General features: G+C 71.1%; 194 protein-coding genes, 3 tRNA genes and 2 pseudogenes. 83 read left to right on the forward strand and 116 right to left on the reverse strand.

Annotated features, from left to right (window positions below):
- The first annotated feature begins 197 nt into the window (after positions 1-197).
- Positions 198-758, forward strand: coding sequence for a YciI family protein (locus AB0D85_RS21995; protein ID WP_362322616.1), 561 nt, complete (start codon positions 198-200; stop codon positions 756-758).
- A gap of 15 nt (positions 759-773) precedes the next feature.
- On the opposite strand, the gene AB0D85_RS22000 is transcribed toward AB0D85_RS21995, so the two are convergent.
- Together AB0D85_RS22000 and AB0D85_RS22005 are read right to left on the reverse strand one after the other, a co-directional pair.
- A complete protein-coding gene (locus AB0D85_RS22000; RefSeq protein ID WP_362322618.1) occupies positions 774-881 on the reverse strand; it encodes a VOC family protein in 108 nt (35 codons plus the stop codon).
- Between the two features lie 11 nt (positions 882-892).
- Positions 893-1,825: an aminoglycoside phosphotransferase family protein gene (locus AB0D85_RS22005; RefSeq protein ID WP_362322620.1), complete on the reverse strand. Its 933-nt coding sequence runs from the start codon at positions 1,823-1,825 to the stop codon at positions 893-895.
- A gap of 114 nt (positions 1,826-1,939) precedes the next feature.
- Between AB0D85_RS22005 and AB0D85_RS22010 the strand changes: the two genes are divergently transcribed.
- Complete coding sequence (locus AB0D85_RS22010; RefSeq protein WP_362322622.1) at positions 1,940-2,872, forward strand: oxidoreductase; 933 nt, start codon at positions 1,940-1,942, stop codon at positions 2,870-2,872.
- 113 nt (positions 2,873-2,985) lie between these two features.
- Here AB0D85_RS22010 and nirD read toward each other — a convergent pair whose 3' ends face one another.
- From nirD to AB0D85_RS22040, 6 genes are all read right to left on the reverse strand, one after another.
- Positions 2,986-3,339, reverse strand: a complete 354-nt coding sequence (gene nirD, locus AB0D85_RS22015; RefSeq protein ID WP_362322624.1) for a nitrite reductase small subunit NirD — start codon at positions 3,337-3,339, stop codon at positions 2,986-2,988.
- Positions 3,336-5,951, reverse strand: coding sequence for a nitrite reductase large subunit NirB (gene nirB / locus AB0D85_RS22020; RefSeq protein ID WP_362322626.1), 2,616 nt, complete (start codon positions 5,949-5,951; stop codon positions 3,336-3,338). Before nirB ends, nirD begins: the two co-directional genes overlap by 4 nt.
- Positions 5,951-7,186, reverse strand: a complete 1,236-nt coding sequence (locus AB0D85_RS22025) for an FAD-dependent oxidoreductase (RefSeq protein WP_362322628.1) — start codon at positions 7,184-7,186, stop codon at positions 5,951-5,953. The genes nirB and AB0D85_RS22025 overlap by 1 nt, the downstream gene beginning before the upstream one ends.
- Positions 7,187-7,463: 277 nt before the next feature.
- Positions 7,464-8,087, reverse strand: a complete 624-nt coding sequence (locus tag AB0D85_RS22030) for a class F sortase (RefSeq protein ID WP_362322630.1) — start codon at positions 8,085-8,087, stop codon at positions 7,464-7,466.
- Positions 8,088-8,255: 168 nt separating this feature from the next.
- Complete coding sequence (locus tag AB0D85_RS22035; RefSeq protein ID WP_362322632.1) at positions 8,256-8,780, reverse strand: hypothetical protein; 525 nt, start codon at positions 8,778-8,780, stop codon at positions 8,256-8,258.
- Positions 8,781-9,023: 243 nt separating this feature from the next.
- Positions 9,024-9,179, reverse strand: a complete 156-nt coding sequence (locus AB0D85_RS22040) for a hypothetical protein (RefSeq protein ID WP_362322634.1) — start codon at positions 9,177-9,179, stop codon at positions 9,024-9,026.
- 60 nt (positions 9,180-9,239) lie between these two features.
- Here AB0D85_RS22040 and AB0D85_RS22045 point away from each other — a divergent pair, with 60 nt between their 5' ends.
- Positions 9,240-9,815: a GNAT family N-acetyltransferase gene (locus AB0D85_RS22045; RefSeq protein WP_362322636.1), complete on the forward strand. Its 576-nt coding sequence runs from the start codon at positions 9,240-9,242 to the stop codon at positions 9,813-9,815.
- Positions 9,816-9,863: 48 nt separating this feature from the next.
- Here the strand turns inward: AB0D85_RS22045 and AB0D85_RS22050 are convergent, their stop codons facing one another.
- Positions 9,864-10,049 (reverse strand): DUF397 domain-containing protein, encoded by a 186-nt coding sequence (locus tag AB0D85_RS22050; RefSeq protein WP_362322638.1) that lies wholly within the window; start codon positions 10,047-10,049, stop codon positions 9,864-9,866.
- 3 nt (positions 10,050-10,052) lie between these two features.
- Entirely contained in the window at positions 10,053-10,940 is an 888-nt protein-coding gene (locus tag AB0D85_RS22055; RefSeq protein ID WP_362322640.1) for a DUF5753 domain-containing protein, read from the reverse strand.
- A gap of 194 nt (positions 10,941-11,134) precedes the next feature.
- Between AB0D85_RS22055 and AB0D85_RS22060 the strand changes: the two are divergent.
- The 3 genes and pseudogenes from AB0D85_RS22060 to AB0D85_RS22070 all read left to right on the forward strand — a co-directional run.
- Positions 11,135-11,506: pseudogene (locus AB0D85_RS22060) on the forward strand (ATP-binding protein); the annotation flags it as partial.
- 111 nt (positions 11,507-11,617) lie between these two features.
- Complete coding sequence (locus AB0D85_RS22065) at positions 11,618-11,866, forward strand: hypothetical protein (RefSeq protein WP_362323281.1); 249 nt, start codon at positions 11,618-11,620, stop codon at positions 11,864-11,866.
- Positions 11,863-12,105, forward strand: a complete 243-nt coding sequence (locus AB0D85_RS22070) for a hypothetical protein (RefSeq protein ID WP_362322642.1) — start codon at positions 11,863-11,865, stop codon at positions 12,103-12,105. The genes AB0D85_RS22065 and AB0D85_RS22070 overlap by 4 nt, the downstream gene beginning before the upstream one ends.
- A gap of 13 nt (positions 12,106-12,118) precedes the next feature.
- Here the strand turns inward: AB0D85_RS22070 and AB0D85_RS22075 are convergent, their stop codons facing one another.
- Both AB0D85_RS22075 and AB0D85_RS22080 read right to left on the reverse strand, forming a co-directional pair.
- Positions 12,119-12,775: a YceI family protein gene (locus AB0D85_RS22075; RefSeq protein WP_362322644.1), complete on the reverse strand. Its 657-nt coding sequence runs from the start codon at positions 12,773-12,775 to the stop codon at positions 12,119-12,121.
- Between the two features lie 244 nt (positions 12,776-13,019).
- On the reverse strand, positions 13,020-14,663 hold the full coding sequence (locus tag AB0D85_RS22080) for a M4 family metallopeptidase (RefSeq protein WP_362322646.1): 1,644 nt from the start codon (positions 14,661-14,663) through the stop codon (positions 13,020-13,022).
- A 139-nt stretch (positions 14,664-14,802) separates the two neighbouring features.
- Between AB0D85_RS22080 and AB0D85_RS22085 the strand changes: the two genes are divergently transcribed.
- Entirely contained in the window at positions 14,803-15,234 is a 432-nt protein-coding gene (locus tag AB0D85_RS22085; protein WP_362322648.1) for a gamma-glutamylcyclotransferase family protein, read from the forward strand.
- Between the two features lie 47 nt (positions 15,235-15,281).
- Here AB0D85_RS22085 and AB0D85_RS22090 read toward each other — a convergent pair whose 3' ends face one another.
- Together AB0D85_RS22090 and AB0D85_RS22095 are read right to left on the reverse strand one after the other, a co-directional pair.
- Positions 15,282-17,375 carry a molybdopterin oxidoreductase family protein gene (locus tag AB0D85_RS22090; RefSeq protein WP_362322650.1) on the reverse strand — a complete coding sequence of 698 codons (2,094 nt, stop codon included), beginning with the start codon at positions 17,373-17,375 and terminating at the stop codon, positions 15,282-15,284.
- A gap of 111 nt (positions 17,376-17,486) precedes the next feature.
- Entirely contained in the window at positions 17,487-18,167 is a 681-nt protein-coding gene (locus AB0D85_RS22095) for an ElyC/SanA/YdcF family protein (protein ID WP_362322652.1), read from the reverse strand.
- 154 nt (positions 18,168-18,321) lie between these two features.
- On the opposite strand from AB0D85_RS22095, the gene AB0D85_RS22100 reads away from it, so the two are divergent.
- The 5 genes from AB0D85_RS22100 (at position 18,322) to AB0D85_RS22120 (ending at position 25,275) form a co-directional block, all read left to right on the forward strand.
- A complete protein-coding gene (locus AB0D85_RS22100) occupies positions 18,322-19,056 on the forward strand; it encodes a sirohydrochlorin chelatase (protein WP_362322654.1) in 735 nt (244 codons plus the stop codon).
- A 178-nt stretch (positions 19,057-19,234) separates the two neighbouring features.
- Entirely contained in the window at positions 19,235-20,515 is a 1,281-nt protein-coding gene (locus tag AB0D85_RS22105; protein ID WP_362322656.1) for a deoxyguanosinetriphosphate triphosphohydrolase, read from the forward strand.
- A gap of 148 nt (positions 20,516-20,663) precedes the next feature.
- Positions 20,664-21,929 carry an FAD-dependent oxidoreductase gene (locus tag AB0D85_RS22110; protein ID WP_362322658.1) on the forward strand — a complete coding sequence of 422 codons (1,266 nt, stop codon included), beginning with the start codon at positions 20,664-20,666 and terminating at the stop codon, positions 21,927-21,929.
- A gap of 58 nt (positions 21,930-21,987) precedes the next feature.
- On the forward strand, positions 21,988-23,889 hold the full coding sequence (dnaG, locus tag AB0D85_RS22115; protein ID WP_362322660.1) for a DNA primase: 1,902 nt from the start codon (positions 21,988-21,990) through the stop codon (positions 23,887-23,889).
- A gap of 81 nt (positions 23,890-23,970) precedes the next feature.
- A complete protein-coding gene (locus AB0D85_RS22120; protein WP_362322662.1) occupies positions 23,971-25,275 on the forward strand; it encodes an RNA polymerase sigma factor in 1,305 nt (434 codons plus the stop codon).
- A 36-nt stretch (positions 25,276-25,311) separates the two neighbouring features.
- Here the strand turns inward: AB0D85_RS22120 and AB0D85_RS22125 are convergent, their stop codons facing one another.
- From AB0D85_RS22125 to AB0D85_RS22140, 4 genes are all read right to left on the reverse strand, one after another.
- On the reverse strand, positions 25,312-27,240 hold the full coding sequence (locus AB0D85_RS22125; protein WP_362322664.1) for an ABC transporter ATP-binding protein: 1,929 nt from the start codon (positions 27,238-27,240) through the stop codon (positions 25,312-25,314).
- A complete protein-coding gene (locus AB0D85_RS22130) occupies positions 27,240-28,973 on the reverse strand; it encodes an ABC transporter ATP-binding protein (protein WP_362322666.1) in 1,734 nt (577 codons plus the stop codon). Before AB0D85_RS22130 ends, AB0D85_RS22125 begins: the two co-directional genes overlap by 1 nt.
- A 154-nt stretch (positions 28,974-29,127) precedes the next feature.
- Positions 29,128-30,582, reverse strand: a complete 1,455-nt coding sequence (locus tag AB0D85_RS22135; protein WP_362322668.1) for an FGGY family carbohydrate kinase — start codon at positions 30,580-30,582, stop codon at positions 29,128-29,130.
- A gap of 176 nt (positions 30,583-30,758) precedes the next feature.
- Positions 30,759-31,061: a YtxH domain-containing protein gene (locus AB0D85_RS22140; protein ID WP_362322670.1), complete on the reverse strand. Its 303-nt coding sequence runs from the start codon at positions 31,059-31,061 to the stop codon at positions 30,759-30,761.
- A 144-nt stretch (positions 31,062-31,205) separates the two neighbouring features.
- Here AB0D85_RS22140 and AB0D85_RS22145 point away from each other — a divergent pair.
- The 5 genes from AB0D85_RS22145 (at position 31,206) to AB0D85_RS22165 (ending at position 32,582) form a co-directional block, all read left to right on the forward strand.
- Positions 31,206-31,278 (forward strand) — tRNA-Asn (locus AB0D85_RS22145).
- 5 nt (positions 31,279-31,283) lie between these two features.
- Positions 31,284-31,356 (forward strand) — tRNA-Asn (locus tag AB0D85_RS22150).
- Positions 31,357-31,534: 178 nt separating this feature from the next.
- Positions 31,535-31,608: transfer RNA gene (locus AB0D85_RS22155), tRNA-Ile, on the forward strand.
- A gap of 336 nt (positions 31,609-31,944) precedes the next feature.
- Positions 31,945-32,178, forward strand: coding sequence for a type II toxin-antitoxin system VapB family antitoxin (locus AB0D85_RS22160; RefSeq protein WP_362322672.1), 234 nt, complete (start codon positions 31,945-31,947; stop codon positions 32,176-32,178).
- A complete protein-coding gene (locus AB0D85_RS22165; protein WP_362322674.1) occupies positions 32,175-32,582 on the forward strand; it encodes a PIN domain nuclease in 408 nt (135 codons plus the stop codon). Before AB0D85_RS22160 ends, AB0D85_RS22165 begins: the two co-directional genes overlap by 4 nt.
- 56 nt (positions 32,583-32,638) lie before the next feature.
- On the opposite strand, the gene AB0D85_RS22170 is transcribed toward AB0D85_RS22165, so the two are convergent.
- The 6 genes from AB0D85_RS22170 to pglW are packed head-to-tail and all read right to left on the reverse strand — an operon-like array spanning position 32,639 to position 50,986.
- On the reverse strand, positions 32,639-34,771 hold the full coding sequence (locus AB0D85_RS22170; RefSeq protein ID WP_362322676.1) for a DEAD/DEAH box helicase: 2,133 nt from the start codon (positions 34,769-34,771) through the stop codon (positions 32,639-32,641).
- The gene (gene brxD, locus AB0D85_RS22175) at positions 34,768-36,096 is read right to left on the reverse strand and encodes a BREX system ATP-binding protein BrxD (protein ID WP_362322678.1); all 1,329 of its coding nucleotides are present in this window, start codon (positions 36,094-36,096) and stop codon (positions 34,768-34,770) included. The genes AB0D85_RS22170 and brxD overlap by 4 nt, the downstream gene beginning before the upstream one ends.
- Positions 36,093-38,852, reverse strand: coding sequence for a BREX-2 system phosphatase PglZ (pglZ, locus tag AB0D85_RS22180; protein ID WP_362322680.1), 2,760 nt, complete (start codon positions 38,850-38,852; stop codon positions 36,093-36,095). The genes brxD and pglZ overlap by 4 nt, the downstream gene beginning before the upstream one ends.
- An 11-nt stretch (positions 38,853-38,863) precedes the next feature.
- Complete coding sequence (locus AB0D85_RS22185; RefSeq protein WP_362322682.1) at positions 38,864-42,799, reverse strand: PglY protein; 3,936 nt, start codon at positions 42,797-42,799, stop codon at positions 38,864-38,866.
- Positions 42,792-46,538, reverse strand: a complete 3,747-nt coding sequence (gene pglX / locus AB0D85_RS22190) for a BREX-2 system adenine-specific DNA-methyltransferase PglX (RefSeq protein WP_362322684.1) — start codon at positions 46,536-46,538, stop codon at positions 42,792-42,794. The genes AB0D85_RS22185 and pglX overlap by 8 nt, the downstream gene beginning before the upstream one ends.
- Positions 46,535-50,986, reverse strand: a complete 4,452-nt coding sequence (gene pglW, locus AB0D85_RS22195) for a BREX system serine/threonine kinase PglW (protein ID WP_362322686.1) — start codon at positions 50,984-50,986, stop codon at positions 46,535-46,537. Before pglW ends, pglX begins: the two co-directional genes overlap by 4 nt.
- A gap of 295 nt (positions 50,987-51,281) precedes the next feature.
- On the opposite strand from pglW, the gene AB0D85_RS22200 reads away from it, so the two are divergent.
- Together AB0D85_RS22200 and AB0D85_RS22205 are read left to right on the forward strand one after the other, a co-directional pair.
- Positions 51,282-52,253, forward strand: a complete 972-nt coding sequence (locus tag AB0D85_RS22200; protein WP_362322688.1) for a hypothetical protein — start codon at positions 51,282-51,284, stop codon at positions 52,251-52,253.
- A 27-nt stretch (positions 52,254-52,280) separates the two neighbouring features.
- Positions 52,281-53,012, forward strand: coding sequence for a hypothetical protein (locus tag AB0D85_RS22205; protein ID WP_362322690.1), 732 nt, complete (start codon positions 52,281-52,283; stop codon positions 53,010-53,012).
- Between the two features lie 278 nt (positions 53,013-53,290).
- Here AB0D85_RS22205 and AB0D85_RS22210 read toward each other — a convergent pair whose 3' ends face one another.
- The 6 genes from AB0D85_RS22210 to AB0D85_RS22235 all read right to left on the reverse strand — a co-directional run bounded on the left by AB0D85_RS22210 (position 53,291) and on the right by AB0D85_RS22235 (position 57,795).
- Positions 53,291-53,704, reverse strand: a complete 414-nt coding sequence (locus AB0D85_RS22210) for a PIN domain nuclease (protein WP_362322691.1) — start codon at positions 53,702-53,704, stop codon at positions 53,291-53,293.
- Positions 53,701-53,964 (reverse strand): type II toxin-antitoxin system VapB family antitoxin, encoded by a 264-nt coding sequence (locus tag AB0D85_RS22215; protein ID WP_362322693.1) that lies wholly within the window; start codon positions 53,962-53,964, stop codon positions 53,701-53,703. The genes AB0D85_RS22210 and AB0D85_RS22215 overlap by 4 nt, the downstream gene beginning before the upstream one ends.
- Positions 53,965-54,043: 79 nt before the next feature.
- Positions 54,044-55,273 (reverse strand): ABC transporter permease, encoded by a 1,230-nt coding sequence (locus AB0D85_RS22220; RefSeq protein ID WP_362322695.1) that lies wholly within the window; start codon positions 55,271-55,273, stop codon positions 54,044-54,046.
- Positions 55,270-55,968 (reverse strand): ABC transporter ATP-binding protein, encoded by a 699-nt coding sequence (locus tag AB0D85_RS22225; protein ID WP_362322697.1) that lies wholly within the window; start codon positions 55,966-55,968, stop codon positions 55,270-55,272. The genes AB0D85_RS22220 and AB0D85_RS22225 overlap by 4 nt, the downstream gene beginning before the upstream one ends.
- Positions 55,965-57,215, reverse strand: coding sequence for a hypothetical protein (locus AB0D85_RS22230; protein ID WP_362322699.1), 1,251 nt, complete (start codon positions 57,213-57,215; stop codon positions 55,965-55,967). The genes AB0D85_RS22225 and AB0D85_RS22230 overlap by 4 nt, the downstream gene beginning before the upstream one ends.
- Entirely contained in the window at positions 57,202-57,795 is a 594-nt protein-coding gene (locus AB0D85_RS22235) for a hypothetical protein (protein ID WP_362322701.1), read from the reverse strand. The genes AB0D85_RS22230 and AB0D85_RS22235 overlap by 14 nt, the downstream gene beginning before the upstream one ends.
- Before the next feature lie 93 nt (positions 57,796-57,888).
- On the opposite strand from AB0D85_RS22235, the gene AB0D85_RS22240 reads away from it, so the two are divergent.
- Both AB0D85_RS22240 and AB0D85_RS22245 read left to right on the forward strand, forming a co-directional pair.
- The gene (locus AB0D85_RS22240) at positions 57,889-58,578 is read left to right on the forward strand and encodes a response regulator transcription factor (protein ID WP_362322703.1); all 690 of its coding nucleotides are present in this window, start codon (positions 57,889-57,891) and stop codon (positions 58,576-58,578) included.
- Positions 58,579-58,626: 48 nt separating this feature from the next.
- Positions 58,627-60,342, forward strand: a complete 1,716-nt coding sequence (locus tag AB0D85_RS22245) for a HAMP domain-containing sensor histidine kinase (RefSeq protein ID WP_362322705.1) — start codon at positions 58,627-58,629, stop codon at positions 60,340-60,342.
- A 715-nt stretch (positions 60,343-61,057) separates the two neighbouring features.
- Here AB0D85_RS22245 and AB0D85_RS22250 read toward each other — a convergent pair.
- The 6 genes from AB0D85_RS22250 to AB0D85_RS22275 form a co-directional block, all read right to left on the reverse strand.
- The gene (locus AB0D85_RS22250) at positions 61,058-61,903 is read right to left on the reverse strand and encodes a helix-turn-helix transcriptional regulator (protein ID WP_362322707.1); all 846 of its coding nucleotides are present in this window, start codon (positions 61,901-61,903) and stop codon (positions 61,058-61,060) included.
- 79 nt (positions 61,904-61,982) lie between these two features.
- On the reverse strand, positions 61,983-62,948 hold the full coding sequence (locus AB0D85_RS22255; protein ID WP_362322709.1) for an alpha/beta hydrolase: 966 nt from the start codon (positions 62,946-62,948) through the stop codon (positions 61,983-61,985).
- A gap of 53 nt (positions 62,949-63,001) precedes the next feature.
- Complete coding sequence (locus tag AB0D85_RS22260; RefSeq protein WP_362323284.1) at positions 63,002-63,463, reverse strand: cupin domain-containing protein; 462 nt, start codon at positions 63,461-63,463, stop codon at positions 63,002-63,004.
- A 2-nt stretch (positions 63,464-63,465) separates the two neighbouring features.
- Positions 63,466-63,924 (reverse strand): nitroreductase family deazaflavin-dependent oxidoreductase, encoded by a 459-nt coding sequence (locus tag AB0D85_RS22265; RefSeq protein WP_362322711.1) that lies wholly within the window; start codon positions 63,922-63,924, stop codon positions 63,466-63,468.
- A gap of 237 nt (positions 63,925-64,161) precedes the next feature.
- Entirely contained in the window at positions 64,162-64,857 is a 696-nt protein-coding gene (locus AB0D85_RS22270) for a response regulator transcription factor (RefSeq protein WP_362322713.1), read from the reverse strand.
- Positions 64,854-66,122 carry a histidine kinase gene (locus tag AB0D85_RS22275; protein WP_362322715.1) on the reverse strand — a complete coding sequence of 423 codons (1,269 nt, stop codon included), beginning with the start codon at positions 66,120-66,122 and terminating at the stop codon, positions 64,854-64,856. Before AB0D85_RS22275 ends, AB0D85_RS22270 begins: the two co-directional genes overlap by 4 nt.
- Positions 66,123-66,254: 132 nt before the next feature.
- On the opposite strand from AB0D85_RS22275, the gene AB0D85_RS22280 reads away from it, so the two are divergent.
- A complete protein-coding gene (locus tag AB0D85_RS22280) occupies positions 66,255-66,821 on the forward strand; it encodes a methyltransferase domain-containing protein (RefSeq protein ID WP_362322717.1) in 567 nt (188 codons plus the stop codon).
- A gap of 184 nt (positions 66,822-67,005) precedes the next feature.
- On the opposite strand, the gene AB0D85_RS22285 is transcribed toward AB0D85_RS22280, so the two are convergent.
- A complete protein-coding gene (locus tag AB0D85_RS22285; RefSeq protein ID WP_362322719.1) occupies positions 67,006-67,671 on the reverse strand; it encodes a TetR/AcrR family transcriptional regulator in 666 nt (221 codons plus the stop codon).
- A gap of 245 nt (positions 67,672-67,916) precedes the next feature.
- Between AB0D85_RS22285 and AB0D85_RS22290 the strand changes: the two genes are divergently transcribed.
- Together AB0D85_RS22290 and AB0D85_RS22295 are read left to right on the forward strand one after the other, a co-directional pair.
- Complete coding sequence (locus tag AB0D85_RS22290) at positions 67,917-69,353, forward strand: MFS transporter (RefSeq protein ID WP_362322721.1); 1,437 nt, start codon at positions 67,917-67,919, stop codon at positions 69,351-69,353.
- A 203-nt stretch (positions 69,354-69,556) separates the two neighbouring features.
- Positions 69,557-70,468 carry a M56 family metallopeptidase gene (locus AB0D85_RS22295; protein WP_362322723.1) on the forward strand — a complete coding sequence of 304 codons (912 nt, stop codon included), beginning with the start codon at positions 69,557-69,559 and terminating at the stop codon, positions 70,466-70,468.
- Positions 70,469-70,614: 146 nt separating this feature from the next.
- Here AB0D85_RS22295 and AB0D85_RS22300 read toward each other — a convergent pair whose 3' ends face one another.
- Complete coding sequence (locus AB0D85_RS22300; RefSeq protein WP_362322725.1) at positions 70,615-72,054, reverse strand: molybdopterin-dependent oxidoreductase; 1,440 nt, start codon at positions 72,052-72,054, stop codon at positions 70,615-70,617.
- Between the two features lie 85 nt (positions 72,055-72,139).
- Here AB0D85_RS22300 and AB0D85_RS22305 point away from each other — a divergent pair, with 85 nt between their 5' ends.
- Positions 72,140-72,742: a TetR/AcrR family transcriptional regulator gene (locus AB0D85_RS22305; RefSeq protein ID WP_362322727.1), complete on the forward strand. Its 603-nt coding sequence runs from the start codon at positions 72,140-72,142 to the stop codon at positions 72,740-72,742.
- Between the two features lie 2 nt (positions 72,743-72,744).
- Complete coding sequence (locus AB0D85_RS22310; protein ID WP_362322729.1) at positions 72,745-73,611, forward strand: alpha/beta hydrolase; 867 nt, start codon at positions 72,745-72,747, stop codon at positions 73,609-73,611.
- On the opposite strand, the gene AB0D85_RS22315 is transcribed toward AB0D85_RS22310, so the two are convergent.
- From AB0D85_RS22315 to AB0D85_RS22400, 18 genes are all read right to left on the reverse strand, one after another.
- The gene (locus AB0D85_RS22315; RefSeq protein WP_362322731.1) at positions 73,589-74,893 is read right to left on the reverse strand and encodes a condensation domain-containing protein; all 1,305 of its coding nucleotides are present in this window, start codon (positions 74,891-74,893) and stop codon (positions 73,589-73,591) included. The genes AB0D85_RS22310 and AB0D85_RS22315 overlap by 23 nt on opposite strands.
- Positions 74,890-75,969 carry a hypothetical protein gene (locus tag AB0D85_RS22320; protein ID WP_362322733.1) on the reverse strand — a complete coding sequence of 360 codons (1,080 nt, stop codon included), beginning with the start codon at positions 75,967-75,969 and terminating at the stop codon, positions 74,890-74,892. The genes AB0D85_RS22315 and AB0D85_RS22320 overlap by 4 nt, the downstream gene beginning before the upstream one ends.
- The gene (locus AB0D85_RS22325) at positions 75,966-76,211 is read right to left on the reverse strand and encodes a hypothetical protein (RefSeq protein ID WP_362322735.1); all 246 of its coding nucleotides are present in this window, start codon (positions 76,209-76,211) and stop codon (positions 75,966-75,968) included. Before AB0D85_RS22325 ends, AB0D85_RS22320 begins: the two co-directional genes overlap by 4 nt.
- Complete coding sequence (locus tag AB0D85_RS22330; RefSeq protein ID WP_362322737.1) at positions 76,184-77,197, reverse strand: hypothetical protein; 1,014 nt, start codon at positions 77,195-77,197, stop codon at positions 76,184-76,186. Before AB0D85_RS22330 ends, AB0D85_RS22325 begins: the two co-directional genes overlap by 28 nt.
- A complete protein-coding gene (locus AB0D85_RS22335) occupies positions 77,194-78,195 on the reverse strand; it encodes a Gfo/Idh/MocA family oxidoreductase (protein WP_362322739.1) in 1,002 nt (333 codons plus the stop codon). Before AB0D85_RS22335 ends, AB0D85_RS22330 begins: the two co-directional genes overlap by 4 nt.
- Positions 78,185-79,549, reverse strand: coding sequence for a hypothetical protein (locus AB0D85_RS22340; RefSeq protein WP_362322741.1), 1,365 nt, complete (start codon positions 79,547-79,549; stop codon positions 78,185-78,187). The genes AB0D85_RS22335 and AB0D85_RS22340 overlap by 11 nt, the downstream gene beginning before the upstream one ends.
- Complete coding sequence (locus AB0D85_RS22345; RefSeq protein WP_362322743.1) at positions 79,546-79,836, reverse strand: acyl carrier protein; 291 nt, start codon at positions 79,834-79,836, stop codon at positions 79,546-79,548. Before AB0D85_RS22345 ends, AB0D85_RS22340 begins: the two co-directional genes overlap by 4 nt.
- A gap of 16 nt (positions 79,837-79,852) precedes the next feature.
- Complete coding sequence (locus AB0D85_RS22350) at positions 79,853-81,028, reverse strand: radical SAM protein (protein WP_362322745.1); 1,176 nt, start codon at positions 81,026-81,028, stop codon at positions 79,853-79,855.
- Positions 81,001-81,942 (reverse strand): UTP--glucose-1-phosphate uridylyltransferase, encoded by a 942-nt coding sequence (locus AB0D85_RS22355; RefSeq protein WP_362322747.1) that lies wholly within the window; start codon positions 81,940-81,942, stop codon positions 81,001-81,003. Before AB0D85_RS22355 ends, AB0D85_RS22350 begins: the two co-directional genes overlap by 28 nt.
- 13 nt (positions 81,943-81,955) lie before the next feature.
- Positions 81,956-83,179, reverse strand: coding sequence for a nitric oxide synthase oxygenase (locus AB0D85_RS22360; protein WP_362322749.1), 1,224 nt, complete (start codon positions 83,177-83,179; stop codon positions 81,956-81,958).
- Between the two features lie 177 nt (positions 83,180-83,356).
- A complete protein-coding gene (locus AB0D85_RS22365) occupies positions 83,357-84,031 on the reverse strand; it encodes a sterol desaturase family protein (RefSeq protein ID WP_362322751.1) in 675 nt (224 codons plus the stop codon).
- Positions 84,031-84,870, reverse strand: coding sequence for an SDR family oxidoreductase (locus tag AB0D85_RS22370; RefSeq protein WP_362322753.1), 840 nt, complete (start codon positions 84,868-84,870; stop codon positions 84,031-84,033). The genes AB0D85_RS22365 and AB0D85_RS22370 overlap by 1 nt, the downstream gene beginning before the upstream one ends.
- A 34-nt stretch (positions 84,871-84,904) precedes the next feature.
- On the reverse strand, positions 84,905-85,453 hold the full coding sequence (locus AB0D85_RS22375) for a flavin reductase family protein (protein ID WP_362322755.1): 549 nt from the start codon (positions 85,451-85,453) through the stop codon (positions 84,905-84,907).
- Positions 85,450-85,947, reverse strand: coding sequence for an SRPBCC family protein (locus AB0D85_RS22380; RefSeq protein ID WP_362322757.1), 498 nt, complete (start codon positions 85,945-85,947; stop codon positions 85,450-85,452). Before AB0D85_RS22380 ends, AB0D85_RS22375 begins: the two co-directional genes overlap by 4 nt.
- Before the next feature lies 1 nt (position 85,948).
- Positions 85,949-87,211: an aminotransferase class III-fold pyridoxal phosphate-dependent enzyme gene (locus tag AB0D85_RS22385; protein WP_362322759.1), complete on the reverse strand. Its 1,263-nt coding sequence runs from the start codon at positions 87,209-87,211 to the stop codon at positions 85,949-85,951.
- Positions 87,208-88,302 carry an SDR family oxidoreductase gene (locus AB0D85_RS22390; RefSeq protein WP_362322761.1) on the reverse strand — a complete coding sequence of 365 codons (1,095 nt, stop codon included), beginning with the start codon at positions 88,300-88,302 and terminating at the stop codon, positions 87,208-87,210. The genes AB0D85_RS22385 and AB0D85_RS22390 overlap by 4 nt, the downstream gene beginning before the upstream one ends.
- Before the next feature lie 113 nt (positions 88,303-88,415).
- Entirely contained in the window at positions 88,416-89,552 is a 1,137-nt protein-coding gene (locus tag AB0D85_RS22395) for an acyl-CoA dehydrogenase family protein (protein WP_362322763.1), read from the reverse strand.
- A 247-nt stretch (positions 89,553-89,799) separates the two neighbouring features.
- Positions 89,800-90,270 carry an SRPBCC family protein gene (locus tag AB0D85_RS22400; protein ID WP_362322765.1) on the reverse strand — a complete coding sequence of 157 codons (471 nt, stop codon included), beginning with the start codon at positions 90,268-90,270 and terminating at the stop codon, positions 89,800-89,802.
- A gap of 215 nt (positions 90,271-90,485) precedes the next feature.
- On the opposite strand from AB0D85_RS22400, the gene AB0D85_RS22405 reads away from it, so the two are divergent.
- Together AB0D85_RS22405 and AB0D85_RS22410 are read left to right on the forward strand one after the other, a co-directional pair.
- Positions 90,486-91,190: a response regulator transcription factor gene (locus AB0D85_RS22405; protein WP_362322767.1), complete on the forward strand. Its 705-nt coding sequence runs from the start codon at positions 90,486-90,488 to the stop codon at positions 91,188-91,190.
- Between the two features lie 27 nt (positions 91,191-91,217).
- Positions 91,218-92,705 carry a HAMP domain-containing sensor histidine kinase gene (locus tag AB0D85_RS22410; protein WP_362322769.1) on the forward strand — a complete coding sequence of 496 codons (1,488 nt, stop codon included), beginning with the start codon at positions 91,218-91,220 and terminating at the stop codon, positions 92,703-92,705.
- A gap of 7 nt (positions 92,706-92,712) precedes the next feature.
- Here AB0D85_RS22410 and AB0D85_RS22415 read toward each other — a convergent pair whose 3' ends face one another.
- Together AB0D85_RS22415 and AB0D85_RS22420 are read right to left on the reverse strand one after the other, a co-directional pair.
- Complete coding sequence (locus AB0D85_RS22415) at positions 92,713-93,945, reverse strand: nucleotide disphospho-sugar-binding domain-containing protein (RefSeq protein WP_362322771.1); 1,233 nt, start codon at positions 93,943-93,945, stop codon at positions 92,713-92,715.
- Between the two features lie 67 nt (positions 93,946-94,012).
- Positions 94,013-95,623 (reverse strand): MFS transporter, encoded by a 1,611-nt coding sequence (locus AB0D85_RS22420; protein WP_362322773.1) that lies wholly within the window; start codon positions 95,621-95,623, stop codon positions 94,013-94,015.
- Between the two features lie 336 nt (positions 95,624-95,959).
- Between AB0D85_RS22420 and AB0D85_RS22425 the strand changes: the two genes are divergently transcribed.
- The 3 genes from AB0D85_RS22425 to AB0D85_RS22435 all read left to right on the forward strand — a co-directional run bounded on the left by AB0D85_RS22425 (position 95,960) and on the right by AB0D85_RS22435 (position 98,814).
- On the forward strand, positions 95,960-96,511 hold the full coding sequence (locus AB0D85_RS22425) for a hypothetical protein (protein ID WP_362322775.1): 552 nt from the start codon (positions 95,960-95,962) through the stop codon (positions 96,509-96,511).
- A gap of 128 nt (positions 96,512-96,639) precedes the next feature.
- Positions 96,640-97,104, forward strand: a complete 465-nt coding sequence (locus AB0D85_RS22430) for a hypothetical protein (protein ID WP_362322777.1) — start codon at positions 96,640-96,642, stop codon at positions 97,102-97,104.
- Between the two features lie 108 nt (positions 97,105-97,212).
- The gene (locus tag AB0D85_RS22435; protein WP_362323287.1) at positions 97,213-98,814 is read left to right on the forward strand and encodes a multicopper oxidase family protein; all 1,602 of its coding nucleotides are present in this window, start codon (positions 97,213-97,215) and stop codon (positions 98,812-98,814) included.
- Between the two features lie 284 nt (positions 98,815-99,098).
- Here AB0D85_RS22435 and AB0D85_RS22440 read toward each other — a convergent pair whose 3' ends face one another.
- Positions 99,099-99,470, reverse strand: a complete 372-nt coding sequence (locus tag AB0D85_RS22440; RefSeq protein ID WP_362322779.1) for a BlaI/MecI/CopY family transcriptional regulator — start codon at positions 99,468-99,470, stop codon at positions 99,099-99,101.
- A 391-nt stretch (positions 99,471-99,861) separates the two neighbouring features.
- Here AB0D85_RS22440 and AB0D85_RS22445 point away from each other — a divergent pair, with 391 nt between their 5' ends.
- The gene (locus tag AB0D85_RS22445; RefSeq protein WP_362322781.1) at positions 99,862-100,926 is read left to right on the forward strand and encodes a LacI family DNA-binding transcriptional regulator; all 1,065 of its coding nucleotides are present in this window, start codon (positions 99,862-99,864) and stop codon (positions 100,924-100,926) included.
- Here AB0D85_RS22445 and AB0D85_RS22450 read toward each other — a convergent pair.
- From AB0D85_RS22450 to AB0D85_RS22465, 4 genes are read right to left on the reverse strand one after another with little or no spacing between them, the layout of a single operon-like run.
- On the reverse strand, positions 100,889-102,274 hold the full coding sequence (locus AB0D85_RS22450) for a glycoside hydrolase family 32 protein (RefSeq protein WP_362322783.1): 1,386 nt from the start codon (positions 102,272-102,274) through the stop codon (positions 100,889-100,891). The genes AB0D85_RS22445 and AB0D85_RS22450 overlap by 38 nt on opposite strands.
- Entirely contained in the window at positions 102,271-103,134 is an 864-nt protein-coding gene (locus AB0D85_RS22455) for a carbohydrate ABC transporter permease (RefSeq protein WP_362322785.1), read from the reverse strand. Before AB0D85_RS22455 ends, AB0D85_RS22450 begins: the two co-directional genes overlap by 4 nt.
- 13 nt (positions 103,135-103,147) lie before the next feature.
- Complete coding sequence (locus AB0D85_RS22460) at positions 103,148-104,098, reverse strand: sugar ABC transporter permease (protein WP_362322787.1); 951 nt, start codon at positions 104,096-104,098, stop codon at positions 103,148-103,150.
- Positions 104,095-105,504, reverse strand: a complete 1,410-nt coding sequence (locus tag AB0D85_RS22465; RefSeq protein ID WP_362322789.1) for an extracellular solute-binding protein — start codon at positions 105,502-105,504, stop codon at positions 104,095-104,097. The genes AB0D85_RS22460 and AB0D85_RS22465 overlap by 4 nt, the downstream gene beginning before the upstream one ends.
- A 185-nt stretch (positions 105,505-105,689) precedes the next feature.
- Between AB0D85_RS22465 and AB0D85_RS22470 the strand changes: the two genes are divergently transcribed.
- The 11 genes from AB0D85_RS22470 (at position 105,690) to AB0D85_RS22520 (ending at position 116,574) form a co-directional block, all read left to right on the forward strand.
- Positions 105,690-107,270, forward strand: coding sequence for a GH32 C-terminal domain-containing protein (locus tag AB0D85_RS22470; protein WP_362322792.1), 1,581 nt, complete (start codon positions 105,690-105,692; stop codon positions 107,268-107,270).
- 87 nt (positions 107,271-107,357) lie between these two features.
- Entirely contained in the window at positions 107,358-107,918 is a 561-nt protein-coding gene (locus AB0D85_RS22475; protein ID WP_362322794.1) for a hypothetical protein, read from the forward strand.
- A 305-nt stretch (positions 107,919-108,223) separates the two neighbouring features.
- Positions 108,224-108,529 (forward strand): MSMEG_0570 family nitrogen starvation response protein, encoded by a 306-nt coding sequence (locus AB0D85_RS22480; protein WP_362322796.1) that lies wholly within the window; start codon positions 108,224-108,226, stop codon positions 108,527-108,529.
- Entirely contained in the window at positions 108,526-109,842 is a 1,317-nt protein-coding gene (locus AB0D85_RS22485; RefSeq protein ID WP_362322798.1) for an MSMEG_0569 family flavin-dependent oxidoreductase, read from the forward strand. The genes AB0D85_RS22480 and AB0D85_RS22485 overlap by 4 nt, the downstream gene beginning before the upstream one ends.
- A 17-nt stretch (positions 109,843-109,859) precedes the next feature.
- Entirely contained in the window at positions 109,860-110,675 is an 816-nt protein-coding gene (locus AB0D85_RS22490; RefSeq protein ID WP_362322800.1) for an amidohydrolase family protein, read from the forward strand.
- Between the two features lie 37 nt (positions 110,676-110,712).
- Positions 110,713-111,234, forward strand: a complete 522-nt coding sequence (locus AB0D85_RS22495; protein ID WP_362322802.1) for an MSMEG_0572/Sll0783 family nitrogen starvation response protein — start codon at positions 110,713-110,715, stop codon at positions 111,232-111,234.
- A gap of 10 nt (positions 111,235-111,244) precedes the next feature.
- On the forward strand, positions 111,245-112,330 hold the full coding sequence (locus AB0D85_RS22500; RefSeq protein ID WP_362322804.1) for an MSMEG_0568 family radical SAM protein: 1,086 nt from the start codon (positions 111,245-111,247) through the stop codon (positions 112,328-112,330).
- 5 nt (positions 112,331-112,335) lie between these two features.
- A complete protein-coding gene (locus AB0D85_RS22505; RefSeq protein ID WP_362322806.1) occupies positions 112,336-113,832 on the forward strand; it encodes an MSMEG_0567/sll0787 family protein in 1,497 nt (498 codons plus the stop codon).
- The gene (locus tag AB0D85_RS22510; RefSeq protein ID WP_362322808.1) at positions 113,829-114,677 is read left to right on the forward strand and encodes a carbon-nitrogen hydrolase family protein; all 849 of its coding nucleotides are present in this window, start codon (positions 113,829-113,831) and stop codon (positions 114,675-114,677) included. Before AB0D85_RS22505 ends, AB0D85_RS22510 begins: the two co-directional genes overlap by 4 nt.
- Positions 114,674-115,510: a carbon-nitrogen hydrolase family protein gene (locus tag AB0D85_RS22515; protein WP_362322810.1), complete on the forward strand. Its 837-nt coding sequence runs from the start codon at positions 114,674-114,676 to the stop codon at positions 115,508-115,510. The genes AB0D85_RS22510 and AB0D85_RS22515 overlap by 4 nt, the downstream gene beginning before the upstream one ends.
- A complete protein-coding gene (locus AB0D85_RS22520) occupies positions 115,507-116,574 on the forward strand; it encodes an MSMEG_0565 family glycosyltransferase (RefSeq protein WP_362322812.1) in 1,068 nt (355 codons plus the stop codon). The genes AB0D85_RS22515 and AB0D85_RS22520 overlap by 4 nt, the downstream gene beginning before the upstream one ends.
- A gap of 31 nt (positions 116,575-116,605) precedes the next feature.
- Here AB0D85_RS22520 and AB0D85_RS22525 read toward each other — a convergent pair whose 3' ends face one another.
- A complete protein-coding gene (locus AB0D85_RS22525; RefSeq protein WP_362322814.1) occupies positions 116,606-117,088 on the reverse strand; it encodes an Rrf2 family transcriptional regulator in 483 nt (160 codons plus the stop codon).
- A 138-nt stretch (positions 117,089-117,226) separates the two neighbouring features.
- Here AB0D85_RS22525 and AB0D85_RS22530 point away from each other — a divergent pair, with 138 nt between their 5' ends.
- Together AB0D85_RS22530 and AB0D85_RS22535 are read left to right on the forward strand one after the other, a co-directional pair.
- A complete protein-coding gene (locus AB0D85_RS22530) occupies positions 117,227-118,312 on the forward strand; it encodes an alpha/beta hydrolase (protein ID WP_362322816.1) in 1,086 nt (361 codons plus the stop codon).
- A gap of 83 nt (positions 118,313-118,395) precedes the next feature.
- Positions 118,396-119,418: an NADP-dependent oxidoreductase gene (locus tag AB0D85_RS22535; RefSeq protein WP_362322818.1), complete on the forward strand. Its 1,023-nt coding sequence runs from the start codon at positions 118,396-118,398 to the stop codon at positions 119,416-119,418.
- A 39-nt stretch (positions 119,419-119,457) separates the two neighbouring features.
- Here the strand turns inward: AB0D85_RS22535 and AB0D85_RS22540 are convergent, their stop codons facing one another.
- Positions 119,458-120,435: an Lrp/AsnC family transcriptional regulator gene (locus tag AB0D85_RS22540; RefSeq protein WP_362322820.1), complete on the reverse strand. Its 978-nt coding sequence runs from the start codon at positions 120,433-120,435 to the stop codon at positions 119,458-119,460.
- Between the two features lie 119 nt (positions 120,436-120,554).
- Here AB0D85_RS22540 and AB0D85_RS22545 point away from each other — a divergent pair, with 119 nt between their 5' ends.
- Positions 120,555-122,015 carry a carboxylesterase family protein gene (locus AB0D85_RS22545; protein ID WP_362322822.1) on the forward strand — a complete coding sequence of 487 codons (1,461 nt, stop codon included), beginning with the start codon at positions 120,555-120,557 and terminating at the stop codon, positions 122,013-122,015.
- Between the two features lie 44 nt (positions 122,016-122,059).
- On the opposite strand, the gene AB0D85_RS22550 is transcribed toward AB0D85_RS22545, so the two are convergent.
- Both AB0D85_RS22550 and AB0D85_RS22555 read right to left on the reverse strand, forming a co-directional pair.
- Entirely contained in the window at positions 122,060-122,701 is a 642-nt protein-coding gene (locus tag AB0D85_RS22550) for a TetR family transcriptional regulator (RefSeq protein WP_362322824.1), read from the reverse strand.
- Positions 122,702-122,890: 189 nt separating this feature from the next.
- Positions 122,891-124,429, reverse strand: coding sequence for an MFS transporter (locus AB0D85_RS22555; protein WP_362323290.1), 1,539 nt, complete (start codon positions 124,427-124,429; stop codon positions 122,891-122,893).
- Between the two features lie 281 nt (positions 124,430-124,710).
- On the opposite strand from AB0D85_RS22555, the gene AB0D85_RS22560 reads away from it, so the two are divergent.
- Positions 124,711-127,038, forward strand: coding sequence for a hypothetical protein (locus AB0D85_RS22560; protein ID WP_362322826.1), 2,328 nt, complete (start codon positions 124,711-124,713; stop codon positions 127,036-127,038).
- A 28-nt stretch (positions 127,039-127,066) separates the two neighbouring features.
- On the opposite strand, the gene AB0D85_RS22565 is transcribed toward AB0D85_RS22560, so the two are convergent.
- Positions 127,067-127,561, reverse strand: a complete 495-nt coding sequence (locus AB0D85_RS22565; RefSeq protein WP_362322828.1) for a PaaI family thioesterase — start codon at positions 127,559-127,561, stop codon at positions 127,067-127,069.
- Positions 127,562-127,663: 102 nt separating this feature from the next.
- Between AB0D85_RS22565 and AB0D85_RS22570 the strand changes: the two genes are divergently transcribed.
- The 3 genes from AB0D85_RS22570 to AB0D85_RS22580 all read left to right on the forward strand — a co-directional run bounded on the left by AB0D85_RS22570 (position 127,664) and on the right by AB0D85_RS22580 (position 130,507).
- The gene (locus AB0D85_RS22570) at positions 127,664-128,131 is read left to right on the forward strand and encodes a helix-turn-helix domain-containing protein (protein WP_362322830.1); all 468 of its coding nucleotides are present in this window, start codon (positions 127,664-127,666) and stop codon (positions 128,129-128,131) included.
- 226 nt (positions 128,132-128,357) lie between these two features.
- Positions 128,358-129,266: a polysaccharide deacetylase family protein gene (locus AB0D85_RS22575; protein ID WP_362322832.1), complete on the forward strand. Its 909-nt coding sequence runs from the start codon at positions 128,358-128,360 to the stop codon at positions 129,264-129,266.
- Positions 129,267-129,403: 137 nt separating this feature from the next.
- Positions 129,404-130,507, forward strand: a complete 1,104-nt coding sequence (locus AB0D85_RS22580; RefSeq protein ID WP_362322834.1) for a helix-turn-helix domain-containing protein — start codon at positions 129,404-129,406, stop codon at positions 130,505-130,507.
- A 64-nt stretch (positions 130,508-130,571) separates the two neighbouring features.
- Here AB0D85_RS22580 and AB0D85_RS22585 read toward each other — a convergent pair whose 3' ends face one another.
- From AB0D85_RS22585 to AB0D85_RS22610, 6 genes are all read right to left on the reverse strand, one after another.
- The gene (locus AB0D85_RS22585) at positions 130,572-131,321 is read right to left on the reverse strand and encodes a D-Ala-D-Ala carboxypeptidase family metallohydrolase (RefSeq protein WP_362322836.1); all 750 of its coding nucleotides are present in this window, start codon (positions 131,319-131,321) and stop codon (positions 130,572-130,574) included.
- Positions 131,322-131,347: 26 nt separating this feature from the next.
- A complete protein-coding gene (locus AB0D85_RS22590) occupies positions 131,348-131,773 on the reverse strand; it encodes a hypothetical protein (protein WP_362322838.1) in 426 nt (141 codons plus the stop codon).
- Positions 131,774-131,796: 23 nt separating this feature from the next.
- On the reverse strand, positions 131,797-133,497 hold the full coding sequence (locus tag AB0D85_RS22595; protein ID WP_362322840.1) for a GH25 family lysozyme: 1,701 nt from the start codon (positions 133,495-133,497) through the stop codon (positions 131,797-131,799).
- Positions 133,498-133,761: 264 nt separating this feature from the next.
- Positions 133,762-134,463 carry a response regulator transcription factor gene (locus AB0D85_RS22600; protein ID WP_362322842.1) on the reverse strand — a complete coding sequence of 234 codons (702 nt, stop codon included), beginning with the start codon at positions 134,461-134,463 and terminating at the stop codon, positions 133,762-133,764.
- Between the two features lie 454 nt (positions 134,464-134,917).
- Positions 134,918-135,631: a CBS domain-containing protein gene (locus AB0D85_RS22605; RefSeq protein WP_362322845.1), complete on the reverse strand. Its 714-nt coding sequence runs from the start codon at positions 135,629-135,631 to the stop codon at positions 134,918-134,920.
- Positions 135,632-135,681: 50 nt separating this feature from the next.
- Complete coding sequence (locus AB0D85_RS22610; RefSeq protein WP_362322847.1) at positions 135,682-136,155, reverse strand: cyclic nucleotide-binding domain-containing protein; 474 nt, start codon at positions 136,153-136,155, stop codon at positions 135,682-135,684.
- A 549-nt stretch (positions 136,156-136,704) separates the two neighbouring features.
- Between AB0D85_RS22610 and AB0D85_RS22615 the strand changes: the two genes are divergently transcribed.
- Together AB0D85_RS22615 and AB0D85_RS22620 are read left to right on the forward strand one after the other, a co-directional pair.
- The gene (locus AB0D85_RS22615; RefSeq protein ID WP_362322849.1) at positions 136,705-137,745 is read left to right on the forward strand and encodes a zinc-dependent alcohol dehydrogenase; all 1,041 of its coding nucleotides are present in this window, start codon (positions 136,705-136,707) and stop codon (positions 137,743-137,745) included.
- A gap of 5 nt (positions 137,746-137,750) precedes the next feature.
- The gene (locus tag AB0D85_RS22620; protein ID WP_362322851.1) at positions 137,751-138,629 is read left to right on the forward strand and encodes a universal stress protein; all 879 of its coding nucleotides are present in this window, start codon (positions 137,751-137,753) and stop codon (positions 138,627-138,629) included.
- Between the two features lie 62 nt (positions 138,630-138,691).
- On the opposite strand, the gene AB0D85_RS22625 is transcribed toward AB0D85_RS22620, so the two are convergent.
- On the reverse strand, positions 138,692-139,270 hold the full coding sequence (locus tag AB0D85_RS22625) for a hypothetical protein (protein ID WP_362322852.1): 579 nt from the start codon (positions 139,268-139,270) through the stop codon (positions 138,692-138,694).
- Positions 139,271-139,575: 305 nt separating this feature from the next.
- Here AB0D85_RS22625 and AB0D85_RS22630 point away from each other — a divergent pair, with 305 nt between their 5' ends.
- Genes AB0D85_RS22630 through AB0D85_RS22640 form a run of 3 tightly spaced genes read left to right on the forward strand, consistent with a single transcriptional unit; the run spans position 139,576 to position 141,842 of the window.
- Entirely contained in the window at positions 139,576-140,646 is a 1,071-nt protein-coding gene (locus AB0D85_RS22630; RefSeq protein ID WP_362322854.1) for a zinc-dependent alcohol dehydrogenase family protein, read from the forward strand.
- A 40-nt stretch (positions 140,647-140,686) separates the two neighbouring features.
- Positions 140,687-141,367, forward strand: a complete 681-nt coding sequence (locus AB0D85_RS22635; RefSeq protein ID WP_362322856.1) for a pyridoxamine 5'-phosphate oxidase family protein — start codon at positions 140,687-140,689, stop codon at positions 141,365-141,367.
- 37 nt (positions 141,368-141,404) lie between these two features.
- Positions 141,405-141,842 (forward strand): pyridoxamine 5'-phosphate oxidase family protein, encoded by a 438-nt coding sequence (locus AB0D85_RS22640; protein ID WP_362322858.1) that lies wholly within the window; start codon positions 141,405-141,407, stop codon positions 141,840-141,842.
- Between the two features lie 76 nt (positions 141,843-141,918).
- On the opposite strand, the gene AB0D85_RS22645 is transcribed toward AB0D85_RS22640, so the two are convergent.
- From AB0D85_RS22645 to AB0D85_RS22655, 3 genes are read right to left on the reverse strand one after another with little or no spacing between them, the layout of a single operon-like run.
- Positions 141,919-142,392 (reverse strand): hemerythrin domain-containing protein, encoded by a 474-nt coding sequence (locus AB0D85_RS22645; protein ID WP_362322860.1) that lies wholly within the window; start codon positions 142,390-142,392, stop codon positions 141,919-141,921.
- A gap of 32 nt (positions 142,393-142,424) precedes the next feature.
- Positions 142,425-143,672, reverse strand: a complete 1,248-nt coding sequence (locus tag AB0D85_RS22650) for a NarK/NasA family nitrate transporter (protein WP_362322862.1) — start codon at positions 143,670-143,672, stop codon at positions 142,425-142,427.
- Between the two features lie 40 nt (positions 143,673-143,712).
- Positions 143,713-144,906: a globin domain-containing protein gene (locus tag AB0D85_RS22655; protein WP_362322864.1), complete on the reverse strand. Its 1,194-nt coding sequence runs from the start codon at positions 144,904-144,906 to the stop codon at positions 143,713-143,715.
- Positions 144,907-145,160: 254 nt separating this feature from the next.
- Here AB0D85_RS22655 and AB0D85_RS22660 point away from each other — a divergent pair, with 254 nt between their 5' ends.
- From AB0D85_RS22660 to narI, 4 genes are read left to right on the forward strand one after another with little or no spacing between them, the layout of a single operon-like run.
- A complete protein-coding gene (locus tag AB0D85_RS22660) occupies positions 145,161-148,871 on the forward strand; it encodes a nitrate reductase subunit alpha (protein WP_362322866.1) in 3,711 nt (1,236 codons plus the stop codon).
- Between the two features lies 1 nt (position 148,872).
- Positions 148,873-150,393: a nitrate reductase subunit beta gene (narH, locus tag AB0D85_RS22665; RefSeq protein ID WP_362322868.1), complete on the forward strand. Its 1,521-nt coding sequence runs from the start codon at positions 148,873-148,875 to the stop codon at positions 150,391-150,393.
- Complete coding sequence (gene narJ, locus AB0D85_RS22670) at positions 150,390-151,148, forward strand: nitrate reductase molybdenum cofactor assembly chaperone (RefSeq protein ID WP_362322870.1); 759 nt, start codon at positions 150,390-150,392, stop codon at positions 151,146-151,148. Before narH ends, narJ begins: the two co-directional genes overlap by 4 nt.
- Positions 151,145-151,858 carry a respiratory nitrate reductase subunit gamma gene (gene narI, locus AB0D85_RS22675; protein WP_362322872.1) on the forward strand — a complete coding sequence of 238 codons (714 nt, stop codon included), beginning with the start codon at positions 151,145-151,147 and terminating at the stop codon, positions 151,856-151,858. The genes narJ and narI overlap by 4 nt, the downstream gene beginning before the upstream one ends.
- On the opposite strand, the gene AB0D85_RS22680 is transcribed toward narI, so the two are convergent.
- Positions 151,818-152,276, reverse strand: a complete 459-nt coding sequence (locus AB0D85_RS22680; RefSeq protein ID WP_362322874.1) for a pyridoxamine 5'-phosphate oxidase family protein — start codon at positions 152,274-152,276, stop codon at positions 151,818-151,820. The two genes, narI and AB0D85_RS22680, sit on opposite strands and share 41 nt — an antisense overlap.
- Before the next feature lie 272 nt (positions 152,277-152,548).
- On the opposite strand from AB0D85_RS22680, the gene AB0D85_RS22685 reads away from it, so the two are divergent.
- Positions 152,549-154,435 carry a hypothetical protein gene (locus tag AB0D85_RS22685; RefSeq protein WP_362322876.1) on the forward strand — a complete coding sequence of 629 codons (1,887 nt, stop codon included), beginning with the start codon at positions 152,549-152,551 and terminating at the stop codon, positions 154,433-154,435.
- A gap of 100 nt (positions 154,436-154,535) precedes the next feature.
- On the opposite strand, the gene AB0D85_RS22690 is transcribed toward AB0D85_RS22685, so the two are convergent.
- Positions 154,536-156,161 (reverse strand): S53 family peptidase, encoded by a 1,626-nt coding sequence (locus AB0D85_RS22690; RefSeq protein WP_362322878.1) that lies wholly within the window; start codon positions 156,159-156,161, stop codon positions 154,536-154,538.
- Positions 156,162-156,271: 110 nt separating this feature from the next.
- Entirely contained in the window at positions 156,272-159,154 is a 2,883-nt protein-coding gene (locus AB0D85_RS22695; protein WP_362322880.1) for an AAA family ATPase, read from the reverse strand.
- 217 nt (positions 159,155-159,371) lie between these two features.
- On the opposite strand from AB0D85_RS22695, the gene AB0D85_RS22700 reads away from it, so the two are divergent.
- Positions 159,372-160,691 (forward strand): alpha/beta hydrolase-fold protein, encoded by a 1,320-nt coding sequence (locus tag AB0D85_RS22700; RefSeq protein WP_362322882.1) that lies wholly within the window; start codon positions 159,372-159,374, stop codon positions 160,689-160,691.
- A gap of 190 nt (positions 160,692-160,881) precedes the next feature.
- Positions 160,882-161,859 (forward strand): NADPH:quinone reductase, encoded by a 978-nt coding sequence (locus AB0D85_RS22705; protein WP_362322884.1) that lies wholly within the window; start codon positions 160,882-160,884, stop codon positions 161,857-161,859.
- Between the two features lie 43 nt (positions 161,860-161,902).
- On the opposite strand, the gene AB0D85_RS22710 is transcribed toward AB0D85_RS22705, so the two are convergent.
- Positions 161,903-163,408, reverse strand: coding sequence for a phospholipid carrier-dependent glycosyltransferase (locus AB0D85_RS22710; protein WP_362323293.1), 1,506 nt, complete (start codon positions 163,406-163,408; stop codon positions 161,903-161,905).
- 394 nt (positions 163,409-163,802) lie between these two features.
- On the opposite strand from AB0D85_RS22710, the gene AB0D85_RS22715 reads away from it, so the two are divergent.
- A complete protein-coding gene (locus AB0D85_RS22715) occupies positions 163,803-165,752 on the forward strand; it encodes a hypothetical protein (RefSeq protein ID WP_362322886.1) in 1,950 nt (649 codons plus the stop codon).
- Between the two features lie 15 nt (positions 165,753-165,767).
- Here the strand turns inward: AB0D85_RS22715 and AB0D85_RS22720 are convergent, their stop codons facing one another.
- Positions 165,768-166,931: a VCBS repeat-containing protein gene (locus tag AB0D85_RS22720; protein WP_362322888.1), complete on the reverse strand. Its 1,164-nt coding sequence runs from the start codon at positions 166,929-166,931 to the stop codon at positions 165,768-165,770.
- 313 nt (positions 166,932-167,244) lie between these two features.
- On the opposite strand from AB0D85_RS22720, the gene AB0D85_RS22725 reads away from it, so the two are divergent.
- A complete protein-coding gene (locus tag AB0D85_RS22725) occupies positions 167,245-167,769 on the forward strand; it encodes a hypothetical protein (protein WP_362322890.1) in 525 nt (174 codons plus the stop codon).
- Between the two features lie 492 nt (positions 167,770-168,261).
- On the opposite strand, the gene AB0D85_RS22730 is transcribed toward AB0D85_RS22725, so the two are convergent.
- From AB0D85_RS22730 to AB0D85_RS22760, 7 genes are all read right to left on the reverse strand, one after another.
- Entirely contained in the window at positions 168,262-168,744 is a 483-nt protein-coding gene (locus AB0D85_RS22730; protein ID WP_362322892.1) for a hypothetical protein, read from the reverse strand.
- A gap of 389 nt (positions 168,745-169,133) precedes the next feature.
- Positions 169,134-170,171, reverse strand: coding sequence for a rod shape-determining protein (locus tag AB0D85_RS22735; RefSeq protein ID WP_362322894.1), 1,038 nt, complete (start codon positions 170,169-170,171; stop codon positions 169,134-169,136).
- A 241-nt stretch (positions 170,172-170,412) separates the two neighbouring features.
- A complete protein-coding gene (locus AB0D85_RS22740) occupies positions 170,413-171,768 on the reverse strand; it encodes a carboxyl transferase domain-containing protein (RefSeq protein ID WP_362323297.1) in 1,356 nt (451 codons plus the stop codon).
- Positions 171,769-171,799: 31 nt separating this feature from the next.
- Positions 171,800-173,242 carry an acyl-CoA synthetase gene (locus tag AB0D85_RS22745; protein WP_362322896.1) on the reverse strand — a complete coding sequence of 481 codons (1,443 nt, stop codon included), beginning with the start codon at positions 173,240-173,242 and terminating at the stop codon, positions 171,800-171,802.
- 136 nt (positions 173,243-173,378) lie between these two features.
- Positions 173,379-173,981: a class I SAM-dependent methyltransferase gene (locus AB0D85_RS22750; RefSeq protein ID WP_362322898.1), complete on the reverse strand. Its 603-nt coding sequence runs from the start codon at positions 173,979-173,981 to the stop codon at positions 173,379-173,381.
- Between the two features lie 46 nt (positions 173,982-174,027).
- Entirely contained in the window at positions 174,028-175,104 is a 1,077-nt protein-coding gene (locus tag AB0D85_RS22755) for a MerR family transcriptional regulator (RefSeq protein ID WP_362322900.1), read from the reverse strand.
- A 92-nt stretch (positions 175,105-175,196) separates the two neighbouring features.
- A complete protein-coding gene (locus AB0D85_RS22760; protein ID WP_362322902.1) occupies positions 175,197-177,017 on the reverse strand; it encodes a zinc ribbon domain-containing protein in 1,821 nt (606 codons plus the stop codon).
- Between the two features lie 364 nt (positions 177,018-177,381).
- Here AB0D85_RS22760 and AB0D85_RS22765 point away from each other — a divergent pair, with 364 nt between their 5' ends.
- Positions 177,382-178,263 (forward strand): hypothetical protein, encoded by an 882-nt coding sequence (locus tag AB0D85_RS22765; protein WP_362322904.1) that lies wholly within the window; start codon positions 177,382-177,384, stop codon positions 178,261-178,263.
- On the opposite strand, the gene AB0D85_RS22770 is transcribed toward AB0D85_RS22765, so the two are convergent.
- Positions 178,244-178,798: a hypothetical protein gene (locus tag AB0D85_RS22770; protein ID WP_362322906.1), complete on the reverse strand. Its 555-nt coding sequence runs from the start codon at positions 178,796-178,798 to the stop codon at positions 178,244-178,246. The genes AB0D85_RS22765 and AB0D85_RS22770 overlap by 20 nt on opposite strands.
- A 176-nt stretch (positions 178,799-178,974) precedes the next feature.
- Here AB0D85_RS22770 and AB0D85_RS22775 point away from each other — a divergent pair, with 176 nt between their 5' ends.
- Together AB0D85_RS22775 and AB0D85_RS22780 are read left to right on the forward strand one after the other, a co-directional pair.
- On the forward strand, positions 178,975-179,748 hold the full coding sequence (locus AB0D85_RS22775; protein ID WP_362322908.1) for an IclR family transcriptional regulator: 774 nt from the start codon (positions 178,975-178,977) through the stop codon (positions 179,746-179,748).
- On the forward strand, positions 179,745-180,596 hold the full coding sequence (locus AB0D85_RS22780; RefSeq protein WP_362322910.1) for an SMP-30/gluconolactonase/LRE family protein: 852 nt from the start codon (positions 179,745-179,747) through the stop codon (positions 180,594-180,596). Before AB0D85_RS22775 ends, AB0D85_RS22780 begins: the two co-directional genes overlap by 4 nt.
- A gap of 90 nt (positions 180,597-180,686) precedes the next feature.
- Here the strand turns inward: AB0D85_RS22780 and AB0D85_RS22785 are convergent, their stop codons facing one another.
- Together AB0D85_RS22785 and AB0D85_RS22790 are read right to left on the reverse strand one after the other, a co-directional pair.
- Positions 180,687-181,919, reverse strand: coding sequence for a DUF6545 domain-containing protein (locus AB0D85_RS22785; RefSeq protein WP_362322912.1), 1,233 nt, complete (start codon positions 181,917-181,919; stop codon positions 180,687-180,689).
- Complete coding sequence (locus AB0D85_RS22790) at positions 181,916-182,518, reverse strand: toxin-antitoxin system, toxin component family protein (RefSeq protein WP_362322914.1); 603 nt, start codon at positions 182,516-182,518, stop codon at positions 181,916-181,918. The genes AB0D85_RS22785 and AB0D85_RS22790 overlap by 4 nt, the downstream gene beginning before the upstream one ends.
- Positions 182,519-182,753: 235 nt before the next feature.
- Between AB0D85_RS22790 and AB0D85_RS22795 the strand changes: the two genes are divergently transcribed.
- The 5 genes and pseudogenes from AB0D85_RS22795 (at position 182,754) to AB0D85_RS22815 (ending at position 188,422) form a co-directional block, all read left to right on the forward strand.
- Entirely contained in the window at positions 182,754-184,109 is a 1,356-nt protein-coding gene (locus AB0D85_RS22795) for an extracellular solute-binding protein (protein WP_362322916.1), read from the forward strand.
- A complete protein-coding gene (locus tag AB0D85_RS22800) occupies positions 184,106-185,044 on the forward strand; it encodes a sugar ABC transporter permease (RefSeq protein ID WP_362322918.1) in 939 nt (312 codons plus the stop codon). Before AB0D85_RS22795 ends, AB0D85_RS22800 begins: the two co-directional genes overlap by 4 nt.
- Positions 185,041-185,901 (forward strand): carbohydrate ABC transporter permease, encoded by an 861-nt coding sequence (locus AB0D85_RS22805; protein WP_362322920.1) that lies wholly within the window; start codon positions 185,041-185,043, stop codon positions 185,899-185,901. The genes AB0D85_RS22800 and AB0D85_RS22805 overlap by 4 nt, the downstream gene beginning before the upstream one ends.
- A 272-nt stretch (positions 185,902-186,173) precedes the next feature.
- Positions 186,174-186,830: pseudogene (locus AB0D85_RS22810) on the forward strand (arabinan endo-1,5-alpha-L-arabinosidase); the annotation flags it as partial.
- A gap of 80 nt (positions 186,831-186,910) precedes the next feature.
- Positions 186,911-188,422, forward strand: a complete 1,512-nt coding sequence (locus AB0D85_RS22815; RefSeq protein WP_362322922.1) for an alpha-N-arabinofuranosidase — start codon at positions 186,911-186,913, stop codon at positions 188,420-188,422.
- A gap of 89 nt (positions 188,423-188,511) precedes the next feature.
- On the opposite strand, the gene AB0D85_RS22820 is transcribed toward AB0D85_RS22815, so the two are convergent.
- Complete coding sequence (locus AB0D85_RS22820) at positions 188,512-191,499, reverse strand: beta-galactosidase (protein ID WP_362322924.1); 2,988 nt, start codon at positions 191,497-191,499, stop codon at positions 188,512-188,514.
- A gap of 73 nt (positions 191,500-191,572) precedes the next feature.
- Between AB0D85_RS22820 and AB0D85_RS22825 the strand changes: the two genes are divergently transcribed.
- Complete coding sequence (locus tag AB0D85_RS22825; protein ID WP_362322926.1) at positions 191,573-192,031, forward strand: Rrf2 family transcriptional regulator; 459 nt, start codon at positions 191,573-191,575, stop codon at positions 192,029-192,031.
- Between the two features lie 19 nt (positions 192,032-192,050).
- Here the strand turns inward: AB0D85_RS22825 and AB0D85_RS22830 are convergent, their stop codons facing one another.
- The gene (locus tag AB0D85_RS22830; protein ID WP_362322928.1) at positions 192,051-192,923 is read right to left on the reverse strand and encodes a calcium-binding protein; all 873 of its coding nucleotides are present in this window, start codon (positions 192,921-192,923) and stop codon (positions 192,051-192,053) included.
- Positions 192,924-193,213: 290 nt separating this feature from the next.
- On the opposite strand from AB0D85_RS22830, the gene AB0D85_RS22835 reads away from it, so the two are divergent.
- Positions 193,214-193,882, forward strand: a complete 669-nt coding sequence (locus AB0D85_RS22835; protein WP_362322930.1) for a DUF4360 domain-containing protein — start codon at positions 193,214-193,216, stop codon at positions 193,880-193,882.
- Between the two features lie 166 nt (positions 193,883-194,048).
- On the opposite strand, the gene AB0D85_RS22840 is transcribed toward AB0D85_RS22835, so the two are convergent.
- A complete protein-coding gene (locus AB0D85_RS22840; RefSeq protein ID WP_362322932.1) occupies positions 194,049-195,032 on the reverse strand; it encodes a helix-turn-helix domain-containing protein in 984 nt (327 codons plus the stop codon).
- Between the two features lie 23 nt (positions 195,033-195,055).
- Positions 195,056-195,847: a helix-turn-helix transcriptional regulator gene (locus AB0D85_RS22845; protein ID WP_362322934.1), complete on the reverse strand. Its 792-nt coding sequence runs from the start codon at positions 195,845-195,847 to the stop codon at positions 195,056-195,058.
- A gap of 126 nt (positions 195,848-195,973) precedes the next feature.
- Between AB0D85_RS22845 and AB0D85_RS22850 the strand changes: the two genes are divergently transcribed.
- Positions 195,974-196,366 (forward strand): nuclear transport factor 2 family protein, encoded by a 393-nt coding sequence (locus tag AB0D85_RS22850; RefSeq protein WP_362322936.1) that lies wholly within the window; start codon positions 195,974-195,976, stop codon positions 196,364-196,366.
- An 857-nt stretch (positions 196,367-197,223) separates the two neighbouring features.
- Here AB0D85_RS22850 and AB0D85_RS22855 read toward each other — a convergent pair.
- The 3 genes from AB0D85_RS22855 to AB0D85_RS22865 form a co-directional block, all read right to left on the reverse strand.
- Positions 197,224-197,808: a hypothetical protein gene (locus tag AB0D85_RS22855; RefSeq protein WP_362322938.1), complete on the reverse strand. Its 585-nt coding sequence runs from the start codon at positions 197,806-197,808 to the stop codon at positions 197,224-197,226.
- Positions 197,809-197,868: 60 nt separating this feature from the next.
- Complete coding sequence (locus tag AB0D85_RS22860; RefSeq protein WP_362322940.1) at positions 197,869-204,096, reverse strand: DNRLRE domain-containing protein; 6,228 nt, start codon at positions 204,094-204,096, stop codon at positions 197,869-197,871.
- 537 nt (positions 204,097-204,633) lie between these two features.
- Positions 204,634-204,855 carry a hypothetical protein gene (locus AB0D85_RS22865; protein ID WP_362322942.1) on the reverse strand — a complete coding sequence of 74 codons (222 nt, stop codon included), beginning with the start codon at positions 204,853-204,855 and terminating at the stop codon, positions 204,634-204,636.
- Positions 204,856-205,098: 243 nt separating this feature from the next.
- Here AB0D85_RS22865 and AB0D85_RS22870 point away from each other — a divergent pair, with 243 nt between their 5' ends.
- On the forward strand, positions 205,099-205,329 hold the full coding sequence (locus tag AB0D85_RS22870; RefSeq protein ID WP_362322944.1) for a hypothetical protein: 231 nt from the start codon (positions 205,099-205,101) through the stop codon (positions 205,327-205,329).
- Positions 205,330-205,335: 6 nt separating this feature from the next.
- On the opposite strand, the gene AB0D85_RS22875 is transcribed toward AB0D85_RS22870, so the two are convergent.
- The 3 genes from AB0D85_RS22875 to AB0D85_RS22885 all read right to left on the reverse strand — a co-directional run bounded on the left by AB0D85_RS22875 (position 205,336) and on the right by AB0D85_RS22885 (position 207,575).
- Complete coding sequence (locus AB0D85_RS22875) at positions 205,336-205,863, reverse strand: hypothetical protein (protein WP_362322946.1); 528 nt, start codon at positions 205,861-205,863, stop codon at positions 205,336-205,338.
- 93 nt (positions 205,864-205,956) lie between these two features.
- On the reverse strand, positions 205,957-206,817 hold the full coding sequence (locus AB0D85_RS22880) for a DUF2690 domain-containing protein (RefSeq protein ID WP_362322948.1): 861 nt from the start codon (positions 206,815-206,817) through the stop codon (positions 205,957-205,959).
- Complete coding sequence (locus AB0D85_RS22885) at positions 206,814-207,575, reverse strand: peptidoglycan-binding protein (RefSeq protein WP_362322950.1); 762 nt, start codon at positions 207,573-207,575, stop codon at positions 206,814-206,816. The genes AB0D85_RS22880 and AB0D85_RS22885 overlap by 4 nt, the downstream gene beginning before the upstream one ends.
- A gap of 250 nt (positions 207,576-207,825) precedes the next feature.
- Between AB0D85_RS22885 and AB0D85_RS22890 the strand changes: the two genes are divergently transcribed.
- Entirely contained in the window at positions 207,826-208,215 is a 390-nt protein-coding gene (locus tag AB0D85_RS22890) for a hypothetical protein (RefSeq protein ID WP_362322952.1), read from the forward strand.
- 28 nt (positions 208,216-208,243) lie between these two features.
- On the opposite strand, the gene AB0D85_RS22895 is transcribed toward AB0D85_RS22890, so the two are convergent.
- Positions 208,244-208,513, reverse strand: a complete 270-nt coding sequence (locus AB0D85_RS22895; RefSeq protein WP_362322954.1) for a DUF397 domain-containing protein — start codon at positions 208,511-208,513, stop codon at positions 208,244-208,246.
- A complete protein-coding gene (locus AB0D85_RS22900; protein ID WP_362322956.1) occupies positions 208,510-209,331 on the reverse strand; it encodes a helix-turn-helix transcriptional regulator in 822 nt (273 codons plus the stop codon). Before AB0D85_RS22900 ends, AB0D85_RS22895 begins: the two co-directional genes overlap by 4 nt.
- Positions 209,332-209,460: 129 nt before the next feature.
- Here AB0D85_RS22900 and AB0D85_RS22905 point away from each other — a divergent pair, with 129 nt between their 5' ends.
- Complete coding sequence (locus AB0D85_RS22905; protein WP_362322958.1) at positions 209,461-209,943, forward strand: ATP-binding protein; 483 nt, start codon at positions 209,461-209,463, stop codon at positions 209,941-209,943.
- 77 nt (positions 209,944-210,020) lie between these two features.
- Entirely contained in the window at positions 210,021-210,701 is a 681-nt protein-coding gene (locus AB0D85_RS22910; protein ID WP_362322960.1) for a hypothetical protein, read from the forward strand.
- A 79-nt stretch (positions 210,702-210,780) separates the two neighbouring features.
- Here the strand turns inward: AB0D85_RS22910 and AB0D85_RS22915 are convergent, their stop codons facing one another.
- Complete coding sequence (locus AB0D85_RS22915) at positions 210,781-211,539, reverse strand: intradiol ring-cleavage dioxygenase (protein ID WP_362322962.1); 759 nt, start codon at positions 211,537-211,539, stop codon at positions 210,781-210,783.
- A gap of 180 nt (positions 211,540-211,719) precedes the next feature.
- Between AB0D85_RS22915 and AB0D85_RS22920 the strand changes: the two genes are divergently transcribed.
- A complete protein-coding gene (locus tag AB0D85_RS22920) occupies positions 211,720-212,721 on the forward strand; it encodes an arabinan endo-1,5-alpha-L-arabinosidase (RefSeq protein WP_362322964.1) in 1,002 nt (333 codons plus the stop codon).
- A gap of 12 nt (positions 212,722-212,733) precedes the next feature.
- On the opposite strand, the gene AB0D85_RS22925 is transcribed toward AB0D85_RS22920, so the two are convergent.
- Together AB0D85_RS22925 and AB0D85_RS22930 are read right to left on the reverse strand one after the other, a co-directional pair.
- Complete coding sequence (locus AB0D85_RS22925; protein WP_362322966.1) at positions 212,734-213,063, reverse strand: hypothetical protein; 330 nt, start codon at positions 213,061-213,063, stop codon at positions 212,734-212,736.
- Positions 213,064-213,167: 104 nt separating this feature from the next.
- Positions 213,168-213,473 carry a hypothetical protein gene (locus tag AB0D85_RS22930; RefSeq protein ID WP_362322968.1) on the reverse strand — a complete coding sequence of 102 codons (306 nt, stop codon included), beginning with the start codon at positions 213,471-213,473 and terminating at the stop codon, positions 213,168-213,170.
- A 264-nt stretch (positions 213,474-213,737) separates the two neighbouring features.
- On the opposite strand from AB0D85_RS22930, the gene AB0D85_RS22935 reads away from it, so the two are divergent.
- From AB0D85_RS22935 to AB0D85_RS22945, 3 genes are all read left to right on the forward strand, one after another.
- Positions 213,738-214,658 (forward strand): UTP--glucose-1-phosphate uridylyltransferase, encoded by a 921-nt coding sequence (locus tag AB0D85_RS22935; protein ID WP_362322970.1) that lies wholly within the window; start codon positions 213,738-213,740, stop codon positions 214,656-214,658.
- A gap of 301 nt (positions 214,659-214,959) precedes the next feature.
- The gene (locus AB0D85_RS22940; RefSeq protein WP_362322972.1) at positions 214,960-216,120 is read left to right on the forward strand and encodes a 4-hydroxybenzoate 3-monooxygenase; all 1,161 of its coding nucleotides are present in this window, start codon (positions 214,960-214,962) and stop codon (positions 216,118-216,120) included.
- A gap of 56 nt (positions 216,121-216,176) precedes the next feature.
- Positions 216,177-217,808 (forward strand): methyltransferase, encoded by a 1,632-nt coding sequence (locus AB0D85_RS22945; RefSeq protein WP_362322974.1) that lies wholly within the window; start codon positions 216,177-216,179, stop codon positions 217,806-217,808.
- Positions 217,809-217,994: 186 nt separating this feature from the next.
- Here AB0D85_RS22945 and AB0D85_RS22950 read toward each other — a convergent pair whose 3' ends face one another.
- The 8 genes from AB0D85_RS22950 to AB0D85_RS22985 all read right to left on the reverse strand — a co-directional run bounded on the left by AB0D85_RS22950 (position 217,995) and on the right by AB0D85_RS22985 (position 228,431).
- Positions 217,995-219,629 carry a histidinol-phosphate transaminase gene (locus AB0D85_RS22950; protein ID WP_362322976.1) on the reverse strand — a complete coding sequence of 545 codons (1,635 nt, stop codon included), beginning with the start codon at positions 219,627-219,629 and terminating at the stop codon, positions 217,995-217,997.
- Positions 219,630-219,862: 233 nt separating this feature from the next.
- Positions 219,863-221,017, reverse strand: coding sequence for an aldose epimerase family protein (locus tag AB0D85_RS22955; protein ID WP_362322978.1), 1,155 nt, complete (start codon positions 221,015-221,017; stop codon positions 219,863-219,865).
- 160 nt (positions 221,018-221,177) lie between these two features.
- Positions 221,178-222,422 carry a multiple monosaccharide ABC transporter permease gene (gene mmsB, locus AB0D85_RS22960; protein WP_362322980.1) on the reverse strand — a complete coding sequence of 415 codons (1,245 nt, stop codon included), beginning with the start codon at positions 222,420-222,422 and terminating at the stop codon, positions 221,178-221,180.
- Positions 222,419-223,969, reverse strand: coding sequence for a multiple monosaccharide ABC transporter ATP-binding protein (mmsA, locus tag AB0D85_RS22965; protein WP_362322982.1), 1,551 nt, complete (start codon positions 223,967-223,969; stop codon positions 222,419-222,421). Before mmsA ends, mmsB begins: the two co-directional genes overlap by 4 nt.
- A 42-nt stretch (positions 223,970-224,011) precedes the next feature.
- A complete protein-coding gene (gene chvE, locus AB0D85_RS22970) occupies positions 224,012-225,121 on the reverse strand; it encodes a multiple monosaccharide ABC transporter substrate-binding protein (protein WP_362322984.1) in 1,110 nt (369 codons plus the stop codon).
- A 62-nt stretch (positions 225,122-225,183) separates the two neighbouring features.
- Positions 225,184-226,155: a hypothetical protein gene (locus AB0D85_RS22975; RefSeq protein ID WP_362322986.1), complete on the reverse strand. Its 972-nt coding sequence runs from the start codon at positions 226,153-226,155 to the stop codon at positions 225,184-225,186.
- Between the two features lie 114 nt (positions 226,156-226,269).
- A complete protein-coding gene (locus AB0D85_RS22980) occupies positions 226,270-227,274 on the reverse strand; it encodes an alcohol dehydrogenase catalytic domain-containing protein (protein WP_362322988.1) in 1,005 nt (334 codons plus the stop codon).
- Positions 227,271-228,431, reverse strand: a complete 1,161-nt coding sequence (locus tag AB0D85_RS22985) for a mandelate racemase/muconate lactonizing enzyme family protein (RefSeq protein WP_362322990.1) — start codon at positions 228,429-228,431, stop codon at positions 227,271-227,273. Before AB0D85_RS22985 ends, AB0D85_RS22980 begins: the two co-directional genes overlap by 4 nt.
- Positions 228,432-228,438 lie beyond the last annotated feature (7 nt).

A 228,438-nucleotide genomic window follows, 5' to 3' on the forward strand; every position in this document is an offset into this window, starting at 1 on the left:
GGCCAAGAGGCCACCGACGTCGGACCCGAGCGGCACCCACGACCGATTTTCGCGCTGTCACCACGGCGCGGGCAACGCGTCACATCAACTTGGTACGACCTGGCTGATCGGCAGCCGGCGTCCAGGGGCGGGCGAGGGGGCGCCGTTCCGGAAACCGTGTTGAGGTGTCGGCCCGCTGTGCGGGAGGGTCCGGTGGCATGGAGTTCTTCTGTTACCACCGTGACCGGGCCGGATCCCTCGCGTTGCGCCGGGAGTTGGCGGAGGAGCACTGGTCCTACATGGACCGGTACGCGGCGGAGCTGATCGCACGCGGTCCCACCTTCGCCGCCGACGGTGAGACGCCCACCGGGAGCGTGCACATCGTCGATCTGCCCGGTCCGGACGCCGCCCGTGCGTTCGCCTTCGACGAGCCCGGTCATCAGGCCGGTGCGTACCGGGACGTGCTGCTGCGGCGGTGGCGCAATCTGCTGGGGCGCACGATGTGGGAGTTCCCGGGCGGACGGGTCGGTGGCGACCGCTATCTCGTGCTCGGCCTGGGGCCGGACCGGAGGACCGTCGGCGATCTCGGTCTGCCGTCCGGCGCCGACCGCGACGACCTGATCGCCTTCGGGCCGTTGCTGTCCGACGACGCCGCCTCCTGGGTCGGTACGGCGGCGCTGGTCCGGGCCTCGGACCCGGACCGGGCACGGGCGGTCCTGGCCTCGGCCCGGTACGCGGACGTGGAGGTGCACAGGTGGGAGTTCGGCGGGCGACGGTGATCGGACGGAGGGCGGCTACGCCACGTCGGCCGCCCGGATGTCCAGGTGCACGCGGTTCTTGACCCGCTTCTCGTCCGGGACGAGCTGGAACCCCAGACGCGGGCCCCGGCCCGACGTCGGCATCCCTTGTCCCTTCAGGCCACCAGCAACTCCGCCAGTTCGTCGACGAATTCGGTGATGCGGTCGAGTCGGGGGCCGTCGCGTGCGATGCGGAAACCGTGCCGGCGGGCCCAGAACGACGCCTGTACGGCGTGGAACTGGGTCCAGCGCCGTACGCGTTCGCGGTTCAGCTCCGCCGTCTCGGCGAAGACGTCCAGCAGGCGGTGGGCCGTCTTCGCCACGTTGTCGGCCCCCATGAGCGTCAGGGCACGGGACTTCAGCAACGTACCGGCGTCGTACGCGGGGTCCCCCACGTACCCCTTCGGGTCGACCGCCAGCCACGGTTCCCGGTCCGCCCGCAGGATGTTCCGCGCGTGCAGGTCGCCGTGGATCAGGGTGTCCGGCTGGGTCCGGCCCAGTTCGCGGGCCGTGGCGACGGCCGCGTCCACCACGCGGGGCGGCAGCGCGTGCGCCAGCTCGACGGCGTCCCTGCGTAACTCCGTCACCCAGGCCTCGGCCCGGTCCCGGAGCCGGGGCAGGCCCGCCGGTGCCGGGACGGCCAGGCGGTGGCTGAGGCGGCCCGCGATCGTCACCACCGTCTCGTCGTCGGACTCGAGCGCCGCCAGTGTCGACATGTGGGCCCGTTCGAGGAGGAGGGCGAAACGGGTGTCGTCCCGTCGGCGGAGGAGGACCGCTCCCCGGCCCGCCCACGCCTCGAAGGCGTCCGGCTCGTGGACGTTCCCGGGGTGGGGGAAGGACACCTTGAGGACCGATGCCCCGCCGGCCGACCGCTCCCGTACGGGGACGATCACTCCCACACCGCCGTGCGTCACCTCGCCGTCGGGGACGCAGTCCCAACGGTCCAGCAAGTCCTCGACGATCGACGGGAGTTCGGCGATCCATGCCGCCCCGCGGTCGCCCTCCCGGTCGATCGTGCCGCGTACCAGTGCCTCTGGGATCCCGATCACCCCGGCACCCTATGCGCCGGCCGGTTCGTACGGCGTACGGCCGCGTCCGCCGTTCCGCGCGCCCCGCCCTCGTAGGCTGACCGCACCACTGACCCCACCAGTGAAGGGCGCCCCATGAGCAGCGGCTGGAGCAGCACCGACATGCCCGACCTCACCGGGCGCGTCGCCGTCGTCACCGGGGCCAACAGCGGGCTCGGGTACGTCACCGCGAGGGAGCTGGCCCGGAAGGGGGCCCGGGTCGTGCTCGCCTGCCGCAGTGCGGCGCGGGCGCGCGAGGCGGGGGACCGGATGGCCGCCGAGGTCCCGGGCGCGCGCATCGAGTTCGCGCCGCTCGACCTCGGGGATCTCGCCTCCGTGCGGGACTTCGCGGACTCGTACCCGTACGACCGGCTCGATCTCCTCGTCGACAACGCCGGGGTGATGGCGCCTCCGTACGGGACCACGGCGGACGGCTTCGAGACGCAGTTCGGGGTCAACCACCTCGGGCACTTCGCCCTCACCGGGCTGCTCATGCCCGTCCTGACGCGTACCGCCGGCGCCCGTGTCGTCGCCGTCTCCAGCATGATGCACGCCCTGGCCAACATCGACCTGAACGACCTCAACAGCGCTCGGAGCTACCGGCGTTGGGTCGCCTACGCGCGCTCCAAGACCGCCAACCTGCTCTTCGTGCACGAACTCGCCCGGCGCGTGGACGCCCAGAGGTGTGACCTCGTCGTCGCCGCCGCTCATCCGGGGTACGCCGCCACCAATCTGCAGACCGCCGGGCCCCGTGGCGAGGGACGGCGGGCGGCCGAGCGGGTGATGGAGGCCGGGAACCTCGTGTTCGCGCAGTCCGCCGACGCCGGGGCCCTGCCCACCCTCTACGCGGCCACCGCGCCCGGCGTACGGCCCGACTCCTTCACCGGGCCCTCGTTCGCCATGTGGCGCGGGGCGCCCGCCCCCTCCTGGCGGGCCCCCTGGACCCGCAACGACACGATGGCGCAACGGCTCTGGGCGGAATCGGAGCGACTGACCGGCGTGTCCTACGACGCCGTTCTCCCGGCGTGACCCACAGCGAACCGCCGGCGGGAGGGTGGACCGCGCCCGTTCCGCGCGGTCCCGGTCCGTCCCGCCCGCGCGCAGCGGCATCGGTCAGGTGATGCCGCTGCCCTCAGGGGTGGCTACGCGGCGGCCCGCACCTCGTACGCCGCCACCCGCACCGTCTCGTCGTCCAGGCAGGCGCCGGTCTCCAGGTCGAAGCGCTGCTTCAGGAGGGGCGAGGCCACGAACGGGCGGCCCTGGTGGGTGCCGGTCAGGCCGCGGGAGAGGACCGCCGCGCCGCCGAACGGGTCGCGGTTGTCGATCGCGAACAGCCGGTCCGCGCGGTCGCGGAACACGGCGACCTGGCGGCCGTCCGGCAGGAGCGCGGCCACGCCCCGGCCGGGGGTCAGCCGGCTCAGGTCGCAGACCGTGAACCAGCTTTCCTCCAGCTGCAGTTGGACCTTCAGGTCGGTGGTCTCGGGTGCCAGGGTCATCGCTGGGCGCTTCCTTCCAGGACGTCTGCAGTGTCTGACGCGGGACGCATGCCGATGGACAGCAGCGGCAGGTCGGGCTTCATCTGGTCGCGCTCGGGCACGAAGCCGACGACCGGGTCGGGGGTGTCGGGGGCGTTGACGAAGGACACGAACCGGGCGAGCTTCTCCGGGTCGTTGACGGTCGACGCCCACTCGTCGGCGTAGTTGGCGACATGCGCCGCCATCAGGGACTCCAGCTCCTCGCAGATGCCGAGGGAGTCCTCGACGACGACGTCACGGACGTGGTCGAGGCCGCCGGGGATCCGCTCCAGCCAGGTCGACGTGCGCTCCAGACGGTCCGCCGTACGGATGTAGAACATCAGGAAGCGGTCGATCAGACGGATCAGTTCGGCGTCGGTGAGGTCCTGGGCGAGCAGGTCCGCGTGGCGCGGGGTGGCGCCGCCGTTGCCGCCGACGTACAGGTTCCAGCCGTTGGAGGTGGCGATCACGCCGAAGTCCTTCGACTGGGCCTCCGCGCACTCGCGGGCGCAGCCGGAGACCGCCGACTTGAGCTTGTGCGGCGACCTGAGCCCCCGGTAGCGCAGCTCCAGGTCGATCGCCATCCGGACCGAGTCCTGGACGCCGTACCGGCACCAGGTGGACCCCACGCAGGACTTGACGGTCCGCAGGGCCTTTCCGTACGCGTGGCCCGACTCGAAGCCGGCGTCCACCAACCGCATCCAGATCAGCGGGAGTTGCTCCACGCGGGCACCGAACATGTCGATGCGCTGGCCGCCGGTGATCTTCGTGTAGAGGCCGAAGTCCCGGGCGATCTCGCCGATCACGATCAGGCCCTCGGGGGTGATCTCACCGCCGGGGATGCGCGGGACGACCGAGTACGAGCCGTTCTTCTGCAGGTTGGCGAGGAAGTGGTCGTTGCTGTCCTGGAGGGCCGCCTGCTCGCCGTCCAGGACGTAACCGCTCACGCCGATCGTCGGGGCGAGCGAGGCGATGACCGAGGCGACCGCGGGCTTGCAGACCTCGCAGCCGTCGCCGCCCTTCGCGCCGTCGCGGCCGTACCGGTCGAGCAGGTCCTGGTACGTGTTGATGCGCAGCGCGAGGACGATCTCGTACAGCTCCTCGCGGGTCTGCGAGAAGCAGCCGCACAGGCCCTTGTCGACCTCGACGCCGGACGCCTCCAGCTCGGCCGTGACCAGCTGCCCGAGGACCTTGACGCAACTGCCGCAGCCGGTACCGGCCTTGGTGCACTTCTTGACCTCCGGCACGGTGGTGCAGGAGTGCTCCGTCACCGCGCCGCGGATCGTGCCCTTGCTGACGTTGTGGCAGGAGCAGATGACCGCCTCGTCGGGCAGGGCGGACGGACCGAGCTGGGCGCCGCCGCTCGCGCCGGCCGGCAGCACCAGCGACTCGGGGGAGATGGGCGGGACCGAGCCGGTCAGGGCGCGCAGGGTGCCGTACGCGTCCGCGTCGCCGACCAGGATGCCGCCGAGCAGCGTGCCGTCCCGGCCGATGACCAGCTTCTTGTACAGGCCCGAGCGGGAGTCGGAGTAGACGACGTCCAGGCAGTCCTCGGTCGTGCCGTGCGCGTCGCCGAAGGACGCCACGTCCACGCCGAGCAGCTTCAGCTTGGTGGACAGGTCGGCGCCGGTGAAGGCGGCCTCGTCGGCGGCGATGGTGGCCGCGGCCGTCTCGGCCTGCTCGTAACCGGGGGCGACCAGGCCGTACACCCGGCCGTCCGCCGCCAGCGCGCACTCGCCGATCGCGAACACATGGGGGTCGTTCACCGTACGGCACTGCTCGTCGACCGTGATGCCGCCGCGCTCGCCGACGGACAGGCCGCAGTCGCGGGCGAGTTGGTCACGGGGCCGGACGCCGGCGCTGAACACGACGAGATCCGTGGCGAGTTCGGAGCCGTCGGACAGCTTCATGCCCGTGACGGCGCCTTCGCCGTCGACGACGATCTCCTGGGTGCCGACGCCCGTGTGGACGGTCAGGCCCATCTCCTCGATGGTGCGCAGCAGGGCCGCGCCACCGCCCTCGTCGACCTGCACCGGCATCAGCCGGGGCGCGAACTCCACGATGTGGGAGGTGAGTCCGAGGCCCTTGAGCGCGCCCGCGGCCTCCAGGCCGAGGAGACCGCCGCCGACCACGGCACCCGTCGACGCGGTCTTCGCGTACTCCTCGATCGCGAGCAGATCCTCGATCGTGCGGTAGACGAAGCAGCCGGTCGCGTCCTTGTGGGGGACCGGCGGCACGAACGGGAACGAGCCGGTGGCCAGGACGAGCGTGTCGTACGAGAAGACCTTGCCGGACCTGGCGGTCACCCTCTTCGCCTCGCGGTCGACCGTCACCGCCGGGTCGCCGATGTACAGCTCGATGCCGTGGTCGTTGATGAACTCCATGTCGGTCATGGAGAGTTCCTCGGCGGTCCGGCCCGAGAAGTACGAGGTGAGGGCGACGCGGTCGTACGCGGGACGCGGCTCCTCGCAGAGCACGACCACGCGGTGCGTTGCGGTCAGGCCGCGCTCGGCGAGCGCTTCGAGGAAGCGCTGGCCGACCATGCCGTGGCCGACGAGCACGATCGTGGGGGTGGCCCCCGGGGTGGTGGTCATCAGGAGCCTCCATCGTTGGTGAGCAGGTGGAGCAGGGGCCCGCCGTCGGAGGGCAGCGGCTCTGCTCCCTCCCAGGCGCGGGCGAGCGCGCCGACGGTGCCGAGTTCGCCGACCAGGACCCCGCCGACCAGCCGGTCGTCGCGGACGACGACCTTGCGGTAGGTGCCCCGGGTGGCGTCGGCGAGCTGCACGACGTCGTCGCCGGGGCGGGCTTCGGTCTCGCCGAACGCGGCGAGGTCGAATGCCGCGGACGCGTCGGAAGGGGTGCCGGAGCCGGCGAGGGTGAGTCGGGTGAGGGAACGGGTGCCGGTGTAGCGGGAGTCGGAGTCCCCGGCGATCAACTCCGCCAGGGCCTCGGCCTGTTCGACGGCCGGGGCCGCCAGCCCGTACACCGTCCCCGCGTGCTGGACGCAGTCGCCGATCGCGTGGATGCGCGGGTCGGAGGTGCGCAGTTCGTCGTCGACCAGGACGCCCTGGTGGACGGCGAGACCGGCGTCCAGCGCCAGGCCGGCCCGGGGGCGGACCCCGCACGCGACGACGACCAGATCGGTGTCGAGGACGTATCCGTCGGCGAGTTCGACGGAGCGGACCGCGCCGCCGACGCAGCGCACGTCCCGCACCCGGCACTCGGTGTGCACTTCCACCCCGAGGTCCTTCAGATGGCGCAGCACGAGCTTCGAGGCGGCCGGGTCGAGCTGGCGCTCCATGAGCCGTTCCGCCTGCTGGGCGAGGACGACCTTCGCCCCGCGCACGGCGAGCGCGCGGGCCGCGGACACGCCGAGCAGCCCGCCGCCGATGACCACCGCCCGCACCCCGGGCCGTACCGCCTTGGACAGGCCCAGGCAGTCGTCCATCGTGCGGAACGCGTGCACGCCCTCGGGAAGCACGTGGTCAGGGGTGAACAGGCCGCGCAGCGGCGGGAGTACGGGGTTGGAGCCGGTCGCCAGGACCAGCATGTCGTATGCGATCCGCGTGCCGTCCGCGCAGTCGACGGCTCGTGCGGCGCGGTCGATGCCGGTCACCCGGGCGCGGACGATGCCGGCGGGTGCGGGGAGGGCGATCACCTCGGGGGCGTAGCGGCCGGCCAGCACCTCGGCGAGCAGCACCCTGTTGTACGGGCGGTGCTCCTCGTCGCCGACGAGCGTCACGGGCGTGCCGAGCTCACCGAGCCGCCGGGCGAGACGGACGCCCGCGAGGCCGGCGCCGATCACCACCACACGCGTATTCGAGGTCATGCTTAGGAGCGTGCGGGGCCGACGTTACCCGGCCGCATCACATCTGTTTCCCGTGAGGAACGCTGCCCTCTTCGGGGGCGGCGGGTGGGTGTGAGGGGTCCGGGAGCGGGGCGGCGGGGGCTGTGAGGTGCGGGAAACGCGGGGGTGCGGGCGCGGGCCGCGGGTGGGCTGCGAACGGGCTGCGGCCGGGCTGGCCGGGCCGCGTGACCGGTCGGCGTGACCGGCGGTCGGCGTGGCCGGTCAGCGTGGCTGGTCCGTGGCTGGTCGGTGTGGACGGTCAGCGGCTTCCGGTCAGGTGGGCGAAGACGACCACGTTGCCCTGGTAGCCGGTGGTCCGGGAGTAGCCGCCGCCGCAGGTGATGACTCTGAGCTCGGGGCGTTTCGCGGCTCCGTACACCTTCGCGTCGGGGAAGTTCCGGGCCTGGTAGACCTCCACCGCGTCCACGGAGAAGACGGCGACGCTCTTGTCCCGCCGGTCCACCTCGATGGCCGCGCCGCGTTTGAGGGCGCCGAGGGCGTAGAACACGGCGGGGCCCTCGGTGTTGTCCACGTGCCCCGCGACGATCGCGGTGCCGGTCTCACCCGGGGTGGTGCCGGCCTCGTACCAGCCGGCGAGGTTCTTCTCGGCGGCGGGCGGGACGTCGAGGCTGCCGGCGGGGGTGAGGGCGAGGCCCATCAGGGGGGCGTTCACATGGATGGCGGGGATACGGATACGGGTGGGTGGGGAGGGGGACAGCGCGGGGGCCCTGAGGCGCTCCTCGCCGGGGTCGGGGCGGCCCTCGGCGGCGGACGGCTGGGGTGGCGCGGTGCCCGGTCCGGAGCCGGGACCGAGGAGCCACACACCGGAGCCGAGGGCTACGACGGTTACGACGGCTATCGCGGTGTCCCCGATCTTGCGCATGCGAACCCCTCTTTCGAAGGTTAGAACCTCTCACGCAGGGGGCTGGTTCCAGTGTTGGTGAGACCCTCTCACCAACCTGACCCCCTACCCCCTCCGGGCCGCGAGGGGCGTCGGACCCGGAGGGGGCGGGATGTGCGGTACCGGCGGACGGACAGCGGAGGGTGTCCGTCAGATCCCGTCGCCTCTCGCCCGGCGATGCAGGAGCCAGGTACCGCCCGCGGCGGCGACGGCCAGAGCCGACACGCCCGCCGCGGTCTGCACGGGGTCGGTGCCGAACGCGCCACCGACCCCCGTCTTCACACTGCCGTGGGGCTGCACCTGCTGCCCGGCGGCCGGTGCCAGCGCCACCGTCAGGTCACCGGTCACCTCCAGGTTCCCCTCGGCGCACTTCGCGACGATCTCGTACGTCCCCGGCTGCGCGCTCGGCGGCACCCGGAACTGCCCGATCGCCTCGCCCTCGTGGGCGCTGGGCGCCAGCGTGAACGTGCCGGCGCCCACCGAACTGCCGTCGCCGACCGCCGACCCCTTCTCGCCGCAGGCCGCCGTGTTCACCGAGACCTGCCCGCCCGGCGCCGCGGTCGACGGGTACACGTCCAGGCCGCTGGTGACGCCGCCGTACGCCGGCGCGGCGGCGATACCGGCCGCGGCCGCGGCGAGCGCGGTCCCGGCCAGCAGACGGGCGGTGCGTCGCATGGTGCTCCCTCGTCGAGCTCGTCCCACTCCCTTGCTCTACCGAGGTAAAAGCCAACCGGCCGGGACCGCTTCCTGAGATTCCGTCGGCTGTGGGATGAACGGGTGTCACAGAGGGCACCCGCAGTGCCCGTTGAGGCGGAATTCCGGCAGGTCAAGGGCCCTGAGAGGGGGTAAGTATGAAGAACACACGAACGGCGGGTGCCGTGGGGAGTGAACGGGTGACCCGCCTCGCGACGCCGTCCCCTACGGCTGCGGAAGGCGCAGCGCCAGGCCGTCCAGGACCACCTCCAGCGCGTACCGGAACTTGGCCTCCCGGCGCGCGGCCGGGTCCTCGGCCATGGCGTCGGCGTCGGCGTACGCACCGGCGAGATCATCGTGGCCGGCGGCCCGCCACGGCACGTGGCACACGGCACCGGAAACTGGAGTGCGTCGAGGTGGCGGCCCCGGAAGGATGCAGGCATGGTCACCCCCTTGGATGTCCCGCGCTTGGCTGCCGGCGACAGCTTTGTGCTCCGCGCTTGGGAGCTCGGAGATCTGTCTCTCGTCCGGGAGGCGTCGAGTGATGACTACATCCCGTTGATCACGACTGTTCCCTCGACGTACTCGCGGGCGGCGGGTGAAGCCTTCGTCCAGCGGCAGTGGGAGCGGGCGTCCACCGGTGCTGGGTATCCGTTCGTCATCGTGCGGATCGAGGACGGGCGCCCGCTCGGGACGGTCGGTCTCTGGGTGCGGGACCGGGGCGAGGGACGTGCGTCGCTGGGGTATTGGCTTGCTGGGTCGGCCCGTGGCCGAGGGATTGCTTCGGAAGCCCTCCGTGCGGTTGTCCGCTGGGCCCTCGGCGACCTGCGGATTCCCCGTCTTCAGCTGTATGTCGAGCCGTGGAACGTGGCGTCCCGGCGGACGGCTGAGCGCGTGGGATTCCAGCGTGAGGGTGTGCTCCGCAGTTGGCAGCAGGTGGGTGAGGAGCGCCGGGACATGATCATGTATTCGATGCTGGGTGCCGACGCGCGCGAGGAGAGCGGCGGGACCTCCTGACGCGCACACGACGCCGGTCCGCCGACCGGCCGGACCGGAGGCCCGGAGCTACAACGTCCCTGTGACGAGGGCGGTCTTGAAGAGGGCCCACGTGGTCGGAGCGAGGCGGAGGCCGGGATCGTCAGCGTTCTTCGAATCTCGTACGGCCACAGCCGTAGGGATGTTGGTGGCTATCTCCACGCACTCGGCCGCCTGGTCGCTGTAGCTGGACTTGCGGTACTCGAACCCAGGCATGGCTCACAGTTCCTTTCGAAGGCTGTGGAGAAGCGACACCGAGGCCGTCTCGTCCAGTGAGCGGTCGGTGATCATCTCGAACAGTTCATCGTAGGCCGATGCCCCGTCACCGCCCTCCACCCACCGCTGGGCGAAGGGCGCTTCGACGTAGACGATGTCCATGGCGCCTGGTTCGGCGAAGGACATGATGTTGAACGAGCCGTTCAGTCCGGGGTGTGTACCTCCGCCGAACGGGAAGATCCGCAGCGAGATGCTCGGGAGTTCGGCCATCTCCGCGAGGTGGTCCAGCTGGCGTTGGGCCGTTGCGATTCCGCCGGGGAAGTTGCGGAGCACGGCTTCGTAGATCACTGCGCGGAAAGCGAGCGGAGGGTCGTCGGAGAGGCGCTTTTGGCGTGCGAGTCGCGCCGCGACAAACTCTTCGTCAGGCTCTGGACTCTTGGCCGCTGGTGAGGCCGGGGCGGTTCGCAAGGCTGTTGCGTATGCGGCAGTCTGCAGCAGGCCCGGAACGAACGCGGGTTGCCAGGCTCGGATTCCGGTTGCCGCGCTCTCCAGGGTGACGTACTCCTGCATGACCCCGTGGATCGTGTAGTCCTCCCACCAGCCCTTGGCCTTGCGCCGCTCCCGGTTGACTCTCGCCAGTTCCAGGAGCCCGCCGACCACTCCGGGATCGCGAACGCCGTACAGCTCGCACAGCGCCCGGATGTCCGGATCCCGTACGGGCACCCAGCCGCCCTCCATCTTCGCGACCTTGGTTGTCGACGCGGTGAGCGCCGTGGCCGCGTGGGTCTGTGTGCGGCCGGCCGACGTGCGCAACCTGATCAGCTCGCGACCCAGCCGCCGCCCCAGAACGGTGGACGTGCTGTTGCCCTGCATGCGCTGGTCGGCGGTCACGCTGATGCTCCTCGTGGTCTCGGTGCGCGGTCAGTCTGGCTCGGAGTGTGAGTGCCTCGCAATCACCCTTCGGAGGAATTTATCCGGGAGGAACTTGCGACATATCTTCGCCTGCATCTACCTTCGGTGACGAACTGATCGCAGGGCGAAGTCGGTTGCCGGCTGGCGCCCGCCCCTGCCCGGAGGTGAGCGACATGGTCGCCCCCAAAGAGTCCCCCGAGCTCGACGTCCCCCTCCGATACGACCGTCTCGACTACACCCCGCTGCCCAGAAGCGTCAGCCTCGCCCGCCACAGGGCGCATCGCCTCGTCACGGAGTGGGGGCATCCGGAATTGGCCGCTGACACCGCCCTGCTCGTCTCCGAGTTGGGCGGTAACGCGGTACTGCACGGCTGTCTCCGTGACCGGCTCTTCCGGGTTGAAATCGCGCTCAGTGAATGCGTCTTACGCGTATCCGTATCCGACCCGAAGGGAGAGCTGCTGCCCAGCCCGCGTGATCCCTCGCATGACGACATGTTCGGCCGAGGGCTGCTCATCGTGGGCGGCATCGCCGATCGATGGGGCGTCGACGAGCTCGCCGTCGGCAAGTCCGTGTGGGGTGAACTCGATGTCACACGGTCGGCCGTGCTCGCCGATTACGGTGGCGGCAGCGCACCCCCGCCTTTGAGGAGGACGACCATGGCCGAACCGTTGAAGACCTTCGTCAACGGCGTCGAGGTCGAGGTTCCCAACAGCATCCCCGGCATCCGTGCGGCTCTCCCCGAGGAGCGGCGCGAGGAGTTCGACCAGGCCATCAACGAGGCCGGTGTGCAGGACATCCATGCAGTCATGCGGCACTGGATGCTCGAAGCCGTCCCCGACCCGGAGGCCGAGGCGCTGCTGCAGCGCCTGGCGGCGGACGAGGCCGAGAGGCGGGGCGTCGCTTGAGCTATCGCATCACCTACGCCCCGCCTGCCGACGACACCTTGGCCAAGATGGGCAACGCTCATGCGTTCAGGAACGCGATGACGGCAACCATCGGACGTGATCCCTACGGGCACGGGTCGACCGCCGTCAGAGGCGAGCGTGACCGCCGTGAGGCCACGGTGCTGGGCGCCATCGTGCTCTACTACGTCTCCGGATCCGTCCTGACCGTGACGGTGGTCAGGCTCATCCCATCGCTTTGAACGGTGCCCGATGCTACGCCGGCGTCGACCGGATCGCCGCGATGTCGAACTGCAGCCGTACCGTCTCGCTCACCATCGCGCCGCCCTCCGCCAGCCGGGAGTTGTAGGACAGGCCCCAGTCCATGCGGTTGATGGTGGTGGTGCCGTCGAAGCCGACGCGCTCGTAGCCGAAGGGGTCCGTGACATTGCCTATGTAGGTGAGTTCCAGGTCGACCGGACGGGTCGTGTTCTTGATGGTCAGGTCGCCGGTCATGACGTAGACGTCGGGGGATTTGAGGCGGACCGCCGTGCTGGCGAAGCGCATGCGCGGAAACGTGGCCGCGTCCAGGAAGTCGCGGCCGACCAGGTGGCCGTCCCGCTGCTCCACGCCCGTGTCGACGCTGCCCGTGGACAGGATGATCTCCGCCTGGGAGCGGGACGGGTCGCGGCCGTCGAAGTAGAGGCGGCTCTTGTACTCGGCGAAGGCCCCGCGGACCGTCGTCACCATCGCGTGCCGGACCGAGAAACCGATTCTGCTGTGCGCCGGGTCGATGATCCATTCGCCGGTGAGGGCGGCGAGGGCGGGGTCCAGGAGTACGGGGGCGGAGGTGGGGGAGGAGGGTGCCTTCGCGGGGCGGGACGGGGTCGTGGGGGTGCGCCGGGAAGTGTGGGGGCGGCTGAACAAGTTCATGATTTATCTAGTTAGTGCACGCGGGAAATTGCCGCAAGGGCTGGTCAGGACAAGGGAGTTCCGGAATTCGGCGGGCCGTCACGGAAAACTCACATCTTCGCCATGGGATCTGCTCAGGGGCCCCTTGAATGCCCCGTCTATTCCTTGAATTCCATGTATTCACCTTTGTTTGGGGTGTGCGACGGCCGCCCCGGTCTGTTCACCGGTCACCGGGGCGGCCGCCGTCAGCCCCTGGCCCCGCAGGTCAGTTGACGTTCACCGCGCTCCAGGCCGCCGCCACCGCGTTGTACTCCGTGCTCCCGGCCCCGTACAGGTCCTTCGCCGCGTTGAGGGTCGCCGTCCGCGCGCCCGCGTAGTTCGTCGAGGACGTCATGTAGACCGTCAGCGCGCGGTACCAGATCGCGCCGAGCTTGTCGCGGCCGATGCCGGTGACCGTCGAGCCGTTGTACGTCGGCGAGTTGTAGCTCACGCCGTTGATGGTCTTCGCGCCGCTGCCCTCCGCGAGGAGATACGCGAAATGGTTCGCGACGCCGGAGGAGTAGTGCACGTCCAGGTTCCCGACCGACGAACTCCAGTAGTCCGCCGAACTCCCGTCCTTCGACGGCTGGTCCATGTACCGCAGTGCCGTCCTGCCGAAGCCCGAGCGGACGATCTTCTCGCCGATCAGGTAGTCGCCGGGGTCGGAGGGGTTGTTGGCGTACCACTCCACCAGCGTGCCGAGGACGTCGGACGTGGCCTCGTTCAGGCCGCCGGACTCGCCCGAGTACGTCAGCGCCGCCGTCTTGGAGGTGACCCCGTGGGTCATCTCGTGGCCCGCCACGTCGAGCGCCACCAGCGGGCCGAAGGTCGTCCCGTCACCGTCGCCGTACGTCATGCAGAAGCAACTGTCGTCCCAGAAGGCGTTGTTGTAGCTGTTGCCGTAGTGGACGCGGTTGTACGAGCCCTTGCCGTCGCCCGCGATGCCGCTGCGGCCGTGGACGTTCTTGTAGTAGTCCCAGGTCTCGTTGGTGCCGTACTGCGCGTCGACGGCCGCCGAGGAGCGGTCCGAAGTGGCCCCCGTGCCCCAGTGGTTGTCGGCGTCCGTGAACACCGTCGAGGGCGCCCGGCTGATGCAGATGCCGAAGATGCACAGGTCGGTCTTGTTCGCCGCGTCACCCGTGTACGTGTTGCCGCGGGTGGGGTCGGTGAGGTTGTACGCCGATCCGGACTGCGTCGTCTCCAGCGGGACCGTGCCGCTGTACAGCGACTGGCCGTCGCCCGTCGCCGTCTCGATGCTGTCCCAGGCGTCGATCTGGGCGCCGCTGCGGGCGTCCGTCAGCACCGTGCGGGCGACCGGGTTGCCGAGCGAGTCCTCGCCGACCGCGTTGGTGCGCCAGGCCAGCTTCGGGGTGCCGTGCAGGGCGTCGACGACCAGCTGCGGCTTGGCCCGCACCTGCTTCAGCGCGTCGCCGAGGCTGGCCGCCCGCAGCGCGTTCACCGCGAGGTCGGCGGCCTTCGGTGCGGAGATGTTCGGGGCGATCGAGGCGAGGGATATCTTCGCGCGGGTCGCCCGGTCGGCGCTGCGGTAGGCGCCGTCCGGCTTGAGGTGGACGACGAAGTCGCCGCCCAGGACCGGGAGTTGGCGGTACGTGCGGTCGTACCGGACGTGCTGGGTGCCGTTCCTGTCGACGATCACGTCCCGGACCGAGGTGCCCTCGGCCGATGTCAGGCCCAGGCCGGCGGCGTACCGGGTCAGTGCCTGTGCCGCGTTCTCGATCGCGGTGGCCCGGGTCGGTCTCGCGTCGGCGTGGGCGGCGGGGGAGAGCGCTGCGGTCAGCAGGGTCGCGGTGGTGGCCGCGACGCCGGCCGTGGTGAGGCGGGAAACGCGGGTCTTCCGTGTCCGACTCATCAGTCTCCTTGGAGAGGTGCCTCGAAGGCGTGGGGGTGGCGCTGATGGTTGACTGCGATTTAAGAGCTCATGACAAGTCGTGTCCATAGCGCCTCCATGGAGATGTGTGTGGGTGTGGCGTGGGTGGAGAATCCTTTCTGTGACCCTCAGAACCCCGCCCCACCTCCCCTTCTTCGTCTACGGCACGCTCCGCCCCGGCGAGATCAACCACGACGCGTTCCTGCGGGGCCGGACCGAGGCGGAGGAGCCCGGCCGTCTCGCGGACGCGGTGCTCTACGACGGGCCCGGCTACCCGTACGCCGTCGAGGAGCCCGGGGGAGGGGAGGTGCGCGGCGAACTGGTCACCGCGCGCCCGGAGTCGTACGACCGACTGCTCCTGGAAGTCGACGAGTTGGAGGAGTGCGTGCCGGGCGACCCGGCGAGCCTGTACGTGCGCGTCGAGCGGGACGTCGTACGGCTGCGGGACGGGATCACCGTCCGGGCCTGGGTGTACGTCGCCGGACCCGTCGTCGCCGCGAAGCTGCGCGCGGACGGCCGGCGGATCGACGGCGGGGACTGGCCGGCCCGCTGAGCCGCCGGCCTGAGGGTGACCTGCCGGCCCAAGGGCGACCCGCCGGCCTACGGCAGCGCTGTCTCCGCCCGCACCGTCTCCACCCGCACCGCGCACGCCTTGAACTCCGGCATGCGGGAAGTCGGGTCCAGGGCCGGGTTGGTGAGGGTGTTGGCGCGGCCCTCGCCCGGCCAGTGGAAGGGCATGAAGACGGTGTCCGGGCGGATCGTGGCGGTGACCCGGGCGGGGGCCACGGCCCGCCCGCGCCGGGAGACGACGGCCACCGGATCGCCGTCGGCCGCCCCGAGGCGCGCCGCGAGGCGGGGGTGCAGTTCGACGAAGGGGCCGGGCGCGGCCGCGTTCAGCTCGGCGACCCGGCGGGTCTGCGCGCCCGACTGGTACTGGGCGACCACCCGGCCGGTGGTGAGCAGCAGCGGGTACTCGGCGTCCGGTTCCTCGGCGAGCGGGCGGTGGGTGACGGGGGCGAAGCGGGCCCGGCCGTCCTCGGTGGCGAAGCGGTCGAGGAAGAGGCGGGGGGTGCCGGCGGCCGCGGGCCCCTCCGCCGGGCAGGGCCAGAACACGCCCTGCTCCTCGGCGAGCCGGCGGTAGCTGATGCCCGAGTAGTCGGCCGGACCGCCCGCACTGGCCCGGCGGAGCTCCTCGAAGACCTCCTCCGGGTCGGTCGGGAACCCCTTCTCCACACCGAGGCGCCCGGCGAGCCCGTGCAGGACCTCCAGGTCGCTGCGGATCCCGGCGGGCGGGGGGAGCGCCCGGCGGCGCAGCAGGACGCGGCCTTCGAGGCTGGTGGTGGTGCCGGTCTCCTCGGCCCACTGGGTGACCGGGAGGACGACGTCGGCGAGGGCGGCGGTCTCGGACAGGACGACGTCACAGACCACCAGAAGGCCGAGCGACCTGAGACGCTCCTCGACATGCGCCGCCCGGGGCGCCGACACCACCGGGTTCGACCCCATCAGCAACAGCGCCCTGATGTCCGTACCCAGCGCGTCCAGCAGCTCGTACGCGCTGCGCCCCGGCCCCGGGAGGCTGTCCGGGTCCACGCCCCACACCCCGGCCACATGCCGGCGCGCCTCGGGGTCGGTCAGCTTGCGGTAGCCGGGCAACTGGTCGGCCTTCTGGCCGTGTTCGCGCCCGCCCTGCCCGTTGCCCTGCCCGGTGAGGCAGCCGTACCCGGACAGCGGCCGCCCCGCCCGGCCGGTCGCCAGGCACAGGTTGATCCACGCGCCGACCGTGTCCGTCCCCTTGGACTGCTGCTCGGGCCCGCGCGCGGTGAGCACCATCGCCGCCTCGGGCTCGCGGAACAGCCGTACCGCCTCACGGAGTTGGGGAACGGACACCCCCGTGATCCGTTCCACGTACTCCGGCCAGTGCGCCATCGCCGCCGCCCGTGCCTCCTCCCAGCCGGCCGTGCGCTCGGCGATGTACGCCTCGTCGGTGCGGCCCTCGGCCACCACGAGGTGCAACAGGCCGAGGGCGAGGGCGAGATCGGTGCCGGGGCGCGGGGCGAGATGCAGGTCGGCCTGTTCGGCGGTCCTCGTCCGGCGCGGGTCCACGACGATCAACGTGCCGCCGTTCTCCCGCAGTTCGGCGAAGTAGCGGAGCGCCGGCGGCATGGTCTCGGCGAGGTTGGAGCCGACCAGGATCACACACCCGGTCCTCGGGATGTCCTCCAGCGGGAACGGCAGCCCCCGGTCCAGGCCGAAGGCCCTGGTGCCGGCGGCCGCGGCCGAGGACATGCAGAAGCGGCCGTTGTAGTCGATCTGCGAGGTGCCCAGCACCACCCGCGCGAACTTGCCGAGCGAGTACGCCTTCTCGTTGGTCAGCCCACCGCCGCCGAACACACCGAGCGCGTCGGCGCCGTGGGCCGCCCGCACCGACGCCAGCCCGGCGGCGACCCGGTCCAGCGCCTCCTCCCAGGAGGCCGGTACCAGCGTGCCGCCCTCGCGCACCAACGGCGAGGTCAGCCGCACCGCCGACGACAGCACCTCGGGTGCCGTACGCCCCTTGCCGCACAGCGCTCCCCGGTTCACCGGGAAGTCCGCGCGCTCGGAGACCTCGACGCCCCCCGCGGGCAGGGGCGACAGGGCCATCCCGCACTGCAGGGCGCAGTACGGGCAGTGGGTGGGCGTCGAGGCGGTCTCCATGCGGCCCAGCGTGCGTCGGGCTTGTTACGGCACGTGACCGAACCGTGTTACGCGGGCGGGGCGACGCCCTCCCCGCCGTACACCGACCGTCGTGAGGGCAGGTACGCGCCCCTAGTGGGGCGCTGCGGCCAGGGCCCTTGCGACCCCGGGTTCCTTCTTCCCCAGGAACTGGGGGTTCGGCTCGAAGACGACGTCCAGGGCCGCCTTCCCCGCCGCGAAGACCTCGCGCGTCCCGCCGTAGTACCAGGTCACGTTGTGCTTGTCGTCGACCCCCACCCCGTACGACGCCACCCCCGCCGCCTCGCACAGCGCCACCGCGCGCCGGATGTGGAACCCCTGGCTGATCAGCACCGCCCGGTCCACTCCGAAGATCTTCTTCGCCCGGACGCAGGAGTCCCAGGTGTCGAAGCCGGCGTAGTCGTTGACGACGCGCCTGGCCGGGACGCCGTGCTTGGCCAGATAGGTCCGCATGGCGTCGGGCTCGTCGTAGTCCTCGCGGCTGTTGTCCCCCGTCACCAGGACGACCTTGATACGGCCCGCCCGGTACAGCTCCGCCGCCGCGTCCAGGCGGTGCGCCAGGTACGGCGACGGCTCGCCGTCCCACAGGCCCGCGCCGAAGACGACCGCCACGTCGGTGCGTGGCACGTCGGCCACCGTCCGCAGCCGGCCGGCCGTCGACACGTACAGCCAGGTGACCGGCAGCAGCGCCAGTACGCACCCGGCCACCACGCCCTGCAGCAGGCGCCGCCGGCCGGTACGGGTACGCGGCAGACGCGGTCGGCGGATCTTCATACGGGTGTTCCCCCCTGTCGGCTCCGACCTTGGAGGACGCAGCGCGGGACGTTCCGGTTCGCTCACACCGTGCGGGTTCGTGGCGTGATGTGCCGGAAAACAGTCGTGACGGTCAGGCAACGGGTGCGCAATCTCGTCCGGCGAGGATCCTTGCATGACGGTGTCCAACCTTTCCCCGCGCCCCGGCCCGCCCGCCCTGGTCCTCGTGGCCCACGGCAGCCGCGACCCGCGTGCGCTCAGCACCGTGCGGGCGCTCATGGACCGGGTGCGCGAGCTGCGCCCCGGCCTGCCCGTGCACCTCGGACACATCGAGCTGAACGAGCCGCTGCTCCCGGACACCCTCGCCGCCCTCGGCAACGCCCGCGCCGTCCTCGTCCCGCTCCTGCTCAGCCGCGGCTACCACGTCAAGCAGGACATCCCGGAGATGGCGGCGGCCTCTCCGGCCCGGACGCGCGTCGCGGAGCCGCTCGGCCCGCATCCGCTCCTGGTCGACGCCCTGCACGCCCGGCTGCTGGAGGCGGGCTGGCGCCTGCGGCCCGCGAGCGCCGTGGTGATGGCGGCGGCGGGCTCCCGCGACCCCGACTCCAGGATCGACACCGACCGCACGGCCCGGCTCCTCGCGGAACGCCTGGGCGTCCCGGTCGTCCCCGCCTACGTCTCCGCCGCGGCCCCGACGGTCGAGGACGCGATCAGCACCCTGCGGGCAAGGGGCCGCCGCCACATCGCGATCGCCTCCTACTTCACGGCCCCCGGCCGCTTCGCCGCACAGTGCGCGGCCCAGGCCCCGTGGATCGCGGCGGCCCCCCTGGGAGCCCACGACGCGATGGCCCACCTAATCCTCCACCGCTACGACCGTGCGCTGGAGACGCCGGTGACCGCGGCCGCCTAGGGGTGCGTGGATCGCTGCGGGTGCGTGGGGGCTTGTCGCGCAGTTCCCCGCGCCCCCAAGGGCGCGGGGAACTGCGCGATCAACCACGACGCACCCGCACCCGCCCGACAACACAACTTGGCAGATCAGTAGGCGCACCAAACACCCATTTGTCACCACCGCCGCTTACTGTCGAATCATGGCAGTCCCCGCACCCGCACCCTCCCCGGCCTACGACCCGGCGTCAGCCGAGCGCTGGGCCCCCGAACCCGACAAACGCCCCGGCCGCACCGCCTTCCAACGCGACCGCGCCCGCATCCTGCACAGCGCGGCGCTCCGTAGACTCGCCGGCAAGACCCAGGTCGTCACCCCCGGTACCGCCACCCAGCTCTGGGACGCCAGCCCCCGCACCCGTCTCACCCACTCCCTCGAATGCGCCCAGGTCGGCCGTGAACTGGGCGCGGCCCTCGGCTGCGACCCGGACCTGGTGGAGGCCGCCTGTCTCTCCCACGACCTCGGTCACCCGCCCTTCGGCCACAACGGCGAACAGGCGCTGAACGAGTTCGCGGACGACTGCGGCGGTTTTGAAGGCAACGCCCAGTCGCTGAGGCTCCTCACCCGCATCGAGCCCAAACGGTTCACCCCGGAGGGCTCCGTCGGCCTCAACCTCACCCGCGCCGCGCTCGACGCCGCGACCAAGTACCCGTGGCCGCGCGGCGCGCACCCCACCGACCCGGCGTCCCCGAAGTTCGGTGTGTACGAGGACGACCGGCCGGTCTTCGACTGGGTCCGCAAGGAGGCCCCCGGCACCCGCACCTGCTTCGAGGCGCAGGTCATGGACTGGTCCGACGACGTCGCCTACTCCGTGCACGACGTCGAGGACGGCCTGCACGCCGGTCACATCGACCCCAACTGCCTGTACGCGGAGCCCGAACGGCAGGAGGTGTTCGCCGTCGCCGTCGGCAGATACGTGCCCGCCGGCACCGACCCCGCCGAACTCGCCGCCGCCCTCGACCGGCTCCAGGACGAGGAGTGGTGGCCGCACGGCTACGACGGCTCCGCGGTCGCCCAGGCCCGCCTCAAGGACGCCACCAGCCAGCTCATCGGCCGGTTCTGCCTGGCCGCGGAGGGCGCGACACGCGAGGCGTACGGCGGCGGCCGGCTCACCCGCTACGGCGCCGAACTCGTCGTACCGCGCGAGGCCCGGATGGAGTGCGCGGTGCTGAAGGCCATCGCCCACCGGTACGTCATGCAGCGCGCCGAGCAGGAGAGACTCCGGGCCGATCAGCGCGTCGTCGTGGCCGAACTCGCGCACGCGCTCACCGCCCGCGCCCCCGACGGTCTCGACCCGCAGTTCCGGGCGCTGTTCGACGCGGCCGCCGACGACCACGCCCGCAAACGCGTGATCGTCGATCAGATCGCCTCGCTCACCGACGCCTCCGCGCGGTCGTTGCATGCGAGGCTGACGGGGCGTATGTGAACAATGGGTGACCCTCCGTCGCCTGATCGGGTCATGATCGTGCCGACGGGGGTCACTCCCTCTTCCCGCATCACGCTGCGTGCGGGAGGCTCACAGTGCGGCGCATGTGGGCGGCATATGTGGCGGCACCCTTACGAGGAGGCTTCAAGTGGTCGACGCGGACCAGACATTCGTCATCGTCGGTGGCGGACTCGCCGGCGCGAAGGCGGCCGAGACGCTCCGGGCCGAGGGCTTCAGCGGCCGGGTGATACTGATCTGCGACGAACGCGACCACCCCTACGAGCGGCCGCCGCTCTCCAAGGGCTACCTGCTCGGCAAGGAGGAGCGCGACAGCGTCTTCGTGCACGAGCCCGCCTGGTACGCGCAGAACGACGTCGAGCTGCACCTCGGGCAGACCGTCGACCGGATCGACCGCGCCGCGAAGACCGTCCGGTTCGGTGACGACGGCACGCTCGTCCACTACGACAAGCTGCTGCTCGCCACCGGTGCCGAGCCCCGCCGCCTCGACATCCCCGGCACCGACCTGGCCGGCGTCCACCACCTGCGCCGCCTCGCGCACGCGGAGCGCCTGAAGGGGGTCCTCGCCGCCCTCGGCCGGGACAACGGGCACCTCGTCATCGCGGGCGCCGGCTGGATCGGCCTGGAGGTCGCCGCGGCGGCCCGGACGTACGGCGCCGAGGTCACCGTCATCGAGCACGGGCCGACCCCGCTGCACGGCGTGCTCGGGCCCGAGCTGGGCAACGTCTTCGCCCAGCTGCACCGGGAGCACGGGGTCCGTTTCCACTTCGGGGTGCAGCTCACCGAGATCGTCGGCCAGGACGGCATGGTCCTCGCCGCCCGCACCGACGACGGCGAGGAGCACCCGGCGCACGACGTCCTCGCGGCGATCGGCGCGGCGCCGAGGATCGGCCTTGCCGAGGCCGCCGGCCTCGAGATCGCCGACCGGGCGCACGGCGGCGGTGTCGTCGTCGACGAACGGCTGCGGACGTCCGACCCGGACATCTACGCGGCCGGTGACGTGGCCTCCTTCCCGCACGCCCTGTTCGGCACCCGGCTCCGGGTGGAGCACTGGGCCAACGCGCTCAACGGCGGCCCGGCGGCGGCCCGCTCGATGCTCGGGCAGGAGGCGGTGTACGACCGCGTCCCGTACTTCTTCACCGACCAGTACGACCTCGGCATGGAGTACAGCGGCTGGGCGCCGCCCGGGTCGTACGACGAGGTGGTCATCCGGGGCGACGCCGGCAAGCGGGAGTTCATCGCGTTCTGGGTGAAGGAGGGACGGGTGCTGGCCGGGATGAACGTGAACGTGTGGGATGTCACAGAGGACATCCAGAAGCTCGTCCGCAGCCGGGAACCGGTGGACACCGAGGCCCTCGCCGACCCGAAGGCACCCCTCGACAGCCTCCTGCCCTGACCGCTGCGGACTCTCTCCGGGCGACGGGACTGTCGGTCCGCCCCCGTAGAATTCACCCGTGGCTGGACGGATCAATGACGAGGATGTGAAGGCGGTACGGGACGCGGTCCCGATCGACGCCGTCGTGTCCGAGTACCTCCAGCTGCGCAACGCGGGCGGCGGGAACCTCAAGGGACTGTGCCCGTTCCACGACGAGAAGTCGCCGTCCTTCCAGGTCAGCCCGAGCAAGGGACTCTTCCACTGCTTCGGCTGCCAGGAGGGCGGCGACACCCTCACCTTCGTGATGAAGGTGGACCACCTCTCCTTCTCGGAGGCGGTGGAGCGGCTGGCCGCCCAGGCCGGCATCACCCTGCGCTACGAGGAGGGCGGGTACAACCCGGCCCACCAGCGCGGTGAGCGGATCCGGCTGGTCGAGGCGCACAAGATCGCCGCCGTCTGGTACGCGGAGCAGCTCGCCACCGGCCCCGAGGCCGAGACCGGCCGCCTCTTCCTGGCCGAGCGCGGCTTCGACCAGGCCGCCGCCGTCCACTTCGGCGTCGGCTACAGTCCCCAGGGCTGGGACCACCTCACCCGCTATCTGCGCGGGCAGGGGTTCACGGACAAGGAGCTCCTGCTGTCCGGGCTCTCGCAGGAGGGCCGGCGCGGCCCGATTGACCGGTTCCGCGGCCGCCTCATGTGGCCCATCCGGGACATCGGCGGCGAGGTCGTCGGCTTCGGCGCCCGCAAGCTCTACGAGGCCGACAACGGCCCCAAGTACCTCAACACGCCCGAGACCGCGATCTACAAGAAGTCCCAGGTCCTGTACGGCATCGACCTCGCCAAGCAGCACATCGCGAAGTCCAGCCGCGCGGTCGTCGTCGAGGGCTACACCGACGTCATGGCCTGCCATCTGGCCGGAGTGACGACCGCGATCGCCACCTGCGGCACGGCCTTCGGCGGCGACCACATCAAGATCCTCCGGCGTCTGCTGATGGACAACGGCTCGGCCCGCGTGATCTTCACCTTCGACGGCGACGCGGCCGGCCAGAAGGCGGCCCTGCGCGCCTTCGAGGACGACCAGAAGTTCGCCGCCGAGACGTACATCGCCATCGCACCGGACGGCATGGACCCCTGCGAGCTGCGCCTCGCCAAGGGCGACGAGGCGGTGGCCGACCTCACCGAACCCAGGATGCCGCTCTTCGAGTTCGCGCTACGGCAGATCGTCGAGCGCTACGACCTGGACACGCCGGGTGGGCGGGCGGCCGCGCTGGACGAGGCGGTACCGGTGGTGTCCAAGATCAAGGAAGTCACGCAGCGGCGTGAGGTAGCGGTGCAACTGGCAGGGCTGGTCGGCATCCGCGACGAGGAGTACGTCGTGGAGCGGGTCGGTCACACGAGCCGCAGGAACGGTGGGCGGCAGCGTTCAGGCGGGTCGTCGCGGGTCCGCCAGGGAGGCTATGAGGAGGCCGCCCCGCGCCCGGCCGTCTCCGGCCCGTCCCTCACTCTGCGCAACCCCGTTTACATCACCGAGCGCGAGCTGCTCAAACTGGCTCTCCAGCGTCCGGAGTTGGTGTCACCCGTCTTCGACGCGTTCGGCGTCGACGAGTTCACCGCCGCCCCCTACGCGGCCGTGTGCCAGGCCATTCTCGACGCCGGTGGCGTGGAGTACGGCCTGCAGGAACCGCAGGAGTTCCTGCACCAGGTCCTCGACATCGCGCCGGACGACACGGTGAAGTCGATGGTCACCGAACTCGCCGTCGAACCCATCAGACGCAAGAACGTCGACGAGCCCTATGCGGGCGCCCAGCTGGTCACCGTTCGTCGACGTGCCGTCGAGCGGCGGGTCGCCGAGATCCACGTCACCCTGACCCGGCTCGGCCAGCACGGCGATCCTGCCGAATTCGCCGCCGTACAGAACGAGTTGTGGGTTCTCCAGCAGTACGACCAGGCGCTGCGGGCACACGGCGCCGTAGCCCTCTGAGCACGCGGTCACGGACCGGACGCAAAAAGTCACCGCACGCCCCTCGTGGCGGCGATGTGTCTTACCCCACACTGGGTTCCGGTGCCTGAGTCCTCGGAGCGCGGCCGGCCCGTCCCGGACGGGTCCCACACCCCCGCCGTTCCACTCATCGCGTACGGGACGGACAGCGGCGAGGCCGTCGTCTCCGCTCCCGAAGTACCGCTGCCGCACCCCCTGGCAGCGATCATCCTGGAGGTCGCCCCCGTGCAGACCCAGACCCTGACCCAGACAGACAGCAGCACGCTCACGGACGAGTCGGAGGCAGAGACCGACGTCTATGCCGGCGTGCCACCGCAGAGCCGGGTGGCAGTCCACCCCGAGACGGAGCCCGCGGCCGAGCCGGACGGCCCGCCGCCGGACGAACTCACCGCCGACGCGTCCGAGTCGGAGCCCGAGCCCGCCGAACCGCCCGCCGCCGCCCGCGCCGACACCAGCGGCCCCTCCTCGGACCTGTTCCGCCAGTACCTGCGCGAGATCGGCCGTATCCCGCTGCTCACCGCCGCCGAGGAGGTCGAACTCGCCCGCCGCGTCGAGGCGGGCCTGTTCGCCGAGGAGAAGCTGGGCAACGCCCCGGACCTGGACAGCGAGTTGACGTTGGACCTGGACCGGCTGGTCGTGATGGGCCGCATGGCCAAACGCCGCCTCATCGAGGCGAACCTGCGGCTGGTGGTGTCGGTGGCCAAGCGGTACGTCGGCCGCGGCCTGACCATGCTCGACCTGGTCCAGGAGGGAAACCTCGGCCTGATCCGCGCCGTCGAGAAGTTCGACTACGCCCGCGGCTACAAGTTCTCGACATACGCCACCTGGTGGATCCGCCAGGCCATGTCCCGCGCCCTCGCCGACCAGGCCCGCACGATCCGCGTCCCGGTGCATGTGGTGGAGCTCATCAACCGGGTGGTGCGGGTGCAGCGCCGGATGCTCCAGGAGAGGGGCTACGAGCCGACGCCCGACGAGGTCGCCGCGCATCTGGATCTGGCGCCGGAGCGGGTGGGCGAGGTGCTGCGGCTGGCGCAGGAACCGGTGTCCCTGCACGCCCCCGTGGGCGAGGAGGACGACGTCGCCCTCGGTGACCTGATCGAGGACGGGGACGCGGCGAGCCCGGTGGAGTCGGCGGCGTTCCTGCTCCTGCGGGAGCACCTGGAGGCGGTGCTGTCGACGCTGGGGGAGCGGGAGCGGAAGGTCGTACAGCTGCGGTACGGGCTGGCCGACGGGCGGCCCCGGACCCTGGAGGAGATCGGGCGGATCTTCGGGGTGACGCGGGAGCGGATCCGGCAGATCGAGTCGAAGACGCTCAACAAGCTGCGGGACCATGCATTTGCGGATCAGCTGAGGGGTTACCTGGACTGAAAAAGAGGGGGCCGCCTTTCAGCGGCCCCCTCTCGGCTAGTCCACCTCGGCCACCGCCTGGGCGAACTGCGCCTTGTACAGCCGCGCGTACGCGCCGTCCGCCGCCAACAGGTCCGCGTGCGCGCCCTGTTCGACGATGGAACCGTTCTCCATCACCAGGATCGTGTCCGCGTCGCGGATCGTGGACAACCGGTGCGCGATCACGAACGACGTGCGGCCGTCCGCGAGTTTGGCCATCGCCTTCTGGATCAGGACCTCCGTGCGGGTGTCGACGGACGACGTCGCCTCGTCGAGGACGAGGATCGTCGGGTCGGACAGGAACGCCCGCGCGATGGTGATGAGCTGCTTCTCACCGGCGCTGACGCCCGTGCCCTCGTCGTCGATCACGGTGTCGTAGCCGTCGGGGAGGGTGCGGACGAACCGGTCGGCGTGGGCCGCCCGTGCCGCCTCCTCGATCTCGCCCCGCGTGACCTCGCGCGAGGCGCCGTACGCGATGTTCTCCGCGATCGTGCCGCCGAACAGCCAGGTGTCCTGGAGCACCATGCCGATCCCGGCCCGGAGTTCGTCCCGGGACATACGGGTGATGTCGACGCCGTCGAGGGTGATCCGGCCGCCGGAGACGTCGTAGAACCGCATGAGGAGGTTGACCAGCGTCGTCTTGCCGGCGCCGGTCGGGCCGACGATGGCGACCGTGTGGCCCGGTTCGACCGTGAGCGAGAGGTCCTCGATCAGCGGCTTCTCCGGGTCGTAGCGGAAGGAGACGTGCTCCAGGGCGACCCGGCCGCGCAGTTCGGCGGGGCGCTCGCCCGGCATCGGGTCGGCCTCCTGCTCCTCCGCGTCGAGGAGTTCGAAGATCCGCTCGGCGGAGGCGACACCGGACTGCACCAGGTTGGCCATGGAGGCGACCTGGGTCAGCGGCATCGAGAACTGCCGGGAGTACTGGATGAAGGCCTGGACGTCACCGATCGAGAGAGCGCCCGAAGCCACCCGCAGACCGCCGACGACCGCCACCAGCACGTAGTTCAGGTTCGACACGAACATCATCAGCGGCTGCATCACACCGCTGTTGAACTGCGCCTTGAACCCGGCCTCGTACAGCGCGTCGTTCTGCTCGGCGAACTGCTTCGCCGACTCCTCCTGCCGGCCGAACACCTTCACCAGGGTGTGCCCGGTGTACATCTCCTCGACGTGGGCGTTCAGCTTGCCGGTGGAGCGCCACTGCTGCACGAAGTGCGGCTGCGAGCGCTTGCCGATGCGGGTGGCGACCACGAAGGACAGCGGCACGGTGACCAGGGCCACCAGGGCGAGGATCCAGGAGACCCAGAACATCACCGCGAGTACGCCGACGATGGTCAGCACCGAGTTGATGAGCTGGCCCATCGACTGCTGGAGCGTCTGGCCGATGTTGTCGATGTCGTTGGTCGCCCGGGAGAGCACCTCGCCGCGCTGCCGCTTGTCGAAGTACGACAGCGGGAGGCGGGAGAGCTTCGCCTGGACGTCCTCGCGCATCCGGTACATCGTGCGGTTGACGGCCCGGTTGACGAGGCGGGTCGCCACCGCCATCAGGAGGCCGGCCGCGAGGTACGTACAGAGCGCGAAGAGCAGGACGTTGCCGACCTGGCCGAAGTCGATGCCCTTGCCGGGCGTGAAGTCGGTGCCCTTGAGCATGTCGGCGACCGTGGTCTGGCCCCGCTCGCGCATGCCCTGGAGGACCTGGTCCTTGGTGGCCCCGGCGGGCATCTGCTTGCCGATGACACCGGCGAAGACCAGGTCGGTGGCCCGGCCGAGGATCTTGGGGCCGATCACGTTGAGGGTGACGCTGACCACCACGCAGAACAGCAGCACATAGATCGTGAGCTGTTCGGGTTTGAACCGGGCGAGGAGCCGTTTGCCCGAGTTCTTGAAGTCCATCGAGCGCTGGTCGGGGCCGCCCCCGGCCATCATGCGTCCCATGGGCCCGGCCATCAGGCAGCCTCCGCTTCCGTCAGCTGGGAGAGCACGATCTCCCGGTAGGTCTCGTTGTCGGCCATGAGTTCGTGGTGCCGGCCGGTGCCGACGACCCGTCCCTCGTCGAGGACGACGATCCGGTCGGCCTCCCTGATGGTCGCCACCCGCTGGGCGACGATGACGACGGTCGCCTCGGCGGTCTCCCGGGCGAGCGCGGCGCGCAGGGCCGCGTCGGTCGCGTAGTCGAGGGCGGAGAAGGAGTCGTCGAAGAGGTAGATCTCCGGGCGCTGCACGAGCGTACGGGCGATGGCGAGCCGCTGGCGCTGGCCGCCGGAGACATTCGTACCGCCCTGCGCGATGGGCGCGTTGAGGCCGCCCTCCAGCTTCTCGACGAAGCCCTTGGCCTGCGCCACCTCCAGCGCGTGCCACAGCTCCTCGTCGGTGGCGTCCGGGTTGCCGTAGCGCAGGTTGGTCGCCACGGTCCCCGCGAACAGGTACGGCTTCTGCGGCACCAGGCCCACCGTCTTCGCGAGCAGCTTCGGGTCGAGCCCGGCGACCTCCTCGCCGTCCACCAGGACCTGACCCTCCGTGGTGTCGAAGAGACGCGCCACCAGGCCGAGCAGGGTGGACTTGCCGCTGCCGGTGGAGCCGATCACGGCGGTCACCTCGCCGGGCCGGGCCACCAGGTCGACGGCCTTGAGCACCGGCTCCTCGGCACCCGGATAGCAGAAGCCGGCGCCCCGGATCTCCAGATGCCCGTGCCGGCGCAGCTCGATCACCGGCGCGCTCGGCGGGACGACGCTGGACTCGGTGTCCAGGACCTCCTCGATGCGCTCGGCGCAGACCTCCGCGCGCGGCACCATCATGAACATGAAGGTGGCCATCATCACGGACATCACGATCTGCATGAGGTAGGCGAGGAAGGCGGTCAGATCGCCGATCGCCATCTGGCCGCTGTCGATGCGATGGGCACCGAACCACACGACCGCGATCGACGAGACGTTCACCGTCGTCATGACGATCGGGAACATCAGCGCGAGCATGTTGCCGGTGGCCAGCTGCATCTCGGTGAGGTCCTGGTTGGACTTGCCGAACCGGCCCTGCTCGTACTCGTCGCGGACGAAGGCGCGGATCACCCGGTTGCCGGTGATCTGCTCGCGCAGCACCCGGTTCACCGTGTCGAGCCGCACCTGCATGGCCCGGAACAGCGGCCGCAGCCGCCGCACGATCAGCGTCACGCTGATCCCCAGCACGGGTACGACGGCGACCAGCACCCCGGACAGCGGAACGTCCAGGCCGAGGGCGAGCACGATGCCGCCGACGCACATGATGGGCGCCGACACCATCAGCGTGAACGTCATCAGGACCAGCATCTGGACCTGCTGTACGTCGTTCGTCGTACGGGTGATGAGTGAGGGCGCCCCGAAGTGACCGACCTCACGTGAGGAGAAGGACTGCACCCGGTCGAAGACGGCGGCCCGCACATCCCGGCCGAGCGCCGACGCGGTCCTGGCGCCGTAGTACACGGCACCGATGTTGCACACCACCTGAGCCAGCGAGATACCGATCATCAGGGCGCCGAAGGACAGGATGTAATCCGTGTCACCCTTCACGACGCCGTTGTCGATGATGTGCGCGTTGAGCGTGGGCAGATAGAGAGTGGCGCAGGTCTGCAGGAACTGCAGCAGCACCAGGATGGAGATGGGTTTCTTGTAGGGCCTGAGATAGGTCCGCAGAAGTCGTATGAGCACGCTACGTCTCTCGGAGTCGGCGGTGGGGTGGGCTCGCCGGCCCGCCGCGATGGGCGGGACGCTTGCCCTAGGCCCCTATCGTCCGACACTCCACCCGCGTTACCTCAACCGATTAACCCGAGAGCGGATGCCTTGAGGCACCGGGGGCGCACCCTTACGCCCGAAACGCCCCCGGATGGGTCTGTTCGCGCACCGACACGTACTGCTGCCGCACCGCCTGCCCTACGGCCAGTTCGTCCCCGGGGTCCAGCACCTGCGCCGCCGGACCCTGCCACACCGGCGGCGTACGCGGGTCCAGCGTGCCCTGCGACACCCCGAGCGCCCAGGCCGCCTGCCGGGCCGCCCCGATCGCCGCGTAGTCCGCCGGCTGCGGTACGACGACCTGCGCGCCGAACAGCATCGGCGCCGCCGCCTGCACGGCCGGCAGCTCGGCGGCCCCGCCGAGCAGGAAGATCCGCCGCACCTCCACCCCGCGGCCGCGCAGCACGTCGAGGGCGTCGGCGAGCCCGCACAGCATGCCCTCGAACGAGGCCCGCGCGAGATGCTCGGCCTTCATCGACTCCCGCCGCAGCCCGGCCAGCGTCCCGGCGGTGTGCGGCAGGTTCGGCGTCCGCTCGCCCTCCAGGTAGGGCAGCATGACCAGGCCGTGCGAGCCGGGCGTCGACTTCATCGCCAGATCGGACAGGCTCTCCAGATCGGACAGCCCGAGCAGCTCGGCGGTACCGCGCAGGGTCCGTACGGCGTTGAGCGTGGTGACGACCGGCAGGTGCATGCCGGTGGCGTCGGCGAGCGAGGTGATCATGCCGGAGGGTTCGGCGAGGGCCTCCGGATGCACGGCCATCACGGACCCCGAGGCGCCCAGCGACACGACGGCGTCCCCGAACCCGAGCCCGAGCCCGAAGGCGGCGGCCATGGTCTCGCCGGTCCCGGCGGAGATCAGCAGCCCCTCCGGGGTCGTACCGGCCGCGTCGGAGGGCCCGATCACCTCGGGCAGCATCACCTGGTGCCCCAGGGCGAGTTCGACGAGATCGGGCCGGTAACCGCCGGTGGCCGCCGACCAGTACCCGGTCCCGGACGCCCCGCCCCGGTCGGTGGTCCTCCTGACCGGCCGCCCCAGCAGCTGCCACACCAGCCAGTCATGGGCCTGCAGCAGTACGGCGGTCCGCCGGGCGTTCTCCGGCTCGGTCTTCGCCAGCCAGCGCAGCTTGGTGACCGGCTGGGCCGCCTGCGGCACGCACCCCACGGCCTGGGCCCAGGCCTCGCGCCCGCCGAGCGCGTCGATCAGATCGGCGGCCGCGACCTGGGCGCGCTTGTCGCCGCCGACCATCGCCGGGCGGACCGTGTTGCCCTGGGCGTCCAGCGGGACCACCGCGTTCTGCTGCGCGGAGACACCGATGGCCTGCACGCCCTCCAGGAGGCCGCCGCCGGCCGCCTCCCCGAGCGACAGCAGCCAGGCCTGCGGGTCGACGTCACTGGGGCGCGCCGCGCCGTCCGGCGTCTCGACCGGATGCGGTGCGTATCCCTGGCGGAGCACCGCGCCCGTGTCCGTGTCGCAGACCACGATGCGAGTGAAATCGGGTGAGCTGTCCAACCCGGCGACTATCCCCATGCCCGAAATTCTGCCGCACGCTCCGCTGTGGTTTGGCCGACGGGCGCCGTTCGGGTGGGGGCCGTGTTTCGGGTGCGGGTGCGTCGGGGCTGGTCGCGCCCACGCGGCGGAGCCGCAAATCGATATAGCCCCGCGCCCCTAGGGGGTTGCAGCCGGGGGCGTCTTGAAAAGTGGACCTACGTGTTGCTGGTGCCCCAGTCGTCCGCGCCGTCGGCCTGGCTGCGCTCGCGCAGGGAGCGGACCCGGGCGGCCACCGAGTCGGGCATGCGGTCGCCGACCTTTGCGCTGACCGAGTGGAAGGCCTTGCCGGCGATCTCGCGGCTCTGCTGGGCGGCGGTCTCCGCCGTGTTGCGGACCGCGGGGTTCTGGGCGACCTGGCGGGCGGACTTCTTCAGCTGCTCGTAGCGCTCGCGTCCGGCCCTGGTACCGAGCACGTAACCCAGAGCGAGCCCGACGACGAACGTGAGCTTGTAGCGCATGGCGGCCACCCTTCCCTGGTGCGGGAGTCTCGTGGGGGGAACCGATTGGCGGAGCACCCCCCTGCTTGCGCTAATGTATGTGTCGCAGCGAGCGAGCGCCCCCTGGCGAATACCCAGGTAGGCACGTTCGATGCAACGAGGCATTCCTCCGTAGCTCAATTGGCAGAGCAGCCGGCTGTTAACCGGCAGGTTACTGGTTCGAGTCCAGTCGGGGGAGCTCGGTCCTCCGTAGCTCAATTGGCAGAGCAGCCGGCTGTTAACCGGCAGGTTACTGGTTCGAGTCCAGTCGGGGGAGCATGCTGAACGAGGACCCCTGGTGGGGTCCTTTTTCATGCCCGCGGGAACCGCCGGGCCTGCACTGATGTCCTCAAGGTCGGGTACGACCGCAGACGCCGACCATCCGAAGCAGGAGATCGTATGAGCGGCTATGCTGCGGCAGACGGCGCGCACACTTGTACGCGACACGCCGCTATGGGGCGGTAGCTCAGCCGGTTAGAGCAGCGGACTCATAATCCGTCGGCCGTGGGTTCGAGTCCCACCCGCCCCACTACTCGCTGTGCGAGCAGAACCGTTCTGACCAGGCACTTTCCCGGTCGGGGCGAGAGTGTGAGGGTCCTGGCGACCCGGTGGTGATCATGATTTCATGATCGTCTGGACAAATTCTGGACGCCGATTCCGGTTAAGTCGGGCATGGCGCTTATGGAGTATTTCGTGTCGGCGGCGGGCAGGCCTCTGTCGGCTCGCCCCGCAGTGAGAAGCGGGCCCATGTGAACGTCATGACACCCGGCGCGCCTCCCTCGCATGGTCTGTTTGTGATCGATGGCCGCGCTCGATGTTGGTGATGTATCTTGGATGTATACATCGTGGATGTTGGAGGTGCCCGATGTCCGTCACGCAGATCGATCTCGACGACGAGGCGCTGGCCGAGGCCATGCGGCTGATGGGTGTCACGACGAAGAAGGAGACCGTCAACACGGCCCTGCGGGACTACGTGGCGCGGATCAAGCGGCTTGAGGCTGCGGAGAAGCTGGCCGCGCGGGGTGCGCGGGGTGAGTTCGAGCAGGCCGCGGCGGCGCGTGACGCGGAGAAGCGTGCGCGCCGCGAGGCCTTCGAGTGATCACGTATCTGGTGGACACCTCGGCTCTGTGGCACCTGTTCCGTACGCCAGGTGCGTTGCGTCCCTGGGAGGGGCACATTGCCGCCGGGGTGTTCCACCTCTGCGAGCCGACACGGGCCGAATTTCTCTACTCGGCAACCAGCCCGTCCCATCGGGAGGAGCTCGCAGAGGAACTGGACGCGCTCTGCTTGCTCTCTCCGGTTCCAAAGAACGCCTGGCGGTGGGTCGACACCGCCCAGTACAAACTGACCCAGCGGGGCCAGCACCGCGCGGCTGGAGCGATCGACCTGTTGGTGTGTGCGACAGCAGTCAGCCACGGGCATACTGTCCTTCATGTGGACAATGACTTCGTGACAGTGGCTGCAGTGCTCAAGGAAGTTCAGCAGCGAGACGTGCGAGCCTGATCTCCTGGTGCCGGTCCACTGCGTTGGTCTGCCGGTGTCGTTGATGGACGCCTACGTCACTTCCCCAGGACTGTGAACCCGGTCGGTTCCCTGAGCGCAGCCGTCGCACCCTCCAGATCCGCGAGCCGCGCGGCAAGAGTGGCCTCCGCGAGCCGGGTCGGCAGTGCGGCGCTGAACTTGAGGCCGTACAGTGCCCGTGCGTCCACTGCGGGAAGGCACAGTTGATCGCCGGCCTCCGCAATGGCCTTCCTCCATTCCTCAGGTGTTACGTCCTCGCGAAGTCGGACGTAGACGTCCGTCGGCCTTTGGAGGGGATCGGCGATCGTGGTGAGCGTGGCGGCCAGAGTGGCGTTGGCCCGGTAGCCGGCCCAGGTCCACCAGCGCACGTTGGTGTCGCGCCCGCCCTTTATGACCACCGTCCCGCCGGGGTGGACCAGCTCGGAGCTGCTCTCGCGTGCCTCGGCGAGAGCGGTCACGGCGCGCCCGGTGAGCATGACCGGCGGGTCGGTGCCGAGGAGCACTTCCCGGGCCGCACGGGTCAGTTCGTAGGAGGCGGTCCGGCCTGCACCTGCTCCTCCCCAGCGCGCTTTGCCGCCGTCGTCGACCGGCTCGACGAAGCACCGCCGACGGGACCAGTCGATGTACGTCACCTGCCAGCTCTGTCCGGCTAGGAGCAGGCGCCGAGGACCAGCCACCTCTTCGGTCAGCAGCGCGGGATTGGTTGTGCCGATCTCGGTGCGGCCCGAGAGCACCGTGAACTCCGGAGCCGCGGTGAACACCGCGGTGAGGTCCATGAAGTGCCGGAAGCCGAAACGGCGTTCCGCCTCTGGGCCGATGAACAGCATTCCCCCGTCCCGGTCCAGGAACCCTTCCTCGATCAGGTGGCGCACGACGGGCTCGGCAGGAGTCCCGAAGGAGCCGAGCCCTCCCCACCACTCCTGCCACAGCCGGTCTCCCACCCGATGTTCCTGCAAGCAGAGGGCCAGTACCTGTTGGGCGACGATGTGCCGGGGTTCCGGCGGTGCTACCACTGGTTCCACCCAGCCGCGCGACCACAGAAGCAGCAGGGCTGCCGCACCGATCAGCCCGTCCTCGTCGACGGTGAGGAACAGGCAGTTGCGGGTGGAGCCCGGTCGTCGGCCCGTCCGGCCAAGACGCTGGAGGAATGAGGCCACGGTGGCGGGTGCGTCGATCTGGATGACGCGGTCCAGGTCGCCTACGTCGATGCCGAGTTCCAGGGTGCTGGTCGAGACGATCACGCAGTCACGCGCTTCAGCGAAGGCTTCCTCGGCCCGCCGCCGTTCGTCCACCGACAGGGACGCGTGGGACAGGAACGCGGTCACGCCCTTGGCCCGCAGGCTCTCTCCGAGCTTCTCGACCTGTCGGCGCGACTCGCAGAACACCAGCCGTTTCTCGCCGTGGTGCAGGCCCGCGATCACCGTGGCCGCGTTCTCCAGAGAGCCCACATAGTCGACCTGGATATCACCGGGCGGTGGCAGTGGAGGGGATTTCTCACGCAGGTGCGGGGCAATGACCCACGCCGGGCGGTGCCCGCTTCCCGAGCCCTGCAGCCAGGTGAGCAGCTGGTCCGGGTTGCCCACGGTCGCGGAAAGACCGATGCGCTGTACCGGTCGCCCCACGACCCGTTGCAGGCGCTCGAGTACGGCCAGCAGGTGCCATCCTCGGTCGTCGCCCGCAAAGACGTGCACCTCGTCGACAACGATAGCCCGCAGTCCGGAGAAGAACGCCCGGTGATCGACATTGGTGCTGACGAGCATCGCTTCCAGCGATTCCGGTGTGGTAAGCAGTACGTCCGGCCGCTCCCGCAGGATCTTCTTGCGGCGCGGTTGCGACACGTCTCCGTGCCACAGTGCGGCGGTCCGCCCCAGCCAGGAGGTGTACGTCTCCAGGCGCGGCAGAAGGTTGTTCAGCAGCGCCTTCAGCGGACAGACATACAACACCGAGGTGCCGGTCCAGTTCTCGTGCGCCATCTTCGAAAGCAGCGGGAAGGAGGCGGCCTCGGTCTTCCCGCCGGCGGTCGGGGCCAGAAGGACAGCGTCCGAGCCGTCGAGCAGCGGCTCGACGGCCTCCTCCTGGAGAGGGCGGAGCTCGGGCCATCCCAGGGTGTTGACGATGTGATGGACCAGTCCGGGATGTAACCGGTCGAGTGGTTCGGGGGCGCCGGTCATGGCAGCTCCAGCTCGATCTCGTCGGCGCTGCCTGCTGCCGCGTTGCGTTCGACCTCGCTCAACTCAGTGGCGTTCACTGTCAGCGCGTAGTGCTTGCGTGGGTCGAAGTCGTCGAATTCGTCGACCCGGTCCAGTACGTCCGCGACCAGCTTGCGCAAGAACAGCCGTGGGGCGATCCCGGCCCGCCCGCCGAGCTTGCTTGTCATAGCGGTGGCCAGCTCGGCGACATACGCATCATCGACCCGTGCCTCGATGCGCTCAGGGTGCTTGGCCGCACCCGCGTACAAGTTCCTTACGGAACAGCCGAGTTCGCCGAGTCGAACGAGATCGAAGCCGGTCAGTCGCAGCTGGACCGCCCGCGGTGAGTCGAAGCGCGGATCGGTCGAGAAGTCGGTCGCCAGCCGCTGGGCGAGCGGCGGCAGTCGCTGTATGCCCTGCTGTCCGTCGTAGAAGGCGGGGGTTCCGGTGATCACCAGGAAGAGTCCGGGAAAGCGGCCCGCGTCGATCTCGTCGAGAAGTTGACGCAGTGCGTTCAGCCCCTTCTCACGTACGTCGCCCCGGACCCGCTGCAAGGTCTCGATCTCGTCCAGCACCACCAGGAGCCCGGGATGCCCACAGTCCTTCAGTACGGTGAGCAGACCCTGGAGGAAACCGAGCGCCGCGAAGTGGTCCAGATCGCCGCGTACCCCGGCGGTTCGTCGCGCGGAGGCGGCCACCGACTTCTGGCCGCCGAGCCAGGCGATCACAGCCTCGGCCGTCGCCGAGTCCCCGCCGAGCGTGGCCTTGCGGTAGCCGCGCAGAGCCGCTGAGAACGCCGGCGTGGTCTGGGCGACCGCGCGCAGTCGTTCCTCCAGCAGGTCCTCGATCGCAGTCTCCACCGCCTCGTTGTCCTCGGCGAGTTCGGGATGTGACTCGTCCACTTCTTCTTCAAGGGTGTAGAACCAACCATCGACCACCGAGCGCAGCGCACTGGCGGGTTCGGTCGCGGTGGTCAGCCGCTCGGTGAGTCGACGGTAGACGGTCTCCAGCTTGTGCAGCGGGGTCTCCGACTCGGAGATCTGGATCTCGGCGGTGGCGAGCCCGGCCCGCTTGGCCCGTTCGGCGAGCCAGCGTGCGAAGAAGGTCTTGCCCGACCCGTACTCCCCGCGGATCGCGTGGAAGGACGCACTGCCCGACGCGATTGTGGAGATCCGCTCGTCCAGCGCGGGCGTGAAACGCTCCAGACCGACCGCGAAGAGGTCGAGCCCTGACTTCGGCACGGTGCCGCGCCGCAGTGCGTCGATGACCTCGCGGCGGCGGGCGGCGCTGACGGACGCGGCGCTCACACACTCTCCTCGGACAGCTCGAACTGCTCACGCAGCGTCTCACGGTTGAGCCGGACCCTGGTCCGGGAGTCGATCAGACTGATGACCTCGTAGCCCTCAATGTTCAACAGCCGCGTCAGCACGGTCACAAGGCCCTCGGGCCGGGTGTTCGTACGCCCACCCGAGCCGAGGGCGGCCGCAGCGACCGCCGCGAGCGAGAGTGTGCCGCCCGCATGGTCGAGTGCGTCGATGACGGCGGCGACCACTTTGTGCTCCGGCGGCTTGCGGACGAACTTGCGCTGATGTCTGTAGATCGTGGTGTCGAGGATCCGCCGGCCGAGGGTGAGTACGTCCGATTCCGCCGGTGGGGCGGCGGCAGGCACCTCGACCGCATCGTCGGCGAAGAGCTCGCCTTCCTGAGGCCGGGGTTTCGGCCTGGCCTTCGCCGCCTTCTTCACCGGCTTGACGGGGATGGGCACGGGCGTGGACGTGGCCTCAGGATCCCACCACGACGGCTGTACGGACTCGCGTGGCAGCTCGTTCCACTCAGCAGGTGCCAACTCGGCCGACGGCGCCAGGACCAGCACCGGTACCGTCATCTCGGCGAGCGTGGCACCACCGTGGTACCCGGCCTTGCGCGGGGTGTAGCGGATCCCTTCCAACCAAGGCACCGTGACCCGGCCGCCGTTCTCCAGTACCCGGGGCCCGGCCAGCGTGACCTCGCCTTCACCGGCCGTCGTCCCCGTACGCCAGCGCGCTGCCTCCACACCCTCGGCGATCGACTGCTCGGCTTCCGGTCCGGTCCGGTCCAGCACATGCCCGTGGCCGGACACCAGCACGACCGGACGCCCTTGCCCGCGCGCGTGGTTGAGGAGCTCGGTGAGGTACTTCACCCGGTTCACCGACCAGTCGGCGAGCGCGCTCCGCTGTCCGTGATCGAGACTCTCGCCGATCGTGTCCAGTACGACGCCGACCACGTCGTCCGATGCGATCGCGGCGACCAGCCGTGGATCGATCAGTTGCCCGGTCGGCCCGGGAATCTCGCTCTTGTGAAAGAGGACCGCCGCGTGCCGGTGCTCCTTCCAGAAGGCGGCGAACCCCTCCTTCTCCATGCTCTGACCGCCCGACACCGGCCGTCCGCACAGCAAGGTGGCCCGGCTGATCGCCGTCACCGAAGGGATCATCGCGACGGCGGCGGCCCGCCGCCCCGCGCCGGACAGTTCGCTCCACCGCCCGGCGCCGGTCAGCTCCTCGCCGAGCTGGGCCGCGATCGCGCTGCTCATCCCGTCCACGACGAGCACCAGCGGCGGCCGCACCTTCGCCAGAGGCAGTGCGATCGTCCGCAGGACGTCCTCGATGGGCAGTGCGCCACCGGGCTGCCCTGCGGTGGTGCACTGGACCCACGGCACGAGCTGAGCCGCGAAAGCCTCGTCGATCGAGGCCCGCCGTCGTCGTGCCGCGTCGTGCACCATGCGGTACGCCTGTGCCAGCGCGGGTTCGGCGTCCCCGTCACCCACCCATAGCTGTGCCAGCGTCCGGTCCACCCACCCCCAGTCGGCGACATGCGCGCACACAGCCTGGCCGACCGAGGACACGGCCGGTTCCGGTGTGTCCAGCCAGCGGAGCAGCCGTACCGCCATGCGCGCGAGCTCGACCCGTTCCGGGTAGAGGACAGCGGCGAGTTGATGCTCCGCCACATGCTCCCAGGCCGCTTGAGCGGCCTGCGGCCCTGCGGACAGGGCGTCGGCCAGGCCCTGCAGCCGCGCCTGGAAACCGGATGGAAGAAAGGGGTTGCCGGTCAGTGAGGTAGTCAAATGGGCGCTGTCCGCCAGCAGGTCAGCCTGGTGCAGCACATCGACAACCCGCTGCAGGGCCTCCTCGCTCTGGGGACCCCGCCCCGAGGCCTCGCCGATCCAGCGGGTCAGGGTGCCTTCCACCGCCCGTGCGTAGGCGCGCAGTTCGGAGGGCCGGGAGCCCCGCCCGAACACCGAGCCCAGTGCCACAGCCGCGTCGGCCGACGCCGTGTCCCCGGCCATGACGGACGCCAGCACACCCAGCGCGGTGGCTTCGGCCCCCCGTCCCTGGAGTGCGAGCCGCAGCAGCACGGGCGCGGCCTCTCCCGCACTCTGTGCCAGCCATTCGGTGATGCCCCGGCGTTCGGCCTCCGACAGCATGGCGAGGCGCTCGGGCCCGCCCGGCTTACGGGACCAGGCCAGCAGAGCGTCGACGTCCACCGACGCCCCGTCCTCGAAGACACCCTCAAGCCCGAGCCGCACCCCGACCAACGCACGCATCGCCGCGTCCAGGGTGAGCACGGCTCCGTGCTGTGGCCAGCCGCCCTGCGCCGCATCGGGCTCGGCGTCGATCAGCGCGGCCGGCAGCCACAGCCACGGGTCGCGCCGTATCCGCGGGTCGAGGTCGGCGGCACCGAAGAGCTGCTTGACGATATCGGCCTCGTCGACGGCGATGATCTGCGAGCGCACCATCTCGCCTAGCAGATCGAGACTGATCCGTTCCCCGGGCACATCCGTGGTGACCACCAGCAAGTCCGCGGCGTCGGCGCCCAGATGGGCCTGCCAGGCGTCGGTGAGTCCGAGCACCGAGGAGGCATGGGTGACCCGGACCTTGCGTCGGGTCCCGTCGCCAGCCGGCACGCTGAACTCCTCGGGGCCACCCGCCGCGTACTTCCCGTGCACCAGCAGCAGCCGCCGGCCCTTGGTGCGGGCCAGTCGGGTGGTGAGCAGTCCGGTGATGACCCGCTGGTCGAGTGCGGGCACGAGGGCTCCCATCAGAGATCACCGCCGGGCAGGCCGGAGCCGTCACCTTGCTCGCCGTCCAACGGCTGCCAGTTGATCGCGATATCGATGTCCGGATGTGCGGTGGCGTATTCGCGAATCTGGTCCTGTACGTCAGTGAGAGCCTGGTTAAGACGGTGCTCCAGCTCCAGCGCGCTCCCGCCCGCTGCGGCCTTCACCCGCCGAGAGCGCCGAGCGGCCGCCGTTGCGGTAGCGGGTGTTGCGGTACTGGGCGGGGAGGGCAGCGATGGCTGGTCGTCCGTGGTCGGGCTGCCGCCGCTGTGAACGGTGCCGGAGCCGGGGGAGTTCACAGCGGGCGTCACGGTCGGCGGGGGAGGAGACGGCACAGGTGCGACAGTGCTCAGCCGGGCCGCTTCGTTTATCAGAGCCACCGCCTGACCGCGTGCCCCGTTGAGGACCGGCTTCAGGCTGGTGTCGTACTCGTTCCTCGACGCAGCGTCCGCGATCTCCGCGAGCAGTCGCTCGGACCGGTCGGCGAGGCCGTCCCCGCGGCCCGTGTACTTCCGTACGCTGTCGATCAGTTCCCAGTCGGTGCCCTCCAGCGCGTCCAGCACCTCTTGGGCCGAGGAAATCACCTTGCCCAGCTCGAAGTACGTGCTCGCATACGTCGCCGCCGCCAGGTCCCGGGCGAGTGGTGTCGCCTCCGGAGTCTGTTTGATCCGTGCGAGGAGGTCGGCCGCGTCCCGCACCGACTGCTCGCGGGCGGTCGGTGCCTCGTCGGTGATGCCGAGGGCGGAACGGTAGCGGGCCAGAGCCCGCCGCAGCCCGTTGACGGCGTTCTCGCGGGCCTCCGCCTTGGTGCGGACATCTGTCGCGAGCGCGTTGACGTTACGGGTGAACAGGACCGTCGGCACGCTCGTGCCGAACAGCGCGGCGGCCCGCTCGTGCGCCCTGGTGTACTCCTCCTCGCTGGGCCGTTCCTGTGCCCGCAGCGCCCAGCCGGGGCCTAACTGATCCAGCGCGGGTGCCGTCTCGGCCTTGTCGCGGTAGACCCAGGAACGGTCCGCGAGCAGGGCATAGGTCGCGATCACCAGGTTGGAGACCAGTTTGTCCAGCCCCGTCCAGCCCAGCTCGGCGATCCAGGTGCGGATGTCCTCGACCCCGAAGTCGCCCTTCGCGCCGTGCTTGCCCGCCTGCTGGTCGATGTGCCGACGCCAGTCCGTGGAGACATTCAGCGGCCCGTCGTGTACCTCGCCCAGCTCCAGCGGGTGCACGATCCGTGCCACATCACCAAGGTCTCGGCTGTCGACGACGACCCGACGTGAGTTGTCGTCCATGGCCTTGACGATCCAGCCGTACGTCATCTTGAACTTCGCGGCCGTTACCGGCTTGCGGCTCTCCTGACGGTCGAAGTTCGGGTGCTTGGGATACATCGTGTCCAGCAGCCCGTCGGCGAGCTTCAGCAGGTTGTACTCGAAGGCCCCGCCGCCCTGGAGCTGCGGAGTGTGCCCGGCGTACAGCGCGTGGACGTTCTTGCCCTCGGTGACCTGGGCGCCCAGGTCGCTCTCGTTGGCCCTGGCGATCCCATACGCCTGATGCAGGACCTGCCCCAGCTGTGCGACGAGGGTCTCGCGCTGCGCCTCCAGCTGGTGCCGCACCCGCACCTGGTCGTCGGAGCCCAGATGGGTCGCGAAGTCCTTCAACCGATCACGATCGAGCAGGTAGTTGATCTTCAGCAGGCGGCCGAGCTGGGTACCCCGCTGGCTGGAGACGAAGGATGGCAGCCAGACGACGGTCGCCGCGTCCGGCTTCTCCCGCTGCAGACGGTAGACCCGGTTCTCGCCCGCGCTGGGTGCGACTTTCTCGTCCTCGTCGAAGGGGTAGTCGATGACCAGGCGGATCCGGTCCGGAGCGGACGGCTCGAACTGCGCGTCGGGCAGGACCTGAGCATCCCGTACGTTCTCGAAGACGAACTCTGCGGTCCGGCGCGTTCCGTGCCAGACGATCTCACGGTCGGCGACGAGTGTGCCGTTGTCGGCGATCTTCAACTCCCGCCACAGCCACTCCTGCACCCACCGCTTGCGTGCCCCGAGGGTGTCCTTCTCCCCGACGCTGTCCAGGATCGGCTCCACATCCAGATCGGACAGATGCAGCGTGAACACCGGATCCAACTCGTGGCCGTCGCTGCGCAGTTCTCCCGGGAACTGCGCCTGGAGCTCCTGCATCCGCCTGACCACGATCCGGTCCTCCTGACCGGTGCGCGAGCGGATCGACCCGTGGTTCAGCGCGTTCAGCCGCGGCCCGGTCAGCCGGGCGAGAGCCGGCACCTCGGGTGCGAGATAGGCGAGCAGCATCGTCTTGACGAAGCGTTCGTCGGCCTTGTACTTGGCGTCTTCGGCGGACCCGTACTTCTCCAGCAGGTGATCCTTCACCTTGCCGTGGAAACGGGTCGCCGCCTCGGCCTCGCTGCGCAGTCGGTCGGTGAACGCCTCGCCCATTCCCTCGGCCAGTACGTCCCACAGGTCGCCCAGCGGGATCAGCTCGCCGACCTTCATGTCCTCGCGCCGCCGGTAGAGCATCTGCTGGAGCAGCTTGAGACCGGTGCGCTCGCGCTGGAGTGCGCCGGAGAGGGCCACCAGGACGTTGAGGAGGACGGGCGAGACCGGGTAGAGCGCCTTGAAGTCCGTCCAGTCGGCGTGGGTGACGCCATTGGCGTCGAGAAGTACGTCGCGCACTGACTGGTTCGAGGTCTCGATCCGGGCGAAGGCCGCTTCGAGGGCGGCCTTCGCGGCGTCGTCCTTCGGCTTGAGGACGCGCTCCTTGATGATCTCGGGGAGATTGCGGTCCTCCAGACTGATCGGATCGATACGCCCTGCCAGATACTTGACCTGCTGTTCGAGGTTCTTGGCCTCGGCACCGACCGCATCGGAACCGATCAGCTCGGACAGGTCGCGCTGGCGGGAGATGAAGGAGATGACGGGCAGCGCGCGGCCGCCCGTGCCCGACTCGATCAGCTTGACCAGCTTGTTGACCTCGTCGTTGACGAAGGTCCGTTCACGCAGATGCGCCTGGAGCCAGAGGATCAGTTCGTCGAGGAAGAGGATCAGACCGTCATAGCCGAGGGACTTGGCGTGCCGGCTGATGATGTCCAGGCCGTTCTCCAGCGGCAGGAAGGCGTTCTTCGCGCCGAGAGCGCCACGGGAGTACGAGGAGTACGGACCGGACAGCAGCGCGGACGCCAGCCATTCGCGGACCTTCGGATCGGGGGAGGCGGCGAGGGCTTGGTCGAGGAGAGCCGGGGACCAGGTCTCCGGAGCCTCCTTGACGTCGAGGTCGATCAGGTCGTCCTCGTCGTCGGCCGCTGGGGTCTGCTGGGCGGATGCCCTCTCCTCCTTGGGCAGCGCGGGATTGCCGAGCCAGCGGACGAACTGCTCGTCGTCGGCGAAGAACTCCCGCTGGCGGCGGGCGTCGTCGAACATCGCGTCAGCCCGGTAGACCGACGGAACCGGCGCGTCCGGGTGTAACCGCCGGACTGTACGGACGTAGCCGCCGAGAATCGCCGAGTCGAGGTCGGTCGCGCCGACGAGGTGGAACGGCACCATCAGGAACTTCCGGTCCCGCAGCCACGCGTCATGATCTGCGATGATCGGCTGGAGTGTGGGCTTGGCGCGAGCAGCCGGGTCGTTCGAGAGGATCGCGTGCAGCACGGTCATGAAGTGGCTCTTGCCGGAGCCGAAGGAGCCGTGCAGATAGGTGGCGTCGGACGAGCCCGCCCGGACGGATGCCTCGACGATCTTCAGTGCACGACGCAGTGCCTGTTCCAGCTGCGGGGTGACCACGTACTCGGCCACGCGCTTGGCGGTCTCGTCGAAGCCACCGGACAGCTCGATCTTGAACGACCCGGCACGGACCACCTCGGATAGGTCCAGTACGTCGCGGAGGTACAGCTCGCCGCTGCCGTTACTCATCGTCTTCCACCATCTCGGTCGTGACCGCTGTCGTCTTCGTCTTCACTGCCGTGACTGTCGCCTTACGCGCCCGGGTCTTCTTCACCGGACGCCAGTCGCCGAGAGTGGCCGGGGTGAGCTGTGCGCTCGCCAACTCCCCGTCCAGGAAGCTCTGGAACTCCTCGGCGGCCGACTCCTCGCCCCACTCCTCGTCGACCTCTCCGAACCACTGCCGTAGCCACGGCATGAGCTCCGCGATCCCGGCGAGCAGCGGTACGAGCCGCTCGGTCGGCCAGTCCTGTTGCTTGCGGCGGTCACTGACGAGGTTCAGCAGCGCGCTCGCCTGGTCGCGCTGGTCCCAGCCCGCCCAGCCGAGGAGGAGGGTCGGGTCGGAGTCGGGGCTCGCGTCCGGATAGGACACGAAGCGCTCCTTGGGTACGTCGAGCTTTCCCCGGTTTGACCAGTAGGACTGCTTGGTGAAGTCCGCGGAGGTGTACTTCGGCGGTACGGGTATGTCGAGCCGTTCCCCGGTACGGTCCTCCTCGCGCTGCTGCTCCCATACCTCCTCCCACTGCGCCCGCTTTCGCAGACCGGTGTCCTTGTACCGGTACGCGGCGAGGTAGGGGACGTGCTCGGCGTCGACTACGTCTGCCAGGACCTGGGTGAGGGAGAGGTTCGGTTTGCCGAGGTGGGTGGCGTAGAGGCGGGCCGTGTTGAGGATGGCTTTCGCATCGGGCAGCTTTTCGAGTTCATCGGCGAGCTGAGCGATGGAGAGAGTACGGGGTTGCACGAAGTCGTTGAGGATGTGGAACCAGAGGGACTTGTCCTCGCAGCGGTCGAGTAGCCAGGTGCGGAGGGCGGCCTTTTCGCGCTTGTCCCACGGGCCGGTGGCCCAGCGGCGTTTGCACTCGGGGCGTTCGATGAGGGCGAGGTCGCGGCGGGTGGAGATGGTGTCTATGCGGGCTTGGACGATGGCCTGGTACCAGGCTGGCCAGGGGGGTGGAATTTCGGTGACGGGGGTGGAGCGGTGGCGGTCGAACCAGGCGGTTTCCAACTCCCCGGCGGCTTGCTTGCGCGCGAGCACGATCTCGAAGGCACGTTCTCCGAGTTTGACTTGGGGGATGGCGGTGAGTGCGGGGGAGGGGGTGGTGAGGCGGGCCTTCTCGGCGTCGGTGAGGAGCCCGTAGGAGTGGTAGACCTCCCAGTCGAGCTCCTCCTGAAGTGCGATCATGCGCTGGAGGGTACGTGTCCAGGCGGTGTGGGCAGCGTCGAGACGGGTTCGGGTGGGCGGCTCGTCGGCGGTGCGGATGGTAGAAGGTTCGTGGGTGGCGAGTTCCTGGGCGAGGGTATCGAGAGAGCGGCTGAGGTGAAGGGGGAGTTGGGCGGGCAGGGGGAGATTTTGGAGTTTGGTCCCGGTAAACTCGTAAAAGCGTTCCCACTCCTGTGACTTGAAGCCCTCGTTGATCCCTTGGCTTCCTTTATCATGGCTGACCTGCTTGAGCCAGAAGCACGCCGTCGACGAATTGAGCAGCCCGAGCAAGGCCCAATGTTCTCGCTCGCTTGCTCCCTCTGGCAGTTTGAGCACTGGCGCGCTACGAATGAACACCTCAGAATTCCTACGCAGAGAGAAGTGAGGGTGAGTTGAAACGAAGGAGAAGGTTATCAAGAATTTTGCCGAGTAGCGGGCCGGAGAGAAACTAGAGTACTCGAACCATGTGAGCCCTTGCTCCTCTTGTGTCCCCGATAATGCTCGACGCAGCTTGAGTAGGTGTCGATTCGGCCAAAGGACTCGTTCTGTGGCAGTGTCAATCTCGGCAGTTTCACCATTGGTTGTATAAGGGAAGATTGATTGGGTTCCTGTTTCGATCGCCCAATCGCGAACCGAATTCCCTCCGAGCAAGGGGCGAGTGTCCGTAGACGGTATTTCCTTGCGGATAGCTGTCGGGAGCCCGATCATGTAGGCGTCGTCTTCACGGGTTACTGCGCAGAAGCCGATGTTCCGAGTCTCGGACGTAAGTTTCCTTGGTGCGGATGCGTTGATCTGGGTAGTGAGCCCGGAGGCGCCTCCCCCGCTGAGAGACCAAGGATGTTTCGCGAACTGTCTACGTGCGGCATCGGTGGCGGAGACCCATTCGGAGTCGCTGCCAGGTTTGTCGACTTGGTCCGTAATGGCGGCCCAGACTAAACCGTCTTCTGCGATAGGTGGCTGGGATGGCTCGCCGCGGACTCCCAGTACGGCCCGAACGGGATTCATCTGCGCTGGGAAGTGATTTCTCCCGATCAGGATGACCGTTGGCGTTCCATGACCCGGAATGTAGGCGCCTGATGTGTCTATTACATGCGTAAGGTTAACTTTCGAGTTGAAGAAATCTTCAATCAACTTCACGCCGAACTCTCGCTTCATGAAGGAGTTCGCTGTGATCTGGCCGACGTAGCCTGCAGCCTGGTCGGACCCTCCCGTGCGAATTGCGAGCTGAAAGAGTCGCTCGGCGAAGGGAACTGAAAGAGCATATTGACGTGAGCAGGATTCGTAAACTCGGTAGTTCAGTTTCTCTTGGCTGTCCTTGACAGTGATATACGGCGGGTTCCCTACGACCACGTGATATGAGTCCCGTGTCAGCAGGTCGCACCGCTGCGCGTAGTCCTCGATGTCTTCGGTGCGGTAGTGGAAGACCTCCTGCGAGGAGAACAGGTCTTCGCTCTCCCGTTTCGGAGCGCCCCGTCCGTGCAGCAACGAGTCGGCCACCGCGATGTTGATCGGGAACTCGCCTAGTGCGTCCAGCCGCCGCTTGCCCGCCTCCTTCAGTACCGCTACCAGTAGCCGGAACCGGGCGATCGCCACGGCGAACGGGTTCTTGTCGCAACCGTGGACCGAGGCCAGCGCGCGTCGGATCAGCGTCCACTCGCCCGCTACCTTGTCGGTGTCCCGCCATTTCTCCAGTAGCCGCTCGAACATCCCCAGCAGGAAGTGCCCAGACCCGCACGCTGGATCGATCGCCCTCAGTCCCGCCGGGAGTTCACGTACGCTGCCACGCCCGTCGCGGATCTTCACAACGTGATCAAGCCCGAACTCCGCCACCGCCGGTTCCAGCGTCAGGTCGAGGATGAACTCCTCGACGAAGACCGGGGTTTGGAGCAAGGCGTATGTCTTCCGGGCGTGCTCGCTCAGGTCTTGGTACAGGTCGCCCAGGAAGCGTGTGTCCAGGGTGGGGTCCACGAAGGAGTGGACGATCTCGCCGTCGGCGCCGACTCGGCGCCAGAACTTCAGCAGCCCCGTGGCCGCCTCGTACGAGGGCTCGATCTCCCATAGTGGGTTGTGTGCCCGGTCGAAGAGGCCCGCTACCGTCGGGTTGGTCCCCGCCAGGTGGTCGAATGCCGCGATGATCCAGTCGCGGTCGTTCTTCTCCGGGTGCGCGGCGAAGAACGCCGCGTCGTGGTCCTCCGCGTCCTTGAGGCGTTCACCCAGGCCCGATAACCAGGGCCGGGCTATGAGGCCGTTGTCCTCGCAGAAGCGTACGAAGACGCAGCCGAGCACCCATGCCGCCGCGACCTGCGTGACCCGCTCGTCACGCCATGCCTCGTACGTGGCCGCCGTACGCCCGGCTTCGTAGGCTTTCCCGTATTCGTCACTCAGCCGCTCCCGGTACAACTCCACCGAGTCGCTGCGCGCCCGTAAGTCCTCCTCCAGGACGAAGACCTGCTTGCGCAGGTCCTTCAGCAAGCCGTCCTTGCCACCGCCACCACTGCCACGCGTGCTCACTGCGCTGATCCCCCTTGATGTGCAGCCAAGTTCTTGAGGAAGTCCTCGGTCAGCACCACGCGTTCCGCGTCGCCGCCGGTGACCTCCACCGTGTGTCCGTCCAGTTCCGGTGCGCCGTGCGGATTGTGGGAAGGAGCGAGCAGCCACAGCCCGTGCGGTCGGCCGTCCGGTCTGCGGGCCTCCCGCTGGAGCCCTACCAGCAGTTCGTGTCCACCAGCCGAGTAGTAGTGACCGAGGAGTCCGGATGAGTGGACGAACAGAGTCGTTTCCGACTCGCGCACGGACGCCTCCTCCAGTCGCTCCGCGACCCGGGGCCATACACGGACCACGAACGACCGCAGCCCGCCGGGCAGTTCACCGCTCCTGGTGTATCGGGTGTCCGCACCCAACACTTTGGACCAGTCCGTGCCGTGCTCGGTGGCCAGTTGCCGGAACTCCTTCAGGAAGACTCGTGCCAGATTCACCGACACCACGGGGAACGTGCTCGCGATCGCCTCCGCCACTGATCCGTTCTCGCTCCGCATCCGCCTGACCGAAACGTTCAGCGCGAGGAAACCGCCTTCCCGTACCGCGGAGTTGAGCTTCGAAGCGAGCAGGGCCACCGGATCCCGCCCGGCTCCCGCCCTTGCTGCCTGAGCCCGGGAGACGGCAGTCACCGTTCCCGTGGAGGACGAGTACAGCCAGCTGCTGCCGCTGCTCACAGGTGTGACGGGTATCGGCGGCTTGAAACGCTGCTCGGCGGTGTCGTACGTCAGCGGGAAGCCGGCCTTTTGCAGCGCGTCCTCGACCTCGATATACGTGGGCTTGCCGAGCGTCATCTCAGGGAAGCGGGAACGCAACCGTGCCAGGAGTCCGTCCCGGCTGATGCCGGCCTCGCGGCGTACACCCGCCGCGGCCTGCGAGATCTGCAGGGCCCGCCACAGCACCAGCGTCTTGGGGTACACCTCAAGACGCGGTGAGGCGGACGCTCCGGCCGAGGCCGCGGCGGCGAGTGTGACCAATCGGGCGTCGGACAGCGGGTCCATGCCCTCGGGCGCACTCACGGCACGCAGGTCGCGCAGCGCCGCACTCCGGTCGGGAAGGGGATCGGTGGCGGCGATCTTCTCGGCCGAGTCGCCCAACGCCACGGTGTACGTGGCGAGTTCGTCCGATGTTGGGTCGTCGGATCCGTCCAGCGATTCCAGGGCCACGATCAGCCGCCCCCGGCGCCGGAACTGCGCGAGTCGCGGCTCGTGCTCCTCGTCACGGCCGGTGAGCAGTGTCTCGGCGGTCACCGCCGCTCGTACGACGGCGAGCGCGGCGGCCTCCGTGCCCTCGCCGGTCTCGCTCTCCGAGCCGTGACCGGCTGCGAGTACCCGGGCCAGCTCGCGGGCGGTCATCACACGGCCGGCGTCCCGAACCGCGTCGACCAACTCACCGCGCAGGACGTCCATCCAGCCTGCCTCGGCCCAGTCGCCGATGGCTGAGCCGAGGTGCTTGGAGACCGTGTACTCAGAGGCTTTGACCGTCTCTGCGACCTGGCGGTTGGTCGGCCAGGCACCGATTTCCGATGTGCCGTCGAGCCCGAGCCAGGCCGAGACCACTTGCGGCCGCTTGTTGTCCTTGCGACCCGTTGGCTCCGGGTTGAGGAGGGCCGCGAGCCGTTCCACGTTCTGCCGGGCCTCGTGGTGTGCGCCGAGCTTGTCGTACCTGGCCGGCTCGAATGCCTCAACAGGCTTCACTGGTAAGGCAGTCGAGGCCTTGGGTTTCTTCGGACGGAGCGCCCCTGTCCACTGCCGGTGCCGCCGGTTGAGCTCCTTCTTCACGACCGCACCGATCCCGCGCTTGTTGCGGAAGCGTGGCAGCGGTACGTCGAGCAGCTCGCCGACCGTCACCGCGCCGAGTTCCTCGGCCACCGCCGCAGCCCGCTCGGTCAGCCCCGCGTCCCTGAGGGTGGTGGAGAGCTTCGCCTTTTCCGCGTACAGATCCCGGATGTCGTCCTCGGACAACCCCTCAGGTAGCCCTCCGACCCCCGTGAGCGACACGGTGTCCGTCGGCGGAGGCGGCTGGGTGCGGTCGGCGGCGGTGAAGATCGCCCGCCAGGCGTCCCGCATCTGCCGCAGCGTTTCGAAGCGGCGGTTGACGTCCCGGTGCAGCGCACGCTCGAAGAACGTCACAAGCCCCGGACGTAGTACGGCCACGAAGGCGTCGGAGGCGAGGAGCGGTGTTTCGTCGTCCAGGGCGGTCAGCGGGTCGTCGGTGCCGTTGCCCCAGATCGGCCGCTCGGCGGCGGCCATTTCATGGAGGACGACGGCGGCCGCGTACCGCTCCGCGTAGTCGTCGTACACAGGGCGCCGTGCGTCACCCAGGAACGGGTCGAGGTAGCCGCGGGTGCCCGCCTTGATGTCCCGGTCGGAGACGGCAGCCAGGGAGAAATCGAACAGCATCAGCTGCTGCTCGCCGTCCTCCCTGACCTTGATCCCAAGGTTGTCGGGTTTGAGGTCGCGGTGGCGCATGCCTCTGGCCGCCAGGTCGTCCAGCGCGGTGAAGAGGTCCTCGCCGCAGGATGCCAACTCCTCGTAGCCCAGCGGCCCGTGGCTGCGCAGCCGTCGGCCCAGGGTCTCGGGGCCCGCGTACTCCAGGGCGAGTACGGTCCGGCCGGCGAGGGTGCGCGGGCCCTCGTACAGTTTCGCGATGCGGCCGCTGCTGATCTGCTGCAGGGCTGCCGCTTCGGAGGTCAGGCGCTCGTTTTTCTCCGCGTCCAGAGCGACTTTGAGGACCCGCTCATCCTCCACCCTCCGACCACGTTCGTCCTCGCTCACGCGGGTCACGTACAGGGCGCGCGCGGTGGCGCCCGTGCCCAGCACCCGTTCCACGGTCCAGTCGCCGTCGACTGCTTGTCCGGGGGTGGCGTCGAGGAGGTCGGCCTCCACTGCGATGGCCTGCGCGGCACGGGTCTGCTCGGCCTCGTCGAGCCGGGCGAGAAACGCGTCGGCGGAGTCTAGGCGCTCGTCGACGGAGGCTCGGGTGGCGGCGTAAACCAGCTCGTCGAGACCGGAGTCGACGGCGTCGCTGACCGCGTACATGTGCAGCCCGCCGTCGGCCTGCAGCCGCTCCTTGAGCGCGGTACGGGTCTCGGCGGGCGGCATGCCCGTCAGGATGTGGTGGGCGACCGCTCCGAGACCGAAGACGTCCAGGTCCACTGGGTCAGGGAAGTCGGCGTCGGTCTCAGGCGCGAGATAGCACTGGGCGGCGTCCTCGATGTGCTCCCCGGTGAAGGAGGAGCCACCGAGCGAGCGCAGCGAGGTGGTGTCGAAGTCGCGTGCGGACGCCTGCCAGTCGATGATTCGCAGTACGGGGTTGCTGCCGTTCTCTCGCGCGCTGACGTACACCGAACGGGCGGCCAGCGCACGGTGGTAGAGCGATCGGCGGTGGGCGTAGCGGACGGCTTCGGCGAGCTGGCGGACCATGTCGCGGCGTACCGCGTCGGTCAGCTTCGCGCCATACACAGCAAGGTAGTTGTCCAGACGGAGATCGCTCTCACGATGGCGGAACAGGATCGCCGGACCGCCCTGGTGCTGGCGCAAGGTGACGGCCTGGGCGATGCCGCGGTGAGCGATGCCCTGGAGCACCTGGTACTCGCGCTCCGCGGCCCGGGTGGCGGAGCGGCGTTGCTCATCGCTCGCTAACTGTTCGACGAGATAGACCCGGACCCTGCCCTCCTCGTGGATCATCTCCTTGCGCTCCGCGAGCCGGTCCTCCCAGGTGGGGCCCGCATCCAAGGGGCGGGATGAGAGCTTCCAGCCGTCGCCGAAGTCGAGGTGGGCCATGGAGGCTCGCACCCCGATCTTCTTCATCAAAGCAGGGAGGTGCCGGGCGAAGTTCTCGGTGATTCGCCAGTGCTCGCGCTCCGGCGGGAGGCTTAGGAAGTCGTCCCAGATGCCGGGCAGCCCCGTCCTAGAGCCATCACGCCCGTACACGTGGGTGCGCTGCACCGTGTCCAGCTCGCTGTCGAGCAGCGGATCGGAGAGGAAGACAGCAGGGTCGATGCGCGGGATCCGTTCTCCCGGACAGATCTCGCGGGCGGCTTCCTGGAGGCGGGACTTGAGCTCTTTGGACTTCAAGTCGGTGAGGTGTAACGGATTGCGGATCGTGCGGATCCGGCCGTTGGGCGCGTGGAAGCTCCAGGTGTCGCCGCTGTTGACGACCCGGCCCGGGTGCCCCTTCAGCTCGACCAGATACAGGCCGCGGGGTACGGCGATGAAGAGATCGCACTCATTGATCCGGCCGCTCATGGCGGTGAAGGAAAAGGTCGCCCAGGCGTAGTGCGGAACGGTGAGTGGCATCCGCTGCTTGATGTGATCGAGGGCCGTCTGCTCCCAGGGAAATGGGGACGGTCGCGTCTGATACCAGCGTTTCACCTGAGGTGGACCGGGCCTGGGGGTCGCCTGGCCGGCTGCTGCCGCCACCGCCGTTCACCGCACCTTTCGTCTGCCCGATCCACCCGCCTATCGATGTGATCCATGGGAAGCGTGATGGGATGTGGTGAATCGCGACATGTTCAGATCATCTGATAAATGAGGGGGACATCTTGCCAGGTGGGAGGAGGTGCCGCAGGGTCTAGATGCCAAGTTGGGACGGTTTCGAGGCGAACTGGATTGAGATTGTCGCGATCAGGCCATTCTGTGGCCGGTATGGCATGCGTCATTGTGCGTCCGCCTACGATCATGTGTCACTCAATGAACCGCAGGCGGGGAGGCGGATATGGTCGGGGCGGCACGCCAACGGACCGTGTATTTCTTCGAGGTCGTCGAAGCTAAAGACGGCCAGCCCCGCATGGAACCGCAGCCCTGGCGGGACTTCCTTGACCGTGTCGCGGTCTCGGAGCCGCACGAGCGGATCGTGCGCAGCGCGGACGACCAACTGGTCGGGATCGTGGATACGGCGACCGAGGCCGACCATCTCCAGCTCGCCAAGATCACCGGTGAGGTACCGCACCAACTCGACCACAGCAACGGCACCATTGAAGCCTTGCAGCTCGCGGCCGGCACGGATGTCGTCCATGTGACCACGCTCTGCTTCCTGCCCTACGGAAACATCATCGGCGCCCTGCCCGGCGGTTTCTCCGCGCCGCGCGTAAGCGCCATCACCAAGTGGCTGAACGGGATCGGACTCCCGTGCGGCGAGGTCGTACTCAAGCCGGTCATTCACGCCCGAGCCCGTGAAAAACTCAACCGTATCGAGGCGGTGTCGGAGTTCACCGTGCAACTCGAAGGCGCCCCGGCGGACACGGTCAGTGCCTTGAGCGCGCGAGGCGACCTCGCGGACTCGTTGCGGAGCTTCGGACAGCGTCATCCCGACACCTCCATCACTCTCTCGCTGAAGGTTCCCAGGCGCGGAGGACGGCTGAGCAAACTCCGCAGGAACCGTGCCGCCACCCAACTGCGCAGTGATGTACTGCAGTTCATTCCCGACCTCGATGAGTGGATGGACGAGTCGGGTGTGGTGCGCTCGGTCAGCGGCCAGGTCGCCATGCGGGACCCACAACGACAGTCCCTGGAGTACGAGCCGCTCGACTTCCTGGCACACCGCATCACAGCGCAGTGCGAAGTGCCGATCGCGTTCACCGACGGCCGATCGGTCGATCTGCACTACGCCGTCGATGCGATCTTTGCCGCGGCCCGCACGCATGAAGGTGCGCTCCAGGAAGCCTGTCCGCACCGGCCGTTAATCTGAGCAGCAGCAAAGGAGTTGGGGGCCGACATGCTGGATTGGCTGTGGCGGCGATGGGTGGGGCGGCCGGCGGTGGACTGGATCCTCGCGCTGACGATCACCGGGGTGCATGCGGCGGCTGTGCAGATCGTAGGTGGCGGGGATGTGCTGGCCTGGCCTGGTAGGGAACAGAGGATCGCTGCCTACACCGCGACGGCGACCGTCGCCGCCGTCGTCGGCAGCTTCATCACCGCGGCCGTCACCCTGTACGCCACATCCACAGGGCAACGTATGCGCACACTGCGCACGCATCCTGTGCAGGGGCCGCAGTTCCGCCGGAACTGGATGAGCATCCTCAGCGCGACGCTGGTGATCTCAGGGCTGTGCCTGCTGGCCATCATCCTCGATACGACGCAGCGGGACCCAGGCGGGACACACTGGTTGGCCGAGGTGGCCATTGCTCTGGGGGTGGCGCGGGCGACGCGGCTGGTGTGGCTGTTCGGCAAAGTCATCGCGGGGGGGCGATATCGATCTCGCGGATGTCACGCTCACTCCGTCGGGGCCGGTCCCGACGTCGCCGCCGGTGCCGGTGCGGCGGCCGGGAGTGTGAGAGTTGTAGTGGCGGAGCCTCTGTACATCCGGAAGGGGAATCCGCTGTGCACCGTTTCGGAGCCCGTCTCCCAGTTGAGGGAGACGGCCCCTAGGCCGGCCGGGCTTGTTCATCCGCGACGCGTTCCGGACGCAGGTTGGACACAAGGATCGGAAAAGACTGACAAGGGCTGAGAAGGACTGAGGTGCCAAACCGCGTCTGACCTGGTAAAACGGCCAAGATGAGCATTGATCGACAAGGGCCGCCAAGATCCTCAAAGGACTCATAATCCGTCGGCCGTGGGTTCGAGTCCCACCCGCCCCACCAAGCAGGCACCTGACCTGCGGAAACGTCTCATCAGGGGTGCGGATTCAGGGCTTTGGGCTGCGGGGCTGAATCCGCTGCTCGTGAGTTCAACCGCCAGGCGGCCGGGTCGGTCGGAAGCTCGGTGGCCGTCGGCACCGCGCGGGCTCTACTGCCTGAGGTCGATCGTGCGGACCGGCTGTCCTGTGGTGCGGGCGATGGTTTCGAAGTCGCGGTCGTAGTGGAGCAGGGTGAGTCCCGCTTCTTCCGCGGCTGCGGCCACCAGGAGGTCCACGGGGCCCGCGCTGCGGTGTTCTCCCTTGGCGGTCAACTGTTCCTGGATGACGCGGGAGCGGCGGTAGACACCGTCGGGCATGGGACACCAGGCGTAGTGGGCGTCGAGTGCCGACTTCAGGCGGGCGCGGTCCGTGGCCGAGCGGGCCGAGTGGAGGACTTCCAGTTCGGTGAGGTCGCAGATGGCGACGAGGCCGGCGGCGATCCTGTCGTCCCATTCGGCCGTGTTCTGGCGGAGCAGGACGCGGGCGAGGGCGGAGGTGTCGATGAGGTAGTCGGCGACGGTCACGCGTCCGCTCCGGCGCCACGGTCATCGCGTGCCGCGCCCGCGCTCGTGGGGCGGTATGCGCGCTTGTCCATCAGCAGGTCGATGTCCAGAGCGCCTTCGGCCACCAGTTCGCGAGCTTCGTCGAGTGCCCGCAGGCGCCGGTAGCGGGCCGTGACCTCCCGCAGTGCCGTGTTGATGGTGTCGCGTTTGGTAGAGGTGCCGAGTTCTCTGGCTGCTTCTTCCAGCGCCTCGTCGTCGAGATCGATGACGGTCCGACTCATGGTGGCCTCCTCCACTTGAATGTATCAGGCGAAGTGTATCAAGATACAAGATCTTTTATATCTCGGGTGGTCCCGCACCTCACCCCGACGCCAGCGCCTCCGTCGGCGTCAGGCGGGCCGCCCGCACCGACGGGTAGACGCCCGCGACCATCCCCACCAGCACCGCTCCCCCGAAGCCGCCCATCGCGGCGGCCGACGGGACGACTACCGGCCAGCCCTGCCACACCGCGTAGCCGGCCGTGGCCAGGATCCCCATCACCGTTCCGGCCAGTCCGCCGAGCGCGGACAGGACAACCGACTCGGTGAGGAACTGCCCCCGGATCTGGCCCCGGCTGGCCCCCAGCGCCCGCCGCAGCCCGATCTCGCGACGGCGTTCCAGCACGGACACCACCATCGTGTTGGCGACTCCGATCCCGCCGACCAGCAGGGCCACACCGGCGAGGCCGAGGAAGAGCACCGAGAGCGTGGTCTGGGTGGCCCGCTTGGCGGCCAGCGCGTCGGACGGGCGGCTGACCTGCACCAGACCGGGCAGCTGAGGGTAGACGGTGGCGGGCAGCACGTCCCGTACGGCCTCGATGGAGTCCTCGCGGGCCTTGACGTAGATGACGGTCGGGTGCCCGTCGAACTTCAGCTGCTCGCGTGCCGCCTGCCAGCCGACCAGCACCGCACGGTCGAGGTCGGGGGAGAGGGGGGTCTTGGCGAGGATGCCGATGACGGTGAACCAGCGGCCGTTGACATAGATCTGCGATGCGGGGCCGCCCGGAGTCACCCTCATGAAACCGAGCCGGCTCGCGGCCACCGAGCCGAGGACGGCGGTGGGGAAACGGTCGGTCGAGGCGCTGAGGAAACGGCCGGACTGCACCGTGCCGTTGACCGCCTTGAGCAGGTTGTTCCTGGCCGCGAGGACGGGCAGCCCCGAGTAGTCGGCGGAGTCCACCCGGTCCGAACGGTGCACGGACGCATGGGTGTTGGCGACCGCGCTCGCCACGGTCACGGGACCGATGCGTGCCACCATGTCCGTGGCCGTCTCGGGGATGAGCACCGGCGGCTTCTGGTCCGGGACCGGCTGGACCTGCAGCATGTTGGTGCCGAGCGCGGTGAGTTGCGCCATCAGCGCCCGCTGACTGGAGGCCGGGATCCCGGTCACGACGACCAGCGTGGCGATGCCGATGGAGATGCCCAGCGCGGACAGAGCGGCGCGCAGCTTTCTCGTACGGATGCCCAGCAGGCCGAGACCGAGCAGGTCGAGCGGGGCCAGCCGGACCGGTTTGGGCGGGTGCTGCGGCTCGGCCCGCGGGGGCGTTCTCATGTCCGCACCGCCTTCGCCGCCGCGTCGCACGTGTCGGACAGGACGCGCCCGTCGCGAATCTCCACCCTGCGCGGCAGCCGGGCCGCGATGTCCCGGTCGTGTGTGATGAGCGCGATCGTGGTCCCCTCGCCGTTCAGCTCGGCGAGCAGATCCAGCACCGCCGCGCCGTTGGCGGTGTCGAGCGCACCGGTGGGTTCGTCGGCCAGTACCAGTGACGGATTGTTCACCAGGGCCCGGGCGATGGCGACGCGCTGCCGTTCGCCGCCGGAGAGCTGGTGCGGCAGATGGCCCGTACGATGCGCCAGGCCGACCCGGGCGAGGGCCGCGCGGGCCAGTGGGCGGCGTCGGTGGCGCGGAACTCCGGCGTAGAGCAGGCCGGTTGCGACGTTCTCCCAGGCGCAGAGCCCGTCGGTGAGGTGGAAGTGCTGGAACACGAAGCCGAGCCGTCGTCCCCGCAGGGCCGACAGATCCCGGTCGGTCAGCAGGGTGACGTCCTGTCCGTCGATCTCGACGGTGCCGCCGGTCGGCCGGTCCAGGGTGCCCATGATGTTGAGCAGCGTGGACTTGCCGGAGCCGGAGGGGCCGGTGATGGCGAGCAGTTCGCCCTGCTCCACGGTCAGCGACACGGCGTCCAGCGCCTTCACCCCGCCCGCGTACTCCATCGTCGCGCCGCGCACGGCGAGCACGGGTGTCACGAGGTCGTCACCACCTTCAGGCCCGCGCCGAGGCCGGTGCCGCTGATCTCGACCATGCCCTTGGCGAACAGCCCGGTCTTCACCGCGATCAGCCGCCCGCCCGGAAGCTGCACGGCGTATCCGCCCTCGCGCAGTGCGAGCAACGCGCCCACCGGTACGGCGAGGACGCCCTTGCGCGCGCTCCCCGCGAACGTCACCTGCACGGGGGCGGAGTCCAGCCGGCGCACGGCGGCCGTCTCGGCGAGTGAGATGGTCACGGTCAGCTGCGCGGGATCCGTGCCGGCCCCGCTGTCGTTGTCCGTCCCGCCCTGGACGATCCGGCCGACAGCCGTCACGGTGCCGCGCACCGTCGAGGTGTCCGGGAGGGCGACGGACACCGTGTCCCCGGACCGGATCGACCCGACCTCGGTCGGATCGAGCTGCACGGTGACCTTCCTGCCGGTGGAGGTGACCGAAAGCAGCGGCTCGGCGGCCGGGTCGCCCGGCTGCGCCTGTACGGCGGAGATCCGCACCTTGCCGGAGAGGGCCACGACGTCGCCGGGGCCCACCACGCCGGTCGGGGCCATTCCGACGTGCGTCTGCCACCGTTTGATCGCGCTGACGAGCGAGGCGGTGAGCGTCCCGTCGCCGCTCTTGACCCGGACCGGCGCCGCCGTCGTCGAAGCGGTCGCCGACGGGCCGGAGGACGGGTCCGTGCTCCCGCTCGGGTCCGGCGTCGGGGTCGGTGTGGCACCGGAGACCGGAGGGGTCACCCAGCTGCCCGGCGCCGGCTGGGCGCCGATGTCGTAGCCGAGCCGTACCAGGTTGTCGGCGACGACCTTCACATCGGTGCCGACCGTGCCCCGGGTGTCCAGCGTGCGGAACAGCGGGGTGGCGCCGTAGAACAACGCGACGGGCTGGTCGTCCACCCGGTAGAGCTGCCGCCCCCGGGTCACCGTGGCGCCCATGGCGGGCAGCCAGGTGACCGTGCCGTCCCCGGTGCCCTTGAGGGTGCGGGCCGGGCCGTAACCCAGCGTGCCGTCCAGCGTCTGCGCGTCGGACAGGTCGGTCCGCACCACGGCCGTCGTCGCGACCCGGGCGGAGTCCGTGGCGGTGCGGGCGGACGGCGAGCCGTGGCTCTGCCAGCCGATCACCGCGCCACCCGTCGCGGCGGCCGCTGCCACGACGACCGCGGCCACGGCGGCCGTCCGGCGGCGTGCGCGGCGGCGCGGAGCGACAGCGGCGCCGTCGGTGTCACTTTCCGCCACCGAAGGCCTCCACCTTGCAGTCGAACTCGATCTGGTTGGCCTTCGCGCTGTTCGGGTCGACCCGGCCGGGGTGGGAGGCGTAGGTCCAGCCGTCGCCGTCGGGAAGCGCCTCGACCGCGAACCCCTTGTCGTTCATGCACTTGATCCAGGTCCGGTAGTCGTCCATGTAGTGCGGGTTCTTCTGCGGGTCCATCTCCGGTGGCTGAATGGGCTGCTTCGACTCACACGCCTTGTACTCCTTGGGGTACTTGCTACGGGGGGCCTGCGTGAGGACGAGATTCCGCTTCCCGTCCTGCTTGGTGTAGCTCGGCAGGCCCTGGTGCACCAGGCAGAGCTGCCAGCTCTCCAGCACGTCCGTCTTCTCGTCGTCGGTCATGTCCAACCGCAGTTGGACACCGTTCTCCGAGCTGGGCGACGACGTGTTCTTCCCGCCGTTCGCCGACGGGCTCTGGAGCGAGGCGACCTGACCTGTGCCCTCGTCCTTGACGCCGCCGCCGGAGCCCGAGCCGCAGGCGGTGAGCAGGGAGAGGGAGAGCGCGGCCGTCGCGGCGGCCGCGTACCGGATGGTGGTGTTCGGCATGCCCGGTACCGTCGCCAAAAGGTATGAAGATCCTGTCAGACCGTCATCAGAATCCCGTTCGAATGGCTCGGACGGGTCATAAGGTCCACAAGCATGTGCGCACATGTCCTGGTGGCCGAGGACGACACCAAACAGGCCGAGGTGATCCGCCGCTACCTGGAGCGCGAGGGCCACACCGCCGTCGTCGTGCACGACGGGCGCGCGGCCATCGACCAGGCCCGCCGACTCCGGCCCGACCTCCTGGAGCTCGACGTGATGATGCCCGTCGTGGACGGCCTGGACGTGTGCCGCGTGCTGCGCCGGGAGTCCGAGGAACTGGTGGTGCTGATGCTGACCGCCCGCTCCTCCGAGGAGGACCTGCTGCTCGGTCTTGACCTCGGCGCCGACGACTACCTGACCAAGCCGTACAGCCCCCGCGAGCTGATGGCCCGGATCCGAACGCTGCTGCGCCGTGCCCGGCGCACGGGCGGCGCGGACGACCTCGTCCTGCGGGTGGGTGACCTCACCGTGGAACCGGCGCGCCATCAGGTGCGGGTCGGCGGCCGGGAAGTGGAGTGCACCCCGGGGGAGTTCGGGATCCTGGCGGCCATGGCGGAGCAGCCGGACCGGGTCTTCACCCGCCGTCAGTTGCTGGCCCGTACCCACGGGTCCAGCCCGTACATCACCGAACGGACCGTGGATGTCCATGTGCTGAACCTGCGCAAGAAGATCGAGCCCGACCCACGACGGCCCGTCCGCCTGATGACCGTGTTCGGCATCGGCTACAAGCTGACCGGCGGCTGAGCGGTGTGCGTCGGCCCCTTCGCCCACCGCAGCCTTCTGATACGGCTGTTGGCCGCCTCCGTGCTGATCGCGGTCTGCTCGGTCGCGGCCACCGCCTGGCTGGCCGCCCGGACGACCGCGCAGGCGGTCCGCAAGGAGCAGGGCCAGGTCCTCGCGGACGACACCGTCATCTACACGACCCTCGTGGGGTACGCCGCCACGCACCCCACGTGGGACGACGTACAGCCGGTCGTACGGGCCCTCGCGCGGCGCACCGGCCGCACGATCACGCTCACCGCCCGGGGACGCACCCGGGCACTGGCCCGCACCGGCCCCGTGGCCGCACTGCCCGACCGGGCGTCCGCCGTGGTCGACCCGCTCCATGTCGACGCGTCCGTGGTGACCGGCGGAGCCGCCGGCGGGATCGACCCCAGGGCCCTGGGCCCTTACCGGCTGACCGAGGCGGAACGACGCGTCCTGGACCCCTACGCCGGCAAGGTCCTGTCCTGTCTCCGGTCCGGCGGGTACACCGGACGGATCGCGCGCTGGGCGAACGGGCACCCGTACGTCGTGGTCGGCGACACCGACTACGACGTCAGGATCAAGGCCTCCCAGATCTGCGACACCGCGGGGCTGGAACGGCCCACCGCCGACGAGACGAAGGCGCTCACCCGGTTGCGGACGCTGGCCGCGGACTGTCTACGGCGCCACGGCCTGAAGCAGGACGCCATAGGCCTCGACTTCACGGTGCCCAACGGCTCCGCGACGGCGCAGACCTGCGTGGACTCCGCCCGCCGCGAGCAGCTCACCCCGTATGTGGCCCCGGCGGCGCAGCTGTACGTGGGTTCACCGTCGCAGGGGACGGGCACCGCGGTCTTCGACCTGTCGCCCGCCAACACCGTGCGCATCGCCGGTGTCGCGGGGCTGGTGCTGCTGGTCACCGTGTCGGTCACGGTCCTGGCCGGCATCCGCCTCGTACGGCCGCTGCGGGCACTGACCGAGGCCGCCCTGCGCCCGGCGGGCAGCAGCCCGGTGCGCGTCCCCGTCACCGGCAACGACGAGATCGGCCGGCTGGCCGCGGCCTTCAACGACCTCTCCGAGCGCCGGGAGCGTCTGGAGGAGCAGCGCAAGGCCATGACCAGCGACATCGCCCATGAACTGCGCACCCCGCTCGGCAACATACGCAGCTGGCTGGAGGCCGCCGAGGACGGCATCGCCGTGCCGGACACCGCCTTCACCTCCTCCCTCCTGGAGGAGGCCCTGCAACTCCAGCACATCATCGACGACCTGCAGGACCTGGCGGCGGCCGACGCGGGCACCCTGGCCCTCCACCCCGAGCCCCTCTACGTGCGGGACCTCCTCGAACACGCCGCCGCCGCGTACGGAGCCCGTGCCGCCGACGCGGGCGTGACCGTCGCCTCCGGCACGGCCGGCGACCCCGTACTGACCGCCGACCCGGTCCGGCTGCGGCAGATCGTCGGCAACCTGGTCTCCAACGCGGTACGGCACACCCCGCACGGAGGCAGCGTCACCCTGTCCGCACGGCGGGAGGTGGACCGGGTGCTGATCGAGGTCGCCGACACCGGAGCCGGCATTCCACCCGAGGACCTGCCACGCGTCTTCGACCGCTTCTGGCGAGCCGACAAGTCCCGCCACCGCCTTACCGGCAGCAGCGGCCTGGGTCTGGCCATCGTGCGCAGGCTCGTCGAGGCGCACGGCGGCACCGTGGCCGTTCGCAGCACCCCGGGTGAGGGGACGGTGTTCTCGCTGCGGCTACCCGCATGAGCGTGCAACCGCGCCCCACCGGTGCCGTCGCACCGCCCTCGCCTGGACCGCGACGGCGTCGAACACGAGCCCGCGGCCCGACGACGTGCTCACGCATATGCTCGACGGGAGCCGGGCAGTCCTCCGGCCAGTGGGTGGAGGTGGACATGGGGAAGGCCGGGAACTTCGACAAGGTCTTGCTGGATGCGGGCAGCAGCGTGAACGACTGTGCGCACGGCGGCACCGTTTGCATCGAGCCCTGCGACCCAGGACAGAGTCCGAGACAGAGCATCTGCGCGTTTGAAGGTGAATCCGCTGCGGGTGAGCTGGAGAGACGCTCCCGAACTGGGCGATCGTCTCGATACCCAGCCGGACCTGTCCCTCCGGGACGCGTTCTGGACGCAGGTCGGACACAAGGATCGGAAAAGACTGACAGGGGCCGAGGAGGACTGAGGCGCTAGACTTCGTCTGACCTGGGAAAACGGCCAAGATGAGCAATGATCGGCAAGGCCTGCCAAGATCGTCGAAGGACTCATAATCCGTCGGCCGTGGGTTCGAGTCCCACCCGCCCCACCAGTGCAGGTCTCTGGCCTGCGGAAACGTTCCTTTTTGGGTGCTGGTTCGTCAACTCCGCCTGAACGGACTGGATCCACTGCTCGCGGGCCGTACAGGGGCCGGGACGGCGCGGCCGTCCTCTCCCGGCCCGCTCGGGTGTCCCGGCGGGCGTCGCACCGGGTCACAGGCCGCGCAGGTTGTCCAGTTTCTCGGCGTCGTCGGTTCCGCTGTCGGCCGAGTAGGTGACGATACGGAGGTCGGAGCCGGGGACCATGAGGACGTCGAGGTCGAGGGCCAGGTCACCGACCAGGGGGTGCTCGATGGTCTTGCGGTCGCCGCCGTGGAGGCCCGCGGTGCCGTTGGACCACAGGCGGGCGAAGCGGGAGCTGGTGTGCAGCAGCCGGTCGACGAGCGCGGTGAGACGGGCGTCGTGGGGGTAGGCCGCTGCCGTGACCCGCAGGTCGGCGACGAGGGACTCCTCCTCGGCCTCGTCGCCCGCCCAGGAGCGGATCGGCCAGGCGGCGATGGAATCGACCCGGTGACCGCCGCTGGAACGGAACATCCCGGCGACGAGATTGCCCTGGTCCCAGCCGTAGGTACGAGGGTCGCCGACGGTGGTGGTCCACATCCGGTTCCAGCTGACCAGCGTCCAGTCGGCGGCGTAGACCGCGACCGGCGCATCGCTCAGCTGCCGGACGAGCCGATGCACCCTCGGCGGCACGTGCAGCGGTACACCGCCGCCGGCGGGCGGCGCGAGACTGGCGCAGCGGAACAGGTGGTCGCGCTCGGCGGTGTCCAACCGCAGGGCCCTGGCCAGGGCGGTGACGACCTGGGCGGAGGGATTGCGGGCGCGGCCCTGTTCGAGCCGCACCACGTAGTCGACCGACAGACCGGCCAGCCGGGCCAGTTCCTCGCGACGCAGACCGGGAATGCGCCGGGCGGCGTCGGTCTCCAGTCCGCTCGCCAGCGGCGAAAGGCGCTCCCGCCAGCCTCGCAGAGCGACGCCGAAGTGGTTCGTCGATGCCATGCGATCATCATCGTTCGATTTCCCTGCCCGGACAGGACCTCCTTTCTCACTTCTGGGTAAAGCCGGGGAGGTCTGGCGGTCACGGCTGGAGTGCGGCGTCCGGTGTGGCGTTCGGCGTGGCGTCGGATGCGGTGCCTTCGGCGGCTTTCGCGGCACGGGACCAGTGGGTCCGGGTGAAGGCGGCGGCGGAGTCCAGTGCCTCGTCGGCTTCGTCGAGCAGGGCGGCGAACGCCTGGAAGACGTGGGGGACTTGGGGCCAGACCTGGAGTTCGACGTGGACGTCGTGGTCGGCGGCGCGGGCTGCCAGTCGTACGGCGTCGTCCAGCAGGATCTCGTGCGAGCCCACCTGGATGAGCAGCGGGGGCAGGCCCGTGAGGTCGGCGAGGACGGGGCTGGCCAGCGGTTCGGTGCCGGGCGTCCGAGCGAGGTAGTCGCGGGCGCGGGTGCGCAGGGCCTCGGGGGTGAGGGCGGGGTCGAGGTGGGCCTTGCCGGTCGCGCTGGCGCCGGACACCGTGAGGTCGGCCCAGGGCGAGAACACCGTGGCCGACGCAGGCTGGGGCAGGCCCGCCTCCCTGGCCGCGACCAGCGTCGCGACGGTCAGGCCGCCGCCCGCGGACTCGCCGACGAAGGCGATCCGGTCGGCGGGGATCGCCTGGTCGAGCAGCGCGCGGTACGCGGCCACCGCGTCCTCGACGGCCGCGGGGAACGGGTGCTCGGGTGCCAGCCGGTAGTCGACGCAGACGGCACGGGCACCGCAGCGCCGGGACACGTCCGCGGCCAGGCCCGCCGCGTCGGCCGCGGAACCGATGGCGTAGGCCCCGCCGTGGAGGTACAGCAGCACGCGGGACGGGTCGCTGCCGGGTGTGTCGACGGTGACGACGGGCACGCCGCCGAGGTGCCCGGGGGCGGTCGTGACATCCGGAGGCAGCGGTATCGAGGTCATCATCTCGTGGAAGACGGCGCGCGCTTCGGCCACGTCGCCTCCGACGTCGAGCGGTGCGTGGCGGAGCATCTCGTCGAGGGCGCGGCGTTGTTGCCCGGACATGGTGGTGCCTTTCGTACAAGGGGTGCGGAGCCGGAGGGTGGTTGTGTCGGTGTTCAGCGGGGCGGGCCGAGGATGATCTGGCCGTAGAGGTCGGCGGCCTCGGCCATCCGGTCCTTGGATATCTCGAACCCCTCGGGCCGGGGGGTCGACAGGTCGCGTCCGGCGTGCCGGAACATGCCCTCGATGCCGCCGGGGGTGCAGATCATCAGCAGGTCGGCGGTGTCGGAGGTGATCCGGTAGCCGTGGGGGACGTTCCTGGGCAGGTAGACGATGCCGCCCTCCGTCAGCTCCATCTCCCGGTCGTCCGACCACAGCAGGGCCGTGCCCTTGATGAGCATGAAGATCTCGTCCTCGCGGGTGTGCATGTGGTACGGCGGCGCCTCGCCCTTGGCGACGCTGAACCGCCCGACGGTCAGCTGCCCCTCGGTGGCCGCGCTGTCCAGGAGTACGGCGAACTGGCCGCCGTCGAGCCATTCGAGTTTCTGCTGCTGATCCGGCTGGGCGAGATAGGCCATGCTCACGACGACGTCCGTCCTGTGCGGTCGGCGGGCGCTGTGCCCTCGCCGGTGGGAATGAGCGCGACGACGGGGATCACTCGTCGCGTCCTGCGCTGGTAAGCGGCGAAGCCCGGATAACGGCGGGCCTGCTCCGCGAACACGGTGTCGCGCTCGGCGCCGCGCAACTCCTCCGCCCGTACGGCGATTTCGTCGTCACCCACCTCGATCCGGACCTCGGGATGCGCGAGGAGGTTGTGGTACCAGTCCGGATTGCGGTCGGAGCCCGCCTTGGAGGCGAAGACCAGATAACGGCCCTGATCGGCCAGGTACATCATCGGATTCACCCGGGCCGCGCCTGAGCGCGCCCCTATGGTGTGCAGCAACAGCGCCGGGGCCCCGGCGAACCCTCCGCCCAACTGCCCGTGGTGCGCGCGGAACTCCTCGATATTGCGTTCGTTGAAACCGGCTGTGTCAGCCATTGACTCTCCGGCGGGGGAGGGGGGTGGACGGTCCCCGAGCCGGGCAGCGCGCGGTGTGCCGTGCCCCTGCCCCTGCCCAGGTCGGGGCTCCGGGCTCGGATCTTCATGGTCCTCTTCGGGAACCCGACGCCGCCAGACGCGAGGCTGAGACCAGCAGTACCACCCGACGGTTTCGGAGCGACGGGCCGACGGGCCGACGGGCCGACGGGCCGACCAGGATGGTCCTGGCCTTTTGATTCAGTCCCCGGCCCGTATCAGCCCGCTCTCGTAGGCGAAGATCACTGCGTGGATGCGGTCGCGGAGGCCGAGTTTGGTCAGGACGCGGCCGAGGTGGGTCTTGACGGTCGTCTCCCCGACGAAGAGGCGGTCGGCGATCTCGCCGTTGGCCAGTCCCCGGGCGACCAGGGCGAGGACTTCCCGTTCCCGCTCGGTGAGCGCGGCCAGGCGGCTGCGCTGGGCGGGCACGGATGCGGGGGATTGCAGGACGAAGCGTTCGACCAGGCGCCGGGTGAGTGAGGGCGCCACCATGACCTCGCCCCTCAGCACCGCCCGTACGGTCACCAGGATCTCCTCGGCGGGGGCGTCCTTGACGAGGAAGCCGTTCGCGCCGGCGCGCAGGGCGGCGTAGGCGTACTCGTCGAGGTCGAAGGTGGTGACGACGAGGATCCTGGGCGCATGGGGCTGCGCGCAGAGGTGTTCGGTCGCGGCGAGCCCGTCCAGGCCGGGCATGCGTACGTCCATCAGGACGAGGTCCGGCTCCAGGGCGGCCACACCCGCGATCGCCGCGTCGCCGTCGGCGGCCTCGCCCACCACGGTGAGGTCGGGCTGGCTGTCGACGACCATGCGCAGTCCCATCCGGATCAGTTCCTGGTCGTCGCAGATCAGCACCCGCGACGATGACGACGAGGACGGGGTGGGGATCGGGCCGGTCATGGGGTCGCCGTGGTGGGCTCGGGGTCGGTGGGGCGCAGGAAGGCCGTGACCCGGTAGCCCCCGTCGGGCGTGGGTCCGGCGTCGACGCTCCCGCCGTACAGGGCGGTGCGTTCGCGCATGCCGGTGAGTCCGTGACCGCGGGCGCGCAGTCGGGCGGGGGGCTCCGGGACGGCTCCCGCTCCCGCTCCGGCCGAGTTCTCCACCCGGACGCGGACCAGCCGTCCGGGCCCCTCGGCACCGGTGTCGACCCGCACGCGGATCGTGGCGTTCGGCGGCCCGTGCTTGACCACGTTGGTGAGCGCCTCCTGCACGATGCGGTACGTCTGCACGGTGAGATCCGCCGGAAGGCCGCCCGGCTCTCCACGCAGGTCCAGCCGGGCGCGCGTGCCGTTCGTGTTGAGGCGCCCGACCAGCCGTCGCAGATCGGCCGAGAGGGACTCGCCGGCCCCACCGTCACCAGGTCCGGGGCCGTCCGCCGGGGCGTCCGCGTCGGGGGTGCGCAGCACCTCCAGCAGCCGGCGCAGTTCGTCCAGGGCTTCGCGGCCGGTCGCGCTGATGACGCCGAGAGTGCGGTCGACGACCGTGGGGTCGGTGTGCCGCATCAGCCTGCCGCCCTCGGCGTTCAGCACCATCACGCTCACGCTGTGCGCGAGGACGTCGTGGATCTCGCGGGCGATGCGAGCCCGCTCCTCGGCGACGGCGACCCGGGCCAGGGCGAGGCGTTCCGACTCGGCGAGCGCGGCCCGCCGCTCGAACTCGGCGACATAGGCGCGCCGGGCACGGACGTACTCGCCGAACACCCAGGCCCCGGCCAGCAGGAGCCCCACCGCGAGCGGGGTGAGCCAGGCACCGCGGGCACCCGGGCCCCCGTAGTCCCGTTGCCAGGCGGGAATCCACAGCAGCACACAGCCGGCGGCGCAGATCACCGTCGCCGCGGCGGCCCGGCGCAGGCCGCGTACGGTGAGGGTGGCCAGGACCGCGGCCAGGGCGACGGCGCCGCGTCCCGGTTCCTGTCCCCACACCTGGCCGAGGAACTGCGCCCAGAACGCGGCCGCCACCAGGGCCGCGACGAGCACCGGCCGGCGGCGCCGCCACAGCAGGGGCAGCACCAGGGCGGCGTACACGACCGTCTGGATCCAGACCGGCCGCCAGCCCGGCTGCGGGCGGATCACCGGGGGCACGGCAACCAGCACGACCAGTAGGACGTCCGTCACCCACGGATGCCCGCGCCGCAGGCGGGGCAGGGTCTCGATCAGCCGATGCACCACCTCACGCTATGGCCGGGGCCCGCTCCCCGGCATCGTCCTGGCGGGCGTCACGGGGTCCTCCCGCAGTCGTACGGACACCGGCCGGGGATACGACGTGCGGCCACCCGGGACGTTTCCAGCATGGCCACCATGTCGATCACCACCGAGTTCCTCAGGCGGCCCCTCATGACGGGTGCCGTGGCGCCCAGTTCACGACGACTGGCGTACGCGATGACCGAGGGCATCGGCCTGGAGCGGGCCCGGACCGTTGCCGAACTCGGCCCGGGGACCGGGGTGTTCACCGACGCGATCCTCGCCCGGCTCGCACCCGACGCACGGCTTGTCGCCGTCGAGCTCAACCCGGTGCTCGCCGCCCGGCTGTCGGCCACCCGGCGCGACACACGGCTGACCGTGGTGCAGGGTTCGGCGGCCGAGCTGGCCGTCGTGGCCGGCGAACCGGTCGACGCGGTGGTCTCCGGGCTGCCGTGGACGGTCATGCCGCAGGACCGGCGCGGGGACATCCTGGATGCCGTGACCGAAGTCCTCGCGCCCGGTGGCCGGTTCACCACCTTCGCCTACCTGCACGCGGCCTGGACCCCGCCCGCCCGTCACTTCACCGCCGAACTGGCCTGCCGTTTCGACCGGTTGGAACGCTCGAAGACGGTGTGGGCGAATCTGCCACCCGCTTTCGTGCACCGAGCAACCCGGAGGCCTTGATCGCGCGGATCGGGAAGCCAGGCGATCATCCACTGGTGATGACGCTCCGGATGGCCGGCATCCAGGACGTCCGGCGGCGTGCCCGCGCCCAGCGACCGAAGTCCCTCTGCACGCAGCCGGTCCAACTCGGTGCCGTCCGACCAGCCACTACGAATGACGAGCCGGCGCCCGACTCGTCACGCGGCTACGGCCGGGCCGGGTGCGGTGCGTAGCGCCCGAGGAACATGTCGACGCCGCTGATGAGCAGGCGTTCGGTGAGGTCGTCGTCGATGCCGGTGCCGTACGAGCTGAAGACCAGGTGGGGGAAGGGCAGCAGCGAGTAGAGCTGGAGGACCGCGACATCCAGGTCCGGGATGTCGAGGCGTCCCTGTTCGGTGAGCTGTCTGAGTGTTTCCGAGACCGCGGGGTGGTGGCGGTCGGGGCCGGTGTGGTGCCATGCCTCGCCCAGTTCCGGGAACCGGTGAAGCTCGCGGGCGACGAGGTTGCGCAGGGCGAGGACGTCCGGATTGTTGCGGGTGCCCTCGACCCAGGCCCGGCCTGCGGCGACGAGAGCTTCGCCGAGGTCCTCGGCGCCGACGATCCGGTCGATCGCCTCGGTGAGGGTGCCGCCGAGCGGGGCGTCCAGCGCGTCCTTGATGACGCCGGTGAACAGGTCCGCCTTGGTGCCGAAGTGGTTGTAGACGGTCACCTTGGACACGCCCGCTGCGTCGGCGATGGCCTCGACGCTGACATCGAATCCCTGCCCGAGGAACAGCTCGCGGGCCGCCTTCACGATGGCTTGGCGTTTGGCTTCGGCCCGTGGCCCGGCGGGCGGCTGTTTGGCGGGTGGCGCGGCGTTCTCGGGGCTCATGGCAGGAGTGTACCCGCATCTGAACTGAACGGTTGAGTTCATGTGAACTGTGCCGTACAGTTCAATTCTTGTGGCGGTACGACGGGCCGCACCGCAGCACGCCGGTGCGCCACTCGGTGAGGCTCCGCCGGTCCTCGCTGCGCGGCCCTCGACATCGTCATCGCCCTCTCCTTCTCGCCTCGCGCTCACCGTTCTCAACTCGCCGGTACGCCCCGTGCGCGTACCTCCTTCATGGAGGAGTCGTCATGAGTCACCCTCGCCGCACCGCCGATGCGGAGCACGCGGCGGCGTCACATGCGCCGGCGGTGCCGCGCCGCTGGCTGATGCTCACGCTGCTGTGCCTGGCCCAGTTCATGCTCATCCTGGACATCACGGTCGTGAACGTCGCCCTGCCCGGCATGGCCGCCGACCTCCACCTCGGCCGGGAGACGCTCACCTGGGTCGTCACCGCCTACACACTCTGCTTCGGCGGCCTGATGCTGCTCGGCGGTCGGCTCGCCGACGCGATCGGCGCCCACCGCACCCTGCTGGCCGGGGTCGCGGTGTTCACCGGGGCCTCGCTGGTCACCGGACTCGCCACCGGCGCACCCATGCTGCTGACCGGACGGGTCTTCCAGGGCATCGGCGCCGCGCTGCTGTCCCCGGCGGCACTGTCCATCGTCACCACCAGCTTCCGCGGCGAGGAGCGGAACAAGGCACTCGGCGTGTGGGCCGCCATCGGCGGCACCGGATCGGCGGTCGGCGTGCTCCTCGGCGGTGCGCTGACCGCCGGCCCCGGCTGGGAATGGGTCTTCTACATCAACGTCCCCGTCGGCGCCCTGGCTCTCGTGGCCCTGCCCGCGCTGCTGCCGCGCCGTACACCCCGGCCAGCGCGGCTCGACCTGCCCGGCGCCGCACTGGTCACGACAGGCACCGGATCACTGATCTACGGCCTGGTGAAAGCCGGGGACACGGGCTGGGGGAGCGCCGGTGCCGTCCTGCCGCTGCTCGGCGCCCTCGTCCTGTACGGCGCGTTCGCCGCCGTGGAACGCACCAGCCGGGCCTCGCTGATGGACCTGCGGATGTTCACCCGGCGCCCGGTCGTCGCGGGCGCGTTCCTGATGCTTGTCGCCACCGCTCTGCTGATCGCCTTCTTCTTCCTCGGCTCGGTCTACCTGCAGCAGCTGCGCGGCTTCAGCCCGCTGCGGACGGGGCTCGTGTTCCTGCCGGTGGCCGTGGCGACCGGGATCGGCGCCCACCTCGGATCCCGGCTGGTCGGGCGGATCGGCAGCCGTCCCACCGCCGTGGCCGGCATGGTGATCGCGGCGGGTGGCAGCGTCCCGCTGACCTGGCTGTCGGCCGACGACAGCGTGTATGCCGGACTGCTGCCCGGCCTGGCGATCGCCTCGCTCGGTCTCGGCGCGGTCTTCGTCACCGCCACGACCACCGCACTGGCCATGGTCGCCCACGAGGAGGCGGGATTGGCCTCGGGTGTCGTCAACACCTTCCACGAAGTGGGCGGTTCGATCGGCGTGGCCGTGATGTCGACGGTCGCCGCGGCCGGCATCGAGCACGGGGCGGTCGGTGGTTTCACGGACGCCTTCACGCTCGGCGCGGTCGCGGCCGCGGCGAGCGCGCTGGTCGCCCTGGCGCTCGTACCGCGCGGGAAGCCGCAGACGACCGGCGGCCCGCACGTCCACTGAGACCCCGGCGAGGGCGGTGGTACAGGCCGATGCCCTCGCCCTTGGCCCGAGGTGTCGATGCGGGAGGCCGGTGAGCGGCGCAGGCTGAGAGCCGGACGGCCCGGACCCGGCGGGCGCGCCGGCCGGTTTCGTGGAACAGACGAGTACGGTGGAGGCGGACGCGCTACGCTCGGCGCTCCGAGCGGTGAAGAGGCGGTTGGCGCATGATCACAGCCGCGGGGCTGGCCGGATACGCGGTCCTGGTGGGTGCCGTGGCGCCGCCCCTGCTGGCCAGGGCCCCGTGGGCGCACCGGGCGCCGGCTGCCGCGGTCCTGGCGTGGCAGGGCCTCATGGCCACGTTCGTGGTCGCCACCGCCCTCTCGGTGTACCACGTGGTGACGGCCGAACAGCATGTGCACGACGGAGTGATCGGGCTGCTCACCGCGTGCGGACTGTCCGCGGACGCCTCTTCGGCGGGCGACGCGCCCCCCACCCTCGACGACGCTCTGGCGATCGCGGCACCCGTCGTGGTCGTCCTGCTGCCGGCCGGATGGCTGGTCCAGTGCGCCTGGCGGGCGCGACGCGCCCGCAACCGGCAGCTGGACATGCTCACACTCGTCGGCGAACCCGCGCCCGAGTACGGCGCCACGATCGTCCGCTACGGCATTCCCGCCGTGTACTGCCTGGGCGGACGCCGCGCCCGCGTGGTCGTCACCAGCGGCGCGCTGGACATCCTCACCGAGGAGCAACTGCGTGCCGTGCTGGACCACGAGCGCGCTCACATCGCGGGCAGGCATCACCTGTTGAAGATCCTGGTGGACGCGTTCTCGCGCGCGTTCCGCGGTCTGCCGCTCGCCCGGCACGCCAAGGAGCAGACGAACCTGCTGCTGGAGATGATCGCGGACGACCGCGCCCTTCGGCATCACTCCAGGGTGGCGTTGGCGACGGCGATGTGCGAGGTCGCGGCGGGCCGAGCGCCGGCGGCGGCTCTGGGAGCGGGTGGATCGGGAGTCCTCGTCCGGCTGCGGCGCGTCCTTGCGCCGCAGCCCCGGCCGCACCGCGTGGCATGGCTGGGCATCGTCGTGGCCACGGTCGTGGCTCCGCTGCTGCCCCTGACGATGGCGTGCGTGCCCTGACCCCGCCGGGTCCCGCGCCGTTCCCGACCGGTGTGCGGCGCGGCGCCCGCGCACACCTCGTCACCAGGCCGTAGCGGCTCTGCCCGATGGTCCGGTCGGCCCCGCCCGTGCGGGCCGGGCCTGCCCTTTGGGCGGGTTGTGCCAGGTCAGGGCTCCGCGGTCACGGTGACGGTGTGGTAGCCGGAGGTGCCCGTGGGAAACGGGGCGCGAGGGACGGGGCTCTGCCGGGTCCCGTCACGGCTGCTGCAGCGGGCCTGGACGGTGTGGGCGCCGGGCATGAGGGGCACCGGGAGCCGCCAGCGGCGCCATGCGGCCGGGGCGAGTTCGGCGGCGAGTTCGGCCGGTGACCAGGGGCCGCCGTCGACGCGTACTTCGACCGTCTCGACGCCGTGCGGGGGTGCCCAGGCCACGCCTGCGCAGGTGACCATGGAGCCGGTGGTGCGTCCCGGTGCGGGGCTGTCGATGCGGGCGAGGGGGCGGACGTGCACCGGTTCGCGGGGCCAGCCGCGGGGCGGCCAGTAGTCGGGGTTGGGGTGCTCGGTCAGGCGCAGTCCGGTGAGCCACTTGGCGCCGGTGAACTGCCCGTAGATGCCCGGGACGAAGACCCGGGCGGGAAAACCGTGCGCGGCCGTGAGCGGTCGGCCGCCCATGCCCACGACGACGTAGGCGTCGGCGCGGTCCAGCAGCTCCAGCGGGAGGCTGCACTCCCAGCCGTCGACCGCGTGGGTCACCAGGTACCGGGCGCCGGGCCACGGGTCGGCCTTCGCCAGCAGGTCGCGTAGCGGAACGCCGGTCCAGCGCTGGTTGCCGAGCCGGTCCCATCCCAGGCGGTTGTGGACGCAGGAGAGCACCGCGTCGAACTCCACCAGGCCATGGGCGAGAAGCTGCGCGTAGGACAGGTGGTACGGCGCGGCGCACGCACCGGTCACGTTCAGTTCCCAGGAGTCGGCCGCGATCAGCGGTGGGCGCATCGTGACGTCGGTGACGTAGAAGTCCTCCACCGGGGTGAACAGCGGGCTGACCCCGCTCCAGCTCTCCGCGCCGTCGCGGGCGGGCGGCAGCGGGGAGGCCGCCTTCGGCAGGCGGGGGGCCTGCGCGGTGGCATGCAGGCGGACGCTCCGCGCGCGTAGGCCGAGGGAGACCGTCAGTGCCGCCGCGCCCGTCAGCGCGAGAGCCGGGGCGCGGCGGGCGGGAGCCGCCAGCGCCCCGGTCGTGACGGCCGCTCCGGCCGTGGCGGCTCCGAGCACGGCTGCCGCGGCCCTGTCGCCGGCCGGCCGCCGCAGGACGAGTCCGGCCCCGGCCGCCGCCATCGCGCCGACGGCCAGGCCGCGGGCCCGGGGGCTGCCGATCCGCCCGAGAGCCACCCCGGCCGCCGTGACGACGCCTACGATTGCCGCCCGAGTGGCCGCCTTGTCCGCTTCGCGGAGGTACTTGACGATCTGCTCGACCACCGGCATCGGCGTCGTGTCCACGATCAGCTTGCCCGCGGTGTCGACCAGGGACGGGCTCCCCAGTGCCGCCGCCAGCACCTCCGCCGTCCCCAGGCCGGCCAGCGCCGCCGCCCCGCCCCGTCGCCAGGCATCCATGGACACTCCCTTGTGAAACGGTGATGTACAGGATGTGCAACACTAGTGTTGCACAGACGATACGAATAGGGATCAGGGAGGGCCGGTGGCCGCTGCCAGCAGTCCGGCACTGGACGCGACGGTTCTGGCGGCCGCCGCGCAGGTGCTGGCCGAGCACGGCTGGCACGACTTCACCCTCGAACGCGTCGCCCAGGCCGCGGGTGTGTCCCGGGTGACCCTGTACCGGCGGGGCGTGACCAAGGACGTGCTGTTCGACGCGATCGTCGTCGGAGCGGCGCAGGCCTGGCAGGCGGCACTGTGGCCGGCCCTGACCGCCGACGGCAGCGGCGCGGCGCGGCTGAGGCGGGCGATGCGCGCGGCGTGCGCGGTGGTGGAGCAGCACCTGCAGCTGCTGACCGGGCTGTCCACCGTGCCCGACCCGGTCTTCCACCTCGACGGCGAGGACGGCACCGGCCACCGCACACGGGACATCTACGTCACCCCTTTCCGGCGCCTGCTGCAGGACGGGCAGGCCGACGGCAGCCTGCGCGCGGACCTTGACCAGGAACAGACCGCGACACTGCTGTTCAACGTGATCACCCGTACCTATCTGCACCTGCGCAGCGGGCACGGCTGGCCGCCGGACCGCACGGCCGACGCGCTGCTGGACCTGGTCACCCCCGGACTGCTGACAACCACCAAGGAGTAGCCATGGCGACCGCCGTCTCCGACCTCGGCCCCGTCCACGACGTCGAACTCCCGGACGGCGTCATCCGCTACCACGCGACCGGCGACGGCCCGCCCGTGGTGTTCGTGCACGGCATCATCGCCAACGCCGACGTCTGGCGCGGCGTCGTGCCCGTCCTGCGCGACCGCTACCGCTGCATCACCCCGGACTGGCCCCTGGGCGGTCACGTCCAGCCCATGCGCCCCGGCACCGACTTCACCCTGTTCGGACTCGCCGACCTCGTCCGACGCACCATCGCCGCCCTGGACCTCACCGCCCCCGCCCTGGTCGGCAACGACACCGGCGGCGCCATCTGCCAGGCCGTGGCCGCCCGTCATCCCGAGAGCATCGGCTCCCTGGTCCTCACCCCCTGCGACGCCTTCGACAACTTCCTGCCTCTGCCCATCCGCCATCTCCAGCTCTTCGGCCGCACCCCGGCGGGGCTGAAGGTTCTCGCCGAGACCCTGCGGCTGCGCGCCGTCCAGCGCCTGCCCATCGCCTTCGGCCTGCTCACCCGGCGCCCCATCCCCGCCGACATCATGGCCAGTTACACCGGCCCGCTGCGCGACGACCCCGAGGTCCGCCGGGACTTCGCCCAGCTGGTACGGGCCATCTCGCCCGCCTTCACCCGGGAGGCCGCCGAAGGCCTGCGCAGCTTCCCGCACCCGGCCCTGATCGCCTGGGCCCGGCAGGACTTCTTCCCGCTGGCTCACGGCGAGCGGCTGGCCGGCCTCATTCCCGACGCCCGGCTGCACGTCATCGAGGATTCCGGCCCCTTCGTCACCGAGGACCAGCCCGGCGAGACCGCCACGCTCATCGACGCGTTCCTCAAGGAGACCGCCGTGCTCTGACCTCAAGTCCGCTCAGGTGGGAGCGGAAGGTGTCGAGGAAGGCCACGACGGTGTCGTCGTTGTCGTCGTTGGCGTCATAGCCGATCCGGGCCATCAAGGCTCCTTCGGAAGAGCGCCGAACACGCAAGGAGTGGCCGGAACGGCCCGCGTCGTCCTGGTTTCCGGCCGAGTACACGACGGTGGCACCGGCCTCGGCGAAGGCGTAGGGGGTGGTGTCCCGGCTGGGCAGGTATTCGAACATGCGGTACCACGACGGTTCCAGGCCCAGGATGCCGGGCGCCAGGTGCGGTGCGATGCCCAGCATGTCGAGGACGGGGAACCGGGCGTGCTCGTATCCGTGCAGTACGGCGCCGCGGAGCACGGTCACGAAGTCCTCGGTGAGCCGGCGGCCGGGCCGCACGCGCAGCGGCAGGACGGTGGGGTAGAGGAACGGCCCGATCAGGTTGCGGACGGCGGGGTGGTCGCGCTGTTCGAAGACCGTGGTCACGATGAGGTCGTCGCGGCGGGAGCGGGCGCGGAGGGTGAGCACGTAGGCGGCGAGCAGGGTGATGAAGACGGTGCTGCGGTGCCTGCGGGACCAGGCCAGCACCGTCTCGACTCCGGCGTTGTCGAGCAGTTCGGCGCGAAGCACCCTGCCGTCCGCTGCGGCACCGGGGTGGAAAGGCCGGTCGCGTTCGTACGCGGGAACGCGGATGTCCGCCAGGGCGTCGTGCCAGGCCGCCCGGTCGCCGTCGGCTCTGGCACCGAGGCGGACGGCCTGCCGGCGGACGTACTCGCTGTAGGGGAGGGGGACGGGCGGCAGGCGCCGGCCCCGCAGCCGGGCGGTGTAGAGCGCGGCCAGTTCGCCGAGGGCCAGGCGGAGGGAGGTGGGGTCGACGGCGAAGTGGTGGCAGGCCAGCCCGAGCAGGTGGCGTTCGGCGGTGTGGGTGAGGAGGAAGCCGCGGGCCAGGACCGGGCGGGCGAGGTCGATGGTGGTGTCGTCGAGCAGGACGGTCATGGCCCGGAGGTCGTCCTCTAGGACGCCGGTGGAGTCGACCGGCTCCAGCGCGGTCCTGCCGGCGGGGCGGATCTCGGCGTGGGTGGTGCCGGGCACCGGGTGGGTCCTGAGGACGGCGTGGCGCATGACGAGGTCGTCGAAGGCGGCGTCGAGCGTCCGGGTGTCCAGGGGGCCGGTGATGTCGACCAGGACGGTGAGGACGGCCCGGGGGCCGGCGAGGTAGCCGGGGCTCAGTTGTTCCATGCGGACCGCTGTCTGCTGGAACACGGACATGGGATGGCTCATCGCATGGCCTCCTCGATCAGGTGCTGTGGGTAGCCGGCGGTCCGGGCACGGGCGTCGAGCAGGTTGTGGTGGAGCCGTTCGAGCAGGGATGTCGACCAGCCGCTGTCCTGCCACTCGTCGTACGGGATGCCGAAGCCGAGCCCCTGCCACAGGTCGGCATTGCGTGCTTCGTGGTCGCCGAAGGGTTCGAGCAGGACCACGGGGGTGGCGGCGGCGAGCGAGTCCATGAGGGTGCCGCCGCCGGGTTTGCTGACCACGGCCTTCGCCTCGCGCGTGAGGAGGAAGGAGGAGTGGTGGCTCTCGCCCCGTCGGTAGTCCACGGTCCCGTCCGGCCGTACGGTGCCGAAGGGCGGGAAGCCGGTGTCGTGCCAGGGGTGCCACTCCGGGTCGATCATGAAGTGGCGGTGCGTGCTGCCGTGGGCGACGTCTGCGGGTTCGTACGCGACGATGTCCAGGGCGAGACCGTGCTCGCCGAGTTCGCGGGAGCGGGCGGCGTACGTTCCCATCCCCCAGCCGCCGCCGTGGATCAGGAAGCGGGCGGACCGGCGGAGCCAGGGGACGGGGGGCCGCGGGTCGACGGGGATGGTGCGCGCGATACCGCCGTCATGTTCCTCCAGGAGCCAGATGTCCCGCGGATCGGCCGCCCGCAGCCCGTCGGGGACGGCCGCGGCGGCGGAGACGAAGGACGCGGAGGCGACCGAGTCGACGTGGCAGGCGTGGACCCGCACGCCCGGGCGGCGGGCGGCGTAGCGGTGCGCGGTGGGCAGCCAGAAGCCGGAGAACAACACGAGCAGGTCCACGCCGTCGGCGTCCCAGGCGGTCAGCAGCTCCTCGACGAGCCGGTCGTCCGGCACGGTGGGGTTGCGCCGGGACAGCCGCTGGCCGGCGAGTGCCAGCCGGAAGTCGCGGTGGAAGGCGTTCTTGGAGGCCGGGATGCGCTCGCGCGCGGCCCGGGACAGGTGGTTCTCGAGAACGTCGACGCGGACCGGTACGCCCGCTTCGGCCAGGCGGCGGGCCAGGAGCAGCCCGGGGACGTGCACGCCCAGGGCGACGCCGGAGGTCAGTACGGCGATCACCGGGTGGCCCCGGTGGCACGGCGCGGGGAGCGTACGGCGGCGGCCGGTCCGCGGCGGGAGAACCGGAGGGCGGCGACGCGGCGGGCAGCGCGGCAGCCGCGGGGTGTGCCCTCCACGATCGTGATCAGGTGCAGGCGGACCTGGTGGCGGGCCCGGCGACGGCGCGGCGCCGGAGTGAACGCCTCGCGCACGGAAGCGGTGAGCTGCCCGGTGGTCAGTTCCCGTTCGGTTCTGCTGCGCACAGCGGTGGCACTCCTTTCAGGAGCCGGACCATCGGGATCACGAACAGGGAGCTGAGCAGGGCGCGCGACAGCAGATACATGCTGGACCAGAGCAGGCTCAGGGCGACCGCGTCGGCGCGGGAGAGCAGGTGCCAGGTGTCGGTGAGCAGCAGGACGCACACCCCCTGGGGGCCGCCGTATCCGCCTACGGACAGGGGCAGCTGGGTGGCCAGGAGGAAGACCGCGCAGAACTGTGCCAGGCGTTCCCGGCCCAGGTCCGCCCCGACGGCGAGCGTGAGCACCTGCCAGGCCGCGCACATGGCGACGACCCCGCCGAACCGCAGCAGGAGCTGGACCGCCATCTCGGCCGGGCGGGTCCTCGCGATCACCGACAGAAAGGCACTGCCGCGGACGCGGGGCAGCACCCGCCGGGCGGCCGGCAGCCACATCCACAGCAGGAAGGCCGCCAGGACCGTGGCGATGGCGGAGCCCACCGGCACGGCGCCGCCCGGCAGACCGCCGCCGAACGCGGCGCCGGCCCCGACGCAGGTGACGACCACGATGCCGTCGGCCACCGTCAGGACTTCGGTGGCGCCCAGGGTCCGGATGGCTCCCACCTGCCAGCGGCGGCGGAAGTACAGGGGGGCGATCAGCTTGGTCAGGGGAGGGAAGAACACCCCGAGCAGCTGCTTGCCGCACACGATGACCGTCACGTCCCGTACGGGCACGTGGGGGGCGAGGTGGCGCCGGTAGACAAGGGTGAAGCGGGCTACGTCCAGGAGGGAGAAGGCGGCCGTGTAGCCGAGGGCCACCAGGGCGACCACGGTGACGTCCGTCCCGCGCGCGGCATGGGCCAGCGCGGCCCGGTCCACACCGCGCAGAGCCCACCAGCAGAGGGCCGCGGTGGCCGCGGTGGCCGTGACGGCCGGCGTGGTGCCGGCCGCGGACAGGCGGCGGCCGCGACGGCCACGTCGGTCGGGGTTCACGCTGCGGTCGGCGGCGGTCACCGGACGGCCTCCCGGTCCCGGCGGCGCAGGGCGTGGCGGTAGCAGTCCTCCATGAGGGAGATCCGCTGCGCCGTCTCCGGCGAGGGCCCGGCGGGCGGCTCCGACAGCCGGGCCAGGAGGCGGTCCAGCTGGTCGTCGTAGTAACACGTCGCGGGGAAGGACACGACGCGGCGCGGGCCGTCGTACGGGGCGACGACCAGGTTGACCGGGAAGCGACCGGCGGCGGGCAGCAGGAAGTTCCGCAGCCGCACTCTGCCGCCGGTGAACTCGAACTCGTGGTCCGCGCGGTGCTGTCGGGACAGCGCCGCGTGCAGGGTGGCCGGCGGACCGGAGGGCCGACGCAGGGTGGCGGTGAAGTCCAGGTCCACGCCGTTCGGCCCCTCGAAGCCGGAGTCGCCCTCGGCGACCGCGCCGTCGAGGCCCACGGTGGCCTGGAGCGCCTGGAGCCAGTAGGAGGCGGTGTCGAAGAAGGCGCCGCCGCCGAGGCCGGGGCGGTAGCGGTAGCCGCTGGTGCGCGGTGCCCGGAAGGCGATCCGGGAGGAGACGGCGGTCGGCACTCCCAGCTCCCCGGTGGCGATCAGCGAGCGTACGGCGTCCTGCCAGGGGTGGCCGGCGGTCATCACCGCCTCCACGACGCGGACCCGGGTGGTGTCGGCGGCCTGCCGCATCGCCTCCAGTTCTCCGCGCCCGAGGCAGAGCGGCTTCTCCACCACGACGTTCTTGCCGGCCTCGGCCGCCGCGACCGCCCAGCGGGCGTGCGCGGAGTTGTGCAACGAGATGTACACGGTGTCGATGGCCGGATCGTCCAGCAAGGCCCGGTAACCGGTGTGGGCGACGGGCAGGCCGTGCCGGGCCCGGAACGCCGCGGCCCGCTCGGGGGTGCCGGCGGCGACCGCCCGGACCTCGACGTCCGCGCGGCACCGGGCGGGGGCGAGCAGGGCGCGCTCGGCGACCCCGGTGGCGCCGATCAGCCCGATCCGCGTGACCTCAGGAGACATGGGCCACCTCGACGGCAGCGGTTTCCACCGCTTCCCGCACCGCCCGGTCCAGCGCGGCCCGCAGCAGCCGGTCCTGCTCGGGACTCTCGGCGACGACGGCGTAGTACAGCCGCCCTCGCGGGTACAGCAGGGTGCCCGCCGACAGCGGGAGCACGCCGGTACCCCCGGCGCGGTACAGCACGTCCTCGTCGTCGAGCGCGGTGGCCAGCCGGGTGAAGGCCTGGTGCGGATCGGGCACGGCAGGGCGAACGGAGCGCACGCCGAGCCGGACCGCCGGGCCGGTGCCCTCGCCACCGGACAGCCGCCGCTCCAGCAGCAGGCCGATCAGGCCCATGGACATCCGCGGGTTGATCTCCAGTACCGGGACGACGGTGCCGTCGCGCAGCAGCATGGAGTCGACGCAGGCCGGCCCGTGGTATCCCGAGGCCGCCAGCGCGGCGCCGACGTGCCGCATCGTCTCCTGGTAGCCGCCCGCGTCCAGCCGCCGGGCCAGGGCTCGCCCGGGCGGTGCCGAACCGGCGTAGGAGAACGTGGCGTTCCGCATGAGGCGTACGCCGTGCCAGCCGATGCCCCCACCGCGCAGGACGTCGAAGTGGGCGGAGAAGTCGGCCACGGCGTCGTAGCGGGGCTGCACGAGGAGTTCGACGGCGGCGCCGGACTCGACCTGGCGTTCCAGGGCGCGCGCGACGGAGTCCAGCACGCGGGGCGAGGTGATGGCCAGGGTGCCGCGCCCGGCGACGCCGTAGGGGTCCTTGACCAGGACCGCGCCGGTGCCGTCGCCGGGTCTGTCGCCGATCCGTACGACCTCGGCACGCAGTGCCGCTGTCGAGGTGACCGTGGTGCCCGCGCCGGGCAGTCCGAAGGCACGGACGACCATGTTGGACCAGGTCTTGGAGGACACGGCGCGGACGGCGCCGATCTCGGGCAGGCGGCCCCGCAGGCCGCAGTTCCGGACCAGGGCGGCCGTCTCGGGCAGTACGGCGTACGGGGCCAGGCGGTATCCGTCCAGGCCGGCCGGGGGCGCGGCCAGCAGCCGCTGCTCCGTGCCGATTCCCTCCGCACCGTCCGGGACGGCCGGAGCCGGGCGGTGCCGCAGGGGCAGACCCGCTGCGGCCAGCACGGTGCGATACGACCGCGGCACGTCCGCGCCGGTGACGAGCAGGTCCTCGGGGCCGCAGGCGGCGGCCAGCAGTTCGTCCATGGCAGCCACCGCGCGGTCGCCCTGGATGTCCCGGACCGTGGGGAGAGCGGCCAACCCCTCGGGGCGCCACCGGCGTTCGGCGTCGAACGTGCCGAGGCGCACCGCCCCGCGAGGCTCGCCGGGTCTGGTGGCGCCGCTCGCTGCGGCGCTCACGACGGGCGGCCCGCCTCGGCCAGGACGAAACGGCCGAGTTCTCGAAGGGAGCCGACCTGATCCAAGGTCAGGTCCTCGAAGTCGAGCTCGACGTCGAACTCGTCCTCCAGCCGCAGCAGGAAGTTGATCATCTGGATCGAGTCCAGGCCCAGATCGTGGACGATGTCCGTGTCGCCGCTGATCCCGGCGATCAGTGCGTGATCGCCGATGATCTCGGCGAGGAGCCTTTTCAGGCGCTCCTCGACGTCGGCCTCACGGCTCTGTCCGAGAACGTCCGTGCGGTTCATCCGGTGGTCCATCCGGTCACATCCCGTTGAGATAGAGGAGAATGCATTTCGAGCAGACCGGCATCAACGCGGTGCCGCGCAGCACTTCCCGCACCCGCCGGAAAGTCTCGCTCTGCCAGATCTCGCGGACGCCGTGCTCGTGGAGGTCGCCGACGACGAACTCGGGAAAGAACTTGCAGGAGCTGACCCTGCCGTCGGCGTGGACCTCCAGACGATTGGACACGGCGAGGCAGCGACTGCGCCGCTGGGCCGGCGCGGGTGTTCCGAGAACGAAGTCGGCCACCTCGTCGATCTCCAGCTGCGGTTGGTAGCGGATACGCGCCCGCCAGACCCGTCCGGCCAGTTTCCTCATCGATTCCCTGAGTACGTCGATGAGTTCTGGTTTCAGCCGGTAGGTGTAGGAGTGCCAGGTCGGCCTGGTGCCCGCGGCAGGCGGGTTCAGCCAGGAGAAGCAGTCTTCGTACAGCAGGTCCATGGACCGAGCCACCGCCGGGCTGATGTACCAGGGAAACTGGAAGTACACGCTGTTGACGCCGAGATCCTCGGCCCACTCCATGAACTCGTACATCCCGCCGACGGTGTCGTTGCCGACCATGCAGGAAACGGAGATCTCCCCCTGGTACTCGCCCGTGCGCCGCAGGTCGAGCAGGGCGCGTATGTTGCGGACGGTGCGCGGGAAGGTGCCGCGGCCGCGCAGCGCCTCGTGGTCGGCCCCCAGGCCGTCCAGGCTGACGAGGAGGTTCAGGCCGGGACCGAGGGCGAGCAGATGGGGCAGACTGCGTTCGAGCAGAAGGCCGTTGGTGCACATCACGACGGTCCGGGGAGTCCGGGCGAGCAGTTCCGCGACCTCGCCGAAACGAGTGTGCATGAGGGGCTCGCCGCCCCACAGGAACACCTTGGCCCGCTGGGCGTCGGTGGCGCGCAGGACCTTGTCAACGATGTCCAGGTCCAGCTCGGTGCGCTGCTTCTCCTTGCCGTAGCCGTGGAAGAACCCCTGGTCGTTCCACTGGTAACAGTGCTCGCAGCGCAGGTTGCACCGGTAGGTGAGCTGCATGCTCACCTCGCGGGGCAGGGGGGTCGCGTAACCCGCGTCCCGGGCTGTGCGGCGGCGGCCCTCGGCCTGGAGGGCGACGGTGCGGCGGAGGTCCTCGAACTCCTTGGCGTTCAGCGTTCGGGCTGTCCTTGGGTGCATGAAGGTGTCTCTCGGCGAGGGGATGAATACGGCTCGGTACACGGTTCGCCGACGAGCCGGCGCAGGTGGGGGCCGTATTCGGGGTCGGACAGGGCGGTCGTGAACTGGGCGGTGAGGTAGGCCAGCGGGTTGCCGGTGTCGTACCAGCGGCCCTGGAGGACCTGTCCGTGGACGGTGTGGCTGCCCGCGTAGGCGCTGATGGCGTCGGTGAGGCAGAGCTCGCCGGTCCGCCGCTCGTACCACCGCTCGGCCTGTTCACGCAGTTCGTCGACGATGCCGGGGGTGATGACGTATCCGCCGATGGCCGCGTAGGCCGAGGGGGCGTCCCGCGGCTCGGGCTTCTCGACGAGACCGGTGATGCGCAGGAGTCCGCCGCCCAGGTCGTCCTCGACCACGGGCACCCCGTAGTGCCGGGAGTCGGCGGGGTCCATCGGCATGAGGGCGAGCACCGGGCAGCCGGTCTCCTCGTACGCCGTGATCAGCTGCCGTGTGCGCGGCACCTCGGCGACGAAGACGTCGTCGGGCCACAGGACGAGCATCGGCTCATCGCTGTGGTGCCGCGCGGCGTTGAGGACCGGGGTGCCGTTGCCGTACGGGCCGTCCTGGTCGAGGTAGGTGATGCGGCCGAGCCGGGACAGTTCGCCGACCTCCTCCACCGCGTCGGCGCGGGCGGACCTGCCGTCCGCCCGCAGCCGGGCGACGAGGGCGGGGTCGGGCCGGAAGTGGTCCCGGATCAGATCCTTGCCGGCCGAGGTGACGATGGTGATGTCCGTGATGCCGGAGGCGAGGAGTTCGCGGACGGTGTGCTCGATCACCGGTTTGTCGCCGACCGGCAGCATCTCCTTCGGCAGTGCCTTCGTCAGCGGAAGCAGGCGGGAGCCCAGGCCCGCGGCGGGGAGGACCGCCCTCATCATGACCACCTGCCCCTCATGGCTGCCGGTCGTGGCCGAACGGGCAGTGGCCCCTGCCCAGTGCTCGGGCGTCGTCGTCGAGGTAGAAGTTGGGGCGCTGGTCGGCCTGGTCGTAGTAGCGGTGGAAGACCGGTGTGATGCCCCCCGAGACCGGTGGGACGATCCAGGTCCAGTCGGCGGGCACCGTTCGGCCCGCTCGTTCTTCCTTGGCCAGGTGGGTCAGGAAGCGGCGGGACTCGGTGTGGTGGTCGCTGATGCGGGCGCCGGCCCTGGTGAAGGAGTGCAGGACGGCGACGTTGAGTTCGACCAGTGCGCGGTCGCGCCACAAGGTGGTCTCGTCGCCCGTGTCGAGACCGAGGCGGGCGGCGATGAGGCCCAGCAGGTTGTAGCGGCCCTCGTCGACGAGGTTGCGGGCGCCGATCTCGGTGCCCATGTACCAGCCGTTGAAGGGGGCGAGCGGGTAGTCGACACCGCCGATGCGCAGGCGCATGTTGGAGATGGCGGGCAACGCGTGCCAGCGCAGACCGAGTTCGGCGAACCATGGGTGGTCCGGGTGGCGGAGGGGGACTTCCAGGACGGCGTCGGCGGGGAGGTCGAACAGCTGTGGCTTGGTGTCGTGGGTGTCGATGACCAGCGGCAGGACGTCGAAGGAGCCGCCGGGGCCGTTCCAGCCCATGCGCTGGACCATGTCGGTGAAGTCGGCGTACGCGGCGTCGCCGACGACATCGCCGTCGGGCCGTCGGTAGCCGGCGTACCGGATGAGCTGGTCGTTCCATACCCGGGGGCCGGGGCGGTCGGGGGTGTCGGGGGCGAAGACGGAGATCGTGGGGCGGATGCGTCCGTCGTTGGTGCCGCGGCGCATGTGGGTGATCAGGTGCTCGTGGATCTCCTCCGGCGTGTCGGCCTCCCGCCGGTCCACGACCTGCAGGCTGTTCCAGTACAGGCGGCCGATGCAGCGGCTGCTGTTGCGCCAGGCCACGCGGGCGCCGAAGGTCAGCTCGTCGGTGGTGTGGTGGTAGGTGCCGGTTTCCTCGATCTGCCGCTGGACCTGCCGCAGGCGCGCATGGAGGGTGACCGGCTGGCCGGGGTGTTCGAGGTGGTGCAGGCGGACGAAATCCAGGGCCTCGGCCAGGTCCGTCCGACGCGGCGGCGCGGCGGGACCACGGAGCGGGGCGGTCGGTTTCGGAGGGGCGTCCGGCGCGGGGGCGAGGCGTGCTGCGAGGGTGTCGGATGAGTTCATGGCCTGGTCCTCGGAGAGGGGGCGGGGCGGCCCGTGACGACTGGGGCGGGAGGAGCGGCCGGTGGCCGTCCGCCGTACGGGCGTGGGCGCCCGCGCCGGCCACCGGGGCCGGGCATCGACGACGGGTGGTGGCCCCGGTGGTGGCGAAGGCGCGCACGCTGCTTGCGGGACGGACGGTCAGGCGCCGCCGGATGCGGCGCCCGCGGGCTGCCCGGCCTTGGGGGCACGGGCGATGGAGGTGCCGAACAGTTCGTCCCAGTACGGGGCGCTGATGCCGAAACCACGGCTGTCGTCGCGGAAGTGGTGGCGCATGTGGTACTCGCGCAGGGTGCGCAACAGGCGGTTCTTCGGCCTGCCGTGGTGGAGGTAGAGGTGGAACAGGTCGTATGCGAGGTAGCCGGCGACGTAGCCGGTGCCGAAGACCGACGGGACGCCCAGGAGGCCGCTGGAGATGTAGAGGGTCGCCGCGACCATGGGGATGCTCAGCAGCGGACTGAGGATGGAGCGGCGCATGTCCTGCGGGTAGTCGTGGTGGATGCCGTGCAGGACGTAGTGCAGCTTGGCGCCGAAGCCGCGCTCGGGCTCGTAGTGCAGGACGATGCGGTGGCCCCAGTACTCGCTCAGGGTCCAGGTGACGTAGCCGGCCAGTGCCCAGCCCGCCATGGCCCAGCCGCCGGTCCCGCCGGCGGAGAGTGCCGCGGCGACGGCCGCGACGGGGGTGAACATCGCGACGGTGGTGACGGGGTGGACGTGGACGAGCCGGTCCAGCAGCGGGATGCCGGTCACGGAGGGGGCGTTTCCGCGGCGGACGGCGCCCTTGGTGGAGTACGGCCGCTGGGTGGGCGTGGCCATCAGGAGGCCTCCCTCGGCAGAGTGTGGCCCAGCCGGGCCTCGTAGGCGGTACGGGCCTGGAAGTCGGTGGTGCGCAGCAGTTGGTCGGCCTTGAGGAACCGGCCCATGGCGTCCCGCCATGCCTGGGGGAGCAGGTAGAGGGAGCGGGTGACCGGGTTGGTCCAGCCGGGGACATAGACGTTGTAGCGGGGGCGGCGCGCGGTGCGGAGCACCGCGGCGGCGATGTCCCGCGGGGTCAGCAGGGGCACGAAGCGGCCCTTGCCGACACCGGAGGTCAGCTCGGTCCGGGCCGGGACGGGAAGGATGATCGAAAGATCCACGCCCGAGCCGCGCAGTTCGGCGCGGGCCGCCTCGGAGAGCCCGACCACGCCGTGCTTGGCGGCCGAGTAGGTGGCGCAGCCGGGCAGGCCCACCATGCCGACGGCGGACACCATGTTGATGATGTGCCCGTGGCCGCGCTCGCGCATCGGGCCCATCGCGGTCTTCATGCCGTGGATGGTGCCGAGGAGGTTCACCTCGACCTGGTGCACGGTGGCGTCGTCGGTCTCGTGCTCCAGCCGGCTGACGATCATTTCGCCGGCGTTGTTGACGAGGATGTCGACGGGGCCGAGTTCGGCCTCGACGAGCTTCCAGAACTGCTTGACCGACGCGGGGTCGGTGACGTCCAGCGGGTAGGCGTGTGCGCCTATCTCGTCGGCCACCTTCGTGGCGGACTCGATGTTCCGGGCGCCGATGGCGACCTTGGCGCCCTTGGCGATGAACATCTCGGCCGACGCGCGGCCGATGCCTCGGCTGCCGCCGGTGATGGCGACCACCTGGTTGGTGAGATTCCTGGACATGTTTCCTCCAGTGGGGCGGGACGGGGCGGAGCCGTCAGGACAGGGCTCGGAAGCGGCGTCCGTGCCAGATCAGGGGGCGGACACGGGAAGCGCCGAGGGAGCGGATCCGGCCGATGACGATCGTGTGGTCGCCGCCGGGGTGGACGTCCTGGACGTCGCAGACCAGATGGGCCGCGCAGTTCTCCAGCAGGAGGGCGCCTGCCTCCCGGTGGCACGATGCCGCGGCGAAGCGGTTGTGCTGGCCGGTGCCGGGATCGGCGAACGCCTTGGCGACCTCGGCCTGGTCCTCACGCAGCACGTTCACGGCGAAGGTCGCGTGACCGAGGATGTGGCCCAGCGTCCGGCTGCGGTTGGCGATGCAGACCAGGATCAGCGGCGGATCCACGGACAGGGAGCAGACGGCGCTCGCCGTCATGCCGGCCGGGCCGTGGGCACCGTCGGTGGTGATGACGCTCACCGCCGACGGCAGCTGCGCGAAGACGTCGCGGCACTTCCCGCCGGTCGCCCGGTCGGTCAGGGGCTGGCTGTCCGGGGCCCGTTCGGTGACGGCCACCGACAGCGGGTAGCCGGCGGCGCCGGTCACGGCCGCTCACTCCCGTTGGGGGTGACGGCGCCTGCCGGGACGGCCTCCGGCTCGTCGAGCCGTACCTGCGTGCCGAAGAGTCCCTTGGCGATCAGGCCCATGGTGTCGAGGAGCGTCCGGGCGGCGATGGGATCGATCAGCGAGGCGAGGGTGGGGATGCCGAGGTCGAAGACGGCGGTGAAGCGGGCCGTGCTGCCGGGGGCGTCCTGCGTGACGTACCACCCGCCCTCGAAGCGCTCGAAGTCGCCGTCGAGCTGGGTGAACTCGATGGTGAGGGCGGCCGGATCGATGCGGTCGCGTTCGGACCAGCACAGTACGCCGTTACGGAAGTTGGCCTGCCAGTGGGAGTCGACGGTGCAGTGGTCGATTTCGGTGACCCGCACCTCGCGGATCGCGTCGGTGAACTTCGGGTAGGCGCTGAAGTCGCGCAGCCGCTCGAAGACGGTCAGGGGGCTGAGGTCGGGGATGCGGACGTCGAGGGTCACTTCGGGCATGTCAGTGGAGTTCCTTCGTCAGAGCGGTGACAGCAGCGGTGAATGCGGCTGAGATCCAGTCCAGGTCTGAGGAGGTGAGTACGGCGGGCGGGGTCAGCCGGACGACGCGATGGGCGTTGAGCGAGTGGTTGACCAGCAGGCCGGCCTCCAGCAGATGCAGCACGAGTTCGCCGGCGAGCTGTTCGTCGCGCATCTCGATGCCGATCAGCAGGCCGCGTCCGCGCACCTCGCTCACCGCGTCGCCCAGCGGCGCGAGCGCGTCACCCAACAGGGTGAGAAGGTCTTCGCCCAGGAGCCGGGCCCGGTGTACGAGGCCCTCGTCCGCGATCGTCCGCACGGCGGCCTGCGCGGCGGCCATGGCGACGGGCGCGCCGGCGAAGGTGGAGGTGTGCAGGTACGGGTCGCGGTCGAAGGGCGCGTACGCCTCGGCGGTGGCGACCGCCGCCGCCACGGGGATGACCCCGCCGCTGAGGGTCTTGCCGACCAGCAGGATGTCCGGCTGGATCCGCTCCTCGTCCGCGCCCCACCAGCTGCCGAGCCGGCCGAGGCCGGTCTGGATCTCGTCGAGGACGAAGAAGGCTCCGTGCTCGGCGCACAGTCGCTGGATGTCGCGGAGGTAGCCGGGCGGTGGCAGGACGACTCCGCCCTCGCCCTGCACGGGTTCGACGACCACGCAGGCCGGCGGTCCGTCGGCGAGGGCGGCGGCCAGCGCCCCGCTGTCGCCGTACGGGACGTGCTCGGCGGCCAGCAGCGGGCGGAAAGGTGCCTGGTACAGCTCCTTGGCGGTCAGGGCCAGCGCGCCGGTGGTCTTGCCGTGGTAGCCGCCGATGGTCGAGACCAGGCGGTCCCTGCCGTGGGCGCGGGCCAGCTTGACGGCCGTCTCGGTCGCCTCCGCACCGGAGTTGACGAAGTGGACGTGGTCCAGGCCGGGCGGTGTGATCTCCGCCAGCGCCGACGCGGCCCGGGCGGCCACCGGTTCGAGCAGCAGGCGGGTGGCCAGTGGGTGGCGGGTGACCTGGTCGACCACGGCCTCGACGACGCGGGGGTGGCAGTGGCCGAGCAGGAAGACGCCGTAGCCGCCGCAGTCGACGTACTCCTTGCCGTCGGCGCCGAAGACCCGTGAGCCGTAGGAGGTGACCTCCATGGCGCCTCCCGTCAGGGAGGCGAGGCGGGCGCGGCCCCGGCCGAGGTGGCGCCGGTAGGCGGCGAGGACGTCGGACGCGGAGGGCTGCGCCGTGGCGGGGGAGACGGCCGGCGCGGTCATGCGGAAACCCCCGCGGCCATCGGCCGCGCGACCGTGGGCTCGGGCGCGTTGCCCAGGTTCTTGGCCCGTGCGAGATGCAGCAGTGTCTGGCGCAGCGCCGCTGTCAGCTGGGAGCTGGTCAACGGCTGCTGTTCACCGGCAAGTTGGCCCAGTGAGGTCGGAAAGACGGGAGCGTCGGCGAACAGCGCGGTCATGGCGAGCATGTCGTCGAAGCGGCGCAGCGCGCGCTTGGGCAGCCCTCCGGCGAGGAAGACCGGCCGGATCAGCCGGTCCACCATGTCGGCGCCGACGATCCGCGGCATCAGCGTGCTCAGGCCCAGTTCGGCGCAGGTGTCGGACACGAGATCGAGCATCTGCTGGGCCCGCAGGGCCTCCGGTCCGGCGGTGACCCATACCTCGCCCGCACGGCGCCCGTCGGCGATCAGCGCCGCGACGGAGCGGGCCACGACGTCCTGCGGCACGAAGTCGATCAGCGACGCGGCGGGCAGCGGAACCAGCGGCATCAGGCCGCGCAGCAGCATCAGCAGGATGCCGTGCAGGCCTTGGAAGGCGGAGATCTCCCCGGTCCGTGAGTCGCCGATGACGATGGACGGCCGGACGATCACGGCGGGCACACCGGAGTCGCGCACCACCTGCTCTCCGGCCCGCTTGGAGTCCAGGTAGTCCTCCGGACGGGCGCCGGCCTCGCCGGTCTCGCGGCCCAGCCGGGAGCGGGTCAGTTCGTTACGGGCCACGAACGCGGTCGAGACGTGGTGGAGGACGGCGCCGGCGTCGGCCGTGAACTCGGCCACCGCACGCGTCCCGGCCTCGTTCAGGGCGTGCGTGGCCCCCGGTCCCTTGGTGAAGTCCGTGACCGCCGCGCAGTGCACGACCACATCCACACGACGGGCGAGATCGGCGTATGCGGCGCGGTTCAGGCCCAGGCGGGGGGCGGTCAGGTCGCCGCGGACCTGTTGCGCGGCGCCGGGGCAGCCGCACTCGTGGATCAGCGCGACGACGTCGCAGGACGAGGGAAGTTCGGTGAGCAGGGCGGTGCCGAGCACGCCCGAGGCTCCGGTGAGGAGAACGGTGGGACGGCTGGAGGAAGTCACGTCGGGTACCTCGCGGGGTCGGATGGCGGGCAGGCGGCGCGGAACAGGGCAGCGCGGCACGGAGCGACGGCCGTTGAGGCCCGCGTCGTCGGACAGGGAGGGGGAGCCTGGACTCAGGCGGGGATGCGCAGGGGTTCGCCGGCGCCGAAGTACCCGGCCAGTGGCGCGTGCATCCGGGAGCGTGAGGGCGGGTGGAAGGCCAGGGCGCGGCAGGCCGAGTTCAGGTAGGCGATGTCGTCGCCGGAGACGAAGGCCATGCCGCCCAGAGCCTCGACGCACACGTCCAGGACGCGGGCGATCAGGTCCTGCGTCGTGTACCGGCACACCAGCGCCTGGGCGAGGACCTCGTCGTCGATGGGCCCGTGGGCGGCGCGGGCGGCCAGGCCGCGCAGCATGAGGGCCGCCGACTCGACGGCTGTGACCGCCTGCGCGCGGGCCGCGTCCGGCACTCCGTGCTTGGTGAGGGTCCGTTCGACCAGTGCCGAGGCCGCACCGAGATAACTGGCGGTCATCAGGGCTTCGAACCAGACGAATCCGACTGTGTTGAGGTGGTCGAGTTCGCCGTCGACGCCGACGTCGGTGCGCACCAGCAGGTCGCCCGGGACCTCCACGTCCTCCAGGACGACCTCGTCGCTCTCCGCGCCTGCGAGCACGGAGCTCTTCCAGAAGGGGCGCACCGACAGTCCGGGGGTCTTCGCCGGGACGACGGCGACGGCCAGGCGTGCTGTGCCGTTCTCCGCCGGGAACGGGAAGGAGGCGGTGAGCAGGTCCATGGACCAGGCGAGGCTGCAGGGCTTCTTCGCGCCGTTCAGCCAGACCTTGTCTCCTTCCACCCGCGCTGTGATCGCGGGGTTGAGGATGCCCTGGCCCGTGCGGCCTTCGGCGAATCCCGAGGCGAGCAGCAGGTTCTCCCCGGCGATGGCGGCCAGCAGCATCCACTCCATCCCGCTGCTGCGGGCGGCGGTCTCCACCAGGGAGGCGACGGAGAAGTGGTGCATGGTCGTGGCGATCGCCAGAGAAGGCGACCGGGACCCCACCGCGCGCTGCACGCGCACCGCGGTGAGCAGGTCGACACCCTTGCCCCCGTGCTCCGCCGGCACCAGCAGGCCCGGACCGCCGGCGGCACGGAAGTGGTCCAGTCCCGGGTTGCCGGGTGTCTCCCACGTCGGCAACGGGGCGGCGGCGAGAGCGTCGTCCAGGCCCGGGAGGAGATCGGTGAGTGTGGCGCGTTCGTGTTCCAGAAAGTGCATTTCCGCGAGCCTTACGTTGTCGATGGAAGATCGCCGGAATGTCTGGAGACTTACGGGACCAGGGCGTTTACCCGTGGGCCCCGGCGATGCACCCAACGTATGAGGCGGTGATGCAAGAGGAATTCAGACAGCTGGCAGTAGTGCGTAAGCGATGTGCAGCTGACCGTGCATCAGAATTGCGCAGTCTCTTGCCGGGCTTGACGTCGGGTTGCCGTTGCCGCTGACAGAGCTTGATCGTCGCGGCGGGTCAGCTCTGTTGTGCGGCTTCCGCCTGGGCTTTGAGCCTGGCCAGGGTGAGATCGATGTTGCGCCTGTTGTGCCTGGCCCGGTTCACGACACCGGTGGTGGCGACGGAGATCAGCAGCATGGCCGTGCCGCGCAGGTCGCGGGTGCTCTCGGTGACGCGACTGCCCCGCGAGGTCGGGACGATGTCGTAGCGCCAGACGGCAACCTGGTGCCCGAGGGAGGTGACACGGAACGCGAGCCGTTCGTGCGGCACCGCTTCCAGGATGACGGTGGTCGTACGCCACCGCCACGGGCCGTTGCGGTTCCAGGTGTGGAAGGTCGAGCCGGGAGTCAGGGCGATCTCCCCGGCGTGGTCCGGGGTCCCGGTCTCGGTCATGAAGCCCTGCCAGAGGGAGAGATCCGTGATGATTCCGTACACCGTGGTCGGGCAGGCGGCGATCTCGATGCTGCCCACCGAGGTCGCCTCGCGCACGTCGCTCTCTTCGGTTGGTTCCGGTGAGGAGGGTGATGCCGACCGCTGTTGGACAGGGGTGCGTGCTGAGGTTACCGGCCGGTGTTGCAGTCATCCGGCAAGCGACATGCAGAGGATTCACAACTGATTGACACTGCCTACCGCTATGCGGCTTAGTAGACTCTCGAATGCCCGTTTCAGTGGGCGAGTTGAGCAGGGCCTTGCGGGGGGACCTTATGCGCGTTCTGCTGGTGGAAGACGACGAGCGTGTTGCCGATGCCTTGGACACCGCGCTGCGCCAGTGCGGCCATGACATCGTTATCGCGCCGACCGCCGCCGAAGGGCTGGCGTATCTGGAGGACTGCGAGATGGTCCTGCTCGATCTCGGCCTGCCGGACCTGGACGGGGTGGAGGTCTGCAAGCGGATACGTTTTCGGTCCACGGTGCCGATCATCGTTCTCACCGCTCGCGCCGAGGAAATAGACAAGGTCCTGGCGCTGCAGGCGGGGGCCGACGACTACGTCGTCAAGCCGTACTCCGTGCATGAACTCAGGGCGCGTATGGAAGCCGTCCTGCGCCGGACCTGCCGCTGCGGAGTCGGCTCGTCGGCGCACGACCCGTCGTGTGCCACCCAGCGCCGGGACGTCATCGGCGTCGGGCCGCTCCAGCTCGACCTCCGCAGTCGCTCCGTCACCCTGAACAGGGATTCCCTGGAACTCACCCGTAAGGAATTCGAGTTACTTGTCATGCTGGTGGAAGAGCCGGATGCCGTGCACACCCGGGAGGACATCATCAACCGGGTCTGGGACGAGAACTGGTTCGGTTCGACCCGCACGCTCGATGTCCACATCGGCGCGCTGCGGCGGAAGCTCGGGTCCTACGAATGGATCGAGACCCAGCGCGGGGTCGGATTCCGTCTGGGTTCCCCGCCGGCTTCGTGACGGCGCCTGTCCGACGAAGGGCGCACCATGCGACGCCGTCTGATGATCGTTTACCTCTGCCTCACCGCCGCGCTGCTGCTGGCGACGGAGGTTCCGCTCGGTTTCAGCCTGGCCATGAACAACTACCACCATCTGGTGATCCACCAGGTCTCCAAAGCCTTCTCCCTCGCCTCGGCGGCAGAGGCGACCACCGGCGCACCCGCTCCGGACGACGACTGGAGGACACAGGCGACGGCCTACGGCAAGCAGGAGAACGCCGTTGCGATGTACTTCGACGCCCAGGGACGACTGACCTTCACCACCCGTCCGGGGACGCGGATCAGCGATGCGGAGTGGCGGCGGACGCTGGACGGCGCGCTCGCGGGAGAGAGCACCGTGCCGCTGGACTACTCCTTCAACGTCAGCGCGCGCCCGCTGTTCGTGGCCGAGCCGGTGCTGAGACGTGGGAAGCCGGTCGGCGCGGTGGCGACCATCTCCTCGACGGCGTCCCTGCGTTCACAGGTGACGAAGGACGCACTGATTCTCCTGGGGGTGGCCCTGGCCGGACTGCTGGCCTCGGCAGCGGTGGGGATACCCCTGGTGCGCTGGAGCCTGAGCCCTGCCCGACGGCTGCAGGAGGCGGTTCGCCGAATCTCCCAGGGGCAGTACTCGGTACGGGCGTCCACGGACCGCGGACCGACCGAGTTGCGGGAACTGGCCGAGGCCGTCAACGGTATGACGGACCGGCTGGTCGTGATGCTGGAGGCGCAGCGCAGCTTCGTCGCGGACGCCTCGCACCAGATGCGCAACCCGCTGACGGCGCTGCGGGTGCGGGTCGAGGCGCTGGAGGCCGTCGTACCGGAGGACGGGCGGGAGAACCTGGCGATCGCGGTCTCCGAAGCGGACCGCCTCAGCCGCATACTGGACGAACTCCTGGTCCTGGCGAACGCCGCCGACGCGGACGGCGGGAGCAGTGTCATCGACGTGCGGGCGGTCGTGGAGGCGCGTGCCAGGGCGCTGAGCAACCGGGCCGAAGAAGCGGGCATCACGATAGCGGTACAGGGACGCGGCGCACCCGCCACCTGCCTGCCGGGTGCGTTGGACCAGGTGCTGGACGTCCTGCTGGACAACGCGCTCGGCTTCTCCCCATGGGGAGGACGGGTGACCGTGCGGATCCGCTCCGACAACGCTTCGGTGTACGTGGAGGTCCAGGACGCGGGACCCGGGATGTCGGCGGAGGAGAAGGAGCGGGCGACCGACCGCTTCTGGCGTGGGCGCCAGCCGACCCGCCGAGGCGGTTCCGGCCTGGGGCTGGCCATCGCCAAGGCACTGCTCACCGCCGGCGGCGCCAGGCTGGAACTGGCCGACGCCGAACCGCACGGCCTGGTCGCGCGGGCGATCCTGCCGCGGATGGTGCCGGCAACGGCGCTGGCCGACAGCGGCCGGACGGCCGCGCGCCCTGATGGGCTCGTGGGGGAGGGGAAGGCGGCCCGTCAGGGCGGCGCGGGGGCAGTGGTCGAGCGGCCCGAGGCCTGAGTCCGGGTCAGTGCCGTGCGGTGACCAGCTTTTCCAGTTCGGCGGCCGCCGCCGGGGCGCCACCGGCCGCGGCGAGCCGTTCCGCCACCCGTACGGTCTGCTGCTTCTTCGCCATTGCCTGACGCACCGCCGCGCGCAGACGTCCCGGAGTCAGCCGTCCCGCGGGCAGACGCGTCCCCGCACCCGCCAGTTCGACCCGCCGTGCGACCTCGATCTGGTCCCGGCCGAACGGCACGATGCACACGGGGACCCCGGCCAGTAGCGACTTCTGGGTGATGCCCATGCCGCCGTGGCACACCACGCAGGCCGCCCGCCGCAGCACCAGGCTGTGCGGGACGAACGTGACCAGATGGGCGTTGGCGGGCGCGTTGAAGCGGCGCGGATCGATGGACGCGGTCGTGACGACGACGTCGTAGGGCTCGTCGGCCAGGGCGTCCAGGGCGGCCTGGATCAGCTTGGCGTCGTCCTGGAACACCGTGGAGACGGTGACCAGGACGATCGGCCGCTCGATTCCGGCGAGCCACTCAGGCTCCTCGTCGTCGGCGGCCGGGTCCCAGCTGCTGGGGCCGACGAAGCGGACGGACGGCGGGAGTTCGGTGCGCGGGTACTCGAGAGGCTGGGCCGTGTAGGACAGGACCAGCGGTGCCGTCATGTACAGGTCGGGCACGCTCCGGACCTTTGACAGGCCGAGCTCGCGCCGCAGCCTGTTCACCGGCGGCAGCGCCGAGTTGAACAGCGGCAGCGCGCCCTGCCGGAGCACCTCGTCGCGCAGTCGGCCGACCCAGCTCCTCGCGGGCCTGAGCCCGAGCCCGAAGGGCGGGGCGTCCCGGGTGGTCAACGGGAGCAGGAAGGTGGCCACCTGCGCCCAGGGCACGCCGGACGACTCCGCCGCCGCGGCGGCGCCCCAGCAGTTGTTGTCCAGCGCGATCACGTCCGGCGTCCACTCGGCCACCGCGCTCCGGAGGTCGGCGGCCTCGGGCCGGGTCCGGTCGACGTACATCGCCACCGATCGGCGCAGCGCGCCGATCGGGGTGTGTGCCTTCCAGGTGTCGTCCTCCCGCTTCTCGATCTCGGGGCTGATCGCCACCGCGTCGAAGCCGAGATTCCGCAGCGTGTCCAGGCTGGACTCCTCGGCGTAGACGACGATGTGGTGGCCGTGGCCGCGCAGTTCGAGCAGGGTCGGGATCAACGGGTACACATGCCCGCTGCCCGGTGCGGTGTAGATGAGAAAACGGCTCATGGCGGACTCCCTCTTCGTCAGGTCTGTGGGCGGGGGTGTTCGGGCGTTGCCTGCCGGGCGGGGCCGTTCAGGTGGTGGGCACGGGTTCCGCGGTCTGCTCGGGGGCGGCGGACCGGTCGGGGAAGTCGCGCCGCCGCATCAGGGCGAGGCCGAGGACCCCACCGACGACCGCAACGATCCCGCCGACCCGCATGACCAGGTCCATTCCGGCGATGAACGCGTCGTTGGCGGTACCGGCGACCAGTGCACGCTGCCCGGGCGGCACCGCGGCGGCCACCTCGGTGAGCTGGCCGGCGGCGACCATGTCCGTGAGCCTGGCCGTCTCCTGGGCGGGCAACTGCCCCGAGGAGGCGATGGCGTCGGAGAAGTGGTCCGCCATCCTGCTGTGGGCCATGGAACCGAAGGCCGCGATGCCCAGGGCGACGCCGCCCTGCTGGAAGGTCTCACTGATCCCGGACGCCATGCCCGCCCGCCGCAACGGCACCAGGGCCACGGCGCTGGCAGCGCGCACGGGGTTGAACACCCCCATGCCGAAGCCCGCCAGCAGCATGCCGGGCAGCAGGTCGGTCCATTCGGAGTCGGTGGTGATGCCGCGGACGGCCAGCATGCCGAGCCCGAGCGCGACACAGCCGATTCCGACCAGGAGCCGGGCCGGCATCCGCTCCGAGAAGGTGCCCGCGACGGCCGCGGCGACGAACAGGGCCACGGTGAGCGGCAGGTAGCGGATGCCGGTGCCGTACGCGGAGAAGCCGAGGACGTACTGCATGTACAGCACCTGGAGCAGGATGGCCACGTTCAGTGCCGCGTTGGCCGCCAGGGTCGCGAGGCCGAGGCCGTTGAAGGACCGGTTGCGGAACAGGTCCAGGTCCAGCATCGGCTCCGGCCTGCCCCGTTCGATCAGGACGAACAGCGGCAGCAGGACCGCGACCCCGACGAACAGGCCGACGATGAGCGGGTCCGTCCAGCCCTGGGACTCGCCGCGGATGAGAGCGAGGACGAGCATGGTGAGCGCGACCGAGAAGACGACGAGACCGGCCCAGTCGATGCGCTTGCTCTGCGGGTCGCGGGACTCGGCGGCCCGGGTCAGCATGACCGCGATCACGAGGACGCCGATCGGCACGTTCAGCAGGAAGATCCACCGCCAGCTGATCGCGGTGAGCGCCCCGCCGATCAGCGGGCCGAGCGCGACGGCCAGGCCCGTGACGCCACCGGAGATGCCGAAGGCGATGCCGCGCTGCTTGCCCTGGAAGTGGTTGGCGATCAACGCGGGCGAGACGGCGTACATGACTGCGCCGCCGACGCCCTGGACGGCCCGGGCGGTGTTGAGCATCGCCGTCCCGGTGGCCAGACCGCACGTGAGTGAGGCCACAGCGAAGATCGCGAGCCCGATCACGAAGACGCGCCGCCGCCCCAGCCGGTCCGCCAGCGTGCCCGCGGCGAGCAGGAACGCCGCCAGCGTCAGGGCGTAGGAGTCGATGACCCACTGCAGGTCGAAGAAGCTGGAGTCCAGCGAGCGTTGCATGTCGGGCAGGGCGACGTTCACGACCGTCACGTCGAGCAGCAGCATGAACGTGGCCACGGAGACCCCACCGAGCATCCACCACTTGTTCGGACGGACAAGGGAGTTGCGGGGCGGACGGTGCGGCGGCTGCGTCGTACGGGTGTTGCTGTCGGCCATCTCGGGCACTCCGGGGGAGGGAGGAACGCGGGGGAGGGTGAGTACACGCCGGGGCGTGTACTCACGTGGCCGACACTAGGGAGACGACCGGCAGCGGCAGACCAGCCCTACTGCAGCAGAACTTCAAGAATGTGTGCGGGTCCGGCGAGCGGGCGGAGGTGCCTGGGACCGGGCACGGCGAGGGCGCCTGCCCGTTGGAGACGGACACCGTCGTCTCCCCACTACGGGCCGTACAACACCGTGGCCATGTGTGTCTCCTGTGTCTGAACGATTCGCTGTCCACTAACGTACTAAGGGCATCAGTAGATAATCCGTGTGACAACAAGGGAGAATTTCGTGTCCCGGCACCGCATTGCCCTCGTCATGGCCTCGGGCGTCGCCTCGGCGTTGCTGCTCACCGCGTGTGGATCGTCCAGCGACAACTCCACGAACACCGGCGCGGTCGCGCCGGAGACCTCCGCACCCGCCGGGACCACGGCGCCCGCCGCCGGTGGCACGTCCACCGCGAGCAGTGGCACGGGCCACATGGTCAGCACGAACATGCTGATGTCCAAGGCGATGTCCGGCATGGGGACGGTGGTCACCGACGCCCAGGGCTTCACGCTCTACCGCTACGACAAGGACCAGGTGAACATGTCGATGTGCACCGGTAGTTGTGCGGAGACCTGGATGCCGGTCATGGCCGACGGCACCCCGCAGGGGATGGGCGTGCAGGCCAAGGTCGGTGTCCTCACCCGCGACGACGGCATGAAGCAGGTCACCCTCGCCGGCTGGCCGCTGTACCGCTACATGGGCGACACCAAGGCCGGCGAGATGAACGGCCAGGGCAAGAACGGCACATGGTTCGCCGTGACGCCCGCGGGCAAGAAGATGGCCGCCTCGGGATGACGGGCGCCGCGTGCCCTGCGGAGGCCGGTCGTCGGTCGACGTTGTGTGCGCAGCCCACTTAGTAGATGCATATACCCCAGTAGGTATAGTGGGTGGGTCGTGTCAGACAGAACAGAGCGCGGAAGGCGATGACGACAGCCACAGACCGGCAGGCCGGAGCCCGAGGCGGCGCTGCGCGCTGCGCGCGGGCCGTGGTCGTCGCGCTGCTCGCCGCACTCGCCGTACTCGTCCACCACGACACGACGTCCGCGGTCATGCCCACCCACTCCACGAGTGCGATGGCCGGCACGGATCACATGACCGCCGCCGCCATGACCGCCGCCATGACCCCGACGGCCGCCCCGGCCGTGCACGGCACGGCCCTCAGGACCGCGAACACGGCGATGGGCGGTGACGGCGGTGCCTGCTCCGGTCCCGGCATGCAGCACTGCTCGGCCGTGAACGTCGGCACGGCGACACTTCTGCCGCCGCCTGCCGCTGTCACCGCCGTCCGGCCGGATGCCTTCCCAGCCATGTCCGTCCAGCGCGATCCGACCGGGACGTCGTACCGCGCGCCCCCTGATCTCTCCGTCCTCTCCCGGCTGCTGATCTAGGCCGGATCCCGCGAGCCGCCGCCGCGTCCCCCCGGGTACGCGAGCGGTGCTGCCCGCGCGCGGTCCGGCCGACGCCACACCGAGTAGAGGACTCCCCACGTGAACGACATGAACATCATCAACCGCCGCTCCTTCCTGCTGGCCGGGCTCGGCGTCGCGGGCGCGGGCGCGCTCGCCGCGTGCAGCAACGGCTCCGGCAACTCGACCCCCTCTCTGGTCAGCCCCGATGGCGCGGAGGTCGTCGCCGTCGAGAAGAAGCGCAGGAGCACCGGCAGGACGCGGCAGGTGACCCTGACCGCGGCGCGCGCCATGCTCGACCTCGGCGGCGGGGTCATGGCCGACAGCTGGGCCTTCGGCGGCCGGGCTCCGGGCAAGGAACTGCGCCTGTCCGCGGGCGACACTCTTGTCGCCGAGCTGTCCAACCAGCTGCCCGACAAGACGACCACCTCCGTCCACTGGCACGGCATAGCCCTGCGTGCCGACATGGACGGCGTGCCCCCGGTCACGCAGGCCGCCGTACGCGCCGGCAGCAACTTCACCTACCGCTTCGTCGCCGACGCCCCCGGCACCTACTTCTTCCATCCGCACGTCGGCGTCCAGCTCGACCGGGGTCTTCACGCCCCGCTGATCGTGGAAGACCCCAGGGAACCGCTTCAGTACGACGACGAGTGGGTCGTCGTGCTCGACGACTGGGTCGACGGAGTCACCGGCACCCCCGACGAGGTCTTCGCCGAACTCAAGCAGGGCATGGGCGGCATGGGCACGGGGGGCATGGGTATGGGCATGGGCGGCATGGACATGAGCGGCGGGAGCATGGACGGCATGAGTGCCTCTCCGTCGGCGTCCGCGTCCTCCTCCGGAGGCATGCCGATGAAGTTCATGCTCATGAGTGCCGACAGCAAGCTGCTCGGCGGCGACGCCGGCGACGTCAAGTACCCCTACCACCTGGTCAACGGGCGTGTCCCGGCAGACCCGGACGTCTACACGGGCAAGCCCGGCCGGCGGATCCGGCTCCGCATCCTCAACGCCGCCGGCGACACCGCGTACCGGGTGGCGCTCGGCGGTCACAGGATGACGATCACCCACACCGACGGCTTCCCGGTCAAGCCGACATCTGTCGACGCTCTGCTGGTCGGTATGGGGGAGCGGTACGACGTCACCGTCACCCTCGACGACGGCGTCTTCCCGCTGGTCGCCCTCGCCGAGGGAAAGAGTGCCAACGGCATGGCGGTGGTGCGTACCGGAGCCGGCAGCATGCCGAAGCCCACCGTCCGCCCCTCGCAGCTGGACGGCATGATCATGTCCGCCGCCCAGCTGGAGGCGGCGGACGACGTCCGTCTCGACTCGAAGAAGGCCGACCGCGTCCACCGCATCGAACTGACCGGCGGCATGGGCAAGTACGACTGGGGTGTCAACGGCAAGCGGTTCGACATGAACGACCCGACCGCGAACCCCGTCCTGGTCGAGCAGGGCGAGCGGGTCCGCCTGGACTTCGTCAACAAGACCACCATGTGGCACCCGATGCACCTGCACGGCCACACCTACCAGCTCGGCACCGCCGGTCCGCGCAAGGACACCACGATCGTGCTGCCGAAGAGGACGGTGTCCGTGTTCTTCGACGCCGACAACCCGGGGCAGTGGATGCTGCACTGCCACAACGCCTACCACGGCGAGGCGGGGATGATGGCGCTGGTGGCCTACCAGGCCTGACGGACGCCCGGACGGACCGCCGCCTCACCGAGGTGCGGGGGCGGTGGTCGGAAAGCCGGGAGCCTTGCCCGGGACGTCTCGGAATCGGGGCCGGACGCGGACGCCGGACACGAAAGGCCCGCCGATCGTGTCCACTGACTCGTACCGGACGACGGCGCCGGGCCGCGGGGCGTGCAGGATCTGCGCCCTTCCCGTGCACAGACCCACGCGGTACACAGGTCCGCCTTGGACTTGACCTCGTCCCGGCTCGGCAGCGGCGGCGGCAGCGGCGCGCCGGGCCACGGTCATGTGTCCGCGCGTTTTCCCGCGTTCCGAAGGGCCTTGCGGAGCGCGGAGATCTCGGCCGACGACATCTGGTCCACGAAGTGGGTCAGCGCAACGGGGCGATCCTCGCTGGCACTCAGGGCGTCCTCCATGAGGGCGGCCGCGTACTCTTCCCGCGTGCGGACCGGTTCGTAGAGCCAGGCGCGGCCGTCTTTCTGCTCGCGCACCAGCCAGCCCTTGCTGTGGAGGATGTTGGCCACGGTCATCACGGTGGTGTAGGCGACGGGCCGGGTCCGGTTGATGTCGTCGACGATCTCGCGCACGGTCGCCGAGCGCCTCCACCTCCACAGACGGTCCATGATCTCCGCCTCCAGATCACCCAACCGTCGCATGCCCAGCGTCTCCTTCTGCACTGCGGTAACAGGAGTCATCGTAAAGGCTGCAGGACGGCCGGTGGCGTGGCCCGAGTGCGCTGGAGCGGACCCTGCGGCGGCCTGGCTCGTCCAGCGGGGACGCGCTCGTGACGCAGGCTGGACACAAGGACGGGAAAGGACTGGCAAGGGCCGAGCAGGGGTGAGGCGTCAAACCTCGTCCGACCTGGGAAGACGGCCGGTGCCGCCAACGCTCTGACCTGCAGCTCTGTCATTGACCAGCGGCAGACGTGCTCGCGCCCCGCCCGAAGCCGGCCCTCAGGGCCCGGGGTCTCCCGTGTGCCGTGGCGTCCCCCGCGGATAGGGTGGACGGTGATCGACAGGGACGGGCTGGGCGAAGGCGGCGGACGGCGTGGGTGGTGCCGGGGAGAGCAGGGGCACGGGGGCCGGGCGGCCGACGTCGCGGGACGTGGCCCAGCTCGCCGGCGTGTCGCACACCGCGGTGTCCTTCGTGTTCAACGGCCGTGCCGAGGGCAACCTCTCGCCTGCCACCCAGGAACGCATCCGGCAGGCCGCCGCCCAGCTGGGCTACCGCCCCGACCCCGTCGCCCGCGGTCTGCGCCGCCGTCGTACGGCCGTGATCGGGCTGGTCACCGACGAGATCGCGTCCTCGCCGTTCGCCGGCCGGCTGCTGCGCGGGGCCATGGAGACCGCCTGGGACAGCGATCATCTCGTCCTCACCGTCGACTCCGGCGGTGACCCGGCCAAGGAGGACGCGGCCGTCGCGGAACTCCTCGACCGCCGCGTGGACGGCATCATCTACGCGGCCATGTCCCTGCGCCGGGTACGCGTCCCCGAGGGCCTGCACCGCACCCACTCCGTGCTGGCCAACTGTCTGCCCGAGGACGACTCCCTGCCCGCCGTGGTCCCCGCCGAGCGCGCCGGCGGCCGTGCCGCGGCCCGGCTGCTGCTCGGCGCGGGGCACCGCCGGCTCGCCGTGATCGGCGGACTGGACGACATCGCCTCGGCGGAACGCACCCGCGGCTTCCGGGACGCGCTGCGCGCCGAGGGCGTCACCCTGCCCGAGGAGTGGATCGTGCGCGGCGGCGGGGAGATCTCCGCCGGATACGCGGGGGCGCTGCGCCTGCTCGACGGGGCCGGGCCGGGCCGCCGCCCCACGGGCGTCCTCTGCTACAACGACCGGGTCGCGGCGGGTGTCCTGCACGCCGCGACCCGGCTCGGGATCGATGTTCCCGCCGATCTGTCGGTGGTCGGCTACGACGACCAGGAGCACATGGCCGCGTTCCTCACCCCGCCCCTCACCTCGGTCGCGCTGCCGCACCGGGCGATGGGCGAGGCGGCGGCCCGGCTGCTCCTGGACGCCATCGACACCGGCCGGACACCGCCCGCGACCGTCCGGCGGCTGGCCGGTGCCGTGGTCAGCCGGGACTCCGTGGGTCCGGCGCCCACCCGGTGACCCGGGCACCCGGCCCGTCGACCGTCAGCTCGGCGATGTCGCCGGGGCGCCGGTAGACGCGCTCGGTGACCATCGCCCGCTCCGCGACGAAGAGTTCGAGGAGCGAGCCGTCGACGAGCAGCCGGAGCGCGAGGTCCGGCGCCTTCGGCACGTGCACGGTGATCGGGGCGGAACCCTCCCTGCCGGTCCGGGGCCAGGCGCTGCGGTCGAGGAGGACGGTCCCCGAGGCGGGGTCCACCCGGACGGTCAGCTCGCGGCCCGCGGAGTTCCGGAGCAGGCTCACCGTGGTCGGTCCGTATGCGGTGACCGTCAGGTCGTACGTCCCCGGGAGCGGAGTCCGGCCCGGTGCGGTGACGAACGGCTCGGCCGGGCGCAGGAGTTCGAGTTCGGGGGCCGGGCGGACGCGCAGCGAGCCGTCGGGGTGTACGTCGACGACCCGTGGCGCGGTGAGTACGCCCGCCCATCCGGCACGCGCCACCTCCTCCTGCGGGCGGGCCTCCCACGACCAGCCCCACAGCAGTGCGCGGTCCGGCTCCTGGAGCACGGCGGGAGCGTAGAAGTCCCGCCCCTGGTCGAGCCGACCGCCGACCCGCGTCACGAACCCCAACCCGCCCTCGCCATCCGCTTCCAGACGGCCGGTCAGATATCCGGTCGAGCACGGATCCCCGTCCCACAGGGACAGGAGGAGTACGTGGTCGCCGCCCGGTGTCCCGTACAGCTGCGGGCACTCCCAGCCCACCGCCCCCTTGTCGCCGAACGCCCCGGCGGCCACCGGGTCGTTGCCGTCCAGCAGCACACCGGCGAACCGCCAGTCGGCCAGGTCGTCGCAGTCGTAGAGCAGGACCGACGGCGTGCCGTCGGCGTGCCCGGCCCCGACGAGGGCCCAACGCCGGTCCGTGAAGCCGAAGATGAAGGGGTCGCGGAACATCACCACGTCCAGGCCCGGCGGCGGGCCCGTCACCACCGGCGTCGGCAGTGGCTTCCACTCGGTCAGCAGCTCGTCGTCCGGGTCCGCCGCCCGCGCCAGGCAGATGGTGCCGAGACCGGTGTGGCCGTGGTCGATTCCCGTGTACACGGCGGTCGGTGTGCCGGCGTCGTCGACCACGCAGCCCGACCAGCAGCCGGCCTCGTCCGGGCCGCCGGGTGCCGGCGCGAGGGCGACCGGGTGGTGGTCCCAGCGGACCAGGTCGCGGCTGGAGGCGTGGCCCCAGTGGATGTCGGTGTGGATGGGGGAGTCGGGGTTGTACTGGAAGAAGAGGTGGTGGCGGTCGCGCCAACGGAACGGGCCGTTGGGGTCGTTGATCCAGCCGGCGGGCGGACGGACCCGGAAACGGGGGGTGTGGGTCACCTGTTGACTCCTGCCGAGGTGATGCCCTCGCGCAACGGGCGCTGGCCTACGACGAACACGGCGACGGCAGGGAGCATCGACAGCACGACCCCGGCCAGGACCACCGAGATCGACCCGGTGCCGAGGTTGCCCTGGAGGGAGACCAGGCCCAGCGGAAGCGTGTAGTTCTGGCCGGAGGTCTCCAGGATCAGCGGGCGGAAGAACTCGTTCCAGTGGTAGTTGAAGGCCAGTACGCCGACGATCGCCAGGCCGGGTGCGGCCAGCGGCGCGTACACCGAGCGGAAGATCCGCCAGGGCCCCGCGCCGTCCAGCATGGCCGCCTCGCCCAGGTCCTTCGGCATGCCGAGGAAGTACTGGCGCATCAGGAAGGTGCCGAAGGCGGTCGGGAAGGCCGGGATGATCAGGCCGAGGAGCGTGTCGGTGAGGCCCATCGACTTCAGCACCAGGAACACGGGCACGATGGTGACCTGCAACGGCACCATCATGGTCGCCAGGACCAGGCCGAACAGCGGTTTCTTGAAGCGGAACTCCAGGCGCGCGAAGGCGTATCCGGCCAGGCCCGCCGTGATCATCTGGCCGACGGCGATCAGCGCCGTCACCAGGGTGGAGTTCAGGGCGAGCAGCCATACGTCGATCTGCTGGAAGACCCCGTGGTAGGCGGCGGTCGTCGGGTGCGTCGGGATGATCCGCGGGGGCAGGTCGAAGGACTGGGCGGGGGTGCGCAGGGAGGTGGAGACGGTCCAGATGACCGGGCCGAGCGTCACCAGGGCGCACACGGTCAGTGCGGCGATCCGGGTCCAGGGGGAGAGCGAATACCGTACGCGGCTCAGGGACGGAACTGCTTGGCTCGTAGCGCTCATGCGGCTCACCGGCTCACTGGTAGTGGACGAAACGCCGGCTGAGCCGGAACTGGACGGCGGTGACCGCCATGATCAGCGCGAAGAGCAGCACGCCCACCGCGGACGCCTCACCGAAGTTCAGCTGCTCGAAGGCCCGTTCGTAGATCACCATGACCACGGTGCGGGTGGAGTCGCCGGGTCCGCCGTCGGTGAGGACGTACGGCTGCTCGAAGACCTGCAGGGCGTTGATGATGCCGACGACCGACGCGACGAGCAGCGTCGGCGACAGCAGCGGCAGCGTGATGCCGAGGTGCTTGCGCAGGCCCCTCGCGCCGTCGAGGGCGGCGGCCTCGTGGATCTCCTTGGGGATGTTGTTCAGACCGCCGACGAACAGCAGGAACGAGAAGCCGAACTGCTGCCAGACGTAGACCAGGATCACCGTGGCCATCGCCGCGTGCTCCGAGGTCAGCCAGGGCACGGGCGCGACCCCGACCAGGCCGATCAGCCAGTTCACCACCCCGAAGTCCTGGTTGAACAGGTACTTCATCACCACCGAGATCGACGCGGCGGACAGCACCAGCGGAAAGAAGAACGCCGAACGGAACACCGACCGCAGCCACACCGGCATCCGGCCGTTCAGCGCGATCGCCAGCGTCAGCGCGATCAGCAGTTGCAGCGCGACCGCGACGACCATGAAGAAGAGCGTGTTGCGGAAGGAGACCAGGACGGTCGAATCCGAGAACATCGTGCGGTAGTTGGCGCCGCCGGCGAAGCGGGGCGGGTCGATCACGTTCCAGTGGAACAGGCTCAGCACGATCGACCCGATGATCGGTACGACCGTGAAGACGACGATGCCCACGACCGTGGGCGCCAGGAACAGCGCGGCCAGCAGCCGGGTGCCACGGTCGCGGGCGGAGGGCCGGGCGGGGACGGCGGGTGGCGGGGTGGGCCGTGAACTCAGTTGCAGTACCTGGGTGTTCGTCATATCTCACGCTCCATGGCCTGCTCCAGGTCGCCCTGCATCCGGCGCAGCGCGGGACCCACCGCGCGCGGCGAGGCCAGCGCGGTGCCGGTGTACTTGAGCAGGACGTCGGTCACCTCGGCGACCTGCGGCGGTGCGGGGATCGGGCCCGTGTCGGGGAACCGGTCGAGGGTGTCGTAGAAGACCTGCCAGTGCGCCGGGCCGCTCTCGGCGTAGCGGGCGGCGTTCAGCATCGAACGGCGGGCCGGGGTGGTCTGGTTGCTCCGGAACAGCCGGGTCATGGTGCCCTTGCGGGCGGTGTACTTGATGAACTCCCAGGCGGCCTCCTGCTTCTTGGAGGTGCGCAGCAGCGCGTAGCCCGCCGCGCCGAACTGGTGGCGCTGGGTACGCCAGCGCGGGAAGTACTGCACGTCGTAGTCGGCGGCCCGCATGCCGGCCAGCTGCAGGCCGCCCGCCCAGAAGCCGCCCGCCGGGGTGACGCCGACGCGGCCGGTGGAGAACACGCCGACCAGGTTGCTGCCGTTGCCGCCCTCGGGCCGGGTGCACAGGTTCTCCTGGACGAGGGAGGCGAGATAGTCGTACGCCTCCTCGACCCGGTCGGCGGTGGCCTGCGGGGTCGTCCAGCGGAAGCCCCCGCCGCGCCCCTGCCGGTCGGCGGCCGGGTAGAAGGTGTCCCACAGCCAGGAGCCGCCGGGCGCCCTGGACTCCTTCAGCAGGTTCGTGCCGTTCGCGAAGAGCCAGGGCACCACGCCGCCCCACAGCCGGTTGGTCCAGAAGTACGGCGTGAAGTGCGTGTCGCTAGCCCGCTTCAACTCCCGCAGCAGCGCGGTGAAGTCGTCGCGGCTCCAGTCGGCCGCAGGGAAGCCCGCGCCCGCCCGCTTCAGCACCTGCTTGTTGAGGTACATGTCGGCGGCGTTGAACTCCATGGGGAGTTGGTAGAGGTTGCCCTCGTACATCATCGACTCCACCAGCGAGGGGTGGACGTCGGCGAAGTACTCACGCAGCTCCGCCGCGTCCCGGCGCACCCAGTGGTCCAGTGGCACGCCGAGCTGCCGGGCGAACAACTGCACGCCCTCGGTGGCCACGTAGACCAGGTCGGGCGCGGTGCCCGCGGCGATCTGGGTGAGGATCTTCGCGAAGAAGTCCGACCAGTCGACGGCCTGCACCGCGTTCACGCGCAGCGGGATGTCGGGGTGGAGACGGTGGAAGCCCTTGGCGAGGGCGTCGACGGTGGCCGGGTCGAAGGCGGAGCCCAGGGTGGCGACGACGAGGGAGCCGTCGTCGCGGCCGGGGATGTCGGCTCCGGTGAGCCGGTCCCAGCTCGCGGCGGTACCGGCCAGGGCGGCTGCCCCCGCCCCGTACGCGCCGTACCGCAGCAGCGTGCGGCGGGGGAGGTGCGAGTCAGTCATCGAACGGGCCTAACTCGTGTTAGTTCAGGGGTGATGCCCCAGATGATGGGAACCGGGCCGAGGGCCTGTCAAGGGTCGGGAACGCTTGACCTTTAACGAGTTAGGTCTACAGTCCTCGTTCACACGAGCCGCTGTTTCACGCCTTGTGCGTGGTGCGTCATGAGTCATGAAAGGGGCGATGCGTCATGCCCGGAACCTCGGGGATCCCCGGGATCTCCCGGAGAGCGTTGTTCGCGGGGTCGGCCGCCGGTGGAGCCGCCGTACTGCTGCCGACGGGAACGGCCACGGCCGCACCGAAGGCCGAAGCCGAAGCCGAGGCCGCGGCGAGCGGGGCGAGTTACCGCGCCGGGTACCACTTCACGGTCCCCGACCAGTGGAAGAACGACCCGCAGCGGCCCGTCTGGGTCGACGGCGAGTACCACTACTACTACCTCTACAACGCCGACTACTTCACCGGCGCCGTCGGCACCGCGTGGCGCCTGGCCACTACCACGGACCTGGTCTCCTTCACCGACCGCGGGGTCGCCGTACCCAAGGACACCACGCCCAACGGCGATCTCTGGTCGGGCTCGGCGGTGGTCGACACCGGCAACACCGCCGGATTCGGCGCGGGCGCGGTCGTCGTCATCGTCACCATGTCCCCCGGCGGCGGCACCGACCACCAGGAGCAGTTCCTGTACTACTCGACCGACGGCGGGCTGACCTTCGGCAACTACGGGACCGACCCGGTCCTGCCCAACCCGGGTGTCGCCGACTTCCGCGACCCCAAGGTGATCCGCGACGAGGACCGGGGCCGCTGGGTGATGGCCCTCGCCGAGAACGACAAGATCGGTTTCTACCACTCCGACGACCTCAAGTCCTGGGCGTACGTGGGTGGTTTCGTCCATGACGGCATCGGCGTCCTGGAGTGCCCCGACCTGTTCCGCGTCACCGCCGCCGACGGCACCGTCAAGTGGGTGCTGGGCGTGAGCGCCAACGGCAAGGGCTCGGGGCTGCCCAACACGTACGCGTACTGGACGGGTTCCTTCGACGGCAGCGCGTTCACCGCCGACGCGAGTGACCCGCAGTGGCTCGACCACGGCTGGGACTGGTACGCCGCCGTCACCTTCGAGAAGCGGGACGCGAGCGGCGCGGTGGACGCGGCCGCCCGGTACGCGATCGGCTGGGTGAACGACTGGGACTACGCCAACACCACCCCGACCATCGACTGCGACGGGTTCAACGGCACCGACTCCATCGTCCGCGAGGTCACCCTGAAGCGGGCATCCGACGGCACCTACTACCTCGCCTCCCAGCCCGTCGCCGGCCTCGACGCGCACGTCTCCCGCACCGTGAACCTCGGCGACGTGACCGTGGACGGCACGACGCTGCTCGACTACACCGGCATCTCCTACGAGGTGACGACCGAGATCACCTGGTCCGAACTAACCGGCGCGGGGCTCCAGTTGAGGCGTTCTCCGGACGGCGGTCGGCACATCGACGCCGGGATCTACGCCGACTACGCCTTCCTCAACCGACGCAACACGGTGAACGCCGACACGTCCGGCAAGTGGCAGGAGAGCCACACCCCGTTCGACCCGTCCGCCGGCACGGTGAAGCTGCGCATCCTGGTGGACCGCACCTCCGTGGAGATGTTCGTCGACGACGGCCGCTACGTGCACACCAGCCAGGTGTTCCCGTACCTGCTGGACACCCGGCTCGCACTGTTCACGATCGGCGGCAGCGCGGTGTTCCGCAACACGGTGATACGCGAGTTCTCGGTGTGAGTCCCGGCACCCGGGTATTTGTATGCGCGCAGGGCGGGACTCTGCCAAGACGGAACAGGGACTGGCCATGATGAGGAAGAAGCCGTGATGCCGGACACCGTGCGCCAGGAGCGCCTTCCGCGGGGGGCCGCCGTCCCGCTGTTGCTCGTGCTGTGCGGTGTGCTGCTCTTGGCCGCCGTCGCGGTGGTGGTCTGGCCGGTGGTGTCCGTCACTCCGCAGACGCCCGTGTCCTCCTCCGGAACCGCGGCGGAGAAACACGGCGTCCCCGGCTCCGCGCTCCAGCAGACCTTCCGGCTCGCGGTGCCGGCCGCCGCCCGGGACGCGTCCTACCTGGTGGTCCCGGGTGACGGCAGCGCGGAGAGCGGCCAGGACCTCTATCTGCGTTTCCGCACCACCCCGGCGGGCCTCAAGGAGTTCGTCACGTCCCTGGGGAGAACCACCGGGGACCTGGCGGCAGGTGACGCCGTCCTGGACCAGGACGACATCGACTCCGTCGGGCTGTCCTGGAAGATCGACGCCAAGGGGCACCACCTCGCCGGCCTCTACGCGGACATCCCCGAACAGGGTGACACGGTCGGCACGGGCCTGCTGACCGTCGACGAGACCGACGCCTCCGCGCCCTGGGTCTACGCCCATGTGACCGTCTAGCACCGGAGTGTTCGGGGCGGACGCGAATTCGGGCCCGGTGTGCGTCAGTCGTCGCCGCGGGATATTCGCCCTGGTGGGTCGTCAGAGTGCCGTCGAGTACGTAGATGCCGTGTGCACAGGGATGGGTGTGCCAAGTGATTCGTCCGGAATGGAGACGCGTTACGCGTTCCCCGGGATCGCGGTGAGGTCTTGGTAACTCCGCCTTGTTCCGGATGACTTCGACGGGTAATGGGCCGGGGCTGAAGTGGTTCTCCGTAAGGCAGCGGCGAGAGGTCACTGCCTCGGTGCCTCCCCCGGAGGATCTCATGCCTGAGACGTACTTTCACGTGCGCTGGCCCGACGGTGCGACCCAGCGCTGCTATTCCCCTTCCACGGTTGTGGAGGACTACTTCTCGGCCGGCGGTGAATATGGACTCGCCGATTTCGTGGAGCGCAGTCGAACGGCCCTGGGAATCGCCGGGGAGCGGGTGAAGGAGAAGTTCGGCTTCCACTGCACCGGCGCCTCCGACCAGCTCGCGCAGATCGAGCGGACCGCCGCCGCGTACACGTCCGTCCCCGGTGCCAAGGTCACCGTCGAGTCCCTGACCGGCGCGGACGGGAGCCCTCGGTGAGCCCGGCGCTCCAACTCGCCGGGTCCCACCACCCGGTGGCCGTGATCGGCGGCGGCCAGGCGGGCCTGTCCGTCAGCTACGCCCTGCGGCAACGCGGTGTCGGGCACGTCGTGATCGAGAGGAACCGGGTCGGCCACGAGTGGCGTGAACGCCGCTGGGACTCCTTCTGCCTGGTGACCCCGAACTGGCAGTGCCGTCTTCCCGGGTTCCCGTACCAGGGCGACGACCCCGGCGGTTTCATGGTCCGTGACGAGATCGTCCGGTACCTGGAGGACTATGTCGCCTTCTTCCGGCCGCCGTTGGCGGAGGGCGTGTCGGTCACCCGGCTGCGCCGGGCGCCGCAGGGGACGTACGAACTCGCCACCACGGCAGGGGACTTCACCGCCGACCAGGTGGTGGTCGCCACCGGCCCGTACCACACGCCGTCGGTCCCGCCGATGGCCCAGCGGCTGCCCGACTCCATCGAGCAGGTCCATTCCTCCGGTTACCGCAGCCCGGAGCGGCTCCCCGACGGAGCCGTGCTCGTCGTGGGCACCGGCCAGTCCGGCTGCCAGATAGCGGAGGACCTGCATCTGGCGGGCCGGCGGGTGCACCTGGCCGTCGGCAGCGCCCCGCGCGTGGCCCGCTTCTACCGCGGCCGGGACTGCGTGGCCTGGCTGGACGACATGGGCCACTACGGCAAGAGCATCGACGAGTTCGACGACGCCGGCGCCGTGCGTATGCGGGTCAACCACTACGTCACGGGCCGGGGCGGCGGCCGGGACATCGACCTGCGCGCGTTCGCCCGGGACGGGATGCGCCTGTACGGCCGGCTCACGGCGATCGGCGGCGGGCGGACGGAGTTCGCCGACGACCTGAGGACGAACCTGGACCACGCGGACGCCGTGGCGGAGGGCATCAAGGACGCGATCGACGCCCACATCACGGCGCGGGGCGTCGACGCCCCGGAGGAGCCCCGGTACGTGCCCGTGTGGGAACCCGCCGAGCAGCCCCGCGAACTCGACCTCGCCGAGGCCGGCATCACCTCCGTCGTCTGGGCGACCGGCTTCCGGCGCGACCACCGGTGGATCGAGATTCCCGTCTTCGACGGCCGCGGCTACCCGATGCACTGGCGCGGCGCCACCAGCGTCCCCGGCCTGTACTTCCTGGGCCTGCCCTGGCAGTACTCGTGGGGCTCGGGGCGCTTCGAAGCGGTGGGCCGGGACGCGGAGTTCCTCGCGGGCCACATCGACGCCTCCCGCCGCCTCGCCGACGTGTGCGGCACCCTCACCGGCGCCCCGAGCGACCTCGCCTCCGCCCTCCCGATCGGCTGAAGGACCGGTACCGAGCCATGGTCTACGACGCGCACCGCCACATCGGGGTGCTGCCCGCCTTCCCCTTCTACGGCGGCCCGCCCGTCCGCCCCGACACCACCGCCCGCGCCACGGTCAGGCAGCTGATCGCCGACCTGGACGCGGAAGGCACCGAACGCGCCCTGGTCATCCCGAACTACGGCGTCCCCGACCCCGCGATCGCGTTCTCCTTCAACGAGCTGGCGATCGAGGCGGCCCAGAGCGACGACCGGATCCGCGCCGGACTGTGGGTCTCGCCCCGGCCCGAGGACGCGCAGCGCACCGAGCAGGCGTTGAAACTCGCGGGCGAGCCCGGGGTGAAGGCCCTGAAGCTCAGCTTCCTGCTCGGCGGCCGGCCCACGGACCCGGCCTGCCGCCCGCAATTGGACCGGATCTTCGCCATGGCGGCCCGCCACGGCCTGGTGGTCCATGTGCACACCTCCCCGGGCGCGGCCTCGGACATCGACGAGGTGGGCCACCTCGTCGAGTGGTACGCCGGTGAAGTCCCCGTCCATCTCGTCCACTTCGGCGGCGGGATGAGCGGCCACATCAAGCTCGCCGGCTCCCGGTTCTTCGACTGGATCGCCGCCGGCAAGCGCGTCTACACCGACCTCTCCTGGGCCATCGGCTTCCTGCCGTACTGGCTGGCCCGGGAGATCGAGCACCGCGGCCTCGGCCACGACCGCGTGCTCTTCGCCAGCGACCAGCCCTGGGGCGACTTCACCGGGGAGTACGCCCGGATGACGGCCGCCGCCGGCGGCGGCGAACTGGGCGACCGGGTCTTCCGGGACACGTTCGCCGCGCTCTACGACTGACCTCCATCCACCTCCCGTACCAGGCAAGGAGACAGCCATGTCCGAGACCGCCGAACTCAGCGACGTCGAGCGGAAGTCCCTCGACGAGATCCCGCACCCCGCACTGCCCGAGGGCACCAGCATCTACGGTTCCACCAAGGTCTTCCCCGACTACCGGGCGGAGGACGGCGAGACCTACTTCACCCTGGTCCACGGCATCGCCCACGAGTCCTCGGTGTCCTTCGTCGCGGTCCTGCAGGCCACCCGCGCCCTGCGCAAGGGCTTCGAGACCGCCATCTACTTCTACGGCCCCGGCTCCCTCAACTGCCTTGCCACCCGCGGTTTTCCGACCGTCGGCAACTCCGCCTTCCCCGGCGAGCACAACATCAACAACCAGCTCAAGACGTTCATCGCCGAGGGCGGCAAGGTCTACTGCTGCCGCTTCGGCCTCTCCCTGCACGGCGCCCGCGAGGAGGACCTCATCGAGGGTGTCATCCCCACCCACCCCCTGGACGTCCAGGACGCGCTGATCCACTACGCGCGCAAGGGCGCCATCATCAACTCGACCTACCAGCTGTAGGGGGCCCGCCGTGAGCGTTGGCACCGGATCGACCGCCGTGGACGTCCGCATCACGACCCGCGCCGAACTCGCCCTGCGCGGGGTGGCGCTGGACGCTCCCGTACGGCGCCCCGACGGCGCGGGACCCAGCGACGACGGACACGTCCTCGTCGACGGTGCCAACGCCGCGCTGCCCACCAACCCCGACAGCCCCTACCGGGTGCGCGACGGCCGGGTGTGGCTGGGGGACGAGGACACCGGCCTCACCCTCACCGCCGTACGCCGCCCGAAGTTCTACGACCTCAGCACCGCCGACGGCACCCCGTACGAGCACATCGCCCGTCTGCACGGCGCCGACGTCCTCGCCACCACCGTCGTCCAGACCTGCATCCGCTACGCCGAGTCCGACCGCTGCCGGTTCTGCACCATCGAGGAGTCCCTGCGCTCCGGAGCGACCGTCGCCGCCAAGACCCCGGCGCAGCTCGCCGAGGTCGCCGAGGCGGCCGTGCGGCTGGACGCCGTCAGGCAGATGGTGATGACCACGGGCACCACCACCGGCGCCGACCGGGGCGCCCGCAACCTGGTCCGCTCCGTGCGCGCGGTCCTGCGGGCCGTCCCGGGCCTGCCGATCCAGGTGCAGTGCGAACCGCCGGGGGACCTGTCCTGGATCCGGGCCCTGCGCGACGCCGGGGCCACCGCCATCGGCATCCACGCCGAGTCCCTCGACGACGAGGTGCGCCGGCGCTGGATGCCGGGCAAGTCGTCCGTCCCGATGGCCGAGTACGAGGCCGCCTGGGACGAGGCGGTACGGGTCTTCGGACCGAACCGGGTGTCGACCTACCTGCTGGTCGGACTCGGCGAGGACCCCGACGAACTCATCGACGGGGCAGGGAGGTTGATCGAGCGGGGGGTGTATCCGTTCGTCGTCCCCTTCCGGCCCATGGGCGGCACCCTCGCCGCGCGCGACGGCGTCCCGGCCCCGGCCGCCGAACTCCTCCGGTACGTCACCGAGGGCGTGGCGGCGAAGCTGCGGGCCGCCGGGATGCGCGGCGCCGACCAGCGGGCGGGCTGTGCGGCCTGCGGGGCGTGCAGCGTGCTCGGGACCGCGGGCGGGTGAGGGCGGTGTACCTCGACGACGTGACCGCCCCCGCGACGGGCGAGCAGACCGACATCCTGGCACTGCTCGGCGACCGCAGCACCCTCGCCCGCCGGCCGGCCTTCCGCATCCAACAGGCCGAGACCGCCCACGAGTTGGCGGCCTATCGGCGGCTGCGCACCGAAGTCTTCGTCCACGAACAGCGGTTGTTCACCGGACACGACCTGGACGACCGCGACGCCGACCCCCGTACCGTGGTCCTGGTCGCCCGGGACCGGGACGGAGCCGTCGTCGGCGGGGTACGCCTGGGCCCGGTGCACGACGGGCCGGACCTCGGCTGGTGGGCGGGCGGACGGCTGGTCGTCGCGCCGGGTGCGCGCGGGCCCCGGGGCATCGGCGGCGCGCTGGTCCGGGCCGCCTGCGCCCGGGCGGAGGCGGAGGGCGTGCTGCGGTTCGACGCGACCGTGCAGAGCCGCAACGAGGTGCTGTTCCGGCGGCTGGGCTGGCACCGCGTGCGCCCGGTCACCGTGGCGGGCGCTCCTCATGTGCTGATGCGGTGGCCGATCGGCCGGATCGAAGCCCAGGCCGCCGCCGCCAAGGCCGCCCTCGGCCCGCTGCTCGCGGGCCTGCACGAACGGGCGGCCCGCGCCCGGCGGCCGGACCCGCGCGGCGGGCTCCTGCCCAGCGAGCGGGCCGCCCTCGGCGGCGCCGGTTTCCTGGGCGACGACGGTGCACCCGTGCCCGGTACCGACGTGATCGCCGCGTGCGACGCGATCGTGCCGTCGATGGTCGAGCGCGCCCCCGAGTGGGCCGGCTGGTGCGCGGTCCTGGTCAACGTCAACGACCTCGCGGCGATGGGAGCCTCGCCGCTCGGTCTGCTGGACGCGCTGGGCGCGAAGGACGCCGACCACGCGGCACGGGTGCTGGACGGGCTGGGGCGCGCGGCACACGCGTACGGCGTTCCGGTGCTCGGCGGCCACACCCAGCTCGGCGTGCCCGCCGCCCTGTCCGTCACCGCCCTCGGCCGCACCGCGCACCCGGTGCCGGGCGGCGGGGGCCGGCCCGGACACGCCGTCCGGCTGACCGCCGACCTCGGCGGCGGCTGGCGCCCCGGCTACCGGGGCCGCCAGTGGGACTCCACGAGCCGCCGCCGTACGGACGAACTGCGCGCCATGACCGGCGCGGTGGCCGCCGCCCGGCCCGCCGCCGCCAAGGACGTGTCGATGGCCGGGATCGCCGGCACCCTCGGCATGCTCGCCGAGGCGAGCGGCTGCCGGGCGGTGCTCGACGTGGCCGCCGTACCGCGGCCGCGGGCGGCGACCACGGGCGACTGGCTGACCTGCTTCCCCGGGTTCGCCATGCTCACCGCCGACACCCCGGGCGCACCGCCGCTCGCCGCCGGGCCCGCCACCGGCGCCGAGTGCGGCGCACTGACCACTGGAGAAGGTGTCGGGCTGCGCTGGCCCGACGGCGAGATCACGGAAGCGGTCACGTCCACGGTGACCGGGATGGGACCCGCATGACCACCCTGCGCATGGCGGCCGTCGCCGCCGAGTTCGGCCGCGACCTGGACGAGGACTTCGCGATCGCCGGGCGACTGATCGAGGAGGCCCGCGAGCGGGACGTACGGCTGCTCGCCCTGCCCGAGGCGTGCCTGGGCGGCTATCTGCTCAGCCTGGACGACGACACGGCGCTCGACGCCGGCCCGCCGGCACTCGCGCTCGACGGCCCGGAGATCCGCCGGCTGGCGGACCTCGCCGGCGGGATGACCGTCGTGGCCGGTTACTGCGAGGCCGCCGGGGACACCCGCTACAACAGTGTCGTCTGCGTCACCGGCGACGGCGTCCTCGGCAACCACCGCAAGGTGCACCAGCCGCTGAGCGAGGACGCCAGCTACGCCTCCGGGGACCGCTTCCACGCCTTCGACACCCCGGTCGGCCGGATCGGCATGATGATCTGCTACGACAAGGCCTTCCCGGAGTCCGCCCGGGCCCTCGCCCTCGACGGCGCCGAGATCGGGGTGTGCGTCTCCGCCTGGCCGGGCGCCCGCACCAACGCGGCGGCGAATCTGGCGGAGGACCGCTGGAAGCGGCGTTTCGACCTGTTCGACCGGGCGCGGGCGCTGGAGAACCAGATCGTGTGGCTGTCCGCCAACCAGGCGGGCACCTTCGGGTCGCTACGCTTCGTCGGCAGCGCCAAGGTCGTCGACCCCGGCGGCGAGATCCTCGCGGACACGGGCGTGACGGCCGGTACCGCCGTCGCCGAACTGGACGTCGTACAGGCTCTGGAGACCGCCCGCCGGGCCATGGGGCACCTGCGCGACCGGCGTCCGGACACCTACACACCCGCGGGAGCAGTCACCGTATGAGCACGATCCGGATCGCGGCCGTGGCCGCCCACTTCGGGCGCGACCTGGAGTTCGACCTGGCGAGGATCGCCAAGCTGATCGACGACGCCCGCGCGTCGGGCGCCGGACTCCTGGTGCTGCCGGACGCGGCGCTCGGCGGCTACCTGGCCGACCTGCGCCACCCCGACCCGGAGGCGCTGCCGCCCGCGCTGAAGCCGGACGACCCGCTGATCCTCCAGGTCGCCCGGCTGGCCGCCGAGATGGTGGTCTGCGTCGGCTACCGCGAGGACGGCGGCACCGAACGCTACAACGCCGCGGTGTGCGTGTCCGGCGACGGGATCCTCGGCCGCCACCGCAAGGTCCACCTCCCGGCCGGAGAGACGGCGGCCTACGCGCCCGGCGACCGCTTCGACGCCTTCGACACCCCCGTCGGGCGGCTCGGCATGCTCATCGACTACGACAAGACCTTCCCCGAGTCCGCCCGTTCGCTGGCCCTGGACGGCGCCGAGATCCTCGCCTGCCTGTCCGCCTGGCCCACCAGCATCACCAACCGTGCCCCGCGCATGGCCCAGGACCGGCAGGCCAGGCTCTTCGACCTCTACGACCAGGCCCGCGCCGCCGAGAACCAGGTCGTCCTCGCCTCCTCCAACCAGACCGGCGCCATGGGCGGCATGCGCTTCCTCGGCCAGGCCAAGGTGGTCGGGCCCGGCGGCGACATCCTCGCCCGCACCTGGGCGAAGGCCGGCCTGGCCGTCGCCGAGGTCGACGTGTCCGAGGAGATCGACCGTGCCCGCCGCGTCCTGCGCCACCTCGACGAACGGCGGCCGGGCGCCTACCGGGAGGCACCCTCGTGAAGATCGCCCTGCTCAGCTACTCCACCAGGCCGCGCGGCGGAGTCGTCCACACCCTCGCCCTCGCCGAGGCCCTCGCGGCGCTGGGCGAGGACGTGACCGTGTGGACGCTCGGCCGGGGCGGCGACGCGGGCTTCTTCCGCCCGGTCGATCCCGCGGTACGGCTGCGGATCGTGCCCTTCCCGGACGGGCCGGACGGCGAGGGCGTCGGCGCCCGCGTCCTGCGCTCCATCGCCACCCTCCGCGCCGCCTTCGACCCGGCGCCGTACGACATCGTGCACGCCCAGGACTGCATCAGCGCCAACGCCGTCGGCCGCTGTGTCCGCACCGTCCACCACCTCGACCACTTCACCACGCCCGAGCTGGCCGCCTGTCACGAGAGGGCGATCGTCGAGCCGTACGCGCACATCTGCGTCTCCCGGCCGGTGGCCGAGGAACTGCGGGAGGGCTGGGGCCTGACGGCGCGGGTCATCCCGAACGGGGTGGCCTACGACCGCTTCGCCGCCACCGACCCGAGGGCACGGGAGCGATGGCGCGCGCGCCTCGGCCGGTACGTCCTCACGGTCGGCGGCATCGAACCCCGCAAGGGCTCCCTGGACCTGCTGGAGGCGTACGCCCTGCTCAACGGCGAGGTGAAGCTGGTCATCGCGGGCGGCGAGACCCTCTTCGACTACCGCGACTACCGGGCCCGCTGGGAGGCGCGCGCCGCGGAACTCGGCGTCGAACCGGTCGTCCTCGGCGCGGTGCCCGACGAGGAACTGCCGGCCCTGGTGGCGGCCGCCGGCGTCTTCGCCTTCCCCTCCCTGAAGGAGGGCTTCGGGCTCGCCGCCATGGAGGCCCTGGCCGCGGGCGTGCCGTTGGTCGTGCGGGAACTGCCCGTCCTGCGGGAGGTGTTCGGCGCGGCGGCGCGGTTCGCGGACACGCCCCGGACCCTGGCCGCGGAGCTCGGCCACGCCCTGGCCGCGGACGACCCGGCGCGCCGGGCCGCCGGCCGGGACCTCGCCGCCCGGCACACCTGGGACACGGCGGCACGCCGGCACCTGGACCTCTACCGCTCCCTGCGCTGAGCCCGGCCGCGGGCCGGGCGGTCCCGAGGAGCTATGCCGTCGCCTGGCCGCGGGTTGCCAGGTGCGGGGTCGTGCCGGACGGGAACAGCGCGAGCGTGTCGCGCAGGACGTCGGCGACCGAGGTCTGTGCCAGGGACTGGCGCAGGGCTTCGGTCGCGCGGTCGTAGACGTGCGTGAGGACGGGCTGGATGTTGCAGCCGACGCAGCACTCCGGGTTCGGTTCCGAGGAGTGCAGTCCGAAGACGGGCTCGTCCGGGATCGCCCGGTAGACGTCCAGCAGGGTGATCGAGGCGGCGTCCCGGGCCAGGTCCCAGCCGCCGTTCCGGCCGTGGCTGACGGTGACCAGCCCGGCGTCCCGCAGCTGGCCGAGGCAGCGCCGGATGACGACCGGGTTCGTGTTGACGCTGGTCGCGATCTGTTGGGACGTCCCGATCTCCGCGTCCGTGCCCCGCCGGTCGTAGGCCAGCCAGGTCAGGACGTGCACCGCCAGACTCATGCGGCTGTTCGCGCTCACCTGCGGTTCCTCCTGTCGGCCGGCGCCGGGCGGTGTGTGTCGTCCGCCCCGCCTTGAAGTGTAACCGACTTGACTACAGTGTAACTGTCATGGTTACAGTTTCGCCGCTCCCTTCGACTTGCCAGGAAAGAGAAAGCGATGAGCGGAACGTCCACGTTCAGTGCCCTGAACGACGAGCGATTCAGGCGGCGCACGCTGTCCGCCAACGGGATCCGCGTGCACGCGGTCGAGGCCGGACAGGGGCCGCTGGTGCTGCTCGCCCACGGCTTTCCCGAGTCGTGGTACTCGTGGCGCCACCAGCTGCGCGCACTCGCCGACGCGGGCTACCGCGCCGTCGCGATCGACATGCGCGGTTACGGGCGCACGTCCAAGCCGGCCGCGGTCCACGACTACCGCATCACCGAGCTGGTCGCGGACTGCGTGGGCGTCGTGCACGCGCTCGGCGAGTCGCGGGCCGTGATCGTGGGCCACGACTGGGGCTCGGCCGTCGCCTGGTCGGCGGCGTGGACCCGGCCCGACGTCTTCCGCGCCGTCGTCGGGGTGAGCGTGCCCTTCGGCGGGCGCGGCCTGATGGCCCTGCCGGGCAACCCGTTCGGCGAGCGCCGCCCCTCGGAGGTCGAGCGCGAGATCGCCGGCCCCGACCGGCTCTGGTACCAGGAGTACTTCACCCTGCCGGGCGTCGCCGACCGCGAGTTCCACGCCGACCCGGCCGGCTGGCTCACCGGCGCGCTCTACAGCTTCTCGGGCTCGGCCCCCCAGCCGCCCGAGGCGGCCGCCGTCGACTTCGGCCGGCTCTCCGACCAGGCGCTGGCCGCGATGCTGCGCGAAACCGTGTGCATGCCGCCGGGGGTGGGGATGCGCGACGGCATGGCGCCGATGCCGGACGACCTGCCCGACTGGCTCACCCGGGAGGACATCGACTTCTACGTCGCCGAGTTCGAACGCACCGGTTTCACCGGCCCGCTCAGCTACTACCACTGCCTCGACCTCGACTGGGAACTCCTCGCCCCCTACGAGGGCAGGCCCCTGGACGTCCCCGCCCTGTTCGTCGGCGGCGGACGCGACATCGCCACCCTGTGGGGACGCACGGCGATCGAACGCTTCCCGGAGGTCGCCCCGCACGCACGCGAGCCGATCGTCATCGCCGACGCCGGCCACTGGCTCCCGGACGAGAAGCCGCGGGAGCTCAACAAGGCGTTGCTCGAATTCCTCGCCGGACTCTAGGGCCGCCGGCAGCCCCGCCTCCACGCCGGACACCGCAACCACACCGCAACCACGCCACAACCGCTCCACAACCGGGAGGACCCTTGTCCGAGATCACCAGCACCCAGATCCAGCTCGTCTCACGCCCCGACGGCTGGCCGACGCCGCGGGACTTCCGCACCGTCCAGGTCGGCTACGGCGCCCTCGAGCCCGGGCACGTCCGCGTCGTCAACGAATTCGTCTCCGTCGACCCGTACATGCGCGGGCGGATGAACGACGTGCCGGGCTGGGGCTTCCCCCTGGGCGAGACGATGACGGGCAGCGCGGTCGGCCGCGTCGTCGCCTCCGCCGCCGCCGACCTGCCGGTGGGCACCTGGGTGCTGCACGAGTACGGCTGGCGCGACGTGGCCCAGGAGCACGCCGCGGGCTTCCGCGTCGTGCCGGAAGCTCCCGGGGTGCCCCTCTCGCTCCACCTCGGCATGTTCGGCCTGGTCGGCCTCACCGCCTACGCGGGTCTCACCGCCGTGGCGGGGATGCGCCCGGGCGACACGGTCTTCGTGTCCGGCGCGGCGGGCGCGGTCGGCTCCACCGCCGGGCAGCTCGCCCGCGTCCTGGGCGCGGACCGGGTCATCGGCAGCGCAGGTTCGGCGGAGAAGGTCGCGCTCCTCACCGGCAAGTACGGCTTCGACGCGGCGTTCAACTACAAGGACGCCCCGGTCGCCGAGCAACTCGCCGAAGCGGCCCCCGACGGCATCGACGTCTACTTCGACAACGTCGGCGGCGACCACCTCGACGCCGCCCTCGCCGCCCTCAACGTCGGGGGCCGTGCCGCCCTGTGCGGCGCGATCTCCGAGTACAACGCGTCCGCGGCGGTTCGGCGTCCACGCCGGCCTGTGGACACCGCCGCACGCTCGCTCACGCTCGCCCCGTTCACGGTCGCCGACCACCTCGCTCTCGCGCCCGCGTTCCGCCGCATCATGACCGAGGGCCTCGGCGACGGCCGCATCACCTACGACGAGACGGTCGTCGACGGGATCGAACACGCCGTCGCCGCCTTCCTCGACATGATGCGCGGACACAACATCGGCAAGATGATCGTGCGCACCGACCTTGGCCGGCACGACTGAGTGACGGTGGCGTTGCGGAAGGCCGCCCTTGTGGCGGGCTCAGAGGCTGCCCGGGCGGACCAGGCCGGTCCGTTTGACGCCGGTCAGGATGGGGGTGACGTCGATGGTGGTGACGTGGGGGAGGGCGCCGATGGTCTCGCTCAGGAAGACGTAGAGCGCGTCGAGGCCGGCTGCGGCGACGGCCACGAGGAGGTTGGCGGGGCCGGTGACGGCGGAGGCGAAACGGACCTGGGGGTGGCGGCTGAGCTGCCGTCCGGTTTCCTCCAGGCCGCCGGGGGCGACGGTGATCCACAGGAGTGCCTCGGCGCGGATGCCGAGCCGGGCGAGGTCGACCTCGGTCGCGAGCCGCAGGACCTGGCCGGCGACCAGCGCTTCTAGGCGGCGGCGGGCGGTGAGGGCGGTGGTGTCGGCGCGCTGGGCGAGGTCGGTGTAGGAGGCGCGGCCGTCCTCGGTCAGCGCGGTGATCAGCTGGTGGTCGAGGGGCTGGAGGGCCGGCCGGGTGGGCGTCTCGGTCAAGTCCGGCCGCAGGCTGGCCAGTTCGGTCTCCGTCAGCAGGCCGCCGCTCCAGTCGAAGGCGGCCGGGAAGACCCGTAGCAGGACGTGCGAGGTCCAGGACTGGACGGCGGGGGTGGCGGGGAGGTCGCGCAGCAGCAGGTTGTTGCGGGCGTCCGGGCCGTCCAGGAAGAGGATGGTGCAGATCTCGTCGCCGCCGCCGAGGACGTCCACCCAGACGGTGTCGGGGCGGCGGGCGAGGGTGGCGGCGATGGCGCTGATCCGGTTGGGCTTGCAGCGGATGCGCAGGGCCAGCGGGATCAGGTCGGGGAAGTGCACGGGGTTGCGGACGGCCGTGGCCCGCAGGGTCCCGTCGCCGTACAGCGGTGCCGCACGCCGTACGACGGTGCGCTCCGAGATGCCCAGGACGCGGCCGACCGTGCGCCAGGAGGCGCGCGGGGCGGCCAGCATCGCGGCGGCGATCCGGCTGTCCGTCTCGTTCAGCTGATGGCGCACTTTCTCCATGCTCCAGGATTCTATGTCCTTCTTTCTCGACTGGAGCGGATGTTTCTGGCTCAGATTTCGATGCCGGCCTAGAAAAGTCTCAGAGCAACAACCGAGACGAGAGAGAGCAGGTGGGCACGGTGACCGGCATCGAGCACATGGTCGTGGACACGGACCGGGGCAGGGTCAGGGGAGTCGTGGAGGGCGGGGCGGTCTCCTTCCGGGGCATCCCGTACGCCGCGTCGCCGGTCGGCGAGCTGCGGTTCGCGCCGCCGCGGCCGCACCCGGGCTGGACGGACGTGCGGGACGCGGCGCAGGCCGGCCCGTCCGTGCCGCAGGCGGCCTCCCGGCTGGAGAAGGTGCAGGGCAAGCGGGTGCCGGACTGGCGGGAGGACGGCAGCCTGACCGTCAACGTCTTCACCCCGCGCCGGGCGCCGGCGGACGGCGCGGAGCGCCCGGTGCTGGTGTGGTGGCACGGCGGCGGCTTCACCAGCGGCTCCGGCGGCTGGGACTGGTACGACGGCGCCCGCCTGGCCGCCCTCGGCGACATCGTGGTCGTCACCGCCAACTACCGGGTGGGGCCGCTGGGTTACCTCTACCTTCCGGAGATCGGCGCGGCCAACCTCGGCCCGCAGGACCAGGCCGCCGTGCTGCGCTGGGTCCAGGACAACATCGCCTCCTTCGGCGGCGACGCGCGCACCGTCACGGTCGGCGGGCAGTCCGCCGGGGCCTACTCCTCCCTGATGCTGGCCCTCGACCCCGCGACGAACGGGTCGATCACCCGGGTGCTGCTGCAGAGCGGCCCCTTCGGCCTGAACCCGCAGGACCCGCACCAGGCCGCCGAGAACGCCGCCGCCTACCTGCGCCTACTGGGTATCCCGGACGGCACGGACACCGCGAAGGCCCTGCGCGCCCGGCCGGCCGGGCAACTGCTGGACGCCTACGGCCGCCTCTCCGCCCAACTCGCCGTCCCCGGCAACGCGGCCCCGCCGATGTACCCGGTCCTCGGCGGCCCCGGCATGCCCCGCACCCGGCAACAGGCCCTCGCGGACGGCGCCCTGGAGGGCAAGCCGCTGCTGATCGGCACCACCCGCGACGAGGCGACGGCCTTCTTCGCCTTCGACCCGCGCATCCAGAACCTCACCACCACCGGCGCCCTGGAGATCCTCACCGCCCAGATCGGTGGGCAGGCCGCCCAGGACGTCTACCGGCGGCACGCCGCCCGCCTCGACGATGAGGCGACACCGGCGCAGATCTTCACCGCGGTACAGACCGACGGCCTCTTCCGCGACGGCTCACTGGAGATCGCCGACCACCACGCGGCCGGCGGCAACACCACCTACGTCTACCGGTTCGACCACGCCCCCGCCGAGGACCCGTACGCCCTGGGCGCCACCCACTGCGCCGAACTGCCCTTCCTCTTCAACACCTTCGACGCCTCGTCCGACAGCCCCGTCCTCGCCGGGGTGGACGACCGTCGGCGCACCGCCCTGGGCCACGAATTCGCCACCGCCGTCGCCGAGTTCGTCACCAGCGGAACGGCCGGCGACTGGCTGCCCTACGCCCCCGCGACCGCGGCCCGCATCCGCCGCTTCCGTTGAGCGAGGAGGCCGTCATGAAGCCCTGCACACGGAGGATTCTTGCCTCAGCCCTGTGCCCAGTGGCGGTCGAGCGGTTCGTGCAGGGCGTGCAGGGCCTGGTCGCGCAGCCGTAGGAGGTCGTCGGAGGTGGCCTCGGGGAGCGCCGCCCAGCGGCGGTGGGCAGCGCGGAGGGCTGTGCCGACGGCGCCGACGGCGAGGAAGGGGCGCAGGTCGGTGTCCGGGTCGACGCCCTCGCGCTCGGCGAGCTTGCGGGCCAGGCGGTTCTCGATCGACACCGCGCGCTGGAAGTGGGCGGCCAGGAGGGGCGGGGAGTTCTCCAGGAGCCGCAGGATGCGCGTCCACAGTTCACCGCTGCCGTCGTCGGCCTGCATGAGCTGCTCCACGACGTCGCGGACGGCGTTGGCCAGGACGGTGAGGGGCGGTTCCGCCGCCGGGCGGGCTTCCAGCGCGGGGAAGATGGCCTCGTCGGCCTCGGTGATCAGGGCGAGGGCGACCTCGTCCTTCGTGGCGAAGTAGCGGAAGAAGGTGCGGGGGGCGACCTCCGCGGCTTCGGCGATCTCGGCGACGGTGGTCTCGTCGTAGCCGCGCTCCACGAACAGCGTCACGGCGGTGGAGATGATCGCGTACCGGGTGCGCAGCTTCTTGCGCTCCCGCAGACCCGGCACCGGCTTCGGGCCAGCCGTCATCTCGTACCTGCCTTCTGTCTTTCCGCCGAAAGTCTGCCACAGCGCGGAAGGGGAGGCCGGGGCCCGCCGTCCCCACGTGGGCCCCGGCCGGACGGGGAGTCTCGTGGCCCTCCGTCCGGCTCCGCTCAAAGCCGGACGGAGGTGCTCCCCGCGCCTGCCAGGCGGGCCGCCGGACCCGCCGCACGCCGGTCAGATGTGCACGGCGCCGCCTTCGACCTTGCGGCCCCGCTTGGTCAGCAGACCGAGCGCGGCGCCGGCGAGGGCCACGACGCCGGCGACGACGAAGGCGAGGTGCATGCCGTCCATGAAGGCGCCGTGTGCGATGCCGGTGATCGTCTCGGCGACGGCCGCCGGGGTGCCGGGGGTCACCGGGGCGACGCCGACGGAGACCGCCTCCTTGGCCTGGGCGAGCTGCTCGCCGCCGAGCGCGGGCAGGTGGGCGGCCGCCCAGCGCTCGGCGAAGACGTCGTTCAGCTTGGCGGACATCACCGCGCCGAGGACGGCGGTGCCGAGGGTGCCGCCGATCTGCATGGCGGTGGACTGCAGGCCGCCGGCCACGCCGGCCAGTTCCACCTCGGCGTTGCCGACGATGACCTCGGTGGCGCCGACCATGATCGGTGCCAGGCCGAGGCCGAGCATGCCGAACCACACCAGCGTGTCGTTGGCGCCCGAGCCCGTGTCGAGGCCGGCGAGCCCGAACAGGGCCCCGGCGGTGAGGAGCATGCCGGCGACGATGGGGGGCCGCGGTCCGAACCGGTTGATGAGCACACCGGCCAGGGGCGCGCCGACGACCATCAGCCCGGTCAGCGGCAGCATCCGCACGGCGGCGTCGACGGCACTGAGGCCGTGCACGTTCTGCAGGTAGAAGGTCATGTAGAACATGGCCCCGAACAGGCAGAAGGCCAGCATCAGCATCAGCACGGTGCCCGCCGACAGAGCCGGGGAGCGGAACAGCCGCAGCGGCAGCAGGGGTTCCTGCGCGCGGCTCTCGCGCAGCACGAACAGCAGACCCGCCGCCAGCGCGGCGCCCAGGAAGCCCAGGGTCCGCGCGTCGCCCCAGCCCTGGGCCGGGGCCTTGATCAGCGCCCAGACCAGCAGGAACAGCGAGCCGGACAGCAGCACGATCCCGGGTATGTCGAAGGACTTCGCGCTGTTGTCGCGCTCGGTGTCCTTCAGGAACAGCAGGCCCATGACCACGGCGAGAACGCCGACGGGCACGTTGATGTAGAAGCAGGACTCCCAGTCGACGTGCTCGACGAGCAGGCCGCCGACGATCGGACCGGCCGCGGTCGAGGCGGCGACCACCGCCCCCCAGACACCGATCGCGGAGTTCAGCTTCTCGGCCGGGAAGGTGGCCCGGATGATGCCCAGCGCGGTCGGCTGGAGCATCGCCCCGAACACGCCCTGCAGCACCCGCAGCCCGATCATGACCTTGATGTCGTCGGTCAGCCCGATACCGGCGGACGAGGCGACGAAGCCGACGGCACCCATCAGGAAGATCTTCGTGTGCCCGAAGCGGTCGCCGAGCTTGCCGACGGTGATCAGGGTGACGGCGAGGGCCAGCAGATAGGCGTTGGTCACCCACTGGATGTCGGACAGCGAGGCGTTCAGGTCCTTCTGGATGGCCGGGCTCGCGATCGCCACGATCGTCGCGTCCAGCGCGACCAGCATCACGCCGAGCGCGACCGCCAGCAGCGAGAGCCAGGGGTGACCGCGCAGTCGGCGGATGCCCGGGGCGTGCGGAGCCGGCTTCTCGAGGTGGGCCGCTGCGGCGGTGGTCTTGCTCACGGTGTGGTTCTCCTGCGCTCAGGGTCGACCGGACGGGGTCCACGGTATGGCATCGAATGCCAAGTGGCATTCAAGTGTCAGATTAATGCCGGGTGACATATGGCATGCGATGCCTTTTGGTGTCGATGCCGGTACGGTCGCGGCCCGCCCTCCCCGTCGGGGCCCGGCCGCCGCGTGTTACGTTGCGCGCCACTGGTCGTGAGGGTTGTGGGGGGCCTTTCATGAAATCGGCGCGTTGTTCGCCGTCCGTCGCCGCGTCGGTCGCCGGGGCGCTGCTCCTGGGGGCGACGGCCGTGACCGTCGCCGGTCCCGGCGCGGGGGACTCGTACGCGGCCTCGGGTACGGCACTGCCGATCGCGCACTTCGCGCACCTGGTCGTGGACGCCCCGCACGGGCACCTGTACATCAGCGGCGGCGCCGGCACCGACGGCATCCTCGTCACCGACCTCGACGGCGGCCACCCGACGACGATCGGCGGCGAGCCGGGTGCCACCGGTCTCGCCCTGTCCGCCGACGGATCCGCGCTGTACGCGGCTCTCCCGGACGAGGACGCGATCGCGGCGATCAGTACGGCGGACCTGACCGAGTCGGCCCGTTACCGCACGGGCGCGGGCAGCCACCCGGACTCGCTGGCCGTCGCCGGGGGCATCCTCTGGTTCGGGTACGGCACGGCGGGCGCCGGCGGCATCGGTTCCGTCGACGCGGCCGGCACCGTGAACCTGGGGCGGGACCCGGGCAGTTGGCCGGCCCCGCCGGCACTGGCGACGACCCCGACCCCCTCCGGCGTCCTCGCGGCCGCCGTGCAGACGGGCGACACCGCGGCCGTCGTCACGTACTCGGCTGCGGACGGCGCGCTGACGCGGCAGGCGGCGAGGCCGCTGCCCGTCCCGGACCTGACCGACTTCGCGGTAACGGCGGACGGGCAGCACCTGGCGGTCTCGTCCTGGCTGCGTGCGAGCAGCAACCGGTACCGCGTCTCGGACCTGACGGTGGACGGGCAGTTCGCCACGCCTGTCGCCGCCAGGGCCGTCGCGGTGGCCCCGGACGGCACCCTCGCCGGCTGCGGCTGCAGCTACGGATTCGAGGCGTTCCCGGAAGCGGGCGAGGGCTACTACCACCTGTACGAGATCGACTCGCCGATGCGCCTGGCCGCACACGGCCTCGCCTGGGCGCCCGACGGCAGCCGGCTCTACGCCGTGGACGTGGACGCCTCCGGCGGAACGCCGACGCTCCAGATCGCCCGTGACCCGGAAACCGCGTGGGTCCACCTCTCCGGCACCTCGACCACCACCCCGCTCGCCCCCGGCGAGACCTACGCGTTCCGGGCGGGCTTCGACGCGCCGCTCGCCCTCGGTGCCGGGGAATCCATGCTGCCGGGCACGGTCCGGATCACCCGCTACGACGACGCCGATCCGGACGGTGTGCCCGTCCCGGACCCGACGGCCACCCCGGCCCGCCCGCCGGTCGACTTCTTCGGCTCCTACCAGGTCTCCGGCACCGCTCCGCTCACCGGCGCCCTGAGCCTCCGCGTCGACTACTCGGGCGGCGGCCACTACGGCCCGGCCGGCCAGGCCTTCGACGTCCCCGTCGCGAAGTACGCGCCCACCATGGCGCTCACCGGCCCGGACACCTCGGGCCGGGCGACGCCGCTGACCGTCACCGGGCGGCTCGGCTGGCCGCACGCGCATGTGCGGACCGGTGCGGTGCAGGTGACCAAGACCGACCTGGCGCATCCGTCGGGCTACTCACTGGGCACCGTGCCCGTCGCGGCCGCCGGCACCTTCGCCCTGCACGACACCCCGGGGACCGGCGGCGCGAACACCTACTCCTTCGCCTACGACGGCGGCACGTCCTACCTCCCGGTGACCGCGGCGCGGACGGTCCAGGTGTCCCGGGCCACTCCGGGCCTGACGGTGACGACCGACGCGAAGTCGTACCGCTCCGGCGCGACCGCCAAGGTCACCGCACACCTCGGGACCACGTACGACTCCCGGGTCGTGACGCTGTACGCCCAGCCCGCGGGCAGGTCGCGGACGACGCTGAAGACCGGCAAGGTCGACACGCACGGGAACCTCGTCGTGTCGTACAAGCCCACCCGCAACACCGTCTTCAGCGCGGCCTTCGCCGGTGACTACCGCTACGCGCCGCGCACGGTGACCACCACCGCGACCCTCACGCCCACCGTCCGGACGCGGCTGCAGTACCCGGTGCGCACCACCCGCGTCGGATCCACCACCTACCAGGTCTTCTACAGGTCCGAAGTCACCATGGGCTTCAATCTCCAGGTCACGCCCCGGCAGGCCGGGGGCTGCACCTCGGTGTACGTCGAGCACTACGCCTCGGGGGCCTGGCACCAGGTCGCCTCGCAGCAGTGCGTGCCCCTGTACTCCGACGGCTGGTACGGCTACGACCGCGCCCTGAAGCTCTTCACGAGCAACGACCGTTACCGCGTCCGCGGTCTCTACGCGCCGCCCGCCAAGGGTGCGCAGACCGGCGCCGCGCGGAGCGGGTGGACCTACTTCACCGTCCGTCCCGGCACCCCGGAGTAGGCCCGGGGGCCGCGGTCACGGGCGGCCGTCAGCTCGGCGGCATCGGGAAGAGCATGCAGCTGCTGGTGGCGTGGGCGAGCAGGCGGTCCTCGGAGTCGAGCAGTTCGGCCTGGGCGAGCGCGGTGCGGCGGCCGTGGTTGAGCACGGTGCCGACCGCGCGGATCTTGCCCGTGTCGACGGTGATCCGGCGCAGGAACTTCACGTTCAGGTCGAGCGAGGTGTATCCCATGCCGGCCGGGAGGACCGACTGCACGGCACAGCCCGCGGCCGAGTCGAGGAGGGTGGCGTAGACGCCGCCGTGGACGCTGCCGATGGGGTTGTAGTGCTCCTCCCCGGGTTCCAGGGCGAAGACGGCGCGGCCGAACTCGGCTTCCTCCAGGGTGAAACCGAGGGCCGCCCCGATGGGCGCGACGGGCAGGCGTCCGCTCTGCACGCCCCGCAGGAAGTCGAGACCGCTCCCTTGGCCGACGGCGGCCGCGGAGACGCCCGGATCCTGCCACTCGAACGTGCGTGACCTTGTCATGTGCCTCTTCCTTCTCGTCTTCCTTCTCACCTGGCTTCGCTATTCGAAGCTAGCCAGCCGGGCCTCTGGCTGTCAATGTCGAAGTCAGCCTACGATGGCCGTATGACCTGGCTGGAGACGAGCACCGAGAACTGCACCGTGCAGCGCACCCTCGACCTGATCGGTGAGAAGTGGTCGCTGCTGGTCCTGCGGGACGCCATGAACGGGGTGCGCCGGTTCGACGACTTCCGCCGGCACGTGGGCCTGTCGGAGGCGGTGCTCTCGGACCGGCTGCGCAAACTGGTCGCCGCCGGGATCCTGGACACCGTCCCCTACCGGGAGCCGGGTCACCGCACCCGCCACGAGTACCGGCTCAGCCGCAAGGGCTGGGATCTGTGGCCGGTGATGATCGCCCTCAAGCAGTGGGGCGACCGGTACGAGGCGGACCCGGAGGGGCCGCCTCTGGAGGTGCGTCACCGCGACTGCGGCGAACCGGTGGAAGCCGTCGTCGTCTGCACGGGCGACCACGGACCGCTCGTCCCCCGACAGGCCTACACCCGCCCCGGCGCCTCGGCCCACACGCTGACCTGACGGACGGCATCGGCTCAGCCGGCTCCGGGGGAGGCTCCCACGGCAACTCCACCTGGTGGTTGGCGTGCACCCCGGTGATCGTCCTTCACTCGCGTGTGGCGGTTGGGTCGGACGGGGCAAATGATCAACAAAGGATTGTTGGGCAAGGCTTGTCCGGTCGCCGGGCGGGTCGCGGCGGTGTGCCGCCTAGCATTTCCGTGGCACGTCCGGGCAGGTGGGAGAGCAGATGGGAACGAGTCGGCGTACGGTGCTGGCGGCTCTGGCCGGGGGAGCCCTGGCCGGTTGCGGCACATCGGCGAAGGCGGCGAAGACGACCGAGGCGGTCAAGGCCGGGACGGGGACCTCCGCGTCTCCTTCCTCCTCCGCCTCCCCTTCGGCCCGGGCCTCCGCCGCCGGGCCGTCGCCCTCGGCGAGCGGCGGGGCGACCCGTCTGCCCGGTGCCACCCGCGCCGAGATCGTCGCCGAATACGGTCACGCGGTGCCCCGCACCTGGGGCTTCGACGCGCCCGGCGTGGTGCACCGGCTGCCCGCCGGTCAGCAGGGGATCGCGCTGACCTTCGACGCCTGCGGCGGCCGCGGCGGCAGCGGCTACGACAGCGCCCTGATCGACTTCCTGCGCAAACGGGAGGTACCGGCGACCCTGTTCCTCAACTCCCGCTGGATCGACGCCAATCCGTCCGTCTTCCGCGCACTGGCCGCCGAGCCGCTCTTCGAGATCGCCAACCACGGCACCCGCCACCTCCCCCTCTCCGTCACCGGCCGCTCCGCCTACGGCATCCCCGGCACCCGCAGCGCCGCCGAGGTCTACGACGAGATCGCCGGCAACCGGGCGAAGCTCACCCGGCTGCTGGGCAGCCCGCCGCGTTTCTTCCGCTCCGGCACCGCGTACTGCGACGACGTCGCGGCCAGGATCGTCACCGCGCTGGGCGAGCGGTTCGTCGGCTTCTCCGTCAACGGCGACGCGGGCGCCACCTTCAGCCCCGAGCAGGTCCGCACGACCGTCGGGTCCGCGCCCGCCGGCTCCGTCGTCATCTGCCATATGAACCACCCCGACGGCGGCACGGCACGGGGCATCGCCGCCGCCGTACCCCGACTGCTGGCCGCCGGCCGCACGTTCGTGCACGTGAGTAGTTGACGTACTGTCAAATAGCGTTGCAGAGGCGACAGTTGATGGTCGCCGACGGTCGCATTACGGAAGTGAAAGGGCGTACGCACTCCTTTCCCGCCGTGTAGCTTCTACCCGTCAGTAGGGGCTTGAGCAAGGGTGGATGTGTGGTTGCCTCTCCGCATACCGAGAAGTTCGCCGCCTGCCTTCGGATGCTGAAGGACCGCAGCGGCCGGGGCTACGACCGCCTCGGCAAGGAGGCGGGCGTCAGCGGTTCCAGTCTGCACCGGTACTGCTCCGGCCTCAGCGTCCCGACGGACTACCGGGTGGTGCACGCCTTCGGCAAGGTGTGCGGCGCCAGTGCGGAGGAGCTCCGCGAACTCCACCGGCTGTGGGCGCTGGCGGACACCGACCGGGACGTACCGGCTGTGACCGCCGAGGCGAGCCCGGAACCGGAACCGGAACCGGCCGAGCCTGCCGAACCCGCCGCGCCCGTCGAACCCGCCGGAACCGCCGGAACCGCCGAGCCCGCGCAGGTGGACGCCGTAGCGGAGGACGTCACCCCGCCGGAGGCCGGGAAGCCGCGGCGGGCCCGGTTGCCCGAGAAGCTGTCCTCCCGGGTGGCGATCCTGGTCACCGTGGCCGCGGTGGTGCTGGTGGCCGGCTTCGTGTGGCTGCCCGGCAGCGGCTCCGACGGTGCCGCACCGGCGGCCGGCGACGAGCTGCTGTACTCGCCCGCGTGCCAGACCGTGAGCATGGGGCAGCACGACGCGTGCGTGCGCGAGGTCCAGAACCTGTTGACACGGGCGAAGGGCAAGCTCGCCGTCGACGGGGACTTCGGGCCGGAGACCCTGCGCAGAGTGACCGCGTTCCAGGTGCTGGCGGGTCTCCCGGCCACCAACGTCGTGGACGACGCCACCAAGAAGGCGCTCTACGCGCACAAGGTGAGCATGACGACCTGGTCGCCGGCCGAGGTGGCGAAGCGGATCCGTGCGGTGTTCGTCGAGGATCCCGGCACCGCCGTGGCCGTCGCCCGCTGCGCCTCGTTCCTCGACCCGCTGTACGTGCTGCCCAACACCAACGGCAGCCGCAACTGGGGCGTGTTCCAGATCTCCGACGCCCGCCTGCGGGATCTCGACGGCACACCGCTGCGGGCGTTCGACCCGGACTGGAACATCAGGGCCGCCCACCGGCTGTGGAGCGTCAAGCACGACTTCCACGACTGGCCCTCCTGCGAGGCGGCGCTGGAGAAGGACACACCGAAGAGCTGACGCCCGGAGCTCCGGGTACCGCCACGGCGGTACCCGGAGCTCCGCTCCCCCGGAAGCGACGGCCTCAGATCGTGCCGTCCTCCCACCACCAGTCGCGGCCGAGGTCGGCCCGGCTGTCGACGTGCTGGTGGTCGACCGTGTACGTCTCCAGCCCGGAGAACCCGCAGGTCTCCGCCTTCTGGTAGACGGTCTTGTTGGTCACGCCGGGCACGTCCAGGTCGGCGGCCGTGCCGTACAGGTGCATGCTGTCGCTGGCCCCGCCGATCTCGGCGTTGTGCGCGATGCTGCGGAAGCCGGAGTTCACCGTGATCGGCTTGTCGCCCAGCTTCTTGCGGAGCGCCTCCAGCTTGTACATGCAGCGGCGGACGTTCTCCTTCACCGCCGACGCGCTCAGCTTGCCGCCGTTGAAGGTGCCGTCCGACTGGTTCACGAACTCGCTCCAGTTGAAGTGGAGCGTGGAGCCGTCGGACTGCTCCAGCGCGTTGAGCTTCGCCTGGGTGTTGGGCCCGACGCTGGCGTCGGCGGTGAGACCGTACGCCGCCTGGAACCGGCGTACGGCCGCGGCCGTACCGGCGCCGAAGTCGCCGTCGATGCCGACCCGGCTGTGGCTCGCGCTGTCCGCCGCCCAGCCCGCGATCCGGATCTGCAGCTCGGTCACGTCGGCGCCGGTGTCGCCCTGGGTCAGGGTGCGCGACCAGGAATAGGCCTGTGCGGTGCCCGAGAACAGCAACTGGCCGAAGGCGACACCGGCGCCGGCGGCCAGCGTGCCGCGCAGCATGGTGCGGCGGTCCATGGGACGGAAGGAGGAAGTCATCGTTGCCCTTTCAGGGGTCAGCAGGCTCAGTAGGCGATCTGGAACGTGACGTTCTGCGCGTCGGTGTCGTAGGCGTGCACACGCAGGACGAAGTGGGTGCCGTCCTTCACGTCGGTGGCGACGGTCCCCCACTCGGTACCGTGCGTGGTGTACGCGTCGCCGTTGTTGCACTTGGTGGTGTGGTCGACGAACACCACACAGGCGTCCAGGTACACCCCCGGCTCGTCCGTGAGGAGCCGCAGGTTGATGTCGGTGCACCGCGAGGACGTGGTGTAGGTGCCGTATTCCTTGGCGGCCGCCTGGTAGTGGTACGTCAGGGTTCTGGCGCCGCCGTAGCAGCTGGTGGCGGCGGCCGAGGCGGCCGACGTCCGGGCCGAGGCGGGCGCGACGCCCACAGCCAGCAGCGCGGCCGTGGTGAACAGGGCCGATGCCAGCGTTCTGTTGCGGATCATGGTGGTCTCCTTGTGGCCGGGGGTCAGAAGGCGATCTGGATGGTGGCCGAACTGCCCTCCAGGTCCACGCCGTTGGGCACGGTGAACTTGGTCCCGTCCAGGACGTCGGTGGCGATGGTCGTCCAGCTCCAGCCCACCTTGGTCCAGCGGTTGCAGACGCCGGTCTTCTCGAACTTCACGCAGGCGACGACGTACTCCGCGTCGCCTCCGACGACGCGCATGTTGATGTCGGCGCAGCGGCTCGTGGTCCGGTACGGGCCGAAGTCGAGGACCTCCCCGTAGTGCACCGTGACCGCTCCGCCGTAGCAGGTCGTCGCGACGGTGCGGGCCGTGACGGCCGAGGCGGCCGAGGCGGTGGTGAGCGCGGAGGTGCGGTTGGCCAGCCGGTCCAGGTCGGCCTGGGTGCCGTTGAACACGTCCGCGGTCGCCGGGGCCTTGATGCCCGGGAAGAGCGCCGCGTCGGTGTACTGCCACATCGTCCAGGCCGTCGAGCCGTTCGGCAGCGGCGGCTGGGTGATCGACTGGCGGTAGTCCGCGAGCTGCAGCGGATACCGGGCGAGGGCGGTGGTCGAACCCAGGCAGTCGTCCAGGAAGGACTTCTGGGTGTAGATGACCGGAGTCCGGCCGAAGGCCGCCTCCACCCGGTCCAGCCAGGCCTTGATGTCGTCCACCGTGCCGTAGACGGGACAGCGGCCCGTGCCGTCGTCCATGCGTTCCAGGTCGAACACCGGCGGCAGGTCGCCCGCGCGCTGCCCGGTGTAGCCGGTCGCCCGCACCGCGGCGATGAACCGGTCGGCCTGCGCGGCACCCGTGTCGGGCGAGGAGCCGGTGTAGAAGTGGTACGGCGCGACGGCCAGCCCCGCCGCCCTGGCCGCAGGCAGATCGGTGGCGAGGTACTCGTCGGTGACGTTCAGGCCGCGGGTGGCCTTGACCGTCGCGAACTCGACGCCCGAGGCCCGTACGGCCTTCCAGTCGATCGCCGCGCCGCCCGGGTGCTGGTACTTGGCGGTGTCCAGGCCGTCGATCGGGTATCCGGCGGGGCGCGGCGGCGTGCAGTAGGTGTTACGGCCGGCCCAGTCCACCAGTTTCGCCCAGGTGTTGGGGCCGACGACGCCGTCGGCGCTGAGGCCCGCGCAGTGCTGGAGCTCTACGACCCGGCTCTCGGTGCCGCCCCCGAAGTCGCCGTCGATCGTCAGCGGCGGGTAGTGGAACGGCTCCATGGCCAGGTTCAGCCGGCACTGCACCTCCTTGACCTCGACGCCGTTCGCGCCCTTGCGCAGGGTCGGGCGGGTGTCGGTGTGGCCGCAGACGGTCGTCTGCGCCGTGGCCGAGGTGCCCTGGGCGGCGCAGGTGTGCGGTGCGGCGGCCCAGGTGTTCAGGGCCGCCCAGGTCTGCGGGCCGAGTGTCCCGTCCACGCTCAGCCCGGCACAGGCCTGGAACTCCTTGACGCGCGTCTCCGTCGCCGGACCGAACGAGCCGTCCGCCGCGATCGGCGTGTACCGGCTCGGCTTCGTCGCCAGGTCGAGTTCGCACTGCGCCTCGGTCGTCGGGTCCCCCGTCGATCCCCGCTGGAGTGTGGGTTGTTCGCTGGTATGCCCGCAGACCGCGACCGCGGTCGCGGCGGTGGCCGCGGACTGGGCCGCCTGCGCCGCGACGGGCCCGTACAGGGGCAGGACCGCTGCCACGGCGAGGGTCAGACCCCGCAGAAGCGTCCTCCGTCCCATCTGGTGTTCCCCCTCTTGTGAGTTGAACCGGGAGTCCCCGGCCCGGATCATGCTGGCAGCGCCGACCCGCACGCCGGATCCCCCTGCCCCGGATTGGGACGCCGGGACAGTCGCACGCCTGTGACCTGCGGGGACGGATCGCCGCTGGGACGGACCTGGGATACGGACGGGGGAGGGGAAACACGAGAACGGGGGTCACCACCGGACGGTGGTGACCCCCGTTCGTCGACGACGTGTCGTCGGGCCGCGGAGGCGGGGCGGTGCTCAGCCCGTGCCGCGGTCCCCGGGATCCGGCTGGTCCAGGTGGGAGGCCAGGACGGCCGCCTGGACGCGGCGCTGGACGCCGAGCTTGGCCAGCAGACGGGAGATGTGGTTCTTGACGGTCTTCTCCGAGAGGTAGAGCCTCTTGCCGATCTCGCGGTTGGTCAGACCGTCGCCGATCAGGGCGAGGATGTCCCGCTCACGCGGCGACAGGCTCGCCAGCTCGGGAGCGACGGCGGGGGTCTCGGCCGGGTCGGCGCGCAGCGAGCGCATCAGCCGGGCGGTGGTCGCGGGGTCCAGCATGGATTGGCCCGAGGCGACCGTGCGGACCGCCGAGACCAGGTCGGAGCCCTTGATCTGCTTGAGGACGTAGCCCGAGGCCCCGGCCATGATCGCGTCGAGCAGGGCGTCGTCGTCGTCGAACGACGTCAGCATCAGACAGGCCAGCTCCGGCATCTGGCTGCGCAGCTCCCGGCAGACCGAGATCCCGTCGCCGTCCGGGAGCCGTACGTCGAGAACGGCGACGTCCGGGCGCAGCGCCGGGCCGCGGACGAGGGCGTGCTCGACGCTGTCCGCGTCGCCGACCACGGAGATGTCCGGTTCGGCGTCGAGCAGGTCGGTGATGCCGCGTCGTACGACCTCGTGGTCGTCGAGCAGAAAGACACGGATCGGATTCTGCTCCGTGAAGGTACGCGCCTCGGCCATGACGACCCCCTGTTCCCCGGTGACGATCGGGCTACGGGCTGCCCGTGCCGTCGATCATCGCTCCCCGGACCCGAACACACTAGGGCCGACCGGCCCCAGTCGACCGACCGGCCCAGTCGACCGAGGGGCGTGGGTTGAAGGGGGCGGGCTGAAGGGGGCGGGGGAGGGGCCGCCGACCGGCGGGCCGCCGGCCGAGGGCTGTCGGGTGAGGGGCTGCCGGTCGAGGGGCCGCCGGGTGTCGGGCCGCCTGGTGATGGGGCGCTGGCCGGGAGGTCGCAGGGTGAGGGAACGGGGTGAGGGGGCGCCGGGTGACGGGCCGCCGGTCCAGGGGGCGGTGCCGGGCGAGGGATCGCCGCGCGACGGGCCCCGGGCGACGGGCGCCGGGCGACGGGCGACGGGCGCCGGGCGACGGGCGCCGGGCGACGGGCCCCGGGTGATGGTCCGCCCGGGGTGGCTACGCTCGGGCGGAATCTCCTGGGCGCTCTGTCCGGGCGGAGTTCGGGGGTGTCGGGGCGCCGGAGGGTGCGTGTTCTGCCAGGTCGAAGCTCACGTCCACGACGCCCTCGACCGCGCGGGCCAGGCGGGCGGCCACGGGGACCAGGGACGTGTCCCGGACCCGGCCGGTGAGCTTCACGACCCCGTCGTGCACCGCCACGCGGACCGCCGAGGCGGGGGCGGGGAAGAGGTACGACACGACCTCGCGGCGGACCTCCTCGGCGATCTCCTCGTCGCCGCGCAGGAAGACCTTCAGCAGGTCGGCCCGGCTGACGATGCCCTCCAGCATGCCCAGCTCGTCGACCACGGGGAGCCGCTTGACCCCGGCGCGTGCCATGACGCGCGCGGCCTCGGCCAGCGTCGCGTCCGCGTGGACGGTGAGCGCCGGGGACGTCATCAGCTCCTCCGCGGTGATCGCACCGGCCTTCACCAGGTCGTTCAGGCGGCGCAGCCGGGTGTACCGGTCGGGGTCGCTGTCGCGGAACTCCTCCTTGGGCAGCAGGTCGGCCTCGGAGACCACGCCGACGACCCGGTTCTCGCCCTCCAGGACGGGCAGGGCACTGACCTTCCAGTCCTGCATCAGCCGCACGATCTCCTTGAACCGGGCCCTGCGGCCGACCGCGGCGACCGTGTGGGTCATGACGTCGCTGACGATGTGCGGGGTGCCGTGCATGGTGGCTCCTTCCCGTGGCGGCCCGCAGGCGTGTCGGCCCGTCGGCGCGGTCAGACGTGGGCGCCGGCGCCGTACGGGGCGTACAGGTCCAGCAGCCGGGTCCGTGCGGAGTGCAGACGGTGGGCGAGTACGTCACCGACCCACTGGGCCACCGCGTTGCCCAGGGCCGGGTCCTCCCGGCACATGAGACGGACGGCGGTGGCGTCGAACTCGTAGGCCCGCACCGGGGTCGCCGCCTCGGCGCCCAGGTGCCAGGCGTGCGGGCTGAACAGCCACGACCAGCCGATGAGTTCGTTGTGCCGGAGGGTCTCGATGACGGCCGCGCGGCGGCCGGGGACGTGCATGTCGAGTTCGACCGTGCCGGTGCGGATGATCCAGAACCGGTCGGCCCGGCCGCCCTCCTCGAACAGACGCGCGCCCTGCGGGAAGCTCACCTCGCGGGCGACGCGCATGAGCCGCTCGCGGTGCTCGGCGGGCAGCGCCCGCAGCATCGTGGGGGTGGGCGTGGGGGTGCTGGTGGTCATGGCGTGCCTCCCGGCGAGGTGCGGAAACTGCCATGGCCAGCGTGTGCCCGACGCCCCGCGGCGGGCCATGGGCCACCTGGTCCTCCGCCCGGTCCACTCGGCTCCGATCGTCCACGGCGGGCGCGCCACGCCGGCCCGGCCGGACCCCGCCGCGCACTGCGGACGGGCACCGGGGCCGTACGGCCCTGCCCCTGGGTCCCGGTCGGCACTCCCCGCGTCCCCGGCCGGTCACCAGGATCGGTGGTGCAGGACCCACGCGCAGGAACGAGCACGAGAGGGAACCGGCTGGCGCGACCGCGTCGACGTACGCGACTTCATCCAGGCCAACTGCACCCCGTACGAGGGCGACGCGTCCTTCCTGACCGGCCCCACCGACCGCACCCGCACCGTGTGGGAGAAGGTCAGCGCCCTGTTCCCCGAGGAGCGGCGCCGGGGCGTCCTCGCCGACCGAACGGGTCCGCGCACAGTTCAGGGCGCACGGGCTGCCGGCCTACTGACCCCTTCAACGCCTGAACCCCTCAACCCCCGAACCCCTGAGGAGCACCCACCATGAAGGCAGCGGTCGTACGAGCGTTCGGCGAGCCTCTCGTCATCGAGGAGCGCCCCGACCCCGAGCCCGGCCCCGGTCAGGTCCGGGTCCGGGTCGAGGCCTCCGGGCTGTGCCACACCGACATCCACGCCGCCCACGGCGACTGGCCGGTCAGGCCGAACCCGCCGTTCGTGCCCGGCCACGAGGGCGTCGGCCTCGTCGAGAAGCTCGGCGAGGGCGTCACCCACCTGAGCCTCGGCCAGCGGGTCGCCGTCCCGTGGCTCGGCAAGGCGTGCGGGCGGTGCGAGCACTGCCTGTCCGGCTGGGAGACGCTGTGCGAGCAGCAGATCAACACCGGCTACGGCTGCGACGGCGGGTACGCCGAGAAGATGCTGGCCTGGGCCGACTTCGCCCAGCCCGTGCCCGACGGCGTCAGCGCCGTCGACGCCGCCCCGCTGACCTGCGCGGGCGTGACGACGTACAAGGCGCTCAAGGTCGCCGGAGTACGGCCCGCGCAGCTCGTCGCGGTCTCCGGGGTCGGCGGCCTCGGCCATCTCGCCGTGCAGTACGCGAAGATCGCCGGAGCCACCGTCGCGGCGATCGACGTCACCGACGACAAGCTCGAACTCGCCACCGCGCTCGGCGCCGACCTCGTCATCGACGCCCGCAAGGACGACGTCGGCGAGGTCCTCAAGCAGCACGGCGGCGCCCACGCGGCGATCGCGCTCGCCGTCGACGACGCGGCCTTCGAGGCCGTCAACTCCGGTCTGCGGCGCGGCGGCAAGCTCGTCATGGTCGCCCTGCCCGCGCACGGCACCGTCCGGGTCCCGATCTTCGACACCGTCCTGAACGGCACCAGCGTGATCGGCTCCATCGTCGGCACCCGGCAGGACCTCGCCGAGGTCTTCCAGCTGCACGCCGCCGGACAGACCAAGGTCATCTGCGAGACCCTCCCCCAGAGGGGGGACCCCCAACTGGACTCCGTCAACGAGTGCATCGACGAGGTGCTGCGCGGCCAGGTCAAGGCCCGGATCGTCTTCGACCTCGGCACGGGACGGTGAGCGCGATGACCCCCGTTCAACCGATCGTCGTCGGCGTCGACGGCTCGGAGCCCGGCCTGCGCGCCGTCGACTGGGCGGCCGACGAAGCCGCCGTACGCGGACTGCCGCTGCGCCTGGTCTACGCCTCGCTGTGGGAACGGTACGAGGGCACCTCGCTCGCGGAGGACCTCGCCAAGCCGTCCGACCAGGTGACGGCCGAGGACATCGTCGCCACGGCCGCGCGGCGCGCCCGTGGCCGGCGGCCCGGGGTGACGGTGTCCACCGACGTACTGCCCGAGGAACCCGAGTACGCGCTGGTACGGGAGAGCCGGGACGCCGCCCTGCTGGTCACCGGCACCCGCGGCCGCAGCGGTGTCGCCGAGGCGCTGCTGGGCTCGGTGAGCCTGGCGGTGGCCGGGCACGCGCACTGCCCGGTGATCGTCGTCCGCGGCAGCCACGACAACCGGGCGGCGCCCCCGGTCCACGGCCGCGTCGTCGTGGGCGTCGGGGAGAAGCCGGCCGGCTCGGCGGCGATGCGCTTCGCCTTCCAGGAGGCCCGGCGCCGCGGGGTGCCGGTGGCGGCCGTACGGGCCTGGCGCTGCCCCGCGTACGAGACCACCGACCACCCCCTGCTCTCCGGAGAGCCCGCCCGGCTGCACGAGCAGCAGGCGGCGGAGGCCCTGGAAGCGGCCCTCCAGGACGCCCCCGCCGATGTCGTGGCACAGCGCCACACGGTCGAGGGCCGCACCCGGAACGTACTCGTGGACGCCTCCCGCGACGCCGACCTCCTGGTCGTCGGAGCCAGGCGCCGCCCCGGACACTTCGGGCTCCAGCTGGGCCGGGTCGCCCACGGGGTGCTCCACCACTCGGCCTGCCCCGTCGCCGTCGTGCCCGAGCCCGTCTGACCACGGCGGCCTCCTCCTGGCCCTCGTCGGCGGCACCACGAGGCCGGTGTCCGTCGCCGTTCTCAGCCCGTCCGGTGGCCCCACCGCGGGCCGACCAGGTCCCACTCCCGGTCCCAGGCGTCGAGGCGCCGCTGGTCCAGCCGCCACCGGGCGAGGGCTCCCAGGGCGTGGACGGCGCCGGTCAGGGAGAGCCCGGCGACGGCACCCAGGACGGCCGCCTCGACGGCCGCCTCGGCGGAACTCGGCGGCGCGGCGGTCAGCGTGCCGTGTCCGTCCTGCCAGACCACGACCCGGCCGCCGGCCTTCAGACCGGAGTCGACCAGGGTGCTCTCGGTGCGCGGGGAGCCGTCGGGGGCCGTCCAGCGGACCGTCGCCACCGCCTTGCCGCCCGACGTCCCGAGCGTCGGAGGGCGCTGGGCGAGGCCGGTGACGACCGCGGGCACGGCCTGCCGCTCCGCACGCTGCCGCGCGAACGCCTCGTCGGCGGCATGGGCCGTCACCAGGCCCGCGGTGGTGCCGCCGACCGCGACGACCGTCCACACGGAGAGCACGACCCAGGCCTCGACGCGGTCCTCCCGGCGCCGCAGCGGACTGTTCCGCCAGCGCCAGAACCGCTTCCCGACCGGCTTACGGCAGCTCATGACTGTGCACCTCCTCCGATTGTCACCCCTCGAAGGTGGCAGCCGCAGGCGCGCCGGGGGACGGGCCGTCCGGGGGGACCCCGGGGCCGGGCGGCATTCACCGTACGGCCGGGGAAGTGGCCCGACCGGCCCATGCGGGGCTCGCGCGGTTGGGTCAGTCTGGACTAGCGGGGCAAATCCGGCGCGGGGCGCCGCCGGGCTCGTACGCGCGACCTGTCCGTACGGGCCGCCGGGCTCGCACGCACGGCCGGGACCCCTCCGCCGGGCCAGGGCTCCGCAGCCGATCGAACGGGGTGAGGAGCGTCATGAAAGCCTTCGTGTTCCACGGCCCCGGGCAGTCCGCCTGGGAAGAGGTCCCCGATCCCGCCGTCAAGGAGCCCACGGACGCCGTCGTGCGCGTGGACGCCGTCACGATCTGCGGGACGGATCTGCACATCCTCAAGGGCGACCTCCCGGAGGTCCACCCCGGCACGGTCCTGGGCCATGAGGCCGTCGGCGAGATCGTCGAGGTGGGCGGCGAGGTGCAGACCGTACGGCCGGGCGACCGGGTGCTGGTCTCCTGCATCACCTCCTGCGGGCGCTGCGCCCACTGCCGGCAGCGGATGTACGGCCAGTGCCGGGGCGGCGGGGGCTGGATCCTCGGGCACCTGATCGACGGCACCCAGGCCGAGTACGTCCGCGTCCCGTACGCCGACCTGTCCGTCCACGTGCTGCCCGGCGCGGTCGACAGCAGGGACGCGGTGCTGCTCGCGGACATCTTCCCCACCGCCTACGAGGTGGGCGTGCTGAACGGGCAGGTGCGCCCCGGCGACACCGTCGCCGTCGTCGGCGCCGGTCCCATCGGGCTGGCGGCGATCACCACGGCCCGGCTGTTCTCGCCCGAGCGGATCATCGCGGTGGACCTGGCCCCGGCCCGGCTGGAGGCCGCCCACCGGTTCGGCGCCGACGCCGTGGCCGACGTCCACGAGGCGCCCGGCCAGCTGGTGGCCGACCTGACCGACGGGCTGGGCGCGGACGTGGTGATCGAGGCGGTCGGCGTGCCGGAGAGCTTCGAACTGTGCACCCGCATGGTGCGGCCGGGCGGCCGCGTCGCCAACGTCGGCGTGCACGGCGGACCGGCCACGCTGCACCTGGAGGACCTGTGGAGCAAGAACGTCACCATCACGACCGGCCTCGTCGACACCCACTCCACCCCCACCCTGCTGCGGATGCTCGCCGCCGGCCGGCTGCCCACCGCGCGGCTGGTCACCCACACCTTCCCGCCGGACCTCATGGAGGAGGCGTACGACGTCTTCGGCCGGGCCGGCGAGACCGCCGCGCTCAAGGTCGTGCTCGGCGGGCCGCAGTACGAGGTCGCCGTGCCGGCGGCTCCGTAGCCCCGTGGACCCGTAGACCCGTGGAAAGGACGTGACGGCCATGCCCGAACGAACACCGACCGGCGTCGGGCCGACCGGGGGACGGCCTCTGGGGGACCTGGGACGCCGTATCGCCGCCCGGCGCGCGGAACTGGGCCTGTCCCGGGAGGAGACGGCCGCCCGGGCGGGCGTGGCGGCCAACTACCTGAAGCACCTGGAGGAGCATCCCGGCGCCGCACCGCAGCGGGGCACCCTGCTCGGCCTGGCCGCGGCCCTGGAGACGACGCTGTCGCAGCTCACCGGCGGAACCGTGAACCTGCCGCCCGGCCCCGAACAGGCTGTACGCGGTGCGGAGTTCGCCGAACTGGACCCGGACGAGTGCACCTCCCTCCTCGGCACGCACGGCGTCGGGAGAATCGCGGTGTCGACCGCTTCCGGGCCCGTCATCGTGCCGGTCAACTACAGCGTCGTGGACGGCTCGATCGTCTTCCGGACGGCCTCCGGTACGACGCCGTCGCTGGCGGCCGGTCACCAGGTGGCCTTCGAGGTCGACCGTATCGACGACGCCTTCAGCACGGGCTGGAGCGTGCTCGTACGCGGTCCCGCGCTGACCGTCGCGGACCCCGACGAGACCCACCGGCTCGACGAACAGGCCCACAGCGAGCCCTGGGCTGGCGGTGACCGGGACGTCTGGGTGCGGGTCGAGCCGGACACGGTCACCGGCCGCCGGATCACCGTGTGACGGCCCTGTCCCCACGACTGCAGAGGAAGTACGGCTGATGTACGCCAACGACGGGTTCCGCGAACTCGACCGGAGCGAGTGCCTGCGCCTGCTGGCGCGGGCTCCCGTGGGCCGTGTCGTCCACACCCGCCAGGCCCTGCCGGCGGTGCTCCCGGTCAACTTCGCGCTCGACGGCGAGGCGGTGGTCGTACGTACCTCCGCGACCTCGGAACTCGTCCGCGCGGTCGACGGTTCGGTGGTCGCCTTCGAGGCCGACGAGGTCGACCCGGGGGCGCACTCCGGATGGAGCGTCGTCGTCACCGGACCGGCCGCCGTGGTCACCGAACAGGCCGACCACGAACGGCTGTTGCGGACCGGACCGCGTTCCTGGGTGCCCTGGCCCCAGGAGGTCTTCCTCCGTATCGAGCCCGAGCTGGTGACCGGCCGGGAACTCGTCGGCGGGCTCACGCTCTACGGACTTGAGCTCGGGGCCTGAGCCACCGTGCCCCGCACACCATCGCCCGCCCGGTGCACCGGCACCGGGCGGGCGATGGTCCGTGCGGCGGACCGTCTCAGACGGACGGTTCCGGTGCCCGCGCGCCGAGGCGGGCGCGCACCGCCTCCACGGCCTCCCACTGCTCGGGGTCCAGCAGCGCCAGGGCGGCGGGGAAGACGCCGTCCTGTTCCTTGAGGATGTGCTCGCGCAGCAGGCCGAGCGCGGTGATCAGCCGTTGCGGCCAGCCGGGGTCGGTCAGGAACGGGCCGTTGGCCTCGGCCAGTACCGTCTCGATCCGGCGGTGCTCCTCCCGCAGCGCCTCGATCTTCTCGGGGAACTCCCCTTCCAGCGCCGGGAACAGCCCCTCTTCCTCCACCCGGGTGTGCGGGCCGAGGACCGAGGCCGTCTCCCGGGCGAGCTCGGCCATGCGGACGATCTCCCGGTCCCGCCAGGCGTCCCGTATCCGGCCGATGAGCGTCACGATCTCCTCGTGCTCCCGGGTCAGTGCGCCGATGCTCTCCACAGCCTGGCATCCGCAGTACTCACACATGGCGTGCTCCCTTCTAGCCTTGTTCCGCGGGTCTAGCCTTGTTCCGCGGGCCGGCGTCGGCCCACGGCGTGGCGGACGCCCGTCTCGGTGAAGGTGAGCGCTCCGACGGCGACCGCCGAGAGCAGGACCAGACCGATGGCGTACGAGCCGTACGTGCCGTACAGCGAGCCCATCAGCAGCGGCGGCACGAACCCGCCCAGGCCGCCCGCGGCCCCGACGACACCGGTGACCGAGCCGACCTTGTTCGACGGGGCCAGCAGGGCCACCAGGGCGAACACGGCACCGCTGCCCGCGCCGAGCGCGGCACCCATCGCGAGGAAGGCGACCGTGCCGACCGGTGCCAGGGCGGGGGTGAACGCCTGGGTGACGGCTCCGGCGAACACCACGGCCAGCGAGCCGCCCAGCACGTTCACCGGGCCGAAGCGGTCCGACAGCCAGCCGCCGAGCGGCCGCATCGCCACGGCCAGCAGCACGAACCCGGCCATGCGGTCGGACGCGTCGGCCTGGGTGAGGCCGTAGCCGGTCTTGAGGTAGGTCGGCAGGTAGACGGAGAAGGCCACATAGCCGCCGAAGGCGACCGCGTACAGCGCGGACGCCTGCCAGGTGACGCCGAGCCGCAGCGTGGCGGCCAGCCGGCGGGCCAGCGGCTCGGTGGGTACGGTGCGGCCGGGCGCGTCCCGCAGGACGGTCGCCGCCACGACCGCGTAGGCGGCCAGCACACCGGCGGTGATCAGGAACGGGGTGGCCGTGCCGTGCGCGTCGACCAGTTTCACGGTGGTGAGCGCGCTGATCGCGGTGCCGCCCATGCCGGCGCCGAAGATCCCGATGGCCAGGCCGCGCCGCTCGGGCGGGAACCAGGCGCTGACGAACGGCACACCGACGGCGAACGCGGTGCCGCCGATGCCGAGGAAGAAGCCTCCCGCCAGCAGGGCGGCCAGCGAGCCGTGTCCGGCCAGGCCCAGGTAGAGCACCGGGACGACGGTGGCCGCCGACACCAGCGGGAACATCGTCCGCCCGCCGAACCGGTCGGTCAGCGCGCCGACCGGGACGCGGCCCAGCGAGCCGACCACCACCGGCACGGCCACCAGCAGCGACTGCTGGAAGGAGGTCAGGTCCAGGGTGTCCTTGAACCGGGGACCGAGCGGGCTGAGCAGGGCCCAGGCCCAGAAGTTCACGGCGAAGCCGAGCGTGGCGAGCGCCAGCATCGTCCACGCCCGGCCGGAGACGCGCCCGCCGGCCGCCGGGGTCTGCTCGTTCTGTTCTCTCGATGGCTGCAACATCCCACCGGTTCCTTTCAGTTCGCGGTGTCGGCAGGGGACGTCAGGCCGCGTCCGGCAGCCACAGGTCGGGGCCGAACACCTCGTAGTGGATCCGGTGCGGCGGGATGCCGAGGCCCAGCAGCCGGGTGCGGACCGCGCGCATGAACGGGACCGGGCCGCACAGGTACACGGTGGCGTCGGCGGGCACGGCCACGCCGTCGAGGTCCATCAGGCCGGTGCGGGCGCCGGGTTCGGCGTCACCGGGGCGCTCGTACCAGAACTCGGCGTGCGCGTGCGGCAGCCGGGCCGTCAGCTCGCGGGTCTCGGCGCGCAGCGCGTGGTCGTCCGGGGAGGCGTCCGCGTGCAGGACGAGGACGGGGCGGGTGGCGCCGGTCGCGGCGAGCCGGGCGAGCATGCCGACCATGGGGGTGCAGCCGATGCCCGCGGAGGCGAGGACCAGCGGGGTGTCGGCCTCGTCGAGGACGACGTCGCCGAAGGGGGCGGACAGGGTGAGCTGGTGCCCGGCGCGGACCTTGCGGTGGAGCAGGTTCGACACCTCGCCCTCGGGGGTGCCGGCGACCCGCTTGACGGTGATGCGGCGCAGCTCGCCGCCGGGGTCGGAGGACAGGCTGTACTGGCGCAGCTGGTGCACGCCGTCGGGCATCCGCATCCGGACGCTGACGTATTGTCCCGCTTTCGCCGCCGGAGCGGGCCGGCCGTCGGCGGGGCGGAGCAGGAAGGAGACCGTGTCCTCGGTCTCCTCGCGGCGTTCGACGACGGTCCACGGCCGCCAGATCTCGCCGGGTACCACCCCGGCCTCCTGGTAGAGGCGGGCCTCCCGGGCGATGAGCGCGCCGGCCATCAGCCAGTAGACCTCGTCCCAGGCGGCGGCCACCTGCGGGGTGACCGCGTCGCCGAGGACCTCGGCTATCGCGCCGAACAGGTACTTGTGGACGATCGTGTACTGGTCGTCGGTGACCCCGACGGCGGTGTGCTTGTGGGCGATCCGTGCCAGCAGGGCGTCCGGCCGGGCGTCGGGGTCGGCGAGCAGGGCGGTGGCGAAGCCGGCGATCGATCCGGCGAGGGCCTGCCGCTGGGCGCCGCTGGCCTGGTTGCCGCGGTTGAACATCCCGTCCAGCAGCTCGGGCCGGTCGCGGAACATCGCCGCGTAGAACCGGGTGGTGATCTCGTCGAGGGCTCCGGCCACGGCGGGCAGCGTGGCCTTGACGACGGCGGCGGACTCGGCGGACAGCATGAGGGCCTCCCAGGAGGAGTGGTACGGGGTGCGGGAAGTGAGGGCCGCTCGGCGCCTGGCGGCCCCCTCTGTATAGCAAGCAGAATTCCGGCGGATGGGGGTATTTCGGGTGGGTGGCATCGGTCAGGGACCATCGGCGCCCAGGTCGGGGACCTAGGTCCCGGCGCCCCGCTCCGGGCCGGGACCGAACGGGCCGTGACCAGGGCCGTTCGGCCCAGGGCGGGGGTGCGGCGGCGCGCCTAGCGTTCCCGGTCATGGAGAACGAGCGGAACGCACGACAGGACCGGCCGCGCGCCACCGAGGGCTGGCCGCTGGCCGCGCGGCGCCTGCTGACGCGCCGTGAGGTGTCGGCCGACGGACGTGCGGTGTTCGGCACCGGCGACCCCAAGTGGGAGGGCTTCTACCGGGACCGCTGGGCGCACGACAAGGTGGTGCGCTCCACGCACGGGGTCAACTGCACCGGATCCTGCTCCTGGATGGTGTACGTCAAGGACGGCATCATCACCTGGGAGCACCAGGCCACCGACTACCCGTCGATCGGCGCCGACTGCCCCGAGTACGAGCCGCGCGGCTGCCCCCGCGGGGCGTCCTTCTCCTGGTACACCTACTCGCCCAGCCGGGTCCGCTACCCGTACGTCCGCGGCGAGTTGCTGAAGCTGTGGCGCGAGGCCCGCCGCCGGCTGGGCGACCCCGTGGCCGCCTGGGCCGAGATCACCGGCGACCCGGCGAAGGCCCGCGCCTACAAGCGGGCCCGGGGCAAGGGCGGTCTGGTGCGCGCCGACTGGGACGAGGTGTCAGAGCTGGTCGCCGCCGCCCATGTGCACACCATCAAGGAGTACGGCCCCGACCGCGTCGCCGGCTTCTCGCCGATCCCGGCGATGTCGATGGCGTCCTTCGCGTCCGGCGCCCGCTTCCTGTCGCTGATCGGCGGCACCCTGCTCTCCTTCTACGACTGGTACGCCGACCTGCCGATCGCCTCCCCGCAGGTCTTCGGCGACCAGACCGACGTCCCCGAGGCCGCCGACTGGTGGAACGCCGGCTACCTGGTCATGTGGGGCTCCAACATCCCGGTCACCCGCACCCCCGACGCCCACTTCCTGACCGAGACCCGCTACAACGGCACCAAGGTCGTCGCCGTCAGCCCCGACTACGCCGACAACGTCAAGCACGCCGACGAATGGCTCGCCCCGCACCCCGGCACGGACGGGGCGCTGGCCATGGCGATGGGCCATGTGATCCTCCGCGAGTTCCTGGTCGACCGCGAAGTGCCCTACTTCCGGGACTACTTGAAGACGTACACGGACGCCCCGTTCCTGGTGGCCCTGCGCGAGCACGGTGACCACGGACTCGTCCCCGACGGCTTCCTCACCGCCGCCGACCTGGGCCGGGACGGCGAGGAGCCCGAGGAGAACGCGGCCTTCAAGACCGTCCTCCTGGACCGGGCCACCGGCGAACCGGTGGTCCCCGGCGGCTCGCTCGGTTTCCGGTGGGGAGAGGCCGGGCGAGGCCGCTGGAACCTCGAACTCGGCGACATCGAACCCGAGTTGAGCCTCCTCGACCGGGCCGAGGGCACCGTGGAGATCGCCCTGCCCCGGTTCGACGAGGGCGCCACCGAGGGCGGCTCGACCATGGTCAGGGGCGTCCCGGTGCGCAGGATCGGCGGCCGCCTGGTCACCACGGTCTTCGACCTGATGCTGGCCCAGTACGGCGTCCACCGCCCCGGCCTGCCGGGCAGCTGGCCCGCCTCCTACGAGGACGCCTCCCAGCCCCACACCCCCGCCTGGCAGGAGGCCATCACCTCCGTCCCGGCCGAGCAGGCGGCCCGCATCGCCCGCGAGTTCGCCCGCAACGCCGAGCGCACCAACGGCCGTTCGATGATCGCCCTCGGCGCCGGCACCAACCACTGGTTCCACTCGGACACCATGTACCGCGCGTTCCTGGCGCTGGTGACCATGACGGGCTGCCAGGGTGTGAACGGCGGCGGCTGGGCGCACTACGTCGGCCAGGAGAAGATCCGCCCGCTCACCGGACTGCAGCACCTGGCCTTCGCCTTCGACTGGCAGCGGCCCACCCGGCACATGGCCGGCACGTCGTACTGGTACCTCGCCACCGACCAGTGGCGCTACGAGGCCTTCGGGCCCGACGAGTTGGCGTCGCCGCTGGGCGAGGGCCGGTTCACGGGCCGGGCGACCGCCGACTGCCTGGCCCAGGCGGTCCGCCTCGGCTGGACGCCCGGCCACCCCGGCTTCAACCGCAACCCGCTCGACCTGACCGACGAGGCGGCGGCCGCGGGCCGCCCGGTCGCCGACCACATCGTGGACGAACTGAAGGCCGGGCGGCTGAAGTTCGCCGCCGAGGACCCCGACGACCCGGCCAACTTCCCCCCGGTGCTGACCGTCTGGCGGGCGAACCTGCTGGGCTCCTCCGGCAAGGGCAACGAGTACTTCCTGCGCCACCTGCTCGGCACCGACGCCGCGGTGCGCAGCGAGGAGACACCTCCCGAGGGCCGCCCGCAGGACGTGGTGTGGCGGGAGGAGGCCCCCGAGGGAAAGCTCGACCTGCTGGTCGCCATGGACTTCCGGATGACCTCCACCGGCCTGCTCGCCGACGTCGTCCTGCCCGCCGCCACCTGGTACGAGAAGGACGACCTGTCCAGCACCGACATGCACCCCTTCGTGCACGCCTTCACCCCGGCCATCCCCCCGCCCTGGCAGGCCCGCACCGACTACGACACCTTCCTCACCGTCGCCGACCGGTTCAGCGAACTCGCCGCCGGGCACCTGGGCACCCGCACCGACGTCCTCGCCGTGCCCCTGCTGCACGACACCCCCGACGAACTCGCCCAGCCCGGCGGGGTGGTACGCGACTGGAGGGCGGGGGAGTGCGAACCGGTCCCCGGGCGCACCATGCCCAAGCTCGTCACCGTCGAGCGGGACTACGCGGCCGTCGCCGAGAAGATCCGCGCGGTCGGCCCGCTCCTGGACCGGCTCGGCACCACCACCAAGGGCGTCACCGTCCAGGTCGGCCCCGAGATCGACGACCTCCGCCGGCGCTGCGGCACGGTCCGCGAGGGCATTGCTGCCGGACGCCCCTCACTGGCCACCGCCACCCATATGTGCGAGGCGATCCTGGCCCTGTCCGGAACCACCAACGGCCGCCTGGCCACCGAGGGCTTCCGTGAACTGGAGGAGCGCACCGGCACCGAACTCGCCTCGCTCTCCACCGAACGCGAGGCCGAGCGCATCACCTTCGCCGACACCCGCACCCAGCCGCGCGCGGTGATGACGTCGTACGAGTGGTCGGGCAGCGAGACCGGCGGCCGCCGCTACTCGCCGTTCGTCATCAACGTCGAGCACAAGAAGCCCTGGCACACCCTCACCGGCCGCCAGCACTTCTTCGTCCAGCACGACTGGATGGCCGAGCTGGGCGAACAACTCCCCGTCTACCGGCCGCCGTTGAACGCGCCCCGGCACTACGGCGACCAGCAGCTGCACGAGGACGGCCGGGCCGAGGTCACCGTCCGCTATCTCACCCCGCACTCCAAGTGGTCCATCCACTCCGAGTACCAGGACAACGCCTACATGCTCGCCCTCTCCCGGGGCGGCCCGGTGATCTGGATGTCCACCGCCGACGCGGAGAAGATCGGCGTCAAGGACAACGAGTGGATCGAGGCGTACAACCGCAACGGTGTCGTCGCCGCCCGCGCCGTGGTCACCCACCGGATGCCCGAGGGCACGGTGTACATGTACCACGCCAAGGACCGCACGGTGAACGTCCCGAAGACCGAGGTCAGCGGCAGGCGCGGCGGCATCCATAACTCCCTGACCCGGCTGCTGGTCAAGCCCACCCATCTCGCGGGCGGCTACGCCCAGTTCACCTACGCCTTCAACTACTACGGCCCGACCGGCAACCAGCGCGACGAGGTCACCGTCATCCGCCGCCGCAGCCAGGAAGTGGAGTACTGACATGCGCGTGATGGCACAGGTGGCGATGGTGATGAACCTCGACAAGTGCATCGGCTGCCACACCTGCTCGGTCACCTGCAAACAGACCTGGACCAACCGCACCGGCGTCGAGTACGCCTGGTTCAACAACGTCGAGACCAAGCCCGGCGTCGGCTACCCGCGCCGCTACGAGGACCAGCAGCAGTGGAAGGGCGGCTGGACGCTCGACAAGCGGGGCCGCCTGGTCCTGCGCTCCGGCGGCCGGGTGAAGCGCCTGCTCTCCCTGTTCTCCAACCCCGACCTGCCCGCCATCGACGACTACTACGAGCCGGTCACCTACGACTACGACAACCTGGTGAGCGCCCCGGCCGGACCGGACCTCCCGGTGGCCCGCCCCCGCTCCGTCCTCACCGGGCAGCCCACCACCATCACCTGGGGCGCCAACTGGGAGGACGGCCTCGGCGGCGCCCCCGAGCACGCGGGCGGCGACCCCAACCTCACCGGCGAGTGGGCCGAGAAGGTGCGGTTCGAGTTCGAGCAGACCTTCCTCTTCCACCTGCCGCGTCTGTGCGAGCACTGCCTCAACCCGGCCTGTGTGTCGGCCTGTCCGTCCGGCGCCCTGTACAAGCGGGTCGAGGACGGCATCGTCCTGGTCGACCAGAACCGCTGCCGGGGCTGGCGGATGTGCGTGACGGCGTGCCCGTACAAGAAGGTGTACGTCAACCACGCCACCGGCAAGGCCGAGAAGTGCACCTTCTGCTTCCCGCGCATCGAGGCCGGCCAGCCCACCGTCTGCTCCGAGACCTGCGTGGGCCGCCTGCGCTACCTCGGACTCCTCCTCTACGACGCCGACCGCGTCGGCGAGGCCGCCGCCACCCCCGACGAACACGACCTCCTCGACGCCCAGCGCGGTGTCTTCCTCGACCCGCACGACCCCGAAGTCCGCGCCGCCGCGCGGGAGTCCGGGATCCCGGAGGACTGGCTGGACGCCGCCCGCCGCTCCCCGGTGTACGACCTGGTCATGCGGTACAAGGTCGCCCTGCCGCTGCACCCGGAGTACCGCACCCTGCCCATGGTCTGGTACGTCCCGCCGCTCTCCCCGGTCCTCGACGCCGTCGACGCGGCGGGCGGGAACCAGGACGACCCCGACCATGTCTTCGCCGCCGTCACCCGGCTGCGCATCCCGCTGGAGTACCTGGCGCAGCTGTTCACCGCCGGGGACCCGGACGTCGTCGCCGGGGTGCTGATGAAACTCACCGCCCTGCGCTCCTACATGCGCGCCCGCACCCTGGGCGAGCCCGGCGACGAGGCCGTACTGACGGCGGTGGGCCTCGGCCCGCGCGACGCGGAGGACCTGCACCGGCTGCTCGCCGTCGCCAAGTACGCCGACCGGTACGTCGTCCCGGCCGCGCACAAGGAGGACGCCGCCGCGCTCTCGGCGATCGAGAGCCGCTGCCCGGTCGACTCCGCCGAACCGTCCGAACGCCGGGTCCTGCTCGGCATGCCCACCCTGCGCCGCGCATCCGACGGAGGCCGAGCATGAGCCCGCTCCCTGCCACCATCCCGGCGATCATCCGCACCCGGGTCCGGGCCGCCACCCGTCGCCGTACCCCCGAAGAGGCCGAGGGCCGTGCGCTGCTGCTGCGGCTGTGCTCCCTGCTCCTGCAGTACCCGGACGCCGAACTGACCGACGGGGGGCCGCTGTTGGCCGAGGCGGTCGCCGCACTGCCGAAGTCCCCGGCCGCCGCCGAACTCGCCGCCTTCACCGGGTGGTTCACGGCCGAGGAACCCGACGCGCTCGCACGCCACTACGTCGAGATGTTCGACCTGCGCCGCAAGAGCAGCCTCTACCTCACCTACTACCTGCACGGCGACACCCGCCGCCGGGGCATGGCCCTGCTCACCCTCAACCAGACCTACCGGGCCGCCGGCTGGGACACCGACGGCGGTGAACTGCCCGACCACCTCCCGACCGTCCTGGAGTTCGCCGCCCTCGCGGGCCCGGGCGGCGGCGAGGCACCACTGCGCCGGCACCGGCGTGGACTGGTCCTCATCCACCACGCCCTCACCGACGCCGGCTCCCCGTACCGGCACCTCCTGGCCGCGCTGCTCACCCTGCTGCCCCCGCCCACCGAGGCCGACCGCGCGGCGGTGGCCCGGCTGGTCGCCGAGGGCCCGCCGAACGAGGACGTCGGCCTCGACCCCTACGGCACCCACCCCACCTACGGCAACGGCGAGTTCGCCCCGCCGGACACCTTCGTCCCCCCGACACCGCCCTCCGGAGAGGCCCTGCGATGAACGATCTGCTCCTGTGGGTCGCCTTCCCCTACAGCTGCCTCGCCGTGTTCGTCGTCGGGCACGTCTGGCGCTACCGGCACGACCAGTTCGGCTGGACCACCCACACCAGCCAGCTCCTCGAACACCGCTGGCTGCGCTGGGGCAGCCCGCTGTTCCACCTGGGCGCCTTCATGGTGATCGCCGGCCATGTCGCGGGCCTGGCCGTGCCCGCCTCCTGGACCGAGGCCGCCGGAATCAGCGAGCACGCCTATCACACGACCGCCGTGTGGGCGGGTTCGGCGGCGGGCGTCACCATGGTCACGGGACTCGGCATGCTCTGCGCCCGCCGGCTGCTGACCCGCCGGGTCCGTCTCACCACCGACCGCAGCGACAAGGTCCTGTTCCCGCTGCTGTCGGCCACCGTCCTCCTCGGCATCAGCGCCACCGCGGCACACAACGTGTTCGGCGGCGGCTACGACTACCGGGCGACCGTCTCCGTCTGGTTCCGCGGTGTCCTCACCTTCCGGCCGCAGCCCGAGGCGATCAGCGGCGCACCGCTGCTGTTCCAGCTGCACGCCCTCACCGCCTGCCTCCTCTTCGCCGCCTGGCCGTTCACCCGTCTCGTCCATGTGTGGAGCGTCCCGGTCGGCTACCTGGTCCGCCCCTACCTGGTCTACCGACGGCGCCCCACTACCCCGGCACCGGTGCCGGAACGAGCAGGAAGCCGTTGACCAGGTCCGGGCGGATCCGGACCGCCTGGTCCATGGTCCCCTCCACCCAGGGGCGCAGGGTCGTCCGGTAGCGGGCCAGGTCGCCGGGGTCGGTCACCAGGTGGGCGTACCCCGTCACCACCACGCTCCAGCCCAGGTGCGTGTCCGGGTCGATGACGTCGGCCTCGTAGGCGACGACCACACCGAGGCCGCCGCCCTCCCGGGCGTACGAGGTCAGGGCGGCGGCCTCGTGGGTGCGGATGACGACGTCGCCGGCGTCCAGGACGTGGTTGACCGGGCGGACGGTCGGCAGGGCGTGCCGGGTGAAGACGATCCTCCCCAGCGACACACTGCCCAGCAGCCGCAGCGCCTCGGAGCTGTCGAGCTCCACGCGGCGGCGCGGTTCCGTGGTGCCGTGCGGGTGGTTGTCGTGGGCCATGGCGGGCTTCCGCTGGTGGGTGGTCTCGTGGTCGGCCGGAATACGGCCGGAGCGGCACCGCGGGGGATCGGTGCCGCTCCTGGCCCCACTGTCCCTCCGCCCGCGGCCCGCTCCTAGGGCCGATGGTCCCCAGTACAGGCCCGTATGGCCCTGATGCACCGGGCGGCCCCCGCACCGGGACCCGGTGGCCCCAGGGGTTCCACGCGTGATCTCCCCACCGGCCGGGTAGCAATGCCGTGCTTCGCCGCCGGGTGCATGAGGGGGACCGCAGGGTGTCGGACGACGGCCCGCCGCACGACTGGGAGGACCACGAGCGGCGGTTGTGGGAGGCGTACCGGCGCGGCGAGTGGTGCGAGGACGTGCCGGTGGTCCGCGCCGAGGCGCTGAGATGGCTGCTCCTCGCCGCGCCCCGCCCCGTGCGGGGGAGCCTGGCCCGGCTCCGGCTGCGCGGCGCCCGGGTCACCGGCACCCTGGATCTGGCCGAGGCGGCCGTCCAGGGCGCGATACGGCTGGAGTCCTGCCGCTTCGACGAGGCGCCCTGCTTCGACGGTGGTCAGTTCGGCGTGCTGCAACTGAAGGACTGCGTCCTGCCGGGGCTGAGCGCGGCGGGCGCGCGGACGGCCCAGGCGTGCGAGATCGTGGGGTGCACGCTCGACGGCACCCTGAACCTCCGGTCGCTGACCGTCGGGACCCATCTGCTGCTCGACGGCTCCACGGTGACCGCGCCCGACGGAACGGCGGCCGTCGACGCGGAGTCGCTCGCCGTCGAGGAGCACTTCTCGGCCGCCGGACTGGTGTGCACCGGGCCGATCCGTCTCAACAGCTCCCGGATACAGGACACCCTCGGCTTCCGCGGTGCCCGTATCCAGGGCGACCGGGCCTACCTCCAGGCCCCCGAACTGACCGTGGGCGGCGGTCTGTATCTCGACCGGGGATTCATCAGCGACGGGGGCATCAACCTCTACGGAGCCTCGATAGGCGGTTCGCTGCACCTGGAGAACAGCACCCTGACCGGCACGGGCGAGCGGCGCGGCGAACCCGCCCTGCAGCTGATGTGCGCCTCGGTCGGAGGCGACATACAGGCCGGCAGGGGGCTTGTCGTGCGGGGGTGCCTGGACCTCAGGGACACCTCGGTGCGCGGCACCGTCGTGCTGAAGCGGGCCAGGCTGCACCAGCCGGCCGGCAAGGCGCTCATCGCCAAACGCCTGCATGTCGGCGGTGACCTCAACTGCCGGGGCGGCTTCGTCGCCGAGGGCACGGTGGACCTCTGCGACGCCAGGATCGGCGGCTCCGTGCTCCTCGAGGGCGCGGAGCTGACCGGTTTCGCCGGGGCCGCCGCCCTGCGGGCCAACGGCATAGAGGTGGGGGCGGAGTTCAACTGCTGCGACGGTCTGACGGCACACGGCCGGATCTCCCTCAGCAGCATCACCGTACGGGCCAGACTCTGCTTCCAGGACGCCGTCCTCGACGCCCCGGCGGGGGAACGGGCGCTGATCTGCCGGCGTTCCGCGGCCGCCGAGCTCACCCTGAAGCCCCGTACGGCACCGGAGGGCATCGTCGACCTGAGCCACACCCGGATCGGCGTGCTGCGGGACGACCCGGCCGGCTGGCCCCGCTCGCTGGTCCTGGAGGGGCTCGCCTACGACAGCGCCCAGCCCGCGCTGCCCGGTCAGGAGCGGCTGACCTGGCTCGACCGGGACCCGGCCGGCTTCGCACCGCAGCCCTACGAGCAACTGGCCGCCAACTACCAGCGCCACGGCCGGGACACCGACGCGCGCGTCGTGCTCCTCGCCAAGCAGCGCCGGATGCGTACCACGCTGGCCTGGCCCGCCCGGATCTGGAGCCTGCTGCAGGACCTCACCGTCGGCTACGGATACCGGCCGCTGCGCGCGGTGCTGCTGCTGGCCGTCTTCTTCACCGTCGGCACCGCGCTCTTCGCGACCTGGCCTCCCACGCCCGACGGCAACGGCACACCACCGGACTTCCAGCCCGCCGTCTACACCCTCGACCTGCTGCTTCCGGTGATCGACTTCGGGCAGGACCGCGACTACAGCGCCCACGGCGCCATGCAGTGGGCGGTGGTGGTCCTGGTCAGCGCGGGCTGGATCCTCGCGACCACGGCCGCGGCGGGAGCCAACCGGGTCCTGCGCAGATCCTGACTCCTCCGGCGCCACGGGGCCGGCCCGGCACGGCCGGCGGCCCCGCGCGGGCCGGGAGGCGTCCCGGCCCGCGCGGGGCCCTGAGGTGCGGGTCCTGATGTCAGCCGAGGAGCTTCGTCGCCAGGGTGCCGGCGTTGTACGAGCCCCAGCCGGTGGTGAAGTCCCAGCCGGTGGCCGCGGAGTAGGCGCCGTTGCTGCCGCTGGTGATGTCGTGGAAGCCGGTGCCGCTCGCCGAGTAGAGCGCGGGGTTGGCGAAGCCGAGGTTGGCCTCGCCGGCCGCCGCGGCCTGCTGGTTGTAGAGGGCCGCGAACGCCGCCCACTCGGGGGCCGCGGCGCTGGTGCCGCCGACCGAGGACCACGAGCCCTGGGAGTAGATGGAGACGCCGGGGCTGGGGTTGGCGTGCGCCGAGACGTCCGGGACCTGGCGGTAGCCGCCACCGGCGCTCTTCTGGACCGCGGTCTGCCAGCTCGGGATCTTGAAGACGGTGGACTTGCCGCCACCGCCGCCGGACCAGGCCACCTCCTTGCTCCAGGCGTTGGCGGAGGTGACGGTCAGCTTGGTGCCGCCGACACCCGTGACGTACGGGTCGCTGGCCGGGTAGTCGACGGACGTACCGCCGTCGCCCGCGTCGTCGGAGCCGTCGTCGCCCGAGGCCGCGTAGAAGCCGAGGCCCTCGGCCGCGCCCGCCTTGAAGACCGCGTCCACCGCGTTGATGTTGGAGGTGGTGCGGGCGGATTCGGCCGCGCCCCAGCTGATCGAGGTGGTCGGGATGCCGCTGTCGACGATCGCCTGGTACGTGTCGACCTCGCCGGCGTCGGAGTTGGGACCCTCGAAGACCGTGACGTTCGCCTTCGGGGCGATCGCGTGCAGGACCTCGATGTCCAGCTCGACCTCGACCTGGCCGTCACCGAGCGCGCCGGAGCCGCCGTCCACCTTGGACACGGTCGGGGTGGGCGAGCCCAGGCTGTAGTTGGTGTCGTACTTGGTGATGTTGGACTGCTGGAAGCCGTCGAACTCGAGGAGCGCGATCTTCTGGCCGCTGCCGGTGTACGTGCCGGAGACGTTGTAGCCGCCCTTGAGCTGGGCCGGGGTGTAGCCGCCGCCGGGGCCGTTGTGCGGGACGACGGTGTGCGGGGTCGCCTGGTGGTGCAGCTGGACCCGGTTGTTGAGGCCGGCCACGTCGCTGACGATGGCGGCGAGGGAGGAGGGGAGCGTCGGCGCGCTGTCGTTGGCGTAGAAGGAGCGGCCCGACGTGGCGTCCTTCCAGGTCGACAGCCGGGTGCCGAAGGCCTGCTGCAGCTGGGCTGCGGTGCCGCTGGCGTCGACCAGCAGGTTGCCCGAGTGCACCTTGCCGACGGTGAGGCCCTGCGCACGCAGGTAGTCCTTGAGCTGCTTGACCTCGGCGTCGGTCCGGCCGAAGCGGGACGCGAACTGACTCTTCGTCAGATAGTGGCCGTAGGAGGCCGAGTGCGGGTCGCTGACCTTCGCGATGAAGGTGTCGAGTGCCGTGCCGCCTCTGGGGGTCAGGCTGATCGCCACCGATATGTGCTTGCCCGAGGCGACACCGCCCGTGCGGGACGCGTTGTGCTTCAGGCCGGGCAGGACGTCTCCGGCGACGGCGGCGCGGGCGGTGTGCGGGGCGTCGGCCGCGTAGGCGGCGGGGACGACCGCCGCGATCAGGGCCGGCGCGGCGACCAGGCCGAGCAGTTTCAGGCGTGACTTCACTGAAGTCCTCCGGAAAGTGGGGGGTGGGGAGTGTGTCCCGCGAGCGGAACGGGATCACCGTAGGAACTCCGGCCCCGCCCCCGTAAGCGGGGGAACCCTTGCGTTGCGTGTTAACTGCGGGTGTCGAGGGTGCGGGGGACCCGGACGCGCGCCGTCGGCTGACTGATCGTCACGGTCTGGGCGGCGGGCCGGGGCCGGTCGTCGTCGCCCGAGTCCAGCGCCGCCCCGGACGCGATGACCGCGACCGCCATCGCGTGGGCCAGCGCGGTGCGCGAGCGGACGCCGAACTTGCGGTAGACCCGGGACAGCGCCCCTTCCACCGTCTTGACACTGATGAACAGCTCGGCGGCGACCTCCCTGTTGGTCGCCCCGCCGCCGACCAGTTCGGCGATCCGGGCCTCCGCGGGCGTGAGTTCGGCCCCGCCCGTCTCGCCGCCGCGCTCCGAGGCGTCCAGCCGGGCGAGTTCGTCCCGGGCCCGGGACGCGAGCGGAACCGCGCCGACGCGGGTCGCCGTCTCCAGGGCCTCGGCGAGCGCCTCGCGGGCCCCGTTGCGGCGGCGGGCCCGGCGCTCGACCGCGCCGAGCGCGATCAGCGTGCGCACCAGCTCGACGGGCAGCGGGAGCCGGCGCAGCCGGTCGACGGCGGTGCGCAGCCGTACCGCCCCCTCCTTCGCCCGGCCGAGCCCCGCCTCGCGCAGCCCCTCCGCCCGCTCCAGCGCCGCCAGTACGCTGCCGGGCGCGCCGTCCGGGACGCGCACCCGCGCGTCGCGCAGCACGTCCCCGGCCGCCTCCGTCTCACCGAGCACGACCAGGGCCTCGGCCAGGTCGCCGTACCAGTGCAGCAGGGGCGGGTCGGCGGCGCACATGGCCTCGCCCAGCTCCTTGACGCGGTACAGCGCCTCGACCGCGGCCGCCGCCCCGCGCGGATCGCCGCCGAGCAGCTCGGCCTGTCCGAGCACCGCCAGCGCGCGCAGCAGGAACAGCCGGTCGCCGTCGGCCTCCGAGGCGTGCACCGCCTGCGCGGCCAGCCGGCGGGCCTCCTCGGCGGTGCCGCCGGCGGTCGCGGCGAGCGCCGCCGCGTACAGCGCCGGAGCCGCCCGGTCCATGACCCGGGAGCAGCGGGCCGCGGTCTGCAGCGCCTCGCGGCAGTGCCCGGCGCGGACCTGGATGCGGGTCAGCGCCACCTGGGTGGCCATGGCCTCCTCGGCCCCGGCCGACCCGCCGGTCGCCGCGAGCAGCCGGACGACCTGGTCGCGGGCCTCGGTCACCCGGTCGGAGTCCAGGGCGAGGATCGCCCGCATCCGGACCAGCCGCCGGCTCTCGGGGCCGCCGTCGGCGCCGCCGGCCAGGGCGAGGGCCTCGGCCAGCGCGCTGTCCGCGGCGGCTAGCTCCCCGGCCAGGGACCGTATCCGGGCGAGGGTGGCGAGCGCCCCGACCCCGGTGTCCGTGTCGCCCGCCGCGGCCGCCTGCCGCGCGGCCCGCCCGGCGTGCCCGGCCGCCGCCGCCAACTCCCCGCACAGCAGCCCCCGTACGGCGGCCCAGTGGTGCAACTGGGCCTCGGATCGGGGATCTCCCGCCGCGTCTCGGAGACCTTCCTCGATCAGGTCCCCGGCGCCCTCCAGCGCCTGCCCGGCGCCGCGCAGCAGGACCAGCCGGGCCCGTACCCGCTGTGCCGCGGAACGCGACCGGGCGAGGACGGCCCCGGCGGTCTCGCCCGCCTCCCCGGGCCGTCCGGCGTCGCAGGCGTACTCGGCGGCGGCCAGCAGCCGTTCGGCCCGCTCGGCCGGGAGTCCGGCGGGGGTGCGGCGGGCGGCGAGGGCGGCGAGTTCGAAGGCGGCGTCGGGGAAGCCGTCGCGGCGGGCGGGCTCGGCCGCGGACATCAGGGTGCGGGCGGTGGCCTCGTCCTCGTACGGGCGGGCGAGCGCGAGATGGCGGGCCCGCTCCACGGGCCCGTCCGCGGCGCGGGCCAGCAGCGCGTGCGCCTGCCGCCGGCCGTGCTCGGACGCGTCCGCGTGCACGGCCGCCCGGAGCACGGGGTGGTGGAAGCGTACGGTCCCGTCGGCGCCGGCCGTCGCGATGCCGAGCCGTTCGGCCTCCGCGAGGTCCGCGGCGGGGTCGGGGAGCCCGGCGGCGCGCAGCAGGGTGAGGCTGGGGCGGGCCGCGGCGCTCGCGACGAGGAGGGTGTGCCGGACCGTCTCCGGCAGCGAACGGGCCTGTTCCAGCAGGAGGTTGCGCAGTCCCGGGGGCACGGGCGGTGCCGGGGGGAAGCCGACGGGCGCCGGGGCGTGCAGCGCGGCCCGCCCCAACTCCTGTGCGTACAAGGGGTTTCCGGCGGCCGTCTCCTGGACGGCCCGGAGCAGTGCCGGGGGCAGTTCGGCGTCGAGGCCGGTGCGCAGGAGGTGCGCCGTCTCGTCGTCCGTCAGGGGCGGCACGGGCAGTTCGACGGTGCCCGGCGGGCAGCAGCGCAGCCGCTCGGGCCGGCCGCCGTCCGCCACCCGTTCGGCGGCGAGCATCCGTATGCCGGCGCCCCGGAGGCGTCGTACGGCGAAGGCGAGGACCTCGGCGGTGGGTTCGTCGAGCCACTGCAGACCGTCGACGACCAGCAGCACGGGACCGGTCGCGGCCAGGGCGCGCAGCGCGTCGAGGACGGCGAGGCGCACCGCGAGCAGACCGCGGCCGTCCGCCGGCTCCCGGCCCCGCAGCAGGGCCGCCCGCAGCGCCGCCCGGGGTTCCGGCGGCAGGGTCTCCAGGCAGCTCTCCGGCACCCGGGCGAACAGGTCGACGAGCCCCGCGAAGGGGAGCCGGGCCTCCTCGGCGGCGGGCGAGCAGTGCAGTACGGCGCCGGCCGGACGGGCGTCGGCGGCCGGTTCGGCCAGGGCCGTGACGAGGGTGGACTTGCCGATGCCGGCGGGGCCGTGCAGGAGCAGTCCGGGGCGCCCCGCCGCCTGGACCCGGGCGGTGTCGAGCAGCGCACGGCGCCCCGTCAGAAGCATGTGTTCATGACAACCGTCGATGATCGCCTTGTCAATGACATCGGTCACCCTCCCGGGCGCGGTCCCAGGTGTGACGCGGGTAAGGGCTCGTGGTGTGACATAAAGGAACAGGCAATGACTTCTTCCTGAATCCCTCGTTACGGAACGCGGAAGGCTCTTCGGCCCTCCTTCTGTGCGTAGGCAATGTGCACAGACGGGGAAGTCAGGACTGAATGACATGGGTTTGACCAGTCGAACGACCGTATGGGTGATGGTGGCGCTGGCCGCCCTGTGCGTGGCGCTGCTGGTCTGGCTGTGGCCACGCTTCGCGAAACCGGGGTGGTGGCATGTGCTGGGGCGGCTGGGCGCCATCGGGGTGACGCAGGTGACGATCGTCGCGGCGTTCGCGTGTGCGGTGAACTCGTCGTACCAGTTCTTCGGTTCGTGGAACGAGCTGTTCGGCAACGTCGACACCGCCCCCGTCGGCGTGACGCAGGCGTCCGGCGACAACGGCAACGGCTCGGTGAACGGCATAAGCAGTGTCCACGGCGCGCTCGTCCAGCCCAACGGCGACGACCAGCTGAACCGGGTCAGCGGGCTGCCCCAGGGGGCGGCCTCGGTCGTCGGGCGGGTGGAGTCGGTCAAGATCATCGGTAAGCGCACCGGTGTGGTCGACCCGGCGTTCGTCTATCTGCCGCCGCAGTACTTCCAGAAGGCGTACCACCGCATGCGCTTCCCGGTGATCGTCGCGCTCAGCGGCTACCCGGGCTCCATCTACAACCTCGCCGAGCACCTGCGGGTCTCGCAGACCGCCGGGGAGCTGCAGAGCAAGGGCGAGATGCAGCCGACGATCATGGTGATGATCCGGCCCACGATCGCCCCGCCGCGCGACACCGAGTGCGTGGACGTCCCCGGGGGACCGCAGACCGAGACGTTCCTGGCCAAGGACCTCCCGGAGGCCATCAAGTCGGTCTACCGGGCCGGCCACTACGCCAGCTCCTGGGGCGTCATGGGCTACTCCTCCGGCGGCAGTTGCGCCCTCCAGCTCACCATGCGCGACCCCGGCGTCTACACCACGGCCGCCGCCCTGTCGCCCGACTACAAGGTCAAGGACGACCCCACCACCGGCAACCTCTTCGGCAGCGGCCCCGGCCGCCAGGCCCGGGTCGACGGCCACGACCTGATGTGGCGGCTGCAGCACCTGCCCGCGCCCCAGGTCTCGGTCCTGGTCGCCAACAGCAAGCACGGCGAGAAGGGCTACCCGGAGACCCAGGCCTTCATCAAGGCCGTCAAGGCACCCATGCGGGTGGTCTCGATCCTGCCCGACAACGGCAGCCACAACTTCCCCACCTGGGTACGGGAGATGCCCGCCGCCCTGAAGTGGATGAACGGCCAGCTGACCTTCCCCCAGGACGTCGTGCCCCGGCACCTCCCGAAGAAGACGAACGAGGCCGGGGCCAAGCCCGGTTCCAGCCCCAGCCCCACCCCCAGCCCCGGCCACGGCTCGCTCCGCGCGGAGGGCACGGAACCGAGGCCCACCGCCGCGACACACAAGTGACGGGCACCCGCCCGCCCGTCACGCGGGGTTCTCGTCCGGTCGGCCGGACGGCCGTCACGCGAACTGCTCGTTGGTCCGTCAGTCCGTCAGTCCGTCAGTCCGTCAGTCCGTCCGTCCGTTCTGACGGAACCCCGGCCGTGCCCGGCCCGCCACCGGCCGGAAACCGTCCGCCCGGAGAAGAATCCGGACCATGCTTGCCGCCTACATCGAAGAGCTCGGCTCACCGGACCTGATCCAGGTTGGTGAACTGCCCCCGCCCCAGCCCGGCCCCACGGACGTGCTCGTCGACGTCGAGGTGACCGCCGTCAACCAGGTGGACACCTTCGTACGGTCCGGGGCCTGGCGGACACCGCTGTCCTTCCCCTTCGTCATCGGACGCGACCTCGTGGGCACCGTCGTGTCGGCCGGTCCCGGCGCACTCGGTTTCCGCCCGGGGGACCGGGTGTGGTGCAGCAGCCTCGGGCACGCCGGCCGGCAGGGCGCCGCGGCCGAGCGGGCCGTGGTGCCGTACGACCGTCTGTACCGGCTGCCGGACGGCGTCGACCCGGTGGACGCGGTGGCGCTCGCCCACCCGGCCTCCACCGCCTGCCTCGCGCTGTTCACCCACGGGCGGATGCGGCCCGGGGAGACCGTGGTGATCCTCGGGGCCGCCGGGAACGTAGGCAGCGCCGCCGTGCTGACGGCAGCCCGGGCCGGCGCCCGGGTCGTGGCCGTCGCCGCCGCCGGGGACGCGGAGCACTGCCGTGCCCTCGGCGCCCGGCACGTGGTCGACTACCGGGATCCCGAGGCGGCCCGGCGGATCCGGGAGGCCGCGCCCGACGGGGCCGACCTGTACCTCGACACCTCCGGGCGCAACGACCTGGAGACCGCACTCGGCCTGCTCGCGCCGCGCGGACGGGTCGTGGTCATGGCGGGGCTGCGGACCCGGCCCGTCCTGCCCGCCGGATCGCTGTATCCGCAGGACCGGTCGGTGCACGGCTTCGCCATCTCCGCCGCCCGCACCGACGAACTGGCCGAGGCCGCCGCCCACATCGGCCGGCTGCTGGCCGACGGACTGCTGCGCCCCCGCGCCACCGAGGTGCTGCCGCTGACCGCGGCGGCCGAGGCCCACGCCAGACTGGAGGCGGGCGAGGTCCGCGGAAAACTGGTGCTCCGGGTCCCCGGCTGAGCGCCGCCCGGCCCGCCGGTGCCGGCCCGTTCCACGGCGAACCTCAGATCCACGTGTCCAGCCACATCCGGGCCTGCCAGCCGGAGTACGGGATCGTCTGGCCGGTGTAGATCGGGAAGAAGTAGATGAAGTTCCAGGCGATGAGGAGCACCAGTGCGCCCGCGGCCACCGCGCCGCGGGTGCGGCGGCGGCGGTCCGCGCCCGGTGGGCCCAGGATGGCGCCGACCGTCATCGCCACGGCCAGGCACAGGTACGGCACGAAGACGACGGCGTAGAAGGAGAAGACCGTGCGGTCCTGGTAGAGGAACCAGGGGAGGTAACCGGCCGCCACCGCGCAGAGGATCGCGCCGGCCCGCCAGTCGCGGCGCAGGGCCCAGCGGTAGAGCAGGTAGAGCAGGGCGCAGCACGCCGACCACCACAGGAACGGTGTGCCGAGGGCGAGGACCGTGCGGGTGCAGGCGGACGCCGTGCCGCAGCCGTCCTGGCCGGGCTTCGGGGAGTCGTAGGCGAACAGCACCGGGCGGCCCAGGACCAGCCAGCTCCAGGGGTTCGACTGGTACTTGTGCGGCGTGTGCAGCCCCACGTTGAACTGGTACACCAGGTACTCGTAGTGCCACAGGCTGCGCAGCGGGGCCGGTATCCACGACCAGGTGCCGCCGCGGCCGTCCGCCCAGTGGCGGCCCCAGCCGTCGTCGGACAGGAACCAGCCGGTCCAGGTCGCCAGATAGGTCAGCAGGGCGGTCGGGACGAGGGAGAGGACCGACGGTCCCAGGTCCTTGCGGAGTACGGCGCGGTAGGGGCGGCGGGCCCCGGCGACGCGGCGGGCGCCGACGTCCCACAGCAGCGTCAGGACCACGAAGAAGACCAGGACGTACAGGCCGTTCCACTTGGTGGAGGCCGCGAGGCCCAGGAGGACGCCGGCCGCGAGGCGCCAGGGCCGCGGTCCCGTTCCGGCGCGGTCACCGGTGTCCGCGTCGGCGCGCGGCCGGCCGTCCGCGTCCTCCGGCAGGGCCGCCGCCAGCCTGGCCCGCGCCCGGTCCCGGTCGATCAGCAGACAGCCGAACGCCGCCAGCACGAAGAACATCACGACGAGGTCCAGCAGGGCGGTACGGCTCATCACCACGTGCAGACCGTCCATGGCCATCAGCGCGCCCGCCAGGCAGCCCAGGAACGTCGAGCGGAACAGGCGGCGGCCGATGCGGCACAGCATCAGGACCGACAGGGTGCCCAGGAGCGCCGTCATGAAGCGCCAGCCGACGGGGTCGAGGCCGAACAGCCACTCGCCGAGGGAGATCACCCACTTGCCGGTCGGCGGGTGCGCGACGAAGGAGCCGGTGCCGGAGAGCGGGATCGTCTGGGGGTCCGCCAGGATCTGCGCATCGGCGATCTTGCGGTCGGGCCAGGTGCCCTCGTAGCCGAGGTGCAGCAGCGCCCAGGCGTCCTTGGCGTAGTACGTCTCGTCGAAGATGATCGCCCGCGGCCGTCCCAGGTGCCAGAACCGGATGAGACCGGCCAGGGCGGCGACGAGCACCGGGCCCAGCCACTCCATCGCCCTGGCCAGTCGGTACGCCAGGACCGGGCCGAGCCCCAGGAACTCCCACAGGCGGGTGCCGGGCTCGGGGAAGGGCGGGACGAGGCGCTCGCGGACGTCGGTGTGCGGGGGGCCGGTGTATCCGAAGCGGCGCAGGCGGTCGAGCCGGCCGAGGGACTCCGTCGTCGGAGGTGTGCCGTCGAGGCCGCGGGAACGCGTCGCACTGCTGTTCGTCACCGGACGACCTTAGACCGTGCGAAGGCCTGGACCGCGAGTGTCGACAGTAGTCCGATTTCTGGCTCCGCTTTCTGAGAATATCGCTCAACTGTCGACAGTAAGACGGGAGTTGGGGCAGACTTCCCGGCGATCCGGAACCGTCCGTAGGCACGTCTTGACCACGGAGGAATCACTGATGGCAGCAGGGAGTCGCAGGAACGGGTACGAGCCGAACGAATACGAGCCGAACGAATACGAGCCGAACGGCTACGGGCCGTCGATGAGGGACCGGGTGCGGGCCCTGGTGGTGATGACCACCGCCGGGCTCGGGTCGGCGGTGCTCTCCGGCACCGCCCGCGCGGCGGAGAGCGGGGACATCACCGTCGGGGCCGGGGAGACGTACGTGGTCGGTGAGACCGTGTCCGTCGGCTCCGTCACCGTCGCCGAGGGCGGCACCCTCGCCGCGCCCGACGGCTACAGCCTCACGATGACCGTGGACGGCGTGGAGACCGGCTCCGTGCTGACCGCCACGCTGGCCACGAGTACGACGATCGCACCGGGGTCGTACACCGGCGACATCGTGCTCACGGTCGCCGAACAGAACCCGGCCACCTTCGCGAGCGTCACCTTCCCGCTGCGGCAGGCGCTGTACGCCGGCGCGGACGGTGTCGTCGCCGCCAAGTCCGCCTCCTCGGCACTGGTGGGCGGTACGGTGACCGGCTCGGCGGTGCGGGGCGTGAGCGTCACCTCCACCGGGGAGGCCTTCGACGGCTTCTACGTCGCGGAGGGCGCGTCCTACACGATCACGGACACCACGATCGGCTTCACCGGCAACGGCCGGTGCGACTTCGTCGGGGACGGGGCGGCCCTCGTCGCCACCGGGTCGGGGACACGGCTGGTCGTCGACGGGGTCACCGTCTCCAACAAGGGGGTGGTGCGCAGCGGGCTGGTCGCGGAGGACGGGGCGAACGTCGTCGTCAAGAACTCGGCCGTCCAGTGCCTGAACGGCGTCCTGCCCTCCGACTACGTCTTCGGCGGCGGCGCCAATATGCTCGTCGTGCCCTGGCGGCTCGGCATCTCGGGCAACGTCCGCGCCACCAACGTCATCGGCACCGGCACCACCGCCACCTACATCAACTCCAGCATCGCCTCGGAGACCTGGGGCGCCTTCTCCACCGACTCCGTCTCCGACGCCCAGGCCACCGCGATCAACTGCACCATCAGCAACCTCGGCGACGAGGGCTACGGCTCCTTCGCCGACGGCAACGTGACGGAACGGATCCTCGGCTGCACCCTCGACGTCGGTACGTACGCCACCATCATCGGCGCCTCCAACGGCACCCTGTACTACGGCGACAGCGCGCGAGCGGACGTGGCCCAGCTCAACACCGACCTCGAACTGGGACTGAGCGACGCCGAGTTGGCCGCGCTGCCCGTCCGGAGCACCACCGTCGCCTCCCGGCAGTTCGGGGTGATGTGGCACGGGGCCGGGACCCTGCACATCAGCGGCGGAACCGTCCTCGACACCGCGGCGACCACCTTCCTCGACAAGGCGGTCCGGGCCACCATCACGGTGGACGGCTCGGAGGGCGCCGCGCTCACCCCCGGCAACGGCGTCGTCCTCCAGGTGATGGAGACCGACAACCCGGGCTCGAACGACGGCGTCTACACCGAGCCCACCGACGACCCCGTGAAGGACGCCACCTGGGACGTCACCGCCACCCACGACACCGACACGACCGCCGACTTCACCGCCATCGCCCTCACCGGCGACTTCTACAACGCCATGCGCACCGGCCGGAACATGGTGCTGAGCTTCGCCGCGGCCAGTGCCGTCACCGGCGTGCTGTCGGCCTCCGAGTCCCGGCACGCCATCGACACCATCACCTCCGCCGAGTACGCGCAGCTGGGCCATGTCACCAACACCGCGCAGCCGGTCGTCAACAACGGAGTGGTCGTCACCCTCGACAGCGGCTCGCAGTGGACGGTCACCGGAACGTCGTACCTGAGCCGGCTGACCCTGTCGGCGGACTCCGCGGTCACCGCGCCCGCCGGGAGCACGGTCTCGATGACGGTCGACGGAGAGCCGACCGCCATCGAGCCGGGCGGGGACTACAGCGGGGCGATCACCCTCACCGTGGCGTGACCGACCGTGGCGTGCTCAGGCGCACGAGCCGGTGAACACGTCCACCGCGTCGTCGCTGCTGCTCGCCACCACCAGGTCCTGGGTGCCGTCGGACGTCACGTCGGCGGCGGCCGCCTCGTAGGCGCCGTCCGCCGACAGCTCGGTCAGCTCGCTCAGAGAGCCTCCCGAGGTGCCGGTGTAGACCGAGACCGAGCTGCCGTTGACGGACGAGACCAGGACGTCCGGGATGTCGTCGCCGTTGACGTCGGCCGAGTTGACGGCGACCGGCAGGGCGGAGGTGGTGTAGTCGACGGGGTCCTGGAAGGTGCCGTCGCCGTTCCCGGCGTAGATCTCCAGGGTGTCCGAGCCGTTGCTGACGGTGGCCAGGTCGGTGGTGCCGTCCCCGTCGAAGTCGCCCTCGGTGATGGAGTAGAGCCGCTGCACACTGCTGTACTCGGTGACGTCCCCGAAGGTCCCGTCGCCGTTGCCTAGGGCCACGCTCACGCCCCCGGCGGTGGCGACGCTGGCGGTGGCGATGTCCAGGTTGCCGTCGCCGTCGAAGTCGGTGAGGACGAGTCCGTGCGGCCGGGTCACGGTCACCGTCTGCGAGGAGACGGTGAACGCACCTTCACCGTCGCCCAGCAGCAGGTTGACCCGCCCGGCCGACTCCTCGGCCACCGCGATGTCCAGATCGCCGTCCCCGTCGACGTCCCCGGCGACCAGCGAGCGGGCGCCCGAGCCGACGGTGTACTGGGTGGCCGTCCCGAAGGCGCCGTCGCCGGTGCCGAGCAGGACGCTCACCGTGCCGCCGTCGAAGTCGGCGGTGGCGATGTCCGGGTTGCCGTCGGCGTTGAAGTCGGCGATCACGGACTGGTACGGCTTGTCGCCCACGGAGTAGTCCGTGGCCGTGCCGAAGGTGCCGTCGCCGTTGCCGAGCAGGACGGAGACCGTGTCGGCGTCGTTGTCCGCGGCGACCACGTCGGCGTTCCCGTCGCCGTTGAGGTCACCGGTCACCACGTGCCGGGGGTTGTCGCCGGTGCTCGCCGAGGTGTCGGACCGGGTGAAGGAGCAGGTGGTGGCGGTCGCCGCGGTCGTCGTGTCGGCGGACGCGACGGCGGTGAGACCCGCCGCCACCGTTAAGGCACCGGCCGCTCCGTAGGCCAGGATGCGGAGAGCCCTGCGGTTCCTGTGCTTGCTCATGACCGGACGGGGGTCCTTCCGTGAGACGCGGAAAAGTTGTCTGTCATGGGCACGGGAACCTACGGGCACCGCCTGTGATTCACGTGTTACGGGACCGTGGTTTCGCAGGGTGCCGGTTTCGGCGCCGCCCCGCCCGGTGCGCCAACAACCAAGCTCTGGCCATGACTTGGCCTGCGGATGCCCCGGCTGCGTCCAATCTTCAACTAAGCAACTCCCGTCCCCGGCAAAGAGGTCTACCCGCATAGAGCGCCCGGTGCTGTCATGCCCACGACTGCCCGGAAACGTGCCGGGCACCTCACCGGGAGACCCCCACATGTCCCGAATACGCCGTCCCCTCGTGACCAGCCTCTCCGCTTTCGCCCTCGCCGTCGCGGGCCTCACCATCACCACCGGCACGGCCCACGCCCAGTCGTGCAGCCAGGCCTACCTCCCGCTCCCCGACCCCAGCTGCCAGCCCGGTGACTTCAACCCCGACGTCACCCAGAGCACCATCGACTCCACCATCTGCGTCTCCGGCTGGACCGCGACCGTCCGGCCGTCCAGTTCGTACACGACCGCGCTGAAGAAGAAGCAAATAGTCGAGTACGGCTACACGGACACCAGCACCTCCGACTACGAGGAGGACCACTTCGTCCCGCTGGAACTCGGCGGCGCCCCCAAGAGCGAGCTGAACCTCTGGCCGGAACCGGAGTACGGCACCAAGACGGCCGCCAACAAGGACACCGTGGAGAACAAGCTCAAGAAGGCCGTCTGCGCGGGCACCGTCACCCTCGCCGACGCCCAGGACGCGATCGTCACCGACTGGACGACGGCCCTGTCCAGCCTCGGCCTCAGCTGATTCAGGGGGTGCCCGGCGGATCACGCCGGGGTCGCGGGGTCTGGCACGCGCTCCCCCAGAGGGGGTGCCCCCAGCGGCGTTGTCGTCGGTCGCCAACGTCCCCCAGCCTTCGGCCGGGAGGTGCCCCCACCGCGTCGGCTCCCTCCTCCGCCTTGCAACTGCACGCACCAGACCCCGCTCCGGGTCGGCCGAGACGTTCCGTTGCTTCCCGCCGACCTGATCCGCCGGACACCCCCTACCAACTTTGCTGCCCCGCACGAGGCTTGGATCTGTCACGTGCGGGGCAGAGCCCTCCTACCGGACACGAGGTAGGGGTCAGGGCTCGGCAAGAGGAGGGCGTCATGGACGGTCGGATCCGAGTACGCGTCGTTCGTCGCCCCGCTCCCCGGGGGCAGGAGATCGACCGCAGGACGCCTTCGGGGCGGATCCTGCCCTACTAGGGACGACGGTCGGCGTACGCCGGGGCAGGGCACGGCCGGGCGGCTGACGCGGTCAGTCGCGCAGGACGCCCGGTGGCCAGAGCACGGCGACCCGCAGGCCGTTGGCCCGGGCGTACGCGACCACCTCGGCGGTGCCGCCGCGCCCGCGGGCCGGGCGGCCGTCCCAGACGGCGACCAGCAGATCGCAGTGGTCCGCGACCCAGCGCCCCGCCGCGTCGTACGCCGCCTCCGGCGAGGACTCGGCCGCGAGGTCCACGCGGGTCGTGCAGCGGGCGAGCAGCCGGCGGTACGCCCCCACCGCCGCCGTGTCGCCGAACTGGGCCTCGTAGTCCGTCCCCGGGATCACCGCGGTGACCCGGGCGCCGGCCGCCAGCGCCAGGTCCGCGCACAGCTGGTCCGCACCCGCCGCGAGGCTGGTCAACACCTCCACGTCACCGCTCAGCAGCCCGCGCATACCCTCCCGCACGACAGGCGGCACGGCATCGGGAAGAGCACGGTGCCCCGTGACACCGATCCTGGTCACGCCGTCGGCCATGACACCCGCCCTTCGCCGCCACCGGATCAACTCCCGCGCACTCTAGGGCTGTCGGAGGGGCGCCTGCCAGGTGACGGTCGTATCCCCGGCGGGGACGGTGACCGCCGGGCGGCGAGTGCCCCGTGTCGGGCGGTCGCGAGGTGCACGGTGGTCCGGTTCGGGAGGCGGCAGCCCACCGGCCCCGGGAAGCGGGCGGCGGGCGGGGAGCCCGGCCGGGCGGTGACCGTGGCCGAGAGCGGCGTACCGGGCGGCGGTCGGCTCGGCGGTGCCGAGATGCGGAGCCGAGATGCGGCGGTCGGCTCGGCCGCGTCGAGATGTGGAGCCGAGCTGCGGAGCCGAGACGCCGCGGCAGTTGCCGGATCGGCTCGGGCGAGGTCGCGTGTCGGCGTCTACGCGGCCCGCGGGTCCAGTACCAGTGGGTCGATCCGGCCCTCCAGCATCGCCCCGATGCCCTGTACGACGCACACGTCCGGGCGTTCCGCGATGTGTACCGGCATGCCGGTGGCCTCGCGGAGCAGCTGGTCGAAGCCGGGCAGCAGGGCCGACCCGCCGACCATCATGATCCCGCGGTCGGCGAGATCGGCGACCAGGTCGGGCGGGCAGTCCCGCAGCACCTTGCCGATCCCGTCGAGCACGCCCGTCAGCGGGGTCTGGATCGCATCGCGTACGGCGGCGGTGTCGACGTACACGCTGCGGGCGAGCCCCGTGGCCACGTCCCGCCCGTGGATCTCCGTCGACGCCGGCCCGTGCGGGGTGAGCCCGTTCCCCGACAGGGCGATCTGCAGCGGCCGTACCGCCTGACTCGGCAGTATCAGCGCGTGCTCGTGCCGCAGATGCTGCACGATCGCGTGGTCCACGGCCTCACCGCCGACCGGCAGCCGCTCGGCGCGCACGATGGACCCGAGGGAGAGCACGGCGACCTGCGTGGCCGCGGCGCCGCACACCAGGATCATGGTCGCCTCGGGCCGCTCCACCGGCATCCCGCACCCCACGGCCGCGGCGATCAGCGTGTCGACCAGCTCCACCCGCCTCGCCCCCAGCCCCACCAGCGTCTCGATGGTCGCCCGCTGGGCCAGCGGATCGGCGTCGTGCGGGGTGCAGGCCGCGGCCCGCAGCCGGGGCTTGCGGCGCAGCATACGGCGGGTCTTGTCGCCGAGCAGCTGACGCAGCATGCGCTGGGCGATCTCGATGTCGACGACGGTGCCGCCGGAGATGGGCCGTACGACGCGGATGTAGTCGGGCGTACGGCCCGTCATCTTCTCCGCGAACTCGCCGACGGCGATCAGCGCGCCGGTACGCGTGTTCACAGCGGCGACGGAGGGCTGGTCGACGACCAATCCCATGCCCTTCACATACACCCGGGTGCGGGCGGCCCCCAGATCGACGGCGAAATGGCAGCGGCGCAACTGCTCCAGACTGACGGTCACGGCGATCCTCCCGAGTGTGCGGGCCGTGGACGGGCGGCGGACGGCGGCTTCCTTCGCATCCTCCGGGGGATCGGCACGGCGCGCCTGCGGGAGGGGGCCGGGCGGGGTGCGGCTGAATGGGGGGTTTCGGGGGTCACGTGATGCCGACGGCACCCCCCTGACGGACCACGTATCGCTCCCCGCACCGCGGCCGACGACGACGGCGCCCCCGACGTCGTCCGGGCGGTGTGTGCGAGGTGGCTCAGGGGCGGGGGCGGCCCTCTGTGTCCACTGTGTCCTCTGTGTTCACTGTGTCCACGATGCCCCTGACCACCCCCAGCTCCACCAGGTCCTGCGGTCGGATGCGCAGCTGGTCCGCCGTTGCCTCGACCTGTTCCGGGGGGCGTTTCAGGATGGCCGCCGCCAGTTCGGGGGCGATGACCGAGAAGTAGCTGTCCGGCGTGGCCCAGGTGTTGCCGGGCGCGGCCAGCGCCAGTGCCCCGCCCGAGCCGCCCTCGCCGATGACGAGGGTGGTGACCGGTGTCCGGGCCGCCGCGACCTCCCCGAACAGTTCCGCGATCGCCGCGCCCGCGCCCTGCCGTTCCGCGTCGGCGTCATTGGCGGCGCCCGGGGTGTCGACGAGGGTCAGCACGGGGATGTCGAGCCGGTCCGCGAGCCGTATCAGGCGGGCGGCGGTCCGGTACCCGGCGGGCCGGGTCGCCGTCCCGGTCTGCGCGGCGAAGGCGACGGTACGGCCGTTCCGCTCGCCGAACCCGCACAGCATCCCGCCCGGATCCGCGCCGCCGCACCGGTCGCCGACGAGGGCGACCCGGCGGGCGAAGTAGGCGTCCAGGTAGGCCTCGGCGCGGGGGCGCTGCGGGGCGCGGGCGCGCCGGACGGCCTCCCAGCCGGTGGCCGGCAGCTCGCGGTCGCCGAGCGCGGCCGGCGGGTCGGCGGGAGTCGTGGCCGGTGCGGTCAGCAGCCGCAGCCACAGCCCGAGCACCGGCTTCAGCTCCGCCACGGGCACCACGGCGTCCGCCGCCCCCGCCGCCAGCTGCGCCTCCGCCGTATAGGCCGCCGGGTCCGCGTCCGGCGGGCGGACCCGGGAGCCCGCGAAGCCGACCTGGGCGCCGGGCAGCGCCAGGATCACATCGGCGCCGGCGCCCAGGGTGGCCCAGCCGCCGCCGGTCGTGGGGTCGCGCAGGACGGCGATCTGCGGCAGCCCCGCCTCCCGGGTGAGCGCCGACTGCCGTGCCACCCGCTGGAGTTGGGACAGGGCGAGCATGCCCTCCTGCATCCGGCTGCCGCCGGTGGCGACCAGCGGGACGACCGGCAGCCGGTGGGCGCGGGCATGGACGTACGCCGCCTCCAGCCGGTCGCCGGTCCGCTCGCCCAGCGAGCCGCCGAGGAACCCGAACTCGAACGCGATCAGTACGGCCGTCGTGCCCTCGACCTGTGCGGTGCCGACGACGACGGACTCCTCCTCCCCGGTGCGCTGGGAAGCGCGGGCGCGCGAGGCGTCGTAGCCCTGCCAGGCGAGGGGGCCGTCGGGGGTGGACCGCCGTGCCGGGGGCGGGAGTTCGGCGAAGGTGCCCGGGTCGGCGACGAGGGCGAGCATCCGGCGGGCGGAGAGCCGCTCGGGCGTCTGCTCAGGCACCCAGGGCTCGCTTCATGATCTTCCCCATGTCGTTGCGGGGGAGGGCGTCCAGGTGGCGGACGACACGCGGACGCTTGTGCGGGGCGAGCCGGCCGGCGACATGGTCGGCCAACTCCTCGGCCGACGGCGGCGACTGCGGATCGGCCGGGACGATCCAGGCGACGATCCGCTCGCCCAGGTCCGCGTCCGGCTCCCCGGTGACGGCGGCCTCCCGCACCCCCGGATGTTCGAGGAGGGCGTTCTCGATCTCCCCGGCCCCGATCTTGTAACCGCCGCTCTTGATCAGGTCGGTGGCCTTGCGCCCGACGATCCGCACATAGCCGTCCGCCTCCCGCACGGCCATGTCGCCGGTCCGGAACCAGCCGTCGGCGGTGAAGGCGGCGGCGGTGGCGTCGGGCCGGTTGAGGTACTCGGTGAACAGGTTCGGACCGCGCACCTGGATCTCGCCGACGGTCTCCCCGTCGTACTCGGCGATCGCCGTCCCGTCCTCCTCCACCAGCCGCAGCTCCACGCCCGGCAGCGGCACGCCGACGGTCCCCGCCCGCGCCTCGCCGTCCGCGCGGACGGCGGTGTTCATCAGGGTCTCCGTCATGCCGTACCGCTCGATCACCCGCCGTCCGGTCGCGGCCGCGATCCGTTCGTGGTCGTGCAGGGGCAGCGCGGCGGAGCCGGAGACCAGCAGCCGGGCCCGGCCGAGGGCCTTCGCCAGTCCGGGGTCGGCGGGCAGCGCCTCGGCGATCCGGTGGTACATGGTGGGGACGCCGAACAACATGGTCGCGCCGTCGTTCAGCTCGCGGGCCACGCCGTCGGTGTCGAAACGCCCGAGGTGGCGGACGCAGCCGCCGCGCCGCAGCGGCCCGAGGATCCCCAGCACCAGCCCGTGCACATGGAAGAGCGGGAGGCCGTGTACGAGGGTGTCCTCCCCGGTCCACTGCCAGGCGTCGGCGAGCGCGTCCAGGGTCGCGGCGAGCGCCCGGCGCGGGATGACGGCGCCCTTGGGCGGGCCGGTGGTGCCGGAGGTGTAGACGACGAGGGCGGGGTCGGAGTCGTCGGTACGGTCCTCGGGCAGCGGGCCCGCGCCCTGCACGTCCACGTCGATGCGCGGCAACGCGGCGAGGGCGGACGGGAGGTCGGCCCCCGGAGCCGCCAGCACCGCGCTCGGCGCGCTGTCGGTGAGGATGTGCGCGAGTTCCTTCTCGCCCGACCTGGGGTTGAGCGGTACGGCCGCCTTGCCGGCGAGCAGCGTGCCGACGACGGCGACGGCGGTCTCCAGCTCCGGGGTCGCCCACACGGCGACCCGCTCGGCACCCCCGACCCGGCCGGCGAGGGCGCCCGCCGCGGCGGCGAGCTGTCCGTACGTCAACGACCGTGCGCCGAACCGCAGAGCCACTTGCTCGCCCGGGCCGTCCACCAGTGCCGGAAACAGAAGGGACACGCGATGACTCCTCACATCGGACAACACCGGTCGGAACCTCGACAGCCCCTTCCTACACCAGCAGCCGCACTCCCAGGGCACCCCACCCGCGCTCCGGACCAGGGCATTGATCACAGTGCCGGGTCCGCTGCCGCCGTCACGGGCGCCGGGTCCCTACGACGGTGCACAGATCGGGCGCCAGCCGCACCTCCACCGCCCGCAGCGCGGGATGCTCCAGCCAGTGCAGCCGCGCCCGGTCCACGCCTCCCGCGTGCCGGGGCGGCCACCGGTCGGCGGGAGTGAAGTCGTCGACGACGACGGTGCCGCCGGGCACCAGCAGCCGCTCGACATCGGCGGGCGCGTCACCGTCGGCCTTCCCCTGCCCGCCCCCGTCGAGCACGAGCAGTTCGTACGGCCCGTGCGCCGCGATCTCCCGCCAGTCCCCGCACATCACCCGCACGTCGGCCCGGTCCCGGAACACCTCGGCGGCGGCCCCGGCCCGCCCGGCGTCCCGCTCCACGCTGAACAGCCGAACCCCGTCCCGGGCCCCCGACACCAGCCAGGCCAGCCCCACCCCCGTCCCGGTCCCGGTCTCCCCGATCCGCCCCGACACCCCACCGGCGAGCACCTGCAGCAACCGCCCCTGCTCGGGCCGGCAGGAGTACGCGAAGGACCGCTCACGCGCGGCGCCGACAGCACGCTGCACGAGGGGCGGAAGCGAGGAAAGGCCGGCATGGGCATCGGTGCCGTGAAGTGCCATGCCGGCCTTTCTACCGGTTCTTGGCTACCGTTTCCCGCCCGGTCTCTCAGCTGTCCGGGGCAGGCGGGCGGGTGGGAGACACCACGTCGGCGACGACGCAGCTCACGTTGTCCGTGCCGCCTGCCGCGTTGGCCTCCTCGACCAGCGTCCGTACCGTGTCCTCCAGATCCCCCGAGAGCAACGCCCGTATCCGCTCGTCGGCAACCACCCTGGTCAGACCGTCGGAGCAGACCAGGTACCGGTCCCCGTCCCGGGCCTCGCGCAGCTTCAGGTCCGGCGTGGCCGCCCGGTCTCCCGACAGCGCCTTCGCCAGCAGCATCCGCTGCGGATGGCTCTCCGCCTCCTCCGGCGTCAGCCGCCCCTCGTCGATCAGCGACTGCACCACACTGTGGTCGTGCGTGATCCGGAACAGCTCCCCGTCCCGCAGCAGATACGCCCGCGAGTCCCCGATGTGGACCAGGGCCAGCCGGGACCCGGTCCACAGCAGCGCGGTGAGCGTCGTACCGACCTCCGCGCTTCCTCCGGCCGCCTCCCGCACGGCCTCGTCCGCCGAACGCACCGCGTCCTCCAGGAGGTTCAGCACGTTCCCCGCCGAAAACTCCTCGTCCTCAAGGGACTTCAGCGCCTCCACGGCGGCGGCACTGGCCGGCGCCCCGGCCGGTCCGAACCCGTCGGCCACGGCCAGCAGCCGGCGCCCCGCGTACGCGGTGTCCTGGTTGGACGGCCGGACATGCCCCCGGTCCGAGTGGGCGGCGTAACGCAACTCCAGCATCTTCGTCGTTTCCCTTCTCGACTCTCCGGACAGGTGGTCGACGAGGAACGCGGCCAGGTCCCGCCGTACGGCGGTCTCCGCCTCGACACGGGCCCAGTACGCCCGTAGCTCCCGGGCGGCCTGGCCGGCGGGCAGCCCGCACACCTCGTGGATCAGGGCCAACGGCATCCCGAGCCGCCGTAGCCAGGCCACCAGCCGGGCGCGTTCGAGCTGTTCGACGGCGTAGTACCGGTAGCCGGTGTCCGGGTCCACCCGGGCCGGCTTCAGCAGGTCCAGTTCGTCGTACAGCCGCAGCGCCTTCGGCGACAGCCGGCAGGCCTTGGCGAACGCGCCGATGGTCATCCACTCCATGCGCACTCCCTGCCCCACCTCACGTTCCTCGCCGTCCGTCATCGATGCTGCGGCTTCACCGAAGGTGAAGGTCAACGGGTTAGCGTCTCTGATCAGTTATGCGAACCTATGTGAACCGTGGGGTTCGGCAGGGGCTCTGCCCACCGTGGTGGGGTGGCGTGGGCGTGCAGGTGGAATCCCGCGCCCAGCGCTGCCCCTCTGGGCCGGTGTCGGCGGGTGGTGGGGGTGCTGGTCGTCGTCGCGCCCTGGTGCCGGTGGGCTGCGCGGGGCAGTCTCGTCCGGCCCGTGTGAGCGTGTCCCTCCGGACGCTTGCCCGCCGGTCCCGTGGGACTGGCGGGGGAGGGTGCCCTGCGTCGCCTGGGCGCGGGGCGTGGGGTTGTGCGTCGGGTGGGTCCGGTCTTGGACCGGTCCTTCCCGCTGGTCTCCGTAGCCGGGCTGACCACGGCTTTGGATTCGAGCGTCTCCACCACCGAGCGGATGATCATGGTGCCGGTGGTGCGCTCGGTGACGGTTTTGGTCTGGTGGGCGAGGCCGCGTGCGGCGATACGCTGCCACGCCCCCATGTCGCGGTCACCCTGCCAGCCGCATTCGCGGTTGGGGCAGAGGGCCCATTTCCATCCGGGTGCGGTGGGCCGGTCGGGGGCCTTGCGGTGGTGCAGCGGGACCAGGCAGCGGGGGCAGTGCTTAGAGGTGTTGCGTGCCGGGACGGTGACGACGGCGATGCCTGCTTCGGCGGCCAGGTGCCGCATCCGGTCCACGATCTGCCCGCGTACCTGTTGGGAGAGGCGGGTGTTGAGGGTGCGCCCCAAGCTGCGGGCCTCCATCGAGCGGAGGTCCTCGACGTAGATCACGCTCGCGCGGGCGGTGATGGCCTGGTCGACCGTCCAGCGGGCGGCTGCCCATGCCAGGGTGCCGTTGAGGTTGGAACGGCGGTCGCAGACGTACCTCATCTCTTCGGCGAGCACCCGCTGTTTGCCCGTCAGCGGATGTGCGTCGTCTCCGGCGATGAGGCGCTGGTAGTGGCCGGTCTTGGTGTGCAGGTGTTCACTCTCGCGGCGCAGCCGGTGCTGTTTGGCCAGCACGCCGGTTGCGCGGAACATGGCCCCGCCTCCGACTGCGGCGATCTTCCCGTCGTCGTGCTGGCGGACGGGCCCCGCGCTGAGCAGGGTGTTCAGCCCCCAGTCCACGCCGAGGGCGGCGGCGTGCCCGGTACGCCGGGCCATGGGTACGGCGTGGCTGTAGGCGAGGTCGGCCCGCACTCGGCCGTGGTGGATGCGCAGGGTGGGCAGGTGCAGCGCTGAGCCGGGCGGGATGGTCGGCGGCAGCGTGATGGGGCAGGCTACCCAGCCCCAGTCCGCGTACGAGCGCGGGTCGGGGCGGATGGGCAGCTGCACCCTGAGCAACGCGCGGCCCGGATCGTCACCACGGTCGATCGATGCCTGCTGCCCGTCGCAAGCCGACAACAGCAGCATCCGCGCTGTACGAGGATGCGTCTCCAGTTCGAACACATCGGCTGGCAACCGGCTGTGCTTGCGTGCGAAGACGGCAATCTGCCGGGTCCGGGACCTGATCACGCCGGAGGGCAGGTTCCGGCCGTCGGGGACGGCCTTACGGACGGCATCCCATTCGTCATAGGTTCGCTTCGAGGGTTCGGTGGGCCACGTCTGAATGACTCCTGCGGTCATGTCAGCCCGCCACTTCGCCGACCGCAGTAGGCGCCCGGCCTGTTCCTGGGCCATACGCACGATCCGGTCATTGACACGGACGCCTTCGGCCGGGGTTGCGGACCAGCCCAGCCGCCGGAGGGCCATCCACGCGTTCGACGGCAGCCCGCGGCCTGTGCCGTCCACGCCCGAGGCGAGCAGGTCCACATCGGCGGTGTTCCAGTGCACGGCCAGCAGGTCAGCGGCCATACCGGACACCAGATCAGCTGCCCAGCCCACCCGCTGGGCCAAAACGGCGGCTGACAACGCTTCGCCCGTGTTCTCTACTACGCCCGCACGCAGCAGGCCCCTGGCACAGGCGGTGCGGGCCGTCTCCCCCTGGCTCAACTGCAGCCTCCGGCTCACCGACACCCCTCCCTCCGCCTGTGGTGCTGTCATCCGATCAACGACACTCCCGCGAAAAGGTCACGCACTCGATATCCGTACTCACATGCGACACCCGTACCGGACATCCGACTTGAGGCCGATGGGTGACGCGTCACTATGGATCCCAACGGAAAGACGTGAGTCTGCCCAAGAAACGCAGTCGCCATCAGCCAAGGGAGCCCCCGCCGTGCCTCGCATAGCCCTCGCCACCTACGACCCCGGCACGGAGCCGAGCAAGGACCGGGATCTGCCGGTGCTGCTGCGGGCGCTGGCCGCCGCCGGTGCGGACGCCGTCGCGCATGCCTGGGACGATCCGGAGGTGGAGTGGGGCGGTCACGACCTGGTCGTCATCCGTTCCACCTGGGACTACAGCTGGCGTACGGACGAGTTCGTGGCGTGGGCGGAGCGGGTGGGGAAGGCGACGCGGCTCGCGAACCCGGCCGGTGTCGTGCGGTGGAACACGGACAAGCGGTATCTCGGGGACCTCGCGGCGGCCGGTGTGCCCGTCGTGCCGACCCGGTACCTCGCCCCCGGCGATCCGGCCGGGGCCGCCGATCTCCCCGCCGACCGCGACTTCGTCGTCAAGCCGGTCTTCGGCGCCGGTGCCCGGTTCGCCGCCCGCTACACGCCCGACGAGCACGGGACGGCAGTACGGCATCTCGCGCGGATGCACGACGAGGGGCTGACCGCGATGGTGCAGCCGTACGTCGCCGGGATCGACGTCAGCGGGGAGCGGGCGCTGCAGTTCTTCGGCGGGAAGCTGCTGCACGCCAGCCGCAAGCGGGCCGTGCTCACCCCGGGCACGGCGTACGACGCGGACAAGGTCGCCCACCCCGATCTGGCGCGCTGGACCCCGACCCCGGCCGAACTCGCGGTCGCGGAGAGCGCGTTGGCGGCCGTACCGGAGGCGCCCGAGCTGCTGTACGCGCGGGTGGACCTGGTCGACGGGGAGGACGGGCGGCCGCGGGTGATGGAGCTGGAGCTGGTCGAGCCGAACCTGTTCCTGTTCCTGCACCCGGGGTCGGCGGAGGCGGTGGCGGCGGCGATCGTCAGCGCGGCTCGTCGATGACCGCGGTGCGCTGCAGCAGCCCCCAGGTGAACTCGGCGACCACCTGACGGCCGTCGGGCACTTTGAAGGTCAGGCCCCAGCGGGTCGGGGCCGAGCCCTCCAGGGGGCGGGCCGGGGCGAAGGCGCGGGCGGCCTCGTCGACCGTGCAGGACCAGGGGGCGAGGTCGTCGTACGTCTCCAGTCTCGGCGCGGGGGCGCCGGGGGCGCGGACCAGCCACTCGTTCCAGACCGCGCCGCCGGGGCCGGCCATGACCTCGAAGCGGAGGGTGGGCCACAGGGGGAGCGGCCACTGCCAGGCCAGGCACTCCAGGTCGCCGACGGTGCGTTTCGTCTCCGACTCGGGCGGGCCGAGGACCGAGCGGTAGCGGGCCGCGGCGGACCGGGACCGGGGCGACCGGGCCATCGCCTGCCAACGTTTGTTGGCCTCCCGCATGTCCGCGATCGACGCGCCCAGTTCGCGCCGGGCGTCCGCCACCAGGTCCGGGTTGTGGTCGGCCATACGGCGCAGCAGCACCAGCTGGAAGTCCAGTTGCATGGGATCCATGGTGGCCCCATCGGGCACCTGGCTGTGCCCGGGTCGTTCCCGACCATTGCCCGCACAATCCTCGATGGTTAGCCTGTGTTCGTCATGCCGATCGCCTGTTGATATCTCGAACGGCTCCCGCAGCTCGGACGATATCTGGCGCTTAGACCCAAGGGAGGGGGCCGGACGTGGGACGTCTCGTGCCTGCCGTGACCCGGGCTCTCGACATTCTTGAGCTCTTCCTGGACGGGGACGGGACCCTCTCCGCCCCCGACATAGTGCGCAAACTCCAGTTGCCGCGGACCACCGTGCATGAGCTGGTGACCACGCTCTCCGCCCGCTCGTACATCGTGCCCGTACCCGGACAGCCCGGACGTTACCGGCTCGGCGTCCGCCCGTACCAGCTCGGCAGCCGATACGCCGAGCAGCTCGACCTCGCCGCCGAGGGCCAGCAGGTCGCCCGGTCCGTCGCCGAGACCTGCGACGAGACCGTCCACGTGGCGATCCTGGAGGGCACCGACGTCATCTACATCGCCAAGGTCGACTCCACGCACGCGGTCCGCATGGTCTCCGCCGCCGGCCGCCGGCTGCCCGCCCACTGCACCTCGGTCGGCAAGATGCTGCTGGCCTCGCTGCCGGAGCCGGAGCTGAGCGCACGCATCCCCGACGACGCCGACCTCGTCCGGATGACGCCGAACAGCATCACCGAGCCGGGCGCGCTGCGCGAGGCCCTCACCGAGATCCGCGCGCGCGGTATCGCCGTGGAGAGCCGTGAGTCCAACCCGGACGTCTCCTGCGTGGCCGCGCCGGTCCGCGACCGCACCGGCCAGGTCGTCGCGGCGCTCTCCATCTCCGTCCCGATGATCCGCTGGAGCGACGAGCGCCGGGGCGAGCTGGAGCAGCTCGCCGCGAAGGGCGCCGCCGAGCTCTCCGAGCGCCTCGGCCACCGGAGCGTGGCATGACGACGACGCAGTACGAGGTCGCGGTCGCGGCGGAGGCGACGCTCGGCGAGGGCCCGACGTGGGACGCGGCGACCGGCCGCCTCCTCTGGATCGACATCCTCGGCTCCCGCGTCCACACGTACGACCCGGCGACGGGCCGCCGTACGACCCGTACGACGGACCAGCACGTCGGCGCGGTCAAGCCCCGCGCGAACGGCGGCCTGGTCCTCAACCTCCGGGACGGTGTGGGCCTTCTCGACCCCGACGACACGTTCCGCTGGCTCCACCGCGAGCCGGTCCCCGGCCGCCGCGCCAACGACGCGGCCGTCGCCCCCGACGGCTCCCTGTGGGCCGGCACGATGCGCTACGACGAGACGGCGGGCGGCGGCACGCTGTCGCGGGTGACGGCCGACGGCACGGTGACGACGCTGCTGGCGGACGTCGCCGTCAGCAACGGCACGGGCTGGAGCCCGGACGGCCGTCACGTCTACTACATAGACAGCCCGACCCGCCGGGTGGACGTCTTCGACTACGACGGCGAACTCCCCGCCAACCGCCGCCCGTTGGTGACGATCGAGGAGGGCGCCGGTTTCCCCGACGGCCTCACGGTCGACGCGGACGGCTGTGTGTGGGTGGCGCTGTGGGACGGGGGAGCGGTGCGGAGGTACACGCCGACGGGTGAACTGGACCGCGTGATCACGCTGCCGACCCCGCGTACGACGGCCTGTGCGTTCGGTGGTGCCGATCTGACCGACCTGTACGTCACGACGGCGAGGGCGGGCCTGGACCGCCCGCACCCGACGGCGGGTTCGCTGCTGGTGATTCCGGGTGCGGGGAAGGGCGTGGCCCAACCGGTGTTCGCCGGATAGGGGTTGCTCGGACGACTCGTTCGGCTGCGGGTGCGTGGGGGCTGGTCGCGCCCACGCGGCGGAGCCGCATGTCGATGCAGCCCCGCGCCCCTAAAGGGGCGCCTCGTGTACCGCGATCTTGCTCGCCCGGGCGCGTACCGCCTCTATCTCCTCCGGGTGTCTGAGGGCCCGGGACGTCGCTCCGATCTCCTGGAGGAGGTGGGTGGTGTCCGGGCCGTCGGTCGTGTCGGTGGGGTCGGGGGTGCGGTCCCGGGTGTCGACGGCGTCGAGGATGCTGACCGCGGAGGCCAGGGCCCGGGCCCGGTCGGGCGGGTGGCCGAGGGCGAGCGCGGCGTCGTAGGAGCGCCGGTCGAGGTCGGCGTCGATACGGCGGGTCAGGGGCAGCAGGACGTCCCGGATGAACGTCTCGCGCCGCGTCAGCCGCAGTGCGGGCGTGGCGCGCAGCACGAAGGGGACGCCGTCGCCGTGCACGGTCCTGGTCAGCCGGTACAGCGGCCCCAGTTCGCAGTGGGCGAGCCGGACCCGCCAGCGGTCGTGGAGGTACTGGCCGACGTGGGGGAGGGTGAAGCCGACGGCGATGTTGACGGCGGAGAGGGCGGCGGCGGCCGGGGCGAGGTCGGTGCTGAGCCAGTCCAGGTCCGCACCGGTCCAGCGGGCGGCGACCGCGACCAGCTTGGCCGCGTCGAAGGTCAGGTTCAGCAGGTATCCGACGCCGAGCAGCTTCAGTCCCCAGCGCAGCCAGGCGTCGAGGCCCTCGGTGCGCACCCAGTTCCAGATCAGCCGCGAGGTGATGACGCAGGCCAGGGAGTGGGCGACGAGGTAGAGCAGGATCTCCTCGCGCATGAACGGGGTGGTGGCGTAGTAGGTGTCCAGGTCCCGCAGCCGCACCACGGGTACGTCGGCGAGGGCGAACAGCAGCCACAGGGCGACGATCACCCCGGAGTAGACGGAGATCACCCAGCGGATCGCGCGCCGGGTGGCCGCGGAGCGGTCGGACAGGCCGTTGCGCCAGGCGATGATCAGCAGCAGACAGGAGGCGCCGAGCGCGGTGAGCAGCGAATAGCACCAGGGCGCCGAGATGTTGGGCACGCCGGTCCACCGGTTCACGGCGGCGATCGTCGACGGGGTGCAGAACACGAACACCGCGCAGCCGAGCAGCAGCAGTCCGCCGACCGCGCGCAGCAGCGGGTCCCGCCACAGCCGGATGATGGTGGGCAGCTTGATCACCAGGGCGGTGGTGAGCACGGCGGTCGGGATCCAGAAGGAGACGGAGAAGTTCCCGAGCAGCCCCGCGGGGCTCAGCGCGACCTGGGCGGAGCTCACCGCGCCGCTCCGCCGGGCCCGCGGTAGCCGAGGCTGCGCTGGACACGGTCGTGCGGCGAGCGACGCGGCCCTTCGACGTAGGGCCGGAAGGCGGTCGCCAGCCGGTACCCGAAGTCGTCGGCCTCTGCCTCGTCGGTCTCCCGGGAGCCGTTGCGCGCGGCGACCGTCAGCGCCCTGTCCCGCCAGCCGGGCCGGCCGGCGAGCGCGCGGGCGGCCTCCGGAGCGAGTCCGTGCTGGTGCCGGTGGCCGGCGTGCAGATGCCACAGCTCATGGCCGAGGATGACCAGTTGCTGCACCGCCTCGGCCCGCTCCTCGACGATGACCAGGTCGAAGTCCTGGAACTCCACCCACAGTCCGGTGACCTCGATCTCGTCCGGGAACCGCTCGAACCGCAGCTCCACCGGCCGTCCGGCGCGCAGCGCGGTCATCTCCTCGCACAGCGCCCGGCACAACTCGCCCACGTCGGCCGGTGCGTGGGGCCGGGCGCGGACGGCTGCGGCGAGGCCGGCGGCGAGGACCCGCATCTGTGCGTTCGGCCGGGAGCGCCGCAGCCTCGCGGTGATCCGGGCCCACAGGTGCCGAGCGCCGGCCAAGTCCATCGCTCCCCCTTCGCACCGCCCCGACGGCGGTGACCGCGCTGCGTCGGCCCGTCCGAGATTACGCGTCCGGACGTGTCCGCGTCATGCCATCCGGCGACGGTGGTTCACCCGGGAACGACTGCCCGATACAGGAAAGTCACGCGGGACCCATTGACGCGGAAGCGCTTCGATTTTACGGTCCCGTTCGAAGTTACGGGCACATGTCGAAATCTCGAACGACAGGTAAGGGCAGGCAATGGGACGACCTGGCCTCAGTCGCAGGCAACTACTGGGCACGGCGGGCGGGCTGGCGGTGGCGGGGAGCTTCGGCTTCGCGGCCCTCGGCACCGGCGCCGACGCGCTCGCCTCCACCGCGCGCACCCGCGTGCGCTACTGGAACCTCTTCAGCGGCGGCGACGGCTCCAACATGATCGCGATGCTGGACGCCTTCCGCCGGACGCACCCGGACATCGCGGTGAAGGACTCCACCCTCCAGTGGGGCAACCCCTTCTACACCAAGCTCGCCATGGCCGCCGCCGGCAACCGCGCACCGGACCTCGGCGTCATGCACATCGGCCGGGTCGCCGGCTTCGCGCCGGGCCGCCTCCTGGACACCTGGGACGTCGGCCTGCTCGCCAAGTACGGCCTGCGGGAGTCGGACTACAACCCCCGGCTGTGGCAGCGCGGCATCGTCGACGGCAAGCTCTACGCGCTCCCGCTCGACGTCCACGTCCAGCTCTGCTTCTACCGCAAGGACGTGCTGAAGAAGGCGGGCCTGCTCGGCGCGGACGACCGGATCGTGCCCATCACCTCCACCGACGACTGGTTCGGCGTCCTCAAGGAGGCCAGGAAGGCCACCAAGAAGGGCCTGCAGACCATCGGCCTGTGGATCAACGACCAGAACTTCCAGTGGTGGTTCTTCGTCGCCTTCTACACCCAGCTCGGCGGCACCTGGTTCAACGACGCGAAGACCGAGGTCACCTTCGACACCGACAAGGCCACCCAGGTCCTGGAGTTCCTGCGCCGGCACGTCACCGACGGCTACGCCGACCCGACCATGGGCTCCGTCGGCGCCGAGCAGTTCATCAACGGCGCCCCCTTCGCCTGGGAGGGCAACTGGTCGGTGCCGGTCTACTCCGGTGCGAAACTCGACTACGGCGCCATCCCCCTCCCGCCCGTCTTCGGCACCCGAGCCACCCACGCCGAGTCGCACTCCTTCGTGCTGCCGCACCAGTCCGACCGCGGCGGCGCCGCCAACGAGGCCGCCCACCAGCTCGCCGCCTACGTCGTCACGCACGCCCAGCAGTGGGCGGCCGGCGGCCACATCCCCGCCTATCTGCCGACGCTCTCCACCCCCGCGTACCAGAAGCTCTACCCGCAGAACGAGTACGCGTCGGCCATGAACCACCAGGCCAACGAGCCCAAGGTGTGGTTCGCGGGCTCCACCGGCATCCTCGCCCAGCGCGTCGGCCCCATCGTCGTCTCCTCGACCATGGGCTCCGCCAAGCCCGACGCCGCGGCCCGCCGGATGAAGAGCGAACTGGCCACGCTGCTCGCGATGAAGAACCCCATGGACGGCAAGACCGCCGCGCAGGGAGGTACGGCCGCATGACGACCGCCGAGACCGTTTTCGCACCGGCCCGCACCAGGACCGCCACGGCCGCAGCCACCCTCCGCCGCAAGCAGGGCTTCCAGCACGGCGGCTGGTTCGTCGCCCCCTTCCTCCTCCTCTTCACCCTCTTCGTCATCTGGCCGCTGCTGCGCGGCGTCTACCTCAGCCTGACCGACGCCAACATCACCGGCGCGGGCGCGAACTTCATCGGCCTCGACAACTACCGCGAGGCCCTCAAGGACCCCCTGATGTGGGACGCGCTGGGCCACAGCGCGTACTTCACCCTCCTGGTGGTCCCCTGCATCACGGTCCTCGCGTTCCTCCTCGCGATGCTCGCCCACCACATCGAACGCGTCACATGGCTGTGGCGCCTCTGCTTCTTCGTGCCCTTCCTCCTCCCGTCCACGGTCGCCGGCAACCTCTGGCAGTGGCTGTTCAACCCCGGCACGGGAATGATCAACTACGTGTTCGGCATCGACACGCCCTGGCTGACCGACAAGTCGTACGCGATGCTCGCCATCGTCATCGAGACCCTGTGGTGGACGGTCGGCTTCAGCTTCCTGCTCTACCTCGCCGCCCTCCAGTCCATCCCCGCCCACCTCTACGAGGCCGCGAAGCTGGACGGCGCCAACGCCTGGCACCGCATGGTCCACATCACCCTGCCGATGCTCCGCAACATCACCGGCCTGGTGATCGCCCTGCAGATCCTCGCGTCCCTCCAGGTCTTCGACCAGGCCGTGGTCATGATGGACTTCGGCCCCGGCCCCGAGAGCTCGACGCGCACCTTCGTCCAGTACACCCTCGAAGAGGGCTTCACCAGCTACCGCGTGGGCTACGCCTCCGCGATCTCCGTCATCTTCTTCGTGATCATCGCGACCGTGGCCCTCGCACGCATGTGGCTGCTGCGCAACCGCACCGAGGAGGCCACCCGATGAGCAGCACGGCCGTACCGCGCTCCCGCCGCAGGTCGACCTGGACCCCCAGCCAGATCGTCCTCACCCTCCTCGGCACGGCCGTCTCGGCCGTCTTCCTCGCCCCCCTCCTCTGGGGCCTGTTCACCTCCCTCAAGTCGGAGACCGAGGCCGTCGACGTACCGACGCACTGGCTGCCGAAGCACTGGACGGTCCAGGCCTGGAAGGCCCTCTTCGACACCGGCAACATCACCGACTGGTTCGTGAACTCCCTGGTCGTCTCCGTCTGCGTGACGTCCGTCGTGCTGCTGGTGAGCGCCCTCGCCGGATACGGCTTCGCCCGCACCGAGTTCCGCGGCAAGGGCGCGCTGATGGGCCTGGTGATGTCCGGCCTCATGGTCTCCCCGGCCGTCCTCGGCGTCCCCCTCTTCACCACCGTCCAGCAGATGGGGATGGTCGACACCTACTGGGGCATGATCCTCCCGCAGTGCGCCCCCGCCGCGATGGTCTACATCCTCTACAAGTTCTTCCAGGGCATCCCGCGCGAACTGGAGGAGGCCGCCTTCATCGACGGCGCGGGCCGCTGGCGGGTCTTCTTCACCATCGTGCTCCCCCTCTCCCGCCCCTCCCTGGCCGCGGTCGGCATCTTCACCTTCATCGCCTCGTGGAACAACTTCCTGTGGCCCTACATGGTGACCAACAACCCCGACCTGATGACCATGCCGAACGGCATCGCGACCGTCATGAACTCCTACGGCATCCAGTGGGCCCAGCTCATGGCCGGCGGCCTGATGGCGGGCCTCCCGCTGATCGTCGTGTTCGTCTTCTTCCAGCGCCAGATCGTGGCGGGCGTGGCCCACACGGGCCTGGCCGGCCAGTGAGGAGGAGGGTGAGCCAGTTGAAGCGCTTCACTCGTAAGGGTGGAGACGTGGACCCAACCGGTATCTGCGTCCAGTCGGCCCGCGCCGCCGCTGCTACAGTCGGCCTGTCCGGCAACGTAGTTGGCGGACCTACCGCCGGACGGGCGGGAAGTCAGGCCGGTGGAGGCCCGCGTAAGACCGCGCGAAAATCGTGGCAGCGGCCGTTGAAGCAGGAACCCGCGGATGTGCCACCACGTGGTGCAGGCCGGAATCGCCAGCTCTCGGGCGGGCGAGGACGTCAATGGCTCTACTACGCGGTCGTCTCCTCCTGGGGTACCAACCAGGAGGCGATCGACGTAGCGACCTCCCGGTCAGGTCTCCCGGGCGCCTGGCAGGACCAGGGCAAGGCCTTCTCCTCCGAGACGTCCGACTCCTGGAACGCCATCGACCCGGCGATCGTCCGCGCCGACGGCAGGCTGTGGATGGCGTTCGGCTCGTACTGGACCGGCATCCGCATGGTCGAGCTGAACCCGAGGACGGGCAAGGCGCTCCCGGGCGCCACGGTCGCCCACCTGGCCACCCGCCCCGACGCCCCCTACGCCGTCGAGGGCGCCTCGATCCTCCACCACGGCCGCTACTACTACCTCTTCGCGTCGTACGACGCCTGTTGCGCGGGCGTGAACTCGACGTACAAGATCAGGGTGGGCCGCTCGACAACGGTGACGGGCCCGTACACCGACAGCACGGGAACGCCGATGCCGGCCGGAGGCGGCGACCTGCTGCTGTCCTCCCACGGCCGCTACACAGGCCCCGGCGGCGAATCGACGTTCCGCACCCACGGCAAGACCTGGCTGGCCTACCACTACTACGACGCCGACGACAACGGCACCCCGAAGCTGGGGCTGAACCCCCTGGGCTGGACAAAAGACGGCTGGCCCAAGCCCCTTTAGGGGCGCGGGGAACTGCGCGAGCAACCCCCACGCACCCGCACCCGCCCACGATTGAGAACAACCCACCCCGAAAGGCGAAAATGCGCACCGCCCGCTTCACCCTCGACCCCGCCTTCACCATCGGCGAAGTCAACCCCCGCCTCTTCGGCTCCTTCGTCGAGCACCTAGGCCGCTGCGTCTACACCGGCATCTTCGAACCCGGTCACCCCACGGCGGACGCCGAGGGCCTCCGCCAGGACGTCCTCGACCTCGTCCGCGAACTCGGCGTCACCACCATCCGCTACCCCGGCGGCAACTTCGTCTCCGGCTACAAGTGGGAGGACTCCGTCGGCCCCGCCGAGGACCGCCCCCGCCGACTCGACCTCGCCTGGCGGTCGACGGAGACCAACCGCTTCGGACTCTCCGAGTACATCGCCTTCCTGAAGAAGGTCGGCCCGCAGGCCGAGCCCATGATGGCCATCAACCTCGGCACGCGGGGCGTGGCGGAGGCCCTGGAACTCCAGGAGTACGCCAACCACCCCTCCGGCACCGCCCTGTCGGACCTCCGCGCCGCCCACGGCGACAAGGACCCCTTCGGCATCAAGGTCTGGTGCCTGGGCAACGAGATGGACGGCCCCTGGCAGACCGGCCACAAGACGGCGGAGGAGTACGGCCGTATCGCCGCCGAGACCGCCCGTGCCATGCGGCAGATGGACCCGTCCGTGGAACTGGTCGCCTGCGGTTCCTCCAGCCAGTCCATGCCGACCTTCGCCGAGTGGGAGGCGACGGTCCTCGCGGAGACGTACGACCTGGTCGACTACATCTCCCTGCACGCCTACTACGAGCCCCACGACGGCGATCTCGACTCCTTCCTGGCCTCGGCCGTCGACATGGAGTCCTTCATCGAGAACGTGGTCGCCACCTGTGACCACGTGGGCGCCCGGCTGAAGTCCCAGAAGAGGATCAACCTCTCCTTCGACGAGTGGAACGTCTGGTACACCTCGAAGTGGCATGAGATCGAGAACTCCGCCGACCGGGACTGGGCCGAGGCCCCCCGCCTCCTGGAGGACAACTACAGCGTCCTGGACGCGGTGGTCTTCGGCTCCCTCCTCATCGCCCTGCTCCGCCACGCCGACCGCGTCACGGTCGCCTGCCTGGCCCAGCTGGTGAACGTCATCGCCCCGATCCTGACGGAGCCCGGCGGCCCGGCCTGGCGCCAGACGACGTTCTTCCCGTTCGCCCAGGCCTCCCGGCACGGCCGCGGCCAGGTCCTCGACGTCCGCGTCGACTCCCCGACCCACGACACGAAGAAGTACGGCGAGACAGCCCTGCTGCACGCCACCGCCGTCCGCGCCGACGACGGCACGGTCACGGTCTTCGCCGTCAACCGCAGCCAGACGGAAGCCCTGCCCCTGGAGATCGCCCTGAGCGGCCTCGACCTGACCCGGGTCACGGAGCACAGCGTCCTCGCGGACAAGGACCCCGACGCCCGCAACACCCTGGCGGACCCGGACCGAGTCACGCCTCACCAGGCCGAGGGCACGACTCTGAACGGCGGCACGCTCAAGGCCACCCTTGAGCCCCTGTCCTGGAACATGATCCGACTGACGTAAGGGTCAGCGCCCCTTGCTTTTAGGGGCGCGGGGCTGTGTCGATGTGCGGCTCCGCCGCGTGGGCGCGACCAGCCCCCACCGGCCCGCAGTCAACGACCGGGGGAGGGAACCGTCTCCACGGAAACTCCCCCGGCCGCACTGCCGAGCAACTCCAGCCGCACCGCCCCCGGCCCGCACTCACTCGTCCCATCCGATAGCACAGCAAGCGCCAACGTGTTGGAACCCCGAGTCCGCAAGATCCCGTTCGGCAGCACAAACGTATGCTGCGGCCCCACGTCATTGACGTACTGCCCGAGATTCCACCCGTTCAGAAAGATCTGCACCCGGTACGCCCGCCCCGGATCGTCCTCCAGCACCAGCCCCACCGACGCGTCGACCCCGTCCGGTACGGCCGGCCGGAACCCGGTCCGGTACCAGGTGACCCCCATCCCCCGGTCCGCGCGGGGAAGTTCGGCCGCCTCCCACGCACCGTCCGCGAACCCGGGCAGATGCCAGCCCTCCCGTTCGCCGTACAGCCCGCCGTTGTTCTGCGGCCCGCGCACGGGATCCGGGGCGACGGCCCCCTGGATCCGCCAACTCACCTTCGGGGACACCCCCTTGAAGGTCGCGGCGGTCAGCCCGCGCGCCACCTTCTGGGTGTCCGCGGACCCGCCGTCCATGTCGTGCTGCATCCGCCGCACCAGCACGGACAGCACATGCGACCGCTTCTCCCGCTCCTTCTTCTTCAGTTTGAGCCCGGCGACGGGGAATTCGGCCGTCGCCGCCCAACTGCCCTGCCGGACCGTCTTGGCGTCCGGCACCGGCATCCGGTGCGAGCCCAGCGGTTTTCCGTCCAGCCAGGCCATGAGCATGCCCTGCGTCCCCGTGCTGTAGGAGAGGGAGACGGACTTCAGGTCCTCGATGTCGCCCTCGACCCGCGCCCGGTACCAGACGTCCCCGTAGTGGAAGCCGTAGTCGTCGGCGAAGAGCACCGGTTGGCCCTTCGGCACGGGCGTCGTGCTGAACGACGTCTTCTTGTCCGCGACCGTCCACGAGGAGTCGTCGAAGCCCGCCGCCGACTCGGGGTTCTCGGTTTTGCGGCGCCAGCCGGCGAGGACCGGCAGCGCCGGCTTCGGCGCGCCCGCCATGTCCGACTCCGCGACCAGGCTCCCGGAGAGGCTCACCCGGGTCCGCACCGGATGCCCGTTCCAGGTGACGGATTCGATCCCGCGGGGTCCCCAGACCTCCAGCCCGGTCTCGCCGACGGTGTCGCCGGTGAGCTGTACGGTCGTCCCGCTCAGCTTGGCGTGGCGGAGCAGTGCCGGGCCGTAGACGAGGAGCGTGCCGGACGGGGTGTCGTACGGGAACAGCCGTACGGACGTCGCGTCGTCGGCGAAGAGCAGGAGCAGCGGGGTGTCGGATTCGCCGCGCTGGACCAGGACCCGGGTGAGCCCGCCCTGGCCGAGCGGCGCGGTGACGTGCAGGACGCCCTGGTCGTAGACCCAGGCCGCCTCGGCGTCGAGGCGCTGGACGAACGGCTCGCTCGGGCACTCCAGCACCAGGTGCGCCATCTCGCCGTAGCGGCCGGTGAACAGGGCGATGTCCTGCCGGCCGGCGGTGAGCAGGAACGTCGGCTGGGCGGTGCAGTACCGCAACGTCCGTTTGCCGAGGGCGAGTCCGGTGGTGAGGAGCCGGGCGTCGTGGGCGGCGACAGTGACTTCGATGTCATCGCCCGCGTCGGTCCTCAGGGTGGACGTCACCTCGCTCGCCCCGTCGTTGCGCAGCACGTACACATGCGCGCCGGTGTCCGGGTTGGTGAGGTGGTACGCCTTCAGGCCGGGTACGCGGACGTCGGCCGCGCGCTCCAGTTTCGCGAAGTCGGGGACGCGTTGCAGGAGATGGCCGAGCTGGTGCATCGGCGCGATCTTCGTCGTGACGTTGCGGGCCTCGTCGATGGCCGCGCCGTAGTCGTACGACGTGTAGACGACCGGCGCGGGCAGCCAGCCCCAGGTGGTGCCGCCGTAGGTCATGTAGACGTTGTGGAGGGTGATGCCGTTGGCGAGGTTGGTGAGGTAGAAGCGGCGCTCGTAGGCCTCGTCCCGGGTGCGCCGCGACTCGGCGTAGCCCTTCCCGCCGAACTCGACCCCGCCCCACGGGTCGAACCAGCCGCCCCCGAACTCGGGCACGAACCCGGGCGTACGGGGGCTGGCGGTGGCGCCGCCCTTGAGGCCGCCGATCCCGAAGTCCCCCCAGTCCGGCGGGGCCTGGGTGGGGGAGGGGTAGCCGTCGAAGCCGTACAGCCACTTCCCCTTCTCCCCGCCGGTGTCGAACGAGCCGGGGATCCAGTAGCCGTTGCGCCCCTTGTCGTTGTGGAAGAGGGGGACGTCGATGCCGTCCCGCCGCACCTTCTTGTACAGGTGGGACATGTACGCCGGGCCGGTCGGGTCGGTGACGTGGCCGTCGTACTCGTTCTCGATCTGGTAGAGCAGGACGCTCCCGCCGCCGTCCGTGAGCTGGTGGCGGCGCACGACGCGGTTGACGGCCGTCAGCCACTCGTCGACGTGGGCGAGGTAGGTCGGGTCGGTGGTGCGGGCGGTGCCCGCGGTGGCGGTGAGCCAGCCGGGGAAGCCGCCGGCGTCGACCTCGGCGTTGATGTAGGGGCCGGGGCGGAGGATGACGTACAGGCCGGTCTCGGCCGCCGTGCGGAGGAACAGATCGAGGTCGCGGACGCCGGTGAAGTCGTACTCGCCGGGCGCGGGGGAGTGGTAGTTCCAGGCCACGTAGATGCTGACCGTGTTGTAGCCGTGCGCCCGCATCTTCTCCAGGACGTCCCGCCACAGGGAGGGGCTGGGGAGCCGGAAGGGGTGCATCTCGCCGGACCAGACCACCAGGCGCCGGCCGTCGACGACGAGGGAGTGGTGGTCGTAGCCGATCGTGTGCCGCTCGCCGTCGGCGCTCGGCGCGGGCGGCGGCGGGCCGGTGGGCACACTGCGCGCCGCGTACGCCGAGGGCGCCCCGGGGCCGCCGCTGCCGCCCAGGGCGAAACCGAGCGCGGCCGAGCCGGCGAGGGCACTGAAGGTACGTCTGCTGAGCGCCAAGGGATCCTCCCGGGCGATCTTACGGGGCGCGGGTCCGGTCATTCTGCACGGGTGGACGCCCCACAATGGACCCATGAGGATCTCGGCACGGGCGGATTACGCGGTACGGGCGGTACTGGAGCTCGCCGTACGGCAGGGCGACGGCCCGGTGAAGGCGGAGGAGATCGCCGGCGCGCAGGACATCCCGCACAAGTTCCTGGAGGGCATTCTGGGTGACCTCCGGCGTGCCGGGATCGTCGAGAGCCGGCGGGGCGGGGGCGGCGGCTACCGGCTGGCCCGGGAGGCGTCCGCGATCACCGTGGCGGACCTGATCCGCGCGGTGGACGGCCCGATCGTGTCGGTACGCGGCGAACGCCCGACGGGCCTGGCCTACACCGGCACCGCCCAGCCCCTGCTGCCCCTGTGGATCGCCCTGCGCGCCAACGTCCGCAAGATCCTCGAAGGCGTCACGGTCGCGGACATCGCGGCGGACGCGCTCCCGGACCCGGTCCGCGCGCTGGCGGCGGAACCGGCGGCCTGGGAGAACCCGTAGACCGCCGTAGCCTGCCGGATCAGGGGCGTACGTCGACGTAGTCGCCGGTGGCCTTGGCAGGGCCGGTGGTGGTGCTGCCGGTGAAGTTCCAGCGCCAGTAGCCGTCCTTGACCGCCTTGACCGTGGTGCGCAGGGTGCCGGTGGCGCTTGTGGTCACCGTGGCCACCGTGGTGTAGGTGCTGCCGCCCTTCGGGCGGAACTGCAGTTCCACGGCTCGGCCCGCGTATCCCGCATACCGGTAGGTGTCCCAGTTGGCCCGCGCGAGCTTGCCGGTGACGGTGATACGAGAGCCCTTGGCCACCGGTTCCGGTGTGGCGTCGACGGTGAGCCGCGCGGCACGCTTGAGGTGGAACGACGCCACGCCGGGCGCGAAGACCGAGTCGCCGTCGTTGGTGTCGACCAGGGCGTCGACCGACCAGGTTCCCGCGTCGGCGTTGGCCAGATCCACCGGATCGTCGCTGCCCGGGGCCGGGTGGGCGTTGACGGTGAACACCGTCGTGCATGCCGTCGCGGTCTCGCAGGACGCGTCGGTGGTGTAGAAACCGCCGTGCGGCCCCTTCAGGTCCACGTCGGCGAAGGACAGACCGGAGTCGTCCGATCCGGAGACGGTGACCGGGAACACCACGTTGTGCGTGGTGCCCACGATGACGTCATGTCCGGAGTCGACGACGGCACCGCTGACCACCGCGTCGCCGGACGCCGTGCCGCCGGACGCGGGCCCGGACGCGGCATCGGCGGAGGCGCCGACCCCCGCCAGCAGGACGGCGACGGCCCCCACCACGACACCGCGGCTCGTCACACGGCCGACGGACCCGCGCTGGAGGGCACGTGCGGAGGGGACGGGCGGGGCGATGTCGTCTCTGTCGCCTGGCGGTGCCGTGAAGCGGCTCATGATTCCTCCGTGAGTTGTCGGGCGGCCCGGGAGGGTCGGATGTGTCGTGTCGCCCCCTACGACTGCCGAACTGCCCCGAACGTTGCCCCAGTTCGGAGTGCGGCTGTGAAAACCGGCGCTGTGAATGGCCGGAGTTCGCCCTGACCGGTTCGCGTGGGGGTTCCTACGATTCGAGCGCCCCGGCCTTCACAGGAAACGCACAGTTTCTTCAAGGGTGAACCACTAGAGGTGAACCGTTTCGTGCGGGCCGCGGGCGTAACCCCCCACTCGATTTCCGAACTGGAGAACCCATGGGACCCAGGAGACGCGGACTCCTGCTCGGCGGAGCGCTCGCCGCGCTGCTCACCGCCGGGCTGCCCGCTCAGGCCCAAGCCAAGTCGTCGCCGGTGTTCGACAACCCGCCGCCGGACAAGATCGTCATCAATGTGGCCACCGTCAACGGCTCCGGCTGTCCGGCAGGCACCACCGCCGTCGCCGTGTCCGAGGACAACGAGGCCTTCACCGTCACCTACAGCGCCTATCTCGCCCAGGCGGGCGGCAACTCCGACCCCACCGCCTTCCGGCGCAACTGCCAGCTCAACCTGGTCGTGCACGTCCCGCAGGGCTTCACGTACGCCATCGCCAGCGCCGACTACCGCGGCTTCGCGTCCCTGGAGCAGGGCGCCACCGGCACCGAGCGTGCCTCGTACTACTTCCAGGGCTCGTCCAACACGGCCGCCGCCAGCCACCCCTTCAGCGGCCCCTACGACGACAACTGGCAGGCCACCGACACCACCGACTGGGCCCAACTGGTCTGGGCGCCCTGCGGAGTCCAGCGCAACTTCAACATCAACACGGAACTGCGCGTGAACGCCGGGACCGCGAACCCGGGCAAGGTCAGCTTCATGACCATGGACTCCACCGACGGCGACATCAGCACCATCTACCACCTGGCCTGGAAGGAGTGCCCCGCGAAGTAGCCGCTGACCGGGGCTGCCCCAGGACCCGGGGGAACCGCGCACCCGGTTCCCCCGGCGCGGTCTTCCCCGCGTCCGTCGGCGCTCGTCGGCCGGTGCCGGCCGGCAGCGCGTCCGGGTCGGACGGCGACGCGGGGAAGGCCGTACCGGCGATCTCCTCCGGCAGGACTCACGCCCTGCCCGGTGCCGTGGTCCGGAACGTGTTCCGGTACGTCTGCGGGGACACCCCGATCGCCGCGTGCAGGTGCTGCCGCAGGGACGTGCCCGTGGCGAAGCCGACCTCCGCCGCGACGCGGTCGACCGGCAGGTCGCTGGCCTCCAGCAGATGACGGGCGCGGTGCACCCGCTGCTGGATCAGCCAGCGGCCCGGGCTGGTGCCGGTCTCCTCCTGGAAGCGGCGGGCGAAGGTGCGCCGGCTCATCCGGGCGTGCTCCGCCAGCTCCTGCAGCGCGAGCGGCCGTTCGAGGTTCTCCAGGGCCCACGCCCGGGTGGCCGCCGTACCGGTCGCGCCCTCGTCCGGCACCGGCTGCTCGATGTACTGCGCCTGCCCGCCGTCCCGCCACGGCGGTACGACGCACTGCCGGGCCACGCTGTTGGCGACCGCGCTGCCGTGGTCGGAGCGGACGACATGCAGGCAGACGTCGACACCGGACGCGGCGCCCGCGGAGGTCAGCACGTCACCGTCGTCGATGAACAGCACGTCGGGATCGAGGGCGACCTGGGGGAACATCCGCCGGAACCGGGGCGCCAGCGCCCAGTGGGTCGTCGCCGGCCGGCCTTCGAGCAGCCCGGCCGCCGCGAGCGCGAACGCCCCGGTGCAGATGGAGACGATCCGGGTGCCGGGCCGGATCCGGGCGAGCGCGGCCCGCACCGGCTCGGACAGCTCGTCCGTGATCCGCGCCATGTCGTACGGCGGCACGACCACGGTGTCCGCGCCGTCCAGCGCCTCGGGCCCGTGCCCGACGGTGATCGTGAAGTCGGCACTGGTCGCCACCGTACGGTCGTCCGTCGCCGCGCAGGTCACCACCTCGTAGGCACCGGGCACACACGGGAACACCCGGTTCGGGATACCCAGCTCGAAGGGGTACACCCCGTCGAGGGCGAGAACGACGACCCGGTGGGGCCGGGTCGTCAGGAAGTCGATGGCGGCCATGGCACGATTCTATCGCTCCACCTCTATCCGGCCATCGCGCGCAAGGTCGCCGCCGTACGCGCGTCCGCCGGGAAGAACGTCTCGACGGCGATCTCGTCGAGCAGCACGTCACGCGGCGAACCGAACACCGTGGTGGTGTAGAACAGCGCGAGTTCGCCGTGCTCGGACGACAGCCGCAGCGGGACCACCAGGTCGTCGTACGCCGGCCGGCCGGAGCCCCCCTCGTCCGCCTCGGGAACCGGATAGCCCTCCAGCTCCGCGAGCAGCTCAGCCAGACCGGCCGCCGAGGTCCGCTCCAGCTGGCGGCGGACCCGGCGCAGCACATGCGCACGCCACTGCGCGAGGTTGCGGATACGTCCGGACAGGCCGTCGGGGTGCAGGGTCGCCCGCAGCACGTTCAGCGGCGGCCGCGCCACCTGAGCCGCCACGTCACCGAGGAACAGCCTCATGGCGCGGTTCGCGGCCAGCAGCTCCCAGCGCACGTTCACGGCGAGCGCCGGGTTCGGTTCGTGCCCGGCCAGGACGGCCTCCACCGCCTCGCGCGCCGCGCCCAGATCGGCGTAGGCGCGTTCGGGGTGCACCGGGGCGAACCCGGCCGCCAGGTAGAGCGTGTTGCGTTCCCGCAGGGGCACGTCGAGCTCGTCGCACAGCCGGCCGATCATGTCGCGGCTCGGGTTCGCCCGCCCGGTCTCGATACAGCTCAGATGCCGGGTCGACAGCTCGGCGGCGAGCGAGACGTCGAGCTGCGAACGCCGGCGACGCTCGCGCCAGCGGCGCACCAGCACGCCGACCGGTTCGGTGGTGGTCGTCGTCATGGTGCTCAGGCTGCCCGGCGGCGCGGGCCGGGGCAATGACCTCGCAGGTCATCGACAGCGCTCGCCCCTCGCCCTCAGAGTCGGGACACGGAAGCGCAGTTCGCGGCAGACGAAGGGACGGCCACCATGACCGAGACCGCCGAACAGCTGGAGCAGTACGTACGGTTCTGGAACACCGGTACGGAGCACGAGCAGCGCGCATACGCGAAAGCAGCCTTCACCGACGGCGTCGAGTACCGCGCGCAGATCGGGGTCCTCAGCGGGGCCCAGGCGTTGATCGACTTCCGCAACGAGTTCGCCGCCCACATGGGCACGGTCACGTTCCGCCTCCGCGAACAGCCCCAGGTGCACCATCAGCGCGCGAGGCTCCGCTGGGAGATCCGCACCGGCGAAGGCACCGGCACGTCCTTCGCCACCGGAACCGACGTCCTCCACCTCGACGAGGACGGCCGGATCAGTTCCGTCTCGGTATTCCTCGACCGGGCACCGGAGGGGTTCGACCCCGACGCACACCACTAGGGCCTGTCGTTTGGATCATGCCGGCGTCGCGGGGTGTGGCACGCACTCCCCCAGAGGGGGTACCCCCAGCGGCGTTGTCGTCACTCGCCGACGTCCCCCAGCCTTCGGCCGGGAGGTGCCCCCACCGCGTCGCCCGCCGCGGCAGCGGCTTATGTCTACGCCTCCTCCGCCTTGCAGCTGCACGCACCACGCCCCGCTCGGGTCGGCTGAAATGCGCAGTCTCTCTCAGCCGACCTGATCCAAACGACAGGCCCTAGCCGCGTAGCCTTCACCGGCATCTCCCCGGCGGAGAAGGCGCCTTCGGGAGGGGTGAAGAAGTGGTGGATCCGGTCAGGTACACGCGGGTGCTGGCGACGAGCCATACTCCAGCACACCAAACGCTACCTACCTTGCGCACGCTCTGTGACCACACGCAGCCCAACCGGCTTGGCCGCGACACCGAAGCGGCAGAGGCCGCAGGTCCCCTGACCCCTTCGAATGGCCGATGGGTGAGGCGCCACCTCATGGCCCTTCGCGCACCGTACGCCCGGCGCCCTTCCAAGGAGTCGCCGGGCGGATCTTCCCGCCCGCAGCGTCATTCAGCGGAGCGAACGCTGAGCGACAAGACGAAGAGGACTGAGGCCAAGGCAGCGATCCCCCAGTGAGATCACGACGCTGAACAGCACCACCGCGAGCGAGCCGCTCAACGCCACCCCCCTCGCGGCCGACGAGAACACGACCGTCGCCCGGGACAACGCGCACGCCCCGGGCGAAACTGCCTGACCGGACCACATCCGGTCCGGGACGGCCGAGGCGGCGCGGAGAAGGAGACGCCGGGGCCAAGGACCGCGGGGCGGGGCCTCGACGCGTTGACGGGTTCAGGGTTGCCGTGTGCTCAGGCGCTCGACGATGTCCGTGACGTTGGCCAGGTTCTGGCCCAGGTCGAAGGTGGCGATGTGGAACCTGGGTCGGCTGTGCACGACGAACTGTGTGCCAGTTCCCGACTCGGCGGCCGACACCTCGATCACCTGGGCGTAGCCCACTCCGCCGTGCGCCTTGCGTACGGCGCGCAGACTGCCGGTCGCCGGGTCCTTGGTCACCGACTTCACGCCGTCGAGGTCCAGCAGGATCTGCCGGCACCGCCCCACGTTCCAGGAGACACCGCCCTTGACCGTGACGCTGCGGGAGTGCGAGGTGGCGGCGTTCTCCACGGTGAGGGGAACACCGAGGCGCCGGACGGCCCGGAGGTGGAAGATCAGCCCTCCCGTAGAGTTGAGAAGCGTGAGTCCGCAGAGCAGACCGAGGTAGATGAGTGCGAGCACTCGCAGTTGGTCGCCCGCGTTCCTGTCCGGTGTCCCCTCCGTTGCGGTGGTGAACCCGGCGACGATCAGCACGCAGACTGCCGACTGGATCAGCGAATAGCCGAGCGCACGGCCTGCCACGTACCAGAAAACTCTGTTCATGATTCCGATCTCGTGTGAAAAGGGCGGGGCCCGGCACGGTGGCCGGACCCCGCTCCCGCACTATAGGCCTGCTTGGGTGATGCCCCGGCTGATGGCTGACCAGGCCGAGGATCCCAGGACTCTGATGATGGGTTTGCGTGCGGCGGCTATCGCTTGCTTTATCTCCTGCCCGTAAAGGCTCTTTGCTCTGCCGAATGTCAGACCTGACACGAGGCCGGCGGTGAATCCGGTGATGAATTTCTTGGCCGCGGTCCCGGCGTGGAAGCAGCGGTTGTAGCACTCGTAGGTGTACTTGGCGATCGCCATCAGGCCGCCGATCACTGCGGAGCAGATCATGGAGGCTTCGGCGAAGAACTTGCAGAGGATGTTGCCCAGGACCATGTTCAGCCCGGAGAACATGAGACTGCAGGTGATGCCGCAGTGCCGGGGCTTGTGCGAGCTCTGGCCGTTCAGGTCGAAGCTGTTGACGGGGTCGCCGTATCCGTACTCGTAGGCGTTGGCGCTGCCGTCCAGAACGGGGTCGGTCTGCAGGAAGCGGCCGGTCGCCGGGTTGTAGACGCGGGCGCCCATGAGGGTGAGACCGGTGGGTGTGTCGGAGCTGCGTTCGGCGGTGCCGAGCCAGCCGTAGCGCGTGCTGGAGGTGGTGTTGCCGAACTCGTCGTAGGTGTGCGTGGTCGCGGTGGTGGTGGCGATGTCGAGTTGGACGGCGATGTCACCGTGCAGGTTGGCGCACTGCAGGGAGGTGCCGCCGGTGGCGTTCGTCGTGGCGGCCAGGCTGCCGCTGATGTCCCTGACGTTGCGGGTGATGGTGCCGCTGCCGTCCTCGGCCGTCCAGGTGGGGCTGTCGCCGGAGTCGGCGTAGTGGTTGGTCCTGGTGGCCGAGGTGGTCCAGGTCGTTCCGCCGTCGCTGCTGGTCTTGGTGGTCCAGGCGGCGAGCCGGTGGGCGGAGTCCAGCGTCCAGGTCTGCTGGGTGGTGGAGGTGGTCTCCTGGCGGACGAGGTCGTTGGTGTAGTAGGCGAGTGAGGTGCTGCCGGGCAGCGCGGTGGTGCGGCCGAAGGCGTCGTAGGTGTATCCGGAGTCGGTGATGCGGTCGGCGCTGTCGTAGGTGTGGGTGGTCGTCGTGGTGGTGGTCGTGTCGCTGGTGCTGTCGGCGCAGTCCGTGGTGCCCGAAGTCGCCGTCAGCCCGGTGCGGTTGTAGCTCGTGGTGCTCGCGAAGGAGTAGGCACGGGTGGTGCAGGTACTGCCGGTGTCGTCCTGGGCCTTGGTCAGGCGTTCGGCGGCGTCGTAGGTGAAGGTGCTGGCGGTGGTGGTGCCGTTGTCCTCGGTGTGGCCCGCCTGCTGGCCGGTCGCCGTGTAGGAGGCGGTGTCCTCCATGACGGTGGTGCCGGCGGAGTCCGCGTAGGTGCGGTCCGTCTGCTCGCCGCCGGTGTCGTAGGTCTGCGTGAGCGTGTACCCGCCGGGGAGGGACTCGCCGGTGAGCTTGCCGTCGGCGTCGTAGCCGGTGGCGGTGAAGGTGCCGGCGACGGAGTCGGTGACCGTCTTGGCCAGGCCGGTGGTCGCGTCGTAGGTATAGGTGGTGGTGGAGGGGGCGGAGTCACTGACGGTGACCGGACGGTCCTGGCTGTCGTACGCCGTGCTGGTCGTGTTGCCGGCGCCGTCGTCGTAGGAGATCTGGCGGCCCAGTTCGTCGTAGGCCGTGGTGCTGGTCTGGCCGTTGGACGTGGTCGAGGCGACGCTGCCGTCGGTGGCATCGTAGGTGTAGGTGGTGTCCGGGGTGGCGGTGCCGGTGCCGCCGGTGATCGCCTCCTTGGTCAGGCGGCCGCCGTCGTCGCGGGTGAAGGTGGTGGTGCGGGTGGTGCTGTTGGCCGTCTCGGTCTGCGTGGCCACCTGGCCGTAACGGTCGTAGGTGTAGGCCTTGGTGACCAGCTCGCTCGGATTGGAGCCGGCGTCGGCGACGGTCGCGGCCGGTGTGAGGGTGCACACCAGGCCGGCCCATTCGGGGCGACCCTGGCAGGTGCCGCTGCCCGTGGCGGACCAGTAGGTGGTCACCGTGGTCTTGGCATCAGAACCCGAGGACGTGGGTTCGACCACGGTGAGCAGCCTGCCGTCGCTGTCGTAGGTGTACTTGGTGGTGATGGCCAGCCCGGACGGGTCGACCGTATTGGTGAGTTGCCGGCCGGTGGTCCAGTCGTAGGTGGCGGCCGTCTTCTGCTGGTCGGCGTCGGACGGGTAGCCGGTCACGGTGGCCCCGGCCGTGGTGGAGGTGAGCAGGTCGGAGACCGCGGCGCTGCCGGTCCGGTTCTCGTCGTAGCGGTAGGCGGTGTGGCTGCGGGTCAGTGTGTCGCTGCCAGCGGCCAGGTCGGCGTCGCTGGTGGCGCCGGCCAGAGTGCGCTGCAGGGTGATGGTGTGCAGCGGGCCGTAGGAGTCCGACGCCAGCTGCGCGCCGTCGGTGCCCGTCGTGTAGTCCGTGATGGTGGACAGCAGGTCGGCTGCGTCCGCTGTGCTGTTCGCCGTCGAGATTGCGGTGGCGAGCCGGGGGTCGCTGCTGGTGGTGGTGGACAGGGCGAGGTCGCGGTTGGCTGCGGACAGTTCCCGGGTCGTGTCGCCCTGCTGGTCGTACTCGACGGTGGCGATGTGGCCGCCGGGGGTGGCGGTGTTGACCTCGCGGCTCTCGGCGTCCAGGTAAGAGAGGGTGGCGGTGGAGTAGTCGCCCGACCCCAGAGTCGAACCGTCATGGCTGGCAGGAACGGATCCGGGCGGGAACACGGCCACGCCGTAGACCGGGTTGTCGTGCTGGTCCCAGGTGGCGGTGTCGGTCGGGGACAGCGAGTACGGGGCCTTGCTGCCGGAGACCGGGACGCCGTAGACGATGCTGGTGGTGGCGGTGCCGCCGTCGGTGGTGGCCGCCGTGCCGGACTTCAGGGTCGGGCGGGAGACCGACAGGAGCATGCCGTCGCCGGCGTCGCTGTTGCTGCCGACCTTGCCGTAGGCGAAGGTCCAGGGCAGCCGGCCGGGCTCGGTCAGCGTGGCCACCCGGCCCGCGCTGTCGTAGGTGTAGGAGATCTTCAGCGCCGGACTGGTCCGCGGGTCCCAGGCGTCGGCGAGCTGACCGGCGCTCGTGTAGTCGTAGGACTCGATGACCGTCGCCGTGGCGGCCGACGCGCCGGGGGCGGTGGCCCACAGCTTGAGCTGCTTGACCTGTCCGGCATAGTCACCGGCCGCCGAGGAGGTGGCCGTGGTGGCGGCGGCGTAGACGAACTCCAGCACTCTGCAGCCTGCGGTCGTGGGGTCGGCGGCACAGGTCGCCGCGCTGATCGCACCGGTGGGAGCGATGACGTACTTCGGCTCGGCCAGTACCGACCCGTCGGAGAGCGAGACCGCCTGGGAGACGACAGTGGTGGTGTTCAGCGCGTTGTCGGACACCTGGTAGGAGGTGGCCAGCTGCCAGGTGGTGGCCGAACTGGACACCTTGGTGAACGTCGCGGTGGTGCCAGCAGAGTCCTTCAGCGTGAAGGAACTGCCGGACAGTGTGCCGGTCAGGGTCAGATCCTCCGAGCCGGGCTGCGGCGTCCAGCCGCCGCCGCTGGCGAGGGTGAACCCGGTCTGGGCGCCCTCCGCATCGACCAGGGCGACCGAGGTGCTCGACTTCTCCTTCAGGTACGACCAGGTGGAGGTGGCGGCGGTGATACCGGCGGTCCAGTTGGGTCCGAAGACCGCGACCTGGTCGTCCTGCCCGGCATCCTGCGGATTCCGCGAGGAGAAGCTGCGCCTGACCGCGGCACCGAAGGCCGAGGCGTCGGTGGCGTCCAGGCTGAGATCGCCGGTCAGCTCGTTGACCTTGCCCGGGCCCGCGTCGGTGGTGGGGGCGTTGTCGGCTTTGCGGTCGACGGTGACGGTGGCCGGGTCGGTGCCGTAGGTGTTGGTGCCGTCCGTGAACAGCGCCCGTACCTGCACCGGACCGTCGTCGTCCAGGGTGCCGGCCGCCGCCCAGCTCAGATCGACGGGCTGGCCGGAGGCGGAGAAGGACAGCGGCCAGGCGGACAGCGCCGAGCCGTCGGCAGCCTTGGTGACGTCCGTGACCGGAAGGCTGTGCCACGAGTCGGTCTCGCCGATCCGGTACTGGTAGGTCACCCCGGTGAAGGCACCGGACTGCGTGGCCGTCAGGGTCACCGCGTCGTCGGTGGTGTCACCGGTGACCGGCGAGTTGAGGCTGGCCTTGCCCACACCGAACGAGTACCCGGTGGTCGACGTGGAGAGGTTGCCGCCGGAGTCGATGGTCCGGGCATACAGCGTGTGCCAGCCCTTGCCCGGCTTGATCGTGATCGTCTGCGGGTCACCGCCGCTGCCGTCGGTGGTGTCCAGCGCGCTGTTCGGGACCGTCTTGTCGTCCAGACCCCACTGGAAGCCCGCACCGTCGCTGGAAGTGGTGGTCAGCGTGCAGGTGGTACTGGCAACCGGGTCGCTCCAGGCACCCGATGGATAGTCGGAGCAGGAGATGGCGGGCTGGACCGGCTTGCCGACGTTCGGCACGAAGTACAGGTATGAGGACCAGGCGCCGTAGTCCGTGCCGTCGTAGCCACGCACACGCAGCCGCAGATGCGAGGCGGCCAACTGGCTCGCGCTCGGGATGGCCAGGCTCGCGGTGCCACCGGAGGAGACGGAGGACGACGTCGCTGTGTAGGAGTACGATGTCTCGCCCGAGTAGGCCGGGTCGTTGGTGATCTCGAACTGCGCCTTGACGGTGGACCCGTCTGGGTCGCTGACCTTGGCGGAGAGGGTCGGCGTGTAGGAGGTGACGTACCGCTTGCCGTTGTAGTCGTTCACCGACGACGGGGAGACCGCCACGGATGTGGGCGTGGTCGGGTAGGAATTGTAGTTCACGACCAGCTTCGGCGCATAGCCGGAGGTCGTGTAGTTCGCCGAGCGGAAGCGGCGCCAGTTCGTGGAGTCGGTCTCGTCCGAGCTGCGCAGCTGGATGCCGTTGTTCGCGGCGCCGTTGGCCCAGTCCTGGACCATCGAGGTCAGTGTCCAGTTCGACCAGTTCGCCGGGCACGAGGAGCTGTAGCCCCAGTGACCGGAGTTGGTGGCCATGTTGGTCGTCGTGGTCGACGGCTGCGCGCCCCAGGTGAGGGTCGTGGTGTTCAGCGTGGAGGTGACCCGCTTGGCCTGGGTCGAGGCGGTGCTGGAGCAGCTGGAGGAGTAGTACGAGTACAGCGACATCGTCGCCGACGTGATGTGCTTCCCCGTGAACTTCGACACGTCGAACTTCAGGTACGAGCGGGCCGTGTCCGTACCGGAGTCGTAGGTGCCGGACTTCAGCTCCTGCGAGGAGATCTGCGAGTCCGGGTAGTCGGGGTTCTGCACCCAGGTGTCGGTGGTGACCGCGAGCGTGGTGGTCGGGTCGACCGTCACCGGGTAGGTCGCCGTGGCCAGGAACGTCTTGTCCGGGGTCAGCACCAGGGTCTGGGAGCCGTCATCGGCAGTCTCGATCTTCGTCGCGACCTGCTCCTGGTGAGCGGACTCACCCGAGGCGTCGTCCTTGCTGGAGTCCCACATCATCGGGGCGGGGGCCTCGGCGACCACCTTGCCGTCGGCGTCTCTAAGGAGTAGGTGGCCGGAGTCTGCCTGGGAGAGTTTGAGCCCGTCCAGCTTGAGTGGAATGCGATACGTCACTGAGTCGTCGTCGGGCTGCTGGGCGACTTGGATGTTCTCCGAGAAACCCTGCGCCAGCGCAGTGACCGACAGCGTCTGCCCACCGCCTAGATCGTACGAGGCGGTGCTGTCCTTCACCTCCGGGGTAGGCAGCTTGTCCTCCCACCCGAGCCCGAAGGAATCCTTCCCCTTGGCCACCGAGGCGAGCTGGGTGTCTCCGCCGTCGGAGACGTTGATGTCCGCGGCGGCAGCCTGCGGCTCCAAGTCGTCCCCGGCGTCGGACAACGAGGTGTCGATGTCCTTCCAGGTGCTGCCCTGCTTCACCCGGATCGGACCCGCGTACGCCTCCGTCTCCAACTCCCCGCTGGGTAGTGCGTACGTGGTCGAGTCCGCCGTCCGGGCGTCCAGCACCTCGATCTTGCGGTTCTGTAGCCGGGCCATCAGCGTCGCCGAGGACTCGTCTTTCGCTTGCGCGGCCCCGTAGGAGGAGGTGGCGGCCGACTTGGTGGCGGTGTCCTGCTCCGCAGCCGACGGCACGGCGAACGCCATGCCCGTCGAGCCGACGGTCAGCGCAGCGTCCACGACGAGCAGCGAGGCGACGCCGAGTGACAGACGCCTGATTCCCTTGCCGGGCATCCCCGAGAACGGGATGCAGAGACGTCTCAAGCGGGATCTACTTTTGGACATGAAAGGACTGCGCACAAATACCCCCCAAGATCTTCACTGATGTGATCACCTGCGGGGGGATGTTTACATCCGCCCCAAAGCCCGCTCAGGGAATCCTGTGCGCCGAACCAAGATCTATAAAAGAACGTAAAATCGATCAGTCAAGTAGCCGGCAGCGCAGACCCGCACCTGACGCGAGAAGCTCACAATTAGTCGGATTTGTCACCCGCTTGGCGAGGGATGTGTCCACGAGGGCTATCCTTAACATTTGATCTACCCTTTGCGGAATATCCGACAAGGCGGACACGGTCGCTGGCTTCGATCCGCGAGGGCACAGGGACCACGGCCCACCGCTTTCAGCGGCCCGGCCCGGCTCCCGACCGTCATGACTGGAAGAGCCAGGGAAGTCACCCAGAGAGTGAAAGCCAGCCAACGGGGCGGTGCGGGAAGGCAGTTGAGCTCGATCTGCGACTGGACTACTAGGGCGTCAAATGATGGGGCTGGCGTCTACTCGGGTCCCATGGGTGCTTGAGAGGCTTTGAGTCGGCTGGCGACGTAGCTGGCGCGGTCTCCCCCGTTGAGCTTGTGCCAGTTGTAGGTCGTGCCGTCGGCGAGACCGAGGAGATCGGCGAGCATCTTCCAGTGGACGGCGCCGACCATGGCCAGCCATGCCCCGTTGCGGGCCTTGCTGGTGCTGGGGATGCCCAGGCGGGTCAGTCGTCTCTGCATGGTGGCGGAGGTGACGGGCTGGTCGGGGCGGAGGCCGGGGAAGAGGTAGGGAGTCGCACGCGTCCTGAGCGGGGCAGCCAGTGGACGCCGTTCGGCGATCAACTGTTGGAGCAGTGCGGACAGTCGTGGCCGGAGCCTGAGCGGGTCTCGGCCGAGTTGAAGACCGAGGACGCCGGGTTCCTCTGGGTGGACTAGGACGTGGTCGGTCGTGAGGTTCACCAGTCGGTCGGTTCGCAGCCCGCATTGCAGGACGAGACAGCCGGAGACGCGGGCGGTGATGTGCTCGGATTCGTCAGTCTCCAAGCGGAGAGCGGTGAGGATGCCCAACTGGGGCTGCCGGACGGCTGCGGTGGCGGCGGCTGCAACGGGACACTCGCCTTCACCAAGGAGAACGGCCTGACCAGCACGGTTCCGAAGGCCGTGTCGGAGGCCTGGGCCAAGCCGGTCATGGCTCGGGCCACCGCGTCGCCCTGACACACCTCAGGTGGACAGGGGTTTGCCGAGCCGGATCCGGGTGTCGCAGCCGAGGTCCTGGTGGTACGTGGTGGAGCCCTGCCGGTACTCGTAACGGCAGGTGGTCAGGTCGCCGTGGACGGGGCCGGTCACCTTGACCCGGGCCTCGTAGTACAGGTCCGACAGGCCGTGCGCCTTGATCCGGATCCGGTCGCCCTTGCGAGCACCGGCACGACCGACGTCGTCCGTGGCGCCGACGGGGCTCGCCCCTATGGGGTGACCGCCGGCACCGGCGCCGGCGATCCGGTAACCCGTGATCCGCAGCCCGGCCGGCACGTGGACGATCTTCCCGCTGAGGACGGTGAGCGGCTTCCCCGACGTGTTCTCCATCTGCGGCAGGGTCACCCAGTACTCCTTGCCGACCTGGGCGTGCTCGTACCCGGAGATGCCGTAGGACTGGAGGCCTCCGTCCAGGGCCGTCCCCCCGGAGCCGGAGCACGAGGTGAGGACGGTGGCGCCCAGCGCCAGGAACACGGCGAAAAGGCGTCTGGACATGGCTGAATCCCCCCGGTGGACTAGCGGTACCGGGATCAAATCACGCTGTTCAGGTCCTGTGTAGATCAGGTGGATGAAAAGTGCGTTCACTGATCACGGCTGGGGCACTGCGTAGCAAGTGGCCGGGGTTTTCGGGCCGGGGGTCACGCACGCCTTCATGTCGTGGCCGTGGCCGGGTACGGCCGCCAGGTCCGTGTAGACGAACGGGTCGGTGTCGTCGGCGTGTGCGGCGGTTACGCGCTGTGTGGGCTGGCCGGGGACGGTGAAGGTCAGGGTGGAGCCGGTGGGCGCGTTCCAGACCCGGGCCCAGGCGGCCCGGCACAACGGGTTGTAGCGGATTTCCAGCCCGATGCCGGTGGGTGTCTGCACGTGGAGCAGCGTTTTCGGTTCGACTCCGCACAGCGGCGGTCCCGGGTCCTTGCCGTTGCAGGCGACGCCCGTACAACCGACGCGGAAGCCCGCGGAGGCGTCGGAAGCCACCCGGCCCGCCCCGGTGAGCAGGAAGACGGTGCAGGCGACCAGCGCGGCGACCCCGGCGACCCCGGCGGCGACGCGCCCGATGAGCCGCTTGCGGAACAGCCGGACCGATGGCCCGACCGGAGCCGGGGTCGGAGTCGGGGTCGGAGCCGGAGCGGCATCGCGGGAAGCGGCGGGGTCCGGCGCTTCCCGCGCTCCGTCCCGCACGGGCAGCGCACGTGTCGCGGTGCGCCGGCTCCAGGCTCTTTCCGCCAGTTCCCACAGCGCGCGTACGCCGGGCTCCGGCTCGTCGGCGAGGCGGCACAGCACGCTCACCGCCGGCCAGGGCGGAACGGACCGCCCGGCCAGCCAGCGCTGCCAGGAGGACTTGCTGTAGGCCGATTCCGTCGCCAGCGCCGACAGGGTGAGCCGGCGGCGGTCGCGGAGCATCCGCAGGCGGGCCGCCAGCCGCTCGCACTCGGGCGGGATCCCCGTCATCCGCGCAACGCCGCCCAGGTGCGCGGGCCCACCTGGCCGTCGATGTCCAGGTGGTACCTCTTCTGCGCGGTGATCACCGCGGACTCGGTCAGCGGTCCGAAGTTGCCGTCCACGCCTCCGGGGGAGATACCGGCACGCTGGAGCAGGCACTGCAGTTCGGCGACCTCGGGGCCCGACATGTCGACTTCGAGCGCGTCGCTGCGGGTGTCGCTGTTCCCGGCGTACCACGACCCCGCCTTGCGGACGTACGTGCAGGCGTAGGTGATCGGACGGGCCACGGCCACCGGGTGGGCGGAAGCGGCCGACGTCTGCCCGTCGACCGCCGCCACCGTCACCCCGGCGATCACCGCTCCCGCCACCGCCGCTCCGGCAGCGGTCAGATACAGCCGCAGCCGGGTCACCGGCCGCTGAACAGGGCTTGGCGCAACGGTGGTCGGCGGTGGTCCGTGGTCCGGCGCGGCATCCGGGTCCGTACCGTCGGCCGACCGGTCCCGGTGCCAGGAATCCGCCGCCGCCCCGTGGAGCGCCAGCAGCCGCGCCGTGTCCGCGCCCGTGACCGCCGCCAGCGCCTCGACCGCCGCGGCCGGCGGCAGCAGACGGCCGTTCAGGTAACGCTCCCACGAGGATGCGCTGTAACCCGTCCGCGCGGCGAGCCTGGGCAGACTCAGGCCGCTGCCGTCCTTCAGCCGACGCAACCGCCCGACGAACTCCACCACGACGGGATCCAGTCCCCCGGGCAGTTCTTTCCACCGTGCCATACCCCGCCCCATTCCGTCCCCAGACGTTCCCCATGTCCGGCGGAAGATCGTAGCCGGGCCGGGTGTCCGTGGACGTCCCGACTCGGCGTGTCCCGGCGAACCGTCACGGAACAGTGCATCACCGCAGGTCAGAGCCGTCCCGTCCCGTCATTGCCGCACCTGCCGCGCAGTCCTTGGGAGGCGGCCCGACCGCGCCGTAGGTTCATCGGCGTCAGTCAGCCGGCTGCCACAACCGCCAAGGAGACATCTCGTGAACCTCGCCCGAAAGCTCGCCACCGGGGCCATGGCCGTCGGCCTCACCGCTGCCGGCCTCTTCACGGCCACGCCCGCCGACGCCGCCTCCGGCGGCGGCTGCGACCACGAGACCTACGGCATGTCCGCGTGCATCAGCGCCGGCGGCAACCAGGTGCTGCCGGACTTCTACATCACCATTCTCCCGAACTACTGCACCTCGGTGAGGTTCTCGCTCGTCGACGTCACGGCGAACAAGACCCTCTGGTCCACCGGGGTCAAGTGTGCCGACATGCACGGCGGTCCCTGGCACATCAACGCCACCGCCGGGCACGCCTACATGAGCGAACTCACGATGTACGGCAGCGACATGCCGATCACCTCACACAGCCCGATCTCGTACTGGTGATTCCAACCGAGTCCGGGCGGCAAGCAGTTCAGTAGGTCCTGCCGACCTGGGCACTCGTCTTCGGCACGTACGCCAGGAAGTCGGCCCAGGCGGTGGGGGAGAGGGCCAGCGACGGGCCCCGCCGGTTCTTCGAGTCGCGGATGTGGATGGCGGCGGGGCAGGCGGCGACTTCGACGCAGTCGCCGGAACCGCCGCTGCTGTAGCTGGACTTGTGCCAGGAGAGGGCCACTTCGACGCAGTCATCGCCCGAGCCGCCGCTATAACTGCTCTTGAACCAGGTCAGGTTGGTGGTCCTCATAAGTCCCCTCGCATCCGCTGCAACAGGCCGAGTGAGTCTCTAATAGTGTGAGCCTGTGAGCGCATCCTGGCATACCGCATCTGGAGCATGCTGACCACTTTTGGATCGGCGATCAGCTGACCGCTCTCCTGGCCTTCGCAGTAGGCGAAGCAGCGGTTCTCCGGGGTTTCCAACAGCCGCATGGGGCCGTCAAGTCCCGCGTGCGTCTCCTGTACCTGCGGCATGACCTGGATCTCGACGTTCCGCAGCTCCGCGAGTCGGAGCACGTGATCGATGAGTTCCCGGGTGACCTCCGTGCCGCCGGTCCGGCGCAGGAAGACGCCCTCCTCCAGGATGAAGCTGAACGCCGTGTTGGGGCGCTCCCGCAGCAGTCGTTGCCGGTCCGCTCGGGCCAGCCACTGTGCCTCGATCTGCTCGTCGTCCAGCGGCGGCAGCTGCTGGGTGAACAGCGTCCGCGCGTACGCCTCCGTCTGCAACAACCCCGGAAGCAGGCGGCACTCGTACGTGTACAGCGTGACCGCCGTCCCCTCCATCCGGGCCCACCGCCGGAACCACGCCGCCAACCCCGGCTGCCGTGCCAGGTGCGCCGCCGCCCGCCGCAGCGCGCCCGTGTTGCCCAGTACCGCCTCCGCCGCCTCGATGAAGGACTGGTCCGGCATCCGGCGTCCCAGTTCGATCGACGCCACCGTGTGTTTCGAGAACCGCACCAGTTCCGCGAACTCCTCCCGGCTCAGCCCCGCGTGCTCGCGCAACGCCTGGACCACCGCCCCGAAGGTCCGCAGGCTGTCCGACGACTCCGGCTCCACTCCATCGCCCACGTAGGCCACCTCTCGCCCCCATGGTGACGGTAAGTCACCGGTACGGTCCAGTCGGTGACCGCGTACGCGGCCCCGGCGTACGCGGCTCCCACCTGGAGAACCGCCCTTTCCAGGCGGCAGATTGGGCGCATGGAAGCTCCCCCCACCACGGTCACCGTGAGTCGGACACTCGCCCAGCGGCTGAGTGCCACCCCGCGGGGTGCCCGGCTCGCCCGGCATCTCGCCGTCGCCCAACTCCACGCGTGGGGAGGGCGGTTCGCGGCGCCGGAGGTGATCGACAAGGTGTCGGTGATCGTCGCGGAGCTGGCCGCGAACGCGGTCACGCACGGGCGGGTGCCCGGCCGGGACTTCGAGTTACGGCTCTCGCTGGTGACGGGCGGCGTGCGGGTCGAGGTCACCGACACCCGGGCGGAACAACGGCCGCCCGCACCCGGGGCCGTACGGCCGCCCCGGCCGCTGGAGGACGGCGGGCGCGGGCTCGTGCTGGTGGACGCGCTGGCCGACCGGTGGGAGGTGCTGGACCGCGAGTGCGCCGACGCGCCCGGCAAGACCGTACGGGCCGAAGTCGACCTGCCCCTACGGCACCGGGACCGCGCGGCACCTCACCCGTGACGTGCCGCCGATGCGTCGCCGCCCGTTGCTTTGGGCATGACTTGTTCGCCCGTTGGAACGAGAAAGTGGTACGTGTGATGAAAGATGCCGGGGAGACGACGCGGCGGCGGAAGTGGACCGTGCGGGGGCTGTGGACCGTGCTGGCCGTGCCCGCGAGTGCCCTGGTGACCGCAGGCTCGTTCGGCATAGCGTACGGCGCGGTCGAGGCACCCGGCTGGTGGGCGTCGTCGGTCGTCTTCGTGATGGCCCTCGTCGCGACCGGCTGTCTGATCGGACTGGTCGGTCTCCTCCTCGACCCGCACCGGGAGTTCGGGAAGCCGGATCTCGTGGCCGCGGTCTGCGTCGCACTCACGACGGCCACGTTCACCTACGCGCTGCAGCAGCAGGCACTGCACGACCGCGGTCGGATCGAGCAGGCGGTCGTGACCTCGGTGTACTACGTCGACGGCGGGGGAGGCCTGAGCGACGGAGGGCGGGTGGCCCGGCTGGCGGATCGGTCCGGCCGCGAACTGGCAGGCACGGTGAGCGCCGGGCATCTCGCCGTGGGGGACCGCCTCACCGTGACCGTCGACCCCGAGGGCAGGCTTGCGGTGCAGCGGGGTTCCCGGCCCGGGACCCCCCGTCTCTGGTGGGAGATCTCCGCCCTGCCGGCCGCCTTGCAGGCCCTCGTCTGTTCCGCGATCGGTTTCTCCACGGCCAGGCAGAACGAGTGGTTCTGGGAGTCGCGGCGCAGCGCCGCGGCCGGGGCCGCCGCGTGAGCGGCACCTTCGCAGGCCGTGCCGGGTCGGCCCCTGGGGGACGTACGGGCGCACCTCGGCGTCCCCCAGGGGCCGGGCGTCAGCTGGAGACGCCGAGGGTGAGCGTGCCGGTGTAGCCGGCGGAGGTGGAGCCGGTGACGGTCATGAGGCCGGAGGAGGCGCCTCCGTCGTCGTAGATCCCGTCCTGGGCGAGCGTGGTGCGGGTGACCGTGTTGGTCGAGTAGGGCGAGACCTTCGCGACCGCGGTGGTGATGGTCTCGTTGATGAAGAGCTGGCCGGTGTGCAGGGTCGAACCGCCGGTGAAGGAGCCGTCGGAGGTCAGGGTGACGCCCGTGTGGACCTTCACGTGGATGTGGATGCAGCGGCCCTGGTACCAGCCCGGGTAGATGGTGGTGATGTTGGCGACGCCGCTGGAGTTGGTGAGCACGCCGCCGCGCAGGAAGGTGCCGTCGTCGCTCTCGCTGTGGCCGTTGGCGCCGACATAGCCCGAGTACTCCCCGAGCGCGTCGGCGTGCCAGACCTCCACCAGGGCGTTGGGGATGACGGTGCAGGCGGAGTTGACGACGGTGAGGGCGAGGCTGAGGGTGATGCCGGACTTGCCCTCGGTGATGTTGCTGCGGACCAGCGCGCCGTCGAGGTAGTAGGGGCCCTCGGTCATTTCCTCCGTGAGGGTGCAGACCGCCGCGGCGGCGGCCGGCCGGAGGTCGGGGGCGGCGGAGGCCGCGGGGGCCTCGAGCGAGACCGCTGCACCTACGGCCAGGGCAGCGGCGGTCGTCCCGGTGGCGACGAGTACGGTACGGCGCCCGACGGAGCGGGCGTCCTCTGAGGTGTCTGTCATGGACACGGCACCGTAGAAACGGTTCCTGTTCGGGGGCTGTTAGTTGGGCAAAGTGAGCGGCAGTCAAGTCCAGGGATGAGACAGGCGGGTCGGCCGTGATCCCTGCGAAAACCGTTGACGGCAAAACGATTCGATTCTACGGTCCGTCCGAATTGACGATCGCTGTTCGACATCACGGACATGTCATGGTCAACTCCTCGGTCTACAAGGAGGCTTCGCGTGAGCCGCACTCGCACCGCACTCCTCGCCCTGCCCGCCGCGATCCTGCTCGCCCTGGTCCCGACGAGCGCGTCGGCGTATCCCAACCCGGGCACGGTCACCGGTGACGTCGTCGTCCACGACCCGACGATGATCCGTACGTCCTCGGGACGCTACCTGCTCTACTCCACCGGCGGCGGCCTGGCGTACAGGACGTCCACGGACCGCGTCGCCTTCACCGCCGGCTCCGACGCGTTCACCACGAAGCCGGGCTGGTGGTCGACGTACGCGACGGAGGCCTGGGCGCCGGACATCTCGTACCACGGCGGCAAGTACCTGATGTATTACGCCGTCTCCACGTTCGGCTCCAACACGTCGGCCATCGGATTGGCCGGTTCCGCGACGGGCCTGCCGGGCTCCTGGAGCGACTACGGCATCGTCTACACCTCCACCTCCTCCAGCGACTACAACGCCATCGACCCGAACCTGTTCGTGGACGGGGACGGCAAGTGGTGGCTGTCGTTCGGGAGTTGGTGGACGGGTATCAAGATGATCCGCATCGACCCGTCGACCGGGAAGCAGTACTCGGGCGACACGACCCGCTACTCCCTCGCCGCCCGCCCCACGGGCAGCAAGGCGGTGGAGGCGCCGTACATCGTCGAACGCAACGGCTACTACTACCTCTTCGCCTCCTACGACCTGTGCTGCCAGGGCACGAGCTCGACGTACAAGGTGAAGGTGGGGCGGGCCGCGTCGGTCACCGGGCCGTACTACGACAAGAGCGGCGTGGCGATGACCGACAACGGCGGCACGGCGGTCCTTGAGTCCCACGGCACGATCATCGGCCCCGGCGGCGAGTCCGTCATGAACGACACGGACGGCGACCTGATCGTCTACCACTACTACGACGGGAACGACAGCGGGACACCCAAGCTGGGGATCAACCTGCTGGACTGGAGCTCGGGTTGGCCGGTGGCCTACTGAGGCGCCGGCGTCTCAGTAGACGACCTCGCCGTTCTCTCCCCTCCTTCCGTTGTGCCCCCTGTGTCCGCTGTGGCCGTCTCTCCCGTCATGACCGTCTCTCCCCTCCCTCCCGTGCCGGCCCTCCCTGCCGGGCGGGCCGGAGGGGCCGCGCGGACCGGCGGGACCGGACGGGCCCGGCGGACCGGAGGGGCCGGGCTCGACGAAGTACCCCTGGAGGTCGAGGTTCTGTGTCCGCATGTCGTCGATCTGCATCTGATGGATGACGAGTGCGGTCGACTGCGCGGCGATCGCGGTGATCAGCGCGGCGCCGAGCACGAGGGTGCGCCGCGCTCCGCGCAGCATTTCGTTTACGCTTTTCACGATGTCTCTCACGCTGTGTGACGGCGAAAGTGCAGCGCGGCACACATGCCGGTGCCGCGCCTGGTCGGGTGTCGCCCTCTGGGCGGTCAGCTACGGGACTCGGACGACGCCGGTTTGGGAGTGGCGACGGCGTTCTGTCCGTCCTTGCCGTCCTTTCCGTCTTTTCCGTCCTTTCCTTGCCTCCCGTCATTTCCGTTCGTGCCGTTCTGTCCGTCCTGCCCGTCCTTGCCGTCCTTGCCCGCCGGGCCGACGGGGCCGGACGGGCCCACGGGGCCGGGTGGACCGGAGGGGCCGACCTCGATCTGATGTCCTTCGAGGTCCATGTGCTGTACCCGCAGATCGCTGATCTCCGAGTCCTGGGCGAAAAGGGCGGCCGACTGGACGAAGAGCACGCTGATGAGTGCTGCGCGGAGAACAAAAGGGCGCCGCGGTCTACGCAGCATTTCGTTTAGGCTTCTCACGATATCCCTCACGCTGTGTGACGGCGAAAGTGTAAATGACGATGCGTCAGGGAAGTTGGACCTTCTCCTGGAGTGTCCTTGGAAATCGCCCGATGAACAGCTTCGGGCAACCCGCGTTTCCCGCCCGGTACAGCCCCCGTTGGTAGCGTCTGCGTACCCGTGCCGTCCGACCGAGATGGAAGCGAGAGAGACCTGATGTCCCCGACGATCCGCAGGGCCGTGATCCCCGCCGCCGGACTGGGCTCCCGCCTGCTGCCGCTGACCAAGGCCACGCCGAAGGAGATGCTCCCGGTCGGCGACAAGCCGGTGATCGAGCACACCGTGCGTGAGCTGGTGGACTCCGGCATCACCGACATCACCATCGTCGTATCCGGCGGGAAGAGCCTGATCCAGGACCATTTCCGGCCCAATCCCGCCCTGGTCGAGCAGCTGCGCAACGACGGCAAGGCCGCCTACGCCGACGCGGTCGAGGAAGTCGCGGAACTGGCCCGCCGCGGCCACATCACCTACCTCGACCAGTACGGCCCCTACGGCAACGGCACCCCCGTGCTGAACGCCGCCCGCGCCTTCGGCGACGAACCGGTCCTCGTGCTGTGGCCGGACGACGTCTTCGTCGCCGAGGTCCCCCGCGCCCAGCAGCTCATCCGCGCCTACGAGCAGACCGGCTGCCCGGTGCTCGCCCTGCTGCCCATGGACCCCGCCGACTCCCAGCGCTACGGCGTGCCCATAGTCAAGGAGGACCTCGGTGACGGTCAGCTGCGCATCACCGGCCTGGTCGAGAAGCCCGACCCGGCCGACGCCCCGTCCCCGTACGCGGCCATCGGCGGCTATGTCGTCACGCCCGGCATCATCGACGAACTGCGTGAGCAGACCCGGCGCTGGTACGAGCACCGGACCGGCGAGGTCTACCTGACCGACGCGATCAACGCCTACGCCAGCAGCCGGGCCGTGTACGGGCAGGTCATCCAGGGCCGCTGGTACGACACCGGAAACCCGGCCGACTACCTCGTGGCCCAGATGGCGTCCGCCCTCGCCCACCCCGAGTACGGGCCCGTCCTGCGGGGCCTGGTCCGCCGGCTCGACGGGGAGCAGGAGGACCCGCCGCGTACGGTATGATCGTTTCAGAGCTGGTCGCCGTAACTCCCGGTGGCTGGTGCTGCGTTGGTGGTCCAAGGAAAGACGCCCCGCTTCCTGCGGGGAGATGCAGGTGCAAGGCCTGCCCGGCGCTCGATCCGGTGCCCGTCCGCATGTCACGCGGACGGGCACCGTGCTGTTCGGCCCGTTGCCACGGCCCCACCGCGTTCGACTGTGTTCGACAGCCAACCCTTTAGGGGTAATTGATCCACTTAAGGCGCCGTTCGCCGCTTTCATCCTGATATGAAACCTCCTGGCCGAAGAGCAACTCCAGGGGCGGGGCATGGCAACAGCACAGGTCGGTGTAGTGATCGTCGGCGCCGGCCCGGCAGGGCTCGTACTGGGGAGCCTGCTGCTGGACCGGGGCGTCGACTGCGTGATCCTTGAGCGGCGCAGCCGCGAGGCCGTGGAGGGCCGCGCCCGGGCCGGGTTCCTCGCCGCCCACTCCGTCCGCGTACTCACGGAGAACGGCCTCGGCGGCGGCCTGCTCGCCCACGGCACGACCCACACCGCCTGCCTGTTCCGCAGCGACCGTGGTGAATTCACCCTGGACTACGGGAAGTCGGGGCAGGGCGAGGCGCACACCGTCTATCCCCAGCAGGAGCTGGTGCGGGATCTGGTCGCCGAGTACCTGCGGCGCGGCGGCGAGATCCGGTTCGGCGCCGAGGCGGCGGAGATCACCGAGGGCGCGGTGCGGGTGCGTGGCGGTACCCGCGTCACGGGGCGGTACATCGCCGGTTGCGACGGGCACCGGGGGATCGGCCGCGCCGCGCTGACGGCCCACGGCACCCGGACCGCCCGCTGGGACCACGGCGTCTCCTGGCTGGCCGTACTGGCCGCCGCCCCGCCCAGCCTGGACGCGGTCGGATACGCCCTGCACGAGCGGGGGTTCGCCGGTCACATGGCGCGCAGCGCGTCCGTCACCCGGTACTACCTGCAGTGCCCGCGCGGCACCGATCCCGCCGAGTGGAGCGAGGAGCGGATCTGGGCCGAGCTGGCGATCCGGATGCGGACGGACGAGTTCGGTCCGCTGCGCCGGGGCGCCGTGCTGGAGAAGGCGGTCGTCGATCTGCGGTCCGACGTGCTGGAGCGCCCGGGTGCCGGGCGGCTGTGGCTGGCCGGGGACGCCGTCGGGCTCATCAGCCCGACGGCCGCCAAGGGTGCCAACCTCGCCGTCCTCCAGGCCGAGTTGCTCGCCCGCGCCCTCGAAGGAGCCCTGGCCCGCGGCGGCGGAGCAAGCCTCGCCCGGTACCCCGCCGACTGTCTGCCCCGCCTCTGGCGGGCCCATGAGTTCTCGCACTGGATGAGCGGCCTGCTGCACGGCCCGGCCGGCGACGACGACAAGGCCCGCTACGGACGGGAGTTGCAGTACGCCCGCCTGGAGAGCCTGCGCACCTCCCGCGCCCACCAGGACTTCTTCGCCGAGAACTACGTCGGCATCTGATCCCCGGGAGTCACACCCCCGGTCTTTCCCTGCCCCACGATCAACGGGACCCCTTCATGAACCTCTCCGTCGTACAGCCATGTCTGACGGAAACCGACCTGGACCGGATCCGGCACGCGGCCGAGCACGTCCGCGACCACGACACCGACCGGGTTCTCGCCGACCTGCTGCCCGGCCTGACGGCCGACGAGCGGGCCGACGTCTCGCGCCACCTCGTCTACGACCACACCGCCGTCCTGGTCTTCCCCGCCTCCCTCGACGGACTGCGCGACGAACTGCGGTGCGCCGGACTGGACCCGGGGCCCGTCACGCCGAGCGTGGTGGTGCGCGGACGGCTGCTGCGGCGCTACGGCCCGGCCGTCGGCGACAGCCCCGTCGGGATCGTCCATGTGCCCGTCGCCGGGCGGACCGTGGAGATCTTCGCGCTGCCCGTGCCGCCCGGCTCCCCGCTGGAGACGGTCGCCGCCGACGAACGGGCGGGCGGCCACGAGTCGCACCACGCCTTCGCCGTGACCGCGCCGGGCAGGGTGATCCCGGCCGGACTGCGCACCCTGCTGACGGAACGCGGCGGAGCGGTCCCGGACGGCGGCGGCCACAACGGCCACGAGAACGTCACCGTCCTCTACTTCCGCACCCCTCACCACCGCCGCTTCGAACTCCGCCTCCCCGGCCGCCACGAGCCCCTCCCCGACCCCGCCCTCGCCCTCCTCGGCGTCATGACCGGCGCCTGGGCCACCCAGGCCGTCCGCACCATGGCCGAACTGGGCCTCGCCGACCACCTCGCCGCCCGCCCCGGCCTCGACGCGGACACCCTCGCGAACCGCACCGGCACCGACCCCGACGCCCTGCGCCGCCTGCTGCGCTACCTCGCCACACTGGGCCTGCTGACGGCATCCGACGGCACGTACCACCTGACCGCCCTCGGCGAGCCGCTGCGCACCGGCACCGAGTTCTCCCTGCACCCGCTCGCGCTGCTGTACGGCGGCCCGTTCTACGACTCCTTCGCCGGGCTGCCGCACTCCGTACGCACCGGGCAGGAAGCTTTCGCCCACCGCCACGGGCAGCACCACTTCCGCTATTTCGCCGAGCGCCCCGAACTGGGCGACCTCTTCCACCGGGCGATGGCCGCGAGCGCGGAGATGTTCACACCGGTACCGGACCTGGTCGACTTCTCCGGCGTACGACGGGTGGTCGACGTCGGCGGCGGCAACGGCGCGCTGCTCGGCCGGGTCCTGCGGGCCCACACCCACCTGGAGGGCGTCCTCCTGGAACGCCCGGAGGCGCTGGCGGCGGCCCGCGCCCAACTGGCCGACCTGGCCGGCCGCTGCACCTTCACCGACGGCGACTTCACGGAGTCCGTCCCGGCCGACGGCGACGTCTACCTGCTCTCCCGCGTCCTGCACGACTGGCCCGACGACCGCTGCACGACCATCCTGCGGCACTGCGCGCGGGCGATGCGCCCGGGCGCCCACCTGCTCGTCGTGGAACGCCTGCTGCCGGACCACGAGGGCACCCCGTCCCCGACCCCGGCGTGGGACGTCCACATGCTGTGCAACGTAGGAGGCAGAGAGAGGAACGAAGCCGACTACAGCCGCCTGCTGGAGGAGACAGGCTTCAACCGCACGGCCTGCCACCCCCTCCCCCTGGGAGCCTCACTCCTGCACGCCGTAAGGAAAAGCGCCCCCTAAGGGGCGCGGGGAACTGCGCGACCAGCCACGGACAACCCGCACCCGGCCGCGCACAGAACCTCCTACGGCGACTAGCCGGCCTGCCCCATCCCCGCGGCTGGGACGTGCCCCGTCAGGGGCGCGGGGAACTGCGCGACCAGCCACGACGATGCCGCACTCGGCCGCGCACAGAAATCCCTACGGCGACTAGCCGGCCTGCCCCATCCCCGCCGCGTTCGGCCAGCTCTGCGCGTTCGGCCACCCGGTGGCCGGCGCCGGAGCCAAGCCGGTCGCGGGAGCGGGTGCCGGTGCTGTCATCCCCCGTACCTGCGCGGCCGTGAGGCCACCCCGTGCCGGAACGCCGGCCGGAGTCGGCCCGGCCGGCGGAGCCATCGGCATCTGCATCGGCGCCGGGGCCGGCGGCGCGGGCGGCGCCATCGGCGGTACCGGCGCCATCATCGGTTGGGGCACCTGCATCTGCTGCGGCACCTGCATCATCTGCGCGGCCGCGGCTGCCGCCGGCATCGGCATCCCGACCGGCGGACCGGTGACGGGGAGCGGCATGCCGACACCGGCGGCCGGAGCGGCGGCGAGACCCGGCCCCATCCCCATGGCGGCCTGCGCGAGCTGCATGCCCGCCCCGTTGGTCTCGCTCACCAGCCGGTCCACCGCCGCCGTACCCGAGCTGTAGCTGGTCCCTGTGCCCAGCTCGGGCACGGCGGCTCCCCTCCTGGTCCCGTAGAGCACCTGTTCCATGGCGGACACCAGGCGACGCACGTCCACCTCGGGGCGCACCACGAGACGCAGGAAGCGGCTGGACGAACCGATCTTGTTGCCGCACTCGCGGACCAGGATCCGGTGCTCGGTGAGCATCCGGTCCCGGACCACGGTGCCCTCGGCGCCGACGGGAAGGCGCACGAAGAGGAAGTTGCCCTGCGAGGGGTAGACGGTCAGACCGGGCAGCGTGGCGAGCTGGCTGGCCATCTCCAGGCGGTCCTTGCGGACCTGCAGCAGGCTCTGCGCGTACTCGGCGCCGTGCTCCTTGAGCATGAAGACGACGTACTCGGCGAAGGCGTTGAGGTTCCACTTCGGGAGCATCGAGCGGACCTTGCCGGCCAGCGAGGGGTTGGCGACCATGTAGCCGAAGCGGATGCCGTGCAGGCCGAAGTTCTTGCCGAGGCTGCGCAGCACGATGACGTTCGGCCGGATCATCGCCTCCTGCACGACGCTCGGCTCCTGCTCGGCGTCGGCGAACTCCAGGAACGACTCGTCGATGACGACCAGGTCCAGGTCGGCCATGGCGTCCATGAACTGCACCAGGGCCTGCTTGTGGATGAAGCCGCCGTCGGGGTTGTTGGGATTGCAGATGACGGCGACCTTCGTGCCCCGCTTGCGGATGAAGTCGGCGTACTGCGCGAGGTCCAGGACGAAACCGTTGGACTCCTGGAGCGGGAACATGTCGACCCGCTTGCCGGTCTCCATGGGCTGGTCGGTCCAGCGGCCGAACGTGGGGACGGGGATGGCGAGGGACTCGCGGACCAGCAGGTGGTCGATCCAGGTGATCAGCTCGGTGGACCCGTTGCCCATGGCCACGGCCTGCGGGGGGAGCTGGAGGAGGTTGCAGAGCTCGGCGGTGATGGTGTCGGCGCTGCTCGGGTAGAAGGTGATGATGTCCTTCAGCCGGGCGGCCATTGTTTCCATCATGGCCGGGGTGGGGAAGTAGGGGTTGCAGGGGATGCAGAAGTCAACCGGCCCGGTCCCGTCGCCTCCTTCGCGCGCCAGCGCCGCCATCGACGGGCTGTGAGCACCGCTGCGGAACAACGAGGTGACGTTGCCGGCCATTGAACCTCCGTATGAGGCGGGCCCGATGGGGACGTCCGGGCCCGTCGCTTGGGTGGCCCGCGCGGGGGAGCACGGGCCACCTTTCAATACGGATACGACTGATCCTCTGTTCACCCGGTGTGAAAAAAGTGTGAGATACCGTTTCTTCGCGGAACCGGGCTGTGCAGCGCCCCGTCAGGGGCGCGGGGAACTGCGCGACCAGCCCCTTACTGCCCGCACAGTCCCCCACAACCTCAGGCGTCGAACGTATGAACCGTCCGAGTCCTGTAAACCTGCCCCGGCCGCAACACGGTCGACGGGAAGTCCGCATGGTTCGGCGAGTCCGGGAAGTGCTGCGTCTCCAGGCACAGCGCGTCACCCTGCCGGTACGTCCGCCCGCCCGTCCCCGTCAGCGTCCCGTCCAGGAAGTTCCCGGAGTAGAACTGCAGTCCCGGCTGGTCGGTCGCGATCTTCAGCGCCCGGCCCGAGCGTGGGTCCCGCAGCGTCGCGATGTGCTCCGGCTTCGCGGTGACGCCCTTGTCGAGCACCCAGTTGTGGTCGTACCCCTTGGCCTGCACCTGCTGGACGTGCCCGGCGCGGATGTCCCGGCCGATGGTCTTCGTCTCGCGGAAGTCGAAGGGGGTGCCGTGCACGGTGGCCAGCTCACCGGTGGGGATCAGGCCGCTGTCCGTCGGCGTGTAACGCCCCGCCGCGATCGTCAGCTCGTGGTCCTCGATCGTCCCGCTGCCCTCGCCGGCGAGGTTCCAGTAGACGTGGCTGGTGAGGTTGACGACCGTGGCCTTGTCGGTGGTGGCCTCGTAGTCGATGATCCACTCGCCGCGCTTGGTGAGGGTGTACGTCACCTTCGCCTTGAGCGTGCCCGGGTAGCCCATCTCGCCGTCGACGCTGGTGTAGTGCAGGACGAGGCCGACTTCCGAGCCCTTCACGAACGGCTCGACGTCCCAGACGTGCTTGTCGAAGCCCTGGGTACCGCCGTGCAGGCTGTTCACGCCGTCGTTGACGGAGAGCTGGTAGCTCTTGCCGTCGAGGGTGAACTGGCCCTTGCCGATGCGGTTGCCGTAGCGGCCGATGAGGGCGCCGAAGTACGGGGACTTGGCGACGTAGTCCTCGATGTTGTCGAAGCCGTTGACCACGTTGGCGTACCGGCCGCGGCGGTCCGGGAGCTCCAGGGTCTGGACGACACCGCCCCAGTTGAGGACCTTCAGCCGGGTGCCGCCGTTCTCCAGCGACCAGCGGTAGATCTTCGTGCCGTCGGCGAGCTTCCCGAAGGACTCCTTCACCGGCTTCCTGCCTCCCGAGGCGGCCTCGGCCGTGCCCGTGCCGAGGGTGGTGGCGGCGATGCCCGCAGCTGCGGCACCCGCAATGATCGTGCGTCTGTTCAGTTCCATCTAGCGGCTCCTTAAAGAGAGTTGAAAGCCGCTCCGCTGAGCCGCGCCCCCGAAGGGGCGCGGGGCGTGTCGAATGTGCGGCTACCGCCGCGCGGGCGCGACCGGCCCCCGCCGGCCCGCACTGTGTATTCGGCCTTCCCAGCGGAGCGTTCGCGCTGACTTACGAACCGGACTTGCGCTTGTTCCACACGTCGAAGCCGACCGCCGCGAGAAGGGCGAGGCCCTTGATGACCTGTTGCCAGTCGGTGCCGACGCTGAGGAGGTTCATGCCGTTGTTCAGCACGCCGAGGACGAGGCCGCCGATGATGGCACCGAGGATGGTGCCGACACCGCCGCTCATGGAGGCGCCGCCGATGAACGAGGAGGCGATGGCCTCCAGTTCGAAGCCGTCGCCCGCCTTCGGCGAGGCCGCGTTCAGCCGGGCCGCTACCACCAGTCCGGCCAGGGCCGCGAGCACGCCCATGTTCAGGAAGACGTAGAAGGTGACCTTCTTGTCCTTGACGCCGGACAGCTTGGCCGCCGGCAGGTTGCCGCCGATCGCGTAGATGTGCCGGCCGAAGACCGCGTTGCGCATCACGTAGCCGTAGCCGACGACCAGCGCGCCCAGGACGATCAGGACGATCGGCGCGCCCTTGTAGCTGGCGAGCAGCATCGTCATGACGAGGATCGCGGCGACCAGCGCGGTCAGCTTCAGCAGGAACAGCCGGGTGGGCGGCACGTCCAGCGCGAACTCCTGCTGGCGGCGCCGGTCCCGGAACTCCTGCCAGACCACGGCGGCGATCAGCACGATGCCCAGCAGCAGGGTGATGTTGTGGTAGTTGGTGTTCGGGCCGACCTCGGGCAGGAAGCCGTTGCCCAGGTTCTGCAGGCCGTTGGGGAACGGGCCGATGGTCTGACCCTGGAGCAGGATCTCGGTGAGACCGCGGAAGAGCAGCATCCCGGCGAGGGTGACGATGAACGACGGTATGCCGAAGTAGGCGATCAACACGCCTTGGGCGGCGCCCGCGAAGGCACCCATCACCAGGCACAGGACCAGCGCGATCGGCCAGGCTATTCCGTGATTGACCGTCAGCACGGCCGCGAAGGCGCCCACGAACGCCGTCAGCGAGCCGACCGACAGGTCGATGTGCCCGGCGATGATCACCATCATCATGCCGATGGCGAGGATCAGGATGTAGCTGTTCTGCAGGACCAGGTTGGACACGTTGCGCGGCAGCAGCAGGTCGCCGTCGGTCCACACGGCGAACAGGGCGACGATCAGACCGAGCGCGATCAGCATGCCGTACTGGCGCATGTTGCGGCGCAGCCCGCCGAGGACCAGCTGGAGCAGGTTCCCGTCGGCGGCCGATCCGCTCTTGCCCGGCGGCGCGGGCGCCGGGCTCGTGGCGGTGACATCCGTGCTCATCGCGTTACCTCTTTGTCCTTCGTCATATGGCGCATCAGCACTTCCTGCGTGGCCTCGGCCCTGGGCACCTCACCGGTCAGACGGCCCGCGGCCATGGTGTAGATGCGGTCGCACATGCCGAGCAGTTCGGGCAGCTCGGAGGAGATGAAGACGACCGCCTTGCCCTGGGCGGCGAGCTGGTCGATGACCGTGTAGATCTCGTACTTGGCGCCCACGTCGATGCCGCGGGTCGGCTCGTCCAGGATCAGCACGTCAGGACCCGCGAAGATCCACTTGCTGAGGACGACCTTCTGCTGGTTGCCGCCCGACAGCTTGCCGACCGGCTCGAAGACCGTCGGCGCCTTGATGTTCATGGACTTGCGGTAGCCCTCGGAGACCTGCCGCTCCTCGTGCTCGTCCACGATCCCGCGCCTCGCGACCTTCTTCAGCGCGGTCAGCGAGATGTTCCGGTTGATGGTGTCGATGAGGTTGAGGCCGTAGTGCTTGCGGTCCTCGGTGACGTACGCGATGCCGTGCCCGACCGCCTCCGCGACGGACTTCGTACGGATCTCCGTACCGTCCTTGAGGACCGTGCCGCCGTCGTAACGGCCGTAGGTCCGCCCGAAGACGTTCATCGCGAGCTCGGTGCGGCCGGCGCCCATCAGACCCGCGATCCCGACGATCTCACCGCGCCGGACGTGGATCGACACGTCGTCGACGACCTTGCGCTCGTGGTCGATCGGGTGCCGCACGGTCCAGTCGCGGATCTCCAGCGCCGGCGCCGCGTCCTCCGCGCCCTCGTAGGGGGTGCGTTCGGGGAAGCGGTGGTCCAGGTCGCGGCCCACCATGCCCGAGATGATCCGCTCCTCCGTCGTCTCCTTCGACTTCACGTCGAGGGTCTCGATGGAGTGGCCGTCCCGGATGATCGTCACCGAATCGGCGACCCGGCGGATCTCGTTGAGCTTGTGCGAGATGATGATCGAGGTGATGCCCTGGTTCTTCAACTCCAGGATCAGATCGAGGAGTTTGCCGCTGTCCTCGTCGTTCAGCGCCGCGGTCGGCTCGTCGAGGATGAGCAGCTTCACCTTCTTCGAGAGCGCCTTCGCGATCTCCACCAGCTGCTGCTTGCCCACGCCGATGTCGGTGACGCGGGTCTCCGGGTGGTCGTCCAGACCCACCCGGCGCAGCAGTTCGGTGGCGTGCCGCAGGGTCTCCCGCCAGTCGATGAACCCGCCCTTGGCGTGTTCGTTGCCGAGGAAGATGTTCTCCGCCAGCGAGAGGTACGGCGACAGCGCCAGCTCCTGGTGGATGATCACGATGCCGCGCTGCTCGCTCGCCCGGATGTCACCGAACTTGCAGAGCTCGCCCTCGAAGAGGATGTCCCCCTCGTAGGTGCCGTGCGGGTGGACGCCGGAGAGGACCTTCATCAGGGTCGACTTGCCGGCGCCGTTCTCCCCGCAGATGGCGTGGACCTCGCCCTGGCGGACGGTCAGCGTGACGTCCGACAGCGCCTTGACGCCGGGAAAGGTCTTGACGATCGAGCGCATTTCCAGGACGGGTCCCGCCATGGTCTGCCTTCCAATCAGTGCTTGTCGATCAGGGCCGGCGGATTACTTGAGCTCGGCGTCCGTGTAGTAGCCGCCCTTGACCAGGACTTCCTCGTAGTTGGTCTTGTCGACGCTCACCGGCTGGAGCAGCATCGCGGGGACGACCTTGGACCCGTTGTCGTAGGTCTTGGTGTCGTTGGTCTGCGGGGTCTTCTTGTTCAGGACGTCGTCGACCATGGTCGCGGCGACCTTGGCGAGCTGCCGGGTGTCCTTGTAGACGGTCTGCGTCTGCTCGCCCGCGATGATCGACTTCACCGAGGCCAGCTCGGCGTCCTGACCGGTGATGACGGGCAGCGGCTGGCTGGAGGAGCCGTAGCCGTCCGACTTCAGCGCGGCGAGGATGCCGATCGAGATGCCGTCGTAGGGCGAGAGCACCGCGTTGACCTTGGCGGACTTGTAGGAGGAGGTGAGGATGTCCTCCATGCGCGACTGCGCGGTCGCACCGTCCCAGCGCAGGGTGGTGACCTTGTTGAGCGCGGTCTGGCCCGACTTGACGACCAGTTCCTTCTTGTCGATGTACGGCTGGAGCACGCTCATCGCGCCGTTGAAGAAGTACTTGGTGTTGTTGTCGTCGTTCGAGCCGGCGAACAGCTCGATGTTGAACGGGCCCTTCTTGCCGCTGTCCAGACCCAGCTTGTGCACGATGTACGTGCCCTGCTCGACACCGACCTTGGTGTTGTCGAAGGACGCGTAGTAGTCGACGTTCTTCGTGCCGAGGATCAGGCGGTCGTAGGCGATGACCGGGATCTTGGCGTCCGCGGCCTCCTGGAGCACGTTGTTCAGGGACTTGTTGTCGATGGCCGCGATGATCAGGCCCTTGACGCCCTGCGTGATCAGGTTCTCGATCTGCGAGACCTGGGTGTCCGGGTCGTCCTCGCCGTAGACCAGCTTGGTCTTGTAGCCCTTGGACTGCAGGTCCTTGACGACGTTGTTGCCGTCGTTGATCCAGCGCTCGGAGGACTTGGTCGGCATCGCGATGCCGATGGTGCCCCCCTTGGCGCTGCCGCTGTCCTCCTTGCTGCCGCCCGAGCCGCTCTGCCCGCAGGCGGTCAGGGTCAGAGCGAGGGAGGCGGCCCCGGCTATGGCGGTCAGTGCGACTCTGCGGTTGCGCATGTGATCAGTCCTGTTCGTCTCGTCGTTGAGAGGGCTGTGCTGGGTCTTGTCCCGCCGGCGGTTCAGGCGCCGGCGGGGAAGCGGTTGAGCGGTCCCGGCAGCCGGGAGCCGAGCGGGGCCATGTCGCCGTCCGAGCCGTGCCGGGCGAGCAGGTCCAGGGCGAGCCGGCCGCGCCGCACCCGCTCCTTGGCGGTGCTCAGGGTCACGTCCCGCAGATGGGTGCCCCACGGGTAGATGCCGGGAGCCTTGGACAGGCCGAACTTCAGGTAGACCGGTGCGCCGCGCCGGATCAGTTCGGCGACCTCGTACATCCGGATGTAGCCGCCGAGGTCGTCCGGGGCCTCGATGTACATGTCCAGGGGAGCGCCGGACACCCGGCGGATCTCGGTGAGGTGATCGAGCGTCAGGTCGCTGGGCACGTTGAGCGAGTCGGCGCCGAGCCGCTCGTACACCGCGTACGACGCCGGGTTGACCGGACCGATCAGCGCCGACACCTTCAGCGTGGTGTCCGCCGGGATGATCCCGGCCTCACGCGCCCGGTGCAGCGTCCACAGCACGCCCTCGTCGGCGACGAGCAGGCACTTGACGCCCAGCTCCGTCGCCCGGACCGCGTCCTCGACACAGCCGGCGACGGCGTCGTGGCCGCGGGCGCGCAGCCCGCCCCCGCGCGAGTCGGAACGCACCGAGCCGCCGATGTCCCAGGTGCCGCGCGGGCCCGTGAACAGGCAGAGCTCGATGTCCCGCTCGTTGGTGGCCTCGACCATCTCGGTGATCTCGGCGTCGGTCAGCATCCACACGCCGCTGCCCTGGCTGATCCGGTGGATCGGCACGTCCAGGCGCGAGGACTCCTTGAGTACGACGGAGAGCGCCTCGGGACCCTCGCAGGAGGGGATCTCGGTGCGCCACTTGCCGCCGCCCGGGAAGGTGTGGGCGGAGGCGTCGGCGGGGTCGAGGGCGGGCGCACCCAGGCCGAGGGCGGTGAGCGCCTGCTCACCGGGTCGGCGGGCCGCCGGGGCGGAAGCGTCGGTCGTCACAAGCTGTCCTTCATGTTCGGTATTTCGGACAAGGTTCGCGGCTCGGGGTGAAAAAACGGCTTGGTGGTACGCCGGCCACGGCGAGGTCAGGGCACGCCGCGGCCGGCGTACGACTCAGGGGCGGAGCAGCACCTTGCCCACCTTCGGATCACCGGCCCCCACCAGCTCGATGGCCTGCGGGAACTCGGTCAGCGGCAGCTCGTGTGTGACCAGTGGCAACGGGTCGAGGAGACCGGCCCCGAAGACCCGTACCGTGTGCGACCAGGCGTCCGGCGGCGCACCGAAGACGGTGTGCACCTCCAGCTGCCGTACGACGAGGTCGGTCGGGTCGAGACCGTCGGCACCCGCGGCCGGGATACCGGTCAGGACCAGGCGTCCGCCGCGCCTGAGCAGGGAGGCGGCGGTGCGCGCGGCGGACGCGGACCCGGCGGTCTCGATGACCACGTCGAAGTCGTCGGGCAGATCCTGGTCCTTGGTACGGAAGTCGGTCGCCCCGAACTGCCGGGAGAGCGCCTCCCGGTCGTTCCGCGTCCCGACGACCAGCAGTTCGCCCGGCGAGATCGCCTTCAGGAACTGCACGGCGAACATGCCCAGCGTCCCGGTGCCGACCACCGCGACCCGCTCACCCGGCTGGGCGTTGCCCTTCAGGGCGGCGGCCGCGATACAGGCGGCGGGCTCCAGGAGGGCGGCGGCGGTCAGATCCGCGTCGTCCGGGAGGGCGTGCAGCAGCCGGGCCGGGAGGGTGAGGGTGGCGGCCATGGCGCCCGGCTGGGTGAACCCGGTCTCCTCGTACCCGTCCGTGCACAGGGTGGTCTCACCCGCGTGACACCGGTCGCACACCTGGCAGTTCCGGAACCCCTCGCCGACGACCTTCCGCCCGACGAGCGAGGCGGGCACCCCGGCGCCCACCGCGCGGACCGTCCCGGACCACTCGTGGCCCGGCGTCAGCGGGTAACGGACGTACCCCTCGGGTCGGTTCCCCTGGTACACCTCGCGGTCGCTTCCGCAAATCCCGACCGCGTGCACGGCGACCAGCGCCTCGCCGGGGCCGGGCTCGCGGGGCGTGTGCTCCTCGACCCGGTGGGTGCCCGGCGCCTCGATGACGACCTGGGAACTCACTTCGACGTCCCCTTGGGCTTGCGCTGCTCCCAGCCCTCGGCCCAGAGGTCGAAACGGGCCTGCTGCTGCGGGAACTCGGCGGCGGCGTCGGCGTCGAACTCGACCCCGAGCCCCGGCGCGTCGGACAGCTGGAAGTACCCGTCGATCACCTCGGGCGCCCCCTTGACGACCTTCTTGATCTCCGCGTCGGCGAAGTCGTTGAAGTGCTCCAGGATCTTGAAGTTCGGGGAGGTGAACCCGACCTGGAGGGAGGCGGCGGTGAGCACGGAGCCGCCGACGTTGTGGGGAGCGACCAGCACGTAGTGCGTCTCGGCGGTGGCGGCGAGCTTCCGGGTCTCCCAGATTCCACCGATATGGCCGACGTCCGGCTGGATGATGTCCACGGCCTGGCTCTCGAAGAGTTCACGGAACTCGATGCGGTCGTGGATGCGCTCACCGGTGGCCACCGGGATGTCCACCTTGGCGGCGACCTTCTCCAGCGCCTTCAGGTTCTCCGGCGGGCAGGGCTCCTCCAGCCAGGCCGGCTTGAAGGGGGCGAGCTCGCGCGCGAGCCGGACGGCGGTGGCGGGGGAGAAGCGGCCGTGCATCTCCAGCATCAGCTCGGCGTCCGGGCCGATGGCGTCCCGCACCGCCTCGATCAGCGACACGGAGTACAGCGTCTGGTCGTGGTCCAGCTCGAAGTGCCCGGTGCCGAACGGGTCGATCTTCAGCGCCTTGTACCCGCGCTCGATCACCTGCTGGGCGGCCTTGTGGTACGCCTCGGGCGTCCGCTCGGTGGTGTACCAGCCGTTGGCGTACGCCTTGACCTTGTCGGTCACCTTGCCGCCGAGCAGCTGCCACACCGGCACGCCCAGCGCCTTGCCCTTGATGTCCCAGCATGCCATCTCGATCACGGCGATGCCGGACATGACGATCTCGCCGGCCCGGCCGTAGTCGCCGTACTTCATACGGCGTACGAGGTCTTCCAGGGCGAACGGGTCGGAGCCCAGAATGTGGTTGGCCTCGGCCTCCCGCAGGTAGCCGATCAGCGCGTCGGTGTGACCGAGCATCCGGGTCTCGCCGACTCCCGTGATGCCTTCGTCGGTGTGCACCTGAACGTAGGTCAGGTTGCGCCAGGGCGTCCCGACCACGTGTGTGCTGATTCCGGTGATGCGCACGGCGGTT

Origin of the sequence: Streptomyces sp. NPDC048277 (assembly GCF_040652235.1) — a bacterium.
GTDB lineage: Bacteria > Actinomycetota > Actinomycetes > Streptomycetales > Streptomycetaceae > Streptomyces.

Bases quoted from the DNA above. Each gene is read 5' to 3' on its own strand.
- AB0D85_RS22135 (WP_362322668.1), bottom strand. From the start codon at position 30,582: ATGGGGATAGTCGCCGGGTTGGACAGCTCACCCGATTTCACTCGCATC.
- AB0D85_RS22755 (WP_362322900.1), bottom strand. From the start codon at position 175,104: ATGGAGTGGATGACCATCGGCGCGTTCGCCAAGGCCTGCCGGCTGTCG.
- AB0D85_RS22915 (WP_362322962.1), bottom strand. From the start codon at position 211,539: ATGACAGACACCTCAGAGGACGCCCGCTCCGTCGGGCGCCGTACCGTA.
- AB0D85_RS22620 (WP_362322851.1), top strand. From the start codon at position 137,751: ATGACCCCCGTTCAACCGATCGTCGTCGGCGTCGACGGCTCGGAGCCC.
- AB0D85_RS22795 (WP_362322916.1), top strand. From the start codon at position 182,754: ATGGGACGACCTGGCCTCAGTCGCAGGCAACTACTGGGCACGGCGGGC.
- AB0D85_RS22455 (WP_362322785.1), bottom strand. From the start codon at position 103,134: ATGAGCGCTACGAGCCAAGCAGTTCCGTCCCTGAGCCGCGTACGGTAT.
- AB0D85_RS22365 (WP_362322751.1), bottom strand. From the start codon at position 84,031: ATGGCCACGCCCACCCAGCGGCCGTACTCCACCAAGGGCGCCGTCCGC.
- AB0D85_RS22490 (WP_362322800.1), top strand. From the start codon at position 109,860: ATGGTCTACGACGCGCACCGCCACATCGGGGTGCTGCCCGCCTTCCCC.
- AB0D85_RS22090 (WP_362322650.1), bottom strand. From the start codon at position 17,375: ATGGAGACCGCCTCGACGCCCACCCACTGCCCGTACTGCGCCCTGCAG.
- AB0D85_RS22910 (WP_362322960.1), top strand. From the start codon at position 210,021: ATGAAAGATGCCGGGGAGACGACGCGGCGGCGGAAGTGGACCGTGCGG.
- AB0D85_RS22925 (WP_362322966.1), bottom strand. From the start codon at position 213,063: ATGCTGCGCGGAGCGCGGCGCACCCTCGTGCTCGGCGCCGCGCTGATC.
- AB0D85_RS22540 (WP_362322820.1), bottom strand. From the start codon at position 120,435: ATGGAGAAAGTGCGCCATCAGCTGAACGAGACGGACAGCCGGATCGCC.
- AB0D85_RS22770 (WP_362322906.1), bottom strand. From the start codon at position 178,798: ATGCAACTGGACTTCCAGCTGGTGCTGCTGCGCCGTATGGCCGACCAC.
- AB0D85_RS22480 (WP_362322796.1), top strand. From the start codon at position 108,224: ATGCCTGAGACGTACTTTCACGTGCGCTGGCCCGACGGTGCGACCCAG.
- AB0D85_RS22000 (WP_362322618.1), bottom strand. From the start codon at position 881: ATGCCGACGTCGGGCCGGGGCCCGCGTCTGGGGTTCCAGCTCGTCCCG.
- AB0D85_RS22640 (WP_362322858.1), top strand. From the start codon at position 141,405: ATGTACGCCAACGACGGGTTCCGCGAACTCGACCGGAGCGAGTGCCTG.
- AB0D85_RS22300 (WP_362322725.1), bottom strand. From the start codon at position 72,054: ATGGATGCCTGGCGACGGGGCGGGGCGGCGGCGCTGGCCGGCCTGGGG.
- AB0D85_RS22530 (WP_362322816.1), top strand. From the start codon at position 117,227: ATGAGCGGAACGTCCACGTTCAGTGCCCTGAACGACGAGCGATTCAGG.
- AB0D85_RS22585 (WP_362322836.1), bottom strand. From the start codon at position 131,321: ATGACTTCCTCCTTCCGTCCCATGGACCGCCGCACCATGCTGCGCGGC.
- AB0D85_RS22815 (WP_362322922.1), top strand. From the start codon at position 186,911: ATGCGCACCGCCCGCTTCACCCTCGACCCCGCCTTCACCATCGGCGAA.
- narJ (WP_362322870.1), top strand. From the start codon at position 150,390: ATGAGCCCGCTCCCTGCCACCATCCCGGCGATCATCCGCACCCGGGTC.
- AB0D85_RS22495 (WP_362322802.1), top strand. From the start codon at position 110,713: ATGTCCGAGACCGCCGAACTCAGCGACGTCGAGCGGAAGTCCCTCGAC.
- AB0D85_RS22515 (WP_362322810.1), top strand. From the start codon at position 114,674: ATGAGCACGATCCGGATCGCGGCCGTGGCCGCCCACTTCGGGCGCGAC.
- AB0D85_RS22945 (WP_362322974.1), top strand. From the start codon at position 216,177: ATGAACCTCTCCGTCGTACAGCCATGTCTGACGGAAACCGACCTGGAC.
- AB0D85_RS22920 (WP_362322964.1), top strand. From the start codon at position 211,720: ATGTCATGGTCAACTCCTCGGTCTACAAGGAGGCTTCGCGTGAGCCGC.
- AB0D85_RS22095 (WP_362322652.1), bottom strand. From the start codon at position 18,167: ATGAAGATCCGCCGACCGCGTCTGCCGCGTACCCGTACCGGCCGGCGG.
- AB0D85_RS22140 (WP_362322670.1), bottom strand. From the start codon at position 31,061: ATGCGCTACAAGCTCACGTTCGTCGTCGGGCTCGCTCTGGGTTACGTG.
- AB0D85_RS22335 (WP_362322739.1), bottom strand. From the start codon at position 78,195: ATGTCTCCTGAGGTCACGCGGATCGGGCTGATCGGCGCCACCGGGGTC.
- AB0D85_RS22050 (WP_362322638.1), bottom strand. From the start codon at position 10,049: ATGCCTGGGTTCGAGTACCGCAAGTCCAGCTACAGCGACCAGGCGGCC.
- AB0D85_RS22200 (WP_362322688.1), top strand. From the start codon at position 51,282: ATGGTCGGGGCGGCACGCCAACGGACCGTGTATTTCTTCGAGGTCGTC.
- AB0D85_RS22315 (WP_362322731.1), bottom strand. From the start codon at position 74,893: ATGAGCCATCCCATGTCCGTGTTCCAGCAGACAGCGGTCCGCATGGAA.
- AB0D85_RS22565 (WP_362322828.1), bottom strand. From the start codon at position 127,561: ATGACAAGGTCACGCACGTTCGAGTGGCAGGATCCGGGCGTCTCCGCG.
- AB0D85_RS22265 (WP_362322711.1), bottom strand. From the start codon at position 63,924: ATGGCTGACACAGCCGGTTTCAACGAACGCAATATCGAGGAGTTCCGC.
- AB0D85_RS22950 (WP_362322976.1), bottom strand. From the start codon at position 219,629: ATGGCCGGCAACGTCACCTCGTTGTTCCGCAGCGGTGCTCACAGCCCG.
- AB0D85_RS22065 (WP_362323281.1), top strand. From the start codon at position 11,618: ATGGCCGAACCGTTGAAGACCTTCGTCAACGGCGTCGAGGTCGAGGTT.
- AB0D85_RS22700 (WP_362322882.1), top strand. From the start codon at position 159,372: ATGGGTTTGACCAGTCGAACGACCGTATGGGTGATGGTGGCGCTGGCC.
- AB0D85_RS22310 (WP_362322729.1), top strand. From the start codon at position 72,745: ATGGCGACCGCCGTCTCCGACCTCGGCCCCGTCCACGACGTCGAACTC.
- AB0D85_RS22830 (WP_362322928.1), bottom strand. From the start codon at position 192,923: ATGAGCCGCTTCACGGCACCGCCAGGCGACAGAGACGACATCGCCCCG.
- mmsB (WP_362322980.1), bottom strand. From the start codon at position 222,422: ATGAGCACGGATGTCACCGCCACGAGCCCGGCGCCCGCGCCGCCGGGC.
- AB0D85_RS22350 (WP_362322745.1), bottom strand. From the start codon at position 81,028: ATGCACCCAAGGACAGCCCGAACGCTGAACGCCAAGGAGTTCGAGGAC.
- AB0D85_RS22865 (WP_362322942.1), bottom strand. From the start codon at position 204,855: ATGCAGAGACGACTGACCCGCCTGGGCATCCCCAGCACCAGCAAGGCC.
- AB0D85_RS22475 (WP_362322794.1), top strand. From the start codon at position 107,358: ATGCCGGACACCGTGCGCCAGGAGCGCCTTCCGCGGGGGGCCGCCGTC.
- AB0D85_RS22045 (WP_362322636.1), top strand. From the start codon at position 9,240: ATGGTCACCCCCTTGGATGTCCCGCGCTTGGCTGCCGGCGACAGCTTT.
- AB0D85_RS22880 (WP_362322948.1), bottom strand. From the start codon at position 206,817: ATGACGGGGATCCCGCCCGAGTGCGAGCGGCTGGCGGCCCGCCTGCGG.
- AB0D85_RS22395 (WP_362322763.1), bottom strand. From the start codon at position 89,552: ATGCACTTTCTGGAACACGAACGCGCCACACTCACCGATCTCCTCCCG.
- AB0D85_RS22185 (WP_362322682.1), bottom strand. From the start codon at position 42,799: ATGAGTAACGGCAGCGGCGAGCTGTACCTCCGCGACGTACTGGACCTA.
- AB0D85_RS22750 (WP_362322898.1), bottom strand. From the start codon at position 173,981: ATGGCACTTCACGGCACCGATGCCCATGCCGGCCTTTCCTCGCTTCCG.
- AB0D85_RS22660 (WP_362322866.1), top strand. From the start codon at position 145,161: ATGGAGAACGAGCGGAACGCACGACAGGACCGGCCGCGCGCCACCGAG.
- AB0D85_RS22250 (WP_362322707.1), bottom strand. From the start codon at position 61,903: ATGGCATCGACGAACCACTTCGGCGTCGCTCTGCGAGGCTGGCGGGAG.
- AB0D85_RS22105 (WP_362322656.1), top strand. From the start codon at position 19,235: ATGGCAGTCCCCGCACCCGCACCCTCCCCGGCCTACGACCCGGCGTCA.
- AB0D85_RS22790 (WP_362322914.1), bottom strand. From the start codon at position 182,518: ATGGACTTGGCCGGCGCTCGGCACCTGTGGGCCCGGATCACCGCGAGG.
- AB0D85_RS22570 (WP_362322830.1), top strand. From the start codon at position 127,664: ATGACCTGGCTGGAGACGAGCACCGAGAACTGCACCGTGCAGCGCACC.
- narI (WP_362322872.1), top strand. From the start codon at position 151,145: ATGAACGATCTGCTCCTGTGGGTCGCCTTCCCCTACAGCTGCCTCGCC.
- AB0D85_RS22955 (WP_362322978.1), bottom strand. From the start codon at position 221,017: ATGGAACTGAACAGACGCACGATCATTGCGGGTGCCGCAGCTGCGGGC.
- nirD (WP_362322624.1), bottom strand. From the start codon at position 3,339: ATGACCCTGGCACCCGAGACCACCGACCTGAAGGTCCAACTGCAGCTG.
- AB0D85_RS22680 (WP_362322874.1), bottom strand. From the start codon at position 152,276: ATGGCCCACGACAACCACCCGCACGGCACCACGGAACCGCGCCGCCGC.
- AB0D85_RS22625 (WP_362322852.1), bottom strand. From the start codon at position 139,270: ATGAGCTGCCGTAAGCCGGTCGGGAAGCGGTTCTGGCGCTGGCGGAAC.
- AB0D85_RS22800 (WP_362322918.1), top strand. From the start codon at position 184,106: ATGACGACCGCCGAGACCGTTTTCGCACCGGCCCGCACCAGGACCGCC.
- AB0D85_RS22465 (WP_362322789.1), bottom strand. From the start codon at position 105,504: ATGACTGACTCGCACCTCCCCCGCCGCACGCTGCTGCGGTACGGCGCG.
- AB0D85_RS22235 (WP_362322701.1), bottom strand. From the start codon at position 57,795: ATGCCGAACACCACCATCCGGTACGCGGCCGCCGCGACGGCCGCGCTC.
- AB0D85_RS22205 (WP_362322690.1), top strand. From the start codon at position 52,281: ATGCTGGATTGGCTGTGGCGGCGATGGGTGGGGCGGCCGGCGGTGGAC.
- AB0D85_RS22760 (WP_362322902.1), bottom strand. From the start codon at position 177,017: ATGGCCGCTGACCTGCTGGCCGTGCACTGGAACACCGCCGATGTGGAC.
- AB0D85_RS22420 (WP_362322773.1), bottom strand. From the start codon at position 95,623: ATGGCCGACAGCAACACCCGTACGACGCAGCCGCCGCACCGTCCGCCC.
- narH (WP_362322868.1), top strand. From the start codon at position 148,873: ATGCGCGTGATGGCACAGGTGGCGATGGTGATGAACCTCGACAAGTGC.
- AB0D85_RS22655 (WP_362322864.1), bottom strand. From the start codon at position 144,906: ATGCTGTCCGCCGAGTCCGCCGCCGTCGTCAAGGCCACGCTGCCCGCC.
- AB0D85_RS22030 (WP_362322630.1), bottom strand. From the start codon at position 8,087: ATGCGCAAGATCGGGGACACCGCGATAGCCGTCGTAACCGTCGTAGCC.
- AB0D85_RS22805 (WP_362322920.1), top strand. From the start codon at position 185,041: ATGAGCAGCACGGCCGTACCGCGCTCCCGCCGCAGGTCGACCTGGACC.
- AB0D85_RS22740 (WP_362323297.1), bottom strand. From the start codon at position 171,768: ATGCTCGCCCTCGTCGCCGACCCGGGCACCTTCGCCGAACTCCCGCCC.
- AB0D85_RS22170 (WP_362322676.1), bottom strand. From the start codon at position 34,771: ATGACCGGCGCCCCCGAACCACTCGACCGGTTACATCCCGGACTGGTC.
- AB0D85_RS22850 (WP_362322936.1), top strand. From the start codon at position 195,974: ATGACCGAGACCGCCGAACAGCTGGAGCAGTACGTACGGTTCTGGAAC.
- AB0D85_RS22355 (WP_362322747.1), bottom strand. From the start codon at position 81,942: ATGATGAGGGCGGTCCTCCCCGCCGCGGGCCTGGGCTCCCGCCTGCTT.
- AB0D85_RS22840 (WP_362322932.1), bottom strand. From the start codon at position 195,032: ATGGCCGCCATCGACTTCCTGACGACCCGGCCCCACCGGGTCGTCGTT.
- AB0D85_RS22650 (WP_362322862.1), bottom strand. From the start codon at position 143,672: ATGTTGCAGCCATCGAGAGAACAGAACGAGCAGACCCCGGCGGCCGGC.
- AB0D85_RS22360 (WP_362322749.1), bottom strand. From the start codon at position 83,179: ATGAACTCATCCGACACCCTCGCAGCACGCCTCGCCCCCGCGCCGGAC.
- AB0D85_RS22295 (WP_362322723.1), top strand. From the start codon at position 69,557: ATGATCACAGCCGCGGGGCTGGCCGGATACGCGGTCCTGGTGGGTGCC.
- AB0D85_RS22470 (WP_362322792.1), top strand. From the start codon at position 105,690: ATGCCCGGAACCTCGGGGATCCCCGGGATCTCCCGGAGAGCGTTGTTC.
- AB0D85_RS22860 (WP_362322940.1), bottom strand. From the start codon at position 204,096: ATGCCCGGCAAGGGAATCAGGCGTCTGTCACTCGGCGTCGCCTCGCTG.
- AB0D85_RS22610 (WP_362322847.1), bottom strand. From the start codon at position 136,155: ATGACCACCAGCACCCCCACGCCCACCCCCACGATGCTGCGGGCGCTG.
- AB0D85_RS22855 (WP_362322938.1), bottom strand. From the start codon at position 197,808: ATGAACAGAGTTTTCTGGTACGTGGCAGGCCGTGCGCTCGGCTATTCG.
- AB0D85_RS22730 (WP_362322892.1), bottom strand. From the start codon at position 168,744: ATGGCCGACGGCGTGACCAGGATCGGTGTCACGGGGCACCGTGCTCTT.
- AB0D85_RS22595 (WP_362322840.1), bottom strand. From the start codon at position 133,497: ATGGGACGGAGGACGCTTCTGCGGGGTCTGACCCTCGCCGTGGCAGCG.
- AB0D85_RS22240 (WP_362322703.1), top strand. From the start codon at position 57,889: ATGTGCGCACATGTCCTGGTGGCCGAGGACGACACCAAACAGGCCGAG.
- mmsA (WP_362322982.1), bottom strand. From the start codon at position 223,969: ATGGCGGGACCCGTCCTGGAAATGCGCTCGATCGTCAAGACCTTTCCC.
- AB0D85_RS22345 (WP_362322743.1), bottom strand. From the start codon at position 79,836: ATGAACCGCACGGACGTTCTCGGACAGAGCCGTGAGGCCGACGTCGAG.
- AB0D85_RS22430 (WP_362322777.1), top strand. From the start codon at position 96,640: ATGACGACAGCCACAGACCGGCAGGCCGGAGCCCGAGGCGGCGCTGCG.
- AB0D85_RS22725 (WP_362322890.1), top strand. From the start codon at position 167,245: ATGTCCCGAATACGCCGTCCCCTCGTGACCAGCCTCTCCGCTTTCGCC.
- AB0D85_RS22695 (WP_362322880.1), bottom strand. From the start codon at position 159,154: ATGCTTCTGACGGGGCGCCGTGCGCTGCTCGACACCGCCCGGGTCCAG.
- AB0D85_RS22160 (WP_362322672.1), top strand. From the start codon at position 31,945: ATGTCCGTCACGCAGATCGATCTCGACGACGAGGCGCTGGCCGAGGCC.
- chvE (WP_362322984.1), bottom strand. From the start codon at position 225,121: ATGCGCAACCGCAGAGTCGCACTGACCGCCATAGCCGGGGCCGCCTCC.
- AB0D85_RS22550 (WP_362322824.1), bottom strand. From the start codon at position 122,701: ATGACGGCTGGCCCGAAGCCGGTGCCGGGTCTGCGGGAGCGCAAGAAG.
- AB0D85_RS22220 (WP_362322695.1), bottom strand. From the start codon at position 55,273: ATGAGAACGCCCCCGCGGGCCGAGCCGCAGCACCCGCCCAAACCGGTC.
- AB0D85_RS22590 (WP_362322838.1), bottom strand. From the start codon at position 131,773: ATGATCCGCAACAGAACGCTGGCATCGGCCCTGTTCACCACGGCCGCG.
- AB0D85_RS22270 (WP_362322713.1), bottom strand. From the start codon at position 64,857: ATGACCGGCCCGATCCCCACCCCGTCCTCGTCGTCATCGTCGCGGGTG.
- AB0D85_RS22575 (WP_362322832.1), top strand. From the start codon at position 128,358: ATGGGAACGAGTCGGCGTACGGTGCTGGCGGCTCTGGCCGGGGGAGCC.
- AB0D85_RS22290 (WP_362322721.1), top strand. From the start codon at position 67,917: ATGAGTCACCCTCGCCGCACCGCCGATGCGGAGCACGCGGCGGCGTCA.
- AB0D85_RS22080 (WP_362322646.1), bottom strand. From the start codon at position 14,663: ATGAGTCGGACACGGAAGACCCGCGTTTCCCGCCTCACCACGGCCGGC.
- AB0D85_RS22635 (WP_362322856.1), top strand. From the start codon at position 140,687: ATGCCCGAACGAACACCGACCGGCGTCGGGCCGACCGGGGGACGGCCT.
- AB0D85_RS22845 (WP_362322934.1), bottom strand. From the start codon at position 195,847: ATGACGACGACCACCACCGAACCGGTCGGCGTGCTGGTGCGCCGCTGG.
- AB0D85_RS22100 (WP_362322654.1), top strand. From the start codon at position 18,322: ATGACGGTGTCCAACCTTTCCCCGCGCCCCGGCCCGCCCGCCCTGGTC.
- AB0D85_RS22435 (WP_362323287.1), top strand. From the start codon at position 97,213: ATGAACATCATCAACCGCCGCTCCTTCCTGCTGGCCGGGCTCGGCGTC.
- AB0D85_RS22715 (WP_362322886.1), top strand. From the start codon at position 163,803: ATGGCAGCAGGGAGTCGCAGGAACGGGTACGAGCCGAACGAATACGAG.
- AB0D85_RS22255 (WP_362322709.1), bottom strand. From the start codon at position 62,948: ATGTCCGGGCAACAACGCCGCGCCCTCGACGAGATGCTCCGCCACGCA.
- AB0D85_RS22940 (WP_362322972.1), top strand. From the start codon at position 214,960: ATGGCAACAGCACAGGTCGGTGTAGTGATCGTCGGCGCCGGCCCGGCA.
- AB0D85_RS22825 (WP_362322926.1), top strand. From the start codon at position 191,573: ATGAGGATCTCGGCACGGGCGGATTACGCGGTACGGGCGGTACTGGAG.
- AB0D85_RS22645 (WP_362322860.1), bottom strand. From the start codon at position 142,392: ATGTGTGAGTACTGCGGATGCCAGGCTGTGGAGAGCATCGGCGCACTG.
- nirB (WP_362322626.1), bottom strand. From the start codon at position 5,951: ATGACCACCACCCCGGGGGCCACCCCCACGATCGTGCTCGTCGGCCAC.
- AB0D85_RS22285 (WP_362322719.1), bottom strand. From the start codon at position 67,671: ATGAGCCCCGAGAACGCCGCGCCACCCGCCAAACAGCCGCCCGCCGGG.
- AB0D85_RS22125 (WP_362322664.1), bottom strand. From the start codon at position 27,240: ATGGCCGGGCCCATGGGACGCATGATGGCCGGGGGCGGCCCCGACCAG.
- AB0D85_RS22370 (WP_362322753.1), bottom strand. From the start codon at position 84,870: ATGTCCAGGAATCTCACCAACCAGGTGGTCGCCATCACCGGCGGCAGC.
- AB0D85_RS22440 (WP_362322779.1), bottom strand. From the start codon at position 99,470: ATGCGACGGTTGGGTGATCTGGAGGCGGAGATCATGGACCGTCTGTGG.
- AB0D85_RS22025 (WP_362322628.1), bottom strand. From the start codon at position 7,186: ATGACCTCGAATACGCGTGTGGTGGTGATCGGCGCCGGCCTCGCGGGC.
- AB0D85_RS22905 (WP_362322958.1), top strand. From the start codon at position 209,461: ATGGAAGCTCCCCCCACCACGGTCACCGTGAGTCGGACACTCGCCCAG.
- AB0D85_RS22215 (WP_362322693.1), bottom strand. From the start codon at position 53,964: ATGAGTCGGACCGTCATCGATCTCGACGACGAGGCGCTGGAAGAAGCA.
- AB0D85_RS22895 (WP_362322954.1), bottom strand. From the start codon at position 208,513: ATGAGGACCACCAACCTGACCTGGTTCAAGAGCAGTTATAGCGGCGGC.
- AB0D85_RS22075 (WP_362322644.1), bottom strand. From the start codon at position 12,775: ATGAACTTGTTCAGCCGCCCCCACACTTCCCGGCGCACCCCCACGACC.
- AB0D85_RS22010 (WP_362322622.1), top strand. From the start codon at position 1,940: ATGAGCAGCGGCTGGAGCAGCACCGACATGCCCGACCTCACCGGGCGC.
- AB0D85_RS22935 (WP_362322970.1), top strand. From the start codon at position 213,738: ATGTCCCCGACGATCCGCAGGGCCGTGATCCCCGCCGCCGGACTGGGC.
- AB0D85_RS22875 (WP_362322946.1), bottom strand. From the start codon at position 205,863: ATGTCCAGACGCCTTTTCGCCGTGTTCCTGGCGCTGGGCGCCACCGTC.
- AB0D85_RS22720 (WP_362322888.1), bottom strand. From the start codon at position 166,931: ATGAGCAAGCACAGGAACCGCAGGGCTCTCCGCATCCTGGCCTACGGA.
- AB0D85_RS22035 (WP_362322632.1), bottom strand. From the start codon at position 8,780: ATGCGACGCACCGCCCGTCTGCTGGCCGGGACCGCGCTCGCCGCGGCC.
- AB0D85_RS22405 (WP_362322767.1), top strand. From the start codon at position 90,486: ATGCGCGTTCTGCTGGTGGAAGACGACGAGCGTGTTGCCGATGCCTTG.
- AB0D85_RS22385 (WP_362322759.1), bottom strand. From the start codon at position 87,211: ATGACCGCGCCGGCCGTCTCCCCCGCCACGGCGCAGCCCTCCGCGTCC.
- AB0D85_RS22560 (WP_362322826.1), top strand. From the start codon at position 124,711: ATGAAATCGGCGCGTTGTTCGCCGTCCGTCGCCGCGTCGGTCGCCGGG.
- AB0D85_RS22415 (WP_362322771.1), bottom strand. From the start codon at position 93,945: ATGAGCCGTTTTCTCATCTACACCGCACCGGGCAGCGGGCATGTGTAC.
- AB0D85_RS22885 (WP_362322950.1), bottom strand. From the start codon at position 207,575: ATGGCACGGTGGAAAGAACTGCCCGGGGGACTGGATCCCGTCGTGGTG.
- AB0D85_RS22780 (WP_362322910.1), top strand. From the start codon at position 179,745: ATGACGACGACGCAGTACGAGGTCGCGGTCGCGGCGGAGGCGACGCTC.
- AB0D85_RS22380 (WP_362322757.1), bottom strand. From the start codon at position 85,947: ATGCCCGAAGTGACCCTCGACGTCCGCATCCCCGACCTCAGCCCCCTG.
- AB0D85_RS22710 (WP_362323293.1), bottom strand. From the start codon at position 163,408: ATGGAGTGGCTGGGCCCGGTGCTCGTCGCCGCCCTGGCCGGTCTCATC.
- AB0D85_RS22605 (WP_362322845.1), bottom strand. From the start codon at position 135,631: ATGCACGGCACCCCGCACATCGTCAGCGACGTCATGACCCACACGGTC.
- AB0D85_RS22410 (WP_362322769.1), top strand. From the start codon at position 91,218: ATGCGACGCCGTCTGATGATCGTTTACCTCTGCCTCACCGCCGCGCTG.
- AB0D85_RS22260 (WP_362323284.1), bottom strand. From the start codon at position 63,463: ATGGCCTATCTCGCCCAGCCGGATCAGCAGCAGAAACTCGAATGGCTC.
- AB0D85_RS22705 (WP_362322884.1), top strand. From the start codon at position 160,882: ATGCTTGCCGCCTACATCGAAGAGCTCGGCTCACCGGACCTGATCCAG.
- AB0D85_RS22510 (WP_362322808.1), top strand. From the start codon at position 113,829: ATGACCACCCTGCGCATGGCGGCCGTCGCCGCCGAGTTCGGCCGCGAC.
- AB0D85_RS21995 (WP_362322616.1), top strand. From the start codon at position 198: ATGGAGTTCTTCTGTTACCACCGTGACCGGGCCGGATCCCTCGCGTTG.
- AB0D85_RS22835 (WP_362322930.1), top strand. From the start codon at position 193,214: ATGGGACCCAGGAGACGCGGACTCCTGCTCGGCGGAGCGCTCGCCGCG.
- AB0D85_RS22280 (WP_362322717.1), top strand. From the start codon at position 66,255: ATGTCGATCACCACCGAGTTCCTCAGGCGGCCCCTCATGACGGGTGCC.
- AB0D85_RS22460 (WP_362322787.1), bottom strand. From the start codon at position 104,098: ATGACGAACACCCAGGTACTGCAACTGAGTTCACGGCCCACCCCGCCA.
- AB0D85_RS22615 (WP_362322849.1), top strand. From the start codon at position 136,705: ATGAAGGCAGCGGTCGTACGAGCGTTCGGCGAGCCTCTCGTCATCGAG.
- AB0D85_RS22600 (WP_362322842.1), bottom strand. From the start codon at position 134,463: ATGGCCGAGGCGCGTACCTTCACGGAGCAGAATCCGATCCGTGTCTTT.
- AB0D85_RS22630 (WP_362322854.1), top strand. From the start codon at position 139,576: ATGAAAGCCTTCGTGTTCCACGGCCCCGGGCAGTCCGCCTGGGAAGAG.